This is a genomic window from Streptomyces sp. NBC_00289, from assembly GCF_041435115.1.
Lineage (GTDB): Bacteria > Actinomycetota > Actinomycetes > Streptomycetales > Streptomycetaceae > Streptomyces.
This window is the reverse complement of sequence record NZ_CP108046.1, coordinates 5,515,537-5,746,222: the sequence shown is the minus strand read 5'-3', so window position 1 is coordinate 5,746,222 and position 230,686 is coordinate 5,515,537. Positions and strand designations below refer to the sequence as shown.

Below are 230,686 nucleotides of genomic sequence, written 5' to 3'. Positions count from 1 at the left end.
GGCTCGGCCCGGGCCAGGCGGGAGACGTACGTGGGCGACTGGATCCCGGAACCGCTGCCCGAACACACGGAGTGGATCACCGGGCGCTCCGGTGTCGGCGGGACCGACCCGGCCGATCGGATCACCCTCGACGAGTCGGTGACGATGGCCTTCCTGGTCGTCCTCGACGCGATGACCCCGGCCGAGCGCGTCGCGTTCGTCCTGCACGACGTCTTCCGCTACCCCTTCGGCGAGGTTGCAGAGATCGTCGGCCGCTCTCCGGCGGCGTGCCGCCAACTGGCCTCGTCCGCCCGCCGTCGCATCCGTACGGCGCGGACTCCGGCCGGCCCGGGTGCAGGGCAGGCCGACATCGTCAGGCGGTTCAGAACGGCGTGGGAGGCCAAGGACATCGACGCCCTGATCGGCCTGCTCGACCCCGACGCCACCGCGACCGCCGACGGCGGCGGGCTGGCCGTCACCCATCTGCACCCGATCGTGGGCGCCGAGCGGATCGCGCGGGCCTACGCCAGGATCGCCCGTGTGTCGGGCGATCGCAGGACGTTCCTGGAGTGCACGGTCAACGGCCTGCCCGGCTTGGTGGCGCGACAGGACGGCACCATCGTGACCGTGTTCGCGTTCGAGATCGCGGGCGACCGGATCAGGCGTATCTGGGCGGTGCGAAACCCCGAGAAGCTGCGACCCTGGCGGAGCGGCTGAGGAGCGGTCCCCACACCGCGGCGACCGGACCGCGACCGGCACGGACCCGCACCGAGGCCACACCGAGGCCACACCGAGGCCACACCAAAACTAGGCCGTCTCCTCCGCCGCCAGGTCCGCGACCACCGCCGCGTGGTCCGACGGCCATACGCCGTCGACCGGGCCCGCGCCCGCGCGGCGGACCGAGCGGACGTGGCCGAGGCTTCCGGGGCCTGGCGGGCCCACGTGGATGTAGTCGATGCGGACGGCCGGGTCGTGGACGGCGACGTACGGGTTCGCCGGGTCCCACGTCGCGGAGGGGGCCGTCGGGTCGGCGTACTCCCACGCGTCGAGGAAGAGTTGGCCGGGGGCGGCCGGTGCCGTCTTGTAGCCACCGAAGCGGCGGACCTCGTCGGAATCCGGCCACGCGTTGAAGTCGCCGGTGACGACGGGCGGGAACGCGGTGCCGCCCCGGTGGGCCGCCACGAACTCGGCCAGGGCGGTGACCTGTTCGACGCGCACGGTCGACGCCGAGGGGGCCGAGGTGAGGTGGGTCGTGAAGAAGGGGACCTCGTGGTGGGGCGCGGCCAGGCGGGCGTAGAGGGCGAGGCGGCCGTCGTCCAGCTCCTCGGGCACGGGCAGCCGCAGGACGTCCTGCTCGATGACCGGCCAGCGGCTCAGCACCGCGTTGCCGACGTCGACGGACGGGTCCCCGATCCGGCGCTGCCACCGCTCGGACGCGTCGGAGGGGGCCCAGGCGCAGTGCAGGCCGAGTTCGTCCGCGAGCCACTCGGCGAGGTTCTCGCCGCCGGCCGCCCACACCTCCTGGAGGCCGACCACGTCCGGCTCCAGTTCCCGCAGTACGGCGAGTATGGCTTTCTGCCGCTCGGCCCAGGGCCCGAACCGCCACCACAGATTCCAGCTCACGATGCGCATCGCCGACCCCGCCCGTCCTTCACCCGTTCCGACACTGGGACCATTGAAGACCACCGTCACCTGCGCGAGGCAGAGGACGGGAGACAAGAGACGGGAGTCTCCGTGAAGGTGTTCCGTGACGCCGAGTCCAAGTACCGGGCCGTCTCGGCCCTCCAGCGCACCATCGCCAACCCGTTGCAGCGGCGGATGCCGACGCAGACGCTGCTGGAGACCACCGGCCGCGTGTCGGGGCAGCCCCGGCGTACTCCGCTGGGCGGCCGGCGGATCGGGGACTCCTTCTGGCTGGTCTCCGAGTTCGGCGAGCGCTCGCAGTACATCCGCAACATCAAGGCCGACCCCAGGGTCCGGGTCCGGCTGCGGGGCCGCTGGCTCACCGGCACGGCGCACCTCCTGCCGGACGACGACGCCGTCGCACGACTGCGCAGCCTGCCCCGGATGAACAGCGCGGCGGTACGGGCGGTGGGCGCGGGGCTGCTCACGGTGCGGGTGGATCTCGACTGAGCGGTCCGCCGGACGTGCTGCGGGTGGCGTCCCGTGCCGTCGATCGTGCGCGGCGCCGTCGTGACTGGTCGCGCAGTTCCCCGCGCCCCTTCAGGGTGCCGAACCGCTGCGGGCTCAGCCCGGCCAGCCCACGAACGCCCCGCCGCAAGGGCCGCCGTTCGACCGCGGCGCCGTCGTGGCCGGTCGCGCAGTTCCCCGCGCCCCTTCAGGGCGCTGCCGGACCGAAGCGGAGTCAGCGCGGGCAGATGCGCCGCGACCTGCCGCGATGCGCCGTCGAACGTCCGCGGCGCCGTCGTGGCCGGTCGCGCAGTTCCCCGCGCCCCTTCAGGGCGCGTCCCCTCAGGGCACGGGTCAGCCCGGCCAGACGATCGACTGCACCTCGCTGTACGCGTGCAGCGCGTACGAGCCGACGTCTCGGCCGACGCCGCTCCTCTTGAAGCCGCCGAAGGGGGCCTCCATGTTGCGGCCGACGGTGTTGATGCCGACGCCGCCGGCCCGCAACCGGCGTGCCACCCGGAAGGCGCGGGCCACGTCGCCGGACCAGACGTAGTCGATCAGGCCGTAGTCGCTGTCGTTGGCGAGGGTTATGCCCTCCTCCTCCTCGTCGAAGGGGATCACGACCACCACGGGGCCGAAGATCTCCTCCCGGGCCACGCGCATGTCGTTGGTGCAGTCCGCGAGGAGGGTTGGCGTGACGTAGAAACCCCGGTCCAGGGCAGGGCGTTCGCCGCCGCCGGCCACCGACGCTCCCTCCTTGCGGCCCAGTTCGACGTACGACTCGATCCGGTCCCGGTGCGCTTCCGAGATCACCGGTCCGACGACCGTGTCCCGCTCCCGAGGGTCGCCGATTTTCAACCTGCCGGCGTAGGCGGCCAGTTGGCCGACCAGTTCGTCGTACACGCCTCGTTGCGCCAGCACGCGCGTCGGCGCCGTACAGATCTGTCCGCTGTAGAAGGAGAACGTCGATCCGATACCGGCCACCGCCGAGCGGAGGTCCGCGTCGTCGAAGACCACGGCGGCCCCCTTGCCGCCCAGTTCCATCAGCTGCCGCTTCATGCCCCGGCCGCACACCTCGGCGATGCGCTGCCCGACCGCCGTCGAACCCGTGAAGCTCACCATGTCCACGTCGTCGCAGTCCACGGCCGCCTCGCCGACCTCGACCGACCGGCCGGAGACGACGTTCACGACTCCGGGCGGCGCCCCGGCCGCCTCCAGCGCCTCCGCCATGCGGTAGGCGGACAGCGGGTCCTGCGGGGCGGGTTTCACCACCACGGTGTTGCCCATGGCGAGCGCCGGGGCGACCTTTCCGGCCGCGTTCGCCCACGGGTTGTTGTAGGAGGTGACGCAGGTGACGACCCCGACGGGCTGCCGTACCGCCAGCGCGCCCGTCACTCCCGCCCGGCCGAGCGGGCCGGCTTCGGTGATCTGCGGCGTGATCGCCCACTCCGCGGGCTCCACGCGCGCGTACCGCTGGAAACGGGCCGCCGCCACCCCCACCTGCATCGCCCGGGCCGTCCCGGTCGTCGCGCCGGTCTCCGCCCGGGCCAGCTCGGCGTACGGCACCAGCCGCTCGCGGATGATGTCCGCCGCCCGGGCGAGGACCGCCGCCCGCTCCTCGGCGGAGGTACGCGACCAGGGGCCGAAGGCCTCGCGGGCCGCGGCGCAGGCCGCGTGCACCTGATCCCGCGAGGCCTCCGGCGCCCGGCCCACGATCTCCTCGGTCGCCGGGTCGACGACCTCGTAGTGGCCGCCGTCCGGCTCCACCCAGGAACCCCCGAGGAACAGCCCCTGGCCGTCGGCCGCCCGGTCGCCGTCGATCGGCCGCCGTTCCCGGGTCACCTGGTCGCCACCGTCCCGGTGTCCCGCCCCGAGCGCAGTACCCGGCCCGGGACGGAGCCCGTCACGACGTCGTCCCGGATCGTCTCGACGCCGTTGACCCACACGGCCCGTATGCCGATCGCCTTGGAGTCCAGTCGCGGGCTGTCACCCGGCAGGTCGTGCACCAGGGTGGCCGTGGCCGCGTCGATCCGCCGCGGGTCGAAGAGGACCAGGTCGGCATGGAAGCCCTCCCGCAGCCGGCCCCGCTCGCGCAGGCCGAACAGCCGTGCCGGGTCGTCCGTCAGCATCTTCACGGCCTGTTCCAGGCCGACCAGCTTCCGGCCGCGCAGGCAGTCGCCGAGGAAGCGGGTGGTGTACGGCGCCCCGCACATGCGGTCCAGGTGCGCGCCCGCGTCGGAGCCGCCGAGCAGGACGTCCTCGTGCTGCCAGGTCTCGGCCCGCAGCGCCCAGGACGCGGGGTCGTTGTCGGTGGGCATGGGCCACAGGACCGTACGCAGGTCGTCGGCGGCGCAGATCTCGACCAGGCAGTGGAAGGGGTCGAGGCCGCGTTCGGCGGCGATGTCCTTCACCACCCGCCCGCGCAGGCCACGGTTCGCCCCGCTGTAAGTGTCACCGATGACGTACCGGCCGAAGTTCGCCAGCCGCCGGAAGACGCCCGCCTCCTTGGAGTGGGCGCGCTCCAGCAGCTCCGCCCGTACGTCCGCGTCCCGCAGCCGCCCGATCCGCTCGGGAACGGGCAGGCCCAGGACGGGGCCCCAGCCGGGGATCAGGTTCAGGGCGCAGAAGGTGCCGAGCGACATGTTCATCGGCGTGAGGATCGGCATGGTGAGCGCCACCACCCGGCCGCCCGCCTTCCGGGCCTGTTCGCTCGCCAGCAGCTGCCTGGGCACGCGTTCGGGGACGGACGCGTCGATGGTCAGGACGTTCCAGTTCAGGGGGCGTCCCGCCGCCGCGCTCATCTCCACGAACAGGTCGATCTCCGCGTCGCTGAACTGGTCGAGGCAGCCCGCGACGATCGCCTCGATCTGGGTGCCCTCGTGTTCCCCGACGGCCTTGGCGAGGGCCAGCAGTTCCGCGGGGCGGGCGTGCCGGGAGGCGACCGGCCTCCCGTCACCGTCGGAGTGGGTGGAGGACTGGGTGGTGGACAGGCCCCACGCGCCGGCGTCCATCGCCTCGTGGAAGAGCCGCAGCATGGCGGCCAGTTGCTCCTCGCTCGGCTGTCCGCCCACCGCGTCCGGGCCCATCACGTACCGCCGCAGCGCGCAGTGCCCGACCATGAAGCCCGCGTTGACGGCGATCCGCCCCTCCAGCGCGTCCAGGTACTCCCCGAAGCCGTGCCAGTTCCAGGGGGCGCCCTCCTCCAGGGCGACCAGCGACATGCCCTCCACCTTGGAGAGCATGCGGCGGGTGTAGTCGGCGTCCTCGGGGCGCTCCGGGTGGAGCGGCGCGAGGGTGAAGCCGCAGTTGCCGGCCGCGACGGTGGTCACCCCGTGGTTGAGGGACGGGGTGGCGTAGGGGTCCCAGAAGAGCTGGGCGTCGTAGTGGGTGTGCGGATCGACGAAGCCGGGGGCGAGGACGAGTCCGGTCGCGTCCTCCGTCGTCCGGGACTCTTCGGTGACCGCGCCGATCACGGCGATACGGCCGTCCCGGATTCCCACATCCGCGGTGGATGCCGGGGCGCCGGTCCCGTCGACGACGGTCGCCCCTTTGATGACGTGATCGAGCATGAGGCCTGCCTCCTCAACTCCGGTGAGAGTCGCACCCCAGGGGGCGCGGGGAACTGCGCGACCGGCCACGGACGGCCCGCACTCCGCGACGGCGGTCAACCGGCCTGCCGGAACCGTGTCGTCCGGTGTACGGGATCCGTGTCGATCTTCGGAATCACGTGCTCCCCGATCAGCCGGATCGTCCGCAGCGTCTCCTCCTTGGGCACCCCGACCGGCAGCCCGAAGCTGAGCTGGTCGGCGCCCGCCTGCTCCCACCGCTTGCACTGAGTGAGGACCTCGTCGGGGTCGCCGCAGATCAGCAGCTCCTCCTCGACGAGGAGTTCGACGAACTCGGGGGTGTACTCGGGGAGCGTCTCCGGCCAGACCGGGAAGCCCTCGGGGCGCGGGAAGGTGTCGTGGTAGCGGAAGACGAGGGAGGGGAGGTAGTGCAGCCCGCCGCTCACCGCGATCCGGATCGCCTCGTCGTGTGTCGGGGCGCAGATGGCGGTCGTCGTCACCATCACGTTGTCGTTGACGAAGTCCCCGACGGGTTCGGCGTTCACGACGGCCGTCTTGTACTTCTCGAGCACCCACTCCATGTCGGAGACCTTCTGGATGCTGAAGCCGAGGACGCCGAGCCCCTTGCGGGCGGCCATTTCGTACGAGGGCGGCGACCCGGCGGCGTACCACATGGCGGGGTGCGACTTCCCGTACGGCTTCGGCAGGATCTTGCGCGGCGGGAGCTGCCAGTGCTTGCCCTGGAAGCCGACGTACTCGTCCTGGAGCCACATCTTGGGGAACTCGGCGATGGTCTCTTCCCAGATCTCCTTGGTGTGGTTCATGTCGGTGATGCCGGGGAGGAAGCCGAGGATCTCGTGGCTTCCCGCCCCGCGTCCGCTGCCGAACTCGAAGCGGTTCTCGGTGAGGTGGTCGAGCATGGCGACCTTCTCGGCGACCTTGACCGGGTGGTTGACCTGGGCGAGGGGGTTGAAGATTCCCGAGCCGAGGTGGATGCGGTCGGTCGCGTGGGCGAGGTAGCCGAGGAAGACGTCGTTGGCGGAGAGGTGCGAGTACTCCTCCAGGAAGTGGTGCTCGGACGCCCAGGCGTACTTGAAGCCGGATTTGTCCGCCTGGATGACGTACTCGGTCTCCTCCATCAGCGCCTTGTGCTCGGCGAGCGGATCGGTCTCGGCGCGCTTGCCCACGTATCCCTGTACAAAGAGCCCGAATTCCAAGGAGGTTCACCGTCCCCAGTCTGTTTCCCGCGTGAGCCATATCTGACGGGTCGTCAGATTTGTGTCCTGGCCGACTGTGGCACCGCACCCATGGACCGTCAATAGCTGACGGCCGGTCAGATGAGGCTGACGCCGGCCAGCCAGCCTCCGTCGATCACGAACGGCTGCCCGGTGATGTAGGAGGAGTCCTCGCAACTGAGGAAGAGCGCCAGCCGGGCCACCTCCCGCGGCTGACCGATCCGGCCGAGCGGCACGAGCTTGCGGTACAGCCCGTCCAGGGCCTCCGCCATCTCCTCGACGTCCGCCGACGGGTCGAGCCGGGACGGGTTGGACATCGGGGTGTCGATCGCGCCCGGACACATGGCGTTGACCCGGATGTGGCGCCCGGCCAGCTCCAGGGCGGCGACCCGGGTGAGGCCGAGGATCGCGTGCTTGGTCGCCGCGTAGGTGCCCACGGCCGCCATGCCGGTCACGGCGGTGTACGAGGCGGTGTTGACGATCGTGCCCCCGCCCGCGGCCGCGATGTGCGGGGCGACGGTCTTGATCCCGAGGAAGCAGCCGACCTGGTTCACCTGCACGACCTGCATGAACTCCTCGAGCGGGGTGTCGAGCAGGGCGTTGAACCGGAGGATGCCGGCGTTGTTGACCAGCCCGTCGACCTTCCCGTACGCCTCCTTGGTCGCGGCCACGGCGGCCGTCCAGTCCGCCTCCCTGCCGACGTCGAGATGGACGTAGCGGGCGTCCAGCTCCTTGGCCAGATCCTCCCCCTGGTCGTCCAGTACGTCCGCGACGACGACCCGGGCGCCTTCCTCCCGGAACAGGCGCGCCTCCTGTTCGCCCTGTCCGCGCGCCGCGCCGGTGACGATGACGACGCGTCCGTCCAGCTTGCCCATGCGGTCTCTCCCTAGAGGTGAGGAGCTGTGTCGGCGCCGAAGGACGCCATCTGGTCGGTGAGTTCGCCGCGGCTCCGGCTGCGGAAGCGGACCTGGATCTGGTCCACTCCCATCGCGCGGTAGGCGCGCAGGGACTCGGCGAGCGCCTCCGGCGGCCCGCTGAGGGTGCGGCGGCCGACATCCCACCCGGGAACCCCCACGTACAGGGGCTCGGTGATGGCGCCGACGGTGAACGGCTCCTCGGCGCCGGCCTCTTCGCGCAGCCGTCGGATCCGCTCGATCTGTGCCGGCAGCCGGTCGCGCGGGTCGCCCTGCGGCAGCCAGCCGTCACCCTTGAGCGCGGCCCGGCGGACGGCGGCGGGCGAGGACCCGCCGACCCAGAGGGGGACGCGGGTCTGAGCGGGCCGGGGCCGTTGACCGAGGTCCTCGAAGTCGTGGAGCTTGCCGTGGTGCTCGGGGAACTCCTCGGGGCCGAGGGCGGCCCGCAGGGCGTCCATGGTCTCGTCGAGGACGGGTCCGCGGCGCTCGAAGTCCACCCCCAGCACCTCGAACTCCTCCCGTACGTGCCCGGCCCCGACGCCGAGGATCAGGCGGCCGCCCGACAGGTGGTCGAGGGTGGCGTACTGCTTGGCGGTGAGCAGCGGGTGGCGCAGGCCCACGACGGCGACATGGCTGAGCAGCCGGACGCGTCGGGTGACCGCGGCCAGGTGGGCGAGGGTGGCGACGGGGTCGTACCAGACCGTGCTCATCGCGGGCGCCAGCCGCCGCGGTATCGCCACGTGGTCGCAGGCGGCGATGTAGTCGAAGCCGGCGCGGTCGGCGGTGCGGGCGATCTCCACGAGGTCGCCGGGACCGGCGTCGGCCTCCCAGGGTTCGGCGTAGATCGTGCTCTGCGACTGGACGGGGAGCTGGATGCCGTACACGAACGGGGTCTTCACCGGGCATCGCCCGGCCACAGCCCGTCCGCCGTGAGGCCCAGCAGCTCGATCGCGTTGCCCCGGACGATCCGCTCCACCACGTCCGGTGCCAGGTGGCCCATCTGCGCCTCGCCGACCTCGCGGGACTTGGGCCAGGTGGAGTCGGAGTGCGGGTAGTCGGTCTCGTACAGGACGTTCCCGACGCCGATGGCGTCGAGGTTGCGCAGCCCGAAGGCGTCGTCGAAGAAGCAGCCGTAGACGTGCTCGGCGAACAGCTCGGACGGCGGACGGTGGACCTTGTCGGCGACCCCGCCCCAGCCGCGGTTCTCCTCCCAGACGACGTCGGCGCGCTCCAGGATGTAGGGGATCCAGCCGATCTGCCCCTCGGCGTACATGACCTTCAGGCCGGGGAAGCGCTCGAACTTGCCGCTCATCAGCCAGTCGACCATCGAGAAGCAGCAGTTGGCGAAGGTGATGGTGGAGCCGACGGCGGGCGGGGCGTCGGCGGAGGTGGACGGCATCCGGCTGGAGGAGCCGATGTGCATGGCGATGACCGTGCCGGTCTCGGCGCAGGCGGCGAGGAAGGGGTCCCAGTCGTCGGTGTGCACGGACGGCAGCCCGAGGTGCGGGGGTATCTCGGAGAAGGCGACGGCACGGACACCGCGGGCCGCGTTGCGGCGGACCTCCCGGGCGGCCAGTTCCGCGTCCCACAGCGGGACGAGGGTGAGGGGGATGAGCCGGCCCTCCGCGGCCGGGCCGCACCATCCCTCGACCATCCAGTCGTTGTAGGCCTGGACGCACAGCAGCCCGAGCTCGCGGTCGCTCGCCTCGGTGAAGGTCTGGCCGCAGAAGCGGGGGAAGGTCGGGAAGCAGAGGGCGGACTGGACGTGGTTGACGTCCATGTCGGCGAGGCGCTGCGGGACGTCGTGGGAGCCGGGGCGCATCCGCTCGTACGTGATGATCTCGAGCTTGATCTCGTCCCTGCTGTAGCCGACGGCGGTGTCCAGGCGGGTGAGGGGGCGGTGCAGGTCCTCGTAGACCCACCAGTCGCCGATCGGCCCGTCGTCGCCCGGCCGGCCCATGACGGGCTTGAACCTGCCGCCGAGGAAGGTCATTTCCTTCAGCGGGGCGCGGACGATGCGTGGACCGGTGTCGAGGTACTTCTTCGGGAGCCGGTCCTGCCACACGTCCGGGGGTTCGACGGTGTGGTCGTCGACCGAGATGATCAGCGGAAACGTGCCGCCATGGGCGTCTTGGGTGTCCATGACACCTCACGGTAGCGCCGATCTGACGACCCGTCAGCAATGTGTGCGGCGCCCGCCCTGGCGGTTCCCGGGCGGAACTGTGCGGAGATCCTGTGTGGACTCTGTGGGCTCCCGTGCGCCTGCCTGTGATCGCCGTCTCGCACGGCTGACGCATCTGCCATGAACAAGGCAAACTGGCGTCGTTGCTCACTGTTTCTAGGGGGACGGCGATGGACGTACCGCAGGCACCCGGGGCGCCACAGGTGCCCGAGGTACCGCGCGTACCGGAGCAGAGGCGTCCCGACTCCGCCACGGAGTCGGCGGTGCTGCGCTTCGGCGTGCTCGGTCCGGTGCGGGCCTGGCGTGGCGAGGACCAGCTGAACACCGGCTCCCCCCAGCAACGCGCGCTGCTCGCCGCGCTCCTGCTCCGCGAGGGCCGCACCGCGACCGCCGCCGAGCTGATCGACGCCCTGTGGGGCGAGGAACCCCCGCCGCAGGCACTGGCCGCGCTGCGGACCTACGCCTCCCGGCTGCGCAAGGTCCTCGACCCCGGCGTGCTCGTGAGCGAGTCGGGCGGCTACGCGGTGCGCGGCCTGCGGGACGGGGCGCTGGACCTCGCGGCCGTACAGGACCTGGCGGCCGAGGCGGAGAAGGCCCGCACCGCCGGAGACCTGTGCCACGCCCGTGACGTCCTGGGCAGGGCGCTGGGGCTGTGGGACGGCGAGGCGCTCGCCGGAGTGCCGGGGCGGTACGCCGAGACACAGCGGGTCCGGCTGGAGGAGTGGCGGCTGCAACTCCTCGAAACCCGGCTGGACATGGACCTGGAGCAGGGCTGCCACGCGGAGGCGGTGTCCGAACTGACCGCGCTGACCGCCGCCCACCCGCTGCGGGAACGCCTGCGCGAGCTGCTGATGCTGGCGCTGTACCGCAGCGGCCGGCAGGCGGAGGCGCTGGCGGTGTACGCCGACACCCGGCGGCTGCTGGCCGACGAACTGGGCGTGGACCCCCGCCCCGGCCTGCGTGAACTGCAACAGCGCATCCTGCGGGCGGACCCCGCACTGGCCGAACCCTCGGCCCCGCAGGCCGAGCCGGCGGCGGCACCGGTCCGCCCGGCCCAACTCCCGGCAAGCGTCCCGGACTTCACGGGACGCGCCGCCTTCGTCGCCGAGCTGGGCGAGGTACTGGCCTCCGCCGAGGGCCGGGTGATGGCCGTCTCGGCGCTGGCGGGAATCGGCGGTGTCGGCAAGACGACCCTCGCCGTGCACGTGGCGCACCGGGCGCGCGGCGCCTTCCCCGACGGCCAGCTGTACGTCGACCTCCAGGGAGCCGGCTCGCGGGCCGCGGAACCGGAGACGGTGCTCGGCTCCTTCCTCCGGGCCCTCGGCACGGCGGAGTCGGCGATCCCCGACTCCCTGGAGGAGCGGGCGGCCCTGTACCGCTCGGTCCTCGACGGCCGCCGGGTCCTGGTCCTGCTCGACAATGCCCGGGACGCGGCCCAGGTACGGCCGCTGCTGCCGGGCACCGAGGGCTGCGCGGCGCTGGTGACGTCACGGGTGCGGATGGTGGACCTGGCCGGCGCCCACCTGGTCGACCTGGACGTGATGTCACCGGAGGAGGCCCTGTCCCTGTTCACGAAGATCGTGGGCCAGGAGCGGGTGGCCTCGGAGCGGGAGGCGGCCCTGGACGTGGTGGCCGCCTGCGGCTTCCTGCCCCTCGCCATCCGTATCGCCGCCTCCCGGCTGGCGGCCCGCCGCACCTGGACGGTGTCCGTGCTGGCGGCGAAGCTCGCGGACGGGCGGCGCCGGCTCGACGAACTCCAGGCCGGCGACCTGGCCGTCAAGGCGACCTTCGAGCTCGGCTACGGCCAGCTGGAGCCGGCCCAGGCGAGGGCGTTCCGGCTGCTGGGGCTCGCCGACGGGCCGGACATCTCGGTGCCGGCGGCGGCCGCCGTGCTGAACCTGCCGGCCGAGGAGACCGAGGACGTGCTGGAGGGCCTGGTCGACACCTCCCTGGTCGAGTCCGCGGCGCCCGGCCGGTACCGGTACCACGATCTCGTACGGCTCTACGCGCGTGCGTGCGCGGAACGCGACGAACCGCCGGGCGAACGCGAGGGCGCGCTGTCGCGGCTGCTGGACTTCTACCTGGCCACCGCGGCCGGCGTGTACGCCATCGAACGGCCCGGCGACCGGCTGGTGGACCACCTGGCCGTCACCGAACATCCGGGGCTGGCGTTCCCCGACCGGCGCGCCGCCCGGGACTGGCTCTACACCGAGGCGAACTGCCTGCTGGCCGTCACCCGACAGTCCGCGACCGGCACGCACACCCTGCCGCGGGCGATCGACCTGCTGTGGGCGGCCCTCGACCTCTCGGAGTCCGGGGCCAACCCCAGGGAGTACGAGGCCACCGCCAGGGCCCTGCTGGAGTCGGCCCGGCGCACCGGCGGGCCGCGGGTCGAGGCGCGGGCGCTGATGACCCTCGCCCACGCGCACGTCGACGGCGGCCGGTTCGAGATGGCCGACCAGGAGGCCGAACAGGTCATCCGCCTCGCCCGGGAGGCCGGCGACCTGCTGCCGGCCAGCTGGGCGCGCAACGCCCGCGGCATCATCGCGCTGTACCAGGGCCGCAACACCGACGGCGAGGAACACCTCTCCCAGGCCATCGAGCACTTCCGCACCCTCGGCGACCGCCCCGGCGAGGCAAGCGCCCTGTGCAACCTCTCCCGCATCCACCTGGCGACCGGGCTGACCGGCAGCGCGGTGGCACTGGCCCAGCAGGGCATGGAGATCTACGACGCGATGGGCAACTCCATGCGGGGCGCCAACGGCCGCTACGCCCTGGGGATGGCGCTCACCCAGAGCGGCCGGCTCGACTCGGCGGCCGACCGGCTGCTGGAGGCACTGGAGGTGTTCCGCGAGAGCCGTCAGCGCCTGTGGGAGGGCATGACGCTGTTCCGGCTGGCCGAAGTGGACATCGCGGCACGGCGCTTCGCCCAGGCGGCCCCCAACGCCGAGACGGCCCTGACGGTGCTGCGCGGCATCGGGGGCGAGTGGCGGCGCGGCAACGTCCTGACCGTCCTCGGCCACGCCCTCACCGGCATCGGCCAACGGGACCGGGCCCAGGTCTGCTGGCAGGAAGCCCTGCGCATCTACGACGAGTTGGGCTCCGCGGAGGCCGCGGCGGTGCGCGAACTGGTGGCTCCCGCGCGGACGGTCTGAGGCGCCGGGCGGGCGTTCATCATTCGTTTATCGCCGGGGGCGATGCTCTGACCAGTCGATCCGTCGCGTCGGGGGGCAGGCGGGTCACTGGTGAGGGCCGCGAGTTCGCGAACTAGGGTGAGCGGCCCGGGAAGGCCCGTCCGGCCACCCTCGGGGGAGTGACCGGACGGGCCTTGCCGACCTACTGACGAACACACCGAGCGGAGCGAGGACATGAGCGACAAGACGGTCATCAAGCCACAGGACATGCACGCCACGGGGACGACGGACAGCGCGGCCGCGGTCGCGGACACGTCCACCGAGACCCCGTCCACCGACGCCACCGCGACGACGGACGACATGCACGCCACCGACGAGCCCATCACGACGAAGGACATGCACGCCACATCGGAGCCGTTCAAGCCTACGAAGTAGGCGATCTGATCCGGGGGATCGGGGGATCGGGGGATCCGGGGTTCTGAGGACCGGGGGGCCCGAGGGGCCGGGAACGGGGATCGGGGGATCCAGGGTTCTGAGGACCGGGGGGCCCGAGGGACCGGGAACGGGGATCGGGGGATCCAGGGTTCTGAGGACCGGGGGGCCCGAAGGACCGGGAACGGGGATCGGGGGATCCAGGGTTCTGAGGACCGAGGGGTCCGAAGGGCCTGGGGGCCGGGATCGGGGGATCCGGCGTTCCGAGGACCGGGGGGGGTCCGAAGGACCTGGGAACGGGGATCGGGGGATCCGGGGTTCCGAGGACCGGGGGGCCCGAAGGACCTGGGGACCGGGATCGGGGGATCCGGGATTCCGAGGACCCGGGGTCCCGAGGACCCGGGGTCCCGGGGTCCCGAGGACCCGGGGTCCCGAGGGACCTGGGAACGGGGGCCGGAGAGACGGGCATCGGGGTTCCGAGTCTTGAGGACCGGGGGGTCCGAAGGATTTGGGAACAGGGGCCCGGAGAGCGGGGATCGGGGGATCCGAAGGACCCGGGAACGGGATCCGGAGGAAGAGGGATCGGGGGATTCACAGGCCGGGAAATCGGGGTCGGGGGACCCGGAGTCCTGGAGGCGGGGATCGGGGGATCGGCCGCGGCGGCGCGGAGGGGAAGCCGTCGCGGCCGAACCATGTCCGGGGGCGTCCGGGGCAGCCGTCGCGGCCGTCGCATGCCGGGCCCGGGCCGAATCAGGTCCGGGCCTGTCCGCGCAGCCGTCGCGGCCGTCGCATGCCGGGGTCCGCGCCCCTCACCTCGCCACGCCGGGGTCCGGAACCCCCACTCGTCACCCGGGGTCCGGGACCCGACCCCGGGGTGAGTCACCCGGGGTTCGGGAACTCCGCCGAGTCACCCCAAGCTCGGGGGACCCTCACCTCGTAATCCCGGGGTCCGAGACCCCCACCCCCTCACCCCGTGGCCGGTCGTCCCGTTCGGTCTCGCAGGTTGCCCTTGACCACCTTGCCGCTCGCGTTGCGCGGGAGCTCCGGTAGGAACTCCACCGTTCTCGGGACCTTGTAGTTGGCCATCTCCCGGCGGGCCCACGCGATCAGGTCGTCGGCGGTCAGGACGGCGCGCGGCCGGCGTACCACGTACGCCCTGCCGACCTCGCCGAGCCGGGCGTCCGGCACGCCGATGACGGCGACGTCGGCCACCTCGGGGTGGAGGCCGAGGAGTTGCTCTATCTCCGCCGGGTAGGCGTTGAAGCCGCCGACGATGAACATGTCCTTCACCCGGTCGGTGATGCGCAGGTTGCCGGCCCGGTCGAGGACGCCGACGTCACCGGTGCGCAGCCAGCCGTCGGCCGACAGCACCTCCCGGGTGGCGGTCTCGTCCTCGTAGTAGCCGCGCATCACGTTGAAGCCGCGGACCATGATCTCCCCCGGGACGCCCGGCGCCACGGCCGCGCCCCCGGTGTCCACCACCCGCACCTCCGTCCCGGGAACCGCCCGCCCGGAGGTGGAGGCGATGACCGACGGGTCGTCCCCGCGACGGCACATCGTGACGATGCCGCTGGCCTCCGAGAGGCCGTACGCCGTCAGTACGGTGCCCACGCCGAGTTCGCCCCGCAGGCGTTCCACCAGCCGCAGCGGGACCACCGCCGCGCCGGTGACCACCAGCCGCAGCGCGGAGAGGTCGTGGGCGTCGCGGGCGGGATGGTCGAGGATCGACTGGTGCAGGGTGGGCGGGCCGGGCAGGACCGACACCCGTTCCGCCGCGATGTTCGCGAGCACCGTGCCGACGTCGAAGACCGGCTGCGGGATCATCGTCGCGCCGCGCATCAGACAGGCCACCACGCCCGCCTTGTAGCCGAAGGTGTGGAAGAAGGGGTTCACGATCAGGTAGCGGTCGCCGGGCGCAAGGCCGGCCAGGTCGCTCCACACCTCGTACGCCCGCAGGGTCTGCGCGTGGGTGATCACCGCGCCCTTGGGGCGGCCGGTGGTGCCGGAGGTGAAGACGATGTCGGAGGGCATCCCGCCGTCGATCCGCGAGGCGCGCGCCCGTACTTCCGCCGCCCCCACCGACTCCCCGGCGGCCAGGAAGTCCTTCCAGGTCAGGAAGTCGGCCGGGGCGTCGTCCCCGAGCACCACGACCTGCTCCAGCGCGGGCAGCCCCGGCAGGGGTCCGGCGCCGGGCCCCTCCCCCGTGGCCCGCCGCAGCGACGCCACGTACGACGTCCCCAGGAACGTCCCCGTCACGAACAGCAGCCGCGCCCCGCCGCGCCGCAGCACGTACGCCGCCTCCGCCCCCTTGAACCGTGTGTTCAGCGGGACCAGCACCGCCCCCGCCGACACCGCGCCCAGGGCGGCGACGATCCAGTCCAGCGAGTTCGGGGCCCAGATGCCGACCCGGTCGCCCGCCGTCACGCCGTTCGCCATGCAGGCGGCCGCCGCGCGTTCCACACGCGCGCCGAGCTCCGCGTACGAGATCCGGGTACGGCCCTCCACGACCGCCTCGACGTCCGCGTGCCGCTCGGCCGCCGACCGGACCAGGCCCGGAATGGTGCCCCACTCCACATCTCCGCGCACAACCGGCCTCCCGTCACCACTAGCTGACTGCCCGTCAGATTAGCTGTAACCTGACGCCCTGTCAGCTGCCCGTCGGTGTGCGGAGGTATGCCCAGCATGGCCGGACTCAAGGACGCCACCGCCATCGTCGGCATCGGCCAGACGCCCTTCGCCAAACAGCTCCCCGAGGACGAGAAGACGCTCGCCTGCCGGGCCGTACTGGCCGCGCTCGACGACGCCGGGATCGCCCCCGGGGAGGTCGACGCTCTCGCCTCCTACACCATGGAGGAGACCGACGAGGTCGAGCTGGCCAAGGCCGTCGGCTTCGGCGACCTCACCTTCTTCAGCAAGGTCGGCTACGGCGGCGGCGGTTCCTGCGCCACCGTCGCCCATCTCGCCGCCGCCGTCGCCACCGGGCAGGCGACGGTCGGGGTCGCCTGGCGCTCCCGCAAACGCGGCTCCGGACCCCGCCCCTGGACCAGCACCGCTGTCCAGCTCCCCACCCCTGCCCAGTGGACGCGCCCCTTCGGGCTGCTGCGGCCCGCCGACGAGATAGCCATGCTCGCCCGCCGCTACATGCACGAGTACGGCGCGACCCGCGACCACCTCTTCAACGTCGCCCTCGCCTGCCGCAACCGGGCCAACCAGAACCCGGCCGCGATCATGTACGACCGCCCCCTCACCCGCGAGATGTACATGACCTCGCGCTGGATCAGCGAGCCCCTGTGTCTCTTCGACAACTGCCTGGAGACGGACGGGGCGTTGGCGTGCGTGGTCGTCGGCCGGGAGCGCGCCCGCGACTGCCGCCGCAGGCCCGTCTACATCCACTCCGCCGCCCAGGGCCTGCCCGCCCAGCACCACGGCATGGTCAACTACTGGAACGACGACCCGCTCACCGGACCCGCCTGGACGGCCGCCCGCCACCTCTGGAAGCACGCCGACCTCACCCCCCAGGACGTCGACGTCGCCCAGATCTACGACGCCTTCACCGCCCTGATCCCGCTGTCGCTGGAGGGCTACGGCTTCTGCGGCCGCGGCGAGGGCGGCGCGTTCACCGAAGGGGGCGCCCTGGAGACCGGCGGTCGGCTGCCGATCAACACGGGCGGGGGCGGACTCTCCGAGGCGTACGTCCACGGCTTCAACCTCGTCAACGAGGGCGTGAAACAGCTGCGGGGGACCAGCACCGCCCAGGTTCCGGGCGCCGCCACCTGCCTCGTCACCGCCGGCGAGGGAGTCCCCACCTCCGCCCTGCTCCTGAGGAGTTGAGATGCTCCAGCCGCTCACCGACACCGACGGTGCCCCCTTCTGGCGGTACGCCGCCCAGGGCGAACTCCGCGTCCATGCCTGCGCCGACTGCGGGGAACCCCGCTTCCCGCCCCGGCCCTGCTGCCCGCGCTGCGCGTCCTTCGACAGCGACTGGCAGCGTGTCGACGGGCGTGGCCGCATCTGGTCCTACGTCCTCCCCCACCCGCCGCTCCTGCCGGACTACGCGGAGCAGGCGCCGTACAACGTCGTCGTGGTCGAGCTGGCCGACCTGCCCCGCATACGGCTCGTCGGGAACCTGGTCGCCGAGGCGGGGGCGCGTCTGGACTCCGTGTCCCCCGCGCGCCTGCGCATCGGCGCCCGGGTGCACGTCGTCTTCACCCCGGACGGGCTTCCCCAGTGGGTCCTGGAGCGGTCATGAGCGTGCGGGTCGGCGCCGACAAGGACACCGGTGTCGCCGTCGTCACCCTCGACCGGCCTGAGCGGCTGAACGCCATCGACCTGGGCATGCGGGACGAACTCGTGGACGTCTGGCGGGCGTTGCGGTTCGACGACTCGGTGCGGGCGGTGGTGCTGACCGGGGCCGGGGAGCGGGCGTTCTGCACAGGGATCGACCGGGACGCGGTCGTACCGCAGCCGAACTCGCCGTACATGGCCGACGATCCGCTGCTGCGGGTCGGCCCGAAGGCGAACGACCTGTGGAAGCCGGTCGTCGCCGCCGTGCGCGGGATGGCCTGCGGCGGCGCCTTCTACCTTCTCGGGGAGTCGGAGTTCGTCGTCGCCGACCCGACGGCCACCTTCTTCGACCCGCACACCACGTACGGGATGGTCAGCGCGTACGAGTCCGTCCTGATGGCGCAGTCGATGCCCTTCGGGGAGGCCGCGCGGATGGCGCTGATGGGCACCGCCGAGCGGATGTCGGCGCGGCGCGCCCACGACATCGGGTTCGTGTCCGAACTCACCGAGGAAGGCGGCGCGTTGGCGGCGGCGCGGAGGTGCGCCGAGGTCATCGCCGGCTGTCCGACCGAGGCCGTCCAGGGAACCGTGCGCGCCCTGTGGGCGGCGAAGGAGGCCGCGCTGGCGCACGGGTTCGCGCAGGCCCCGCACCTGATCTCGCTCGGGAACCTGCCGGCCGGCCGACAGGCCGACCTGTTCCGGGAGCGGGGACGCGAGTTCAGGCTGCGGTGAAACCACGTCCGGCCACTGCGCCGGACGGGCGACGCCGACGATCCGACGCGGCCGGCAACCCGCGCCGCGGGACCCCCGACTGCCGGGGCGGCCGGGCCGCCGGAACGCAGAGTCGGCGCGCCCCTGGGCCGCCGGGCAACCGGGCCGCAGGCTCGGCACGCCGCCGGATCCGAAGTCGGCGCGCCACCGTCACCGCGTGACGGTGCACGCGCCGCGCGAACCCCGACAGCCGGGCCGCCGGGCCGCCGGGCCGCCGGAACGCAGAGTCGGCGCGCCGCCGGGCCGCCGTCACCGCGTGCCTGACGCCGGGTCCGTCACCGTGTGACGGGCCCGGCGTCAGGCAGCCGAATGACCGGGACCCGGCGTCAGGCCGTCCGTGCCGTGCCCGTGCCCTTCTCGGCGTCCAGGGCGTACACGCAGCGGTCCTTGCTGCACGCGTAGACCACGCCGTCCTTGACGACCGGGGAGCCGGTGATCTCCCCGCCGGTCGCCAGCTTCCATCTCAGGCGACCGTCGTCGGCCTTCAGCGTGTACAGCAGGTGGTCCGTCGAGCCGAAGTGGATGCGGCCCTCGGCCACCGCGGGGGCGCCGACGATGTCGCCGCCCGCCTGGAAGCGCCACTTGGGGGTGCCGGTGACGGCGTCCAGGGTGTAGAGGCCCTTTCCGCTGCCCACGTGCACGTGTCCCGCCGCCACCAGGACCGAGTCGACCGACGCCCGGGACTCGGTCGCGATGCGCCAGCGGTCGCGGCCGTCGGTGGCGTCCAGGGCGTACACCGTGCCGAGGTAGTCGGCGAGGTAGATGCCGCCGCCGGTGACCGCGGGGCCCGGCACGTACGTCGGCGCGCACAGGAAGGCGGCCGGGGCCTCGAAGTGCCAGCGGACGTGGCCGCTCGCCGCGTCGACGGCCAGCACGCGGGTGCCCGCGGAGACGTAGACGTAGCCGTCGGGCGCGGGCGCCACCCGCACCGGCACGCCACCGCAGGAGGCCGCGTCGCCGATCGGGTACGACCAGCGCTCCTCACCCGAACGGGCGTCCAGGGCGCGCAGCCGGGCGTCCTGCCAGACGTACACGGTGCCGTCGTGGAGGGTCGGTCCGGCCTCCGGGGACTCGAAGTCGGTCTGGACGCCGGTGAGCTCCCACCGCTTCTGGCCGCTGCCGGCCTCCCAGGCCTGTACGCCGCCGCCGCGGGTCCCGGTGACCACGGTCCCCCGGTCCGCCTTCAGCGAGTACACCCAGGCGTCCGTCGACAGCCGCCACAGGTCGGCGCCCTCGCGGGCCTCCAGGGCGAACAGGGTGGGCCCGTCGGAGGCGTGGATACGGCCGTCCGCGACCGCCATCGACCAGGCCACGTCCCGTGTCTTGAAGCGGCGGCGGCCGGTGCCGACGTCGAGGGCGTGCACCTCGAAGGAGGTGACGTAGACGAGGTCGCCGGCGACCGAGGGGGTGCCCCACACGTCGTTCGACATCCGGAACCGCCACGGGCGCCAGCCGGCCGCGGTCTCCGGGGCCACCGGCGGCGGCGCCGGTACGGCAGGGCCCACGGCACCGTCCGTGCCGTTGACGCCGGGGCGGGGCCTGGACCAGGAGGCGGCCAGGCCGGCCTCCGGCGGCGGCGCCTTCACGGCGGCGGCGCGGGCGTCGACGACGCGGGGTCCGGGCCCGATCGGCACCTGGGCGCCGGCCAGCCGCACGGGCCCGGCGTCGGGGGCTCCCACGGGCACGGGCGCCGGGATCACGGGGTCGCGCGACGGCGGGGGCGGTACGGGTGCGACCCGGACGCCGCCACGGCCACCCTGGGCGGGCTGCAGCGCGGGACGGCCGCCGCGGCGGGTCTCGATCAGGGTCACCGCGCGCTCGGGCAGCCACGCGGACGCCGTACCGCTGTCGTCGGAGCCGGAGCCGAAGAGGTGCGGGGCGAGCTGGGCCTGGAGGTCGGCCGGGTTGGGGCGGCCCGTCGCCTCCATCTGCATGCAGGACTCGATCAGCGGGCGGAGCTCGTCGGGCAGGCCCTCCAGGTCGGGGCCCTCGCGCAGCAGCATGAACACCGTCTCGACGGGGTTCGCGCCGTGGAAGGGGGCGTGTCCGGTGGCGGCGAACACGAGCATGGAGCCGAGCGAGAAGACGTCACTCGCGCCCGTGACGCTGCGCGAGTCCTTCGCCTGCTCCGGGGACATGTAGGCGGGCGTGCCGACGGCGACGTTCGTCATCGTCAGACGTGTGTTCGAGACGCCGGAGGCGATGCCGAAGTCGATGACCCGCGGCCCGTCCTCGACCACCAGGACGTTCGAGGGCTTCAGGTCACGGTGGACGAGCCCCGCGCCGTGGATCGACTGCAACGCCTCGGCGACGCCGGCGGCCAGCCAGCGCACCGCCTGGGCGGGCATCGGCCCGCACTCGTTCACTATTTCCTCGAGGGAGGGCGCGGGAACGTACGCGGTCGCCAGCCACGGCACCGCCGCCCGCGGATCGGCGTCGACCACGGCCGCCGTGTAGAAGCCGGAGACCGCGCGCGCGGCCTCGACCTCACGCGTGAAACGGACGCGGAAGAGCTGGTCCTCGGCGAGCTCCGTCCGGACCGTCTTGATCGCCACGCGCCGGCCGGACGCCGAGCGCGCGAGATAGACCAGCCCCATGCCGCCGGCACCCAGCCGTCCCAGCACCTCGAACGGCCCGATCCGCCGCGGATCGTGCTGCGTCAGCTGATCCACCACTTGCCTGCCACCTCCCCGTACGAGCCGCGCCACCCACATATGTACGCGACCCCGTGCAGCGTCTCACCACCGCACCGCCATGGCGGCACGCACCCCGATTCTTCCTGCCCGGGGCACAGGTTGCGAACTCGGGGGAAAACCGGGGTGTCTCGCCGTATATGCGAACATAACTCCGCCGTTCAGCGCTGGAGAACCGCGAACGACGCCCCCTGATTGTCCGAGATCACGGCCACCTTTCCGTACGAAGCTTCGAAAGGCGGTACCTGGACCCGCCCGCCGAGCCGCTGCGCCGTCCCGAGAGCGGCCTCGCAGTCCTCGACCCGGAAGTGGACGAGGAAATGCGGCGGCATCTCCGCCGGGAACACGTCGGAGACGGTCGCGCGGCCGAAGTCGGGCTCGGCGTCCGGCCCGAACAGCGCGTCGTGGAAGAGCTCGCCGTAGAAGGCGTTGGCGGTCTCGGTGTCCCGCGCGTACAGCTCGGCCCAGGCGAAGGTGCCCGGCTCGTGCCGCTTGCCGAAGCCGGGATGGCCGCCCGGCTGCCAGAGGCCGAAGACGGCACCCTCCGGGTCGGCGGCCAGCCCGGCCGTGCCCAGTTCGCCGACCGGCACGGGCGCCGTGACGACCTGCCCGCCGACCGCGGCGATCCGGCGGGCCAGCCCCACGGCGTCCGGGGTCGCGAAGTACACCGTCCAGACGGTGGGCATACGGCCGTCCGCCTTGCGGGCGAGCGCGCCGACGGGCTCGCCGTCCCGCAGCGCCCACACGGGCGATCCCGGCACCTCCGGCCGCTCCTCGAAGGTCCACCCGAAGAGCTCGCCGTAGAACCGCCTGCCCGCCGCCGGATCGGGAAGCTGGGCGTCGATCCAGCAGGGGACGCCCTCTCCGTACGCGGATGCCCTGTTTTCGGCCATGCTCACAACGTAACGGCGACTCCCGCACCTCGCAGACCAGGCGTACCGCCCCGCACACACCCCCACACCCCATTTGCAGTCGGCCGAATCGCGCTCCGATCACCCCTCGGTAAGCTGACGGCATGACAGGACAAGTGCGTACCGTCGACGGCCGCGTGGCCGGTCGGCGTGGGCAGGCGACCCGGCAGAAGCTGCTCGACTGCCTCAGCGAGATGCTCAGCTCTTCCCCCTACCGGGACGTCAAAGTCATCGATGTCGCCCGGAAGGCGGGCACTTCGCCCGCCACCTTCTACCAGTACTTCCCGGACGTCGAAGGCGCCGTCCTGGAGATCGCCGAGCAAATGGCCACCGAGGGCGCCGGGTTGACCGAGCTGCTCGCGGGCAGGTCGTGGGTCGGCAAGGCCGGCTGGCAGACCGCCCAGGAACTCGTGGACGGATTCCTGGAGTTCTGGCGCCGCAACGACGCGATTCTCAGGGTCGTCGACCTCGGCGCGGCCGAGGGCGACAAGCGGTTCTACAAGATCCGCATGAAGATCCTGAACTCGGTGAACAACTCCCTCGCGGACTCCGTCGCCGAACTCCAGGCCAAGGGCAAGGTCGACAAGGACGTGAACCCGGGAGCGGTCGCGGGCGCACTGGTCGCGATGCTCGCGGCGGTCGCCTCGCACCAGAAGGGCTTCTCCTCCTGGGGCGTCAAGCAGGCCGAACTCAAGCCGAACCTGGCCCTGTTGGTGTACCTGGGTGTGACCGGCAAGAAGCCGACGAAGTAGCCCTGCCTCCCTTTTTCCAGACCCCACGTCCTGTCTCGCAGGCGGTGGTTCACTCCGGTGAGCCACCGCCTGCCGCGCTGCCGGGGGAGGTTGGTCGCGAGGCGGGCCGACGGCACGGGCCGGACCGGTGGTCAGCTCCGTACCAGCCTGAAGAGCCGGATCTCCCGCTCCACCCGCGCCTGGTACGTCGCGTACGGCGGCCAGAAGCGCAGCACCGCCTGCCAGGCGGCCGCCCGCTCCTCCCCCTCCAGCAGCCGGGCGGTGACCGGGATGTCCTCGCCCTTCCAGCTGATCCGGGCCTCGGGCCGGGCGAGGAGGTTGTGGGTCCAGGCGGGGTGGCCCGGCCGGCCGAAGTTGGACCCGACGAGAATCCAGCTCCGCCCGCCCTCCTCGGGCATGCAGGCCAGCGGCGCCCGTCGGGCGAGCCCGCTGCGCGCACCGGTCGAGGTCAGCACGATCCCCGGTAGCATCTGCGCGCTGAGCAGCACCTTTCCGCGCGTGAGCCGGTGCACGGCGCGGTCGAGCGCGGGAATGACGTACGGCGCCACCTTGGCGAAGCCGCGGGTCGAGGACACCTTCTGCACCACACGCACGCCGACAGCCATCACACACTCACCTCCGGGGTCTCGAACAGACGGGCTCCGGCGGCGGCCCGCTCCCGCAGCCGGTGAACCGGCCCGAACAGCAGTTCGTCTCCGCTGGCGCGCTTGAAGTACAGATGGGCCTCGTGCTCCCAGGTGAACCCGATGCCGCCGTGCAGCTGGATGCCCTCGGCGGCGGCGGTGCGCAGCGCTTCCAGGGCCTGCGCGAGGGCCAGAGCGCCGACCCGCTCCCCGCCTCCGGCGGCCCAGGCCGCGTAGTAGGCCGCCGAGCGCGCGGCCTGTACCTGCACGTACACGTCGGCCAGCCGGTGCTTCACCGCCTGGAAGGACCCGATCGCCCGCCCGAACTGCTCGCGCTGCCGGACGTGGGCCACGGTCCGTTCCAGTGCCCGGTCGGCGGCCCCGACGGCCTCGCAGGCCAGCAGGGCGGCGGCGCCGTCACCGACCCGGGCGAGCCCGGCCAGGACCTCCGCGCCCCCTCCGCCACCCAGCAACTCCGCCGGAACGTCGCGTAGTTGCAGACGGGCCTGCGGGCGGGTCGCGTCCAGCGCGGTCCGTCGCACCCGTACGAGTCCCTCCGCGTCGCCCTGGACCAGGAAGAGCAGGGTGCGCGACCGGGCGAAGCCGCCGGCGTGGGCGGCGACCACCAGCAGACCCGCGCTGTGCCCGTCGAGCACCTGGTCGACCTCCCCGTACAGCCGCCAGCCCTCGCCCGCGCGCCGGGCCTGCACGCCTCCCGCCCGTCCGCCGCCGGCCCAGTCGCCGGTGTTGGGGCCGGTGAGCGTGAGGACGGTGGCGAGCTGCGCCCCGGGCACGGCCAGGGCGGCGGTGAGCGCGCCGGAGGCGATCCGCGGGAGCAGTTCGGCCCGCTGGGCCTCGGTCCCCAGCGCGAGCAGCAGGGGCGCGGCGAGTGCGGCGGTGGCGAGCAGGGGCGAGGGGAGGAGGAACCGGCCCGTCTCCTCGCCGGCCAGGGACAGCTCGGTGACGGAGCAGCCGACACCGCCGTACGCCTCGGGCAGGGCCAGTCCGGGCAGCCCGAGCCGGCCGGCGAGGGTGCCCCAGAGTGCGGGGTCGTGGCCCGCGGGGCTCTCCACGGCGGCCCGCACCTCGGCCGCCGTTCCGCAGCGCTTGTGCAGCAGTTCGCGGAGGGTGCGGCGGATCTCGTGCTGCTCGGCGGTGAAGCCGGCGTCCATGGGGGACCTCCTCCGGATCTGACGGCCCGTCATGTTAGGGCGGACCGCCCGGGATGCCCAGAGGTACGACACCTGCCGCCGCCACCGACATCTGATGTACCGTCAGATTCATGATGGCGGGACCGAACGGCCGTGACGTCGCGATCGTCGGCGTGGCCCTCTCCGACTGCGGCCGCGTGGACGACGCGACCCCCTACACCCTGCACGCCCAGGCGGCCCGCCGGGCGCTCACCGACTCCGGCCTGGACCGCGGGCTCGTCGACGGCTTCGCCTCGGCCGGCACGGGCACTCTCGCCCCCGTCGAGGTCGCCGAGTACCTGGGCCTGCGCCCCACCTGGGTCGACTCCACCTCGGTGGGCGGCTCCACCTGGGAGGTCATGGCGGCCCACGCGGCGGACGCGATCGCCGCCGGCCACGCCAACGCCGTCCTCCTCGTCTACGGCTCGACGGCCCGCGCCGACATCAGGGCGGGCCGCCGGACCGGAAACCTCTCCTTCGGCGCCCGCGGTCCCCTCCAGTTCGAAGTCCCCTACGGCCACACGCTGGTCTCCAAGTACGCCATGGCGGCCCGCCGGCACATGATCGAGTACGGCACGACGATCGAGCAGCTCGCGGAGGTGGCGGTCCAGGCACGGGCGAACGCGGCCCTCAACCCGGAGGCGATGTTCCGGGACCCGGTCACCGTGGACGAGGTCCTGTCCGGCCCGATGATCGCCGACCCCTTCACCAAGCTCCACTGCTGTCTGCGGTCCGACGGCGGGGCGGCGGTCCTGCTCGCGGCCGAGGAGTACGTACGGGACTGCCGTACGGCCCCGGTGTGGATCCTCGGCACCGGCGAGCACGTCTCGCACGCGAGCATGTCGGAGTGGGACGACTTCACGGTGTCCCCGGCGGCGGTGAGCGGACGGCTGGCCTTCCGGCGGGCCGGGGTACGACCACAGGAGATGGACTTCGCGGAGATCTACGACGCGTTCACCTACATGACCCTGGTGACGCTGGAGGACCTGGGCTTCTGCGCGAAGGGCGAGGGCGGGGCCTTCGTGGAGAAGGGCCGGCTGCGGGTCGAGGGCGGGGAACTGCCGGTGAACACGGACGGGGGCGGCCTGTCGGCCCAACACCCGGGCATGCGGGGCCTGTTCCTGCTGGTGGAGGCGGTACGGCAGCTGCGTGGGGAAGGCGGTGTACGCCAGGTCCGGCGCCCGGACGGAAGCCTGCCACGCCTCGGGCTGGCGTCGGGCACGGGCGGGTGGTTCTGCTCGGCGGGGACGGTGGTGCTGGGGCGGGACTGACCCGGCGCGTGGCGACGGGCTCGCGGCGACGGCGGCATGGCGGGTCGCGGGGCATGCGACCCGCCCCCCGCCACGCCACTGGCCCGCCGTCACCCGGTCGACGGGTGCCCTGCCGCCCGAAAACCCACGTGCACGCCCGCCCCGCCCCGCGCTACCGTCCTCGACGTGCAGGTGCGCAGGCAACGGCTACTTCTCCTGTCAAGAGCGTGACGCGGGTTCGAATCCCGCCGCCGGCTTCGTGCCGGTGTCGTCCAGCGGCCCAGGACGCGTTGTCGCCGTCGCCGACCTCGATCTCTGCACGCCTACGGCACCAGCCGCCCGCCTCGGGGAAGTGAGGCGGGCGGCTTCGTCATGTTCGGCGCGCCCAGGCCCCTGTCGGCGACGTCGATCCCTTCGAGGTACGCGCCGAACCGGATCCACGAGACATTGGGGGCATGGGAACGGAACTTCACGAGCTACTGAGGTCACTGCGGGTGTGGGACCCGGAGGTGACCGACCTGCCGGCCTTCGACCCGGCGGCGGCCCCCGCCGAACCACTGCCCCTCTTCACCGCCTGGTTCGCGGAGGCGGTGGCGGCGGGCGAGCGAGAGCCGCACACGATGACGCTGGCGACGGCCGACGAGGAGGGACGCCCGGACGCCCGGATCGTGATGCTGCACGGTGCCGACCCGGAGGGCTGGGCCTTCGCCACGCACGCCACCAGCCGCAAGGGCCACCACCTCACCACCCGGCCGTACGCCGCGCTCACCTTCTACTGGCCGCTGCTGGGCCGCCAGGTCCGGTTGCGCGGCCCGGTCACCGTCGCCCCCGACACGGAGGCACAGGCCGACCTGCACGCCCGGTCGACGGGGGCGCTGGCGTCCGCGCTGACCGGACGGCAGAGCGAGGTGCTGGGCTCGGTGGAGGAGTTGGCGAGGGCGTCGCGGGAGGCGTGGGAACGAGCGGAGCGTGAACCGGAGGCGGAGGCGCCGACCTGGACGCTGTACCGGCTACGCCCGGACGAGGTCGAGTTCTTCCAGGGCGACCCCCGACGCCGTCACGTACGGCTGACATACCGCCGCCAGACGGAGAGCTGGACCAGGGAACTCCTCTGGCCGTGAGCGACGGATTCGCGCGTTATCAGGAGGTTCGGCCCGAGCCGGGGCTACTTCTTCTTGCGGGCCTGGACGACTGATGGGCCCGTCATCGGTGAAGCACCGCCCAGAACTGGTGGTTGTCAGCGGGGCTGACGTTTCCTGATGTTCCCGACAAACATGTGAGCCGCACCGGCAATGCACACTGTCAGCGCAAGCAGAATCCAACCGCCGCTGTTTCCCATGACGATCAGAAGGATCGACAGGACAAGCCCCGCGACAGCAAATAGGTAGACGAACATCATCCATCGTTTTACCGCGGCGCGCTGACCAACGGACCAACCGACCTCGGGCACTTCTTCCCCAATCTGTGTGGGCGAATGCCGGGCGCGCGAAGCGCCCGGCATTCGCCTTTCAGTTACCTATCCACCGCTTACGGCGTTTGACGCGATCTGACCGACGCTCCATGAAATGGCGTAGCAACCGGTGGCCGCTCCGAGAGATCCGCCGAGGGTTGCAGGGGCCGATGCCGCCACGGCGGCGCCGCAGGCCGCCGCGGCCAACCCACCTGCGACCGCCCCAGCTACGTCGCCCCAGAGCCCCCTTGTGTCACCCTGGAAGAGATGCACGCCGCCTGTGATGCCGTCGCCGATCGGCCCGAGTGCGTCCGCGACCCCGGTGAGGCTGATCGTGCCGTTGGGGTCGATGCGGTTGACCGGGTCGCCCTCGGCGTACAGGTACGGGTTCTGTTCCTGGCCGGAGGGGTCGGGCTGGGTGAAGCGGCCGATATTGGCGTCGTAGTAGCGGGCGTGCAGGTGGTAAAGGCCGGTGGGGTCCTGGTAGTTGCCCGCGAAGCGGTAGGGCTGGACGACCGGTTCTGTCGACTGGGCGAGGATGCGCACGCCGCGGGGGCTGTAGGTGTAGGTGTCGACCTTGTTGCCGTCCTCGTCCGCGAGACCGATCACGCTGCCGATGGCGTCGGTCAGGTAGAAGTAGGTCTTGCCCCCGGTCGTCATGGAGTTCAACGTGCCCCCGGGTTCCCGGTTGAAGCCCATGTCCACGCCGGCAGTCGACGTGGCGGACAGGCCGAGCGGCCCGTTGTGGAAGAACGTGTCCCCGAGCTTGACGCGTTCGCTCTGGTCGGTGGAGCCGTACTGGCCCGCGTACGTCTTGGCGTTGACGGTGATTGACGTCATCTGCGAGTGGTCCGACCAGGTCTCGACGGTGCGCAGGTAGTCGTCGGTGGAGGCGCCGGCGGTCTCGTTGCCGATCTTGTCGTAGGACCAAGTGCCGGTGGAACTCGACTTGGACGTGAGCTGCTGGGCGTCGTTGTAGGTGTAGGTGGTGCCGCGCGGGCAGCCGGGGTCGGTGCCCTGGGAGGTGAGGTTGCCGGCCAGGTCGTAGCAGTACTGCCAGGAGTCGGCGATCGCGCCCGCCTTCTCCTCCTTGGCGTAGGAGAAGCGGCCCGCTCCGTCGTAGCTGTACGTCCGCTTCAGCCCGGTCACGTTGTCGGTCGAGGTGCGGATCTTGCTGCCGTCGGTGGCGCTGTTGGTGCCGTAGCCGTAGGTGTAGGCGAGGTTGACCAGGGTGCCCTGGTCGGAGGTGACCTTGATGGACTCCGGCCGGCTGGACTTGTCGACGTTGACCGTCTGGACCGTGCCGCCGGGGTAGGTGGTCGTCTTGCGGACGTCGTTGTTGTTGTAGGTGTACGTGGTCACGCGGCCCTGCGGGTCCTTCAGCTCCTTGAGCTTGTTGACCTCGTTCCAGGTGTAGTCGACCGTGCCGGCCGGGTCCTGGTAGTAGTCGACGTTGCCGGCCGCCGTATAGGCCAGCAGGGTCTGGGAACCGTCCTGGAGGTGGCGGACCGTTTCGCGCTGCAGCGGGTCGAAGTCGTACTTGATCGTGCCGGTGCCGTCCGAGCGCTGGGTCAGGTTGCCGTCACCGTCGTACCAGTACTCGACCTTCACCGTGTTCGGCGAGGTCACGGTGCGGATGCGGTCGAGGTTGTCGTAGGTGTAGGTGACCGTCACGTTGCGGGCGTCGGTGACGGTCTTGGTGCGGCCGAGGTCGTCGTAGGTGTACGTCGTCCTGGCCAGCGGCGCGGGCGGGGTGACCGTGTCCAGGTTGCCCTTGGTGTCGTAGTGGAAGTCGGTCTCCACCGTCTTCGACGACGTCATCTTCGTCTTCTGCGCGCAGCGCTGGCCCTCGAAGCCGCCGCAGGTGACGGTAGCGGGGTTGTAGTCGTGGGAGACGCTGCCGCCGCCGGTGCCGGTCTGCGCGACCGTCTTGGTGTTGCCGGCCGTGTCGTAGGTGAAGGCGGTCTTCTCGCCGTCCGGGTTGGTGGAGTCCTTGGGCGCGTCGCCGCCGGCGATGGTCTGCCAGTTGTTGACGGTCGCGCCGCCGGTCGGCGCGACCGCGGTCTTCAGGTTGTTGCGCGTGTCGAAGCCGTAGTCGGTGACGTTGCCCGGGGTGGTGCCCGAGCCCATCGCGTCGGTGGCGGTGTCGATGTTGTGGTTGGCGTCGAACTTGGTGGAACGCTTGTGCCCGAGCGCGTCGGTCACCTCGGTGACCTGGCCGTCGCCGTCGTGCACGTACTTGGTGGCGTGCGTCTCCGGGTCGGTGGCCGTGGTCGTGCCGGCCGCCGTCGGGGAGTCGGCGCTGTAGGCGTAGGTCCAGGTCGGGCCGGTGTGGCCGTCGCTGTCGAAGCCGGTGCCGCGCAGCATGGAGGTGACGCGGTTGGCGTCGTCGTAGGTGAAGACCGTCACCCGCCCCTCCGCGGTGGTGATCTTGTCGACGCGGCCGGAGGTGTCGTGACGGAAGGTGACCGTCTTGCCCTCGGCGTCCGTGGTGCCGGCCAGGTTGCCCGCGCTGTCGAGATTGAAGACGGCGGTACGGCCGGTGTTGTCCTTGGCCTGCCACTGCGAGGCGTCCGTCTTCAGCAGGTCGATCCAGCGGCCCGAGCGGGTCTCGGTCAGCTTGAATCCCTTGTGCTCGCCGCCCTCGTCGTGCTGGGTGACGGTGACCGTGCCCTTGTTGCGGTCGGTGACCTTCGTCAGGGTGCCGTTCGCGTCGTAGGTCTCCGTGCCGCCCGACTTCCACTTCGTCAGGGTGTAGGTGCCGTCCGCGTTCTTCTTCAGGTCCTCGGAGTAGCCCTTCGGGGTGGTGAAGGAGCCGTCGCTGTTCTTGGTGAAGCGGACCGTGGCGCCCGAGGCGTCGTAGAAGACCACCTCGGTGGAGGAGATCGACAGGTAGCGCTCGTACTGCTGCCACCAGCGCTGCGAGACCTTCCCCCACGGCGCGTCCATCGAGTTGTACGTCCGCGCCAGCGTCAGGCGCTGTCCCACCCCGGCGATGTCGAAGTCGGTGGCCGTCAGCATCAGGTTGCCGGTCGAGTAGTCGATCTTCGCGGTCAGCGCGTCGGTGATGGCGAAGCTGGTGTAGCGGTGCCAGGGCACGTTGCCCTGCCCCTCCGGCACCAGCGACGTCACCGAGGTATCCGCCGCTCCGCTACGGGACTTGGCCTTCTCGGACGGTGCACCCGTGGCGTGTTCGCGCTGCTCGCGCAGCCAGGGCGCGTACACCTCGTCGGTCGGATTCTGCGACGGTTCGGACTTCACCGGCCGGTTGGGGCCGACCTTCACCGCCGGCATCTCGAAGTCGGGACTGTCCGAACCCCACACCGACGTGGGCTTCGTGTCGTCGGCGACCGCGCTCGCGGCCGGGAGCGCCGAGAGGGCCAGCGCCCCCGAGGCCACCATCGCCGAGACGGTCAGAGCCGCTGATCTCTTACGGGCACGCCATAAGGACATGCCGAAGGCACGCTTGTGCATGACTTCCCCCCACAGGAAGACAGACCCCGGTGGCCCCAGTGGTCACCGAGCGCCCACAAGGTGCCACGGGATTCGCACAAAGATCCGTGCCGTTCCCACGAACTTCCTTCACAGGCGTGCAGGAATCAGCCCCTCCCCTTCAACACCCCATAGCGCGGTAATTCCGGCCAAAAGATTGCAATGAGCCTTCGAGGAACGAAGCAGCACAAGCTCAAAGAGTCGCAAAAGAGACCGAAAAGGCTTCCACGGGGCCCCGTCACTCATGAGGGCTCCGCTCGCCCGGATAGCCGCAGGCCCCCGCGCGCGGCAGCACCGCCCACATGCGGGTGCCTCCGCAGGGCTCCCGGTCGCCGCCGATGCCCCAGTCCCCGCGGCAGTCCCGCACCACCCCGTCCAGCACGCGCAACGACACCCGCCGCGACAGGACACAGATCGCGCCCAGACGCGCGTCCGCGTGCGGTGGATGGCCGTCGTAGAGAGTGACGCGCAGGGCGTCGTACCGATAGCGCAGCGACACGTACAGCTCCGCCCTGGGCGAGAACAGGCAGGCGCAGGCGGCGAGTTCACCCACCACCTGCACGGCCGCGTCGGTCACCTCGGCCAGGTCGTGCGCCCGCAGAACCGTCCGGGTCGCGGCGCGCGCGATGCCCGGACTTCGCGGGGTCGCGGGAAGCGTGAAGCTACAGGAGAGCGACTCCGGGCGGGTGGGGGCGGAGAGGGTATCGGCGGTGACGGAGGTCGGGGACTGGCAGGACCCGGTGTCGAGGTGCACGGCAACTCCCTTGTCGTGTGCGGAGGGAACTCCCGGTGGCCTGTCTCCCTGACACGGGCCCACCCCTCCCAGGGGAGGAGACGTCGGGCGGGCGCGTGTGATGCGCTTCCGGGAAGCTTCGTGACGGCTCTGTAGTCGAGCCATTACTGACTGTAGAGATACTGGGGTAACAGTGTCCAGCTCGATGGAGATAATTACCTCCATTGTTGATGGACTTGATCGTGCTCCCCCGGCAGACTTGGGGCGTCCACAGCGCACGAAGGGGCCGCATGTCCACGAGAAGTACGCCGACCGAGCGACAGAAGCGCCTGGGCGCGGAGTTGCGGAAGATGCGGTTCGCGGCGGGCGCCACCACGGAGTACGCCGCTGGACTACTCGGCATCGACCGGACCCGACTGTCCAACATGGAGTCGGGCATCCGTCCCTTCACCGCCGAGCGGATCCGCACTCTCGCCTCCAACTACGCCTGCACCGACGAGCGTTACGTCGACGCCTTGGTCGCCATCGCTGAGGACAAGGCCCGGGGCTGGTGGGAGCAGTACCGGGGCACCCTGCCCGCCGGGCTGCTGGACATCGCCGAGTTGGAGTGGCACGCGACACGGGTACGCACCGTGCAGTTCATGCACGTACCCGGACTCCTCCAGACCGAGGAGTACGCCCGCGCGATCTTCACCGCCGTACTTCCGCCGATCAGAAGACTGGACATCGAGTTGCGGGTGGCCCACCGCCTGGCACGTCAGCAGGTCTTCGAGCGGCCCGAGCCTCTGCCCTACCTCGCCTACGTCCACGAAGCGGCGCTGCGCATGAGGTTCGGCGGCGTCGAGGTGACCCGGGATCAGCTCAAGCACCTCGCGGAACGGTCCGAACAGGACGGGATCGAGGTACGGGTCATCCCGGTCAGCGTGAGTGGATTCCCCGGGGCGGGCCACGCGGTGCTGTACGCGAACGGACCCGTGGCCGAGCTCGACACCGTGCAACTGGACTCCGCGCACGGCCCGGTATTCACCAACGCGGACGCCCAGCTCACCAAGTACCGTGCGCATCTGGACTGGATGGACGACACGTCACTGCCTGCGGCAGCCTCACGCGACCTCATTCTCGACATCGCCTGCGACCTCTGAGGAACAGACATGAGCACCGAAATCGCATGGGAAGACCCCTTCTGCGGTGAAGGCAACAACTGCTTCCGCATAGGTACCGACCCGGCCGGCAACGCCTACATCGCCGTCACCGGGCAGGAGGACCGTCCCCTCACCGACACCCACCAGGCCCTCCGCTCCCTCATCCTGGAGATCAAGGCGGGCAAGGCGGACCACCTGCTGTAGCCGAAGTCACGGCAACCTTTTCGGGTTCGACGGCCACTGAGGGCCGGAAGCTTCCTTCCGCTACACCGGCGCCTACCTCGACCCGACCGGGCTGTACAAGATGGGCGCCCGCTACTACGACCCCACCCTCGGCCGCTTCACCGAACCTGACCCCAGCGCCACGGAGGCCAACCCCCTACCTCTGCGCGGCCAGGGACCGACAGCAGTCCGAGCACCAACTTCCGGACCCGGAACCGGGGTTCGACCCGTGTGAACCGTCCCGCTATCCGGCTCATCAGACCCTCGAACGCCTCCTGCCAGCGGGCAGGGTCTACGCTGTGACCTGCCGCCACCGCGTGATCGTTTGTCTTCACACACCGATGATCAACGGGTGGCCGCACCCGTCTCCACAGCGCGTCGGGGTCGCGCAGCGTCCGCCCGCCGTCCTGTGTCAGGAGGACATGTGCAACGTGGCGAAGTCTGGTGGGTGGAGTTCGACGAGCGGCGGCCGGTCGTGCTGCTGTCGGGAGACGACGCGTCCGGGATCCGGGTGATGCAGGTCGTCGCTCGGGCGGGTGTCGACATCACCGGTCTGGGCGTCGAAGTGGCAGTAGGCGCCGTGGAAGGACTGCCCTTTGAAGGCGTGCTTCGGTTCGCGTTCCCGCGTCCGGGCTTCACCCCTTGCACGTGGCTGACCACCGTGTCCCGGGACGACCTGATCGAGCGGGCGGGCGCCCTGTCCTCCGCGAAACTCAGCGAGATTGAGAACGCCCTCCGTCTCGGTGAGCAGGCGAAGGAGTGGACCCCGGAGACGACCGCGAAGCTCAGCGAGATAAGGAACGCCCTCCGTCTCGGTGGACTCGGGTAGGCGGAGAAGGAAACGGACGCCCGCGACGGCGTGGTCGGTCTCGTCCAAGAGCCCTTCTGCGCGGAACGAAACAACTGCTTCCGCATAGGTACCGACACGGCCGGCAACGGACCACCTGCTGTAGCTGAAGTCACGGCAACCTTTTCGGGTTCGGCGGCCACTGAGGGGAGGAAGCTCCCATACTCGGGGCCTCACCTGAACTAAGGGCTCAGTGTGATTTAACGTCTGCGGGTTCGGGAGTGTCGGCGGGTGGGCTGATGGTGTAGTTCCACTGGCCGTGGGTTTCGTGACGGGTCAGCGGGAGGGCCTTCATGGCCTTGTCGCTGATCTTGATGCCTGTGGGGTAGACACCGGTGTCCAGGGCCGCGGACACGGTCAGGCCGGTCTCGGTCGTCGTCGCACCGATCAGGGAAACGGCGGCCTCGTGGCTGGTCAGTGGTGTCCCGCGCCAGTTCATGGTGATTGCGGAGAACAGCCGGTGCTCTATGCGATTCCACTTCGAAGTACCCGGCGGCAGGTGCAGCACGGTGATCGACAGGCCGGTCTCGGCGGCGAGGGCAGCCAGCCCGGTCTTCCAGGCCCGTAGTCGGCTGCCGTTGGATCCGCCGCTGTCCGCGGTGATCGTCAGTGTCGTGGCCTGCGGATATGCGGCCCGGCCGACGTTGTTCCACCAGGTCCGCAGGGTGTTCACGGCGAACGCGGCGGTGTCGTGATCCATGCCGACGCTGACCCAGCCGGCGTTGGCGCCGATGTCGTAGACGCCGTAGGGGATGGCTTTGCCGGCCGGTCCGGGGAAGTCGTGGACGTTGACCTTCACCGGGTCCCCAGGCGGTCGCCATTCCTTGCCGACGTTCTTGAAGTTCCCGATCAGTTCCTTTTTCTTGCAGTCCACGGACACGACGGGCTGTCCGGCAGCGAGGGCCGCCCTGACCTGATCGTTGAGGTAGCGGAACTGGGCGTCGCGGTCGGGGTGCTGCTTGCCCTCGACGGTTTTGGCGTTGCCCTGCAAGGAGTAGCCGGCCTCGTGCAGCAGTCGGGCCACGACGTTCTCGGTGCACCGGTGTCCCCGATTGACCAGCTCGGCAACCAGGTGCGACAGCGATTTCGTGGTCCAGCGCAGCGGGTTCATCGGATCACCACGAGTCTCCGGCTCGACCAGGGCATCCAGGTCCACGGCCAGTTGCGGGTCCAGGACCTCGGCCCGTCTGCGGCCGCCTCCCGGCCCCCGGGACCGCCCGACCGCCAGCGGCTGCGGATCGTCCAGTTCCCCGCGGCCCCGTCGGATCGTGTCCTGGGACACCCCGGTCGCCTCACAGACGATCCGTGCACCGCCGCCACCCAGCTCACGAGCCTCGTTGCCGAGCCACAACCGTCGCTGCCGCTCGGTCAGGTGATCCCGGATCGCCTCGTAGCGCCGGGCCAGGGACTCCATATCGATCGGCATAGCAGGAAACGTACGCGCCGCGCGACTGATTCATAACTTGTTTCGCTACGAGCCCTAAGGACTCGTCCGTGGCAACCCCTTCACACCGCCGCCGTTCCCGCCCGCAGCGCCGCACGGCCTGGGTCTCCGCCCTCGCCGTGGCGGCCGTAGCGCTCGTCGTGTCGCTGGTCGTGGCCTTCCACCCCGGTGGGGAGGACAAGGCCGCACGCACCGCCGCCACGTCCGTCACCGGTGCACGGGCGAGCGAGTCGCCCACGGCGTCACCGTCGCCGTCCCCGTCGGCCTCCGCGTCCTCCGCGAAGCCGTCCTCGGCGTCGCCGAGCGCGAAGAAGAGCCGTAAGGCCTCCCCGTCGGCCGCCCGGACCACCGCCTCGGCCCGGCCGTCCGCCGAGACCGCCACCAGGACGGGGTCCGCCTCGGCACCGCTCGCGGGACGCATCCGGCCCAAGACGACCTACCAGGGCGTCGCCACCCACTACGACGCCGGGACCGGCGACGGTGCCTGCTCGTTCGGTCCGAGCGACACGATGATGGTCGCGGCGATGAACACCGCCGACTACGAGACGTCGAAGGCGTGCGGAGCGTACGTGCTGGTCCGCGCGGCGGGCGGCGCGAGCATCACCGTCCGGATCGTCAACGAGTGCCCGGCACCCTGTCGGCCCGGCCAACTGGACCTCAGCAAGCAGGCCTTCGCCAAGCTCGCCGCGCTCTCGGCCGGCCAGATCCCGGTCAGCTGGAGTCTGCTGAGCCCGGCCACGTCCGACACGGTGTCGATCCGGTACAAGACCGGCTCCAGCCGCTACTGGTGCGGCATCCAGGCCCTCGGCCACCGCAATCCGCTGGCCCGCCTGGAGGTCCGTACGGGCAGCACCTGGCGGCAACTACCCCGCACCGGCTACAACTACTTCCTCTCCGAGCAGGGCGCCGGCTGCGGCGGCGCGATCAGGATCACGGACATCTACGGAGAACAACTGACCTTCGACTCGATCGCGGTGAGCCCGAACGTCGTCCAGAAGACCGGCTCCCAGTTCGCCGCCCGCTGACCCCGCCGCATCAGGAAGGCGCCGGGCCGAGCCCGCCGTCACGGCGCCTGCGGCTCCGGGTCCGTGGCCAGTCGGCCGTGGCGGTGGGCGTCCCGGAAGGCGTCCCTGCGGTTCGCCTCCCACATCGCGCCGCGCAGGGTCCCCTCGTACCGGAAACCGCACCGCTCGGCGACCCGGCAGGACGCCTCATGGCCGATGCCGTGGCCCAACTCCAACCGGTGCAGGCCGACTTCGGTGAACGCCCAACGTGCCGCGAGCAACAGGGAGCGGGCGGCGACGTTCCGGCCACGGGCCTCCGGCAGGACCCAGTAGCCGACGACGCCGCAGCTGAAGATCCGGTCGATGGCGTTCACGGACACCTGCCCGAGAATCGTCCCGTCGCCGGCGTCCGTGACGCAGAAGGTCATCGCCCGTCCGGTCGCGACGTCCGCGGCCCTGGCGTCGAGTGACGCCCGCGCGCTCGCGGTGTCCTCGATCGTCCGCAACGGTGTGTTCCAGCGCAGGAAGTCCGGGTCGGTGTGCGCACGCAGCCACGCGGCCACGTCTGTGGCGGACTCCGGGTCCCAGGTACGCAGGGTCAGACCGTGGCCGTGGAGACTGGTGGTGAGAGGGATCGAGTGCGGCTCGCGGGTGTCGGTCATCCGGCCATTCAACACCTCGGTCCGACCCCGCGACCTTGGAGGCTGAGCGGCACCGCCGTCACGCGGACCGGAACACCGGCACGCCTTCCCGGAAGGCGACCCGCAGTTCCAGCCCCGCCCGCGGCTCCCCCGCCTCCACCAGCTCGGTGGACATCCGCGGCCCCTCCGCGAGGTCGACCACGGCGGCGACGTACGGCACGCGTTCGCCGAAGGGCGGCAGGTCGTTGCGGTGGACGACGGACCAGGTGTACAGCGTGGCCCGGCCGCTCGCCTCCTCCCAGGTCACGTCCTCACTCCAGCAGTACGGGCAGAACTCCCGGGGGTAGTGGTGCGCGCGCCCGCACGCCTCGCAGCGGCGCAGCAGCAGCCGTCCCGCGGCCGCCGCGTCCCAGTAGGTCCGCGTGAAGGCATCCGGCTCCGGCAGGTCGAACCGGGCGTCCGGCTTCGCGGGATCCGGCTTCGGGGGACCCGGCTTCGGGGGATCCGACTTCGGGGGATCCGACTTCGAGGGGTCCGACTTCGAGGGATCCGACTTCGAGGGATACGACTGCCCGGGCTTCGCGGGATCCGGGCGTGCGCCCCTCTCGGCTGGGGCCGGGCGTCGGCCCGGCCCAGGCGGGTCCGGCCGTACGCCCGGGTCCGCGCTCATCAGAACAGCCCGAGCGCGCTGTCGACCGACCACGTCTGCCAGGACATCGCGAACAGGGCGACGGCGGAGATCAGCGCCATCATCGCGTTCTGCCCCTGCTCGGCCCAGTCGTGGATCATGAGCGCGAAGTACAGCGCGTTCAGGGCCAGCCCGCCGAGCAGGGCGACCGGGGTCAGGAACCCCACGACCAGGCCGAGGCCCACCGCGAGCTCGGCGTACACCACGACGTACGCCATCGTGCGCGGCCTGGGCGCGACCACGGTCTGGAAGCCGGAGCGCACCGCGTTCCACCGGTGCTTCGCCGCCACGTCCGCCGCCCACGCGATGCCGGTGCCGCGCTCGAACCAGCCCTTCTTGTCCTTGTGGCGCCAGCTCTCCAGCCACCACAGGCCGACTCCGACGCGTAGCACGGCCAGCCACTGCGCCCCGGTGAGCCAGATCGTGTCCATGAGCCCTCCCGACACCACCGAATCTGACGGTACGTCAGTTCAGCGGATGGAGGCGGACTTCCGCAACCCCCTCGATCCATGGAGGAGGCCCCGGGGACGGCTTCCGCACCCCCGAAGTGGCCGGGAATTCCTGTGCGCCGGCCATGAAACTGTGCGTCCACAATGAATCAGACAGGATTGTTGGCAATCTTGGCGACACTTCATTACGTTCGCTTCCGCAAGGTCGAATCCAGCACCCGCCGTGGACACCAGAGGGGCACCACCGTGAAGCACCGGGCAGTGAAGCGCAGGACCGTCGTCATGGGGATCGGGGCCACCGCGGGCGTCGCGGCGGTCGGCGGCATCGCACTGAGCGCGCAGGCGGCCGGAAGCAAAAGCACCTCCAAGGCCTCCGGCGCCCTGGCCTTCGACCCCGACGGCTACACGAAGCTGACGACCACCATCACCGACGCCGCCGGCACCGAGCACGACGTGACCTACCACTTCTGGAAGGCCGTCACCTACGTCGCCAACCCGGTGGACGAGGCGTATCAGAGCCTGAACGTCAGCGTCCCCGTCGAGATCGACGGCACCGCCGTGGACGCGAGCGGCGCGCCCATCCTGTTCGCCAACGCGGTCGGCGGCTACATGCCCTCCTCCGTCGCGGACGCGACCGGCGTCGGTGGTGGCGGCATGACCGGCATACCGGGAGGCGGAGCCCCTGGCGCCTCCGCCTCCGCCGCACCCTCCGCCTCCGCCTCCGCCTCCGCCTCCAGCGGCACCGGCACCGGCACCGGTGAGGTGCAGTCCGGTGGCAACGCGATGGTGAACGGCGGCGAGATGGTCAGCCTGCCGAAGCTCGCCCTGGCGGCCGGTTACGTCGTCGTGGAGCCCGGCGCCCGCGGCCGTACCCTCAAGGACTCCGACGGCGAGTACTACGGCGTCGCCCCGGCCGCGATCGTCGACCTCAAGGCCGCCGTCCGGTACGTCCGTGCCAACAAGGGTGTCATCCCGGGCGACACCGACCGGATCGTCTCCTCCGGCGTCAGCGCGGGCGGCGCCCTGTCCTCGCTGCTCGGCGCGTCCGGCGACAGCCGGATCTACGACACGTACCTCAAGGAGCTCGGCGCGGCCGACGCCTCCGACGCGATCTTCGCCACCGGCGCCTGGTGCCCGATCACCGACCTGGAGCACGCCGACGGCGCCTACGAGTGGAACTGGGGCTCCAACGTCACCGCGAGCACCGGCAAGGTCGTCGACCAGACGGTCTCCAAGGCGCTCCAGTCGCAGTTCGCCGAGTACCAGGCCGCCCTGAAGCTGCGCGGCCTGGACGGCTTCGGGCCGCTCAACGCCCGCAACTACGACGAGTACCTGGTCAAGCAGTACCTGGAGCCCTCGGCCACCACCTATCTGGCGGCCCTGTCGGCCTCCGACCGCGCGACCTACCTCGCCGCCAACACCTTCATCACCTGGGCCGGCGGCAAGGCCACCTTCTCCTGGGCCGACTTCCTCACCCACGTCGGCGCCCGCAAGAAGACGACCCCGGCCTTCGACGCCTTCGACCTGTCCGCCGGCGAGAACAACGAGTTCGGCAAGGGCACCACCGTGTCCCGCCACTTCACGGCGTACAGCCTCAAGAGCGACACCACCGGCCTCACCGCCAGGCGCCTCGACAGCGACATCCCCGAGATGCTGCGGCTGATGAACCCGATGTACCACCTGGGCAAGGAGAACCCGGGCCGCTCCAGGCACTGGTGGATCCGCCTGGGCACCAAGGACTCCGACACCTCGCTGACGGTCTCCGCGAACATCGCGGCCGCCGCCGACAACCTCGGCGACGACGTGAACCACCTCTACTACTGGGACGAGGGGCACGGCTCCAACACCGACCCGGGCGACTTCATCAAGTGGATCGCCAAGGTGAGCGGCTACAAGGGCAAGAGGAAGTAGGCCCCTCCCGGGCCTCTCGCCGGGTCTCCCGTCGAAGCCCCCCGAGCGCGGTGGCGTCGGTTTCCCGTCATAGCTGCTGACGCCGTCCGCCCGCGACGTCCGGCCAGGGTCCACCCTGGCCGGGCGTCGTTTTCTCCTCCGTACGTCCACGACCGGGTGAGGTACGTCACCGGTCCCACCCCGGTCTCCCCCAAGCGTGATCGATCCGCAACCAGATCCCCTCTTGACCGAGACCCATCAACCACCTGCGTGATTACGCTCGCGCTCATGGCCGACTCCACAACGCCCCCTCCTGCGTCCCCGCACCACGCAGACCGCCCCGTGTACGTCATCGGCGGCGGGCCGGGCGGACTCGCCACCGCGTACGCGTTGCGCGCCCGGGGCGTACGAGCCGTCGTACTGGAGCGGTCCGACCGCGTCGGAGCGTCCTGGCGGCGCCACTACGACCGGCTGCACCTGCACACCACCCGGCGTCTGTCGGCCCTGCCCGGACTGCCGATGCCCCGCCGGTTCGGACGGTGGGCGTCCCGGGACGACGTGGTGCGGTACCTGGAGAAGTACGCCGAGGTCCACGAACTGGAAATCGTGACCGGCGTCGAGGTCTCCCGCGTCGAGCGCTCCCCCGACGGCACCGGCTGGCTGCTGCACGCGACCGGGGGCCGCGAACTGACCGGCGCCGCGGTCGTCGTCGCCACCGGCTACAACCACACCCCCCACTTCCCGGACTGGCCCGGCCGCGACACGTACACCGGCGAGCTCCTGCACGCCGGCGACTACCGCGACCCCCACCCCTACGCCGGCCGTGACGTCCTCGTCGTCGGCGTCGGCAACACCGGCGCGGAGATCGCCGTCGACCTGGTGGAGGGCGGGGCCTCCCGGGTACGGCTGTCCGTCCGCACCGTCCCGCACATCGTGCGCCGCTCGACCGCCGGCTGGGCCGCCCAGTACACGGGTGTCCTCGTACGGCGGCTGCCGGTCGGCCTCGTCGACCGGCTGGCCCGGCTGATGTGCCGGCTCGCCGTGCCCGACCTGTCCGCCCAGGGCCTGCCCCGCCCCGCCACCGGCCTCTACAGCCGGGTCAAGGAGGGGGCCATCCCGGTGCAGGACGTCGGGCTCATCGACGCCGTCCGCAAGGGCCGCGTCGAGGTCGTGGCCGCCGTGGACGCCTTCGAGGACGGCAAGGTGGTCCTCGCCGACGGCGCCCGCGTCGAACCGGACATGGTCATCGCGGCCACCGGTTACGTCCGCGCCCTGGAGGGCCTCGTCGGGCACCTCGACGTGCTGGACGAGCACGGCAGGCCGGTCGCCCACGGTGCCCGCGCCCCGAAGAACGCGCCCGGCCTGTACTTCACCGGCTTCACCACCCCCATCAGCGGCACACTCCGCGAGCTGGCGATCGACGCCGAGAGGATCGCGAAGGCGGTCACCAGGGCCGGAGTGAAGGCGGGCGCGGGGCAGCTGTCCCGTCTGCCGGGCTGAGCCGACCGGACCGGGCAGACCCGAACGGACCCGGGCTGAGCCGACCGGACCGGAGCCAAGCCGACCATACCCGGGCCGAGCCGACCGGACCGAGCGGACCGGGCGGACGCAGAAAGACCCGAACGGACGTAGAAAGCCTCAACTCCCTTCAGTATCGCTCTTGTTACTCCTGCGTCAGATGTGGCAGGAGCGTTGTACCGCGCCACCGCACGGGGCCAGAATGTGAATACTGCTCACCTTTCTAGCTCCACCCCACCTCTCGCTCTCGACGGAGGATGCACGTGGCACGCGAAAGACAGCTCTCCCCCCGCATATCCGGCCGGCCCGACGCCCTGTCCCGGCGCACCCTGCTCGGCGGCGCCGCGGCGGCCGCCGGGGCGGTCGCCCTCACCGGCGCCACCGCCACCACGGCAGCCGCGGCCACCCGCGACGCGGACGTCGTGATCGTCGGCGGTGGTCTCGCCGGACTCGTCGCGGCCCGCGACCTGGTGGCCGGCGGCAAGACCGTGGTCGTCCTGGAGGCCCGCGACCGCGTCGGCGGCCGGGTCGTGAACCTTCCGCTGGCCAACGGCGGTGTCACCGAGGGCGGCGGCGAGTTCATCGGCCCCACCCAGGACCGCATCAAGGCACTCGCCGACTCCCTGGGCGTGGCGACCTTCACGACCTACAACACCGGCAAGAACCTCCTCTACAAGGACGGCAAGAAGTCCCCCTACGCCACCGACGGACTGCTCGGCTCGGTCCCGCCGGTCGACGTGGCCGGGCTCGCCAACGCCGCCATCGTGCAGTCCTCGCTGGACGACATGGCCAAGCAGGTCCCCCTCGACGCCCCCTGGACGGCCGCCAAGGCCGCGGAGTGGGACCGGCAGACCTTCGAGTCCTGGCTGAACGCCAACGCGATCGTCCCCTCGGCCAAGTTCCTCCTCGACGTGGCCTGTACGTCGATCTTCTCCGCGCAGCCGCGTGAACTCTCCCTCCTCTACGTCCTCTTCTACATCGCCGCCGCCGGCAACGAGTCCAACCCCGGCACCCTGGAGCGGCTCACCGAGACCGCGGGCGGCGCCCAGGAGTCCCGCTTCGTCGGCGGCTCGCAGCGGGTGCCGGTCAAGCTGGCCGCCACCCTCGGCGACCGGGTGGTGCTGAACGCGCCGGTCCGCTCGATCGACAAATCCGGCAGCACGTACACCGTGACCGCCGACGGGATCACCGTGACCGCCCGCCGGGCGATCGTCGCCGTGCCGCCGCCGCTGGCCGCGCGCATCTCCTACAACCCGCTGCTGCCGGCCGCGCGCGACCAGTTGACCCAGCGGATGCCGATGGGGTCGATCGGCAAGGCCATCGCCGTCTACGACACCCCCTTCTGGCGGGCCGACGGACTCAACGGGCAGGTCGTCAGCGACACCGGCCTCGCCCGGTCCACGTTCGACAACTCGCCGCCCGACGCCTCCTACGGCGCGCTGATGGGCTTCATCGAGGCCGACGAGATGCGGGAGTACGACGCGGCGAGCACCGACGAGGTCAGGGCGGCGGTCCTGAAGGACTACGCCACGTACTTCGGCGACAAGGCCAAGTCGCCCACCTCCTTCGTGCTCCAGCGCTGGGACAACGAGGGGTTCTCCCGGGGCGGACCGGTCGCTTTCGCGCCACCCGGGGTGTTGACGGAGTACGGGGCCGCTTTGCGCAAGCCGGTCGGGGGTATCCACTGGGCCGGGACCGAGACCTCGACCTACTGGAACGGGTTCATGGACGGGGCGGTGCGCTCGGGCGAGCGGGTGGCCAAGGAGGTACTCGCGGCGCTGTGAACCGGTGCCGTGGGCCGTACGGGCCGCCCGGTCTTCAACTTTGCGTGCACAGCCGTTCCTGACGCGGCGTCAGTTCGTTAATCTGACAGAGCGTCAGTTATCGGCTGTCACACAAAAAGCGGGCGGACAGATGCTTGGATCAACCCACGGCACTCTCACCACCGACTCCCGCCGGGCCCGGGTCATCGCCTGTGGCGAGCAACCCGGGCCCGCCGTCCACGGCAGACCTGCCGACGTCGACGACCTCGACGTCAGCGGTCGGCCGCTGTACTGCGACGTCCCTGATCTGGACCGCCTCTTCCGGCCCGAATCCGTTGCCGTCGTCGGCGCCTCGGACGCCGAGGGGCGGCCCAACACCGGTGTCACCCGGCAGCTGATCGCCTGGGCCGAGCGGGTCGGAGCCCGGCTGCACCCCGTGCATCCGAGCCGCCCGTCCGTCTTCGGCATCCCCTGCCTCCCTTCCGTCGCCGACCTGCCCGAGCAGGTCGATCTCGCCGTACTGCTGGTTGCCGACCCGCTCCCGCTGATCGAGGAACTCGGCGAGGCCAAGGTGAAATTCGCGGTGGTCTTCGCCGCCGGCTTCGCCGAGACGGGCGAGGAGGGCGCGGCCGCCCAGACCCGGCTCGCCGCCGCCGTGAAACGGTCCGGGACCCGGCTGCTGGGGCCCAACACCAACCTCAACGCCTTCGAGCGGTTCCGGGACGACCTCGACGGGCCCGCGATCGCCCTGATCACCCAGTCCGGGCACCAGGGGCGGCCCGTCTTCGCCCTCCAGGAACTCGGCATCCGCCTCTCCCACTGGGCGCCCACCGGCAACGAGGCCGATCTGGAGACCGCCGACTTCATCTCCTACTTCGCCGAGCAGCCGGAGGTCGGCGCCATCGCCTGCTACGTCGAGGGACTGAAGGACGGCCGCTCCTTCCTGCTCGCCGCCGACCGCGCCGCCCGGCGCCGGGTGCCGGTCGTCGCCGTCAAGGTCGGCCGCACCGAGACCGGCGCCCGCACCGCCGCCTCACACACCGGCAAACTGACCGGCGCGGACGCGGTGGTGGACGCGGCGATGCGGCAGTACGGCGTGATCCGCGTCGACGGGCTCGACGAACTCCAGGACACCAGCGCCCTGCTGGCCCGGGCGAAGCCGCCCCGCGCCGACGGGGTCGTCGTCTATTCGATCTCGGGCGGCACGGGCGCGCACTTCGCGGACCTGGCGACCGGGGCGGGACTGAACCTGCCGGTGCTGTCGCAGGACCGGCAGGCGGCGCTGCACCAGTGGATACCCGAGTACCTGAGCGTGGCCAACCCCGTCGACAACGGCGGCCATCCGGTCGGCGACTGGCGCGGCCGGAAGATCATCGACGCCATCCTCGACGACCCCGAGGTGGGCGTGCTGATCTGCCCGATCACCGGACCCTTCCCGCCGCTGAGCGACAAGCTCGTCCAGGACCTGGTGGACGCGGCCGAGCGGACGGACAAGCTGGTCTGCGTGGTGTGGGGGTCGCCGGTCGGCACCGAGCCGGCGTACCGCGAGGTGCTGCTCGGCTCCTCGCGGGTGGCCACCTTCCGCACCGCGGCGAACTGCGTCACCGCCGTCCGCGCCTACCTCGGCCATCACCGCTTCGTGACCGGCTACCGCTCCCCCTTCGACGAGGCGGCCCGCGCCCTCTCGCCCTCCTTCCGCAAGGCGCAGGCGCTGATGCGGCCCGGGCAGCAGCTGAGCGAGCACGCGGCCAAGCAGTTGCTGCGGGCGTACGGCATACGGGTGCCGCGCGAGCAGTTGGTGACGAGCGCGGCGGCGGCCGTACGGGCGGCCGGTCTGGTGGGCTACCCCGTGGTGATGAAGGCGTCCGGCGCGCAGATCGCCCACAAGACCGAACTGGGCCTGGTGAAGATCGGGTTGACCTCGGCCAGCCAGGTCCGCGACGCCTACCGCGAGCTGACCGACATCGCGCGCTACGAGGGTGTCGCGCTGGACGGCGTCCTGGTGTGCCAGATGGTGGAGCGGGGGGTCGAGATGGTCGTCGGCGTCACCCATGACGAGCTGTTCGGGCCCACCGTGACCGTCGGCCTCGGCGGGGTGCTCGTGGAGGTGCTGCGGGACGCGGCCGTGCGGGTGCCGCCCTTCGGTGAGGAGCAGGCGCGGGACATGCTGGCCGAACTGCGCGGGCGGGCGCTCCTCGACGGGGTGCGAGGACGCCCCCCTGCGGATCTCGACGCGCTCGTCGAAGTGGTCCTGCGGGTGGAGCGGATGGCCCTTGAACTCGGCGAGGACCTCGCGGAGCTCGACATCAATCCGCTGATGGTCCTGCCCAGAGGGCAGGGAGCGGTGGCGCTGGACGCGCTGGCGGTGTGCCGACCGGGCCCCGAACAGCGCTAGTGCCCCGACAGGCAACAGTGCCAGCACAGCCGACGGCCAGGTCATGACCAGTGGCGCCAAGAAGCGGAGTACCCCCATGACTTCCTCCCCCGAAAAGTCCGTCGCGACGGAAAAATCCGTCGATTCATTGGTACAGCAGGCCACTGACAATCACGTCTCCCGTATCACTCTCAACCGGCCCGAGGCCCTCAACGCCCTCACCCCCGACCTGCGTGAACGTCTCGTCCTGCTGCTTTCGCAGGCCTCCGCCGACCCGGACGTACGGGCCGTCGTCCTCACCGGACGCGGTCGCGGCTTCTGCGCGGGCGCGGACCTGCGTGGTGCCTCCGGGGTCGGGGAAGGGGCGCCCGGTGACGTGGCCCGCACCATCCGCCTCGGCGCCCAGCGCCTGATCGCCGCCGTGCTCGACTGCGAGAAGCCGGTGGTGGCCGCCGTGAACGGCACGGCGGCGGGCCTCGGTGCCCATCTCGCGTTCGCCTGCGACCTCGTACTCGCGGCGGAGTCCGCGCGGTTCATCGAGGTGTTCGTGCGCCGTGGACTGGTCCCGGACGGCGGCGGCGCCTACCTCCTGCCCCGGCTGATCGGCCCGCGGCGGGCGAAGGAGCTGATGTTCTTCGGGGACGCGCTCACCGCCTCGGACGCCGAACGCCTCGGCCTCGTCAACCGCGTCCTCGCGGACGGGGAGCTGGACAAGACGGCACGTGCCTGGGCCGAGCGGCTGGCCGCCGGCCCGACCCGGGCCCTCGCCCTGACCAAGCAGCTCGTCAACGCCTCCCTCGACACCGACCGCACCGCCGCCTTCGCCGCCGAAGCGGCCGCGCAGGAGATCAACATGACGACGGCGGACGCGCGGGAGGGAGTGGCGAGCTTCGTGGAGCGCCGGAGCCCGGAGTACAGGGGCCGCTGACCCTTCCCATCTGACGCCCCGTCAGCTTCAATGGGGGACGTGATGGGACAAGCAGGGACAGCGGAAGCCGCCGTCCGCTACCTCAGGTCGGCCGGGGTCACACCCGCTCCGGTGGAGCCGCTGCCGCGCCCGGACCTGCGGTGCGTCCGCGCGGACGAGCGTGCGCCGCTCGCCCCGGCCGAGTTCCGACGGGTACTGGGAACCTTCGCGACCGGCGTCACCGTGGTCACGGCACCCGCCGCCGACGGCGAGGACGCCGCCGCGGGTCCCGCCGGCTTCGCCTGCCAGTCGTTCTCCTCCCTGTCCCTCGATCCGCCCCTGGTCGCCTTCATGGTCGGCCGTACGTCGGCGACCTGGCCCCGCATCGCGCGCGCGGGCGCCTTCTGCGTGAACGTCCTGGGCGCCCACCAGGGCGAGCTGTGCCGCGGTTTCGCGGTCAGCGGCACCGACAAGTTCGCCGGCGTCGCCTACGACGCGGCGCCCGTGTCGGGCTCCCCGCGCCTCTCGGGCGCGCTCGCGTGGATCGACTGCACGATCCACGCGGTGCACACGGGCGGCGACCACCTGATCGTGGTGGGACGGGTGGACGCGCTGGGCACGGGCACCGGGGACGCGAGGCCCCTGCTGTTCCACAGGGGCCGTTTCATCTGACCGGCCCGTCGACCGGCCCGTCTGCTCAGCCCGCCACCGCGAGTCGCCCCACGGGCGGGACCGTGCGCCGCCGGATCACCAGCGCCATCAGTGCCGCCGCCGCGCACAGCGCCCCGGAGGCGTACCAGATCATGTCGTACGTCCCGAAGACGTCCCGTACCACGCCGCCGAGGAAGGCCACGAGCGCGGCGCCGACCTGGTGCGAGGCGAGGACCCAGCCGAAGACGATCGCGCTGTCCTCGCCGTACTGCTCACGGCACAGCGCCACGGTCGGCGGGACGGTGGCGACCCAGTCGAGGCCGTAGAAGACGATGAAGAAGAGCATCGGCGGGCGCACGCTCGGCGCGAGCAGCATCGGCAGGAAGAGCAGGGAGATGCCGCGCAGCGCGTAGTAGACGGCGAGCAGCCGGCGCGGTTCGTAGCGGTCGGTGAACCAGCCCGAGGCCACCGTGCCGACCACGTCGAACACACCGATGACCGCGAGCAGCGAGGCCGCCGCGGTGACGGGCATCCCGTGGTCGTGGGCGGCGGGCACGAAGTGGGTCTGGACCAGGCCGTTGGTGGAGGCGCCGCAGATCGCGAAGGTGCCCGCCAGCAGCCAGAACGGGCCGGTGCGGGCGGCCTTGAACAGGACGGTGACCGCGCGGCGGGCGGCACCGGTGACCGGCTCGGGCTTGGGCACGAACTCCTCGGCACCGTACGGCGCGAGGCCCACGTCGGCCGGATGGTCGCGCAGCAGCAGCCACACGAAGGGGACGACCGCGAGGGCGGCGAGGGCCACCGTGACGGCCGCCGGGCGCCAGTCGTGCGCCTCCACCATCCAGGACAGCAGCGGCAGGAAGATCAGCTGGCCGGAGGCGGAGGCGGCGGTGAGGATGCCGGTGACCAGGCCGCGCCGCGTGGTGAACCAGCGGTTGGTGACCGTCGCGGCGAAGGCGAGCGCCATCGAGCCGGAACCGAGGCCGACCAGCAGGCCCCAGCACAGCAGCAGCTGCCAGGCCGCCGTCATCCAGACCGTCAGGCCGGAACCGATCGCGATCACGGTGAGGGCGCCGGCGACGATCCGCCGGATGCCGAAGCGGTCCATGAGCGCGGCCGCGAAGGGAGCGGTGAGTCCGTACAGCGCGAGGTTGATGGAGACCGCGGCCCCGATCGTGCCGTGCGACCAGCCGAACTCCTCGTGCAGCGGGTCGATGAGCAGCCCGGGCAGGGAACGGAAGGCGGCGGCGCCGATGATCGTCACGAAGGTGACGGCGGCGACGAACCAGGCGCGGTGGATACGACGGGATCGGGTCGGCTCGGGTGCCGTCGCGGCGGCCGCGGCGTCGGTTGTCTGGGTCACGCCATAGAGCTTCCTTTTCGGACGCCGTCCGAGCGAGTGGCCCGAAGGACAGCATTCGTTAGGATCGGGCCATGCAATCGGCATCCGAACCGGCCACCGGCTTCCGCCCGCACCGCGTCGTCGTCCTCGCCCTCGACGGACTCCTCCCCTTCGAACTGGGCATCCCGCACCGCATCTTCGGCCGTCCCAAGGACGCCCGGGGTCGGCACCTGTACGAGGTCGTCACCTGCTCGATCCGCCCGCCGGGCTCGGTCGAGACGGACGCCGACTTCGCGATCGACGTCCGGTACGGGCCGGAGGCCCTGGCCACCGCGGACACCGTCGTCGTCCCGGCCTCGTACGAACTCGGCCCGGTCTACGAGGAGGGAGTCCTCACCCCCGAACTGGCCGCCGCCCTCGCCCGGATCCGGCCCGGCACCCGGCTCACCGCCATCTGCACCGGCGGGTACGTGCTGGCCGCCGCCGGGCACCTCGACGGCCGCCCCGCGGCCACGCACTGGGCCGACGCCGACCGTTTCCAGCGGCTGTTCCCACGGATCAGGGTCGATCCGGACGTCCTGTTCATCGACGACGGCGACGTACTGACCTCGGCGGGCGTCGCGGCCGGGATCGACCTGTGTCTGCACATGGTGCGCCGCGACCACGGCACGGCCGTCGCCAACGAGGTGGCCCGCCGCACCGTCGTACCGCCGCACCGCGACGGCGGGCAGGCGCAGTACATCCACCGCCCGCTGCCCGAACCGCAACTGGCCACCACGACGACCGCCCGCGCCTGGGCGCTGGGCCGTCTGCACGAGCCGATCCAGCTGCGGGACATGGCCGAGCAGGAGGCCATGTCGGTCCGCACCTTCACCCGCCGCTTCCGCGAGGAGACCGGCGTCAGCCCCGGCCAGTGGCTCACCCAGCAGCGCGTGGAACGGGCCCGCCACCTGCTGGAATCCACCGACCTGTCGGTGGACCAGATCGCCCGCGACGCCGGCTTCGGCACGGCCCAGTCGATGCGCCAGCACCTGCAGACGGCACTCGGGGTCACCCCGACCGCCTACCGCCGCACCTTCCGGACCGGCGACAGCGGACCGGGGGTCGTCGGGACCCCACAGCGCCTCGGAGCCGCCCGGCACGGCTAGTGCCCCGGCAGGCAACGTGCGCCCCGCCGCGCAAACGTCGCCTGCCGCGGCACTAGAACGTCAGCACCCCCCGGGCCACCCGGCCCGCCTCCGCGTCCGCTGTCGCCTTCTCGAAGTCCTCCACCGGGTACGTCCTGGTGACCAGCTCGTCGAGGAGGAGGCGGCCCTGCCGGTACAGGTCTGCGTACAGGGCGATGTCGCGCTGGGGGCGGGAGGAGCCGTAGCGGCAGCCCAGGATCGACTTGTCCAGGTACATGGACGAGACGAGGAACGAGGCCTCGGCCGTCGCCGGGGGGACGCCGAGGAGGATCGCCTGGCCGTGCCGGTCAAGCAGGTCGATCGCCTGGCGGATCAGCTCGACGCGGCCGACGCACTCGAAGGCGTGATCCACGCCCGTGGGCAGGAGGTCCCGCACGCCCTCGGCGGAGGTCAGGAAGTCGGTCGCGCCGAACTGCCGGGCCGCCGCCTCCTTCGCCGGATTCGCGTCCACGGCGACGATCCGCAGCGCGCCCGCGATCCGCGCGCCCTGCAGGACGTTGAGCCCGATGCCGCCCGTGCCGATCACCAGCACGCTGTCCCCGCGGTCCACCTTCGCCCGGTTGAGCACGGCGCCCACCCCGGTCAGCACTCCGCAGCCGATGAGCGCGGCGGAGGGCATCGGGATGTCCTTCGCGATGCGCACCGCCTGGACCGCCTTGACCACCGTGCGTTCCGCGAAGGCCGAGTTGGAGGCGAACTGGTACACCGGGTGCCCGGCCCGGGTGAAGGGCTGTCCCGGCCGCCCGATCGCCCTCCGGCACATCGTGGGCCGGCCACGGTCGCACTCGGCGCAGGTGCCGCAGCTCGCGAGCGTGGACAGGGCGACGTGGTCGCCGGGTGACACATGGGTGACGCCCACACCCACTGCTTCGACGACACCCGCACCCTCATGGCCCAGCACCACGGGAACCGGGAAAGGTATGGTGCCGTCCACCACGGACAGGTCGCTGTGGCACAGTCCGGCCGCCGCGATGGCGACCTGCACCTCACCGGGTCCCGGGTCCCGCACCTCCAGATCGTCCACGACGTCGATCCGCTTCCCGTCGTACAGCACGCCTCGCATCACACGGCCCCCTCAGACCCTGGGTTCTCTCGGCAGGCCGAGCACGCGCTCGGCGATGATCGTGCGCTGGATCTGGTCCGAGCCGCCGTAGATCGTGTCGGCCCGGGAGAAGAGGAACAGGTGCTGCGACGTGTCGAGTTCGTACGGCGCCGAGGGCGTCCAGTCCACCGGCCCGACGCCCGCCGTCGCCCCCCGCACCTGCATCGCCAGTTCACCGAGCCGCTGGTGCCAGCCGGCCCACAACAGCTTGGCCACGCTGGGCGCGCCCGCGTCGCCGGAACCGCCCAGGGTGCGCAGGGAGTTCCACCGCATCGTGCGCAGTTCGGCCCACTGGCGGACGATGCGGTCCCGTACGACGGGATCGTGCACCGCGCCCGTCGCGACGGCCGTGCGCACCACCCGTCCGAGTTCCTGCGCGAAGCCGATCTGCTGGGCGAGTGTGGAGACCCCGCGTTCGAAGCCGAGCAGGCTCATCGCGACCTGCCAGCCGGCACCCTCGCCGCCCACGACATGCTCCGCGCGGGCGCCGTCGAAGAAGACCTCGTTGAAGTCGCTGGTGCCCGTCAGCTGCCGGATGGGCCGCACGTCAATGAGCCCGGGCTGGTCCATGGGGACGAGCAGGAAGCTGAGCCCGTGGTGGCGGCTCGACCCGGGTTCCGTCCTGGCGAGCACGAAGCACCAGTCCGCCTCGTGGGCGAGCGACGTCCAGATCTTCTGCCCGGTGACGCGCCAGGTCCCCTGCGGTTCGCGTACGGCGGTGGTGCGCACGCCGGCCAGGTCGGAGCCGGCGCCCGGTTCGCTGTAGCCCTGGCACCAGAGTTCCTCGCCGGCGGCGACCGGCGGCAGGAAGCGGGCCCGTTGGTCGTCCGTGCCGTGCGCGAGGAGGGTCGGGGCGAGGAGGTTCTCGCCGATGTGGCCGGAGCGTGGGGGTGCGGGCGAGCGGGCGTACTCCTCGGCCCAGGCGACCTGCTGGGTGAGGGTGGCGGTGCGGTTGCCGTAGCCGTCCCGCGGCCAGCCGAGGCCGATCCAGCCGGCCTTGCCGAGGGTGCGTTCCCAGGTGCGGCGGTCCTGGTCGGGGTCGGCGTGTGCGGCCAGCCACGTCCTCGCCTCCGCACGGAAGGTCTCGTCCTCATGAGTGAATCCGAAGTCCACGGTTGCCGCCTCACGTTGACTGAAAGGTGCCCGGGCCCCACCGCCGGGGGTCGAACCCGTCGGACGACAGGCCTAGGTGTTCGGCCGCGTCCCCTCGCGTGCCGCCCGCTCCATCGCCTCCACCCGTTCCAGCAGCGGCATCGGATCCGCGCCCACGGTCCCCGGCAGGAAGTCGGCGATCCGCTCCGGGGTCCAGGGGCCCTCCGCGTACGCGGCGCGCAGTTCCCTCGGCTGGGCCCACACCGCGAGCTTCGGACCCGCGATCGTGTACACCTGGCCGGTGATCCGCTCCTCCCGCGCCCGGTCCGACAGCAGGTAGACGACCAGCGCGGCCACGTCCTCCGGCTCCCCGATCTCGGTGAGTTCCATGGGAACGTTCGCCGACATCCGGGTCCGCGCGACCGGCGCGACCGCGTTGGCGGTGACCCCGTACTTGTGCAGGCCGAGCGCCGCACTGCGCACCAGCGAGATGATCCCGCCCTTCGCGGCGCTGTAGTTGGCCTGCGACACCGACCCCTGGTGGTTGCCGCTGGTGAAGCCGATCAACGTGCCCGCGCGCTGCGTGCGCATCACCGCCGACGCGGCCCGGAACACGGTGAACGTGCCCTTGAGGTGCGTCGCCACGACCGGGTCCCACTCCTCCTCGGCCATGTTGAACAGCATCCGCTCGCGCAGGATCCCGGCCACGCACACGACTCCGTCGAGCCGTCCGTACGACGACAGCGCCACGTCCACGACGCGCTGCCCGCCCGCCATCGTGGAGACGTCGTCGGCGACCGCGACGGCGTCCCCGCCCGCCGCCACGATCTCCTTGACGACGGCCTCGGCGACCTCGCTGGTCGGTGACGCGCCGTCCACCGCCACCCCGTAGTCGTTGACGACGACCCGCGCGCCCTCGGCCGCCGCGGCCAGCGCGACCGCGCGGCCGATGCCCCGCCCGGCGCCGGTCACGGCGACGACCCTGCCTGCCAAGAAGTTCCCCACGCCGGCCCCTTCCCGCGGTTTCTGACGGACCGTTAGATTTTATGTCCCGGCAGACGGCCGGAGACAAGCCCCGGGGAGGACAGATGTCGCCGCCAGCGCTCCATCCCGCGTTCCAGGACATCGCCAAGCGCGTCAACAACTGGGGGCGTTGGGGGGCGGACGACGAGATCGGCACCCTCAACCTGATCACCGACGAGGTCGTCCGCGAGGCCGCCGCGTGCGTCCGGACGGGCCGCCGCGTCCCCCTCGCCCTCCCGCTCCGCCAGGACGGCGTGCAGACCGGGATGATCCCGGGGCGGATCAACCCCCTGCACGCGATGGTGCAGATCAACCAGGAGATCTTCGGCCCCGGCACCGTGGCGTGCAGCGACGACGCCGTGACCATGGGACTGCAGGCCGCCACCCACTGGGACGCGCTCACCCACGTCTCGCACTCGGGCCGGCTCTACAACGGCCGCCCGGCCGACACCATCACCCCGCACGGCGGCGCCGAGTTCAGCGGCATCGACAAGGCGCGGCACATCGTCTCGCGCGGGGTGCTGCTCGACGTGGCACGCGCGCGAGGCGTGGACCGGCTCACCGGCGGCCACGCCGTCACCACGGAGGACCTGGAGGCGGCCGAGGAACTCGCCGGAACACGGGTGCGTGCCGGCGACATCGTGCTCGTACGGACCGGGCAGATCCAGGTCTACCTCGCGGGCGACAGGGACGCGTACGGCTATCCGTCACCGGGGCTGTCGATCGGCACCCCGGAGTGGTTCCACGCGCGTGACGTCGCGGCGGTCGCGAACGACACGCTCACCTTTGAGATATTTCCGCCCGAGATAGACGACTTGTGGCTGCCCGTGCACGCGCTCGACCTCGTGGAGATGGGGATGCTACAGGGCCAGAACTGGAATCTCGAAAAGTTGTCCACAGCCTGTGGACAAGAGGGCCGGTACGCGTTCCTGCTGTCGGCGATGCCCGAACCCTTCGTCGGCGCGACCGGAACCCCGGTGGCACCCGTCGCCGTTCTGTGAAGTGGCACCCGGCCCTGTCCGCGCCGGGAACCCTCCCCGCCCGCACCATGCGTCGGGCGGCGGTGCGCCACCCCCACTCCCGTCCGCGCCCGGCCGGCAAGTGCCCCCCACCCGCCCCGAGCACGGCATCGCGCACCGCCATCCGACTCCGGCGCACCCTCCCCGTCACCTCCGCCTGGCCCCGAGGGAGTCGACGCCGAATCACGACCCACGCTCGCCGAGGGTTCCCGTCACCGGAACCCTCGCCGTCCCCTCGCGGCGAATCGCTGACCACAAGCGTGATCAAACGGACAGGTCACGTCAACACCTGCTCGGAGATTTATCACTTATGCCCTATTTGCCATGGGCGCGCACAGAAGCACGTCCCGGCGCATCGCTGCTCGCCCGGCACAGGATTCTCCGGCCCACCGCATCCGTGCCCCAACCACGCCGCGCCACCGCGCACGAAGCTTGTCCGTGCCGTACCGCACGCCGTACACGCCGCACCTACCCTGCGCGGGCGACGGACCGCGGGCAACGGACGAACGGACGGCGGAGGCGGACGACGGACCGCGAGGGCAGGCAGCAGGCGGCAGCCGGCTGCGGCCCCTAGACGGCCTCGAACGCCAGCCCCTCGTACGCCGAAGCCGCCGAGGCGGTCGAAGTCGCCGAGGCCGTCGCTCCGCTTCCGTAGGCGGCGGCCGGGTCCTGCGGCCGCGTACAGCGGTCGAGTTCGCACCAGATGCGCTTGCCCGCCCCTTCGGGGCTCCAGCCCCAGCGGTCGGCGAGGCCGTCGACGAGGGCGAGGCCACGGCCGCCGGTCTCCTCGCCGTCCGCGCACCGGGGCACCGGGGCCCGGCCGCTGGTGTCGGCCACTTCGAGGCGTACGGTGGCCGGTCCCTCCGTCCCGCCGGGCAGGGACAGACGCAGTACGGCCGGACAGCCGGTGTGCACCACGGCGTTGGTGACCAGTTCGGAGACGAGCAGGATCAGGGTCTCGGCGAGTGGTTCGTCGGCCTCTATTCCGGACCCGGCGAGCCGGGAGCGGGCCCACCGCCGCGCTCGCCCCACCTCAGCGGGGTCGGGCCGGACTTCCAGCTGCACTTGGAGCACCTGCACCGCTCACACCATCCGAACCGGCGGACACATAGCCTCGCGCCTCACGAGGGCCACGATCGTAGCCATTTTTTGCATGACCAGAACAACGGCCAGAGCCAGGGTCACTGAACGTGAGTCCCTTACGAGACAGCATGGTTGACGTACAGTCACCCCAACAAGCGCTTCGGGCATATTCCAGCGCGAAGGAGTACCCGTGCGGGATACTGTGCGACGCTCGTTGCGGGGAGTCGAACAGGCGGGGGCCACAGGCCCTCCCACCGGGCGAGGAGCGGCGCGCACCGCCGGATCCGGAGGCGCCTCGGAGGCGACACCGGCATGGCTCGTGCTCGGAACCACTCGCATCCCACACAAGGTACCGGAGCACGCCGCCGACTCCAGGACGTGACGAGTCACGCCTAGGACACAACCCGATATCGACGCTCCGTCATTCCGGTACGCCACAATCCGCAACATTCGTTCCCGCCGGATCCCCGACACCGCAGACCAGGCGGGCCCCGCGCTCCTCACGCCAGCAGATCGGCCGCGAGCAGCTCTTCACTCTCCGTGACCGCACCGCAACGCCGTGCCCGGACCCAGGCCCGCTTCAGATGCAGATGCACTTCGGACTCCCAGGTGAACCCCATTCCGCCGTGCACCTGGAGGCAGTCACGGGCGCCGCGCACGGCGGCCTCGTCGGCCAGCAGCCGGGCCGCCGCGATGTCCGCCGGCTCCACGGTGACGGCTGCCGCGTAGACGGCGGCACGGGCCACCTCCGTCCGTACGAGCATCCCGGCGCACAGGTGCTTGACGGCCTGGAACGCCCCGATCGGCCGCCCGAACTGTTCCCGGGTCCGGGCGTGTTGCACCGCCAGCTCACAGGTGCGGCCGGCCGTGCCCAACTGCTCGGCGGCGGTGAGGAGCACGGCGACGGGGTCGACACCGGTCACCACGTCGACTTCGGACACCCCGCCGGCTCCGGACACCCCGCCGGCACCGGACACCCCGCCGGCACCGGTCACCGCCGCCCCGGCTCCGGACACCCCGTCGGCACCGGTCACCGCCCAGGCTCCGGACACCCCGCCGGCATCAGTCGCCGCCGCCCCGGCTCCGGACACCCCGCCGGCATCAGTCGCCGCCGCCCCGGCTCGGGACACCGCGTCCGCCCCATCGGCCACCGCGGGCGGCACCGGCACCCCCGCCGCCTCGGCAACCCTTCGCGAAAACTTGGGAACCCGAGGAACCCGATGCACCGGAGTCAGCGGATCCACCGACCGCAGTGGTACGGCTCCCTCCGCGTCCCCCTGGACGACGTCCGCCCCCGCCAGCCACTCCACCAGCCCGCCGAGGACGGCCGTCACGACCGTCTCCCCGCCGGCCGCGCCCGCCACCTTCCCCGCCGCGAGGTGTGTGGCCACCAGCGGTCCGGGCAGCAGGACCCGTCCCGCCTCCTCGAAGGCCAACACCGTCTCCGGCAGTCCGAGTCCGACCCCGCCGTCCCGCTCCGGCAGCCGCAGCGCGAAGAACCCGGCCGCGCCGAGCTCCCGCCACAGTGACCGGTCCAGGCCGGGAGCGTCGGCCGCGGTCCGCAGCGCCGCGCCGTCGAAACGGCGGGCCAGCAGTCCCCGTACGCCGTCCCGCAGTGCCCGCTGGTCGTCGGTGAGCCGGAATCTCATCCTCGCCGTCACCGTCCCTTCGGCAGGCCGAGGATGCGCTCGGCCACGATGTTCCGCTGGATCTGCGAGGTGCCGGCCGCGATGGTGTACGACAGTGCGGACAGCCGGTCGAGCACCCACGGCCGGTCGAGGTCGAGGGAGTCGGGTCCGAGCACGTCGGCGGCGGCGTCGTACAGCTCCTGCCGGGCGTGCGAGTACCTCAGCTTGAAGACCGAGCCGCCCACCCCGGGCACGCCTCCGCCGCCCGTCCCTCCGCCGCTCGCCTCCGCCTCGCTCACGTTCCACTGCGTCAGCCGCCACAGCGCCCGGAACTCGGCGTTCAGCCTGCCCAGTCGCCGCCGGAGCACCGGATCGTCCCAGTGGCCGTTCTGCCGTGCGGCGACCGCGAGTTCGGCCAGCACCCGGCGGCACGCCACGACCTCGCCCACGAAGGCCGTGCCGCGCTCGAAGGAGAGCGTCACCATCGTGACGCGCCAGCCGTCGTTCTCGTCCCCGACCCGGTTCGCCACCGGCACCCGGACGTCGTCGAGGAACACCTCGGCGAACTCCGCCGAGCCGGCCAGGGTCCTGAGCGGCCGTACGGTGATGCCGGGCGCGTCCATCGGCATGGCCAGCCAGGTGATCCCGCGGTGTCTGGGGGCGTCGGGATCGGTGCGCACCAGCAGTTCGCACCAGTCGGCGACTTCGGCGTGCGAGGTCCAGATCTTGGACCCGTTGACCACGTAGTGGTCGCCGTCCCTGCGCGCGCGGGTGCGCAGCGCCGCGAGGTCGCTCCCGGCGTCCGGTTCACTGAAGCCCTGGCACCAGACCTCCTCGCCGCGCAGGACGGGCGGCAGCCAGCGGGCCCGTTGCGCGGCGGTGCCCTCGGCCGCGATGGTCGGGCCGGCGTGCAGCAGTCCGACGAAGTTGGCCCCGACGTAGGGCGCGCCCGCCTTCTCGGTCTCCTCGAGAAAGATCAGGTGCTGGGTGGGGGTCGCTCCCCGGCCGCCCGCGTCGACGGGCCAGTGCAGACCGGCGTACCCCGCGTCGTGGAGCATCCTCTGCCAGCCGAGGTCGTAGGCCCGGCGCGCGGGCCAGTCGTCGGGGGACGGTTTCGGCGGGAGCGCGGGCAGCACCTTGGCCAGCCACTCCCGCAACCGGACGCGGAACTCCTCCTCCTCGGGCGTGTGGGCGAGGTCCACTAGTCGTCCAGGTCGAGTTCCAGCATGCGGATGGCGTTGCCGCGCATCAGCTTGTGGACCGTCTCGTCGTCGAGGCCCTTCACATGGTCGAGGGCGACCTCCTTGGTGTGCGGGAAGGTCGAGTCGACGTGCGGGTAGTCGGTCTCGAAGGTGGCGTTGTCGCGCCCGACGACGTCCAGCGAGGCCACGCCGTGCTTGTCGCGGAAGAAGCAGCAGAACATCTGCCGGTAGTAGTACGTGGAGGGCGGCTCAGGGATCGTGTCTCGGACCCCGCCCCACGCCCGGTGCTCCTCCCACACGTCGTCGGCGCGCTCCAGGGCGTACGGGATCCAGCCCATCTGCCCCTCGGAGTAGGCCAGTTTGAGGCGCGGGAACTTCACGAGGACGCCGCTGAAGAGGAAGTCCATCATCGAGGCCATCGCGTTGTTGAAGGAGAGCGAGGCCTGGACGGCGGGCGGCGCGTCCGGGGAGGCGGCCGGCATCTGCGAGGACGACCCGATGTGCATGTTCACCACGGTCCCGGTCTCCTGGCAGACCGCGAAGAAGGGGTCCCAGTAGCCCGAGTGGATGGAGGGCAGGCCGAGGTAGGTGGGGATCTCGGAGAAGGTCACCGCCTTCACCCCGCGCGCGGCGTTGCGCCGGATCTCCGCGACCGCGAGCTCCACGTCCCACAGCGGGATCAGGCACAGCGGGATCAGCCGCCCGCCACTGTCACCGCACCACTCGTCGACCATCCAGTCGTTGTAGGCGCGCACGCAGGCCAGCGCGACCTCCTTGTCGTGCGCCTCGGCGAAGGTCTGTCCGCAGAAGCGGGGGAAGGTCGGGAAGCACAGGGAGGCCTCGACGTGGTTGAGGTCCATGTCGGCCAGGCGTTCCTTCGGGTCCCAGCAGCCGCGCCGCATCTCGGCGCGCGTGATCCCCTCCAGGGTCATCTCGTCGCGGTCGAAGCCGACGGCGGCGATGTTGCGCTTGTACGGGAACTTCAGGTCCTCGTAGATCCACCAGTCCGTGGGCGGACCGTCCGGGTCCATCGTGATCTGGTACTTGCCCGCGACGTAGGCGAGTTCGCCGATGCCCGCGGTGAGGGGTTGCGGTCCGCGCTCCCGGTACTTCCTCGGCAGCCACGTCTCGAAGAGGTGCGCGGGCTCGATCACGTGGTCGTCGACGCTGATGATGCGGGGCAGTTCGGTCATGGGTCCCCTCCGCCGGAGATACATATCTGATGGCCCGTCAGATACCGCGCCACAGGGACGCTACTCCCGGACCCCTGGACCGACAAGGCGGCGAGCCCTACGCTCTCGGCACGATCTGACGTGTCGTCAGGTCAGCGAGCGAGTCGAGCCGCAGAAGAAGGTGCCCGTCATGAACGACACCGCTCACGCCCTGGATTCCTCCCGCACCCTCTGGGAACTGGTCACCCGCCGCGCCGGCCTCACCCCCGACCACCCCGTCTTCCACCAGGACGAGCGCACGCTGAGCTTCGGCGAGCTGCGCGACCGCTCCGAGCGGGTCGCGGCCGGGCTGTACGACATGGGCGTACGCCCCGGCACGGTCGTCGCCTGGCAGCTGCCCACCCGCGTCGAAACGGTGCTGCTGTCCTTCGCGCTGGCCCGCCTCGGCGCCGTCCAGACCCCGGTCATCCCCTTCCACCGGGACCGCGAGGTCGGGTTCGTACTGCGCGAGTCGAAGGCGGAGTTCTTCGCGGTGCCGGGCCTGTGGCGGGGCTTCGACCACACGGAGATGGCGCGGCGACTGGGCGCGAAGGGCGTCTTCGAGGCGTACGACGTGCTGCCCGAGGGAGATCCGCGGGTGCTGCCCGCCCCGCCCGACGAGGGCACGTCCGTCCGCTGGATCTACTGGACCTCGGGCACGACCTCCGACCCCAAGGGAGTCCTGCACACGGACCGTTCACTGATCGCGGGCGGCTCCTGCCTCGCGCACGCACTGCGCCCCACGGCCGCCGACGTCGGCTCGATCGCCTTCCCCTACGCCCACATCGGCGGCCCCGACTACACGGTGATGCTGCTGCTGTACGGCTTTCCCGCGGTGCTGTTCGAGCAGTTCTCGCTGCCTGCCTCGCTGGACGGCTACCGCAGGCACGGAGTCACCGTGGCGGGCGGGTCGACGGCGTTCTACTCGATGTTCCTGGCCGAGCAGCGCAGACGGCCGGAGTCGAAGGTGATCCCGACCCTCCGGCTGCTCGCGGGCGGCGGGGCACCCAAGCCGCCGGAGCTCCACCACTGCGTCGAACGGGAGATGGGCGTACGGCTCACCCACGGATACGGCATGACCGAGGTGCCGATGATCACGATGGGCGCGCCGGACGACAGCGCCGAGAACCTGGCGACGACCGAGGGACGGCCGCCGGAGGGAATGGAGATACGGATCGTGGACGGCGAGGTGCGGCTGCGCGGAGAGGCCGTCTGCCAGGGCTACCTGGACCCGGCGCAGACCGCGGAGGCCTTCGACGGGGACGGGTTCCTGCGCACCGGCGACCTCGGACACCTCACCGACAGCGGGCACCTGGTGCTGACCGGCCGGCTCAAGGACGTGATCATCCGCAAGGGAGAGAACATCTCGGCGAAGGAGATCGAGGACCTGCTGCACGGCCATCCCGCCGTCGCCGACGTGGCCGTCGTCGGGCTGCCGGACACCGAGCGCGGGGAACTGGTCTGCGCGGTGGTGGAACGGGAGCCGGGGGCGGCGGAGCTGACGCGGGACGGGATGACCTCGTATCTGCGCGCCGCGGGGCTGGCCGTGCACAAGCTGCCGGAGCGGCTGGAGGTGGTGGACGCCCTTCCGCGGGGCGACACCCTGCGGAAGGTACTCAAGTACAAGCTGCGCGAACGCTATTCGGGGACCGGCCCGGGGACCGGCTCAGCAACCGACTCGCGAACCGCTACTCGGGAACCGTGAAGTAGCGGGCGAACGCCGTCACGACCTCCGTCTCGCCGACCTTGCCGTCCGCGTCCGTGTCGAGGACGGCGGCCGCCTCCCGCGCGGTCTCCTCACTCGCGCCGAGGGCCGTGAGCACCCGTACGGTGTCCGCGACGGTGGCCCGGCCGTCCCCGTCCGCGTCCGCGACGGCGAGCGCCGCGTGCAGGAAGGGGCGGGCGATCTCGGCGAACCGGTCCGTGTTGTCGCGCAGGCGCTTGACCGCGCCGTTCACGAACTCCTCCCGGGTGATCCGCTGGTCGCCGTCCCGGTCCGCTATTCCCGCCATGCCCTGCCAGAACGCCTCCGCGCCGACATACAGGGCCTGTCCCTTGTCGGACCGGGCCGCCGTACCGAACTCCGCGAGCAGCGCCTTGGCCGCCACGCTGAAGTCGGCGCGGTCGATGTAGCCGTTGCCGTCCTGGTCGAAGGTGGCGAACCGGGCGGCGATCTTGCGCTCGTACTCGCTGCTGACCATGTCTTTCGTGCCGCCTTACGTCACGTGGGGTGCGTCTGGCACGGAGCGTACGACGCCGACGGCTGTCCGGGAGCGGAAAACGACGCTTGTGCCAAGACCGGGGGAATTTCGGGACAACGGCGTGGCGGAGCGACCGTGCTCACACCACTCCCGCCACGCATGCCCCGCGCACCGGCCTCACGCCGACAGGGGGTCCGCCTCCTCCTGCAGGGCGTCGTCGACATCGGCGTACACGTCGAACAGCCGGCGGACACCCAGCGCGCCCAGCACCCGGTTGACGTGCGAGCCGTCGACCGCCCCCTGAGCGGGCAGGATCAGCCGCAGCCGGCCCTGGCAGGAGCGCATCAGGCGGCGGACGGCGATGAGGACGCCGACGCCGCTGGAGTCGCAGAAGAACACCTCGGAAAGATCGAGGACGAGGCTGTGGCGGCCCTCGGCCACCGCGTCGTGCACCCGCTGACGCAGCACCGGCGACGTCACCAGATCCAGCTCGCCCGACACCCGCAGCACGACCCAGTCGCCCTGCTCACCGTCCGTCACATTGAACGCCACCACCATGCCCTTCGTCGCCGGAAAAAACGGAAGCAGTCCCTACGCTTCCTTGCAGCGCGGCTGCCCAGCGGCCGTTCCCGGAAACACGGCAGAAAAAACGGCGACCGAACAAAAGGGGCTTGTTCTAGTCACCTTCGATCCTGTTCGATCGGGTCTGAGCCCCAGGGAGAGGGGTAGGCGCCGAGGCGAGGGCCCACTATCACCCTCGGCCGCGCAGGGGGCGCGCATTGCCACAAAGGGGCGTGCGACCTCGGACGTGCCGACTACATTCGAGGAGACCGTGGACGCAGTCTTGGCTGGGACGCAGGCAGGGTGAGGGGGCCGCATGGCGAAGAGGGACGCACCGCCCCGCTGGGACCGCAAGATGCAGCAGCGGCTCGCACGCGGTGAGGCGGCCGCCCTGGGCGAGCTCTACGACCGTTTCGCCTCCCTGGTGCACGGCCTCGCCCACCGCGTGCTCGGCGACGAGCGGGCCGCCGACGGCATCACCCGTGACGTCTTCATCCACGTCTGGGAACACCCCGACGCCTACGACCCCAGGCAGGGCCCCCTGCGCTCCTGGGTCGCCACGCTGACCCACCGGCTGGCGGTGCAGCGGCTGCGCGCCACCGAGACCGCCGCGCTGGCCCAGGCGGGACACGACTCCACCGAGGAACTGGAGCGCAAGGTGCGTCACGCCTCGGTCGCCGCCCGCGCCGACTACATCGTCCAGTCCATGCCCGCGCCGTTGCGCGCCGCCCTCGAGCTGGCCTACTTCCAGCGGCGCGACTACCGCCAGACCGCCGCCGACCTCGGCGTCACCGAGGACGAGGCCCGCCGCCGCCTGCGCCTGGGTCTCCAGCTGCTGTCCACCGCCCACGACGCCGGAGCGCCAGGAACACCGCCCGGATACGGAGGTGCGGCGTGAGCGACACCAGCCCGTTCGCGTCGGACGACGATCACGAGGGATTCGACCGCGACGACAAGGACGACAAGGACGACGAACGTCACAGCGCCTCGTACGAGGTGCCGGACGAGCCGCACGACGGTCCCGCCGGGCCCGACGCCCCCGGTGGCCCGGGAGATCACGACGGTCCGGTCGGTGGTGGCCGGGATCCCGGCCGGTCTCCGCGCATCCCCATGCCCCGCGCCTCGGTCGAGGACGGCGGACGGGCGCTGCCCGCGCTGTCCGCGCCGGAGGACTCGGGGTCGCTGGGCGACCTGGGTGGGCTGGGGAACCTGCGTGGACCGGCGGACCTGACGCCGCGGTCCGCCCCGCTCGTCCTGGAGCATCATGTCCTGAAGTCGCTCCTCGGGGCATGGGCGCTGGCCGCCTGCGCGCCGGAGGAGACGGCGGCCGTCGAGGAGCACCTCGGCGGCTGCGGCCCCTGCGCCGACGAGGCGCTGCGGCTGCGCGAGGCGGTCGGGCTGCTGCACCCGCCCGAGAGCCTCGACCTGGACCCCGCCCTGCGCACCCGCGTCCTCCAGGGCTGCCTCGACCGGCGCCCGCCCCGCATCCCGGTGCCCGACTGGGCCGGCCCCTACGACGCCGAGACCGCGCGCCTCGACGCGCTGCTCCAGGACATAGGGGACGCCGAGTGGCACGCCCCGGTACGGCTGCGCTGGTTCGAGGCGGACACCGCGACGAGCCGCCGTACGACCGTCGCCGGGGTCATCGCGCACCTGCTCACGGTCGACGGCCTGGTCGCCGTCACGCTGGGCCTCGACGACCCGCTGGGCGAGGTACCGGCGGACGCGCCGACCCCGGCCGCCCGCACCGAGGCGTACTGGCGCGCCTCCCACTTCCCGCCCACCCGTTCCGTGCGGGCGCCCTGGCGGGAACAGAGCCACGACATCGTGCGCACGGTCTCCTTCACCGGCGGGGGCGCCGGGAAACTGCCGGTCGCCTACGGCGACTTCGAGCTGCCGCTGCACGACGCGATGCTGGACCGCGCGTTCGAGTGCTGGGTGCACGCGGAGGACATCGCCGAGGCGGTGGACTACCCGTACGAGCCGCCCTCGGCGCGCCACCTGCACCGCATGATCGATCTCGCGGCCCGCATGCTGCCCCTGGTACTGGCCGCACGCCGGCGGGGCGGACTCTCCGCGCCCGGCCAGGGCAGGCATCTCGTCCCGGCGGGCGAGCCGGGCCGCAGCCTGCGGCTGGAGATCGAGGGCTCCGGCGGCGGCGAGTGGCTGATCCCGCTGGACTCCCCGGCGGCGCTGGGCTCCGCGGACCGCGAGGTGGCCCATGTGGCGCTCGACGGCGTGGAGTTCTGCCGCCTGGCGGCGGGCCACGTGTCTCCCGCGGAGGCGGCGGCGGGGCAGTTGGGCGACCGGGAGGCGATCAGGGACGTGCTGTTCGCGGCGGCGTCCCTGAGCCGGATGTAGGGGCGGGGCTTTCCGTACGTGCGGTGGTCGCGCCCAGGGGCGCGGGGAACCGCGCGAACGCCCCCCACCACCCGCGGCCGCCCGACAACCGAACGGCCATCGCCACTAGGCGAAGACGACCGTCCGTCGCCCGTTCAGCAGAATCCGTCGCTCCGCATGCCACTTCACGGCCCGCGCCAGCGCCTGGCACTCCACGTCCCGGCCGATCGCGACGAGCTGGTCCGGCGTCACGCCGTGGCCGACGCGCTCGACCTCCTGCTCGATGATCGGGCCCTCGTCGAGGTCGGCGGTCACGTAGTGCGCGGTCGCGCCGATCAGCTTCACGCCCCGCGCGTGCGCCTGGTGGTACGGCTTCGCGCCCTTGAAGCTCGGCAGGAACGAGTGGTGGATGTTGATGATCCGCCCGCTGAGCTGCTTGCACAGGTCGTCGGAGAGCACCTGCATGTAGCGGGCCAGCACGACCAGCTCCACGTTCTCCTCGCGCACGAGATCGACGAGCCGCGCCTCGGCCTCCGCCTTCGTGTCCTTCGTCACCGGGATGTGGTGGAAGGGGATGTCGTACGACCCCACGAGCTCGGCGAAGTCGGTGTGGTTGGACACCACGGCCGCGATCTCCACCGGAAGCGCGCCGATGCTGGCGCGGAACAACAGGTCGTTCAGGCAGTGCCCGAACTTGCTGACCATCAGCACGACCCGCATCCGGTCCTCGACCCGGTTGAGCTGCCAGTCCATGTGGAAGGCGTCACCGATCGCCGTGAAGCTGGCCCGCAGCTTGTCCAGGGTCACCGGCGCGTCCGCGGAGAAGTGGACGCGCATGAAGAACAGTCCCGTGTCGTGGTCGCCGAACTGCTGGCTGTCCTCGATGTTGCAGCCGGTCATGAAGAGGTAGCTCGACACGGCGTGCACGATGCCCTTCTTGTCCGGGCACGACAGGGTGAGGACGTACTGGTCGGCGGGGGCAACGGCTCGGCTGGACTGCTCGTTCATGCACCACAGGCTTTCATATCCAGCCGCACGGGCGGGCTGCCGTCCGCTACGCGGACCGCGTCATGATGCGCAGCACCTCGAGGGTGCGTGGCGGGGTGTCCGGGTCGTCCCCGTCGGCCGCCGCCATCCGCACGTGCGCGTCCCGTGCCGCCCGCACCGCCTCCGGCCACGCGTGGTGGTCGACGTACGCGGAGACCGGCGCGTCGGGCCCGACCTGGTGCATGATCCGCAGCACGCGCAGGACGGCGGTGTCCACGAGCGCCGCCTCCTGCGAGTCCCGGAAGATCGTGCCGACGTACTTCTCGGCGGACCAGTTGTCCAGCCAGGTGTCCTCGACGAGGCGGTACACGGCGTCGGTGACGTCACCGTATCCGTCCACGCCGGCCAGCCAGACGTCCCGCTGGAACGCCTGGTCGGAGAGCATGTGCAGCGCGGAACGCACATTGCTGCGCCAGCGCCACCAGGGCATGTCGTTCTGTGGCATGTCGCCCATGGTGGAGGAGCGACGGCCGCGACGGGAAGAGTTCTCCGAACCTTGCACGGTCATCGATCGTACGTTCCCCCTCACGGGCGTCTCGCCGACCCCCGCAATTCACCTCGGTGTCACCTCTCACTAACCGACGGTCACCCCCAGGTTAGTGATGTGGCGGAAGCGTGTGTGCCCATGACCGGCAGGCGACGCTTCCGCAGCACCTTCCTCCCCACGATCACCCGGCCCGTCAGAGCCACCGCCCTCGCGGCGGGGGCGCTGGTGGCGTGTGTGTCGCTGACGGCCGGCTGCGGGGCCGTCCCCGGTGTCACGGGGGGCTCCGGGGACGGCCCGATCACCGTCATGACCTGGGCGCCCGGCGACACCGAGGCGACCAACAAGCCCGGAATGCCCGCCTTCGCGCAGGCCTACGCCCGTTGGATCAACGGCAAGGGCGGCCTCAACGGGCGCAAGCTCAGGGTTCTGACCTGCAACGACCACAACGACAGCGTGACCGCGGCGAAGTGCGCCCGGCGGGCGGTGGAGGAGAACGTCGTCGCCGTCATCGGCTCCTACAGCCAGTACAGCGACTCCTTCCTCCCTCCGCTGGAGGGCGCGGGCATCCCGTACATCGGCGGCTACGGCGTCACCAGCGCGGAGTTCACCAGCCCGCTGTCCTACCCCGTCAACGGCGGCCAGCCCACCCTGCTGGCCGGTCTCGGCAAGGAACTCGCCACGAGCTGCGGCCCGGTGGCGCTCGTCCGCCCCGACTCCATCGCGGGCGACGAGCTGCCCGGGCTGCTGGACTCCGGACTGGCGACGGGCGGCCACCCGGCCTCCGCCGACCAGCTGGCGCAGGAGGACGCGACCGAGTACTCGGGGCAGTCGGACCGCGTCCTGCGGTCCATCACCACGAACCCGGCGAAGAAGGGCTGTGTGGTGCCCGCCCTCGGTGACCGCACCGGCACCTTCATGGACTCCTTCCGGCGGGCCCGAGAGGACTTCCCCGCGGTGCGCACCGCCATGACGCTCGGCAGCGTCGACCAGACGGTGATCAACGCGTCCGGCGGGCGGTCGGGTCCGTACGAGGGGGCGTACATCACCGGCTGGTACCCGGTGGCCAGTGACAAGCGCTGGGACGGCATGAAGGACGTCATCCGCGAGCAGGCCTTCGACGACAACCGGATCGACCCGGCGGACGCCGGCGTGCAGACCACGTGGATCGCCTACACCGTGTTCCGGCAGGTCGTGGAGTCACTGGGCGACGGCGAGGTGACGGGCGACACCGTGACGCACGCCCTCGACGAAGGGCTCGAGGTCGGCACCGGCGGCCTCACGCCCACCCTCCGCTGGACCTTCCAGAGCAGGCTCGCCACGGTCGGCTTCCCCCGCCTGGTCAACGCGGACGTGACCCTCCAGGTCGTCCGACAGGGCCGGCTGGCCGCGGCGGGCAAGGGCTTCACCGACGTCACGAAGACACTGGCGAACGCCCAGCTGGACTGACGGGACCACGACGCGTCGGACCAGGACCGTCCGGGCCGGTGGCGACACCGGCCCGGACGTCCGCGTCACAGCTGGGTCGGCGTGCGCTGGGTCAGGCCGTACGGCTTCGCGATGGCGTTCCACAGCTGGGACGCCCTGGCCTTCTCGGTGCTCGCCGTGCCGCTCGCCCGGTTGCCGGCCACGGTCTGGCCGGTGGTGCGGGCCTGGCCCTTCTTGCAGCCCTTCTTGCCGGCGACCTGGTCGGCCCAGGCCGCGTAGTGCTGGTCGGCCGACGCGGACGCCTGCCACGCCTTGGTGAGGGCGGTGGTCAGCTCGGCGTGGCTCGGGAGCTTGTCGACCGTGAGGCCGGACAGACGCGTGACGAGCTGACCGCGCTGGGCGGCCGCGGCACGCAGGTCCTTGGCCGCCTGGCCGAGGTTGTCGCAGGCTCTCACGTCGGCCACCGCGCTGATCACGGAGGCCCGGCTGTCACCGCTGTCGGCGAGCAGCTTGTCCAGCGCGGTGGCCTGCTGCTCGGCCGGGTCGGCGGACGGCGAGGAGGAGCCCTCGGTCGTGGGCGCCGTGGCGGACACGGGCTGGTTCTTGTCGTCGCTCCGGTCGTCGCCCCCGCCGCCGGCGAGCAGCGCACCCGCGCCGATGCCGAGCACGACGATGCCGATACCCACGGCGGCGATCACCGGCACGCGTGAGCCCCTACGACCGCCCCGGCCTCCCCGGCCGCCGTCGTCACCGTCGTCGTACCCGCCGTGCCGGCCGCCGCCCGGGCCTGGCGGGGTGTACGCGGGCTGCGCGGAGTAGGCGGCCGGGGCGGGCCGCTGGGCATCCGGCTGGGCGAAGCGTGGCATTTGCTGGGTGGCCCCGGCCGGGCCGTCGCCACCCGGCCCGCCGCGGAAGAGGTTGTCGAACTCGGCGGGCGGCTGCCGGTCCTGCTCCCCGCCCGGCCCCGCGCCGTACGACGCCCCGGCCGGCTGCCCGGGCACGGGCGCGATGAACTGCGTGGCCTCCGCGTCGGGATGGCCGGCAGGCGGCAGCGGGCCGGCGGCGGGCAGCGGACCCGCGCCGCCCCGACCGCCCTGCGGGGCACGGCCCAGGAAGTGCGTCGACTCGGCGGCCGACTCCGCGGGCATCTCGGGCGGCAGCGCCCCGGGCCCCACCGGCGGAAGGTACTGCGTGGCCCCCTCGTTCGCGGGCGCGACGACGGGTGGCAGGTACTGGGTGGCGCCCTCCGCCAGGGAGGCGGGGGCGGGGCCCGCCTGGACGGGGGGAAGGTACTGGGTGGCGCCCTCGTTCGCGTATCCGCCCGTGGCGGGCGGACCGAAGCCTCCGGCCGGCCCGTACGACTGCGGGGTCTGCGTCCCCTCCGGAGGCAGCGGCTGGGACGGCTGGGAGGGTATGGAGCCGGACGCCTCCGGCGCGCCCCAGGGCGCGGGCTGCGCCGCGTGCGTGGGCTGCTGCGCCGCCTGCGCGGGCGGGGCGCTCCAGCCCTGCCCCGGCGGCTGGGCAGGGGCCTGCTGCTGTTCCGGGCCCCAGGGCGTGCCCCAGGCCTGGCCGCCGGTCGGCGCCACGGCGGGGGGCTGCTGCCCGCCCTGCGGCGCGGCCGCGCCCTCGCCGTACTGACCGCTCTGCTGCCCGCCCTGCGGGACGGCCCCGTGACCGCCGTACGGACCGGCCTGCTGACCGCCGTACTGACCACTGTCCTGACGGCCGTCCTGCTGGCCGCCGTACTGACCACTGCTCTGCCGACTGTCCTGCTGACCGCCCTGTGGGCTGTCCTGTCGGCCGCCGTACGCGCCCGTGTATCCGCCTGTCATGCCCGGCAGCAGGGGTTCCCCGCCGTCGGAGGGCAGCACGATGCCTTCGCGCGCGGGGCGCGCCGAGGGCTCCTCGCCCTGTCCACTCTGCGTCACCGGGACTCCTACTAATGGGGGACCTTCGGAATCGTCGGCTCACGCTACCGGGTCCCCGGAGTCCGATGCCACGCAGCTCAGGACGGGACCTCCTTCCCTGTGACCGCGGTAACAAAACCGGCCCGCGGACCGCTGTACATGTCACCCCGTGCGCGTCAACCCGCCGTTACCCGCACGTTCATCTGTCCGCGGACCCCGTGTTCACGCCGCGGCCTGGAGCTCCATCCGCGCCCCGAACTCCCTGACCACCGGCTCCTCCCGGTACGGCTCCAGTCGCTGCTGGAAGTCCTCCAGGTACTCGGCACCCCGGTTGGAGCGGAGGGATTCCAGCAACTCGACCGCTTTCAGGCCGGTGTTGCAGGCCTGTTCCACCTCGCGCTGCTGCACCTGCGCCGTGGCGAGAAGCACATAGCCGATGGCCCGCCGTCGCGCCCGCGTCTCCGGATGGCCGTCCAGGGACTCCTGCGCGCACCGCGCCGCCGCGTCCGCCTGCCCGAGGTCACGGTGGCAGTGCGCCAACTCGTCGGCGAGGTAGGCCTCGTCGAAGTGCGCGATCCACGCGGCGTCGTCCCCGGACGCGGCGTCCGCCGACTCCAGTGCGTGGATCGCCCGCCCGGACGCCGCCTGGGCCGCCCGCGCGTCGCCCAGCAGGGCGTGCCCGCGCGCCTCCGCCGCGTGGAACATCGCCTCGGCCCGCGGTGTCACGCGACCGCGCGCCCCCTCCTGCGCTGCCCGCGCCAACTGGGCGATCTCGCGCGGGTTTCCGAGCTGTGCGGCGAGGTGGCTCATGGAGGCGGCGAGCACATAGCCGCCGTAGCCACGGTCCCCCGCCGCCTGGGCGAGGCGCAGCGCCTGGATGTAGTACCGCTGTGCGAGGCCCGGTTGGCCTGTGTCGACGGCCATGTAGCCCGCGAGTTCGGTGAGTCGGGCCACGGCCGCGAAGAGGTCGCGGCCGACGGCCTCGCGGTAGGAGCCGGCGAGCAGCCCGGAGACCACGCTGTTGAGGTAGTGCACGACGACCGGGCGCACGTGCCCGCTGCCGTACTGGTGGTCCAAATCCGTGAGCGCCTGTGTCATCGCGCGCACGGCCGCCACGTCGGACTGCCCCACCCGCGGTCCCGCCGCACGCGCCACCTGCGAGTCCGGCGAGGAGATCAGCCAGTCGCGGCTCGGCTCGACGAGCGCGGACGCGGCGACCGAGGAGCCGGACAGGAAGTCACGGCGCCCGACATCGCTCCGCCACAGCTCACAGACCTGCTCGATGGCCCCCAGCACCGTCGGCGAGAACTGGAGACCCACCCCCGAGGCGAGGTTCTTGCCGTTGGCCATGCCGATCTCGTCGATCGTGACCGTCCGGCCCAGCTTGCGGCCCAGCGCCTCGGCGATGACGGCCGGGGCGCGCCCGCGCGGCTGCTGTCCACGCAGCCAGCGGGCCACGGACGTCTTGTCGTAGCGCAGGTCGAGGCCGTGCTCGGCACCGCACATGTTGACCCGGCGGGCCAGCCCGGCGTTCGAGCAGCCGGCTTCCTGGATGAGCGCCTGCAGTCGTTCGTTCGGCTGCCGCGCGACGAGCGGCCTTGCGGCCATTGGCGTACCCCCTGTGGCTACGGTGCCTGCCCACGCACCGAGTTGACGTGTCTTCCAGAGCCACGAGCCTCACGGTGCACCGGCTCGTGCACCGAAAAGATCCGGCCTTGAAGATCAATGCCCCACGGACATACCGAAAATGCGAGGCTTGTGAGGATTGCCGGAGTGAAGACGGAAGTCCGACTCCCGACCTCGACCCCCCACCTGGTTACCCAGCTCCCGTCGCGGATCCTCCTGCGCGCCCCCGCCCATGCATCCATGCGCCCCGGATGCGGAACCGATGCTCCTCCCCGGCGCGCGACGGCAGGGCCCACCCCCGTAACTCCAGGTGGGTGCGGGAGTTGAGCTCAGCGTGGAAAAGACGATCGTGGGTATCGAAGCCGCTCAGATTCCGAAGCAACGCGGGGAATCGCTGCTGGAGACAGCCGTACGCTACGCCGAGGAGCGACACTGGGACGTCTTCCCCGGCACCTGGCTGGAAGCCGTCGACGGGGTGCAGCGCTGCTCGTGCGGCGACCCCGCGTGCGCCGCCCCCGGCGCACATCCGGCGCGCGAGGACTGGGCGACGCAGGCGACGGGAAGCGCGACCGTCGCCCGCCGGATGTGGTCGAAGCAGCCCAAGGCGTCGATCCTGCTGCCTACGGGGCGTACGTTCGACGCCCTGTCCGTGCCGGAGACCGCGGGATTCCTGGCGCTGGCCCGGATGGAGCGGATGGAGTTGACGCTCGGTCCTGTGACGCTGGCCCCGGATCGCCGGATGCACTTCTTCGTGCTGCCGGGGGCGTCGGCGAAGGTGCCGGAGCTGGTGCGGAAGCTCGGCTGGACGCCCTCTTCCCTCGACCTGGTCGCGCTCGGGGAGGGTTCCTACGTCGCCGGGCCCCCCACGCGGTTCGGCTCGCGGGGGGCCGTGCAGTGGGCGTGCCGGCCCACGCCGGCGAACCGGTGGCTGCCGGACGCGGAGGAGTTGATCTCGCCGCTCGCCTATGCGTGCGGCAGGGACCGGTAGCCCCTTCGCCGCCCGCGCGTGTGGCGGGGACGCGTCCGCCCGGTCGCGGTCCCGCGGGGGCCGCGGGTTCGTCGTCGCCTGTCGTGCCGTTCCCCGCGCCGCTCGGTGGTGTGGGTCCCCCGTAGGGTTCCTTCATGACGTCGGAAGCAGTGGCGGGGGCAGCGGCCGTACGCGTGCGTGGGCTGTGGAAACGGTTCGGGCAGCAGGTCGCCGTGGCCGGGATCGATCTGGAGCTGCCCGCGGGGAAGTTCATCGGCCTGGTGGGTCCCAACGGCGCCGGGAAGACCACCACCCTGTCGATGGTGACCGGACTGCTGCGGCCCGATCAGGGGAGCGTCGAGGTCGTCGGGCACGACGTCTGGCGCGATCCCGTCGAGGTCAAGGCGCGGATCGGGGTGCTGCCGGAGGGGCTCCGGCTCTTCGAGCGCCTGTCGGGGCGTGAACTGCTCGTCTACTCGGGCCGGTTGCGCGGCCTGCCCGGTGCCGAGGTCGACAAGCGGGCCACCCAGCTCCTCGACGTCCTCGACCTGGCCGGAGCCCAGCACAAGCTGGTCGTCGACTACTCGACCGGCATGCGCAAGAAGATCGGGCTGGCGGCCGCTCTCCTCCACAATCCCGAGGTCCTCTTCCTCGACGAGCCCTTCGAGGGTGTCGACCCGGTGTCCGCGCAGACCATCCGGGGCGTGCTGGAGCGGTACACGGCATCCGGGGCCACCGTCGTCTTCTCCTCCCACGTGATGGAGCTCGTCGAGTCGCTGTGCGACTGGGTGGCCGTCATGGCGGCGGGCCGGATCCGCGCCCAGGGCACCCTCGCCGAGGTGCGCGGGGACGCGTCCTCGCTCCAGGAGGCGTTCCTCGAACTCGTCGGGGCGAGCGGCCGCGCCGCCGGTTCCGATCTGGACTGGCTGGGCGGCGGGGCGCGATGAGCGCCGACGTCACCCCGGTCGTCGTACGGCTGAAGCTGTCGCTCCTGCGCAACGGGCTCAGGCAGTCCGGCGGACGGCGGGCCGCGTACATCGCGTCGGCCGTCGTGACCCTGCTCGTCGCCGCGCTGCAACTGCTCGGTCTGATCGCGCTGCGCGGGCACGCGCACGCCGAGTCGGTGGTGGTGCCGCTGGTCGCGGTGCTGGCGCTCGGCTGGGCGGTGATGCCGCTGTTCTTCCCCAGCGGCGACGAGACCCTGGACCCCACCCGCCTGGTGATGCTGCCGCTGCGGCCCCGGCCGCTGGTGCGGGCGCTGCTGGTGGCCTCCCTGGTCGGCATCGGGCCGCTGTTCACGCTGTGCCTGCTGGCCGGTTCCGTGGTCTCACTCGCACACGGCGGTGCCGCCTACGTCGTCGGCGTCGTCGGTGTGGTGCTGGCGCTGCTGGTCTGCGTGGCCCTCGCGCGGGCCGTCGCCGCCGCCAACGTACGGCTGCTGACCAGTCGCAGGGGCCGGGACCTCGCGGTGCTGAGCGGGCTGGTCGTCGCCGTCGGGGCGCAGTTGGTCAACTTTGGGGCGCAGCGGCTGGGCTCCTCCGGCCTCGCGCAGCTCGATCCGGCCGCCGAGGTGCTGCGCTGGGTGCCGCCCGCGTCGGCGATCGGCGCCGTGGACTCGGCGAGCGAGGGGTCGTACGGCGTCGCGGTGGCGCAGCTCGCGCTCGGCGCCGGGGCGCTGGTGGCGCTCCTCGCGGTGTGGTCGCGGCATCTGACCCGGCTGATGACCGCGCCCGACGGGTCCACCCTCCAGTCCGCCGACTCCCCCGCGCGCGAGCGGACGTCGAGCGGTCTCGCCCGGCTGTTGCCCGCCGGGCGCACCGGCACCGTGATGGAACGCAGCCTGCGCTACATCTGGCGCGACCCCAAGACCAAGGCGGCCTGGGTGACGTCCCTGGCCATCGGGCTGATCGTGCCGGTGTTCAACGCGCTGCAGGGCACCGGCTCGATCTACTTCGCCTGCTTCGCCGCCGGAATGCTCGGCATCCAGATGTACAACCAGTTCGGGCAGGACACCTCCGCGTTCTGGATGGTCGCGCTGACCATCTCCTCCGCCCGGGACGCCTACGTGGAGCTGCGCGGCCGGGCGCTGGCCCTGCTGGCGGTCACCCTGCCGTACGCGACGCTGGTCACCGTGCTGACGACGGCACTGCTCGGCGACTGGCGGAAGCTGCCGGAGGCGCTCGGCCTGTCCTTCGCGCTGCTCGGCGCGATGCTGGCGACCGGCGCCTGGACGTCGGCCCGCTTCCCGTACTCCATCCCGCAGGAGGGCTACAAGAACGTCGCTCCCGGGCAGGCGGGGCTGGCCTGGATCGCGATCTTCGGCGGCATGGTCGCGGCCGCACTGCTGTGCGCCCCCCTCATCGCGGCGGCGATCTGGCTGAACGTGAGCGCCGTCGGCGACACCTGGGCCTGGCTGCTGCTGCCGGCGGGAGCGGGATACGGTGCGGCGCTCACGCTGCTCGGCCTGCGGCTGGCCGCCCCGCGCACGGCCCGGCGGCTGCCGGAGATCCTGGCGGCTGTCAGCAAGGGCTGACCGCCGCCCTTTCCCGCCTGCCGGTGTGTCCGGTCCGTCCGGCCCGCGCGGTCTGCCCGCCCGGCCTACGGCGAGGTGAGCACGCCGTCGAGGAAGGGCTCGATGGCCGCGCGCCAGGCCTCCGGCTGGTCGTAGTGGATGAGGTGGCCGGCATCGGCGACCTCCGCGTACTCCCCGCGGGGGAGGACGCGGACCATTTCCTGCGCCTCGGCCCGGCCGAGTTCGCCGTCGAGGCCGCGGACGACCAGGGTGGGGCACCGGACCTGGGCGAGCTCTTCCCAGTGCGCGTCGAACACCCAGGTCTCGCGGGACTCGAGCATCTGCTGCGGCTCGAAGACCGGACGCCAGCCGTCCGGGGACTCCTGCATCACCTCGGCGTAGAACGCGCCACGGGACGGGTTGGGGCGTTCCACCCAGGGGTCGTCCTCGCCGAACCACTTGCGCACGTCGGCGAGGGTCGCGAAGGGCATGGGCCAGGCCCTGAACCAGTCCTCCCACTCGCGCTGCGAGGCGGCGCCGAGGGCGGAGGCCCGCATGTCGCAGATGACCACCCCGCGGACCAGGTCGGGGCGTTTGGCGGCGAGCTGCCAGGCGGTCAGGGCACCCATGGCGTGGCCGATGAGGACGGTGGGGCCGAGGCCGAGCTGCTCGACCGCGGCCTCGGCGTCCTCGACGTACGCCTCACGCGTGTAGGACGTCCGCGGCGGCTTGTCGCTCTGGCCGTGTCCGCGCTGGTCGAGGGCGACGGCGCGGTGCCGCTCGGAGAGCCAGCGGGCGGTGGAGGCCCAGTGGGAGGCACGGCCCATCAGGCCGTGCAGTAACAGCACGCCGGGGGTGTGCCGGGGCTCCCCCGGCAGGGCCCGGCCGGCGGGCGCGGACCCGTCGGGCGGCGCGGACCCGTCGGGTGGTCCCGGCTGGTTCGGTACGAGGTTCGCCGGGTCGGCCTTGGGAGGGTCCCCGAACTCCCAGGCCGCCAGGCGTACGCCGCCCGCCCCGGTCACGTCGATGCGTCGCGCCATGGTCCTGGCACCCCCCTAGCTTCGCGTACCGCTGTCCTGCCGGTGTTCTGTGCACATCCTTGTAGCGCACGCCCCGCCTGACCCGTCACCCCGCAGGCTATCGAATAGGTATTCGAGAATGCTCTTTCTGCGAGCAACACCCCTCGTTCGAGTGACCCCCCTCAAGGAATGATCGCCGCCGCCGCGGGGAGATCTCCAACGGGAGGCGGACCGCTCGGGGAAACCGGTCCGCGGGGAATGACCCTGGGAGCTCGGGGCTCCGGGTCAGCACAGGGGAGGACAGGCCCCGGCGCCACACGGCGCCGGGGCCCTCTGTTCGTCTGCGACGCATCCTCCCGCCCCCTCCTCGGCCCGAGAACCACGCTCCCAGAGCCATGGCCCAGAGCCCCTCGGGTCATATGCCTCACGCGACAGCCTCGCACGCGAAGCGTTCGAGCGCTGCGCTTCGGAACACTCAATCTCGGTTTCGACGGCATCGGGGTCGAACCCGACGGCGGATCACAACTGCCCCGCCCGCCCCGCCAGTTGACGACCCACGGCCGGGACGACGGCCGCTCTCGCGCCGGTCGGCGCCCGGGTCAGCGCTTGGCCACGAAGACGTGCGAGGCGACGTCCGACTCCAGCTCGGCCGCCTCACCGCCACTGCCCACCAGGACACCGCCCGCCGACTCCGTCACGCTCACCACCGAGCCCGGCTGCACACCCGCGCGGCGCAGCGTGTACATCAGTTGCGCGTCCGTCTGGATGGGCTCGCCGATACGGCGCACGACGACCGTCTTGCCGTCGACGCCCGGGTCGAGATCGGCCAGCGACACCATGCCCTCGTCCAGGAACGGGTCCGCGCCGTCCTTCTCGCCCAGCTCCTCCAGGCCCGGGATCGGGTTCCCGTATGGCGACTCGGTCGGGTGCCTCAGCAGCTCCAGCACGCGCCGCTCCACCGCCTCGCTCATCACGTGTTCCCAGCGACACGCCTCGGCGTGCACCTGCTCCCACTCCAGGCCGATCACGTCGACGAGCAGACACTCCGCGAGGCGGTGCTTGCGCATCACCCGCGTGGCCAGGCGGCGGCCCTCGTCCGTGAGCTCCAGGTGGCGGTCGCTGGCGACGGACACCAGGCCGTCCCGCTCCATCCGCGCCACCGTCTGGCTGACCGTCGGCCCGCTCTGGTCGAGCCGCTCGGCGATCCGGGCGCGCATGGGGACCACACCTTCCTCCTCCAGCTCGAGGATGGTGCGGAGATACATCTCCGTGGTGTCGATCAGTCCGGACATACGTGCCCCTCGATTAGCTCTGCCGGAAGCGCGACGGCTCCGCGGCGCGTGCGCTGGCCCTGGACCCAATTCTGACGCATAGCACTGACAACCGTGCCGCGCCGTCGAAACCGGGGAGTTACGGGCGCGTACACACACGTGTCCGGCCGCCCCGGCCGCCGGACGACCGGCGGCCCCGCGCGGCCGTATTGACACCACACTGGTCCAGACCGCACCGTGATCCACCGTGATCCGCGACACAGACCTCCGACGCTCGGAAGGGCCCCGTATGAGCGACCACACGCTGGCCGGCCAGTTCTTCGACGCCGCGATCGGCCTGCTGCGGCGGGTCCGCGACGAGGAGGCCGACAGCATCGACGCCGCCGGCGTCCTCCTCGCCGACACCGTCGCCGCCGGCGGCCGCCTCTTCGCCTTCGGCGCCGGCCACTCCTCGCTCGCCGCGCAGGACGTCGTCTACCGGGCCGGCGGGCTCGCCCTGATGAACCTGCTCGTCGTCCCCGGCGTCGTCGGCGTCGACGTCATGCCGGCCACGCTCGGCTCGGCCCTGGAGCGGGTGGACGGCCTCGCGAGCGCCGTCCTGGACTGCTCACCGCTCCGGGCGGGCGACGCCCTCGTGGTCATCTCCCTCTCGGGCCGCAACGCGCTCCCCGTGGAAATGGCCGTGAAGGCCCGCGCGCTGGGCGTGAAGGTGATCGGCGTGACGTCGGTGGCGTACGCGACCGAGACGAGGTCCCGGCACGTCTCCGGGACGTACCTGAAGGACCACTGCGACATCGTTCTGGACTCGAAGATCGCGATCGGCGACGCGGAACTCACCGTGGACACCGTCCCGGCCCCCTTCGCCCCCGCCTCCACCGTCGTCACCTCGGCCCTCCTCCAGGCGGTCATGGCCACGGCGGCCGGCTCCCTGGCCGACCGCGGCGTCGAACCCCCGCTCCTGCGCTCCGGCAACGTGGACGGCGGCCACGCGTGGAACAACCGGGTGATGGAGGAGTACGGCGACCGGATCTTCTACCACCACTGACCGACGGGGCTTGCCACCGGCCGAACAGGGGCCACGCACTCAGGCACCCGTCCCGCGCGCCCCGCGGAACGGCCCTTGCGCTACTCCTCCTCCGCCGCGCCCGCCAGGTCCAGTGCCGCCGCGATGCGGGCCGCCACGTCCTCCGCGTAGGTCGCGTCGGTCCGCTCGAACCGGCTGCGGCCGGCGCCGCGCAGGAACGTGACGACGCCCAGCGTCCGGCCCCGACTGCGCAGCACCGCGCACAGGGCGTGCACCGCGTCGCCCGGCCACTGCCGGGCGAGGGCCCACTCGCGGGCCTGGTCGGCGGGTACGGAGCCGACGCTCGCCCGCACCGAACCGGCCCGCTCCACGCACTGCAACGCCGGATGTCCCTGCCCGTACCGCACGGGCAGCCCGGCCTGCCCGGTGAGCAGGCTCGGGCCCGGTGCCCCGGAGGGCGTGGCGGCGATCCGTACCAGCCGGACCGGCGCCGCGGCCTCCGCGTCGGACAGCGCGCCGCCCGCGACCCGGTCGATCACGGCGTGGTCGGCGAACCCGGCGAGCGCGAAGTCCAGGTGGACGGTGGCCGCCTCGCGCGGGTCCTCGCACTCGGCGGCAGCCCGCGCGGCCCGGTGCAGCTGGTTGGTTCTGAACCTCAGCAGCGCGGCCTCCTGCTCGCTCTGCTTGTTCTCCGTCACGTCCTGGAAGAGCCAGCCGACGCCGAGCGGCACGGGTTCCTCGGCGAGCGGCGAGGCCAGCCGCAGGAAGCCGCTGCGCCAGCAGCGCCGCTGCTCGCCCTCCGGCGTGCGCACGCTCACCCAGATCTCGGCGGGCGCCGGTGGCGCTCCCTCGGCCAGCACGTGGGTGAGGGCGCTCTCCAGATCCTCCACACCCTGCGCGAGCAGGTCCCCGAGCGGCCGGCCGAGCACGGAGGTCCGCCCGATGCCCAGGGCCTGGGCCGCGTGCGCGTTGACCACGGCGGGCCGCAGGTCGACGTCGACCAGCACGACACCCCAGCTCGCGTCCTCCAGGAGCGCCTCGCTCAACGCGATGGAGCGCTCCAGGTCGATCTGCGCGTGCACCTCGCTGAAGGCGCAGTAGACGCCGGCCGGTTTCCCGTCGGGCCCGCGGACGGCCGCGGACTGCGTCCGCACGAGCACCCGCCCGCCGTCCTTGGTCAGCAGGGCGAACTCGTGCACCTGGCGGCCGGGCGCGTGCATGGAGGACATCAGCCGCCCCTGGACCTCCTCGGCGTCCGCACGGCGTACGGCCCACCCGGCGAACCCGTGCCGCCCCACGGCCTCGGCCGCGGTCCAGCCCAGAATTCGCTCCGCCTCCCGGTTCCAGTGGGTCACCACACCGTCCGCGTCGAAGGCGCACAGGGCCGCGTCCATGCCGTCCAGCAGGGCGGCAAGAAGATCCGAACCACCGGGTCCCTCGGGACCTTCGCGCCCGGGTTCGTCCGGACCGAGCTCGTCGGTGGTCCCACTACGCCGGGAAGCACTCACCTGGACCCCCTGCCAAGCTGCGTCCGCACGTACGGCGCGTCGGTTCGCTCACTTGCAATCATCTAACTGGAACGTGACGCAGCACACACCGAGTTCCCGCAAGATTGAGGGAATCGTTGTGCGCCGGAAACGCTACGGCCTGTCACCAGCGGGTCCTGCCCCAGGTCATGGACGCCGCCTACCGCGGCTCCAGCCGCATGTCCAGCCACTCCGCGGTCTCCCCGTCCAGCACATACCGGTCGGTCTCCACAAAGCCGCGCGCCCTCCCGAACCGCACCCCGTCCTCGTTGACGGCCAGGACGCAGGTCTCGATCACCCGGGCGCCGAGCACGCGCGCGTGCGCGAGGCCCTTGTCGTAGAGCGCCGTCCCGAAGCCCTGGCGCCGGAATCCGGGCAGTACGCGCGCGATGACGGTGGCCACCGCGTCCTCGCCCACGGGCGGCCGTACGGTCGAGCAGCCCACCAGGACGTCACCGAGGTAGGCGTTCTCCAGGTGGTTGCGTCCGGCGCGCTCCCGCGCCTCGTCGAGGTTCATGGCGGCGGGCGGCACGACGACGTTGTGGACGTGCCGCCACTCCTCGATCATGGCGTCGCCCGCGACCGGCTCCATGCGGAGAACTGGCTCTGTTCGAAGATCAGACACCGCAGCAGAAAACCGCACGGCCGGTCCGGCGGTCAACATCTCGGAAAAACCTGTTGATCGGTGCCCGATCGCTTCTTAGGGTGGCTGCAACGCTGAAAGGAGGTGATCGGGTACATGAGTGAAACCCGGACGCGTGAGGTGGCTGCGGGCTAGCGGCCCGTCATCCATCCATTGCGGTGTCAGGCCAGCGTGTGCGCGTCACACGCAGCCGGCCTAAATCCAACGCAGTCACCCGACCCGCGAGCTCGCCGGTGAGTCCGGCCGGCTCCCCCGCCTCACGGCGGAGGACCGAGCTCGCGGGTCGCCTGCTTTCCGCGTCCCGCGCGTCCCGTCGTGCTTCGGCGTCAGCGGGAGATGTCCCCGTACCCCTCGACCTCCTGCGGCCCGCGCGTCCCGGGACCCACGTAGCGGGCGGACGGGCGGACGAGCCGGCCCGTGCGCTTCTGCTCCAGGATGTGGGCCGACCAGCCCGCGGTACGGGCGCAGCTGAACATCGACGTGAACATGTGGGCCGGCACCTCGGCGAAGTCCAGCATGATGGCGGCCCAGAACTCCACGTTGGTCGCCAGGACCCGGTCCGGGCGGCGGTTGTGGAGCTCTTCCAGGGCGGCCTTCTCCAGGGCCTCGGCGATCTCGAAGCGGGGCGCGCCCAGTTCGCGGGCCGTACGGCGCAGCACGCGGGCACGCGGGTCCTCGGCGCGGTAGACGCGGTGGCCGAAGCCCATCAGGCGCTCGCCCCGGTCCAGGGCCTGCCTGACGTACGCCTCCGCGTCCCCCGTCCGCTCGATCTCCTCGATCATGCCGAGGACGCGGGAGGGAGCCCCGCCGTGCAGCGGCCCGGACATGGCCCCTACGGCGCCGGACAGGGCGGCCGCCACGTCCGCGCCCGTGGAGGCGATCACCCGGGCGGTGAAGGTGGAGGCGTTCATGCCGTGCTCGGCGGCGGACGTCCAGTACGCGTCGACGGCGGCCACGTGCTTGGGGTCGGGCTCGCCCCGCCAGCGGATCATGAAGCGTTCGACGACGGACTGCGCCTTGTCGATCTCGCGCTGCGGCACCATCGGCAGGCCCTGGCCGCGGGCGGACTGGGCGACGTACGACAGGGCCATGACGGCGGCGCGGGCCAGGTCGTCGCGGGCCTGCCCGGCGTCGATGTCGAGAAGGGGTTTCAGGCCCCACACCGGTGCGAGCATGGCGAGCGCCGACTGGACGTCCACGCGGATGTCGCCGGAGTGCACGGGGATCGGGAACGGTTCGGCGGGCGGCAGGCCGGGGTTGAAGGCTCCGTCGACGAGCAGTCCCCAGACGTTGCCGAAGGAGACGTGACCGACGAGGTCCTCGATGTCGACGCCCCGGTACCGGAGGGCGCCGCCCTCCTTGTCCGGTTCGGCGATCTCCGTTTCGAACGCGACGACTCCTTCGAGCCCGGGTACGAAGTCGGACATCAGGCGGCTCCTCACGGTGTGTGCGACAGATGTGTGCGACAGAAGGTGCTGGGGCTGCTTCGGGTGGGACCGACGGGGTGGTGGATGCGGCGGACGGTGTGCCCGCTCGGCGGATCCGCGGTCGCGTCCGAACCCCTGATGTTCGAGGACTCGCGGTCCTGAGCGGTCACCCCGGTGATGCCCGGTGTGCCCGGCGGTCACCCCACCGGGGTGGCACCAGCACCATATCCCCGGGTGTCACCTTTGGGGAGTGGTCGCGGCACTGAGTGCCACCTCCGTGCTGTGGGGCACCGCCGCGGGGGCACCCGTCGATGCGGCAGGATGACCGGGTGACCGAACCGGACGCCCCCCTCGATCCCGCCACGATGCGCAAGCAGTACCGGGCCGAGGGCCTCGCCGAGGCCGACCTGGCCGCCACCCCCGTGGAACAGTTCGCGCGCTGGTTCCAGCAGGCCGCGACGGAGGGCCACCTCTTCGAACCGAACGCCATGATCGTCTCCACGGCGGACGCGGAGGGCCGGCCCGGCTCCCGCACGGTGCTGCTGAAGCAGTTCGACGAGCAGGGCTTCGTCTTCTACACCAACTACGACTCCCGCAAGGCCCGCGACCTCGCCGAGAACCCGTACGTCTCGCTGCTGTTCCCCTGGCACCCGATGGCCCGCCAGGTGATCGTGACGGGCGTCGCCCGCCGTACCGGCCGCGAGGAGACGGCGGCGTACTTCCGCACCCGCCCGCACGGCTCCCAGCTGGGCGCCTGGGCCAGCGCCCAGTCCTCGGTCGTCGCCGACCGCGCCGATCTCGACGTCTCCTACGCGGAGCTGGCCGCCCGCTATCCCGAGGGCGAGCAGGTGCCGGTACCCCCGCACTGGGGCGGCTTCCGGGTGGCACCCCGGGCGGTCGAGTTCTGGCAGGGCCGCGAGAACCGCCTGCACGACCGGCTGCGTTACGTGGCGGAGGCGGACGGTAGCTGGCGGGTGGAGCGGCTCAGCCCCTGAGGGCGCGGTCCGCGCGCCCCTTCAGTCCAGTACCTCGTCCAGCAGGACGGCCCACTGCGCCACCACCCGCTCCCGCCGGCCCGCGTCGTCGGTGAGGAGGTTGGCGAGGCCGAGCCCGCGGGCCATGTCCAGGAAGCCCTGGACGGTTTCGCGCGCGCCGGGGCGGGACTCGTCGGCGCCGAGCAGGTCGACGGCGATGCGGTGGGTCTCGCGGCCCACGCGCGCCTCCAGTTCGGTCACCCGGGGGCGCAGCTGCTCCTCGTTGGAGGCGGCGACCCACAGGTGCAGGGCAGCGCGGAAGAGCGGGCCGGTGTAGAGGTCGACGAGGGCGGTGACGACGGCGCGCCGGTCTTCCGCCGCACCCTCGGGGAAGAGGGCGCGCAGGGCCGTGGAGCGTTCCTCGGCGACGTACTCGACCGCGGCGGTGAAGAGGTCCTCGCGGGTCGGGAAGTGGTGCTGGGCGGCGCCGCGGGAGACACCGGCGCGTTCGGCGACGACGGAGACGGTGGAGCCCGCCCAGCCGTGTTCGGCGAGGCAGGCCAGGGCGGCTTCCAGGAGCCGCTGCCGGGTGGCCCGGCTGCGGTCCTGCTTGGGGACGCGTTCGCGTTCGGCCGTGCTCAGCTCACACCACCCATGGAGGGTCCCGTCGTTCGAGGAAGGCCGTCATGCCCGCACGGGCGTCGGCGGAGGCGAAGAGGCGGGCCGAGAGCCCGGCCAGTTCACCCGCGTCCTGCTCGAAGCCCTCCAGCACCTTAGCCGTGAGCAGCGCCTTCGTCTCCGCCAGGGCCTGCGGCGAGGACCGGCGCAGGCCGTCCAGGACGGGGGCCAGTACGGCGTCCACATCCTCGCCGGCCGCCGTCAGCAGGCCGATGCGGACCGCCTCGGCCGCGTCGAAGCGCTCGCCGGTGAGGTAGTAGCGGGCGAGCGCGCGCGGGTCGGTGCGCGGCAGGAGGGGCAGCGAGATCACCGCGGGGGCCACCCCGATCCGAACCTCGGTGAAGGCGAAACCGGCCTCCGCCGACCCGGCCGCGATGTCGCAGGCGCCCAGCAGGCCGAGCCCGCCCGCGCGGACGTGTCCGGTGACCCGGGCGACGACCGGTTTGGGCAGCTCGACGATCTGCCGCAGCAGACCGACCAGCGCGTCCGCGGGCGGGGGGTCGCGCAGGTCGGCGCCCGCGCAGAAGGTGTTGCCGGTGTGGGTGAGGACGATCGCGCGTACGGCGTCGTCCTTCGCGGCGTCGGCCAGCGCGTCCGCCAGTTCGCCGACGAGGGCGGCCGACAGGGCGTTGCGGTTGCTCGGCGAGTCGAGGCTGAGCGTCTCGACGGCACGCGCGCGGGTACGTCCGATCAACGTCACGAGCCCTCCTGGGGTTCCCTGAGCTGCCGGCGAAGGATCTTGCCGGAGGCGGCGCGCGGCACGCCGGCGATGAAGGTGACCTGCCGGACGCGTTTGTAGGGGGCGACACGTTCGGCGACGTACATCATGACCTCGCCCTCGGAGAGGCCGGTGGCGGTGGGCTGGCGGACCACGTACGCGTGCGGGACCTCGTTGCCCTGGTCGTTGTACGTGCCGATGACGGCGGCGTCGGCGATGCCGGGGTGGGTGAGCAGGAGGGCCTCCAGTTCGGCGGGGGCCACCTGGAAGCCCTTGTACTTGATGAGCTCCTTGACGCGGTCCACGACGAACAGCCAGCCCGCGGCATCCACATGGCCCACGTCCCCGGTGTGCAGCCAGCCGTCCGGGTCGATCATCGCGGCGGTGGCGTCGGCCTGTCCGAGGTAGCCCTTCATGACCTGGGGGCCGCGGAAGAGGATCTCCCCGGGTTCTCCGGCGCCGAGGTCCTTGTCGGGGTCGTCGAGGGACACGATCCGCATCTCGGTGCCCGGTATGAGCTTGCCGACCGTGCCCGGGGGCGCCTCGTGCATGGCGTCGAGGGGGACCACGTGGGTGCCCGGCGACAGTTCCGTCATGCCGTACGCCTGCCCGACCGGCGGCAGGCCGAGCCGCCGCGAACAGGCCGCCGCCAGTTCGGCGTCCAGGGGGGCGGCGGCGCTGATGACGTACTTCAGGGACGACAGGTCGTACTGGGCGACCGCCGGATGTTTGGCCAGGGCCAGGACGATCGGCGGGGCCACGTACAGGCCGGTGATGCGGTGGTTCTGGATCGCCGCGAGGAACGTCTCCAGCTCGAAGCGCGGCAGCACGACGACCGTGGCGCCCAGGCGCAGGGGCGCGTTCATCAGCGCGGTGAGGCCGTAGATGTGGAAGAAGGGCAGCACCGCGAGGATGCGGTCGCCGGGGCCGGCCTTCATGACGTGTTCGAGCTGCGCGAGGTTGGTGGCGATCTGCCGGTGCGTGAGCATCACGCCCTTGGCGGTGCCGGTGGTGCCCGAGGAGTACGGCAGGGCGGCCACGTCCTCGGCGGGGTCGATGGCGACCTGCGGTTCGGGGGCCGTCGAGGCCAGCATGTCGATGAGCGAGCGGTGTCCGGGGGCGCTGTCGCAGACGAAGATCTCCTGGACTCCGCCGGCGATCTCGGCGGCCCGGCGCGCGGTCTCCAGCAGCGGTGACACGGTGACGATCCAGCGGGCCGCCGAGTCGCCGAGCTGCTTGGCGAACTCCTCCGCCGTGGCGAGCGGGTGCACGGTGGTGACCGAGGCACCCGCGCGCGTGGCCGCGTAGAAGGCGGTGGGGAAGGCGACCGTGTTGGGGCTGTGCAGGGCGAGGACGTCCCCCTTGCGGACGCCCGCCTCGGCGAGCGCGGCCGCGATGCGCCGGTGGAAGCGGTCCAGTTGCTCGTACGTGAGGGTGGTGCCGTCGGTGCCGTCGACCAGGGCCGGCGCGTCACCGAACTCGGCGGCCCGGCCGAGCACCGCCTCGTGGATGGGCAGTTCGACGGGCGTGACGTCTGCGTACTCGCTGCGGAACACGGTTCCTCCTGGCGCGACTGGCACGGCGGTGTGCTGTTCAGTACGACTTGGGCAGGCCGAGGGTCTGATGGGAGACGTAGTTGAGAATCATCTCCCGGCTCACCGGAGCAATACGAGCCACGCGGGCGGCGGTTATCAACGAGGCGAGCCCGAATTCCCGGGTGAGCCCGTTTCCGCCGAGGGTGTGCACGGCCTGGTCGACGGCCTTCACGCAGGCCTCCCCGGCCGCGTACTTGGCCATGTTGGCGGCCTCGCCGGCCCCCACGTCGTCGCCGGCGTCGTACAGGTGGGCCGCCTTCTGCATCATCAGGCGGGCGAGTTCGAGGTCGATGTGCGCCTGGGCGAGCGGGTGGGCGACGGCCTGGTGGGCGCCGATGGGGGCGTTCCAGACGGTGCGGTCACGGGCGTACTCGACGGCCCTGGACAGCGCGAACCGTCCCATGCCGATCGCGAAGGCGGCCGTCATGACGCGCTCGGGGTTGAGGCCGGCGAAGAGTTGCAGCAGGCCCGCGTCCTCGTCGCCGACGAGGGCGTCGGCGGGCAGCCGTACGTCGTCGAGGGTCAGCTCGAACTGTTTCTCCGCGCCGTGCAGCTCCATGTCGATGGGACGCCTGACGAAGCCCTCGGCGTCGCGCGGGACGATGAACAGGCAGGGCTTGAGACGGCCGGTGCGGGCGTCCTCCGTGCGGCCGACGATCAGGGTCGCGTCGGCGATGTCGACGCCGGAGATGAACACCTTGCGGCCGGTGAGCAGCCAGTCCCCGCTGTCCGGGTCGCGGCGGGCCGTGGTGGTGATGCGGTGGCTGTTGGAACCGGCGTCGGGTTCGGTGATGCCGAAGGCCATGGTGCGGGTGCCGTCCGCGAGGGCGGGGAGCCACTCCCGCTTCTGGGCGTCGGTGCCGAAGCGGGCGATGACCGTGCCGCAGATGGCGGGTGAGACGACCATCATCAGCAGCGGGCAGCCGGCCGCGCCGAGCTCCTCCAGGACGATGGAGAGTTCGGCGATGCCGCCGCCGCCACCGCCGTAGTCCTCGGGGAGGTTGACGCCCAGGTAGCCGAGCTTGGCCGCCTCCGACCAGAGTTCGTCGGGGTGGCGGCCGTCGGCGATGACCTTGGTGATGTAGTCGCGGCCGTAGCGGTTGCCGAGGGCGGACACGGCGGCACGGAGGGCCTTGTGTTCCTCGGACTCGATGAGGGTGGTCATGTGGCTCCTCGGGAAGGGTCTTCTGCCGTCTGGAGTGTGCGAGTTCGTCGTGGCCGGTACGCGCTCACGCGGTGGGCCGCGCTTCGGAAACGGCCCTAGGTGGCCTGTACCACCGCCAGCAGGGTGGCGACCTCGATCTGCTGGCCGGGCGTGGCGTGCAGGGCGGTCAGCGTTCCCGTGTGGGGGGCTGTGATCCTGTGTTCCATCTTCATCGCCTCCAGCCACAGGAGGGGCTCTCCGGCGGTCACGGCGGCTCCCACGGCCAGGCCGTCGGCGATCCGGACCACCGTGCCCGGCATGGGGGCCAGCAGGGAGCCCGGGGCGTGCCGGTCCGTCGGGTCGGGGAAGCGGGGCAGGGCGGTCAGGGTGGTGGCGTTGACGTACACCCGGTCGTCGCCGTACCGCGCCACCTCGAACTTCCGCCGGACGCCCTCCACTTCGAGGACGACGAGATCGGCGTCCGCGTGCACGACCCGCACGCCGTCCGCCTCCAGTCCCGCGCGCGTGTGCCGGTAGTGGACCTCGTGTTCCTCGCCCGCCGTCTCGTACCGCTTGGTCTGCGGCCGGGAGGGCAGGTTGCGGAAGCCGCCGAAGCGGGAGGCGCGGGTGTGGGCGTCGGCGAGGGCTGCCGCCAGGGGGGCGTGCCGGTCGGGTGCGGGAGCGGTCAGTTCGCTCAGGTGACGGTCGTAGAAGCCGGTGTCCATACGGGCGGCGCTGAACTCCTCGTGCCGCAGGGAGCGGACGAGGAGGTCCCGGTTGGTGGGCGGGCCGTGCACGGCGGCCCGGTCCAGGGCGGTCGCGAGCCTGCGGACGGCCTCCGCGCGCGTGGGGGCGTGGGCGACGGCCTTGGCGAGCATGGGGTCGTAGTGGACGCCGATGGTGTCGCCGTCGGCGTAGCCGGTGTCCAGGCGGACGTCCGGGACGGCGAGACGGTGCAGGGTGCCGGTCTGCGGGGTCCACCCGCTCGCCGGGTCCTCGGCGTAGAGGCGGGCCTCGACGGCGTGGCCACGCGCGCGTGGGGGGTCGCTCTCCAGGGCGTGGCCTTCGGCGACACGGATCTGCAGGGCGACCAGGTCGAGGCCGTACACGGCCTCCGTGACGGGGTGTTCGACCTGGAGGCGGGTGTTCATCTCCAGGAAGTGGGCCCTGCCGTCGGCGGAGACGAGGAACTCGACGGTGCCCGCGCCCTCGTAGTCCACGGCGCCGGCGGCTCGTACGGCCATCCTGAGCAGGTCTTCGGTGAGTTCCGGCGTCAGACCGGGGGCGGGGGCCTCCTCGATCACCTTCTGGTGGCGTCGCTGGAGGGAGCAGTCGCGGGTGCCGAGGGCCCAGACCGTGCCGTGCGTGTCGGCGAGGATCTGCACCTCGACGTGCCGGCCGCCCTCCAGGTAGGGCTCGACGAAGACCTCGCCGTCCCCGAAGGCGCTCGTCGCCTCGGCGCGCGCGGCGGCCAGTTCCCCGTCCAGGGCGGCGAGTTCGCGTACGACGCGCATGCCCCGCCCACCGCCGCCCGCCGCCGCCTTCACCAGCACCGGCAGGTCGGCCTCGGTCACCTCGGTGAGGGGGGCCAGGCCCATCAGTTCCTTGGCGCGGGTCTTGGACGCCATCGCCTCGATGGCCTCCGGGGGCGGCCCGACCCACACCAGCCCGGCGTCGCGGACGGCACGCGCGAAGTCGGCGTTCTCGGAGAGGAAGCCGTAGCCGGGGTGGACCGCGTCCGCGCCGGAGGCGACGGCCGCCTTCACGATCAGGTCGGCGCGCAGGTACGTCTCGGCGGGCGTCGCTCCCGGCAGCCGTACCGTCGCGTCGGCCACGCGCGCGTGGAGGGCGTTCTCGTCGGCGTCGGAGTGCACGGCGACCGTCCGGATGCCCAGCTCGCGGCAGGTGCGGAAGATCCGGCAGGCGATCTCGCCACGGTTGGCGACGAGGACAGTGCTGATCAACGTGAGCCCCTCACATCCGGAAGACGCCGAAGCCACCGCGCGCACCCTCGTAGGGCGCCGTGTGGATGGCGGACAGGCACAGGCCGAGGACGGTACGGGTGTCGCGCGGGTCGATGACGCCGTCGTCGTACAGCCGCCCGGACAGGAACATCGGCAGCGACTCGGACTCGATCTGCTGCTCCACCACGGCCCGCAGCGCGGCGTCCGCGTCCTCGTCGTACGGCCGGCCCTTCGCGGACGCCGACTGCCGGGCCACGATGGACAGGACGCCGGCGAGCTGCTGCGGGCCCATGACGGCGGACTTGGCGCTCGGCCAGGCGAAGAGGAAGCGCGGGTCGTAGGCGCGGCCGCACATGCCGTAGTGCCCGGCCCCGTAGGAGGCGCCCATGAGGACGGACAGGTGGGGCACCTTCGAGTTCGACACGGCGTTGATCATCATCGCGCCGTGTTTGATGATGCCGCCCTGCTCGTACTCCTTGCCGACCATGTAGCCGGTGGTGTTGTGCAGGAACAGCAGCGGGATGTCGCGCTGGTTGGCGAGCTGGATGAACTGGGCGGCCTTCTGGGACTCCTGGCTGAACAGCACGCCCTGGGCGTTCGCCAGGATGCCGACCGGGTAGCCGTGGAGGGTCGCCCAGCCGGTGGCGAGGCTGCTGCCGTAGAGCGGCTTGAACTCGTCGAAGTCGGAGGCGTCGACGATCCGGGCGACGACCTCGCGCGGGTCGAAGGGCGTCCTCAAGTCGCCGGGGACGATGCCGAGCAGCTCCTCCGCGTCGTACTTGGGAGGTGCCGCCGGGCCGGGATCGCGGTACGCCTTGCGGTGGTTGAGGCGGGCGACCACCCGCCGGGCCTGCCGCAGCGCGTCCGGCTCGTCGACGGCGAAGTGGTCCGCGAGGCCCGACACGCGCGCGTGCATCTCGGCACCGCCGAGCGACTCGTCGTCGCTCTCCTCCCCGGTGGCCATCTTCACCAGCGGCGGCCCGCCGAGGAACACCTTCGCCCGCTCCTTGACCATGATCACGTGGTCGGACATGCCGGGCACGTAGGCGCCGCCCGCGGTCGAGTTCCCGAAGACGACGGCCACGGTCGGGATCCCCGCGGCGGACAGCCGGGTCAGGTCGCGGAAGATGGCGCCGCCGGGGATGAAGATCTCCTTCTGGGACGGCAGGTCCGCCCCGCCCGACTCGACCAGGCTGATGCAGGGCAGCCGGTTGGCGAGCGCGATGTCGTTGGCGCGCAGGGCCTTCTTCAGGCTCCACGGATTGCTGGCGCCGCCACGCACGGTCGGGTCGTTGGCGGTGATCAGGCACTCGACGCCCTCGACGACCCCGATACCGGTGACGAGCGAGGCGCCCACCGCGTAGTCGCTGCCGTAGGCCGCCAGCGGGGACAGCTCCAGGAACGGTGTGTCGGGGTCGAGGAGCAGCTCGATGCGCTCGCGGGCGAGCAGCTTGCCCCGCTCGCGGTGCCGGGCGACGTACTTCTCGCCACCGCCCGCGAGGGCCTTCGCGTGTTCGGTGTCGAGGTCGGCGAGCCGGGCGAGCATCGTCTCGCGGTTCGCGCGGTGGGCGGGGCTGTCCGCGTCGAGGGCGGACGCGATGACCGTCACAGGAGAGCCTCCGGAATGTCCAGGTGGCGGGAGCGCAGCCATTCGCCGAGGGCCTTGGCCTGCGGATCGAAGCGGTGCTGGGCGGCGACGCCCTCGCCGAGGATGCCCTCGACGACGAAGTTGAGGGCGCGGAGATTCGGCAGGACGTGCCGGGTGACGGGCAACTCGGCTGTTTCCGGCAGGAGTTCGCGGAACAGGCCGACCGTCAGGGTGGGGGCGAGCCACTGCCAGACGTCGTCCGTCCGGGCCCAGACGCCCACATTGGCGTTCCCGCCCTTGTCACCGCTGCGGGCCCCGGCCACCCGCCCGAGCGGGGCCCTGCGGGTCGGACCCGTCGGCGCGAGCGGCTCGGGCAGGGGCGGTTGCGGTGCTTCGTCCAGTACGAGGGTGTCGTGGGCCGGGGGCACGGGAACCCGGCGCCCGTCGTGGAGGACGGCCACATGGTCGACGGCACCATGGGGGACGTACACATCCTCGAAGACCCCGTAGGGTGCGCCCTTTCCAGGTGGCGCCAGCACATGGAAGCCGGGGTAGCTGGCCAGCGCGAGTTCGACGGCGGCCCCGCTGAGCGTCCGCCCCACCGCCTCCGGGTCCTGGTCCCGCACGACGAGCCGCAGCAGGGCGCTCGCGGTCTCCTCGGTCGGGGCGTCGGGCCGGTCGGTGCGGACGAGGTCCCAACGGGTGTCCGCCGGCGGCGACTTGGCCAGCGCGTCCGTCATCTGGGCGCGCACGAGTGCGGCCTTGTCCTCGATGTCGAGCCCGGTCAGGACGAAGGTGACCTCGTTGCGGAAGCCGCCGAGCCGGTTGCGGCCGACCTTCAGCTCCGGCGGCGGGGCTTCCCCCCGTACGCCCTCGATCCGTACCCGGTCGGGCCCGTCCTGGGTGAGGCGCACGGTGTCGAGGCGGGCGGTGACGTCGGGGCCCGCGTAACGGGCGCCGCCGGTCTCGTAGAGGAGCTGGGCCGTCACCGTGCCGACGTCGACGACTCCGCCCGTGCCGGGGTGCTTGGTGATGACGGCGGTGCCGTCCTCGTGGAGCTCGGCGAGCGGGAAGCCGGGGCGGCGGAGCCGGCGCGGTTCGAGGTCGCCGAAGAACGCGTAGTTGCCGCCGGTGGCCTGGGCCCCGCACTCCAGGACATGCCCGGCGACGACGGCGCCCGCGAGCCGGTCGTACGCGTCGGGCTGCCACCCGAAGTGGGCCGCCGCCGGGCCGCTGACCAGGGCGGCATCGGTGACGCGCCCGGTGATCACCACCTCGGCGCCCGCCCGCAGACAGGCCGCGATGCCGAACCCGCCGAGATAGGCGTGCGCGGCGAGGCTGCCGGGGTGGGCCCGGGTCAGGTCGTCGCCCTCGACGTGGGCGACGCGGACGGGAACGCCGAGCCTGGCCGCCAGGTCCCGGACGGCGTCGGCGAGTCCGGCGGGGTTGAGGCCGCCGGCGTTGGTGACGATCCGTACGCCCCTGTCGTGCGCCAGGCCCAGGCACTCCTCCAGCTGCCGCAGGAAGGTGCGGGCGTAACCGGCGCCGGGGTCCTTCAGCCGGTCGCGGCCCAGGATGAGCATGGTCAGCTCGGCGAGGTAGTCGCCGGTCAGGACGTCCAGCTCGCCGCCGGTGAGCATCTCGCGCATCGCGTCGAAGCGGTCGCCGTAGAACCCGGAGGCGTTGCCGATGCGGAGGGTCACCGGTCGGCTCCCTTCGGCGGGCGGCCGGCGCCGGGCGGGCCCGCGAAGGCCTGGGCGATGTCCAGCCAGCGGTCGGCGTCGTCGCCCGTGGCGCGCAGGGCGAGGTCGGCGCGGTGGGCCCGCTGGGTGACCAGGAGACAGAAGTCGAGGGCGGGGCCGGTGACGCGCTGGGCGGCGTCCTCGGGGCCGTACGCCCACACGTCCCCCGAGGGGCCGGCCAGCTCGACACGGAACGCCTCGGCGGGTGCGGTGAGCCCGTGCACGAGGAACGCGAAGTCCCGGGCCCGCACCCCGATGCGGACCACATGGCGCAGGCGGTCACCATGGGTGCGGACCACGTTCAGCGTGTCCGCGATGTCCTGGCCGTGGGCCCAGGTCTCCATAAGACGGCCGGTGGCCATGGAGGCGGCCGACATGGGTGGGCCGTACCAGGGAAAACGGGCACCGGGCGGGGCCGCGCGCAGGGCCTCGTCCAGCGCGGTACGGCCGGCCCGCCAGCGCACCAGCAGTTCGGCGGGCGAGAGCCGGGCACCCTCCTCGGCCCCCTCGTCGACGAACGACTCCGGCGCGGCGAGCGCCTTCTCGACCAGCGCGCGGAACCCGTCCTCGTCGGTGACGGCGAGCAGCGCGGAGCGGTCGGTCCAGGCGAGATGGGCGATCTGGTGGGCGATGCTCCAGCGGGGCGCGGGGGTCGCGAGCGACCACTGCCCGGAGCTCAGTCCGGCAACGAGCGAGTCGAGTTCCTCGCTCTCCTCGCGCAGGTCGTCGAACACGGGCGTCGGATCGGACACGGTGCGCTCCCTAAGGGCACGGCGGTGTGCGGGGCGATGGGGGGAGCATGGCAGCGAAGCCAGAAACAATCAAGCGTGCTTGCATGAATTTGGCCGCCGGTCGGCCGGGGTTGGCCTCGTGAGCCAGGAGGCGCCGGCCCTCGCCGGGCGGAGGGCGGAGGCGGCTCGGCGGTCGGCCGCGGGTCGGCCTTGCGACGGGACCGGCCGGGACCGTCAGTGGTCCTCCGTCGCCTTCGCCCTGCCCCGGCCCACCTGGGTTCGTACCGCGCCCATGCTGGCCGCGATGACCAGGGCGATCGCGAGAGCCTGGAGGGTGGTGAGGGCCTGGTCCAGGATGAGGAAGCCGGCGGTCGCGGCGATCGCCGGTTCCAGGCTCATGAGGATGGCGAAGGTGGAGGCGGGGAGGCGGCGCAGGGCGAGGAGCTCCAGGGTGTAGGGCAGGACGGAGGACAGCAGTGCCACCGCCGAGCCCAGTGCCAGTGTCGTCGGGTTGAGGAGCTTGGTGCCCGACTCCACGAAGCCCAGCGGCAGGAAGAGCAGCGCCGCCACCGCCATGGCCAGCGCGAGGCCGTCGGCCTGCGGGAAGCGGCGGCCCGTGCGCGCACTGAAGACGATGTACGTCGCCCACATGGCGCCGGCGCCCAGGGCGAAGGCGACACCGATGGGGTCGAGGCCGCTGAAGCCTCCGCCGCCGAGGAGGAAGACACCGGCGAGCGCCAGCCCGGCCCACACCGCGTTGACCGCCCGGCGGGAGGCCAGGACCGAGAGCGCCAGGGGGCCGAGCACCTCCAGGGTGACGGCTGCGCCGAGCGGAATGCGGGCGATCGACTGGTAGAAGAGGCCGTTCATCGCGGCCATCGTGACGCCGAAGACGACGACGGTCCCCCAGTCGGCGCGGGTGTGGCCACGCAGGCGGGGGCGGCAGACCAGCATCAGCACGATCGCCGCCGCCAGCAGTCGCAGGGTCACCACGCCCAGCGCGCCGGCCCGCGGCATCAGCGTCACCGCGAGCGCGCCGCCGAACTGCACCGAGACGCCTCCGGCGAGGACCAGTCCCACCGGGCCGAGGGGTCCCCGGCGCGGCGGCGCCCCGGACGGGGTCGGTGCGAGGTCCGTCGCGGGGGCGGCCATGGGGGTGGTGCTGGGGGTACTCACGGGGCCTTCCGGGTGACTCGGTACGGGTTCGTCCATCTCACTGTACGACTCAGTCCACGGTAATGGACTTCGTCAGGTGTGTGAACCCTTTATGCGACTGTCCTCCGTCCGATGCGACTGTCCTCCGTCCGATGCGACTGTCCTCCGTCCGATGTGACTCCGCCCGACCGATGTGACTCCGCCCGACCGATCTGCCTCCGCCCGCCCGATCCGACTCCCCCCGCCCGGTCAGACTCCGCCCCAAGGGCCCGAAGGCGCCTCGTCACGGAAGAGGGGGCGGCCGTCGGGGAGCCGCGGTCAGTCCTCCCCCAGTCCTTCCGCGAGCACCTCCGCCAGATGCCGCGCCCGCACTCGCGCCAGTTGTTCCAGCTGGGTCCGACAGGAGAAGCCGTCCGCCAGGACCACCGTGCCGTCCGCCGCGCTGCGTACCGAGGGCAGGAGCTGCTCCTCCGCGCAGGTTCTCGACACCTCGAAGTGGCCCTTCCCGAAGCCGAAGTCGCCGGCGAGACCGCAGCAGCCGCCGCTGAGTTCGCCGGTCAGCCCCGCGGCGGCGCGCAGGCGGCGGTCGGGGGCGTCGCCGAGGACCGCGTGCTGGTGGCAGTGGGTCTGGCCGGCCACCGGACGTTCCAGGCGGGGCGGCGTCCAGTCGGGGGCGTGGCGTTGCAGAGCCTCGGCGAAGGTGAGGACCCTGGCGGCCAGGCGGGCCGCGCGCGGGTCGTCGTGCAGCAGTTCCGGCAGGTCCGTGCGGAGGGCGGCCGCGCAACTGGGCTCAAGGACGACGACGGGAGCGGCGGTGTCGAGGACCGGCTCCAGCAGGTCGAGGGTGCGGCGCATGACCGCACGGGCCCGGTCGAGCTGGCCCGTGGAGACGTACGTCAGCCCGCAGCAGACCCGGCCCCGCCCCCGCAGCAGGGACACCGGATCGAGGGCGACCGTCCTGCCGTCGCCCACCGGGGCCCGCTCCAGTCGCACGGTCGGCGGCAGCGCCACGCGCAGCCCGGCCGCCTCCAGGACGCGTACGGCCGCCCGGCCCACGGCGGGCGAGAGGTGCTCGGTGAAGGTGTCCGGCCACAGGACGACCAGGTCACCGGTGTCGGCGGGCGCGGGCTTCCGCCGCTTCCACCACCGGCTGAACGTCTCCGTCGCCAGCCGCGGAATCTGCCGCTCCGGCGCGATCCCGCCCAGCCGTTTCGCCACCCGTGCGAGGGGCCGTACGGAGGCGAGCGCGTTGGCCACCGCCGCCGTGCGGGTGCGTGCCACCGCCCGCAGCCACACCGGCAGCCACCCCATCGCATAGTGGCCGGCCGGCCGGCGCCGGCCGGCGTAGTGGTGGTGCAGGAACTCCGCCTTGTACGTGGCCATGTCGACGCCGACCGGGCAGTCGGAACGGCAGCCCTTGCAGGACAGGCACAGGTCCAGCGCGTCGCGGACCTCCGTGGAGCGCCAGCCGTCGGTCACCAGCTCGCCCGCGAGCATCTCGTGCAGCAGTCGGGCGCGCCCGCGCGTGGAGTGCTCCTCCTCGCCGGTCGCCCGGAAGGACGGGCACATGACGGAGGGGCCGGATGCCGACGCCGTACGGCACTTGGCGACCCCCACGCAGCGGCGGACCGCCGCCGGGAAATCTCCGCCGTCGGCCGGGTAGCCGAAGACGACGTCCACGGGTTCGGACGGCAGGACCGCGAAGCGGAGGTTCGTGTCCAGCGGGGCCGGGCGCACGAGCACGCCCGGGTTGAGCAGGTCGTCCGGGTCCCAGATACCCTTCGCCCGCTCGAACAGCCCCACCAGCTCCCGCCCGTACATCCTCGGCAGCAGCTCCGCCCGCGCCTGCCCGTCCCCGTGCTCCCCCGACAGCGAGCCACCGTGCGCCACCACCAGGTCGGCGAGCTCCTCGGAGAAACGGCGGAAGCGTCCGACGCCGGCGGGTGTCAGCAGGTCGAAGTCGATCCGGACGTGGATGCAGCCGTCCCCGAAGTGCCCGTACGGCGTCCCGCGCAGGCCGTGGGCGCCCATCAGGCCCCTGAAGTCCCGCAGATAGGCGCCCAGTCGGGCCGGCGGAACCGCGCAGTCCTCCCAGCCGGGCCACGCCTCCGAACCGTCGGGCATCCGGGTCGCCGTACCGCTCGCGTCCTCCCGGATGCGCCACAGCACCCGCTGCCCGGCCGGGTCGGTCACCACCCGCGCGTCGAGGACGTCGGCCGCGCGGACGACCGCCTCCGCACGCGCGCGTGCCTCCGCCTCCGTATCGCCGCCCGTCTCCACGAACAGCCAGGCCCCGCCCCTCGGCAGGTCGGCGGTGTCCGGCACCAGATCCGCCGCCATGCCCTCCACCGTGAGCGGCCCCAGCGGCAGCAGCCCGGCCGCGGCCTCGGCGGCCGCGCTCTCGTCGGCGTACGCCAGCACGGCGAGCGCACGCGCGCGGGGAGCCTCGACAAGTCGTACGACCGCTTCCGTCAGCACACCCAGCGTGCCCTCCGAGCCGCAGAAGGAGCGGGCGACGTCGGCGCCCTGCTCGGGCAGCAGGGCGTCCAGCGCATAGCCCGAGATACGGCGGGGCAGTTCGGGAAAGCCGGTCCGCAGCCGCGCCCGCTCGCCCTCCACCAGCTCCCGCAGGCCGCCGGGAGCCCCGGCCCACCCCGGTCCGAGCCGCAGCCGCTGCCCGCGAGCGGTGATCACCGACAGCTCCCGCACGCTGTCCGCCGTGGTCCCCCACGCCACCGAGTGCGAGCCGCACGAGTTGTTGCCGATCATCCCGCCGAGCGTGCAGCGGCTGTGGGTGGAGGGGTCCGGGCCGAACCGCAGCCCGTGCGGGGCGGCAGCCTCCTGGAGCCGGTCGAGGACCAGCCCCGGCTGCACGACCGCCGTCCGCGCCTCGGGGTCGAGCGACACCAGGCGGTTCAGGTGCCGGGTGAAGTCCAGCACCACGCCCGTGCCGGTGGCCTGCCCCGCGATCGACGTCCCCCCGCCACGCGGCACCACCGGCACCCCGTGCGACCGGCACACGTCCAGTACGGCGGCGACGTCGTCGGCGTCCCGGGGGGCGACGACACCGAGCGGGACCCGCCGGTAGTTGGACGCGTCCATGGTGAGCAGGGCGCGGGAGGTGACATCGAACCCGACGTCACCCCGAACGGCCCCGCGCAGCTCGGCCTCGAGATCCGTCATACGTCCAGCAAACCAGGAACGAGGGCCCCGGGGCAGGTACGGGGCCTCGGCCCCCACGGACGCGGCCCCCACGGACGCCGTCCCCGGAGACGCGGCCCCCGAGGACGCCGCCCCAGGAGTCGCGCACGACGGACCGGCGTCTCACCCGACGGACTACGTTTCGACCACGTTTCCCCCAACGGCTACGCTCCCCCCGTGGCTGAGATCCGGATTCCTGCTGACATCAAGCCCGCCGACGGTCGATTCGGCGCTGGCCCCTCCAAGGTGCGGACGGAGGCGCTGGACGCCCTGGCCGCCACCGGAAGCTCCCTCCTCGGCACCTCCCACCGCCAGGCCCCGGTCAAGAACCTGGTCGGCAAGGTGCGCGAGGGCATCAGCGAGCTGTTCCAGCTCCCCGACGGTTACGAGGTCGTCCTCGGCAACGGCGGCTCCACCGCGTTCTGGGACGTCGCGACCCACGGCCTGATCGAGAACAAGTCGCAGCACCTCAGCTTCGGCGAGTTCAGCTCCAAGTTCGCGAAGGCCGCCAAGCTCGCCCCGTGGCTGGCCGAGCCCACCGTGATCGCGTCCGACCCGGGCACGCACCCCGAGCCGTCGGCCGAGGCGGGCGTCGACGTCTACGCCTTCACCCACAATGAGACCTCCACCGGTGTCGCCGCCCCCGTCAAGCGGGTGCCGGGCGCCGACGAGGGCTCCCTCGTCCTCGTGGACGCCACGTCCGGCGCCGGCGGCCTCCCGGTCGACATCGCCGAGACCGACGTCTACTACTTCGCCCCGCAGAAGTCCTTCGCCTCCGACGGCGGCCTGTGGATCGGCGTCTTCTCCCCGGCCGCGATCGAGCGCGCCGAGCGCGTCCACGCGTCCGGCCGCCACGTCCCGGAGTTCTTCAGCCTGCCGACGGCGATCGACAACTCCCGCAAGAACCAGACGTACAACACCCCGGCGCTGGCCACCCTCTTCCTCCTCAACGAGCAGCTGGAGTGGTTCAACGGCCAGGGCGGCCTGGCCTGGTCGACGGCCCGCACGAAGGACTCCTCGACCCGCCTCTACGGCTGGGCGGACGAGTCCAAGTACGCGACCCCGTTCGTCACCGACCCGGCCAAGCGCTCGCAGGTCATCGGCACGATCGACTTCGCCGACGAGATCGACGCCGCCGCCGTCGCGAAGGTGCTGCGCGCCAACGGCGTCGTCGACACCGAGCCCTACCGCAAGCTCGGCCGCAACCAGCTCCGGGTCGCGATGTTCCCGGCGATCGACCCGGCGGACGTCGAGGCCCTGACGAAGTGCGTCGACTACGTCATCGACAAGCTCTGACACCGAGTACCACCGCGCACCCGCGCCGGCGAGGGGGCCCGTGACGGTCACGGGCCCCCTCGCCGTGTCTCACGCGGCCGTGCAGCTCACGCTCGGCACCGCCGCTCCCCCGGGCGCGCCCCCGAAGCCGAGGCTCGTCGAACCGCCCGCCGCGATCGCGCCGTTGTGCGCGGCGTTCGTGGCGGTGACGCTCGCGCCGGTCTGGGTGTACGACGCGTTCCACATGCTGGTGACCTTCTGCGAGCCGCTCCAGGTCCAGGTCACCTTCCAGGAACCGATCGGCGTCGTACCGGTGTTGGTCACCTTCACCTCGGCGTTGAAGCCGCCGCCCCAGTCGCTGCCGACGGTGTAGGCGGCGCTGCACGCGGCCGTACCGCCGCCTCCACCGTCTCCGCCTCCGCCGCCTGTGCCCGTTCCCGGAAAGCCCGGCGCCTTGATGCTCGCCAGGTACCCGTCCTTCACCGTGTCCACGGTCGACCAGTCGTCCTTCAGGATTCCGCCGGTGTCGCCGGAGTTGGGGTTCCAGGACCAGAACGTCCAGTGGAAGCTGTCGCCGCCGTTCGCGGCCGTCGGCCGCAGGTACGTCACCAGCGCGGCCAGCCACTTCTGGTCCACCGCCGACTGGAGTGTCGTACCGAACTCGCCGACCCACACGGGCGCGATGTTCTGCTTGAAGATGTAGCCCCAGTACCTGTCCCACACACCGGGCAGGTTGGCCGGGTACGAGGGATCGCTGAACCAGCTCTGCTGGGCGACGCTGGTCGCGTAGTCGTGGGCGGAGTACACGACCCGGTTCGGCACGTCGAGCTGCACCGGGTACTGGGCGACGCCCATCAGGTTGCCGCCCCACCAGCCGGAGACGCCGTTGACGGTCTGCACGCCCTCGACGAAGACCAGGAGTGCGGAGTTGACCGCCAGGACCGCGTTGCCGGCCCGCTGGGCGGCCAGCCGCCAGTCCGTCGCCTGGTCTCCGCAGCCCCAGCAGGCGGGGTCGTGCGGCTCGTTGTGCAGGTCGATGCCGACGACGGTGTCCTGACCCCGGTAACGGGTCGCGAGGGACTTCAGGTTGGCGATCCACGTCGACTCGGGGACGGCAGAGGTGTACCAGAGCGCGGACTGGCCGCCCGAGTCGGGCCGGTGCCGGTCGAGGATGACCTTCAGGCCGTCCTGGCCGGCGTACGCGACGAGCTTGTCCAGGACCTGGAGCGAGTTCAGGCCCTGCAGGTCGGCGTTCTTGCCGCCGGAGAAGTCGATGCTGTCGGGGACGGTCCCGCTCTTGAAGATGTCGTCGCTGTAGGGCAGGCGGAGGGTGTTGTAGCCCAGCGACCTCATCTGGTCGATCATGCTCTTGTAGTCGCGCGACCAGAGGCCGTGGACGACGTGGTTGCCGGTCTCGAAGCCGAACCAGTTGATCCCGGCGACCCGGACCGGCTGACCGGCCGCGTCCAGGATCTGGCGGCCGCTGGTGTGCCAGTACCCGGCCCCGGCCACCGCTGCCGTGTCCGTGTCCGCGGTGGTGTCGGCGTGTGCCGTCAGGGCGCCGGCCGTCGGTAACAGGAGCGCCGCGGCGGCGGCGCACAGCGCTCTTCGCAGGCTGCGGAACATGTCGCTGCTTCCTCTCGGGAGGGGAGGCGCGGAACCGGAACGCGATGGGAGCGCTCCCATCACACCACGCATCCCCCAGGAAACTGACAGGGCATGACCTCGTCAAGACATCCGGCAGGCACGGTTCCGACCGCCGTCGGCAGGGACGGGCGCGAGGAGGAGCGGCGAGGACGAGCGGCGACGGCGGGCGGCGGAAACGGCCGGCAGGGGCGACCCCCGGCCGAAGACCACCGCCGCGACTCCCGCCCGCGCCGCCCGGATCACCGCGACGCGAAACTCCCGCCCGACCCAACCGGATCACCTCGACGCGAATCTCCCGCCCGACCCGCCCGGATCACCGCCGCCGCGTCAGCCGGCGGAAGCCGAAGATCACGACCGCCGCCACGGCCACGGCGAACGCGCCGACCTTGACGTTGCCGCTCGTACCGCCCCCGTCCCGCCCGCCGGCGGCGGACGAACTCCCCCCGCCCGACGGCGACTTGGAGCTTCCGCCGCCCGGCGCGTCCTCGGCCCCCACCGAGCTGTCGGTGCCCTCGGTGCCGTACATCAGCTTCGTGCCGTCGGCGGAGTACGTGACGGACTCCCCCTGCCCCTGGAGGGGCACGTCGAGCCGCCCCTCGCGCTTGATCTTCCCGCTGTTCCAGTCGTACCAGATCCCGCCGAAGTAGCCGCGTACGGCGAGTTGCTTCCCGTCGGGCGAGACGGCGGCGTCGGTGGCCCACAGGTCGACGGCGGCGACGGGCCTGAAGATGTTCGCGCCGGAGGCGGAGAGGGTCGCCGGGCCCCGGTAGAGGTGCCCGCCGTCCTCGTTCTTGTCGATGATGTAGACGCGTCCGGACCTGGGGTCGACCACGAGGGACTCCGCGTTGCGGGCGCCGTCGGAGTACTTCACGATGTACTGCGTGGCCTTGACCGTCTGGTCACGGAGTTTTCTGGGCTCCGGCAGCCGGTACACCCACACGTAGGGCCAGCTGCCGCCGAGGTTGTCGCCGATGTCACCGACGTAGATCTGGTTGTCCGGCCCGATCGAGATGGCCTCGACGTCACGCGGCGCGCCGATGCCGCTCAGCGTGATCGTGGCGACGGTCTTCCCGGTGGCGCTGTCGACCGCGTAGATGTACGGGCCGTCGTCGCTGTCGTTGTGCGTCCAGTAGATCCCGGGGTGCAGGTGCGAGGCGGCGAGGCCGCTGGACTCGGTGATGTCCGGGTCCTTGATGGTGAACCCCTCGTCACCGTCGGCGGCGGCTGCGGGCACGGCGAGCACGCCGGTGAGGAGACCCGCGGCAAGGAACGCAAGGGAGCGACGCATGGCCCAAGCCTGCCATCCCCGCCTGTGGTTCAGCGGGCGTGTCCGGCCTCACACCCCGCCCCTCCCGCTGATCGTTCATCATGAGCGGATGCTCAGGTTCATGCCCGTCGGCGACTCCATGACGATCGGTAGCGCAGGCGAACACACATGGCGTTACCGGCTGTGGCAGCACCTGCGCGAGACCTACGGCGGCCCGTTCGCCCTCGTCGGCCCCCGCGAGACCCTGCACGACAAGGCGACGGACGCCCCCACCTCGTACGAGTACGCCGACCCCGACTTCCCGCGTGCCCACCTCGCGGGCTGGGGCGAGGGCTGGGGGCACATGGCGCCGCTGATCGGCGAGGCGGTGCGGACCCATCAGGCGGACGTCCTCCTGGTGTCCCTGGGCCTCATCGACCTGGGCTTCTACACGGACGCCGACCAGACCGCGGAGAACGTCCGCGCCTTCGTCGCCGAGGCACGGACCGCCAATCCGCGCGTCCGGATGGTCCTGCTGCCGGTGATCCCGAACGTACGCGCCGAGTCGGAGCCCGCCTTCGCCGCACAGGTGGCCCGCTTCAACGAACTGCTGGCGAAGGCGGTCGCCGACCTGGACGAGCGCCGGTCGCCGCTGCTGCTGGCCTCGCCACCACGGCCGTACGACCTCCACACGCACACCTACGACGGCACCCACCCCAACGCGAGCGGTGAGCACCGGATCGCGGCGACCTTCGCGGACACCCTGCACCAGGCGTGGGATCTGGGCGAGCCCTACGCCCACTAGCGCACGGCCGGCCGTGGCCGACGTGCTTGCATAGAGCGCACTCCAGGCCGTTGGCTTGGGGACCATGAAGTACACGCAGCTCGGACGTACCGGACTCAAGGTCAGCCGACTCGTCCTCGGCACCATGAACTTCGGCCCGCAGACCGACGAAGCCGACAGCCACGCGATCATGGACGCGGCGTTGGGCGCGGGCATCAACTTCTTCGACACAGCCAACGTCTACGGGTGGGGCGAGAACAAGGGCCGCACCGAGGAGATCATCGGCAACTGGTTCGCGAAGGGCGGCGAGCGGCGCGACAAGGTCGTGCTCGCCACCAAGGTCTACGGCAACATGGCCGCGGACGGCGAGGCCTGGCCCAACCACGACAAGCTCTCCGCGCTCAACATCCGGCGGGCGGTCGAGGCGAGCCTGAAGCGGCTGCGGACCGACTACATCGACGTCTACCAGTTCCACCACGTCGACCGCGCCACGCCGTTCGAGGAGATCTGGCAGGCGATCGACACCCTCGTCCAGCAGGGGAAGATCCTCTACGTCGGGTCCTCGAACTTCCCCGGCTACAAGATCGCCCAGGCCAACGAGATCGCGGCCAGGCGCGGCACCGTCGGCCTCGTCAGCGAGCAGTGCCTGTACAACCTCGCCGAGCGCCGCGCCGAGATGGAGGTCATCCCGGCCGCGCAGGAGTACGGCCTCGGGGTCATCCCCTGGTCACCGCTCCAGGGCGGGCTGCTCGGCGGCGTGATCAAGAAGGAGGTCGAGGGCGGTCGCCGCGCTTCCGGCCGGGCCGCCGACACGCTGGCCAACCCCTCCTCGCGCGCCCAGATCCAGGCGTACGAGGACCTGCTGGAGAAGCACGGTCTGGAGCCCGGCGAGGCGGCGCTGGCCTGGCTGCTCACCCGGCCCGGCGTGACCGGCCCGATCGTCGGCCCGCGCACCGCCGGACAGCTGGACTCCGCGCTGCGCGCGGTCGAACTGGAACTGGGCGAGGACCTGCTGAGCGGGCTGGACGAGATCTTCCCGGGCCCGGGGCCCTCGCCGGAGGCCTTCGCCTGGTAGCGCGCAGGGCGCCCCAGGGTGCCCGGGGGCGGGGCGGTGGCGGTTACCTTCCGACCGCCGCCGCCACGGCCACCACGACGAACAACAGCACAAGCGCACCGGCCATGATCCGGTTCCGGGTTTTCGGGTCCACGTACCCGAGACTAACCGGCGGCGCCGAGCGGCCGGCGGGCGACCACCTCGTAGCGGGGCTGCTCCCCCGGCACCCCCGACTTCGGCAGGTTGCTGCGCACCAGCGCCAGGTCCGCCACCGTCCAGGTCCGGCCCGTGAACGCGTCGAGGGCCTCGACGTAAGGACGTACGTCGACCGCCTCCCTGCTGCGGGCCACCGTCAGGTGGGCCTTGTACCGCCGGTGCTCCCCCATCGGCACACCCGCCCTGCGCGCCGCCGCCTCGGCACGGTCGGCCAGCAGCCGCAGGGCCGCTACGTCCCCCTCGGCACCCGCCCACAACGCCTTCCCGTGGCCGAACTGGCCGCCGCCGCGCACGGCGAGCGGAAAGGGCGCGGTCCGGTGCGCGGCCCGCTCCAGGCGTGCCGACAGATCGGGTACGAGGGCGTCGTCGACCTCGCCGTAGAAGGCGAGGGTGTAGTGCCAGCCGGGGCGGCCGGTCCAGCGCAGCTCCCCGGCACCGGGCAGCTTCCGCAACTCGGCCACCAGAGCGGCGAGTTCGCTGGTCACGTCCTCGGGTGGCAGCACGGCGGCGAAGAGTCTCATGGGGTCAGTCTGCCCGCCCGGTCCGCACGCCCGGACGTGACCTGGTCACCGTGCGTACCGTTGCACCGCGCACCCCACTCGCCCCAGTGCAGCAGACGAAGGTCTCGTTCGGAGACGACGTGGACCTCACCGACACCGTGGTCGGCCTCACCCTCAGAACCGGCGGGTTTCCAAGCGACTGAGACCCCGGAGGCCTACGCCACCGCCGCCATCTCCTCCCGCTCGCGCGGCACGAACGTGACGCGTGGGTGACCGTGGTTCCAGCCCACCGACAGCCGCAGGTTGCCCACCCGGGCCAGGACCAGGCCGATCGTGACGGCCGCGACGGCGGCGATGGCGCCGCCCACCGCCAGGCCCGCCCGGACGCCGTACGCGTCCGTGATCCAGCCGGCGATCGGCGCGCCCACCGGTGAACCGCCGAGGAAGACCATCATGTACAGGGCCATGACGCGGCCCCGCATGGCCGGGTCGGTGGTCATCTGGATGCTGGTGTTCGCGGTGACGTTGACGGTCATGCCGAACATCCCGATCGGGGCCATGAGCAGGGCGAACAGCCACAGCGAGGGGGCGGTCGCGGCCACCAGCTCCATCGCGCCGAAGGCCACCGCCGCCGCGATCAGCACCCGCATCCGGGTGGTGCCGCGTCGGGCCGCCAGCAGGGCGCCCACGAGGGAGCCGATCGCCATCAGCGTGTTGAACAGGCTGTAGGAGCCCGCGCCGGCCCGGAAGACGTCGTTCGCGAAGGCGGACAGGTAGACGGGGAAGTTGAAGCCGAAGGTGCCGATGAACCCGACCAGGACGATGGTCCAGATCAGGTCGGGGCGGCCGGCGACGTAGTGCAGGCCCTCCCGCAGCTGGCCCTTGGCGCGCGGCGCGCGCTCGACGAGGTGCAGTTCACGTGCGCGCATCAGCAGCAGTCCCGCGATGGGCGCGACGAAGGACAGTCCGTTGGCGAGGAACGCGTAGCCGGTGCCCACGCCGGTGATCATCAGGCCGGCGACGGCCGGGCCGACCAGGCGGGCCGACTGGAAGTTCGCGGAGTTCAGGCTGACCGCGTTCTGGAGCTGGCCCGGGCCGACGAGTTCGGAGACGAAGGACTGGCGGGCCGGGTTGTCGACGACCGTGGCGAGGCCGACGGCGAAGGCGGCGAGGTAGACGTGCCAGACCTGGACGTGCCCGGAGAGGGTGAGGACGGCGAGCGCGATCGCGGTGAAGGCCATCGCCACCTGGGTGACGAGCAGCGTGGGGCGCTTGCGCAGCCGGTCGACCAGGACACCGCCGTAGAGGCCGAACAGGAGCATCGGCAGGAACTGCAGAGCCGTGGTGACGCCGACGGCCGTGGAGGAGCCGGTGAGGCTGAGGACCAGCCAGTCCTGGGCGATGCGCTGCATCCAGGTGCCGATGTTGGAGACGACCTGGCCCATGAAGAACAGGCGGTAGTTCCTGATCCTGAGGGAACTGAACATCGACAGCTTGCGGCCGGTGCCGGCGGGATCGGGAGCGGGCGGGGAGTTGTGGGTGGTCGGTGCGGGGGCGGAGTCTGCTCCGGGTCCCGAACTCAAAAGGGTCGCCTCCTCGTGGGTGCCGCTGTGGCGTGCGAGCGCTGCTTACAGGTGTGCGAGTTTCTCCAGGACGGGGGCGGCGGCGCGGATCTTCGCCCACTCGTCCTCGTCGAGGCCGTCGACCAGGGTGGCCAGGAAGGCGTTCCGCTTGGCGCGGCTCTCCGCGAGCATGGCCTCGGCCTGCTCGGTCTTCGTGACGACCTTCTGGCGCCGGTCCTCGGGATGCGGCTCCAGACGGACCAGCCCCTTGGCTTCGAGCAGTGCCACGATGCGGGTCATCGACGGCGGCTGTACGTGCTCCTTGCGGGCGAGTTCACCTGGTGTGGCCTGGCCGCAGAGGGAGAGGGTGCCCAGTACCGACATCTCGGTGGGGCTCAGCGACTCGTCGACCCGTTGGTGCTTGAGCCGACGGGACAGCCGCATCACGGCGGAGCGGAGGGAGTTCACGGCGGCAGCGTCGTCGCCATGGGTGAGGTCCGGCATCTCCTTAGCGTAACTCATTACTCTCGCTAAACAAGCCGGGGCGCGCCACACTTCCCGTGACCCCCGCCACTGAACCCGATCATCACTCGAACGAGTGAGTTCGTGGCGGAAAGTGAACGCCACCGGGAGCGCGCCAGCGACCCTCGTGTTCATGGGGACCAGTGTGCTCAGCCTGCGGATGGACGAGGAGCTGCTCGAGCGGCTCCGGGACCATGCGGCGAAAAGGGGAATGAGCGTCCAGGACTACGTGGTCGGGACGCTCATTCGTGACGACTTCGACGCGCGGTTCCAGGCCGCCGTCGAGGAGACGGAGAAGTTCTACGGGGTGACGTGAGCGCGCGCGACACGTCACCCCCGCCGATCAGGTCAGGCCCAGCGCCGGCATCAGGTAGTAGAAGGTGAACACCGCCGAGACGACGTACATCGCGGCCGGGATCTCCCTGGCCCGGCCGGCCGCGAGGCGCAGCACGACGAAGGTGATGAAGCCCATGCCGATGCCGTTGGTGATCGAGTAGGTGAACGGCATCATCACCATCGTGATGAAGGCCGGGATCGCGATCGTGTGGTCGGCCCAGTCGATCTCCTTCACCGAGCCGGCCAGGATCAGGTAGCCGACCGCGAGCAGGGCCGGGGTGGCCGCCTGGGACGGGACCATGGTGGCGACCGGGGTCAGGAACAGCGCGACGGCGAACAGACCGCCGGTGACGACGTTCGCGAGGCCGGTGCGGGCTCCCTCACCGACGCCGGCCGTGGACTCCACGAAGGCGGTGGTGGCCGAGGAGGAACTGGCCCCGCCGGCGGCGACCGCGAGGCCGTCGACGAAGAGCACCTTGTTGATGCCGGGCATCTGGCCCTGCGCGTCGGTCAGCTTCGCCTCGTCGCTGACGCCCATGATCGTGCCCATCGCGTCGAAGAAGCACGACAGCAGGACCGTGAAGACGAAGAGGACGCCGGTCAGCACGCCGACCTTGCCGAAGCCGCCGAACAGGCTGACCTTGCCGACGAGGCCGAAGTCGGGGGTGGCGACGGGGTTGCCGGGCCACTCGGGGGTGGTGAGGCCCCAGGAGGGGATCGTGGCGACGGCGTCGATGACCAGCGCGAGGACGGTCATGGTGACGATCGAGATGAGGATCGCGCCGGACACCTTGCGGGTGATCAGGGCCAGCGTGAGCAGGACGCCCAGGACGAAGACGAGGACCGGCCAGCCGTTGAGGTGACCGTCGGCACCGAGCTGGAGCGGGACGGTGGTGTGGGCGGCGTCCGGGATGCGCGAGACGAAGCCGGAGTCGACCAGGCCGATCAGCATGATGAACAGGCCGATCCCGATGGAGATGGCCTTGCGCAGTCCGAAGGGCACGGCGTTCATGACGCGCTCACGCAGCCCGGTGGCGACGAGCAGCATGACGACGAGACCGGCCAGGACGACCATGCCCATGGCGTCCGGCCAGGACATCCGGGGCGCCAGCTGGAGGGCGACGACGGAGTTCACGCCGAGTCCGGCGGCGAGCGCGATCGGCACGTTGCCGACGACGCCCATGAGGAGCGTGGTGAAGGCCGCGGTCAAGGCGGTGGCGGTGACCAGCTGGCCGTTGTCGAGCTGGTGCCCGTACATGTCCTTCGCGCTGCCGAGGATGATCGGGTTCAGCACGATGATGTAGGCCATCGCGAAGAAGGTGGCGAGGCCGCCACGGATCTCCCGGGGCAGCGTGCTGCCGCGCTCGGAGATCTTGAAGTAACGGTCGAGGGCGCCGTGGGTGGGCGCCTGTCCCGGCTGCTGGGGCGCGGGAACCTTGGCGGGGGCCGAGGTGGGCATGCGGATCCTCATCACCAGCGGTTTCCCCCAGGCACCGTTGGAGTTTCATACGAACAGAAGTGGTCAGAAGCAAACCGTTTCAGTATGAACATATGAGGCAGCAATCGCCATCTCCGCGCGTAGATGTGATCGCCTCGTAAGCTGTGCCCATGGCCGCGTTCTTCTCGGGTTTCTCGGAACCCCCCCAGCACGAGGCACCGGAGCCCCTTGAGGGCCCGGTGGTCGCCACCGTCACCGGCGGCACGATCATCTGGTTCGCCCTCTTCCTGATCCAGCTCCCCTTCTACGGCTGGTTCGACGACCACGGCCACACCTGGTGGATCTGGACCTGCCTGGCCGGCGGTGGACTCGGACTCATCGGCATCTGGTACGTCCGCAGGCGGGACGCGGCGATCAGGCGCGACGCGGCGGCCAGGAACGCGGCGGAGCCGGACGGCCCCGGGGCTTCCGCCGCGCGGTGACCGGCCCCCTACGACCACAGCACCAGCCCGCCCCCTCTCTCTCATCCCCAGGTCGGATCTTCCGCCTACTCGGCGGGTGAAGCCGTAAATCCGCACGTACCGTCGAATCCATGACGCACATCCACGCGCGTGCCGGACTCGACCCGGTGCACCCTGCCTTCGTCCGGGCGGCGGCGACCGGGCTGACCGCCGCCGAGGTCGCCGAGCGGGTCGCGCGGGGGCAGGTCAACGACGTGCCGGTGCGCAGCAGCCGCTCCCTGGGCGAGATCGTCCGGGCGAACGTCTTCACCCGGTTCAACGCGATCATCGGCGTGCTCTGGCTGGTCATGCTGTTCGTCGCGCCGGTCCAGGACAGCCTCTTCGGCTACGTGATCCTCGCCAACACCGGCATCGGCATCGTCCAGGAGTGGCGGGCGAAGAAGACCCTCGACTCGCTCGCCGTGATCGGCGAGGCCCGGCCGACCGTACGGCGGGACGGCGTCGCCGCCCGGGTCGGGACGTCGGAGATCGTGCTCGGCGACCTGATCGAGATCGGGCCCGGGGACAAGGCCGTCGTGGACGGGGTGTGCGCCGAGGCCGACGGACTGGAGATCGACGAGTCGCTGCTCACCGGCGAGGCCGATCCCGTCGTCAAACGCCCCGGTGACCAGGTCATGTCCGGGAGCTTCGTGGTCGCGGGCGGCGGCGCGTTCGAGGCGACGAAGGTCGGGCGCGAGGCCTACGCCGCCCAGCTCGCCGAGGAGGCCTCCCGCTTCACCCTCGTCCACTCCGAGCTGCGCACCGGCATCTCCACGATCCTCAAGTACGTGACGTGGATGATGATCCCGACCGCGATCGGCCTCGTCATCAGCCAGCTCGTGGTCAAGCAGCACGGCTTCAAGGACTCGGTCGCCCGTACCGTCGGCGGCATCGTGCCCATGGTCCCCGAGGGGCTGGTCCTGCTCACCTCGGTCGCCTTCGCCATCGGAGTCATCCGGCTCGGCCGCAAACAGTGCCTCGTACAGGAACTGCCCGCCATCGAGGGGCTCGCCCGCGTCGACACCGTCTGCCTCGACAAGACGGGCACCCTCACCGAGGGCGGCATGGACGTGACCGAGCTGCGGCCCCTCCAGGGCGCCGACGAGACGTACGTACGCAAGGTCCTCGGCGCCCTCGGGGAGTCCGACCCCCGGCCCAACGCCTCCCTCCAGGCCGTCATCGACGCCTACCCGGACGCCGAGGACTGGCGCAGCACCGAGTCCCTGCCCTTCTCCTCCGCCCGCAAGTACAGCGGCGCCACCGTCAGCGAGGGCGACGGCGAGTCCGGCACCTGGCTGCTCGGGGCCCCCGACGTCCTCCTGGACCCCGACGACGACGCCGACGCGAGCGCCCTCGCCGAGACCGAGCGGCTCAACGAACAGGGGCTGCGGGTCCTGCTGCTCGCCCGGGCGGCCCACGACCTCGGCCACTCCGAGGTGGCCCGGGGCGCCGAGCCGGTCGCCCTCGTCGTCCTGGAACAGCGCCTGCGGCCGGACGCGGCCGACACCCTGCGCTACTTCGCCGACCAGGACGTCCACGCCAAGGTCATCTCCGGGGACAACGCGGTCTCCGTGGGCGCGGTGGCCGGAAAGCTCGGGCTCACCGGCGGTGTCGTCGACGCGCGCCGGCTGCCCGACGACCAGGAGGCGATGGCGCGGGCCCTCGACGAGGGCACGGTGTTCGGGCGGGTCGCCCCGCAGCAGAAGCGGGACATGGTGGGCGCCCTCCAGTCGCGCGGCCACACGGTCGCGATGACGGGCGACGGCGTGAACGACGTACTCGCCCTCAAGGACGCCGACATAGGGGTCGCCATGGGCTCGGGGTCCGAGGCGACCCGGGCCGTCGCACAGATCGTGCTGCTGAACAACAGCTTCGCGACGCTTCCCTCGGTGGTCGCGGAGGGCCGGCGGGTCATCGGCAACATCACCCGGGTGGCGACCCTGTTCCTGGTGAAGACCGTCTACTCGGTGCTGCTGGCCGTCCTGGTGGCGTGCTGGCGGGTCGAGTACCCGTTCCTGCCCCGCCACCTGACCCTGCTGTCGACCCTCACCATCGGCATCCCGGCGTTCTTCCTCGCCCTCGCCCCCAACAAGGAACGGGCGAAGCCCCACTTCGTACGGCGGGTCATGCGGTACTCGCTGCCCGGCGGCGTGGTGGCCGGAACGGCGACCTTCGTGACGTACCTGATCGCCCGCCACCACTACAGCGGAACCGGCGCGCTGGACGCCGAGACCAGCGCGGCCACCCTGACGCTCTTTCTGATCTCGATGTGGGTCCTGGCGATCATCGCCCGCCCCTACACCTGGTGGCGGATCGTCCTGGTGGCCTCGATGGGCGCGTCGTTCGTGGTGGTCCTGATGGTGCCGTGGCTCCAGCACTTCTTCGCACTGAAGCTGGTCGGCGTCACGATGCCGTGGATCGCGGTCGGCGTCTCGGCGGTGGCGGCGGTCGCCCTGGAACTCCTGTGGAGGTGGGTCGACCGCCGCGTCCCCGCCTAGGCGATACGGCGGTTCGCCGTCGTGACTACTGCACGTCGACGTAGTCGCCGGTGGCGTTGACCGGCGCGGTGGTCGCGCTGCCGGCGAAGACGAACCGGTAGTAGCCGTCGACCGTCGCGGTGGTCGTGGTCTTCAGCGTGCCGGTCGAGGACGACTTGATGCCCTTGACGTCGGTGTACGTGGTGGTGCCCGCCTTGCGGAACTGCAGCACGACCGGCTGGGTCGAGTAGCCCGCGTACCTGTTGGTGTCCCAGTTGGCGCGCGTCAGCTTGCCGGTGACCGTGAGGGTCCTGCCCTTCTTCACGGGCTCCGGGGCGGCGTCGACGGTGAGCTTGGCGGTGCGCAGGACCTTGACGCTGCCGAGGTCGCCCTGGACCTTCGTGTCGCCGGCCTTGGTGACGGCCAGGCCGCCGGCGTGCCAGGTGCCTGCCTCGGTGCTGGAGAGGTCTCCGTCACCCGCGTAGATCTTGATGGCGGCCGAGCAGGCGAGGACGGTCGTCGAGGCGGCGGTGCAGGTGCCCGGGTCCTCGCTGATGATGACGTTGTCCGGGGACTGCACGGAGGAACCCTTGTAGATGAGCGGGCCGTTGGCGAAGTTGTCGGGGCTGGTGTCCAGTCCCGCGGCGTGCGTCACGGTGTACGTCACCGGGACGCTGACCGTGCTGGTGGCACCGACGACGATGGGCTTGCCCTTGTTGACCTTCATGTCGGAGAAGGTCACGTCGAGCGTCGCGGCGGCGGACACGCCGTCGGCGGCGGTGGCGCTGAACGCGGCCTTGCCGGAGGGGGCGTCGGCGGCCTGAGCGGCCGGCACGGCGAAGCCGGAGAGGACCAGGGCGCCGGAGACGGCGGCCACGGTGGTGCGTATACGCATGGTGCGTTCCCCAGGGGGAGAAGTGAGGTGGAGCCTGTTGGCTCCGGGGGTGAGATCCGTGAAGTGCGGGGTGGGTTGTGCGGACGGGGACGGATTTTGTCCCGGCATACGCAACGTTTGGCCGGCCCATGACGATCAGGCCACCGCCGGCCCGGGCAGCTCCCGGACCGGCGGTGAACGGTGTGGTGAGAGGTCCTGAACGACAGGTGAGGCGGCGGCTACTGAACATCGACGAAGTCACCCGTGGCGCTGACGGCCGGGGTCGTCGAGGTGCCCGCGAAGCTGTAGCGGAAGTAGCCGTCGGTGGACGCCGTGACGGTGGTGGCCAGGTTGCCCGTGGAGTTCGACGTGACGGTCTTCAGCGTGGTGTAGGTGCTCGTCCCCGCCTTGCGGAACTGCAGCTTCACCGGCTGGTTGGTGTAGCCGTGGTACTTGTTGTCGTCCCAGTTGGCACGGGACAGCTTGCCCACGACGGTGATGGTCCTGCCCTTCATCACCGGCTCCGGTGACGCGTTGACCGTCAGCTTGGAGTAGCGCTGGAGCAGGGTGGTGCCGAGACCGTTCTGCTGGGTGACGCCCTCGGTGCTGTAGCGGACGGCCACCGCGCCGGCCGACCAGGTGCCGGCCTGGGTGCTGGTCAGCTCGCCCTCGTCCGGGTAGATGTCGATGTCGCCCTTGCAGTTGGCGGTGGTCGACGAGGTCGCGGTGCAGGTCGCCGGGTCGTCGCCGAGCAGGGCGTCGGCCAGGTCGGTGTCCGAGCCCTTGTACAGGTAGGGGCCGTTGGCGAAGTCGCTGGAGGTGATGTCGACGTCGGCGCCGTGGGTCAGCGTGTAGGTGACCGTGGTCGCGACCCGGTTGGTGGTCCCGACCTTGATCGCCGTGGCGACCTTGAGGTTGGAGAAGGTGACGTCCGGGTCCGACGCGGTGGTGGCGGCGCTGAACGCGCTGTCGCCGGAGTCGGAGTGCGCCTGGGACAGCTTCACGACGTCCGCCCGGAAGGACGAGGCGGAGTCGGCGGCCTGCGAGGCCGGCGCGGCGAAGGCGGAGAGAGCCAGGGCGCCGGTGACGGCGGCAACGGTCGTACGTATGCGCATTTTGCGTTCCCCAGGGGGAGAAGTGATGGAGCCTGTTGGCTCACGGGTGGAGACCTGGGGCGGATGGGACAGGTTGTGCGGCTGATACGGATTTTGTCCGGGCATGCACAACCTTGGCGTCTTCATGACGAAAGCGCCGCCGGCCCGGGACACTTCCCGGGCCGGCGGCGCACAGTGGTGCTGGGGAACCGCTACCTCACGTCGACGAAGTCACCCGCGGCGCTGACCGCCGGGGTCGTCGAGGTGCCCGCGAAGCTGTAGCGGAAGTAGCCGTCGGCGGTGGCCTTGACCGTCGTGCTCAGGTTGCCCGTCGAGTTCGACGTGATGGTCTTCAGCGTGGTGTAGGTGCTGGTCCCCTTCTTGCGGAACTGCAGCTTGACCGGCTGGTTGGTGTACCCCGCGTACTTGTGGGTCTCCCAGTTGGCACGGGACAGCTTGCCCGTGACCGTGATCGTCTTGCCCTTCGTCACCGGCTCCGGCGAGGCGTTGACCGTCAGCTTCGAGTTGCGCTGGACCAGGGTCTTGCCGAGGTCGCCCTGCACGGCGGTGTCGTCGGTGCTGTAGATGACGGCCAGGCCGCCACCCTTCCAGCTGCCGGCGTCGGAGTTGAACAGCATCCCGTCCTCACCGGGGTAGACGTCGATCAGGCCCTTGCAGCTGGCGGTGGTCGCCGACGTGGCGGTGCAGGAGGCGGGAGCGTCACCGAACAGCGCGTTGTCCGGGCCTTCGGCGTCGTCGAGCGAGCCCTTGTAGATGAACGGCCCGTTGTCGAAGTCGTCGGAGTGGATGTCCAGGTCGGCGCCGTGGGTCAGCGTGTAGGTGACCGTGGTGGAGACGTGGTTGGTGGTACCGACCTTGACCGCCTTGGCGATCTTGAAGTTCGAGAAACTGACGTCCAGGTCCGCGGCCGTGGTGGCGCCGAACGCGGCCCGGCCGGAGGCGGCGTGCCCGAGTGCGGCTGCGGCCTCCGCGCGGTAGGAGGAGCCGTCGACGGCCTGGGCGGCCGGCACCGCGAAGGCGGAGAGGGCCAGGGCGCCGGTGACGGCGGCCACGGTGACACGTATGCGCATGCATTTCCCCCGGTGGAGAAAAAGGGCCCCGGCAGCAGTCGTTCCGTACGGCTCGTCGTCACTCGGGGCCACATCTTGGTGGAACCTGTTGGCTCGTGTGATCAGATCCGTGACGGAAGCGAATGGTTGTACGGATCGTGCAGGTGTTGTGTGCGAACTCGCCTCCGCCGGGCCGACCGCGAGAACAGAGCCCTGGGTGGGCGGGCCGCTGCGCGGACTCCTACGTCTCGGCTTCAGTCGAACCAGCGGTCCCGCGCCAGTTCTCCCGTCCTCGACGGGTCCTCCAGGAGGGCTGCGACCTCGAAGCGGCGGGGCCATTGGCCCGCTGCCCAGGCGAGGCCGGCGGACACGCCCTCCAGGGTGGCGGCGTGCAGGACGCCGTCCGGGGTGAGGCGCCAGTCCAGTTCGACGCCGTCGACGACGAGTTCCTCGTGTTCGACGTAGGTCGCGGGGGTGCGCGGACCCAGCAGGAGGGCCACCGGCTGCGGGACCTCGTGTTCTGTGCCCTCGGAGTCCACCTGGCCCGTCACGGACTCGCTCAGGCGCCGTACCTGGAACAGTTCGGCCAGTTCGGCGGCGCGGGCCGGGCGCACCGGCAGCAGGGGGACGCCGTCCGTGAAGGGCAGCAGGTCGGGTGAGTCGACGACCACCGCGTCGGCCGCGTCGACGACCTCGACCCGGCCGTCCACGACCGCCCGCAGCTCGTCCGGCAGGGTGACCTGCTCGGGGTCCAGCTCGGCCAGCGCGCCGTAGAGGGCGTGCAGTTGGGCGGGGGTGACCTCGCGGTCGGGGTCGGCCAGGCGGTCAAGGAGTTCGGCGGCGCCGCCGGGTTCGTCGAGCAGCGCGGCCACCGACGTGCGTACGCCCAGCGCCCGCAGGACCTGCTCGTCGTCGAAGCCGGTCGCCTCGGCCTCCTCGTACAGGCCGCGCAGGAGCGGGTCGCCGCCGGCGGCGAGCAGACCGGCCGGGCGGCGGCCGTCGAGCACCGGGTGCCCGCGCAGCCACCACGCGGTGTAGGGCCGTACGACCTCGTGGGTGCCGTCGGACAGCAGGATCCGCACGGGCTGGACGATGGCGTCACGCAACGGGGGGCGGGACAGCAGGGCGAGGGCCTCGGGCCACTTGTCCTCGTCGACGAGGTCCAGGTCGCGCACGGCGACCAGCTCGGTGGCCACCGGCGGGACCGGGGTGTCCGGGAAGCGGTCGAGGACGTCCTCGCTCCACACGTCGACGGCGTCCAGGAGGCCGGCGTCGTCGGGCTCGGCGAAGTTCCCCTCGCGGGGCTCCAGTTCGTCCGGGTCGAGGACGACGTCCGTGGCGCGGACGAGGGCGAAGTTCGCGAGCACCCCGCAGGCGGCCAGCGGCTGTTCGCCCCACCGCTCCGCCAGCTCGCCGTCGACGAGGGCGAGTTCGTCCTCCCGCATGACCTGGGCGAACGGGCTGCCGGGCAGGACCAACTCGCCGGCCGGGGACAGCTCCCCGTCCTCGTCGGGGAGGGCGAGAGCGGCCAGCCACGGCTCGTCGCCGGGCTCCAGGCCCGCGTCCCGGACGAGGGCGAGGACGGTGTCGGCCAACTCCTCGGCGCCGGGCACGTCCTCGTCCCACGCCATCCCGCCCTCGTCGTCCAGGGAGGCGGCCACGGCGGCCCGCACCTGGGGCGTGGTGAGCACGGCGCGGGGCGTCGCGGGCAGCGCGCCCAGCTTCTCCAGGAGCGGGTGGGCGGCGTCCGCGTGGGCGACCTTGAGACCGAGCCGGGCCAGCACCTCCGGATCGGCGCGGTCGTCGGGGGTGGGCAGCAGGACCTGGCGGGGGCCGATCGTCGTACGCCCGTCGGCGAGCGGCACCGGAAGGCCGGACAGCCGGTCCGGGTCGACTCCGGCGAGGCTGTCGTACAGCCGCCGCCACCAGCCGGGTTCCTTCTCCAGGCCGGCCAGCCGGTCCACCGCGTCGGTCAGCGGGACCCGGGCGACGCCCAGGGTCCGCAGCTCGACGCGTCGTTCGAGGCCGCCGGGCAGCAGAGTGGGCAGCACCTCGGCGAGCACGCGCACGGTGTCCGCGCTCGCGCCCTCCACCACCTCGGCGTCACGCGGCCGGAGGGACTCGGGCAGTTCGTCGGCGTCGTCGCCGGCGGGGACGACGGCGGGCGGCAGGAAGGAGGTGCGGGGCAGCCGTTCGAGGATGGCCTGCCGCAGCGCGCCGTCCAGCTCACCCTTGCCCAGCGGGCCCGGCACGAGGCTGATGACGCCCTCGCTCACCGGCCGCCAGTCGGCGAGGAGCCCGGCGTACGCGTCCGCCGCCCGCTGGACCAGGAAGTCGGTCAGCGGGCCGGGCGCCGCGTGCCGGCGCGTGGTGTCCAGCGGGAAGGAGGCGATGAGCAGGGCGGGCACGCCGAGCGCCTCGTCGCTGGGGGTGGGGGCGTGGACGTGCGGGCTGGTGCGGGGGCGGACCGGGGCGCCGTCGGCGTCGACGGGTACGGCCCAGGTGACCGACCAGTGGGGGCGCAGCCGCTCCTCCACCGGGCGGTCGGCCAGCAGCTCCGGCGTGAGCGGCCCGTGCGCGGCGGCGGTGCGCCAGCGTGTCGTGCCGTCCCGGGAGTCCTCCACGACGGTCTCCGCGCCCCGCGTACGGCGACGCAGGGTACGGACCTCGTCGGTCTCGATCACGACCTCCTCCAGGCCGGGAAGGGCGAGGAGGAGGGCGTCGTCCACGGCGTTCAGGAGGCGTTCGGCGAGGTCGGCGGCCGCGGAGTCGCGCAGGGGCAGGATGACGGCCGTGTCGTACGGCTCCGGAGCCGTGCCCTCGGCGGCGAAGGGCAGCCGCAGCAGCGGGACGTGACCCTCGCGCCGGCGGATCTCGCCACCGAGCCCGGGGCTGTGCCGGGCCGTCTCCTCGGCCAGCACCCGCGCCTCGCCGAGGGACCAGCGGACTCCGCCGTGCCGGCCGACGAGTGCGGGCTCGTCGGTGACGGCGAGGACGGCGGCGAACCCGACACCGTACCGGCCCACCGCGCCGACCGCGCCGCCTCCGACGGCCGTGGGGTCGGTGTCGTCGGTGTCGTCGGTCCGGCCGGTGTCCCGCTTGGCGGAGGCGCGGAGCGTGGACAGCGACTCGACGCCGGCCGCGTCGACGGGGGCACCGGTGTTGGCGGCGACGAGGACGCCGTCGCGCAGGGTGAGCCGGAGCCGGCCGGGCACACCCGCCCTGGCGGCCGCGTCGGCGGCGTTCTGGGCGAGCTCGACGACGAGCCGGTCCCGGTAGCCACCGAGGACGAGGTCCTCCTCGGCGTTGGCGTCCTCGCGGAACCGGGCCGGGCTGGTGGCCCAGGCGTCCAGCACGCCGCGGCGCAGACGGGCCGTCCCGAACGGATCGGCACCCTCGGCGGCGGGCCGCACGAACTTGCTCACGTTCACTCTCCTCGTCGGCGTGACGACGAAGGTACCGCGCGCCGGGACCCCCCGGACCCGCCGGAGGGCCGCCCGCGCGTAGCAGACGAGCCCCAGCCGGAATCAACCGCTCCGGCACCTACTCGTCCGGCCCGACACCTACTCGTCCGACCCGGCACCCACTCAGCCACTTCCGGCGCCCACTCAACCGCTCTGGCATCCACTCGACCGGCCCGACACCCACTCAACCGCGCCGGCGTCCACTCGGCCGCTCCGGCACCCACTCAGCCGCGCCGGCGCCCACTCGACCGGCCCGACACCCACTCAACCGCTCCGGCACCCACTCAGCCACTCCGGCACCCGTCAGCCCGTACGGCACCCATCAGCCCGTACGGCACCCACCAGCCGGCCCGGCACCCATCAGCCCGTCCGGCGTTTGAGGACGAGGCCGTTCAGGCCGACGGGGGGCCAGGGGCGCAGCCCCGGAAAGGCGCGCCACGCACGACCCGCACCGGCCGCCCGCCGAAACCGAGGCACCCGCCGAAACAAAGGCACCCGCCAAAACCAACGCACCCGCCAAGACAGGGCGACCTAGGAGTGCCCCAACTCCGCCGCATCCCCGTCGGAGACATCCGGTACGGACCCCGAGTCCGCCGCCGGCCGCAGCGGGAAGGGATCGATCCGCGTCTCGTCGAGCCGAGGCGGCGGCGGCTGCGGCGGCTTCGGCATGACGGCCGCTTCGGAGTGACCGCCGCAGCCGTACGCCAGGGAGACGACACGGCCGTCGGCCGGGGCGAACTCGTTGGCGCAGACACCGAAGGCCTGCCCCAGGGATCCGCCGATCGGCGTGAGGAAGGCACAGCTGACGCAGGACGCGGGGGCGGCTTGGGCCATCGGGGTCTTGGCGCCGTACGCCTCCTCCCAGCGGTCCGCGGCGGCGTGCAGCCCGTAGCGGGACAGGACCCTCGCGCGCCGCATGCCGAGTTCCTCGGCGACCGCGGCGATCGAGCCGCGCGCGGGGGCGCCGCGGAAGTCCGCCGGGGGGCCCTGCGTGAGTTCCGCGTCCTCGGCCTCGGCCAGCTCGGCCAGTTCCTCCGAGACGACGGAGTTCGGCGGCGGCTCGTCCTCGCCGGTGTAGCCGGGCTCCAGACGGAGATCGTCGGCGTCCGTCGGAAGGAGGTCGCCGGGGCCCATGTCGCCGGGGCGCAGTCGTTCGCTCCACGGCACCCACTCGGGTGCCAGCAGGGCGTCCGGTCCGGGCAGCAGCACCACCTCGTCGAGCGTGACGAGCTTGGCGCGTGAGGCGCGGGCCACCGTCACGGCCCAGCGCCAGCCTCGGTACCCGAAGTCCTTGCACTCGAAGAAGTGCGTGACAACCCGGTCGCCGTCGGCCTGGAGTCCGGTGTGCTCGCCGACGACTCCGGGTGCGGCTGCCTCCTCGGCTGCTTCACGGGCGAGGTCGACGGCCTCGGCGCACAGGCGGTCGGTGGTGCGGCTTCGCGTTGTCGCTGCGCTCACAGGTATCGCTTCTCTCCTACGCCGTCTCTCGGGTGCGTCTGCCTTTGGCGGCGGGGCGGACGGAGCGGACCGGAGGACCGCGTCGACGTCCGCGCCCGCTCGCACTCGGGCGCACCTGTACCACCCATTCTGCGGGATGGCTGAGATACGCACGCTACCTGTTCACCGGCGCTCGGCCTACACCGGAGGTTGTTCTTCGGCGCTTCGCGCCCATGTTTTCCGGCCCACCCGCCGGACCCGGCCGGTCGAGAAGTGCACGGCCATACGCGCGGTAACCGCACTACCAATGCCTTTCTCGGGGCACTATGACGTCGTGGCAGCCGCGAGGACACCCCCAGGAGCCACCGGAGTCGGTGGGGTCAAGGGCAGCAGTCGAGGTGGCGGTTCGGGCCGGTTGAGAGGGTCCGTCCGCTCCGTCGGCCGTGCCCTGCACTTCCCGGTGACGGGCCCGGCCCGCGGTATCCGCAAGGCGACGCACGCCCACGGCGCGGGCGAGTCCGGCCTCGGCAAGCTGATCGAACTCCACGGCGTGAACGGCGCCGGCGACGTCATGATCACCGTGGCGCTCGCCTCCACGGTCTTCTTCTCGGTCCCGACCGACGAGGCCCGCGGGCGCGTCGCGCTCTACCTGGCGATCACCATGGCGCCCTTCACGGTCCTCGCCCCGGTCATCGGCCCTCTTCTCGACCGGCTCCCGCACGGCCGCCGGGCGGCGATGGCGGGCGCGATGCTCGCCCGGGCGCTGCTCGCGCTGATCATCTCCGGAGCGGTCGCCAGCGGCAGCCTGGAGCTGTATCCGGCGGCGCTGGGAGTGCTGGTGGCCTCGAAGGCGTACGGGGTGGTCAGAAGCGCCGTGGTGCCCCGGCTCCTGCCGCCGGGCTTCTCGCTGGTGAAGGCGAACTCGCGGGTCACACTCGGCGGCCTCCTCGCGACCGGTATCGCGGCGCCCGTCGCGGCCGGGCTGCAGTCCCTCGGTTCCCGCTGGCCGCTCTACGGCGCCTTCGTGATCTTCATCGCGGGGATGTTCCTGTCCTTCTCGCTGCCGCCGAAGGTCGACTCGTCCAAGGGCGAGGACATCGCGCTGCTCGCCGCCGACGAGGAACATCTGCACGGGCCGCACCTGCATCCGGTCAAGCGCCCCGGGCTGCGTACGGTCGGTACGGCCGTCACCCACGCCCTCGGCGCCAACGCCACCCTGCGCTGCCTCTCCGGATTCCTGATCTTCTATCTGGCCTTCCTGCTGCGGGAGCATCCGCTGACCGGCGAGAGCGCGGCGGTGTCGCTGGGCATAGTGGGCGTCGCGGCGGGCGTGGGCAACGCGCTCGGTACGGCGGTCGGGGCGTGGCTGCGGCGCGCGCCGGAGATCATCATCGTGGCGGTCGTGGCGTTCGTGCTGGGCGCGGCGATCACGGCGGCGATCTTCTTCGGCGCGTTCCTGGTGGCGTGTCTGGCGGCGATCGCCGGGTTCGCGCAGGCGCTCGCCAAGCTGTCGCTGGACGCGCTGATCCAGCGGGACGTGCCCGAGCTGGTGCGCACGTCGGCGTTCGCCCGCTCGGAGACCCTGCTGCAGGTGGCCTGGGTGTTCGGCGGCGCGATCGGCATCGTGCTGCCGCTGAACGGCACGCTCGGGATGTCCGTGGCCGCCGCGATCGTCGCCGCAGGCTGGGTCAGCACGGCCCGCGGTCTGCTGGCCTCGGCCCGGCGCGGGGGCGCCGGACAGCCGCGGGTGGCGTAACGAACGGGGCTCGCCGCACCCCGCGTAGGGGGACGGCCGGACGTGCCCGATAGCCTTCGCCCATGACCACGCTGCCCCGCGGCGAAGCCGCTGATGTACACCGGGCTGTGCGACGCCGCCGCGTCGTCGCCGCCGCCGGCGCCGTTGCCGCCGGACTGCTCGTCCTGTCGGCCTGCGACAAGCCGACGCCGCGCGCCACCGTGACGGTCGGCAAGAACTCCGTGAGCGCCGAGGCCGCCTGCTACGACGACGGTGCGAACCTCGGCAAGGCGGAGGCCACGAAGTGCGCCCTGAAGAAGTCGTCGCACTCGATCGAGGTGCCGCAGAGCGAGACCCTGCGCATCGGCGTCGACCAGACGGTCAAGGACACCGGCTGGGCCCTGTGGATCAACGGCCAGCAGGTCACCAACCCGTACAAGAAGTCGTACTACTCCTTCGACGGTGTCGACCTCTTCGCCGACCAGCAGGGCCAGGCCGCGCCGAAGCAGCTGTACATCAGCGTCGTCGAGCAGAACAAGGCCGGCACGGTGTTCAAGGGCGTGTGGAACTTCAAGCTCGTGAACGCGGAAGCCTGATCCACGGACGGGCCCCGATCACTCCATGCGCATCCTCGTAGCCACCGCGGTCCCCGTCGAGCGGGACGCGGTGGCTCGCGCGTTTCACGGCCCGGGGCGTGAGGTCCGGCTGCCGGGGGTGACCCTGCACCGGCTGCCGGACGGCGGCCCCGACCTGGTGGCCGCCGGTGTCGGCCCCGCCCTCGCCGCCGCCTCCGTCTCCGCCGCCCTCACCGCCGCGGCACTGGACGGCGCCCCCTACGACCTGGCCGTCTCCGCCGGCATCGGCGGCGGCTTCGCGCCCGGCGCGCCTCTCGGGTCGCTCGTGGTCGCCGACGAGATCACCGCGGCCGACCTGGGCGCCGAGACGGCCGACGGCTTCCTGCCGGTGACCGAACTCGGCTTCGGGACCGTCACCCACCGTCCACCCGAAACACTCGTACGAGGTGTCGCGGCGGCTACCGGAGCGCGCGCCGGCACCGTCCTCACGGTGTCCACCGTCACCGGTACGGCCGCCCGCGCCGACGCGCTCCTGGCCCGGCACCCGCGCGCCCTCGCCGAGGCCATGGAGGGCTTCGGTGTCGCCGAGGCCGCCGCCGCACACGGTGTGCCGGTGCTGGAGATCCGCGCCGTCTCCAACCCGGTCGGCCCGCGTGACCGCGCCGCCTGGCGCATCGGCGACGCCCTCACGGCCCTGACGGACGCCTTCGGGAAGCTCGCGCCCGCACTCGAGAGTTGGAACCCACATGACCCCTCACACGACCGCCGCCACTGAGCGTCCGCGGAACCTGCGGATGGCGTACTCCCCCTGCCCGAACGACACCTTCGTCTTCGAGGCCCTGGCCCACGGCCGCGTCGCGGGCGCGCCCGCGTTCGACGTGACCTTCGCGGACATCGACATCACCAACGGCATGGCCGAGCGCGGCGAGTTCGACGTGCTGAAGGTGTCGTACGCCGTGCTGCCGTACGTCCTCGACGAGTACGCGCTGCTGCCCTGCGGCGGCGCGCTGGGCCGGGGCTGCGGGCCGCTCGTGCTGACCCGGGAGGCGGGCACCGACCTCACCGGCCGGACCGTCGCCGTGCCGAGCGAGAGGTCGACGGCCTATCTGCTGTTCCGGCTGTGGGCGGCGGACACGGTGCCGGAAGGGGTCGGCGAGATCGTGGTCATGCCGTTCCACGAGATCATGCCCGCCGTACGGGACGGCAAGGTCGACGCGGGACTCGTCATCCACGAGGCACGCTTCACGTACCAGAACTACGGGCTGCACAAGCTCGCCGACATGGGCGAGCACTGGGAGAACACGACCGGGCTCCCCATCCCGCTGGGCGCGATCATCGCCCGCCGGTCCCTGGGCGCCGAGACCCTGACGCTGCTCGCCGAGTCGATCCGTACGTCCGTGGAGGCGGCCTGGGACGACCCCGCGGTCTCCCGCCCCTACGTCATGGAGCACGCCCAGGAGATGGACCCGGCCGTCGCCGACCAGCACATCGGGCTGTACGTCAACGAATTCACCGCCGCCCTCGGCGAGGACGGCTACGCGGCGGTACGGGGGCTGCTCACCCGCGCGGCGGCCGAGGGACTGGTACCGCCCCTCGGCCCGGACGCGCTTGCCTTCCCCTGAGCCCGTACGGCGGGGCCGGCCCTACACGTCCAGTTGGTCGGCGACCGCGCGGAGCAGACCCGCGATCTTCGCTCCGGAGGCCTTGTCGGGGTAACGGCCCTTCTCGAGCATCGGCGTGATGTTCTCCAGGAGGGTCGTCAAATCCTGGACAATGGACGCGAGTTCGTCGGGCTTTCTGCGGGTCGCGGCCGCGACGGACGGGGTCGGGTCGAGAATGATGACCGAAAGCGCCTGGTCACCGCGCTGACCGGCGACCACTCCGAACTCCACCCGCTGGCCCGGCTTGAGCATCTCGACTCCGGCGGGGAGGACCGAGGAATGGACGAAGACGTCACCGCCGTCGTCGCGGGAGAGAAAGCCGAAGCCCTTCTCGCTGTTGAACCACTTGACCTTGCCGGTAGGCACGTCTGTCCTCGTCCTCGTACTCGTCGGAAAACTGCTTCTTGAACGGCTCTTGATAGCGCTGCGGCGGGCCTCCCGGACCCGCCGGTACCAAGGCTAATGGTCTTCAGGCCGGTGACAAGACGTCGCCCGGCTGTTCCTTCGGGCAGGGAACTACCCTGGTCGGGTGCGTGACAAAACCCAAACGAATTCCTCCGGACCCGGTGACCGACTGATCCGCGCCGGAGTTGTCGTGTTCTTCGTCGGCGCGGTGGCCACACTGGTCACCGTGGCCCCGCTGTTGCTCGATACGACGCCTTTCCCCACATACATGTTCGGACTGAGCATGCTGATGGGCGTGGGCTTCCTGCTGGCCGGTGCGGGAGTACTGAAGTCGGTCGCGGCGGGACGCCGTCAGGCGCGGGCCGGAGGGTAGGGCAGGCCCGCGAAGACCGACAGCCAGTCCGGGAACTCCGCGAGGTCGCCGAGGACGACGTCCGCGCCCGCCGTGCGCAGTTCCTCGGGGCTGCACGGGCCGGTGGCCACGGTGACCGCGAGGGCGCCGGCCGTGCGGGCGCCGCGTACGTCCCCGACGTGGTCGCCGACGTACACACCCGCCCCGTGCTCGCGCAGCGCCACCGCCTTCTGCTCCGCCCACAGGTCGCCGACGACCGCGTCGGGCTCGATGCCCAGGTACTCCAGGTGGAGCTCGGCGTTCGGCTGGTGCTTGGCGGTGACGACCACCGCCCGCCCGCCGGCCGCCCGTACGGCCTCGATCGCCTCGCGGGCGCCCCGCATCGCCGTCGTGGGCGTGATGGCGATCGCCGGGTACATCGAACGGTAGAGGTCGGCCATGGCCGCGACCTCCTCCCCCGGAAACCAGTTGACCAGCTCCTCCGCGAGCGGCGGCCCGAGCCGCGTGACCGCCAGATCGGCGTCGATGTACGTCCCGGTCCGCTCGGCGAGCGCCAGATAACAGGCACGGATGCCGGGCCGGGAATCAATGAGAGTCATATCGAGATCGAAGCCGACGGTCAGCACGGAAGAGGTCATGCGAGCCATTGTGCCGACTCGATGCGACGTACACGTGTCCCCGGGCCCCCAGCCCCGGGTCACGGTCGGCGAGCCGCGATGGGCGGGGCGCCGGGGGCGGGCGCCGGTGCCTTGAGCCCCTGTGCCCCGGGGCACGGGGCACAGCGCACGGGGCCACACGGCACGGTCGGCGGGGCCGCCATGGGCGGGAGCCTGGGGCGGCGTGACGGACCTGCGGGGCCGCTGTTCGAGGGGGCGCCGGCGGAGAGGTGCCCGGGTCTCGGGCGCCTGGGCGCCCAGGGGTCGTGTCCTCGGGTATCCGAGGGCTCAGCCGCGGCGCTGTGAGCGCCAGGTCAGGAACAGGGCTGATGTCACTGCCGCGCCGCGGATCACCCAGGGCCAGGTCTGGGAGACCGCGTCGTTCATGTGGCCCTGGGCGACCGGGTCGCCCCAGCGGCCCTCGGTTCTGCCCCAGAGCCAGACCAGGCCGGCCGCCGCCGCCAGGCCGGGCAGGAAGACGACGGCCCACTTGGTCTCGGTCTGGGTCAGCCGTCGTGAGGCGTAGGCGATCAGCCAGCCGACCAGCAGGACCAGGAGGTTGCCGAGCACGGCGCCCGCGACGAGGAGGCCGGCGGCGAGCAGGAGCAGGGGGTTGTTCCAGCCGGCGCGGGTGGCGGGGGCGGCGGACGTCCGGGCGCGGCGGGCGCGTAGGGGCAGCAGGCGGCGGCGCCGGGTGGCCGGGGCCTCCACGACGGGCTCCGCCGCCTGCTCGACGACCGGCACCGCCTCCTTCGCGGCCGTCTCCTCCGTGTCCCTGGCCGGCGGCGGCTTGAGGAGTTCCGGGATCTCCACCCCGCCGACGAACCCCGGCACGCTGTCCCCGAGCCCGAACGGGCTGCTGTCCACCCGCCACCAGTCCGGCTGCCGCGTGCCGTCGCCGAGTTCGTGCGCGCTCGCGAGATGCGGCGGGGAGGGCGCGTCGGAGGCCGCCGGGGCCGGCGGCGTGGAGGGGCGGGGCCGCGGGACCATCCGGCGCAGGCCCTTGGGCCGCTCGGTCTCCTCCGGTTCGCGGTCGCGCTGTACGGGCACGGCGGCGGCCGGGGTCTGCGGCGCGCCGCCGGTGCCGCCCGCGGCCGCGACGACCTCGTCGGGGCTGCCGATCCGGTCGAGGATGCGGCGGACGGCCGCGGGACTGTCGACGGGTGTCTTGGCGCGACGCCGGTCGATCTCGTTGCGCAGTTCCGAGACGAGCCGCATGCGGGTGCCGGACGGCAGCTGCCGCTGCTGCGCCACGTCTCCGACGCGGCTCAGATACTCGTAGACGACCTGGTCGCTCTCGATACCCACGAAGTCCCCTCCGGGGCCGGTGCGTTGGATACCCCGTTGGACGAAGGTAGCGCAGGTCAGCATCTCCGAGCCCGTCCGCCGCCGGGTGGCGGGGCGGTTCGGGCCCGTGCGGGTCCGGGACGCGGCGCCCGCACGGGCCCGCACGCTCGGGCCGGCCGCGGGGGGTGACCCGCTACCGTGGGGCGGATGAGCAACCCGGCATCCCCGCCCCGCTCCCTCGCGGAAGCGCTCCGCGCACGGGACGACGCGGCCCTGGCCGTCCTCTTGCGCGCCCGCCCCGACCTCATCACGCCCGTCCCCACGGATCTCACGCAGCTCGCGACCCGCGCCGGCACCCGTGCCTCCGTCGTCCGGGCTTTGGAGCGGCTGGACCGTTTCGCGCTGCAGACGGCGGAGGCCCTGGCCGTCGCCGCGGACCCGGCGCCGTACGCGGAGCTGCTCGGGCTGATGGCCGGGGACGAGGGCGACCCGGCCGTCGGCGTCGCGCTGCCGCGGGCGCTGGCGACGCTGCGCGAGCAGGCTCTGGTGTGGGGTGACGACGAGCGGCTGCGGCTCGTGCGCACCGCGCGGGAACTGCTCGCCCCCTCGCCGCAGCACCCGTCTCCGACGGGGCTGGGTCCCACGGTCGCGGAGGCCACCGCGGGCATGTCTCCCGGCCGTATCCAGGAGATCGTCGCCGCGGCGGGGCTGGCGTCGACCCACGACTCGGTCTCGGCCGTGGGGGCGCTCGCCGGTCTGTTCCGGGACCGGGCCCGGATGGCGGCGCTGCTGGCGGAGATGCCGGAGGAGTCCCGGGAGGTGCTGTCCCGGCTGGTGTGGGGCCCGCCGTACGGGCAGGTCACCGCGGAACCCGCGGCCCATCTGCGGCGGCTCCTGGACCGCGGGCTGCTGCTGCCGACGGCGCCCGGCACGGTCGTACTGCCGCGGGAGGTGGCGCTGCATCTGCGCGGCGGTCGCGCGCACCGCGCCGCCGAGCCGGTCCCGCCCGTGGTCGAGGCCGCCGCCACGCACCGTCCACAGGTTGTGGACGCGGCGGCGGCCGGGCAGGCCTACACGGCGCTGGCGACCGTCGAGGAGCTGCTCAAGGACTGGGACGAGGGCGGTCCGGCGGTGCTGCGGGCCGGTGGGCTGAGCGTCCGCGACCTCAAGCGCACGGCCGTCGCCCTCGACGTTTCCGAGCCCGTCGCCGCCTTCTGGGTCGAACTCGCCTACGCGGCGGGACTGTTGGCCTCGGACGGGGAGGCGGACGAGCGGTACGCGGCGACCCCCGCGTACGACGAGTGGCTGGAGCAGCCGCCGGCGCGGCGCTGGGCGCGGCTGGCCGAGGTGTGGCTGACGGCGACCCGGACGTCCGGGGTGGTCGGCGGCCGCGACATGAAGGAGCGCACGCTGTCGGCGCTCGGCCCGGGTCTGGACCGTTCGGCGGCCCCGGAGGTACGACACCGGGTGCTGACCCTGCTTGCCGGGCTGGCGGAAGGGGTCTCCCCGTCCGCCGAGTCGGTCCTCGCCCGGCTGCGCTGGGAGCGCCCGCTGCGCGGCCCGCAGCAGGGCGAGGACCTGCGTGTCCGGCTCGCGCGGTGGACGCTGTCCGAGGCGGAGCTGCTGGGTGTCACCGGCCGGGGCGCGCTGTCGGCGCACGGCCGGGCCCTGCTCGGGGCGCCCTCGCCGAAGTCCCCGGCGGAGGTGCCGGAGGGGCGGTCCGGGGAGCCGAGGGGAAGGGGCGCCGAGCCGACGGGACCGGGCGACAAGCTGCCCGTGCACCACGTCTCCGGAGACAGGTCGCCGACGTCCGCCGCGTCCGGCGACCAGCCGCCCGCGCACCCCGTCGGGACCGGGCTGCACGCCGCGCCGGCCGCCCTGGAGCCGCTGTCCGCCGTCGAGCAGGTGACCGCCTCCGCGGCCGCCGCCCGGCTGCTCGCCCCGCTGCTGCCGGAGCCCCTGGACCACGTCCTGCTCCAGGCGGACCTGACGGCGGTGGCGCCGGGCCCGCTGCGGCGTCCGCTGGCCGACGTGCTGGACGTCCTCGCCGACGTCGAGTCGAAGGGCGGGGCCACGGTCTACCGGTTCACGCCCGGCTCGGTACGCCGGGCCCTGGACGCCGGCCGGTCCGCCTCCGACCTGCACGCCTTCCTCAACGCCCACTCCCGTACGCCGGTCCCGCAGCCGCTCGCCTATCTGATCGACGACGTCGCCCGCAGGCACGGGCACCTGCGCGTCGGCGCGGCCTCGGCGTACGTGCGCTGCGACGACGACGCGCAGCTCAGCGAGATCCTCGCCGACAAGCGTGCCGCCGGCCTGGGCCTGCGCCGGCTCGCCCCCACGGTCCTCGCCGCCCAGGCCGACCCGGCCACGCTGCTCGAGGGACTGCGCGCGATGGGCTTCGCGCCGGCCGCGGAGTCCGCCGAGGGCGATGTGCTGATCGCCCGCGCGCACGCCCACCGGACCCCGCCGCGCACGGCCCCGGAGCCGGTACCGGAGGGCCCGCGGGTGCCCGACGCGACGCTGCTGTCCGCCGCGATCCGCGCCGTCCGGGCGGGCGACCTCGCCGCGACCACCCCCCGCAGACCCACCGCCGCCCCGGTGACGGGCGGGGAGCTCCCCCGCACCAGCTCCGCCGAGACCCTCGCCACCATGCAGGCCGCCGTCCTCACCGGCGAGTCCCTGTGGATCGGCTACGTCAACGCCGAGGGCGCCGCCAGCCAGCGCGTCATCGCCCCGGTCCGGGTCGAGGGCGGCTTCGTCACGGCGTACGACCACACCGCGGACGAGGTGCGGACGTACCCGCTGCACCGCGTCACGGGGGTCGCGGAGCTGGCCGACGACCAGCTGTGATCGTCGGCCGGTAGGGCACACTGGACGTTTGGCCGTGCGTAGGCACGCCGGTTCATGCAGCTCCGTGCAGAAAGGCAGCCGCGCGTGAATGGTCCACTCATCGTCCATACGATCAGGCGTGATGCACATACTAAGGGATAGGTCCGAGCTGTGGAGTGGTCTACCTGGTCAGTGTGGTTGCGCAGGCCCGCTTAGGGAGACCATCGACGTCGTCACAGAGCGGACGGGAGGTCTGCCTTGGATGGGTAACGGTGATCACTGACAAGCCGTCACCACGCTGCGCGGCCTGCCTGCGAGCCGGGAGTCCGGCCATCGGTCTAAGGCAAAGGACAGCGGTGGGACCGGACCGCGTACGCCTTCCAGGGCACCGCCGGCTTCAGAAGCGCCGCGCGGTTGGCAGCGTCCGAGCCTGCAACCTCCTGACCCGTAGGATCGGGCACCGTGTTGGACAGGTGGTTGGCCTTCTCCCATGCTGAGCGCTAACCGTGGTGAGGGACAGCCATGATTTGGCTGCTGTCGCCGTCAACTCCAACCCTGGTCGAGCGTGCCCTCGCAGCCGGGGTGCCCTTCACCTACTTCCTGGCCGACGAGCTCTACGGCGGCTCGCGGTCCCTGCGTGCCTGGCTGGAAGACCACCAGGTCCGCTACGTGATGGCGGTCCCGAAGAACGAGGTGCTGCCGCTGTCCGACGGCCGTACCCAAGAGGCGCGGCAACTGTGGGCGAGGGTTCCCCAGCCAGACGCTGATGGAGCGCCGCTCGTGCGGTGCGCGGACGGGGCCAAGGGGCCGCACCCCTACGACTTCGCCGTCGTCGATCTGGCCGACGCCCCCGCCGGATTGAAGCGGACCCTGCTGATCCGGCGCTCCACCGTGCCGAACAAGGAGAACAAGACGTGGCTGAGGGTGTACCAGTTACCCAGCTACGCTCCCGAGCTCAACCCCACCGAAGGCGTCTGGTCCCTGCTCAAGCGGTCGATCGCCAACTTCGTCGCAGCCGACCTCAACAGCCTCACCCGCATCGTCAAGCGCAAGCTCAAGAAGATCCAATACCGCCCCGAACTGATCGACGGCTGCCTCGCCGAGACCGGACTGACCATGGAGCTCACCAAGATCAGCCCGCCAGACACTGTCAGTTCAACCTGAGTACCGCCAACGAGAACACTCACGGTGACAACACCGGCTGTAGTACCAGGCCGGATCAGTCGGCCAACTTTCACCACTCCCTTGTATGGACTCTTTGCGGGAGCGTCATGCTGCCGAAGTCCGTCTCCAACGGCTTCCGCCGCAGCTTGGAGACGCTATGGACTTGGGGATACCTCCCTGAAAGCTGCATCCGGGAGCCTTTTTCACTTGTACGGCCTGCGGGTGAGCGTCGGTGAAGTGTTGACGGTGGCGTGCCGAACGGGGCATCCCGTTGGTTTGGAGAGTCGCCAGACATAACCTTCACCTGCGGAGATGCCCCGTGTTCTCCTATCCTGCCGGATGCGATGTCGATCCGGAGCTCCTGGAGCTGGTCACGATGGTGATCGCGTCCTGTGAAGCCGGCCGGCGCTGCAGACTGCGTCCGTACGACCGGGCCCGGTGCACCCTGGTCTACCTGCGCAAGCACGACACCCTCGAACAGATCGCCGCAGGCTTCGGCATCAGCACGGCCACCGCCTGGCGCTACGTGAACCACACGATCGGGCAACTTGCGGAGCACGCTCCGTCGTTGACCGAGGCGCTCACCAGTCATCACACGGACGGCTACGTGCTGCTGGATGGCACCGTCGCGGAGACCGACCGGGTCCAGGCGCCGGGGCACTTCTCCGGCAAGGTCCGCCGCGAGGGCGTGAATCTGCAGGTCATTGCGGCAGAAGAGGGCAAACTGCTGTGGATGTCACCCGCCCTTCCGGGCGGCACCCACGATGTGACGGCCGCCCGCGAGCACGCCATCGTCGACACCTGCGCGCGACTGGACCTCGAGATCCTCGCGGACAAAGGGTACGTCGGGGCCGGCGGCACTGTGATCACCCCGATCAAACGACGGCCCGGAACTGAACTGCCCGACAAGCACAAGACGTCGAACAAGGTCCACGCCGCACTGCGTGCTCCCGTCGAGCGAACCATCTCCCGGATCAAGCAGTGGCGGATCTTCCGGCATGCCCGCGTCAGTCCGAACAGACTCACGTCAGTAGCTGCCGCGATCCTCACCCTCATGATCTACACGTGAAAAAGGCTCCGGGAGGCTCCAGCAGCGCAATTTGAGAGCCGACCAGCAGATATCACTCTGTGCAATAGGGTCTATCAGGATTCAGGTGTGGTTCGTCTGTTTGGCCTACAGGTTTTTCGGTGGGCTGGTCGGCCTACACTCGTCCGGCGGTAAGGCGGCCGTCGAAGAGAACGTCGAACTCGTTCAAAGCGCTTTTCCAGCGGTTGTTCCAGCGCTGGCGGCCGCGGCCGGTGGGGTCGAGTGCGAGGGTGGCGAGGTAGAGGCGTTTCAAGGCGGCGGTCTCGTTGGGGAAGTGTCCGCAGGCCTGGGCCGCGCGCCGGTAGCGGGCGTTGAGGGACTCGATCGCGTTCGTGGTGTAGACGACCTGCCGGATCGCGTCGGGCAGACCGAGGAAGGGCACGAATTCGCTCCAGGCCCGCTCCCAGGTCCCGGCGATCGACGGATAGCGCTTGCCCCACTTGTCGTCGAAGTCGGTCAGCCGTGCCCGGGCCTCGTCCTCGTTGACAGCGGTGTAGACGGGCTTGAGGTCGCGTGCGACGTCGGCCCAGTCGCGGCGTGAGGCATACCGCAGACTCGCGCGCAGGAGATGAACCACGCAAGTCTGCACCACAGTCCGGGGCCAGACGGCGTTCACCGCGTCGGGCAGGGCGCTGAGCCCGTCGCAGACCAGCATCAGCACATCACGGACGCCTCTGTTCTTGATCTCGGTGAGCACCGTCTGCCAGTACTTGGCGCCCTCGCCGCCGTCGCCGGCCCACAGGCCGAGGATCTCGCGGTAGCCGTCGGCGGTGACCGCGATGGCCACGTAGATGGGCCGGTTGGCGACATGACCGTCTCGGATCTTGACGTGCACGGCATCGATGAAGACGACCGGGTAGACCGCGTCGAGCGGGCGGGTGCGCCATTCCGCCATCGATTCCAGGGCCTTGTCGGTGATCGTGGAGATGGTCTCCTTCGTTGTCGTCATCCCGTACGTCTGGGCGAGATGGGAGACGATCTCGCCGGAGGTCAGGCCCTTTGCGGTCAGCGAGATCACCAGGTCGTCCAACGCACCAGTGCGGCGGGCGTACTTGGGCAGCAGCCGGGGCTGGAAGGTGCCCAGACGGTCTCGCGGGATCTGCACCGTGACGGCGCCGACCTCCGTCATCACCTTCTTGCTCCGGTAGCCGTTGCGGGTGTTGCCGCCCGAGCGCGACCCGCGCCCGCCGACGCGGCCGACCCCGTCGGCCAGGTGCTGGTCCATCTCTGCTTCCAGCGCGGACTGCATCAGGTGCTGAGCGAGCTCGGGCAGCAGGCCGCCCTCGCCCATCAGCCGCAGTCCCTCTCCGCGGACCTTCTCGGCCGCGAGCGCGGCCAGCTCCTCCAGCAGCTCACTGGACAGACCATTCTGCGACACCGGCATCGACTTCACGTCGGCACCCTCGACGCCACCGCCGACCTCGGCAAGCGACACGCCCTCCACGGTCTCGATCAGGTGACCAGTCGTCGTACTCATCAGGCTCACTCCTTCGGGGAGATCCACACCTGATTCATGACACTCCCGTGCAATATGACGCTACTCGGCGTTACCGTCGAATGTGAGACAGAGCCGTTCTTCTTACGGTCCACCTAAAGTCATGACACTCCCGCCTACTGGTGTGGTGTGAGTGGGGTTTGCTCTGGCGGGGTGGTGGGGGTGGGGGTTGTTTGGGGGGAGGTGGCTGATGCCCTGGGTTTCGGCCTTGTCTTCTCTGGTTGTGAGGCGATGGTGGCTGGTCGTGGTGTGTTGCGGTCGGGGGGTCTGCTGAGACCTGGTTGGTTGGCTGCGTTGTCGCCGGTTGTGGTGGCGGCGTTGGTGGCTGGGGTGGTGGGGCAGGCGCCGGTGGCGTCGGCGGCTGATCCGGTGTCGGGTGTGCCGGTGATTCCGAAGGCGTTGTCTGTGTCCGCGGCGGTAGGTAAGGGAGCAGACGCGGGGTATTTGCCGTCGTCGGGGGAGGTGTTGCCGTCGGGTGTGTTTACGACGTCGGTGCCGTTGGATGTGCCGGCGGGGCGGGCGGCCATGAGTCCGCGGCTGTCGCTGCAGTATGCGTCGGGGGCCGGTCGGTCTTCGGTGGGGGTGGGGTGGTCGTTGTCGGGTGCGGGGTCGGCGATTGCCCGGTGCGCACAGTCGGTGGCGGTGGACGGCACGCACGGGGGTGTGCACTTCGATCCCAACGACCGGTTTTGTCTGAATGGTGAGCGTCTGATTCTTGTCGGGGCGGTGCAGGGCGGCACGGACAAGTATGGGGGGGACGGCTCGGAGTACCGGACGCGGAGCAACAGCTTCCGCAGGATTGTGGCGTTCGGGGGGACGACGCCGGGGATTACGGGTCCGGACCGGTTCGAGGTGACGGACAAGAAGGGGGTGACGCAGACGTTTTTGCCGCACACGGCGACCCGGTCGAGGACAGGGGTCGGTTTCGACACGGCCAACAATCCTTTGATGGATACGGATCTCGCGGTGCCGGTGCGGGTGACGTGGCTGCTGGACCATGAGACGGATGCGTCGGGGAACACGGTCTCCTACGAGTACGACAAGGACGGCAGGGCCCGCAACGAAATCCTCATCTCCAAGATCGAGTATACGAGCAACGGGGGGGTGGCGGCGAAGCGGCGGGTGGAGTTCGATTACGAGGACGATGCTGCGGGGGCCAGGTTCTCGTATACGGCGGGGGTGCGGTTTGCGCATACGAAGCGGTTGAAGACGATTCGTATGCTGGCGCCGATGCCGGATGACACGAAGCTGGCGTGGCAGTACCACCTCGCCTACACGGTGTCGTCGAGCAGGCAGAGTCTGCTGGCCTCGCTGCAGAAGTGCGGCAGCGCGGGCGGGTGTGTGAAGAAGAAGGAGTTCGGCTGGTCCAGTCAGCCGGCGGCGCCGTCGTTCACGGTGGTCGACGGGGGTTCGGTGACACTGGACACGGCGGCTGGTAATCCGCGGATGCGGGTGCTGGACCTGGACGGGGACGGCAGAAGTGATCTTCTGTATTCGCGGGGGCCGGGGAAGCCGGACCGGGTGAAGTTCGGTGTCTCGCCGGATGCGCAGAGGGATCTGACCCCGGCGCTGGGCTGGCCGGGGGAGCTGACCGATCTGGGGCGGGCGCGCGCGGTGGACGCGAACGTCGACGGGGCGGCGGAGATTTTGCTGCCGGTCTTTTCGGGGGTGACGAAGAAGTGGACGTCGCATCTGCTGAAGTGGGACAAGAAGGCCGCCCGGTTCGTTGAGGACATGATGACGCCGTTCGACCTGCCGGAGAACGCGGTGGGTAACCTGGCGGATGTGAACGGTGACGGCCGTTTGGACATGCTCAGCCCCGATGGGGCGGCATCGGACAAGGTGCCGACGGTGTCGGTGCGGATCGCGGACGGGCCGGGCACGTTCAAGCCGGCTACGGCCAGCAGTATGAAGGCCCGTTGTGATCTGGGAGTGTCGGATCTGGACGGTGACGGCCGGGCCGAGCAGCTGTCGGCGAACGTGTCGGCGGACGGCACGTGTCTGGCGTCGGTGTCGTCGCTGAGTGTCAGTGATGCGGGCGTGGCCACGGTGAGTGCGCAGTCGGTGGTCAAGTCCGGCCGCCTCTACAGCCGGGCGGCACCCCAGCAGTCTGGTTTCGAGACGTTTCCGGGGGACTTCAACGCGGACGGTCTGGAGGATGTGCTGCTGCTGCCGCCCAAGACGGACCCGGCCAAGCACATTTACGATCTGCACGGCATCCTGCTGTTCAACACTGGCCGGGGCCTTGCCGATCCGCACAGTGTGTCGATCGGGCATGACGATTCGATGGATTTGCGGGTCGCTGACGTCAACGGCGACGGCCGGGATGACATCGTCTCCTTCGACGCCGTAGCGACGCATCTTGCGGTTTCGGACGGTGACGGCACGTTCACCTCCTCCGACATTGATCTGGGCGGCGGCACTAAGGACGAGAGTGCCGGGCGGGCCACTTCGCAGCTGGCGGATGTCAACGGTGACGGCCGCACCGACGTGGTGAAGATCGATTCGGGGCGGATGCGGATCCTGCAGCAAAACGAACGCCAGGTCGACAAGTTGGTGTCGGTGCACGACGAGGGAGTGGCCTGGCAGCGGGAGAGCATCACCTACTCCAACACCTGGTCCAGCACGCCCGAGACGGCCACGTGCACGTATCCGCTGACGTGTCCGAAGAAGGGCTTCCCGGTGGTGCGCCAGCGGGTGTCGCGGGCTGGACAGGTCAACACCGCTTCTGCCGGCGCGGCCCGCGTGTGGCAGTACACCTACGCCGATCCGGTCACTGACCTGCGGGGCAACGGCTCCCTGGGGTTCGGCACGTTCCGGGTCTTCGACAAGCGGCGTGCCTCCCAGACGGAGATGGTGTTCGCGCACCGCAAGAGCGTCAGCAACGGCGCTTTCTACCCGGAGGTCGGGCGGCCTTCGCTGGTCACCACGGTGGTGGCGATCCTTACCGCCGAGCAGGCTGCCGCGAAGCCGGCCACGGCCCGCGCGCGGGTGACACGCACGTCTTCCGCCTATGAGGCCCGGCCGCAGCACGGCGGCAAGGTGATGGCTGTCTTCGACACGGGCTCGACCACCAAGGAATGGGAACAGTCCGGCGCGCAGCAAGTCGCTATCGACTGGGACGGCCAGGCGGCGGGCGCAGCGATCACCGGTGTCAGTGAGCCGGCCACGGCGCTTCGGCGCACCGACAGTGCTGCGGTGTTCGACGAGTTCGGCAACCCGACCTCGCTGTCGCGGGCCACCGATGGCGGCACCGCGCTCATCACGACGACGAAGTTCGACACCGCGGCCGAGCTGATCGAGGAGTGGCGGGTCGGTGAGGCTCTCTCGTCCAAGACGGTGAGCTTCGCGGCCGACGGCGCCACGCGGGAACGCAACGTCTCCTACCTCCACGACGAGCGTGGACTGCTGACCAGAACGGACGTGGAGAAAAACAACACGGACGATGATGCCGACAGGGTGCGCGAGTCGACGATCACTGCCTACAACGCGCGGGGCGTGGTGACGTCGGTGACGTCCAAGACGCCGGGGCGCCCGGACCGCACCGTATACACCGCCTACGAGCCGGTGTTTCCCGGTCAGCCGGACGAGGAGATCTACCCCTCTCTGGTGTGGGTCGACTACAAGGTGGCCGCCTACCGGCCGGCGACGTGGATGGTCACCCATCCCGCGTTCGGCATCACGCTGGGCAGCGAGGACGTCAACGGCCGTACCACCACAGCGAAAATCGATGATCTGGGCCGACAGGTCCACGCCGAGACCGACGGCACTGCGCCCACCGACATCACCTACGCCGGCCGCGGCGACTTGGCCGGCGGCATCAACGGCGTGAGCGTCACCACCACCACCGGACCCAAGACCAGCACCGCCTCCACCGATGTCCTGGGACGGCCGGTCGCCTCCTTCGGCAAGGACTTCGACAACGTCGGCGGGAAACTGGCCACCGCCGTCACCTACGACACGCTGGGCCGCACCGTGGCCACGTCCGCTCCCTCGCCGACCGGAGGGAAGGCAACCAGCTACTTCGAATACGACAGCCTGGACCGGATGGTGAAGTCGACCGGGCCCGACGGCAAATCCACCGTGTTCGAACCCGCCTTCGCCTCCACGACGGTCACCGACCCCACCGGCGCCACCCGGCTCGACATCTACGACGCCGACGGCCGGCTGAAAGTCCACACCGACTATCGCACCAAGCCCGACGGCAGCGCCGAGGGCCTCAACACCGCCTACACCTACGCCCCGTTCGACCTGCTGAAGTCGATCACCGACGCCAAGGGCAACGTCACCACCATGCAGTACGACGTCCGCGGGCGCCGCACCAGGCTCAGCGAACCGGACCGCGGAGTCACCGACACCGCCTACTTCGGTAACGGCCTCATCGAGCGGGAGACCCGTGGCGACGCCCAGCACCAGAGCGTCTTCGGCTACGACGACCTGGGCCGGATGACCTCCCGCACCACCGAAGACGGCATCTCCGCGTTCGTCTACGACAGCGCCCCCCACGGCATCGGCCAGCTGGACTACGCCACCAGCCCCGAACAGATCGATAAAATCCGCACCGACTTCACCTACGACTCCTACGGCCGGCCCGCCGGCACCACATACACCGACCAGACCACCAGCCGCTCCTACACCACCTCACAGACCTACAACGCAGACGGCACCGCCGACACGCTGACCTACCCCAAGGTCACCGGACGCGAGCCGCTCACCCTGCGCTACGGCTACAACGCAGCCGGCTACCCCAACACCGTCACCGACATCACCCCCGGCCAGGACCCGAAAACCCTGTGGACGGTCAGCAAGCGCACCCCCGACCTGCAGACCGACACCGCCCAGCTCGGCAACGGCGTCACCCTCAAGAACACCTACCAAAGCGCCGGCGGACGCCTGGACACCGTCACCGCCACCACCGGCGCGGGCACCAAGGTGATGGGCCTGGACTACGACTACGACGCGGCCGGCCGGGTCATCAAGCAGACCCGCGACGACGCCACCACCCCACTGCGCTCGGAAACCTACGACTACAACACCGTGGGCCAGCTCACCGGCTGGAACCTCGGCCATGACGCAGGCTCACAGAGCATCGACTACAGCTACGACGCCCTGGGCGGCCTGACCAAGATCAGCCAGCCCGACGGCAGCGCGGACACCCTCACCTACCCCACCGGCACCACGCAGCCGCAGCCGCATACCGTCACCGGTCACGATGCCACCAGCATGGGCGGAGCCAAGGAAACCTACGGCTACGACAACCGCGGCCGGCAGACCACCGTGAAAAACGCCGCCGGCACCGTCACCCGCCAGGTCACCTACACCGCCTTCGACCTGCCCCGCACCGTCACCACCCGGGGCGCGACCACCACCTACCGCTACGACGCCTTCAACAACAAGATCATGGAAGCCACCCCCGCCGGCAACACCCTCTACATCGGAGACCTGTTCGAGCACCGCTTCCACAAAGGCAGCAGCGACAAGGACGTCTTCCACCTCGCCGGCCCCGACGGCAGCATCGGCCAGGCCGTCTTCGACGGCGTCAAGACCGACGTCCAGTACAACCTCACCGACCGCCTCGGCTCCACCGCCACCACCCTGGACACCGCAGGCAACCCCCTCCAGACCCTCTACTACGAACCCTTCGGCCGCCTCGTCACAAAGAACGGCACCCCCTTCACCGGCACCACCGGCGACCTCACCCGCACCTTCACCGGCCACGAAAACACCCCCAACACCGGCCTCATCAACATGAAGGGCCGCAACTACGACCCCAACACCCACACCTTCCTCACCCCCGACCCCGTCCTGGACACCACCACCAGCCAAACCCTCAACCCCTACACCTACGTCCACAACGACCCCCTCAACAACACCGACCCCACCGGCAAAGTCACCTGCGCCTTCACCCACCCCGGTGAATGCGAACAACCCGGCAGCGGATCCAGCAGCATCGCCGACGCACAATCCGGCGGCGCACCCGGCGTCTACGGCGGCAAGGGCTACATCGGCAACGACTGCGGCTGCACCCCCGTCACCGGAGAAAACAGCGGCTCCAACGCCGAAGCACTCTGGAACCAGGCCAACGCAGCCGACAAAGCCGCCATCGAAGCCGCCGACAGAGCAGCAGCCAAAACCGCCAAAGCCGACGCCAAGGGAAGCACCCAAGCCGGATCAGGCGACATCCTCAACAACACCACAGCCGCCGCCGGACTCTGCAGCGAAGACTGCGCCACCGACCTCCGCACCGCCGACGGAACCCCAGCCGCCTACCAGAAATACGAAGGACCCAACGGACTTAATGAAGTCTGGATCACTACCAGAGACTCCTACATTATTCAATGGATTGGAGTGCTAGTTGTGGTCGGGGGAGCGACAGCTGTTGCTGCAGTAGCCGACGCCCTCATCCCCGCCGCAGCACCCACCATCGTCACCGGAGCCGGCGGAACCGGAAAACTCTGCGCCGACAACCAACAATGCACAACAACCGTCACCAAGGTAGTAGAAGTCGTAACAAACGGTGGGCAAGGACTTCAAAAGATAGTCACAGATAACGGTGGACCTGCCGCTGCGGAAATCCGTGCCGCAATTGACCGCGGCCAGGCCATACGTCAAACGATCTCCGCCATGGAATCCGAACTAGAGCGGGTCCAAGCTCCAGCAGGTCGGGACCTGCGCGAGTTCGCCGCAGAGATGGGATTCTCGGTCTATTCAAAATATTGGGAGTACCATGACGAGCTCGTACACTCAATAGAGGCAACTAAAAAGCTTTTGCCCTAAGTCGATCTTGCGTGAGGTCCGTCGACGTTGTTGGCGGACCTTTTCGCTTTTCCGGGACTGGTGGTGGGTACTGTAACCCGGCACCACCGGCGACCTCACCCGCACCTTCACCGGCCACGAAAACACCCCCAACACCGGCCTCATCAACATGAAGGGCCGCAACTACGACCCCAACACCCACACCTTCCTCACCCCCGACCCCGTCCTCGACACCACCACCAGCCAAACCCTCAACCCCTACACCTACGTCCACAACGACCCCCTCAACAACACCGACCCCACTGGACTCACCGCCCGCGACATCAACTGCCCCGGCGGTGACCGATGGGGCTGTCACGACTGGAACCAAGGCCAGCAGGCGAACTTCAACGAATTTGGCCAGGCCGGCGAGGCCTACCAGACAGGCGGCAGCGCAGGCCTCGGAGAACACGAACGCGGCGCACTCAACCGCGAAGCAGCCGAACACGCCGATAAAAACGCAACCGACCTCGCCGACGCCGCCGAAAAAGCCGCCATCGAAGCAGCCGACAGAGCAGCAGCCCAAGCCGCCAAATCCGACAAGAACGGAAGCACCCAAGCCGGATCAGGCGACATCCTCGACAACACCACAGCCGCCGCCGGCCTCTGCAGCGGAGAATGCGCCACCGAGCCCTGGCTCCGACGGTGCCACATTTCGCAGGCCGATTATGGAGAAGAAAGAGCCCGACTACTTCCCCTCACGGAGTACGCGGGATGACCGGCCGCCGAGAGATCGTCAGCAGCGCATCCCCTGGCGGCTTCCTCCACCTGCTCGTGGACGCAGCGATGCCCTGACGTCTTCGTCACAGGTGGGCGGTTCCCGACCGATAGCACTCCACACCCGGCACGCACTCTAGGTACCTTCGTGAGGAGAAGCCTCTACGGACGGAGCACCGATGTCCCGCCGCCCGCTGGAACACCAGCGCCTCACCGACAGGGGGGCGCGCTGATGCTGGAAGAAGCCGAAGAGATCGGCCGTCGCGCACGTCGCGCACGGCTCCGCCTCGGTATGACGCAAGCCGACCTCGCTGCCGCCCTGGGTAAGACACAGGGCTGGGTGTCCAAGATGGAACGCGGGCACATCGAACTCGACCGCGTCGGCCTGCTCAACGTGCTTGCTTCGGAGCTGCACATACACCCGAACGACCTGATCGGGCGTCCGTACAACAGCACCCCCGCCGAGAATCAGTGGCAGGTCTCTGCCGCCGCGATTATGCGTGAGCTGCGCCGTTACGACCTCACTCCCGTCTTCGACGGAACCCCCCGCCCAGCCGGTCAGCTGTGGCAGGAAACCACCCGCCTGCACCGCCTCCGCGACGCTGCGGCGAACGTGGCGATCGTGCAGGTGCTCCCCGACCTGTTCCGTGAGGCGCGCGCTCTGGCCGAAGTCGCCACGGGCCACGAGCAGGAAGAGGCGTACGCCATCTACGCGGTGTGCTGCAAGTTCGCTCACACTGCCGCGCACGCACTTGGACAACCGGAGCTGGTGGCCATGGCGTGCGAACGAGCCGCATGGTCCGCGCGGCTGTCGGGCGACCCGGTGATGCCTGCCGTCGCCGACTGGATGCGCGTGTGGGACATGTGGGCCACCGCGGATTGGGACGACTCTGTTGCCCTGTCTGACAAGGCGATTCGCAGCGTGCAGCGGGAGTACGACCGTGGTGAGCCGTTGGCCGTGCGGGCATGGGGGTCACTGCAACTGCGCGCGGCAGTCTCGGCGGCGCGGGGTGGTCGCAAGGCCGAAGCGAAGGATCGGATCAAGCATGCGCGGAACGCGGCCAAGCGGATGGCTGAGGTCGCCGGCCCTCCGATCTACGACCGCCACAGTCTGACGTTCTCGGCTGGCAACGTGCAGATCCACGCGATCAGCGTCGCACTGGAGATGCATGAACAGCGTGAGGCGCTGTCGATAAACCGGCGCACGAGCAAGGAGCTGATCGCCTCTCTTCCCAACTCCCGGCAGGGGCACCACCACATGGACCTTGCCCGCGCGTGGCTATGGGATGGGAACCGCGACAAGGCGCTGAAGGAACTGGAGAAGGCGGAGGTCATCGCCCCTCAGCTCGTCCGGAACCATCCCATCGCCCGGTCAACCCTGCGCAGCATCGTGTACGCCGAGCGGGCGAGCACTCGTGAGAAGCTGCGTCGCATGTCAGACCGCTTCCACCTCGACGGGTAGGGTCATATTCCTGCGGTTCATATTGGGCCCCGAGCATCCACCTAGCTTCGGGGCATGGCCGATCGAACCTCGCAGCAACTCCCCACGCCCCAGAGCGCTTTAAGCGCAGGCAGCCCCTTCCATCCCCGCCTTGGCGACCTCGCCATCGATCTGGCCAAGGCGGGAACGATCGGGGTCGTCGTCGCCCTGCCAAGCGACAGCTCGGCGTCTTACCAACTCCGTCCACCCGGCGGAGGCGTGGACTGGCGCGCAAGGTCCGACGGAAGCACCCTCCGCCCCGTGCCGGTTCCGGTCACGCACGTCACGCCCGTGAAGCGCGACGCCGTGTACGACCCGCGTGCGCAGCAAGCCGCCATGGCGGTGACCGTCCACTACGAGGACGGCGGCGTCTGCGAGTCGATGCTCGTCCTCACCCCTGCGCAAGTCGAGCTGTACTACAACCAGCTCGGCCGCATGATCAAGGCGAGGGAATCGGCTCAGGATCGTCGGCGGTGAGGTCGGACGTGCTGATGCTCGCCCCACCGATCTCTGCACGTGCCTTCGTGCGACCTCCCGTCGGATTCCGGTGTGAGGCCACTGCCTACGACCTCAGCGGCTCCCGCGAGGTCCTGCTCGCCACCTATCGCGGCCGTTCCCCCCGCCTCGCCGCACGGTGGCTGAGAGCGTCCACGCACCGTTTCGCGCGGCTGCTGTCCCCAGACGTCGGGGCTCTGAGCCTGCGTGACGCGCCGCTCCTCCTTGCGGGCCCGGAAGTCCCGCGCCCCGATGTCGAGTTACGAGGGTCTTCGAAGTTAAGCGGTGCACGCATACATGACAGCTGTCCGCCGGGCGGCTGAAGCGGTGCGCCATCCGCGCAACGACTGGCCTGAGCGGCGTCCGGTCGACGACTCATCGTTTTGGCATGACCATGTCGCACCGCTTAACTTCGAGGACCCAGTTACGAGCATGGGCGGACAGCGATGCGGCGTACGAGCAAGCCCTTCGAGCTCTCGCCGCAGGCCGCGTGTTCGTGTTCACCGTGACGGACTACGACGCTCGGTACTGCCTCCGCGTGTACCCGCTGCCGACTCGCCGGCCTCGCCTTCCGCAGCATCCTGCCCTGGCCGGGGGGGGTACCTCACCCCTCGGTGAGGGCGGGCCGTCACCGACGTCCCCGCGGGCGTCGTCCGACCCGATGACTCCCGCCCCCGCGTCTTTTCCGGTTCCCCCCGGCGCGGGGGCGGGTCCACCACGCAATCGCAGCTGAACCGCTGAACGCACACCCGCCGCTCTGCGGCGCTGTCCTGCCCATCTACCGAGGGGAAGACGCGGTGACCATCTATCCCGTATCGCCGAACACCGTGCTCGCCAACGCGCTGACGAATGCTGAGGACCTGCTGAGGCCGCACATCGCCCAGGTGGCTCCGAAGCGCATCGTGTTCGTGGTGGGAACGCAGATCAACGGAGCACCGCACGTCGGCACGTCGCTGGTTCAGTCGCTCACGTTCGCCACGGCGGCCCGGATCCGGGACAGGTTCGGCGTGCCGGCTGAAGTTCAGTTCGGCGCACTCGACAACGCCCCGTACGCCATCGTCACCGACAAGGAGACCGGTCACCGCTATCAACGGGCCTACGCGCACGCCCTGGGCGAGGCGGGCATCGCTGACCAGGTCGACAAGCTGTACCGCCCACTGTTCACAGCGCTGTCCGAGCGCCTGAACGTGCCGTACTCCGTCGAGACCTACAGCCAGCAGCAGGCGGCCGAACACTTCCGCCGTACCTGGCTGCTCCTGCTGCCCCGCCTGGACGCCGCACGCTGGCACCTGTCTCCGTCGTCCGGCGTGCCACACGTTCGTGTTCCCTGCCCGCGCCCTGGCTGCGGGTGGGCCGAGAAGCACGCCGAACGCACCCACGTCCGTGACGACGGTTTCGAGCGGGCAACCATCTCGGCTATGTGCCTGCACCACGGCGAATACGAGGTCGTCATCGAACCCGCGACGGGTGGATACCTCGACCTCGCCACGCTGTACCGCAACCTCGTCAAGGAACTGGCGATCGTTGGAGCACGAGGCACACTGTACGTCATGGTCAAGGGCAGCGACTGGATGCCCGGCTGTCTTCTCGTCGACGGCGCCCTACAGGCCGTGGGCCTCACTCGGGGACAGATGACCGCCCGGCTCTTCTGCCCCCAGGTCGTCACGGACACGGGCGCGAAGCTGTCCAAGTCCCTCATCCGCGAGGGGCGCGCGCCCTTGCCCGACGGTGCGGCCCCATGGATGCTCGACACCCGCGAGTGGCCCGGCTCGTTGGCAGAGTACGTCGATCGCCTGCTCGGTCTGACCGACGTGTTACTCGCCGACCCACGCCATTTCTTTCGCTCGTACTCGGCCGGTGAACTCGGCCGGCTCATGTCCGCTGCAACAGCAAGGAGCGTTCCCGCCCCATGACGGAGACTGCCGCCGCGCGCGTCCGTGAACTGAACCTCTACCGCCGCTACTTCGACCTCGTCGCCAGTGGTCAGAAGACAATCGAGGTGCGGGTGAAATACCCCCACCTCGAAGACCTGGCCGCCGGAGACGTCATCCGCTTCCGCATCAAGGGCACCGAAGAGACGTGTGACGTCCTGGTGAAGCGGGTCACGGAGTACAAGACGTTCGAGGAACTGCTCGACGGGGAGGGTCCGGCGAACGTCAACCCGGCCTCCTCCCGTGAGCAGCAGCTCGCCAACATCCGGGATATCTACCCGGCGGAGAAGGAAGCGCTCGGCGCGCTCGCTATCGAAATCGAGCTGCCACCCCAGTAAGCCCGCCGCGCTGTCCCCGCTCCCCCGAGGGGACTGCTCGCGGCTTCCTGGCGTCCGCCGCTCGCGCCCGTACTGCGGGCGGCGGACGCCCACAACAAGAGACCGGACCACCCCTCAGCCTGGACAGCGATCCGGGGTGGTCCGGTCTTGGAATCCCTGGTCAGGACCCCGGTGCCGATGGTACCGGGGCGCTCGGCGTGCTCGAACGCGGGGGCGGCTCCAACCCACGTACCCCGATGTCAAGTTAGAGAGGGCCACTGTTGAAGTCCGGTCGACTGCATCCCAGTTCTGACCTGCACCACCGAAAGTCAGCCACGGCGGTGGGTGCGTCGAACGAGCACCCGTCACGTGTGTCTCCAGAAACCCCCCGCCGGCCTCAGCCACGCTTCCTCCATTCGTCACGGCCCTCGCCCCCTCCCCGGCCTGGGCGTTGCCGACAAAGAGCCTGTCGCATGGGCCTGCCTGCTGCTTTGAAGTCCATCGACTGCGAAAGGCGGACTGGTCGGATGGCGCGGTCTCACTTGGTCGGTGTCGGCCTGGTCCTGGTGCTCGGAGTGGTCGCGTTGCTTCCTGGTCTGACTATCCGCCTCGCATGGCTGCGCGCTGAGTGGCCGGGGGCCGGCGCAGCGGTGGCGGAGACAGGGAGCGGCGGCGGCCCGTGGCCGCCAACGCGCGCGGACCGCCGTAGGCGGGCCGCCTTGATCCAGTAAAGAAACTCTGAACAGCACCACAGCGCAGTAGTCGATCAACCTGGGAGAGGCACGGATGCCGTGGGCAAGGCCCGGCGGTTCGAGCAAGTGCGGCACGGAACGGCGGCACGGCAGCAAGCGGGGAGCGATGACCGAGCACATACCGGACAACGAAATGGGGTCGACCAGCATTCACGTCGGGGACACGGATCAGGTAGTCGCGCTGATCGAGGAGATGCGGGCCATGGTCGTCCGCCTCAGCAGGGAGACCAGGGAGTTGCGAGAGGAAGTGGCCGAGCTCAGGACTACGGCTTCGGCTGCTGAGCTGCCTTCAACTCCTCGACCTCACGTCGCAGTTCCTGATGATCAGCGCTGAGAAGACGGATCTCGTCACGTAGTGCGGTGAGTACTTCAGCAAGGGTGGTCCCGGCGTCTTCGGCCGCTTCGGTGGCGTCGGGCCCGCCCTCCCCCTGCCCTGCGTGGCCGGGGCTCTCGTCCTTGTTCGCCAAGTACCAGGCTGGAGCGGTGTAGTTCGCCGAGAGCTCCCCGCCGGCATTGTGGTCCGCGACGAAGCTGCCCCGGCCATGGATCGTGTAGATCAAGCCCTCGTCCCGCAGCACGTTGAGTGCGGATCTTGCGGTCATGTTGGCCACGCCGAAGCGTTCCTGCAGCTCGCGAATGGACGGCATCTGCTCGCCCGGCTTGATCCGCCCCTGCAAGATGTCGCGCCGAAGCTCGTCGGCAGCGTGCTGATACGGCGGCCGACGGTCCTGCTTGCTCTCTGGCGCGGGGCTCATGGCCCAAGAGTAGCGATTCCTAGCACCCCTAGCACACCCGACTGACATAGGTGGCCTATGTCAGTTGATACCTAGCTCACCCGATTCACTTGACACTGCTAGGTCAGCTATGTTCAATGGTGATCACGCCCCACCGCCCTGGTGGAGCACATCGAAAGGAATTAACTCCCATGGCACGCATCCGTGTTGGCCTGCTCCCCACCTCGTCGTTCATGGTCGGCACTCTGCCGGTGCCGAAGTACGCGGACCAGGAGAAGACGCAGTTCGCCACTGACCGTGAGACCGGCGCGAAGCTCTACACGATCACCCTCTTCTTCATGGAGGAGGACCGTGCCGAAGCCCTGAAGATCACGGTTCCGGAGACCGGTCTGCCCAACGGCCTCCGGCCGGGTGTCCCGGTCATGCCGGTGGAACTGTTCGCCACTCCGTGGGCGCGGATCTTCAACGGTTCGCTCTCGGACGGCATCGCCTACCGCGCGGGTCGGCTGGATCTGGTGGCCCCGGCCGCTGAGGCGGCGTGAGCGTCACCACCCCCCGGTCCGGCGCTGAGCGCAGCTACCCGCTGCCTCACGCCGGGCCGGATGCCCGGTTCACCGAATCACTCGTGAACTCGGTGGCGGCCGTGCTCGTCGGCTACGGCTATCCCCGCCTCGACGCGTCGGCGGATCGGACGGCCCTCGAATCGGCCCTGGCGGCCTTCCTCTACAACCCCTTGGAGAGCTACACATGAAGGACTCGAACGCCCCGGCGGAAGGGATCTTCGGTCACGTCCCGCTCGTCGTCGCCCTGGTGCTCGCCGTGCTCGCCGTGCTCGTTGGATGGGCGGTCTGGTGGGTGGTCCGCTACGTTCGCGCCGATGCCATGACCCGGCAGTCCATACGGCAGGCCCTACGCGTGCGCTGGGGCTGGAAGCGGCTCGCACCAATGCTCAAGCTGTCGGCCACGGACAAAACCCCGACCGCCCTGGCGTCGCTGGCGAACACGAACGGCAAGCCCATCAAGCCGCGCGTCCTCATCCCCTCCCTGAAGGTGAAGCACGACGCCTACGGAGTGATCGCGCGGGCACAGTGCCTGCCTGGTGTTGGACTCCAGCAGTTCCAGAAAGCGGGCCCGCACCTCGCGGACGCCTGGCGGTGCACACGAGTGGCGGTCACCCAGGACAAGCCTGGGCAGGTCCTCATCCGGGGTGTGCGACTGGATCCGCTCAAGTTCCCCACCGAGCACCACCCCACCGGTGAGCCACCGGAGGAGACAGCCCGGTGGGATCTGGGCCTGGACGAGTACGCGCAGCCCGTCTCGGTGAACCTCACGCAGGTGCCCGGCGTCACCGTGGCCGGCCTCCCCGGCTTCGGCAAGACCAGCCTGATCAACCGGCTTCTCTCCGACTGGGCACCGTCGCCCGCAGTGCAGTTCGCCTGCGCGGACGGCAAGGTGTCGGCTGCGTACGAAGGCGACTACGCCGACTGGGTCCAACGCATGTTCGCCTTCGTGGGCGATGACCTGGAAGAGGCCAACAAGCTGTTCCGGCACCTGGTGGAGCTCCGCCGCGCCCGGTCGGCTTCGGTGCGCCAGATGCTCGGGGTGAAGTCGATGTGGGACGTCGGCCCGTCCGAGCATTGGCCCCTGGTCGTGCTGATCGTCGACGAAGCCCACACCTACTTCCGCGACCACAAGGGCAGCGACCAGCAGACGAAGAAACTGGCCGCGCTCGCCGCCGAGAACGCCCGGCTCGTGGAAGACCTGGTGAAGAAGGGCCGGTCCGTGGGACTGCTCGTCATCCTCACCACTCAGAAGTCCACCGGTGACGCGATCCCCACCTTCATCCGCGACGTGTGCCCCGTCGGCCTGAGCTTCGCCCAGAAGACTGCCGAAGCCGCCGTGGCCGCACTCGGTGACGAGATCCGGGAATGGCCGGACGCCAACCCGATCAACCTCCAGGACCCCACTTATGTCGGCGTCGCTTCGATGAACCACCAGTCGCAACCCGGCTTCACCCGCATCCGTACGCCCTACGTGCCCGACGCGGAAGCGGCTCGCGTCGCCGAAGAGACGGCAGGTCTCACTGCTGACCCGAACGTCCTCCTTGAAGCCTTCCTCGGCCTTCGCCTGACGGAGGTGGACCTCACCAAGCTCGACGCCTGAGCAGCCTGACCTACCGCGCTCGCACGTTCCCGACACCCCAGGAGAGGAGGTGAACACCCATGACAGAGGACCGGATCACTCAGCGCACCATCACCGCCGTCATGATCGTCATTGCCGCGCTGGCGTTTGTCTTCTCCTTCGGCAACGTCTGGTCGCTCGCCCTGCGCCTGGGCGTCCCCGGCTCGATCGCACCGCTCATCGCCCCGATGGTGGACCTGTCCGTGGTCGGCCTTCTGGTCGCCCTGCGCTATCTCTCCCTACGCGGTCTGCCCGCCGACCAGATGACGGCGGCCACGCGTCTCATGCACTTCTCCGGGCTGCTGACCCTCGCCCTCAACGTCGCCGAACCGATCGTCGCCGAACACTACGGCCGCGCCGCCGTTGACGCGGTGGCCCCGCTCCTCCTCCTCGGCTGGGGCTCCGTAGGCCCGCAGCTCCTGCGCGCCTTCCACACCGTCGCTCGCCCCGCCGTACCGACCTCCGTACCGAATGAGATCGAGTTGGTGCCTGAGACAGCTTCCGACGCCACCCGCCCTGCGGCGCCGCTCACCCTTCCGGCCCCTGCCCCCGTCGCTCCTCACATCGCCCCAGCTGCCCCGGCTCCCTCTTCGCCTGCGGTCAAGGTGCCTGAGCCCCTGCTGACCGAAGCACGCTCCATCGCGACGTCCCACTACACCGAGCACGGCGAACCGATCACAGCGGCCCAGCTCAAGACGCGACTCGGGATCGGCCTGCGCATGGCCACCGCGCTGCACGCCGCCCTGTAGGGCCACACCTTCCGCCGGCCTCTCCGGCACTTCCCACCACTGCCCACCCCTGGGCCCGACCTGCCATGCCTGCGGGCAGCAGCCCGAGCGCACTGAATCGCTGCTGCCCGCAGGCCCCACCCTCGTGCCAGAAGGGACACCCCGCCACTCATGCGCCGCCCCCTCGACCTGCGCCACATCATCAGCCCCGGCCTGCGTGACCTCGTGGAACTGGCCAACACCGACAACTTCGACCGCGTGACGGAACAGGTCCGCGACCTTCGAGGCTGCACCAGCCCCGTCAACCTGCACGGCTGGACGATCACCACCAACCAGACCACCAAGCAAGTGATCCGCTCCTACCGCTCCGAAGACGAACCCTCCGGACGGCTCCTCACCACCTGTGGCAACCGCCGCGCCTCCCGCTGCCCCGCGTGCTCCCGCCTCTACGCCGCCGACACCTATCACCTGATCAAGGCCGGACTGTCCGGCGGCAAGAACGTCGCCGAAGCTGTCCGCGACCACCCCCGCGCCTTCGTCACTCTCACCGCCCCGTCTTTCGGCCCCGTCCACAACCGCCCCACGACCGACGCGGGCAAGCCCCGCCCTTGCGTGTGCGGCGAGAGCCACCCCCAGGACGCTCCCGAACTCGGCACCCCGCTCCGCCCGGCAAGCTACGACTACACCGGCGCCGTTCTGTGGAACGCCCACGCCGGGGCCCTCTGGGCACGCTTCACCACCTACCTGCGCCGCGCCCTCGCCGAGCACCTCGGCATGACTCAGAAGGCGCTCAACGCTGCCCTCCGCGTCTCCTTCGCCAAGGTCGCCGAGTACCAGCAACGCGGCCTGGTCCACTTCCATGCGGTCGTCCGCTTCGACGGTCCCGACGGCCACACCACCTCGCCCCCGGCCTGGGCCACCTTCGACGCCCTCCGCGTCGCCGTCAGCCTGGCGGTCGAGCGTGCCCGGCTCACTGTCGAGTCGGACGCGGTCGGCGATCGCGTCATCCGGTGGGGCGACCGCTTCAAGGTGGACCAGATCTCCGCCCTGGGGGACGGCGAACTCACGGACGCCAAGGTCGCGGGATACGTCGCCAAGTACGCCACCAAGAACGCCGAGGGCGCGGGCACCGTGGACCGCACCCTCGTATGCCGCCCCTGTGCCGGACGCGGCCACGTACGCGGCCCTGACGGCTTCCGCGACCTCTGCGCCGACTGCGACGGCACCGGCCAGGTCGAACCCCTCACAGACCTCCCCGTGCAGCAGCATGCCCGGCAGATGATCCGCACTGCCTGGGCGCTCGGCCACCTCCCCGAGTTCGCCGAACTCAAGCTCTGGAAGTGGGCCCACATGCTCGGATTCCGCGGCCACTTCTCCAGCAAATCACGCGCCTACTCGACCACCCTCGGCGCACTCCGCGACGTACGCCGCGCCTGGCGCACCGCCCAAGCCGAAGCCGCCCGCATCCGCGCCGGTCTCCCCGTGGACGACGAGAACACCACCCTCGTCACCGCCTCCTCATGGACCTACCTCAGCAGCGGCTACCGCCCCGGCGAAGAGCTCCTCGCCGCCCAGGTCCGCCACGACATCGCCCACACCCAACGCCTCAAGCAGGAGGGGGATTTCTAAATGACCAACCGCAAGACAACATTCGTCGGCCGCTTCCAGTGCGGCCAGGGCTCCTGGCGTGTCTCCACTGGGACTGAGGAAGTCGCCGCGGTCATCGGGCAGCTCTTCGGCAGGCAATCGACGCCCCAGGCAAGCAACGAGGCCGACCACTTCGAAGTGCTGCCCCGATCAACCACCATGCGAGTCGTCATCTCCGGCCCCGAATCCATCAGGGCCGGCCTGCTGACAGCCGCACCTCGCTTCGAACCCAAGCCCAGTACTCGCCTCTCGTTCCGCCTCGCCGACGCATACGCCCTCGGCGGCTTCCGCCTCAGTTCCGTCTCATGGGACCTGGCAGAATCCGTCCCAAAGCTGAGGGCGGCACTGTCCGAGACAGACGGGGACGCCCTCTGCGAACTCGTTGCAGAGACAGTTGAGTTCACGACTCGCGATGGTGCCGCGCTGTCGTATTGCCGCCCCTCTATCAAGGTCATCGGTCCCTGGCACAACCCCGACCAGCACGCCGCCTGATAGGACCTGAACACACGCAGGGGCGCCCCCACCTCGTCCGGTGGGGGCGCCCCTGCGTGTGTTCAGGTCACGTCGGCATCAGTCCTGGCCGTCGGCCGCCTCGGTCTCCTGTCCGCTCTCCTTCGTCGCTGCCGCGCGCCGCATGTGCCCCTCCTCGCCGAAGTGCACCGACAGACGCGACGTGTCCAGCTTCTTGCCGCCACGCCGCGCGGGTGCCACCTCCACGTAGCCGCCCGCGTTAAGCAGCAAATCTCGCTTACCGGCCATGTCCGAGCGCTTCCACTGTTCGGCATGCGTCTCGCCGGTCGGCTCCGCCTTCACGCCGCCCGGCGTCGCCATTCGCTGCCTCTCCTTCAGGGTCGCCAGTCGCTCTTCAAGCTTGGCGTACTGCTCCGCGTACCGGATCGCACCGTCGTCGCCCCTGAACAGGCCGCGGTCGTAGCGATCCTTTTGCAAGTCGGCCAACGCTTCCTCAGCCTGCCTGATCTGCGGCCGGAAGTCCTCGCCCACCTCCTGGACCATCCGCATCACGGAAAGGTGCCCGTACTTCGCGAGGAACTGCTCGGTGACGTACTCCTCGGTGGTCACTCCCGCCACGGTCGGCCCATAGCACTTCATGCCCGGCTTCTCCTCCCCCTTCGCCGCCCGCTGGCGGTACTTCAGAGGTCCGATGCACCGATACCGAAGCTGGCCATTGCGCCCGCTGAAGGTGTACATGCGCTCACCGCAGACTCCGCAGTGCATGATTCCGCGCAGCAGCGACGTCCCCTCCCGGCGCTTCTCACCGGGGTTGGCCCGGTGCTCCAACTCATCCTGGAGCGCCTGCCAGGTGTTCGTGTCGAGAATCGGCGGGCGATTGACCAGAGGCAGCCCGTCCGTCCGGAGAATCGGCTTTCCGTCCTCGATGACCTGGCCGAGCAACTGGGGATTGCCCAGCAGGCTGCGCAACGTCGTCGTGTACCACTGCTTGGAGTCGCTGCGCTTGCCCGTGGTCTGGCGTGAGGCGTGGCCGGGCGATGGGACGCCCTCCTTGTTGAGGTCGTTGATGATCTGCATGAGTGAGTCCTTGGTAAGAACCCGCTCCACGATCCGCTTGATCGTCTTGGCTTCGTCCTCGTTGACCGCGAGTACCTTGCCCGCCCCGTCGGGGTTAGGGACGACCATGTACCCGTACGGGACCCGGCCACCGGTATAGCGACCCTCTCGGCGCAGGTGCTCGTGCGCGCTGGACACCCGCATCCCGATGGTGTCGGACTCCAGCTCAGCGAAGACCGCGATCACCTTCGCCATGGCCCGGCCCATGGACGACGTGAGGTCGAGCGGCTCCGTCGCCGACGCGAGCGCTACACTCTGACGCTCGGCGAGTCGCATAATCTCCGCGAAGTCGACCGTCGAGCGTGCAAGCCGGTCGATCTTGAAGAACACGATCACGTCCAGCTCCGCAAGCCTGGTCAGAATGCGTTGCAGACCTGGCCGGTCAAGGCCCCGCGAGAAGCCGGAAACATCGATGTCTTCCTCGACGACTATGACGTTCCAGCCACGTGCCTCACACAACGCCTCGCAAGCCGCTCTCTGGCGCTCTGGAGAAGTCGTCTCGTCCGTTTCGCGCGATAGGCGAACATAGATAGCGGCGCGCATCCCCGGCGCGCTGGCCGGAACGCCCTTTCGACGCCGGGCACGGGGCATGGCCCGAGCAGTGGCAGGTGCAGTGTCTGTCACGCTGGAGATCCTATCCGTGGAGGTATGTGTGTCCTGCCTAATCGTCCAGTCCGACAAGACCCTGCTCCTGGAGGTCGACCACGAGCGGGCCGACGACTGCCGGCGGGCGATCGCGCCGTTCGCGGAACTGGAGCGGGCTCCCGAGCACATCCACACCTACCGGGTGACGCCGCTGGGACTGTGGAACGCCCGGGCGGCCGGGCACGACGCCGAGCAGGTCGTGGACGCGCTGGTGGAGTACAGCCGGTATCCGGTGCCGCACGCGCTGCTCGTCGACATCGCCGAGACGATGGACCGCTACGGGCGGCTGACCCTCAGCAAGCATCCGGCGCACGGTCTCGTCCTGACCACCACCGACCGGCCCGTCCTCGAGGAGATCCTCCGCTCCAAGCGGATCATCCCGCTGATCGGGGCCCGCCTGGACCCGGACACCGTGGCCGTGCACCCCTCGGAGCGAGGGCAGATCAAGCAGACCCTGCTGCGCCTGGGCTGGCCCGCCGAGGACCTCGCCGGGTACGTCGACGGCGAGGCGCACCCGATCGAGCTGGACGAGGACGGGTGGGCGCTGCGGCCCTACCAGAAGCAGGCCGTGGAGAACTTCTGGCACGGCGGCTCGGGTGTCGTCGTCCTGCCCTGCGGCGCGGGCAAGACCCTGGTGGGCGCGGGGGCGATGGCGCAGGCCAAGTCGACCACGCTGATCCTGGTCACCAACACCGTCTCGGCCCGGCAGTGGAAGCACGAGCTGGTCAAGCGCACGAGCCTGACCGAGGAGGAGATCGGCGAGTACAGCGGGACCCGGAAGGAGATCCGGCCCGTCACCATCGCCACGTACCAGGTGCTGACGACGAGACGGAAGGGCGTCTACCCGCACCTGGAGCTGTTCGACTCGCGGGACTGGGGGCTGATCCTCTACGACGAGGTGCACCTGCTGCCCGCGCCGGTGTTCAAGTTCACGGCGGACCTCCAGGCGCGGCGGCGGCTGGGGCTCACGGCGACCCTCGTGCGGGAGGACGGGCGCGAGTCGGACGTCTTCTCGCTCATCGGGCCGAAGCGGTTCGACGCGCCGTGGAAGGAGATCGAGGCGCAGGGGTACATCGCGCCCGCGGACTGTGTCGAGGTGCGGGTCAACCTGACGGACTCCGAGCGGCTGGCCTACGCGACCGCCGAGGCGGAGGAGAAGTACCGCTTCTGCGCGACCACCGCGACCAAGCGGAAGGTGACCGAGGCGATCGTGCGCCGGTTCGCCGGGCAGCAGATCCTCGTCATCGGGCAGTACATCGACCAGCTGGACGAGCTGGGTGAGCACCTGAACGCGCCGGTCATCAAGGGCGAGACGAGCAACGCGCAGCGCGAGAAGCTCTTCGGCGCCTTCCGGGAGGGCGAGATCAGCGTGCTGGTGGTGTCGAAGGTCGCCAACTTCTCGATCGACCTGCCGGAGGCGACGGTCGCCATCCAGGTGTCGGGCACCTTCGGCTCACGCCAGGAGGAGGCCCAGCGTCTCGGCCGGGTGCTGCGGCCGAAGGCCGACGGGCACAAGGCGCACTTCTACTCCGTGGTGGCCCGCGACACGATCGACCAGGACTTCGCCGCCCACCGGCAGCGCTTCCTGGCCGAACAGGGCTACGCGTACCGGATCATGGACGCGGACGAACTGCTCGCGGAGAGCTGAGCGGTCACCTGCGGCGGACGCCCGCCTCCTCGCCGTACTCGCCGAGGACGATCACGTCGAAGGCGGCGCGCGCGAAGACCCTGACGGCTCGCAGGCTCTCGCCGAGGACGTGCCGGTGACTGCCGTGGACGGGGGTGGCGCCGGCCGGGCGGGACGGGCGCGGTGCTGGGGTGATGGTTGCTGCGCTCATGCCTCCATAGTGGCTTTCCGGGCATAAGGGCGGCATCGGTCTGCGGGGCGAGCCTCGGTCGTCACCGTGTAGTACTCCGGGTTGAGCCGTTCCCCCCGGGGCGGAGGACGTATCCCCTAGGGGACGCGGCCTCCGTCCCGGGATTAATCCGTTGGCCCCCGTCTGCCCCCTCACCTAGAATCTCCGCTCTTGCCCGCCTCCCCAGGGAGTGCCGCCGTCCGGACGGAAACCGGCCGGCATTCACGCATACCCCGCGCGGTCCACCCGCTGGTCCTTCGGAGGCACCCCCTTGTCCACGCCCGTCGACGGCGATCCGCTCGCCCGCGAACGTTCCCACCTCGCCTCGTCCCGCGCGGCCCTGCGCGCCATGCGGGAGGACGTCGAGTCCCTCGACATCAGTGACGTCACCGCGAACTGGGTCAACGCGCAGATCCTGGAGCGTCAGATCGGGGAGCGGATCAAGGCACTCGCCGACCTCAGCCACACCCCGCTGTTCTTCGGGCGGCTCGACTACCTGCACCCCCCGGGCGCGGACCGGGCCGAGGGCGCGGCCGGTGAGCGCTTCTACATCGGACGCCGGCACGTGCACGACGGCGGGGGCGACCCGATGGTGATCGACTGGCGGGCGCCGGTCTCGCAGCCGTTCTACCGGGCCTCCAGGAAGGACCCGTTGGACGTCGGGCTGCGCCGCCGCTTCGGCTACACCGGCGGCGACCTCACCGCGTACGAGGACGAGCACCTGTCCGACCCGGCGGAGGCGGCCGCCACGAGCAAGCTGCTCCAGCAGGAGATCGAGCGACCGCGCGTCGGGCCGATGCGTGACATCGTGGCGACGATCCAGCCCGAGCAGGACGAGATCGTCCGCAGCGGGCTGGGCGGGACCGTGTGCGTGCAGGGAGGTCCCGGCACCGGGAAGACCGCGGTCGGCCTGCACCGGGTCGCCTACCTGCTGTACGCCCACCGCGAGCGGCTCGCCCGCACCGGCACCCTCGTCATCGGGCCGAACAGGTCCTTCCTGCACTACATCGAGCAGGTGCTGCCCGCGCTGGGGGAGCTGTCGGTCAGGCAGGCAACCGTGGACGACCTGGTCGCCCATGTCGAGGTGCGGGGCACGGACGAGGCGGCCGCCGCGGTCGTCAAGGGCGACGCCCGGATGGCGGAGGTGCTGAAGCGCGCCGTCCGGTCCCATGTGAGCATGCCCACCGAGCCGGTGGTGGTCGTGCGCGGTTCCCGCCGCTGGCGCGTCCCGGCCTACGAACTGGAGGAGATCGTCCGCGAGTTGCTGGACCGCGACATCCGCTACGGTGCCGCCCGCGAGGCCCTGCCGCAGCGCATCGCGCATGCCGTGCTGGTGCAGATGGAGCGGTCGGGCGAGGCCCCGGACGACCGCGTGCAGGACGCCGTCGCGCGGAACACCGCGGTGAAGGCGGCCGTCAAGGCGGTGTGGCCGCCGGTCGACCCGGCCAGGCTGGTGCTGCGCCTGCTGACGGACGCGGACTTCCTCGCCCTGCACTCCGAGGGCGTACTCACCGAGGACGAACGCAAGACGATCCTGTGGGCGAAGGTGGTGCGCGGCGTGAAGTCCGCCCGGTGGTCCGCGGCGGACGCAGTGCTGATCGACGAGGCGACGGATCTCGTGCAGCGCACGCACTCCCTGGGGCATGTGGTCCTCGACGAGGCGCAGGACCTCTCCCCGATGCAGTACCGGGCCGTGGGCCGACGCTGCACGACGGGTTCCGCCACCGTGCTCGGCGATCTGGCGCAGGGCACCACCCCCTGGTCCACCCGGAGTTGGACGGAGGCGTTGTCCCACCTCGGCAAGGCGGACGGGGTCATCGAGGAACTGACGGCGGGTTTCCGCGTACCGACGGACGTGATCACGTACGCCTCACGGCTGCTGCCGCACATCGCCCCGGGGCTGACCCCGGTGGCGTCGGTGCGTGAGAACCCGGGGTTCTTCGACGTCCGCGAGGTCAGCGGCACCGCCGACGTGGTCGCGGCCTGCGCGGAGTCCCTGCGCAACGAGGGCTCCACCGGCCTGATCGCCGCGGACGCCCGCGTCCCGGCCCTGGCCGAGGCGCTGGCGGCGGCGGGCATCGGCCATCTCGCGCCGGGTGAGGAGACCACGTACGAGACCCGTCTGACGCTGGTCCCGGCCTCGCTCGCCAAGGGCCTGGAGTACGACTACGTGGTCCTCGACGAGCCGCAGGCCGTGGTCGAGGCCGAACCCGACGAACGCACCGGCCTGCGCCGCCTGTACGTGTCCCTGACCCGCGCGGTCTCAGGCCTGACGGTGACCCACACAGCCCCCCTGCCCCACCAGCTCACCCAGGACCCGCGGAGCCCTCGGAACCCCTGACCGCGCGGGGGCAGCGCTCCTCACCCGTCCCTCGGCGCTCGTCACCGGGCGTCGAGGACGTCCCGCCATCTCGCCACCGCGTCCGCCGAGACCGGTCCCTGCCAGCCCTGTGGTCGTGCCGCTCCGCCGATGTGGAAGGCGTCGATCCCGGCATTCAGCAGGGTCGGTACGTGGTCGAGGCGCAGGCCTCCGCCCACGAGGATCCGCTGCTCGTAGCCGGGTTCGCCGGTCCTCGCCGCCTCGGCGGTCAGCGTGGGGAGTCCCTCGTCGACGCCGGCGGCCGAGCCCGCCGTCAGGTACGTGTCCAGTCCCGGCAGCCCGTCCAGCTGCTTGCGCAGCGCGTCGCGGTCGGCAGCCCGGTCGATGGCCCGGTGGAACGTCCACCGGCATCCGTCGAGCTCGGCGACGACCCGCTCGACGGCGGCCAGGTCGACGCCTCCGTCCGCGTCGAGGAAGCCGAGCACGAACTCGTCGGCCCCGGCGCCGCGCATCTCCCGGGCCATGTCCACGAGCCGGCCGGTGTCCCCCGCGGCGAAGCCGTCCGCCGGTCGCAGCATGACACGCAACGGGATGTCGACGGCAGCGCGGATCGAGGCGAGGGTGCGGGCCGACGGAGTGAGTCCGTCGGCGGCCATGTCGGTGACCAGCTCGAGGCGGTCCGCGCCTCCGGCCTGGGCGGCGACCGCGTCCTCGGCGCCGAGGGCGATCACCTCCAGGACTGCACGCTTGCTCATGGGACCCCATTCTTCGGCGGCTGTCGGCGGGCTGCAGGTCTGGCCCGGCGTCGGCCCCGGGGCACGACGACAGGTCTAGTCCAATCCAAGAGTACGCCCCCGGTTCGGTCACGGGGACAATGGCCGTATGGCCGATCTCGATGCCCTGCGCGCCCGCTTCGTCCGTGCTCTGGAAGGGGCCCGTGCCCCCGGCGGCGGCCCGGACCCGGCGCCGTACGCCGACAACCTGCTCGCCCGCTGGCAGGAGCCACAGCGCCGCTACCACACGCTCGCGCACCTCACGGCGGTCCTCGACCACATCGACGTGCTGGCGGAGTACGCGGCCGACCCCGACGTCGTCCGGCTGGCCGCCTGGTTCCACGACGCGGTCTACCTGCCCGACCGCTCCGAGAACGAGGAGCGCTCGGCCCGTCTGGCCGAACGTGCCCTGCCGGAGACCGGGGTGTCCGCGGCGAAGACGGCGGAGACCGCCCGCCTGGTCCGGCTGACGGCCACCCACGCCCCGGCCGACGACGACCGCGACGGGAAGGTCCTGTGCGACGCCGACCTCGCGGTCCTCGCCTCACCACCGTCCGCGTACGCCGCCTACACGGCCGCCGTCCGCGAGGAGTACGGCTTCGTCCCCAACGATGCCTTCCGCGCGGGCCGCTCCGCGGTCCTGCGTCAACTTCTCGACCTGCCACGCCTGTTCAGGACGCCGTACGGGGAGGCGGAGTGGGAGGCGACGGCGCGCTACAACCTCCGCTCCGAGCTGGAAATCCTGTCGCTGTGAGCGGCTCCGGCCGCCTACCCTGCCCGCATGCGATTCATGGGCGGGGATTACGTGGAAGAAGCCGTCGCGGGCTGTACGGCCGTGCTGCGGTCGGCGCTGGACCGGGACTGGGAGCAGGTGCGGGCCGGCGGACTGGAGTGGAGCTGCCGCAGGACGGGGGCGCACATCGCGAGCGATCTCCTGGCGTACGCCGGACAGCTGGCCGGACGGGCGCAGGACGCCTACGTCCCGTTCGAGATCACCCTCGACGGCACCGAGGACGGCCTGGACCGCGCCGACAACGCGGGTGTCGTCCAGGTGATCGAGACCACCGGCGCCCTGTTCGCCGCCACCCTCCGCACCACCCCGCGCGAGGTGCGCGCCTTCCACCCGTACCCCTTCCGCAGCGCGGGCCGCGAGGGCTTCGCCGCGATGGGCGTGGCCGAGGTGCTGCTGCACACGCACGACGTCGCCACGGGCCTGGGCCTGCCCTACGAAGCGCCCGCCCATCTCGCCGAGTTCGTCCTGACCGGGATCTTCCCGCACGTCCAGCCCGGCCCGGACCACTGGCGCACCCTGCTGTGGGCCACCGGCCGCGGGGAACTGCCGGGCCGCGCGCGGCTCACCGAGTGGCGCTGGAACAACAATCTGGTGATCGAGGCCGACCGGCTCACCCTCCAGGGCGTCACGCCCGCTGCCGCCGCCGACCTGCGCACGGGCGGCGACGGAGGGTTCGAGTGGGCCGCGGAGGGACCCTTCGAGGGCACCCGCGAGGCCGCCGGGATGACCGTCAAGGCGTACGAGGCGGGGGTGCACCGGCCGGAGTTCGGCCTGTTCACGCTCGTCCGGCGGGAGGACGGCCGCGCGGTCGGCGGCATGGGCTTCCACGGCGCCCCCGACGGGGACGGCCGCGCCGAGATCGGCTACGACCTGGTCGAGGCCGCCCGCGGCAACGGCTACGCGACCGAGGCGCTGCGCGCACTGGCCGGCTGGGCGCTGGCCCGCGACGACGTACGGAGCCTGTTCGCGACCGTCGAGCGGGACAACCCGCCCTCCCAGGCCGTGCTCGCGCGCGCCGGGTTCGTCCAGGTGAGCGAGGACGGCGTCGAGGAAGGTCTGCTGGCCTACGAACTGCGCGGCTGAGTCCGCGCCTTCCGCCTGCGCAGTCCCGCCCCGTACAGCAGCCGCACCACCTCGCGGCTGCTGACCTCGAGCGCGCCCGCCCGTACCGCGTCCGCGTACCGGTGCGAGGGCACGTCGTAGTGGTCCCGCTCGAAGGCGCGCCGGGGGACGTCCAACGCGGCGGCGAAGGTGTGGAGTTCCTCGTAGGAGACGTCGCTGACCAGGTGGGACCACATGCGTCCGTGTCCCGGCCAGGTGGGCGGATCGATGTACACCGTCACGAGGAGGCCGCTCCGCCCGGCACCGAGCCCAGCGCCCCCACGGCCGCGACCTGCACGCCCGCCTTGTGGCACACCCAGTGCGGGTCGGGGCCGAGCTCCGGCTCGACCTCCAGCGCGTGCGGGTCGCCGCCCCCGCAGACGGGGCAGAGCGGCCAGCGGCCGTACGCCTCGAGAAGCGCGTCCTGCACGTCCTGGGCGATCAGCCCGGCGACGTACTCCGCGCCCTCCGGCCACTGCTCGACCCACCAACGCCGTTGTACGACGGACTCCTCGACCATGGACACCACGTCCGCCGCGGCGACCTCACCGGCGGCCAGGTCGGCGAGTACGAGGGCGCGAGCGGCGTGCAGCGCCTGCTCCAGGGGGCTGATCGGGTCCATGCCCCCATTGTGCGCACTCTTGACCGGGAGACCGAGCCGAAAATATCTTTCACATGTGACCCAGAAAGTGAAGGAAAGTTTCGGGAGTGCGGGAAGCCCGGGCGCCACGCCACCCGCGCCCGCCGCCCTCGCCGCCAAGGTGCGCACGCTCGCGCCCTCCATGACCCGCTCCATGCAGCGGGTCGCCGAGGCCGTCGCGAACGACCCGGCCGGCTGCGCGGCCCTCACGGTCACCGGCCTCGCCGGGCTCACCGGCACCAGCGAGGCCACCGTCGTGCGCACCGCCCGCCTGCTCGGCTACCCCGGCTACCGCGACCTGCGTCTGGCCCTGGCCGGGCTCGCCGCCCAGCAGCAGTCCGGGCGCGCGCCCGCGCTCACCACGGACATCGCGGTGGACGATCCCCTCGCCGACGTGGTGGCGAAACTCGCCTACGACGAGCAGCAGACCCTCGCCGACACCGCCGCCGGACTCGACACCGTCCAGCTCGGCGCGGCGGTCGGCGCGGCGGCGACCGCCCGGCGCATCGACGTGTACGGGGTCGGGGCCTCGGGCCTGGTCGCCCAGGACCTCACGCAGAAATTGCTGCGCATAGGGCTCATAGCCCACGCGCACAGCGATCCGCACCTGGCCGTCACCAACGCGGTGCAGCTGCGCGGCGGTGACGTGGCCATCGCGATCACCCACTCCGGGGCGACGGGCGACGTGATCGAGCCACTGCGGGTCGCGTTCGAGCACGGGGCCACCACCGTCGCGATCACCGGGCGGCCCGACGGACCCGTCACGCAGTACGCCGACCACGTGCTGACCACGTCCACCGCGCGGGAGAGCGAGCTGCGGCCGGCCGCGATGTCCTCGCGGACGAGTCAGCTGCTGGTCGTGGACTGCCTGTTCATCGGGGTGGCGCAGCGGACCTACGACAGTGCCGCCCCGGCGCTGTCCGCGTCGTACGAGGCACTCGCGCACCGGCACCGGCGGTAGACCGTGCCCCCGGCCGCCCCCGCGCCCCCAGAGGTATGACAGATCACCGTTCGTCGGAAAGAGCCGCTTCCTCATGACGTCCACCTCTCACCACCGCGAGCTGCGGAACCAGTTGGAGACCCTGACCACCGAGGCCTTCCGGCCCGAGCTCGCCGACATCGATCAGTTGTCCACCCTCGACATCGCCCGGTTGATGAACGGCGAGGACAGCGCCGTCCCGGCCGCCGTCGCCGCGCGGCTGCCGGAGATCGCCGCCGCCATCGACGCCGTGGCCGAGCGGATGGGGCGGGGCGGCCGACTGGTCTACGCCGGTGCCGGGACCGCCGGCCGGCTCGGTGTGCTGGACGCCTCCGAGTGTCCCCCCACCTTCAACACGGACCCCTCCGAGGTCGTCGGCCTGATCGCGGGCGGCCCCGACGCCGTGGTCGCCTCGGTCGAGGGCGCGGAGGACTCGGCGGACCTCGCCCGCGCCGACCTCGACGCGCTCGCCCTCACCGACGCCGACACGGTGGTCGGGATCTCGGCCTCCGGCCGTACCCCCTACGCCATCGGCGCGGTGGAACACGCCCGCGGCATCGGCGCGTTGACCATCGGGCTGGCCTGCAACCCGGGCAGCGCGCTCGCGGCGGCCGCCGAACACGGCATCGAGGTCGTCGTCGGGCCCGAACTGCTCACCGGGTCCACCCGGCTGAAGGCGGGCACGGCACAGAAGCTGGTCCTCAACATGCTCTCCACGATCACGATGATCCGGCTGGGCAAGACGTACGGGAACCTGATGGTCGACGTACGTGCCTCGAACGAGAAGCTGCGGGCCCGCTCCCGGCGGATCGTCGCGCTGGCCACCGGCGCGGACGAGGAGGAGACCGAACGCGCCCTCGCGGCGACGGACGGCGAGGTGAAGAACGCGATCCTGACGATCCTCGCCGGCGTCGACGGCCCGACGGCCGCCCGCCTTCTGGAGGACTCCGGCGGCCATCTGCGCGCGGCGCTGACGGCGACGGGCCGCTGACCAGCACGCTCAGGGGGTGCACACCTCGAACGACACCGCCGCCGCGATCCTCCCCCTGGTGGGCGGACCCGCGAACGTCACCTCCGTCGCCCACTGCATGACCCGGCTCCGCCTGGGCCTGGCCGACCGCTCCCTGGTCGACGAGGAGGCGCTGCGGGCGCTGCCCGGCGTTCTCGGTGTCGTGTCCGACGACACGTACCAGATCGTGCTGGGGCCCGGCGTGGTCGCGAGGGTGACGCCGGAGTTCGAGGCGCTGGTGACGGCGGCCCGGACCCGGGCGGACGACCTCGCCGACCGAGGCGCCGCGATGCGCGAGGCACGGCGGGCGCGCAACGCGACCCCGCTCAAGCTCGCGCTCCGCCGCCTGGCGAACATCTTCGTCCCGCTGATCCCCGCGCTGATCGGCTGTGGCGTCCTGGCCGGCTGCAACGGCCTCCTGGTCAACCTGGGCCTGCTGCCCGGCGTGACCCCGGCCCTGTCCGCCGTCGCCTCCGCCTTCATGGCCCTGATCGCGGTGTTCGTCGGCCACAACACGGCGAAGGAGTTCGGCGGCACGCCCGTGCTGGGCGGCGCGGTGGCGGCCGTCGTCGTGTATCCGGGCGTGGCGAAGGTGACGGCGTTCGGGGTGGCGCTCGCTCCCGGCCAGGGCGGGGTGCTCGGCGCGCTGGCCGCCGCGTTGCTCGGCACCTGCGTGGAGAAGTGGTGCCGTGCCCGGGTCCCGGCGACCCTGGACGTCCTCCTCACCCCGACACTGACGGTCCTCGTGGCGGGTCTGGTGACGCTGTACGGCCTCATGTACCTGGCCGGCGAGATCTCGACGGCGATCGGCACCGCGGCGAACTGGCTGCTCGCCACCACGGGCGCGTTCGCCGGCCTGGTCCTCGGCGGCCTCTTCCTCCCCCTGGTGATGCTGGGCCTGCACCAGGCCCTCATCCCCATCCACACCACCCTCATCTCACAGCAGGGTTACACGGTCCTGCTGCCCGTCCTCGCGATGGCGGGCGCCGGCCAGGTCGGCGCCGCCCTCGCCGTGTACGTCCGGCTGCGCCACGACACCTCCCTGCGGACGACGATCAGATCGGCGCTGCCGGCGGGACTGCTCGGCGTCGGCGAACCGCTGATCTACGGCGTTTCGCTCCCCCTCGGCCGCCCCTTCCTCACCGCCTGCGCGGGCGGCGCGGCCGGCGGTGCCTTCGTCGGCTTCTTCGCGATGCTCGGCGACCGGGTGGGCACGACGGCGATCGGACCGTCCGGCTGGGCCCTGTTCCCGCTGCTCGCGGGAAACCGGCCCCTGGCGGTGACGGCGGCGATCTACGCGGGCGGCCTGCTGACGGGCTATGCCGTCGGCTTCGCGGCGACGTACTTCCTCGGCTTCACCGGCAGCTCGTCCGCCCGCCTCAACAAGGCAGCCGCCCCTCCCCGTTGACCTTCCGCACCCGCGCCCGCAGCACCTCTTCCGAGGGCGCGGGCCCGGTCGACTCCGGCGGGCAGTCCCACTCCCGGCCCCCGGCAACGGGCCGCAACTGCACCCGGCCGCCGACATGCCCCATCACCTCCCCGATCCGCCCGTCCCGTACGTCCACGACATGCGTCCCGATCGCCGGCGCCTCCCCCCGCAGCACCGAGGCCAGCCGCTCGGCCGTACGCATGTTGCAGCGCCCGAGGTCCACCAGCGCGAACGGCCCCTCGCTCGCACCGGTCACGGGATCGACGCCCAGCGACGGGAGTACGACTCCCACGCCCACGAGCGCGCCCCGCAACGACTCCACCACTTCTTCGGTCGACCGCACGTGCCCTACCTCCACAGCGAGTTGGCCATCCACTACCCAGCGTGGTCGCGACCCCTCTAACCTGGCCAGCAGGGACACCCCAACAACCGCCGTTGTCAGACCGGGAGTCGCCGTGGCCGGACCGAAGGACCTCGACCCGTCGTCGTCACCGCGCGCCCTCCTCGGCGCGGAGTTGCGTCACGCCCGCGAGAAGACGGGGCTGAGTCAGGAGGACCTGGGGCAGCGGCTGTTCGTGAGCGGTTCGTTCATCGGCCAACTGGAGGCGGGCACACGGCGGATGCAGCCGGAGTACGCGCGACTGCTGGACGAGGTCCTCGACACGGAGGACTTCTTCCGGCGCAACTGCGCGGCGGCGGCCAGATCGAAGTACCCGGACCACTTCGCGGAGGCGGCGGAGGCGGAGGCGGTCGCCACGGCGATCAAGGAGTACGCCCCCTTGCTGATCCCGGGCCTGCTGCAGACACCGGATTACGCACGGGCGGTCTTTCGCGCCTATCAGCCGACCGCGTCAGCCCACGTCATCGACGAACTCCTGACAGCCCGGCTGGAGCGGGCCCGCATTCTCGGCGACCCAACAAGGCCGTTGTTGTCGGCGGTGCTCGACGAGGCAGCCCTACGACGCCGAACAGGCGGGCCCGGAGTGATGGCGCAGGCCCTACGACACGTCACGACACTGATCCGACAGCACCGGATCATCGTGCAGCTCCTGCCGTTCAGTGCGGGAGCGCACGCTTCCATGACCGGCGCCCTGACACTCATGGCGTTCGAGGACGCACCCCCGCTCGCCTTCATCGAAGGCCCCAGCGTGGGGCGGTTGGAGGACGACCCGGCCACCGTCGCACGCCATCAACTGACCTACGACCTGATCCGGGCCAGTGCTCTCTCCCCGCAGGAATCCCTGGCCTGGATCGAATCGGTGGCAGAGGATTACGCCCATGAAGAGCAGCCCTGATCACGGAGTGCGTGCGACCGCCTGGTCCAAGTCCAGCTACAGCGGCGGCGAAGGCGGCAACTGCGTGGAAGTGGCCCTCGGCCACCTCCCCCTCATCCCCGTGCGGGACTCCAAAAGGCCTCACGGCCCGACGCTCGCGTTCCGGCCGGAGGCCTGGTCCGCGTTCGTCAGGGCCACCCGCCACACGGGCGAGTAGCGGCCCCGAAGCTCAAGTCCCCAGCTCCGAGCCCTCTTTTCAAGGAACGGGTGGAGGGCCTCAACCCACCCTCCCACCCGGCGTGTTGACTTGACGCGTTCGGCTTGCCACACACAGTCACGATCGTCTAGCGTCCCGAACAACGAAACAGCCCCCGACAGGCGCTACCAACACCTGCGGGGGCTTAACCAACGAGATCGAAGGCTGACGAGGTCCGATCCCATGGCTGACGCCAACCTTAGTGCTGCCCGCCCGCCCGCGCACGCGTCCCCGCACCCGATGGCCGGTCCGGGTTACGGGAAACGCGCCGCCCCCGGGCAACTTCCCCGCACGAACCACGACTTCGCCCACCTTCCCGCCCGCGAAGCAGCCATCGCGGGGTACGTCGACCGCCTCGCCGACGGCGCCGACATCTCCGTGAAGACGCTGGCCAAGATGCTGCCGTACGGTCAGTGCGCACTGCGGACCGCCCTCAACAACCTTCACCGGGCCGGACACCTGCGCCGGGGGCGCGAACGTCTGACCGCCGGCTCCGGCGGCTCCCACTGGATCACCCGCACGTGGTTCACCCGTACCCCGCGCGACGACGGCTGGTGGGTGACGTTCACGCGGGGCGGCGTACCGGAAGAGCCACCGGAGCCGGCCCGCCCCGCCCGTTCCCGCGCCCACATCCTCCTGGCCGCCCTCGGCCGCGAGGCCCCCGTCCTCTCCCTGTCCGCCGCGGACTGCGCGGCGCTCGCCCCACTCGTCACCGAGTGGCACACCCGGGGTGCCCCCGACGAGGACGTACTCCGGGCCCTGACAGCCGGCCTGCCGACCCCGGTCCACCAAGCGGCGGCCCTCGTCCGCCGCCGCCTGACCGACAAGCTCCCGCCGGAACCGCCCGCCCCGCCGGATCCTGGAGTGCGCGGAGTGCGGGGTGCCGGGGCGCCCGGAGGCCCTGCCGGGGGGCGTGTGCGGTGGCTGCCGGGTCGGACGCGCCCCCGCACGCCCCACCTCACCCCTGTCCGCCCCAGCCGTTCACGCCCGCGCGGGCGAGATCCGGGCTGCTCTGTCGGTGAAACGAGAAGAGAGGACACACGCATGACGGCTCCTACGGTCCGCCGCCACCACCCCGGGGCACGATGGAGGAAGCGGACATCCCCGTCTACCTCCTGATCGACCGCGACACACCACCGTCACGGTCTTCAGCGAGCCCAAGGAAGGCCGCTACCAGCAGTCCCCCTCGTATCCTTGGGGAGCGACCGTCGAACTCCCCTCCCCCGTGAACATCACCCTGGACACGGAAAAGCTCAAGGACCACGCGGACTGACATGAACCACGCCCAGCTGACCGCCCTCGGCCGCGCCCTCCGTCTCCTCGGCGAGCACGGGGAGTCCCTCACGGGCGACACCCCGGACACCCGGCTGCACGAGGTCAAGGCGGATCTGCGGCGTGCCCTGGACCTGTTAGAGGACAGCGTCAGCGGGGCCGCGCCCACCACCCGCTGCCCCGAACACCCCACAGGGCCCGTCGACGAGAACGCTCCCGACCTGTGTCTGCTGTGCGAGACCAGGCGCCGGGCCGCTCGCCGCGCGGAGATCAACGGTCCCGCCCTGCGCACTCGGCCGGCCGAGCAGGCGTCGTCCCGCTACGGCGTCCGGGAGGACCGGCCGCAGCCGCAGCAGCGCTGGCTTCCGGAGCTGTGGAACGGCCAGGCGTGGCAGCTGTGCGGCACCCCGCGCCGCGACCGGCGCGAGGCGGAGCTGTACCTCGCCGCCGCGCGCCGGGGCCCCCGGGCCGCCATGGCCTACCGGCTGGTGCACGAGTTCACCGACTACGAGGTGCTGCGGGTCTGGGGCACCCCGGTCCACGTCGACATCGAGCCCCTCGGCAACCTCTAGGCCTGCGGAGCCGGGGCTCAGCTCAGGGTCTTCAGGGCTGCCGCGTCGTACGGCTTCAGCTCGTCGAGCCGGTCGCCGAGGACCTTCGCCGCCCACTCCGGGTCCTGGAGCAGGGCGCGGCCGATGGCCACCATGTCGAACTCGTCGCGCTCGAGGCGGTCGAGGAGGTCGTCGATGCCCTTGACCGGGGAGCCCTCGCCCTGGAAGCCCTTGAGGAAGTCGCCGTCGAGGCCGACCGAACCGACGGTGATGACGGGCTTCCCGGTCAGCTTCTTGGTCCAGCCCGCGAGGTTGAGGTCGGAGCCGTCGAACTCGGGCAGCCAGTAGCGGCGGGTGGAGGCGTGGAAGGCGTCGACACCGGCCGCGGCCAGCGGGGCGAGCAGGGCCTCCAGCTCCTCCGGGGTCTCGGCGAGACGGGCGTCGTAGGCCTGCTGCTTCCACTGGGAGTAGCGGAAGAGGACCGGGAACTCGGGCGAGACGGTCTCGCGGACCGCCGCCACGATCTCCGCCGCGAACTTCGTCCGGGCCACCAGGTCACCGCCGTAGGCGTCCGTGCGCCGGTTGGTGCCCGCCCACAGAAACTGGTCGACGAGGTAGCCGTGGGCGCCGTGCAGTTCCACGCCGTCGAAGCCGATGCGCTCGGCGGCCGCGGCGGCCTCGGCGAACGCGCCGATGACGTCGTCCAGGTCGCGCTGGGTCATCGCCCTGCCGGTGTCCTCGGTGCCGTCGCCGCGCAGGCCGGAGGGGCCGACGGCGGGGGCGTCCGCGAAGGGCGGCTCGCCCTGCTTGCGGACCATGCCGATGTGCCACAGCTGCGGCACGATCTTCCCGCCCGCCGCGTGCACGGCCTCGGCGACCTTCGCCCAGCCCGCGAGCTGCTCCTCGCCGTGGAAGCGCGGGACGCGGTCGCTCTGCCCGGCCGAATCGTGCCCCACGTACGTGCCCTCGGTGACGATCAGACCGACACCGGCGGCGGCACGGCGGGCGTAGTACGACACCACGTCCTCGCCGGGGACGCCGCCCGGGGAGAACATCCGCGTCATGGGCGCCATCGCGATGCGGTTCGGGACGGTCAGGCCGTTGATGGAGACGGGCCGGGAGAGGATCTGCGCGGCGCGGGAGGCGACGGGCCGGGTGCTGGCGGTCACGTGGAGGGCTCCTGGTGGTGGGTGCTGCTGACGTGTGGTGAACCGAACGGTTTGCCGTGTGGTGAACCGAACGGTATGTGCACATGCATTGAGTGCGCGTCAACGTCAACTTCCGGGTCCCCGCCCCCATTCCGCCGCCCGCGGGATCAGCCCTGTGATCCCGGACACGACCGAGGGCGGCACCCCCTGTCTCCAGGGAGTGCCGCCCTCGGTACGAGCGGACCGGGTCCGAGCCGTCAGGCTCAGAAGTCCATGTCACCGCCCGGCATGCCGCCGGGGGCGCCGCCGGCGGCGGCCTTCTCCGGCTTGTCGGCGATGACGGCCTCGGTGGTCAGGAACAGCGCGGCGATGGAGGCGGCGTTCTGCAGGGCAGAGCGCGTGACCTTCGCCGGGTCGATGATGCCTTCGGCGATCATGTCGACGTACTCACCGGTCGCGGCGTTCAGGCCGTGACCGACGGGCAGGTTGCGCACCTTCTCGACGATGACGCCACCCTCGAGACCACCGTTGACGGCGATCTGCTTGAGCGGGGCCTCCAGGGCGAGCCGCACGGCGTTCGCGCCGGTCGCCTCGTCACCCGTGAGCTCGAGCTTCTCGAAGACCGAGGAAGCCTGGATGAGCGCCACGCCACCACCGGCGACGATGCCCTCCTCGACGGCCGCCTTCGCGTTGCGAACGGCGTCCTCGATGCGGTGCTTGCGCTCCTTGAGCTCGACCTCGGTGGCGGCACCGGCCTTGATGACGGCCACGCCGCCGGCCAGCTTCGCCAGACGCTCCTGGAGCTTCTCGCGGTCGTAGTCCGAGTCGGAGTTCTCGATCTCGGCACGGATCTGGTTGACCCGGCCCTGGACCTGCTCGGCCGAACCGGCGCCGTCCACGATCGTGGTCTCGTCCTTGGTGATGACGACCTTGCGAGCGCGACCGAGCAGGTCGATGCTCGCGTTCTCCAGCTTGAGGCCGACCTCCTCGGAGATGACCTCGCCGCCCGTGAGGATGGCGATGTCGCCGAGCATGGCCTTGCGGCGGTCACCGAAGCCCGGAGCCTTGACGGCGACGGACTTGAAGGTGCCACGGATCTTGTTGACGACCAGGGTCGACAGGGCCTCGCCCTCGACGTCCTCGGCGATGATCAGCAGCGGCTTGCCCGACTGCATGACCTTCTCGAGGAGCGGGAGCAGGTCCTTGACGGAGCTGATCTTGGAGTTGGCGATCAGGATGTACGGGTCGTCGAGCGACGCCTCCATCCGCTCCATGTCGGTGGCGAAGTACGCCGAGATGTAGCCCTTGTCGAAGCGCATACCCTCGGTGAGCTCCAGCTCCAGACCGAAGGTCTGGGACTCCTCGACGGTGATGACGCCTTCCTTGCCGACCTTGTCCATCGCCTCGGCGATGAGCTCGCCGATCTGGGTGTCGGCGGCGGAGATGGAGGCCGTGGAGGCGATCTGCTCCTTGGTCTCCACGTCCTTGGCCTGCTCGAGCAGGGCACCGGAGACGGCCTCGACGGCCTTCTCGATACCGCGCTTGAGGGCCATCGGGTTGGCGCCGGCGGCTACGTTGCGCAGACCCTCGCGCACCAGCGCCTGGGCGAGCACGGTCGCCGTGGTCGTTCCGTCGCCGGCGACGTCGTCCGTCTTCTTGGCGACTTCCTTGACCAGCTCGGCGCCGATCTTCTCGTACGGGTCCTCGAGCTCGATCTCCTTGGCGATGGAAACTCCATCGTTGGTGATCGTGGGCGCGCCCCACTTCTTCTCGAGGACGACGTTGCGGCCCTTGGGGCCAAGGGTGACCTTGACGGCGTCGGCGAGCTGGTTCATCCCGCGCTCGAGACCGCGCCGTGCCTCCTCGTCGAACGCGATGATCTTGGCCATGTGAAGTGGTCCTCCCGGACAGGGGGTGGATTTCTCCGGACCGCGCTGGCGCCCGCGACGGACGGCTCGCCTGCCTCGTGGTTCCTTGCCCCACCCGGCCTGCGGGCCTCACCGACCCGGTCCTAGTTGTCACTCTCACCTGGAGAGTGCTAACGCCAATGATTAGCACTCGCCCATGCCGAGTGCAAGCGCCTGCCCGGGATCGAGGGGGCGCTCAGCGGTGCGCGAACACGCCCCCGGCAGGTCACGGGCGTGTCCGCGACGGATCCCGGACACGCCGAAGGGCTCGTAACCCATGACTCCCCATGGGATACGAGCCCTCCGAAGAAGAACAGAAGAACGACGCTGTCAGTCGGCGCGTGCTTCAGCCGGTCGCCAGTCGGACCATGTCCGCCTGCGGCCCCTTCTGGCCTTGCGAGATCTCGAAATCGACCCGCTGACCCTCTTCCAGGGTGCGGTAACCGTCCATCTGAATCGCGCTGTAGTGGACGAAAACATCCGCACCACCGTCGACCGCGATGAAGCCGTACCCCTTCTCCGCGTTGAACCACTTGACGGTGCCCTGAGCCATGCCTAACTCCCCTATTACTGGCCCTTGCACAGACCCGCACTTCGCGGATCCGGGTCAGACCTCACCCCCCCACATGGACGGGGGCGTGCGCCGGAACGCGTCGACCGCGGCCGAATGTATCTGCCCAACTGCCCTCTGCAACAGGTCAATCGGACGAGAATTCAGGGCACGACCGGTCGGGAATGTACGGAGAATTCACCCGAATTCGGGTCAAGTCGGGCTCCATAAAAGGAGCGAATGACTCAAAAGGCCCGCACACTTTGGCCATTTCTCATCGCATGCGGAGCCTGAACTCATATGCGTCCGTCATGCGGATGACCGCGGGTTCCCCAACTGTACCGCGCTCAACCATACAGAATTGCCCCCTCCGCTTCTCTCGCGGAGGGGGCAATCAGGTGAACTCTTGGTAATCGGCATTACCGAGGGTAATTATCCCTCCGGTCAGCCACCGGCCACGGCCGGGATGATCGACACGCCCGCCCCGTCCGGAGTCGCCGTCTCCAGGCCCTGCTCGAAGCGCACGTCGTCGTCGTTGACGTACACGTTGACGAAGCGGCGCAGCTTGCCCTGGTCGTCGAGGACCCGGGCGGCGATACCGGCGTGGTTCTTCTCCAGGTCGGTGATGACCTCGCCGAGGGTGGCGCCCTCGGCCGCCACCTCGGCCTTGCCGCCCGTGTAGGTGCGGAGGATGGTGGGGATGCGGACGTTGACGCTCATGCGGTGTGGCCTCCGGTCATGTCAGGTGGGCGCCCCGAAGGGACGCGGGGAGGAACGACGGTTCAGGCGAGACCGGCGTCCCGGAACGACTCCAGGCTCGGACGGATGGTCGCCGTCAGCCCCGTACCGGCCACGGCGTCCAGCGTCTTCAGACCGTCACCGGTGTTCAGGACGACCGTCGTCAGCGTCGGGTCGAGAAGACCGTTCTCGATCAGCTTCTTCGTGACACCCACCGTCACGCCACCCGCCGTCTCGGCGAAGATGCCCTCGGTCCGCGCGAGCAGCCGGATCGCGTCCACGATCTGCTCGTCGTCGACGTCCTCCACCGCACCGCCCGTGCGGCGCGCGATGTCCAGGACGTACGGCCCGTCGGCCGGGTTGCCGATGGCCAGCGACTTGGCGATGGTGTCCGGCTTCTGCGGTCGGACGACGTCGTGGCCGGCCTTGTAGGCGACCGACACCGGGGAACAGCCCTCCGCCTGCGCGCCGAAGATCCTGTACGGCCTGTCCTCGACGAGCCCGAGCTTGATCAGTTCCTGCAGACCCTTGTCGATCTTCGTGAGCTGGGAGCCGGAGGCGATCGGCACGACCAGCTGGTCCGGCAGCCGCCAGCCGAGCTGCTCGCAGATCTCGTACGCCAGCGTCTTGGAGCCCTCGGCGTAGTACGGCCGCAGGTTGACGTTGACGAAGCCCCAGCCCTCACCGGCCGGGTCGCCGATCAGCTCGGAGCAGAAGCGGTTCACATCGTCGTAGTTGCCCTCGATGCCGACGAGCTCCCCGCCGTAGATCGCGGCCATGACGACCTTGCCCTGCTCCAGGTCGTGCGGGATGAACACGCAGGAGCGGAAGCCGGCCCGGGCGGCGGCGGCGCCGACCGCGCCGGCCAGGTTGCCCGTGGAGGAGCAGGAGAGGGTGGTGAAGCCGAAGGCGCGGGCGGCCTCGATGGCCTGCGCGACGACACGGTCCTTGAAGGAGTGCGTCGGGTTGCCGGAGTCGTCCTTGACGAAGAGCTTGCCGGCGTCGACGCCCAGCTCGCGGGCCAGGTTGTCGGCCTGGACGAGCTTGGTCCAGCCGGGGTTGATGTTGGGCTTGTCCGCCACGTCGGCCGGGACGGGCAGCAGCGGCGCGTAGCGCCAGATGTTCGCGGGGCCCGCCTCGATACGCTTGCGGAGTTCCTCGGTGTCGTAGGCCGAGAAGTCGTAGGCGATCTCGAGCGGGCCGAAACACTCCTCGCAGGCGAAGACCGGGCCGAGGGGCACGCGGTGGCCGCATTCGCGGCAGGAGAGCGCCGCGGCGGGGCCGAGGTCTACGGAGTCGGTGGTGCTTGCAACAGTCTGCACAGCCATGGAGGCGAGGCCCTTTCCTCATCTTCCTCACGACGCATCTCGCCGTAAGACGGATTTGGCACCTTCCCTAGCCGGGAGCCTCGCGTAATGATCAACAGTGATCGACGAGACCGGCTGGAGGGTTGCCGGGGCTTCAACGGGCCGTATCCCTCTGCCCCTCTGGATGAGCGGTATTTAGTTGTCCACGCAACGACCCCCGACATGCGATGGTCATCAGCGTTGTTCAAGACTGTAACCGAAGGCCAGGACAGTTGAGATAGCCGTCCGAACCGCGAGATGGATCACAGCTGATCACAGACTCGCCGAGAGAACGCAGAGGAGCCGCGCACTGTGCTGGAAGAAGTCGAGCGCTGGCTGAGCACCCGCTCCTGGTCCGTGACCAGTCGCCCGCTGCACAAGATCCTGGCCGCGAAGCGCATGACGGGCCAGACGGTCTCCGTCGTACTGCCCGCGCTCAACGAGGAGGAGACGGTCGGTGACATCGTCGCCGTGATCCGTCACGACCTCATGCACCAGGTCCCGCTCGTCGACGAGATAGTCGTCGTCGACTCGGGGTCCACCGACCGCACCTCCGAGGTGGCCGCCGCGGCCGGCGCCCGGGTCGTCCACCGCGACGACATCCTGCCGCACATCCCGCCCGTGCCGGGCAAGGGCGAGGTCCTGTGGCGCTCGCTCCTGGTGACCAGCGGGGACATCGTCTGCTTCATCGACGCGGACCTGAAGGAGTTCTCCTCCGACTTCGTCTCCGGCATCGTGGGGCCGCTGCTCACCGATCCCGGCGTCGACCTGGTCAAGGCCATGTACGACCGTCCGCTCGGCGGCCGGGCCGGCCAGGGCGGCCGGGTCACCGAACTGATGGCCCGCCCGCTGCTGAACATGCACTGGCCCCAGCTGGCCGGTTTCGTACAGCCGCTCGGCGGCGAGTACGCGGCCCGCCGCTCCCTCCTGGAACAGCTGCCCTTCCCGGTCGGCTACGGCGTGGAGCTGGGCATGCTGGTCGACGCCCTGCACCTGGTCGGGCTCGACGCGCTGGCCCAGGTCGACGTGGGCGTGCGCAAGCATCGCCACCAGGACGGCCAGGCCCTGGGCCGGATGGCCGCCGCGATCTACCGCACGGCCCAGCTGCGGCTGGCCCGCGGCCACCTGATCCGCCCCTCCCTCACCCAGTTCGAGCGGGGCGAGGACGGATTCGAGCCGCGTACCTACTCCGTGGACACGGAGGAGCGGCCGCCGATGGTGGAGATCGCCGAGTACGCCACCCGAAAGGTGGCCTGACCAGGCCGGGGACGGGGGCCGTGGCGCGGACCGGGACACTCCGTATACGGCCCCGCGGACCGGCCGCAGACCCGACCGCACGTTTGAGCGTTTCCGGGCCGGGCTAGGTTGAGGCGTATGGCTTCCACCCGCGCTGCTCAGGGCGCCCAGGTACTCGTCGCGTCCAACCGCGGCCCGGTCTCCTACGAGGTGCGGGAGGACGGCTCGCTGCACGCCAGGCGCGGCGGCGGCGGGCTGGTCTCCGGCCTGTCGGCGATCGGGCCCGACGCGGGCGCCCTGTGGGTGTGCTCCGCCCTCGGTGACGGCGACCGCGAGGCGGTCCGGCGCGGGGTCGGGGAGCACGGCGTACGGATGCTGGACATCCCGGCCGACGTACACGCCGACGCCTACAACGGCATCGCCAACTCGGTGCTGTGGTTCGTCCACCACATGCTGTACCAGACCCCGCTGGAGCCGGTCTTCGGCGCGGAGTTCCGCCGCCAGTGGGCGTCGTACGAGGCGTACAACCGCGCCTTCGCCGAGGCGCTGGCGCAGGAGGCGGCCGAGGGCGCGGCGGTCCTGGTGCAGGACTACCACCTGTGCCTGGTGCCCGGAATGCTCCGCGAACTGCGCCCCGACCTGCGGATCGCGCACTTCTCGCACACCCCGTGGGCGCCGGACGCGTACTTCCGCATCCTGCCCGACGACATCCGGGCCCAGCTGGTGTGGGGCCTGCTCGGAGCCGACCAGCTGGGCTTCCTCACCTGGCGGTGGGCGACCGCCTTCGCGGAGTGCGCCCAGGCGGTCGACGAGAGCATCGGGCGGGAGTGGCCGCAGCAGGGGCCGCGGGCCCTGACGCACGGCGGCGGCGGGACGCCCGGCCGCCGGACCCGGATCGGTGTCCACGGCCTCGGCGCCGACGCCGAGTTCCTGCGCGCCCGCTCCCACGAGGCGGACGTCGAGGAGCGGATCACGGCGCTGCGGGGCGAGATCGGCACGGCCCCGGACGGCAGCCCGCGCAGGACGATCGTCCGCGTCGACCGCACCGAACTGTCGAAGAACATCGTGCGCGGCCTGCTGGCCTACCGGCAGCTGCTCGACGACCACCCCGAGTGGCGCGAGCGCGTGACGCACGTGGCGTTCGCCTACCCGTCGCGGCAGGACCTCGCCGTGTACCGGGACTACACGGCCGAGGTGCAGCGAGTGGCCGAGGAGATCAACTCCGCGTACGGGACGCCCGGCTGGACCCCGGTCGTCCTCCACGTCAAGGACGACTTCGCGCGGTCGCTGGCCGCCTACCGACTGGCGGACGTGGCCCTGGTGAACCCCATCCGGGACGGCATGAACCTGGTGGCGAAGGAGGTGCCGCTCGTCTCCGACGACGGATGCGCGCTGGTGCTGTCGCGGGAGGCGGGGGCGTACGAGGAGCTCGGGGAGGACGCGATCGTCGTCAACCCGTACGACGTGATCGAGACGGCCCGGGCACTGCACACCGCGCTGACCATGCCGCAGGGCGAGCGCGCCGAGCGCGCGAAGCGGCTCGCCGCGGCCGCCACCGCGCTCCCGCCGGCCCGGTGGTTCCTGGACCAGCTGACCGCGCTGAACGAGCCTCAGCCCAGCTGAGCCGCGAGCCGGGTCAGCAGTTCCACGACCCCCGCAGGGCCGTCCACCACCAGGTCGGCCCGCTCCCGCAGCTCGCTCACCTCGTCGCTGCCGCTGCACACCAGCAGACCCGGCGTGCCGTCGGAGCGGAGTTTGTCGACGGCGGTGAAGGCGGGCAGGTCGCCGAGGTCGTCGCCGGCGTAGAGGACCGAGGCCGCGCCGGTCTCGCGGACGTGGTCGAGCAGCGCCACGCCCTTGTCCATGCCCGGCGGGCGCAGTTCGAGGACCAGGCGGCCGGGTTCCACGATGAGGCCGTGCCGGGCGGCCAGGCCGCCGAGGGGTGTGCGCAGGGCCTCGAAGGTGGCCTGGGGATCGGCGGCGCGCCGGGTGTGGACGGCCACCGCCCGGCCCTTCTCCTCGATCCAGGTGCCCTGTCCGGCCCCGGCCGCGTCCAGCAGCCCCGGCAGTTCGGCACGGACGGCGGCGACTCCCGGGTGCGGGGGCGGGGCGGTGACGGTGCCCGAGACGGCGTCCCAGCGCTCGGCGCCGTAGTGGCCGAGGACGACGAGGTGCTCCAGGCCGGGGACACCGGCGAAGCCGCCGTGCCGGACGGCGACCTCGGCCGGGCGGCCGGTGACCACCGCCACCGAGGCGACCTTCGGGGCGAGGAGGGCGAGCGCGGGCACCGCGTCCGGGTGGGCGCGGGCCTGCTCGGGGTCCGCGACGATCGGCGCGAGCGTGCCGTCGAAGTCGAGCGCGATCACCGCCCGCCCGGGCCGCGCCACCAGAGCGGCGAGCCCGTCCCGCCCCTGCCGGGTCGAGGGCGTGGGGAGGAGGAAGGGGTCGGTGGAGTCCGTGGAGTCCTTGTGGCTGCCCATGACAGGACCCTATCCACGAGGTGGCCGACGCACTCTTCGCCGACCCCGGCTCAGCGTTCGGCGCGCCGTGCGTCCCGGACGCGTCGCAGCCGGTTCACCGTCACCGGGTCGTGCGCCAGTGCCCGCGGATCGTCCAGCAGCGCGTTGAGCAGCTGGTAGTAGCGCACCGGCGCGAGTCCCAGCTCCTCGCGTATCGCCCGCTCCTTCGCGCCGGGGCCGGGAAAGCCCCGGCGTTCCAGCGCGAGGACGTCCTGTTCGCGGCGGCCGAGCCGCTCCTGCTCCATGTCCCGCACCGTAGTCCCCGCCACCGACAGCGCGGTAGCGGCTACTCGGTGGTCTGCGACGACGACGCCGCCTGGAGCCGGCTGAGGATCGCGGCGGGGCTGCCGCCCGGGGCGACCGCCTGGCCGATCTCCTTCTTCACGTCCGCGCTGACGCCGGCCCAGGACGTCTTGCCGACCGGGGGGAGTTCCGAGAGCGGGAGTTCGGTGAGGAAGGGCTTAAGGTCCGCGTCCCGCTTCGCCGCGCTCATGACCTCGGACGCGGAGTTGGTGACCGGCAGCAGGTCGTACTCGCGGGAGAAGGCGAGCACGTTCTTCCGGCTGTAGACGAAGTCGAGGAAGTCCCCGACCTGTTCGGCGTGCCCGTTCTTCTTGAAGGCCATCATCCAGTCGGCGACGCCCATCGCGACCTTGCTCTGCCCGTCGGCGCCGGGCATCGGCACCATGCCGAACTTCACGCCCTTCGCGGCGGCGCTCTTCATCAGCGAGGGGTGTCCGTTGAGCATCCCCACCTCGCCGTTCGCGAACGCGGCGAAGGCGGTGGCGCGGTCGAGCTTGCCGGGCGCGACCGGTCCGGTCAGGCCCTTGCCGACCAGGTCGTTCTTGAGCCAGGTGAAGGTGTCGACGTTCTGGCTGGAGTCGATCTGGTACGTGCCGAGCTGGTCGGTGTAGCCGCCTCCGCCGCTGAGCAGCCACTGCATGGTCTCGGCCTGGGCCTCCTCCGGGCCCAGCGGCAGCGCGTACGGGTACTTCACGCCCTGCGCCTTGAGCGCCGCCGCGTCGGTGGCGAGCTCGTCCCACGTCTTCGGCGGGGTGAGGCCGGCCTTCGCGAAGAGGCTCTTGTTGTAGAACAGCAGGCGTGTGGAGGACGCGAACGGCATGCCGTACTGCACGTTGTTCACCTGGCCCGCGGCGGCCAGCTGGGAGACGAGGTCGGCCTGCGTGGTGATGGAGAGCAGGTCGTCGGCCGTGTAGAGCAGGCCCTTGGCCGCGTAGTCGGCGTAGGCGCCGATCTGCGCCATGTCGGGGGCCCGGCCGGCGTCGGCCATCTCCTGGACCTTGCGGTCCACGTCGTTCCAGGAGTAGACGCTGACGTCGACCTTCACGTCCGGATGGCCGGCCTCGTACTCCCCGACGAGCCTGGCCCAGTACTTCTCGGAACTGTTCGCCGCGCTGTCGCCGTAGTCCGCGGCGACCAGCTTCAGAGTGACCTGGTCGGAGCCGCCGGAGAGTCCGCAGCCACCGAGCACCGCGGTCATGCCCAGAGCGGACACCACCGCGATCGTTCCTGTCCTTCGCCGATGCACTTCGCTCGCCCCAACCCTGCCGAAACTTTCAGGACCTCGACCATAAGGTCTACACCACGTAGTGGACTAGACCTCTTGCGGGTCAACACGCCACACTGTCACCCGTGAGACATGTCATCGCCCTCGACGTGGGCGGCACCGGGATGAAGGCCGCCCTGGCGGAGGCGAGCGCCATACCGCCCGGCGGCGGCCCCGCCGAGCGCCCCACGCTGCTGTACCAGGCCCGCCGCGCCACCGGGCGCGAGCGCGGCCCGGACGCGGTGGTCGAGGCGATCCTCGACTTCGCCGCCGAGCTGCGCGCGTACGGCATCGAGCACTTCGGCGAGCCCGCGGCCGCCGCCGGCGTCGCCGTACCCGGCATCGTCGACGCCGAGCGGGGCGTCGCCGCCTACGCGGCCAACCTGGGCTGGCGTGACGTACCGCTGCGCGACCTGCTCGCCGAGCGCCTCGGTGGTGTCCCGGTCGCCCTCGGCCACGACGTACGCACCGGCGGGCTCGCCGAGGGCCGCATCGGGGCCGGGCAGGGCGCCGACCGCTACCTGTTCGTGGCGCTCGGCACCGGCATAGCGGGCGCCATCGGCATCGGCGGCCGGGTCGAGGCGGGCGCCCACGGCTTCGCGGGCGAGATCGGCCACATCGTCGTCCGGCCCGGCGGCGCCGCGTGTCCCTGCGGGCAGCACGGCTGTCTGGAGCGGTACGCGTCCGCGGCGGCGGTGAGCGAGGCGTGGGCTGCGGCTTCCGGAGATCCGGCGGCGGACGCCGCGAGCTGCGCCGAGGCCACCCGGTCCGGGGACCCGCGAGCGCGGGCGGTCTGGCAGGACGCCGTCGACGCGCTCGCCGACGGACTGGTCACCGCGCTCACCCTGCTGGACCCCCGCACGCTCATCATCGGTGGCGGGCTCGCCGAGGCGGGGGAAACCTTGTTCGTACCGCTGCGGGACGCCGTCCGGCGGCGCGTCACCTTCCAGAAGCTGCCGGCCCTCGTCCCCGCGGCTCTCGGCGACACGGCCGGCTGCCTCGGCGCCGGACTGCTCGCCCGGGACCTGCTGACCGCCACGTCCACGACTCCTACGACGCCGGAGGTAACAACCTGATGGCCAACCCCACAGGGGCGCGGGGAACTGCGCGACCAGCCACGACGCACCCCCGGCCCGCGACCGGCGCGACCAGGCGGGTGCTCGCCGGCGCCCGGGTGGTGCTGCCCACCGGCATCGTGGCCGACGGCCGGGTCACCGTCGACGGCGGCCGCATCGCCCCCGACATCCCGCGGGACGACGCCGAGGTCATCGACGTGAGCGGCCACTGGCTGGTCCCCGGCTTCGTCGACATCCACAACCACGGCGGCGGAGGCGCGTCCTTCTCCGGCCCGGTGGAGGACGTCCTCACCGCGGTCCGCACCCACCGCCTGCACGGTACGACCACCCTGGTCGCCTCGACCGTCACCGACGACATGGACTTCCTGACCCGGCAGGCCGGGCTGCTGTCCGAACTCGCCGAGCAGGGCGACATCGCGGGCATCCACTTCGAGGGACCGTTCATCTCACCGTGCCGCAAGGGCGCGCACGCCGAGCGGCTGCTGCGCGACCCGGACCCGGCGGAGGTCCGCAAGCTGATCGAGGCGGCGCGCGGCCGGGCGAAGATGGTCACGCTCGCCACCGAACTCCCCGGCGGCCTCGACTCCGTACGGCTGCTCGCGGAGCACGGCGTGATCGCGGCGATCGGCCACACGGACGCGACGTACGAGCAGACCGTGGAGGCGATCGACGCGGGCGCCACGGTGGCCACCCACCTGTTCAACGCGATGCCGCAGATCGGCCATCGCGCCCCCGGCCCGATCGCCGCCCTCCTGGAGGACGAGCGCGTCACGGTCGAGCTCATCAACGACGGCACGCACCTGCACCCGGCCTCCCTCCAGCTGGCGTTCCACCACGCGGGCGCCGGACGGGTGGCGTTCATCACCGACGCCATGGACGCGGCCGGTGTCGGCGACGGCCGCTACCAGCTCGGCCCGCTGGAGGTCGAGGTCAGCGAGGGCGTGGCGCGCCTGGTGGAGGGCGGCTCCATCGCGGGCTCCACCCTCACCCTGGACCGCGCCTTCCAGCGGGCGGTGACGATCGACGGGCTGGCCGTCGAGGACGTGGTGACCGCCCTGTCCGCCAACCCGGCCAGGCTGCTGGGCATGTACGACACGGTGGGCTCCCTGGAGCCCGGCAAGGACGCCGACCTGGTGCTGCTGGACGCCGACTTCGGCCTCAGGGGCGTGATGCGCCGCGGCGAGTGGGTGGTCGAACCCCAACTGGCCTGATCCGTACGGCGTCGCGGAGACGGTGGCCGGTCCGGGGGCTGGGAGGAGCGCCGTCTCTTTGGCATGATCGGGCTTCCGGACACGGCACGCGCATGCGCTTCGGGGGAGGTCCTCCCAGGTGATCCTCACGGTCACACTGAACACCGCTCTCGACATCACCTATCGCGTGGCGGCACTGCGGCCCCACGCCTCCCACCGGATCTCCGAGGTCACCGAACGCCCGGGCGGCAAGGGCCTGAACGTGGCCCGCGTCCTCGCGGCCCTCGGCCACCGGGTGACGGTCACCGGCTTCGCGGGCGGCGCCACCGGGCACGCCGTACGCGAACGGCTCACCGCCGTACCGGGGTTGGTGGACGCGCTCCTTCCGGTCGCCGGTGCGACCCGGCGCACGATCGCCGTCGTGGACGAACACAGCGGCGACACCACCCAGCTCAACGAACCCGGCCCGACGGTCGCTCCGGCCGAGTGGGCCGCCTTCAGGAGGCTGTACGGCGAACTGGTCGCGTCCGCCTCGGCGGTGGCCCTGTGCGGCAGCCTGCCGCCGGGGGTGCCGGTGGGGGCGTACGCCGAGCTGATACGGACGGCGCGGACCGCGGGGGTCCCGGTCCTGCTGGACACCGCGGGCGAACCGCTGCGCCGCGGGGTGGCCGCCCGCCCCGACATCGTGAAGCCGAACGCCGACGAACTCGCCGAACTCACCGGCTCCCACGAGCCGTCGCAGGCCACCCGGGACGCCCGTCGGCGCGGCGCCCACGCCGTCGTCGCCTCCCTGGGTCCCGCCGGGCTGCTCGCGGTGACCCCGGAGGGCCGCTGGCGCGCCACCCCGCCCGCCCGTGTCCGGGGCAATCCGACGGGCGCCGGTGACTCGGCGGTCGCGGGTCTGCTGTCGGGCCTGGCCGACAACCTGCCCTGGCCGGACCGGCTGGCCCGCGCGGTCGCCCTGTCCGCGGCGACGGTCCTGGCCCCGGTGGCGGGCGAGTTCAGCCGCACCGCCTACGAGGACCTGCTGCCACGGGTCGCGGTGACGGGGGACGCCGACGCGGCCTGACCCGGGCGGCCGGAACGGTCCCGGAAGTGTCCTAGGAGTCGACCCAGCCGTTGACCAGCCACATCTGGTCGAGCAGGGCGTCGCACTGGTTCCCGTTCTCGCAGGAGACCTTGATCGTGTTGGTGCCCTTGTTGAGCTGGATGTAGTTGTAGGTCTGCGTCCAGCCCTTCTCGTAGTCGCCCTCGCCGACTTTCGCGTAGTTCTTCAGGTCGACCGGCGAGTTGGAGGCCGTGCCGTTGACCGTGAGGGTCGCGGTGGCGTCCCTGCCCGGCACGCTGTAGCCGACGTACACGCTGTACTTGCCGGCCTTGGGGATGCCGCTGACGTTCCAGGTGACGGAGGCGCCGGTGGCGTTGAATCCGGTCACGTAGACGCCGCCGTCGGCCTTGGCGCCCTTGACGTCGGACGCGGTGGCGGCGCCGCCACCGAGCAGCAGGGCCTTCGCGTCGATGGTCGGCAGGTTCTCCTCGCTCGCCGCGCTGTTGCTGTTCGACGGGCTCGGCTGGGTGCTCTTCGAGGCGGTGGGCGCGGCGGACGCCTGGTTGTCGCCCGCCTTGTCGTCCGAGTCGCCGTTCATCATGGCCACGCTGATGCCGATGACGACCGCGGCGACCACCGCGATCGCGCCGATCAGCAGACCCTTGGTGTTGGGACCGCGGCCCCGGCCGCCGCCGCCGTGCGTCTGCTGCGGGGACGTGGGAGCGCCGCCGCCGGGGAACGTCTCGGGCGCGGCGTAGTGCGAGTTCGGCTGGCCGTGCGGGCCTGGCTGCTGCGGCACGGTCGGCTGGCCGTACTGCGCGGTCTGCGCCTGCTGCTGGCCGTACTGGCGCTGGCCGACGGCACGCACCCGGTTGACGGAGTTCGGGTAGCCGTAGCCTCCGCCGGACGGCGGCTGCGCCCCGTTGGCCTGCCCGTCGGCGTAGAGGTAGCCGAACGGGTCGTCGTCCTCGGGCGGGGTCGCGCCGTTGTTGCCGGACGTCATCCCTTGGTACTCCTCAAACAGGTGCGGGTCGGACGCGATACGTGTGGTCAGAATGGCGAGCCTACCCGCTCCTGATGGCCCAAACGGGTGACTCGGATCGCATCAGCTCGCTGACCTGGGGATCATCCCGCGCGTCTGTGTTGTTTGGGACGAGATCGTTTCTCTACGTACATCCGCTCGTCAGCGGATTTCAACACCTCGTCCGCGGTCATCCCGCAGTGCGCCCAGCCGATGCCGAAGCTGGCCCCGACCCGAACGGCGCGGCCGTCGACCCGGATCGGCTGGATGATCTCGTTGCGCAGGCGTACGGCGAGGTCCTGGGCGTCGGCCCGGCCGAGCCCGTCGGCGAGCACCACGAACTCGTCGCCGCCGAGCCGGGCCACCGTGTCGCCGTCCCGCACTCCGTTCGATAGCCGCCGGGCGACCTCGATGAGGACCTCGTTCCCGGCGTTGTGGCCGAACCGGTCGTTGATCGACTTGAAGCCGTCGAGGTCGCAGAAGAGGACGGCGAGCCCCTTGGTGCCGTCGTCGCGGTCGTCCTCGGGGGCGACGGTGTGCACGTGGTGGTCGTAGGCGTCCAGCGCCTCGACGGACGGCGGGTAGTCGAAGCCGTTGCCGCCCGCGTCGTAGACGGGATGTCCGAAGGCCGCGTCGATGGACTCCAGGGCGGCGGAGTGACCGGCCCGGTGGCACAGGCGGGAGGAGAGGCGGGAGCGCAGCTCGGCGGAGTTCGGCAGTCCGGTGAGCGAGTCGTGGGAGGCGCGGTGGGCGAGCTGGAGCTCGCGGCGCTTGCGCTCCTCTATGTCCTCGACGTGGGTGAGCAGGAAACGGGGGCCGTCGGCGGCGTCCGCGACGACCGAGTTGCGCAGGCTGACCCAGACGTAGGTGCCGTCCCGGCGGCCGAGCCTGAGTTCCGCGCGTCCGCCCTCGGCGGAGGTCCGCAGGAGCGTGCCTATGTCCTCGGGGTGCACGAGGTCGGAGAAGGCGTAGCGGCGCATCGAGGAGGCGGGGCGGCCGAGCAGGCGGCACAGGGCGTCGTTGGTGCGCAGGATGCGGCCGTGCTGGTCGCCGCCCATCTCGGCGATGGCCATGCCGGAGGGGGCGTACTCGAAGGCCTGCCGGAAACTCTCCTCGCTGGCGCGCAACGCCTGCTGTTCCCTTTCGAGCCTGACCAGTGCGCGCTGCATGTTGGCGCGTAGACGCGCGTTGCTTATCGCTATGGCGGCCTGGAACGCGTACATCTGGAGCGCTTCGCGTCCCCAGGCGCCCGGCCGACGGCCGTTGCGCGGACGGTCCACGGACAGGACGCCGATGAGTTCACCGCAGGAGCCGCCGGGCACGCCGGGCGTGAACATCGGTGCGAACAGCCGGTCGGAGGGGTGCCACTCGTCCTCGAAGCGGGGCGCGGGTCCGTCGGTGTACCACTGGGGCACGTCGTCGTCGTCGAGGACCCAGCCCTCGGTGTGCGGTATGAACACCAGGTCGCCCCAGTGCTCCCCCATGCCGAGCCGGCGCTCCCAGGACTCGCGTGAGCCGACCCGGCCGGTGATCAGGGCCTCGGCGGCCTGGTTGCCGGAGAAGGCGGCGACCACCAGGTCACCGTCGGGGCGGACCAGGTTGACGCATGCCAGCTCGTACCCGAGGGCGCTGACCACGCCGTCCGAGACGGTCTGCAGTGTGTCCGCGAGGCTGCGTGCCGTGTTCATCTCGGCCATGGCCTGATGCAGCTGCCGCAGGGACGCAAGGCGGACGTAGGGTTCCGACTCGGTCTCCATGTGCGCCCTCCCCCCGAGACCTCGCAGCGAATCAAGGGTTCTCTTCGGCGTATCGTCCTAGCAGTTTCTCCGCCACTGAATCACAGCGCGCTGCCCACTCGGTACACAGGGTCAACAATTAGTGTCCCTTGTGACTCAAGTCACAGCTAAAGATGAACAATTGAGTGGGCTTTCTGCGGTTTTCCTGTGCGTTTCCTGAACGCTGTTTTTCTCCCCCGGTGAGGAGATGGCGCACGAACGGTAACGCCCGAGTACCCCACGCGTCCGCCGGAAGTCCCGGACGGGCGCCCGGAGTTCGTGGGGCACAGGGAAACGGTGAGGCCCACGGAGCCGGTGCGGCCCATGGAATCGAGGTGTCCACGGAGCCGGCGAGGTCCACGGACGTCCGTGAAGTCCTAGGCCGGTCCTACGTCTGTCCCGGGTCCGGTCTCGGCCGGAGGCCCGATGCGCGGCGCGGGGACCGGGCACTAGCGTTTCCGGCGTGCTGAAGACTTCCCCCGCCGCGCCCTCCGCCACCGCCGTGCCCGCCGCCGGGCATGCTGAGGGGGTGAGCAACGACGAGTTCCGTGCCGCCATGTCCCGGCTGGCCGCGGGCGTGGTCCTGGTGACCTCGACCGAGGCATCGCTCGACCCGGACGACCCCGGGGCTCCGGACGGCGAGGACGTCGGCATGACCGCCACCGCGTTCCTGTCCGTCTCCCTCGACCCACCCCTGGTCCTGGTCAGCCTGCGGGACGGCTCCCGGATGGACGACCTGCTCGACGAGCAGCCCCTGTGGGGCGTCTCCGTCCTCTCCGAGAGCCAGCGGCACATCGCGGGCCGCTTCGCCATGAAGGGCCGCATCAGCGACCGGCTGCTGTTCGAGGACATCCCCTACGTACGGGGCGAGATCTCCGGCGCTCCCCTGGTGGGCGGCGCGCTGGCCACCCTGGAATGCCGCACGGAACAGCGGATACCGGCCGGCGACCACACTCTCGTGATCGGCCGGGTGCTGACCGCCCGGGTACCGAGCGCGGAGGGCGGACCGCTGACGTACTTCCGGGGGCGGTACCGGCAGTTGAAGTGAGGACGGCCGGGAAATTCCTTCGCCCACCGGTGATCCACCGGCCTAGGGTGCGGGCATGACGACGCCCGGACCGCGCCTCGAAGAGATCACCTCCCGCAACCTCGCCGCCGCCCTCGGCATCCGGGTCCGTCCCGACCAGGAGCACGCGGTCGAGCCCGTCGCGGAGTCGCTCGCCGAGGCGTACGTCCACGGAGCCGTCGCCTGGCCCCGGCTGATCGTCGACGGCGACCGCCCGGTCGGCTTCCTCATGGCCTTCCTCGACATCGACTGGAACCAGGACGGCACCCTCGTCCGGTCCGGCCTGTGGCGGCTGAACATCGCGGCAGCCGAGCAGGGGCGCGGTTACGGCCGCTTCGCCGTTCGGTCGGTGGCCGCGGAGATCCGGCGCCGCGGCGGCAAGGAGCTCCACGTCACCTGGCACCCCGGCCCGACCGGCCCGGAGGGCTTCTACCTCGGGCTGGGCTTCCGCCCCATCGGGGAGACCAGCGGTGACCAGACGGTCGGGGTGCTGGAGCTGTCGTAGCCCCCTCGACGGGGGCGTCAGATCAGCGTCACGTCCAGGCGTGCCACCCGTTCGGGGTCCGTCACGACCTCGATGACCGCGATCCGGTCCCCCACGAACGTGAAGGTCACGGTCCGCTCCACCCGGCCGTCGACCAGCACCGCGAGGCCGGTTTCCCCGTCGACCAGGGCGGGGTGGGCCAGCCGGGCGAGGTGGGCGAAGCCACTGGCGCCGCCCGCCACCGCGACCGCGCCCGCGGTCACGCCGGCCTCACCGCGCGCCACCACGTCCGGGTCCAGGACCTTCAGCAGCCCATCGAAGTCGCCGTCCCGCGCGGCGGCCAGGAACGCGTCGACGACCTCGCGCCGCCGGTCGTAGCCGCCCTCCGGCGCCTGGGCGCCCCGCACCCGGCGCCGGGCCCGGCTGGCCAGCTGCCGGGACGCCTCCGGCGACCGTCCCAGCACGGTCGCGATGTCGTCGTACGGCACCGCGAACAGGTCGTGCAGCACGAACGCCAGCCGCTCGGCGGGCGTCAGGGACTCCAGGACGACCAGCAGGGCGACGCCCACCGAATCCGCGAGCAGCGCGTCCTGTTCGGGTCCCGCGGCCGGGGACGGCACCGGTGCCGTGACGTCGAGGGGGTCCTCGGCACGGCTCCGGCGGGAGCGCAGCATGTCCAGGCAGACCCGGCCGACGACCGTCGTCAGCCAGCCGCCGAGGTTGTCGACCTCACGGGTGTCGGAACGGCTCAGCCGCAACCAGGCCTCCTGGACCGCGTCGTCGGCCTCGGTGCGCGAGCCGAGCATGCGGTGCGCGACGGCGCGCAGGTGGCCCCGGTGGGCTTCGAAGCGCTCGGCCAGGAACTCGTCGTCACTCATCGGTCGTCACCTCTCGTCGCGTTCCGTCCTCGACCGCCTGACGGTTCGCACGGGGAAAACGTGACAGGGGTGCGCCGGGGTGGGGCGGCGCGGCCGACGGCGACACGGGGCGGGGCGCTATCCCCAGTCCCGTCCGTTGCGTCCGCGCTTGGTGTCCGAGCGCTGCTTCTTCTCCCGCAGCCGCCGTTCGTTGATCCCGCGCGGGATGCGGGTGGGCCGGCGCGGTTTGGGCGGCGGAGCGGTCGCCTCGGCGAGGAGGGCCGTCAGCCGTACGGCGGCGGTCTCGCGGTTGCGCCACTGGGATCGGTGCTCGGAGGACCGGACGGTGACGACCCCGTCGACGAGTCGCCCGGCCAGCCGCTCCAGCGCCCGCTGTTTCCACACGTCGGGCAGCGCCTCGGTCTTCGCGAGGTCGAAGCGCAGCTCCACCTGCGAGTCGCTGGTGTTGACGTGCTGTCCACCGGGCCCGGACGACCGCGAGAAACGCCACATGAGCTCGGCCTCGGGAAGCGAGACGGAGCCGCGGATGAGATAGGGACCGGCCATGACGTCCATGTTCCCGGCTCTGTCCGGTCCACGTCACCCGAATATCCCGGTCGAAAAAAGTCCGGGGGCCAGGAAAGTAAAGAAAGTAAAGAGACCTGGAACCCTGCGTACCCCTCTCTGCGTTCCTAGGGGTAGCTGTAGCTTCGTGCCGTACTGGCGTACTTCCGTACGCAAAACGAGGGAAAGGACTCCCAACCATGGCTGTAAGCCTGTCCAAGGGTGGCAACGTCTCGCTCACCAAGGAGGCTCCGGGCCTGACCGCCGTCACCGTGGGGCTGGGCTGGGACGTCCGCACCACCACGGGCACCGACTTCGACCTGGACGCGTCGGCCATCGCGGTCAACCCCCAGGGCAAGGTCTACTCGGACGGTCACTTCGTCTTCTTCAACAACAAGCAGACCCCGGACCAGACCATCGTCCACACCGGTGACAACCGTACGGGTGAGGGCGCCGGCGACGACGAGGCCATCAACGTCAACCTGGCGGGCCTCCCCGCCGACGTCGAGAAGATCGTCTTCCCGGTCTCGATCTACGACGCGGAGAACCGCTCGCAGAACTTCGGCCAGGTCCGCAACGCCTACATCCGCATCGTCAACCAGGCCGGCGGCGCGGAGATCGCCCGCTACGACCTGTCGGAGGACGCGGCCACGGAGACGGCGATGGTCTTCGGCGAGCTGTACCGCAACGGCGCGGAGTGGAAGTTCCGCGCGGTCGGCCAGGGCTACGCCTCGGGCCTGGTCGGCATCGCCCAGGACTTCGGCGTCAGCGTCTGACGGACGTCCCGTTTCGCCGAAGCCCCCGGCCGCCCGAAAGGCCGGGGGCTTCGGCGTGCCCCGCGATAGGTTGCCGGGCGTGATCCTCCAGCCGCTCGCCCTCACCTCCGACCACGACCTGCCGGCCCCCCTCCTCACCGAACTCACCGCGCTGTACACCTCCAACCGGGACTTCAACGCCCTCAGCGGCGACTTCCCGGACCCGGACGACATCCGGCCGGAGCAGGTCGCGGCGGCGCTGGCCGACGAACTGGCGAACCCGGACGTGGAGGTGCTGCTCGCCCGCGGCTCCGGACAGCTGGTCGGGATGGCCATCACCCTCGCCCACCACCCCGACCCGGCGGACCCCGACCCGTGGATCGGGCTGCTGTTGGTGGACGCGGGCGCACACCGGCGGGGGTACGGACGGCGGCTGGCCTCCCTCGTCGAGGACCGCTTCCGGGCGGCGGGTCACACCGCCGTACGCCTCGCCGTCCTCGACAACAATCCCCGGGCCCTCGCCTTCTGGACCGCCCTCGGCTACGAGGTCGTCGCCCACCGCCCGGACCGCCGTCTCGGCCGCCCCTGCGCGGTGCTGCGCAAGACGCTGCGTGTCCCGCGCGCGGCGGCCCGCATCGCCGTGGTCGACCCCGACGGCTCGGTTTTCCTCTTCCGGTACGTGAACCCCGAGGTCGGCGTGCACTGGGCGCTGCCCGGCGGGGGCCTGGACGAGGGCGAGACCCCGCGCGAGGGCGCCCTGCGGGAACTGCGCGAGGAGACCGGCTGGACCGACCTGGAGCCGGGCCCCCTGCTGTGCACCTGGGAACACGACTTCAGCCGGTTCGACGTCCACGTCCGCCAGCACGAGCACATCTACGTCACCCGCGGCCCCCACCGCGAGCCCACCGGCCCCGGCCTCGCCGCCGCCCATGCCGCGGACGGCATCCTCACCGGCCGCTGGTGGACCCGGCGGGAACTCGCCGAGGAGCCGGAGCCGGTATGGCCGCCCGGCCTGGCACGGCTGCTCACCGAGTGGGAACGGAACGGACCGGAGCGAAACGGCTGACGGACCGGTGGGAAGCCTCTGCCCAACCGGCGCGAACCCTCTGACGGACCGGAGCGAACCGACTGGCGGACCGGAGCGAAACGACTGACTGACCGGTGTGAGCCGGTCCGCCCCCCGGCGTCCCCTATACCGTGTCCGGCCTGCCGTCCCCGTACAGCCAGTCCTTCCAGATCCTGCCGAAGTCCTTGCCGGGCGCCTTCTTCTCCACGTACGCGGTGAAGTCGGCGGTGTCCGCGTTGCCGTGGCGGTGGGCGGCGGCCCAGCCCCGGAGGATGGCACGGAAGGTGTCGTCGCCGACCGTCTGCCGGATCCTGTGCAGGACCATCGCGCCGCGTTCGTAGACGGGGCTGTCGGAGAGCCGCGCGGCGCTGGGCGGCTCGGCGGGCGGAAACGCCCAGACGGCCGCGTTGTACTCGGGGCTGTCGTAGTAGTCGCCCCGGTGGAGGGCGGTGAAGATCTCCTCGGCCGTGTCCCCGCCGTGGTCCTCCTGCCACAGCCACTCCGCGTACGTGGCGAAGCCCTCGTTGAGCCACATGTCCCGCCAGGTCCTCGGCGTGACCGAGTCGCCGTACCACTGGTGCGCGATCTCGTGGACGAGGGTCTCCGTGTCGGGGGCGTCGGGGAAGACCGGCCGGTTCTGGGTCTCCAGGGCGTAGCCGATGTCGTCCGCGCGGTCGACGATCGCCCCGGTGGAGGAGAAGGGGTAGGGACCGAAGGTGTCCCGCGCCCACTCCGTGATACCGGGGAGTCCGGCGAGCACGGCCCGGCTCGCCTCCGCCCGCCGCGGGTCGACGGCGACGTACACGGGCAGGCCGTCACGGGTGGTGGACCGGCTGATGTCGTACCGCCCGACGGCGACCGTGGCGACGTAACTCGCCATGGGTTCCGCGGTGTGCCAGCGGAAGGTCGTGCGGCCGCGGGAGGTCCTCCGGCTCGTCAGCTCCCCGTTGGACACGGCCTGGAGCCCCTCGGGCACGGTGACGGCGATGTCGTACGACGCCTTGTCGGAGGGGTGGTGGCTGCCGGGGAACCAGGTCATGGAGCCGGTGGGCTCACCGAGTGCCAGGGCCCCGTCGTCCGTGCGCACCCAGCCTTCCTCGGAGCCGTCGGCGTCGGTGATCGTCTCCGGTGCCCCCGAGTAGCGGACCGTGACCCGGAACGTCCGGCCCCGGTCTAGTCCGTCGTGCGGGCGGACGGTCAGTTCCTGGCCGGTGCGGGTCCAGCGGGCCCGCCTGCCCTCGACGGTGACCTGCTCGACGTTCAGGCCCTGGAGGTCGAGGTCGAAGGCGGAGAGGTCCTGGGTGGCGCGGGCGGTGAGCGCGGCGGTGCCGGTGAGGTGCTGCCGCCCGGTGTCGTAGGCGAGCGCCAGGTCGTAGTGCGTGACGTCATATCCCCCGTTGCCCGCCTTGGGGAAGTACGGGTCGCGGACGCCGGAGCCGCCGGGCGTGCCCTGCACCACGGCGCCGCCGGCACCGCCACCATCACCGGCGCCGCTGCACGCGGTGGGGGCGAGGGCGAGGAAGAGGGCGGCGGTGACGGCGGGGGCGGCGCTCGGGACAAGACGGACGGATCGGGACACGTCAGAGATCCTAGGCGGGCGTGACACCATCACCGGGTGCTCGACATCGGCTACGCCCTCTCCAACCGCTTCCCGGACCCACCGCAGATGGACTACCGCCGCGCGGACATCCGCACCCTGCGCCACGACCTGTTCTGCGGCGACGTCTACCTCGCCGACACCGAGGCGGACCGGGAGCTGTCCACAGCCTGGGGATGGGTGCCGGTGCTCGACTTCGCGTGGGCACTGTGCGACATCGTGGAGCGGATCGACCAGGACCCGGCGGGCTCGCGCGCCTCCCGCCCCCAGCGGGCCGAACTCGACTTCACCGAGTCCACCGACCGCATGCTCTTCGAACGCCGCTTCGGGTGGGTGGACATCGAGTCCGACTGGATGCCGGCCGACGAGAAGCCGCTGACCTTCTCGCACTCCGCACTACGCCGCGAGGCCCGCGACTTCCTGCACGACCTGATCGCCGACCTGGTCGACCTGCACGAGGACCTCGGCGAGAACCCGGCCGTCTGGTCCCTTCAGGCACGGTTTCCCCGGCTGAAGTGAGCTCGGGCGACCGTCTTCCGGGGCAGCTCGCCCGCCCCGCCCCCGCGCCCCCTCAGCCCTCCACCCGGATCCCCAGCTCCGCCGCCAACACGGCCGCCAGGTCGACCAGTTGCGCCGGACTGATCACCGCCCCCGCGAGCCGGTCCACTCCCCGCGTGATCTCCAGTGCGGCGGCCCCGCGCAGGTCGACGTCCGTCAGCGTCGCCTCGCTGAGGTCGGCCCCCTTCAGGGCACAGTCGACGAACTCGACCCGCTCCAGGGTCGCGCCCCCGAAGTCCGGCTCGACCAGGACACAGCCCTCGAAGACGACGTCCTTGAGGCGGGCCCCGCGCAGGTTCAGGTAGTCGATCTTCCCGCCGCGGATCCACACCCGCTCCAGGACCGCGCCGTGCAACTGCACCCCGCCGAGACGCGCGTCGACCAGCTCGACGTCCCGCAGCGACGACTCCGCGAGGTCGGTGCCCACCCCTCTTGTTCCGGTGAGGACCGAGTCGAGGAAGCGGGCGTGGCGCAGCCGGGTCTCGTCCAGCGCGCACCCCGTCAGCGCGCAGTCCATGAAGCGGGCACCCCCGCCGTCCTGTCCGGCGAAGTCCACCTCACGGAACTCCAGCCCGTCGTAGTCTCCGTCCGGCTCCAACTCGCCGCCGCCGTAGGGCTCCAGCGGAGGCAGCCGAAGCTCCGGACGCCTCGCGCCCTTCACACCGGCCGCGCCCCGCCCACCCGTCGCGCCGGCCGCACCGCGCCCGCCCACCGCTCTCCTCGCCATGCCCCCATCCTGCACTCCGCCACTGACAGTCCGCCTGACCTGCGCGAACAGTGGCGATGTCACATTCCGGGCCCGTCGACTCGTCCTATGGGCGTCAGCGAAAGGCGACCCCCAACCGAGGGAGACCCCAAGCCATGCTCCGCATCACCGTCATCGGCGGCGGCTTCGCCGGCCTCACCGCGGCCGTCACCGCCGCCGAGGCGGGCGCCAAGGTCACCGTGTTCGAAGCCCACCACACCCTCGGCGGGCGAGCACGGACCGCCGAGGGCCCGTACCGGACGAACGAGGGACCGCACGCCCTCTACAGTGCGGGCCCGCACTGGGCCTGGCTCAAGCAGCGCGACCTCATCGGGCCGCTCGCACCGATCCCACCCATGGAGGCGGCCCGGCTCCGGCTCCGGCACCACGGGGTGCTGCGCCGCACCCCGCCGTTCGCCCTGCTGAAGCTGCTCCGCCGAGGCGCCCGACAGGCGCCCGTGGACGTCGACTTCCTGTCCTGGGCCACCCGGCAGGCCGGGGAGGAGGCCGCCCGTGCCGCCGCCCACTACTCCGCCGTGGCCGTCTTCCACCACGACCCGGGCGCCCTGTCCGCCGCCTTCGTGCAGGAGCGGCTGCGTCGCGCGACGAAACTTCCGCCCGAGGCGCACTATCCGCGCGGCGGCTGGGCGAGTGTCATCGACCGGATGGCCGCCCGCGCCTGGAACCTCGGGGTCCGCATGGAGACCCTCTCCCGCGTCGACACCCTCCCGACCGACACCCCCGTCGTCGTCGCCACCTCCCTCGACGCCGCGCGCCGCCTCCTCGGGGACGACTCGCTGACCTGGACCAGCGGTCGTACGGTCCTCGTCGACCTCGCCCTACGGACCCGCCGGGGGGACGCGTTCGCCGTCTCGGACCTGGACTCGCCCGGCTGGATCGAGCGGTTCACCGCCCAGGACCGCACCCTGGCCCCGGCCGGCGAGCAGCTCGTGCAGGGGCAGATCCCGATCGCCCCGCACGAGGCGAAGGCCGACGGCACCGCCCGCGCCGAGCAGCTCCTCGACCTCGCCTTCGAGGGCTGGCGTTCCCGGCTCACCTGGCGGCGCGAGGCCGTCGCGAGCGGCCGTACGGGCGCCGTCGACCTGCCCGGCACCAGTTGGCGCGACCGGCCGTCCGTGGACCGCGGCGACGGCGTGTACCTCGCGGGCGACCAGGTCGCCGCCCCCGGTGTGCTGTCCGAGGTCTCCTTCAACAGCGCCCTCACCGCCGTCTCGCTGGCACTCGGCCGGCGCTCCCTTGACCTGAAGGAAGCTTGAGGTCGGACAGTGGGGCACCCGGCAACCGTGCCGCCTTCCGATGGGGGAACCCACATGCGCGCCATCCGCCTGCACGCCTTCGGGCCCGCCGAGAACCTCGCCTACGAGGAGGTCGAGGCCCCCCTCCCCGGGCCGGGCCAGGTCCGTATCGCCGTCGAAGCCGCGGGAGTACACCTCCTGGACACCGCCCTGCGCGAGGGCGAGCGGGGCCCGCTGCCCGAGCCGCCGGTCCTGCCCACCGTCCCCGGCCGGGAGGTCGCGGGCACGGTCGAGTCGCTCGGCGCGGACGTGGCCGGGCGGTGGCTCGGCAGGCGCGTGGTCGCCCACCTGGGCACCGTCCCCGGCGGCTACGCCGAACTGGCCGTCACCGATCTCGGGCGCGTCCACGAGATTCCCCCGAACCTGGACGCCGCCCAGGCCGTCGCCATGATCGGCACGGGCCGTACGGCACTGGGCATCCTCCAGTTCGCGGAGCTCGGCCCCGACTCGGTCGCCGTGATCCCGGCGGCGGCCGGCGGCATCGGCACCCTGCTGGTGCAGTACGCCCGGAACGCCGGCGCCACCGTCGTCGGCCTGGCGGGCGGCCCGGCCAAGACGGCCCTGGTCGAGGCGGCGGGCGCCGATCTCGCCGTCGACTACAAGGACCCCGCCTGGCCGGACAAGGTCCGCGCCCACCTGGGCGGGCGCTGTGCCACCGTCGTCTTCGACGGCGTCGGCGGCGCCGTCGCCCGGGAGGCCGTCGCCCTGCTCGGACCCGGCGGCCGGCACCTCGTGTTCGGCTGGTCGGCCGAGGGCGTCAGAGGCGGTCGTGGCCACTTCGTCGAGGGCGTGTCGGAATCCGTCCTGGGCCCCGTGATGCTGCGGAAGGCCGGCGGCCCCGACCCGCTGCGCACCCTGGAGTCGCGCGCCCTCACCGAGGCCGCCGAGGGCCGGCTGACACCGGCCGTGCAGCGCTTTCCGCTCGCGGAGGCGGCGGCCGCGCACCGGGCGCTGGAGAACCGCGGAACGACCGGAAAGGTGGTACTGGAGCCATGACCAGGAACAGGCCGACAGGGGATGCGACACCTCCCGATCCGTGGTCTTCTGACCTGATGAGCGTCGCCCCGACAGGCGAACCGGCCGCCACCGCGGACGCCGACCCGCGCCGCTGGTGGGGCCTGGTGGTCATCGCCCTCGCACAGCTGATGGTCGTGCTGGACGCGACGATCGTGAACATCGCGCTCCCCTCCGCGCAGAGCGACCTCGGCATGTCCGACGCCAACCGGCAATGGGTGATCACCGCGTACACCCTCGCCTTCGGCGGCCTGCTCCTGCTCGGCGGTCGCATCGCCGACCTGGTCGGCCGCAAACGCACCTTCGTCATCGGCCTGATCGGTTTCGCCGCCGCCTCCGCGCTCGGCGGCGCGGCCACCGGCTCGGGCATGCTCTTCGGCGCCCGTGCTCTTCAGGGCGCCTTCGCCGCCCTTCTGGCGCCCTCCGCCCTGTCCCTGCTGACGACGACCTTCACCGACCCCCAGGAACGCGGCAAGGCCTTCGGTATCTACGGCGCCCTCGCGGGCAGCGGCTCCGCGATCGGCTTCATCGTCGGCGGTCTGCTCACCGAGTACCTGAACTGGCGCTGGTGCCTGTACGCCAACGTGCCCATCGCGATCGGCGCGGTCATCGGCGCCCTCGTCCTGCTCCACGACCGTCCCGGACGCGCGGGCGCCCGACTCGACGTACCCGGCGCCGTGATGGGCTGCGGCGGCCTCGTCGCGATCGTCTACGGCTTCAGCGAGGCCCAGCCGCGCGGCTGGACGGACCCGGCGGTGCTGGGCCTGTTCGCGGCCGGGGTCGCCCTGCTCGTGGCGTTCGTGTGGTGGCAGAACCGGGCGCCGCAGCCGCTGCTGCCCCTGCACATCGTCAAGGACCGCAACCGCGCCGGCTGCTTCCTGACCATGGGGCTCGCCGTGATCGGCATGTTCGGCCTGTTCCTGTTCATGACCTACTACCTCCAGGTCGTCCTCGGCTACTCGCCGGTGCGGACGGGCCTGGCCTTCCTGCCCCTCACGGTCGCGATCATCGTCGGCTCCACGCAGATCTCCGCCCGGCTGATGAACCGGGTACCGCCCCGCATGCTCATGGTCCCGGGCATGATCCTGGCCTCCGGCGGCATGGTGATCCTCACGCAGATGACGGTGGACTCCTCGTACGCGACGGAGATCCTGCCCGCGCTGCTCCTGATGGGCCTGGGCATGGGCCTGACGTTCATGCCGGTCTTCGCCACCGCGACCGCGGGCGTCGCACCGCAGGACTCCGGCGTGACCTCCGCCACCGTCAACACCTCGCAGCAGGTGGGCGGTTCGATCGGCACGGCCCTGCTCAACACGATCGCCACGACCAGCAGCGCCGCCTACGTCACCGCCCACCTGCACAACCCGGCGCAGAAGGCCCGGATCGTGCAGGAGGGCGTCGTGCACGGCTACACGGTGGCCATCTGGTGGGCCGCCGGCATCATGCTGCTGGCGGGCCTGGTCGCGGGACTGATGGTCACGGTGAAGGCCCCGAGGCACGGCGCCCCCACGGACGCACCACTGCCGGAACCGGTGGTCTGACCGGGGGAGAAGGGCGGTGTCCGGCGACTCAGTGCCGCCCCGCCACCCGGTCGGCGACCCGCGCCAGTCGCGAGGACCGCGCGGCCCGTGTCGCGGCCTCCCGCCGGTCCGCCGCCCGGTACGTCGCGTACATGCCCTGCACGCCCAGCCAGCGCAGCGGCTCCGGCTCCCACCTGCGCACCCTGTGCCCCACCCACGGCAGATCCGTCAGCTCGGTCCGGCCGCCCTCCCCCGAGTCGAGCCGCACCAGGTCCCGCAGGGTGCGCGCCGCCAGGTTCGCGGTGGCCACGCCCGAGCCGACGTAGCCGCCCGCCCAGCCGAGCCCCGTCGAACGGTCGAGGGTGACCGTGGCGCACCAGTCGCGCGGCACCCCGAGCACCCCCGACCAGGCGTGCTCGACCCGCACCCCGGCCAGCGGCGGGAAGAAGCGGACGAGGATCTCGCGCAGGGCGTCGATCGTGGCGTCCTGGGTCCGGCCGTCGTTGTCGGTCCCGGACCCGAAGCGGTACGGCACACCGCGTCCGCCGAGCGCGATCCGCCCGTCGGCGGTGCGCTGCGCGTACATGTACGCGTGCGCCATGTCGCCGAGCGTCTCCCGCCCGTCCCAGCCGACCGACTCCCACTGCCCCTCGGTCAGCGGCTCGGTCGCGATCATCGAGGAGTTCATCGGCAGCCAGGTCCGCTTCTGGCCCTTCAGCCCGGCCGTGAAGCCCTCCGTGCAGCGCAGGACGTAGGGCGCGCGGACGGTCCCGTACGGCGTCACCGCGTGCTTCGGCCGGATCTCCGTCACCGGGGTCAGCTCGTGGACGGTGACGCCCAGCGCCGCCACCGCCGCCGCCAGCCCCTTCACCAGTTTCACCGGGTGCACCCGCGCCCCGTGCGGGGTCCAGGTCGAGCCGACCGCGTCCGCGACCCGGATCCGCTCCGCGGTGGCCCGGGCGCCGTACAGTTCGCGGTCCTTCTCGCCGTACGCCAGCTCGGCCGCGTGGAAGGCCTTCAGCCGCGCCGACTGCGCGGGCGTACGGGCGACTTCGAGGACTCCGCCCTTGTGGACGTCGGCCTCGATCCCCTCGTCCGCGACCACCCGGACGACCTCGTCGACCGTGTCGTTCATCGCCCGCTGCAACCGTACGGCGGCTTCCCGGCCGTGCAGTTTCGCGTACCGGTCGCGGCCCGCGATGCCGTTGTACAGCCAGCCGCCGTTGCGGCCGGAGGCGCCGTAGCCGCAGAACCGCTGTTCCAGGACGGTGATCCGCAGGAAGGGGGCCGCCTTCTTCAGGTAGTACGCGGTCCACAGTCCGGTGTACCCGCCGCCCACGATCACGACGTCCGCCGACGCGTCACCGTCGAGCGGCTCCCGCACCGCCGGGAGACCGTCGTCCGCGTACCAGAAGGAGATGCCACCGTTGACGGCACTGCTCGCCGAGTTGCCCATGGCCGGTATTCAACCCCTGCGGGCGGCCCGTGTCTCCTTCGGATTCCATGCTTTTCCCCGCCCTCCGACCAGCGGATAGCAGCCGAGACCGACCAGCACCGAGACGAAGTGCCCGAAGTCCGTGAAGGTCGGCGCGGTCACGAGCGGATACGTGTACACGAGCAGGACGACGGCAACATAGACGTACCGCCAGGGTGCCGCGATCCGGTACGTGAGGACCGCCACCACGCCCGCGAGCGCGTAACTCACCCCGAAGTCGAGGGTGTTGGCCGCCGAGTCGGGCGCCCGCCCGTCCCGGATCGCCAGCCACAGCGCCCCCTCGCTGATGAGCGTCGCCAGTACGTGCGCGGCGAAGGCGACCACCAGCCAGCGCAGCGTCCCGAGCCAGCGCTCCGCCTGCGCGTGGAAGACGCTGTAGAAGACGACGTACGGCAGCCAGATCCCGCCGTCGATCCACATCGCGCTCGTCACCAGGACGCGCAGCGGATGCTGCGAGAGCTCGTGCAGGTTGGTCGACCGCTGCCGCAGGAACTCCTGCTCGAACTCCGGCGACATGTGATGCATGGCCACGGTGGTCACGAACAGGATGCCCAGCCAGACATAGGTGCCGGGGGCGCTGCGGACGTAGCTCCACACCCGGTGGAAGCCCCGGTGCGGGCCCCGGTGTGGCCCCCGGTCAATTCGCATGAGCCGATTCACGCACGCCAGTAGGGTCCGTCACGTGATCGACATCCCGCAAGAGCTGGCGGCGGCGCAGGCGAAGTACAACGGGGACGCCGGCCGGGAGTTCATCGCCGCACTGCCGGGCCTGGCGGCCGGCTTCCTGGAGCGCTGGGAGCTGCGGCGCGACGGTTCACCGATGCACGGTGTCAGCGCCCTGGTCCTGCCGGTGGTCCGCGCGGACGGCACCCCCGCCGTGCTGAAACTGCAGCTCCTGGACGCCGAGAGCGAGGGCGAGCCGGTCGCCCTGCGGGTGTGGGACGGAGACGGGGCGGTCCGTCTCCTCGACCACGACACGGCCACCGGCACCATGCTCCTGGAGCGCCTCGACCCGGCCCGCATGCTGTCGTACGTCCCCGACTCCCGCGCCGCCGTCCTGGTCGTCGCCCGGCTCCTCGCGCACCTCACCGCCGTACCGGCACCGCACGGCATGCGCCGCCTCGGCGACATCGCGCACGCCATGCTCGACCGGGTGCCCCGGGCCCTGGAGCGCGTCCCTGACACCGCGGCACGCCGCCTCCTCGCCGACTGCGCTGCCGCCGTGCGCGAGGTCGTCGACGAGCCCGGCGACCGCCTGCTGCACTGGGACCTCCACTACGAGAACGTCCTCGCCGCCGACCGCGCCCCCTGGCTGGCCATCGACCCGAAACCACTGGCCGGCGACCCCGCGTTCGAGCTGCTGCCCGCCCTCGACAACCGCTTCGAGCCGGACGAGATCCACTGGCGCTTCGACGCCATGACCGACGTGCTGCGCCTGGACCGCGCCCGGGCCCGCGCCTGGACCCTGGGCCGGGTCCTGCAGAACTGCCTGTGGGAGACCGAGGACGGCCGTCCCCTGGAGCCGGAGCAACTGGAGATCGCCCGTCGGCTGCGCGACGGCGACCGGAGTTAACCTCGCCCCATGATTCGAGCCGCCACCCCCGCCGACGTCCCCGTGATCCACACCCTGATCCGCGAACTCGCCGAGTACGAGAAGGCCCTGCACGAGGTCAGGGCCACCCCGGAACAACTCCACGAGACCCTCTTCGGCGACCGCCCCGCCGCCTACGCCCACATCGCGACCGACGACACGACCGGCGAGCCGGTGGGCTTCGCCCTCTGGTTCCTCAACTTCTCCACCTGGCGCGGCGTCCACGGCATCTACCTGGAGGACCTCTACGTCCGCCCCACCGCCCGAGGCGCCGGCCACGGCAAGGCCCTCCTCACCGAACTCGCCCGCCTCTGCGTCACCCGCGGCTACCAGCGCCTGGAATGGGCGGTCCTCAACTGGAACGCCCCGTCCATCGCCTTCTACGAGTCCCTGGGCGCCCGCCCCCAGACCGAATGGACGGTCTACCGACTGACGGACGAGGCACTGGAACGCCTGGGGGCCGACCAGCCCACGGACCCCGCGAGCGGCGACCACGGCTGAGCACACCGGAACCCGAAGGGCCCGCCCCGGCCGCCCGCCTGCCTGCCCGGTCTCGGACTACGGAGCAGACCGGCGACGCACCCGATCAACCACGAACCGCCGGCCCACGCCCCAGCTCCAGGGGGTCCGCCGATCCGTTCGCAGCGGCGTACCGGGCCATCGCCAGGTGCGGGTGGGCGAGCAGCTCCGCTCCGGCCGGGTCTCCTTCCGCCCGGGCCGCGAGGCCGAGTCCGACCCAGCTCTCGGGATCGCCGTCGCCTCGGACGATGCGGGTGCGGAAGGCGGCGAGCGCCTCCGCGGTACGGCCCATGACCAGGTCGACGTCCTCGGGGCGCGCCCCCTCGACCGTGGCGCCCGGGTCCGCCCGCAGCCGGTCGAAGCCCTCCGGGTCGGCCAGCAGCCACCGGAGCAGGACAGCACGGGTGTCGAAGCCGCGGGCTGGTGTGCGCGGGGTGAGCAGGGACTCGCCGGTCGGACCCGTGGGCCCCAGGTGGTACGCCCGCCACAGCGCCCGGTGATCGGCCACCGCCAGCTCGGCCGCCGCCAGGGCCCGCGCGTCCACCGGCTCCGCCTGCCACGGCTCCAGCCGTCCGGACAGTTCGGCCACCAGCCTCCGCCCGAGGTCGGTGAGCCCCTCGGACCGGCTGATCGTGTGCAGCGCGTGCGCCGTCTGGGACCGCCACAGCGCGAACTCGAACTGTCCGAGCGGATGGCGGCGGCGCCGCCAGAACGCGGTGACACCGAAGAACGCGTACACCCCCTGGAGCAGACCGCCGAGCGGCCGGGGGTCGTCACGCCACGGCGCGTAGTGCGGGCCGGTGCCCTGGTCGTCGTCGTACAGCGTGAACAGGTGCATGAACGCGCTGAGCTTGTTGTGCTGGAACTCGTGCACGAGCGTCGACGCGAACTGCTCCCCGTCGTCCGGCACCGACGCCACCGCCGCCCCGAAGGCGTCGCCCGACGACGCGCTGCGCGGCCGGAACCGCTCGCTCCGCGGTCGGGGTACCACCGACACCAGGCCACCCGCCAGCGCCCGGGCCGCCTCGGCGTCGGTGTCGCGCAGGATCTCCCAGGCCTCGAGGAACAGCCGCTGCCAGTCGGCGGCTTGGTCGAGGGGGTCGGCCGCGGCGGGCTTCCGCAGGGCTCGGTAGGGATCGGTGTCGTCCAGGAGCAGGGCGCAGCCGTCGGCACGCAGCTCGGTCAGGGGATGCCAGTGGGGTCCTTCCGGCGCGCGCCCGCCGATCCGGACGCAACCGCCGGCGGCGGACACTTCGGCCACGCCCCGGTCCTCCGGGCCGGGCACCCGCATCGCCCCGAGCGCGGGCAGCGCCGCCCACCCGTGCCGGACCGGGATGTCGGTACGGAAGTCCAGTCCCGCCCGGAGGGCCGCGGTGGCCGCGATCGCGTGGAGGTAGCCGGTGTCCGTCCACAGGGGCGCGTCGTCCTCGACGCTCCCGCGCAGTCGCCGCAGCGTGTGCGCCGCCCACACACCGACGGCCGGATACGCGAGCACCGCCTCGGCCGCCTCGGCGGACACGGCGTGCGCCCGCGCCAGCAGCCGCCAGCCGTCGGCCAGTGGGGGCAGTGGTCCGGTCGGCACCGTGGCGGCCGAGTCGAGCAGGGCCCGTACGACGAGCAGCCGCCAGCTGCGCTCACTCGCGCGCAGTGCGCCGACGGTCGCGGCACCGCCCCCACCGGCGAGCAGTTCCTCGAAGGACCGCGGGGCCAGAACGTGGGGGCGGGTGTGGGGGCGGGCCGTCTGCTGCACGAAGGGGTCCTACTCGCCGTGTTCGTCGCGCTGGGGGTTGTAGCCGCCGAGGCTGCCGGCCGGGTCGTCGATACGTCCGAGCAGACGCCGCATGGAGTCCCCGGCGGACGGCAGGCTCAGGCCGGGCCAGGTGTCCAACGGGATGTCGCTGAGGTCGATCAGCTCCGACTCGACTCCGGACTTCTCCATGGCGCCGTCCCCGTGACAGTGAAGGTGGTGAGATGAATGACTGGAATGTTCCTGAAAGGGCGTCTTCTTGGTAAAAGACAGGTCTTCGCAGGTTTTCAGGCTACTTCAGCGACCCTAGTGCACCACAGGAGCCACACAGGACCACCGCACGGAATCCGCCCGGATCGAGTGACGGATGAACGAACCGGGTAGAAATGGGATGGGTTTCAATTCGCCTGCTTGACCGAGGAGTTGCGAAGAGAGGTGGGGTCGGGCACCGTGCCGGCGACAGAGGGGCCACGCGGGCTGGACCCGGTGCGAGTGGCGGAGGTGATGGTCCGTCCGCCCGCCGGCCACGGTGCCGGGCGCCGCGGTTCCGGGTACCGGGTCGGTCCGGCCTGGGTGCTGACCGCCGCCCACGTCGTCCAGGACGCCGGGGCGGCCACCACGGCCGTACGGTTCGAGGCCGACCGGAGCGACGAGTGGACCGCGCCCGTCCGTGTCGCGTTCGCCTCCGAGAAGGCCGACGTGGCGCTCCTGGAGATCACCGGCGCCGTCCCGCCGGGCGTCCACACGACCGCCGCCGGGGCCTGCTCCTACGGCACCGTGCCCGATGCGGACGTCATGCTGACGTGCAGCGCGATGGGCTTTCCCCGGTTCAAGCTGCGCGAGGACCGGATGCGCCTGCTCGACGACGGCTCGCCCTCCCAGTACCGCGACTCCTGTCACGCCACGGGCCTGACCTCGGCGCTCTCCAACCGCCGCGAGGGCACCCTCGAACTCGCGGTCACTCCACCGGAGTCCGACCCGGAACCGGACCGCTCGCCCTGGGAGGGCATGTCCGGCGCGGCCGTCTGGCACGACGGCACGCTCGTCGGACTCGTCAGCGCCCACCACCGCGCGGACGGCCTGGGGCGGCTCGCCGCCGTCCGCGTGGACCGCTGGCACGAACAACTGACAGCGGCCGAACTCACCCTGCTGCACGAACACGCCGGACTGCCCCTCTCGGCAGCCGAGTTGCTGCGGCCCACCGACGGGCGGCCGGGCGGCGCCCGGCTGGCCGACCTGCCGGCCGGCCTCCCTTTGCGCGAACTGGACGGCCTGATCAGCGCGTTGACGGCACTGCCGACGGTGAAGGATCACACGAACCTCGCCCTCGTCCTGGACAGCGTCGACCCGGCGATCGCGGCCATGAGTCCGCGCTCCGCCGTCCTGCGGACGGACGTGTTCGGGATCGTGCGGACGTGCCTGCGCTACCAGGGCACCTTGGACCAGTTCCTGGAAGCGATACGGTTGTTGGAGGGCGACTCCACCGGAGTGGCCCGCATGGAGCACGAGGCGATGGAGTTGTCCCGGCGCCACCGCCGAGCCGATGAGAGCCACTGACCTGATATCGCATCGCCGCGCGGCTGCGGGGTTTCATCCTCCGCCCGGCGGGCCATTATCAGGAGGATGTGAGCAGCCAACATCCACAAGACAAGCCGGGGGGGAAGGGGTTTGGCCGTCATGGAGCCGTCTGTGGCCGCCGTCGAGTCCAGTCTTGTCGATCTCGCGGGGGTGTCTCTTGAAACGCTGCGCTCCATGGATGGCCGAGTTATCGCCGCGTCACTGGAGGAACTGCGGCGCGGTATCGATCATCCACTGGCCAGCGTCAGCGACTTCGGAAGCGCCGAGCGGTTCGACTGACGCCGCCAGGGCCCTCGATGTCGGCTGAGCCCATGCTGCCGTATCACCGTCTGACTCCCGGCAGCCTGACCGGACTGGCCTGCGGCGAGGGAGATCCGGACACCCTTACCCTCCTGCTCGCGGCTGAACGCAGCCGGCGCCTGCTGCTGCTGCGGATGCTCGACGACGCCACCGAACTCGGTCCCGGGTGGGACCTCCTCAGCGAGGCGCAGCGCCGCGCCCCCGCCGTCGTCGACGAACTGCTCACGCATCCGCAGACAGGTATGTGGCTGGCCACAGCACTGCGCCGGCTGCGCGGGACGGCCGCGCGGGACGAGCCGCCGCTGTGGGTCGTACTCGGCCACTTCTCGGCGCTCGCCGCCGTGGCGGGGCTACGCGCGGAGATCGACTTCACCATCCAGGTGCCGGTGCGGCACGGACGGGTCGTACTGCCTGCCCTCGGCTGTGCGGTGGTGCCGGCGGCCGAGCCCTGGACGACGGCCACGGTGCGGGTCGAGGCCGGGAACGCCGTGGTGGAGACGGCCGGGGCCACGGTCGCCGTACCGCCCACGCCCGGTTCGGCCGGACCGGGATGGCACCCGCTGCGCCGGCTCACGGTCGGTCCGGCGCGGCAGCGGCTGGAGGTGGCACTCGACGACGTGGACCCCTATCGAACGTATCCGCAGCCGACCGAGCCGCGCCCCCTGTCCGAGGAGGCCGCCGGGCGGTGGCGGCAGGTGCTGGAGCGGGCCTGGGACGTGCTGCGGCAGGAGCAGCCCGGTACGGCGGAGGCCATGCGGCGCGGCGTGTTGTCGCTGACGCCGACCCCGGCAAGGGAAAGGTTTCGGCCGCGCAGCGTGACATCGGGCGACGCCTTCGGCGGCATCGAGGCCTCGGATCCGGACGACGCCGTTCAGTTGGCCGTGACGCTCGTGCACGAGTTCCAGCACACCAAACTGGGCGGACTCCTGCATCTGACGCCCCTGCTGGCCGACGACTCCGACGGACGTACGGAACTGTGGTACGCGCCCTGGCGGGACGATCCGAGGCCCCTGGAAGGGCTGCTCCAGGGCATCTACGCCTTCGTGGGGATCACCCGCTTCTGGCGGACGCACCGCCGGAGCACCGGCGCGCACACCACCATGGCGGACTTCGAGTTCGCGCTGTGGCGGACCCACCTGTCGCGGGCGATCGAGCAGGTCCACCGCCATCCACGGCTCACCCCGCTCGGCGGTGTTCTGCTGGACACCCTGCGGGACCACTGCGCCCGGTGGCTGGAGGAGCCGGTGCCCGGGGAACAACTGGCCCTGGCCCGCCTCTGCGCCGACGACCACGTGGCCCGCTGGCGAGCCCACCATCTGCGGCCGCCCGCGCAGGCCGTGGACGAGGCCGTACACGCCTGGCTGGCCGGGGCGAGCGCACCGCCGGCCTCCCTGGCGGCCGAACCGGGCGTCGTCCCCGATCCCGCCGCACGCTGGCTGGACAGTCTGGCGATGCTCGTCCGGCACGGCATCGCCGCGACGGACGACGACCGTCCCGCGCCCGAGGAGGCCGAGAAGGCCGCGGCCCGGGTCACCGGAGCCCTCGCCGGCGACGCACTCCTCGCCCTGGGCGACCCCGCCGCGGCCCACCACGCCTACGTGACCGACCTGACCACGGACCGCGCCCGCCCCGGCGCCTGGTCGGGCCTGGGCCAGGCGCTCACGGCGACGGCCGAGGCACCGGAGGCGGCGCGCCTGCTCCGTCACCGGCCCGAACAAGCCCGGGCGGTCCACGAGTCCCTGTGGCACACCACCGGCGCGCCCCCGGACCCCGTGCGGCTGGCGACCTGGCTCGCCGGGCGTCAGGGCCCGCCCGGCGCCATCCGCTGACACATCACAGCGGCATGGGGTCGATGTCGCAGTTGGCCCGCTCCCTCGCCCGGGCCTGAAGGGTGGCGGGGTGCGGGGCGGGGTCGGCGGACCGCAGCCGCGGTCCGTCCAGCACCCGCTCCATCCGCTCCAGCGTGGCGGCGCGCAGTGCCTCGCCCTTCGACTCCTCACCCACCGCGATGCGGTCCAGGGACAGGTTCGCCGCGCACACCAGCGTCGTCGGGTGGTCCTCACCCAGCCGCGTCCGGCACAACTCCCAGGTCTCCTCGCCCAGTTCGCGTGCCTCGGCCTGCCGTCCCAGCGCGGTCAGATCGCTCGCGAGGTTGATCGCACAGGCCAGCGCGATCGGATGGTTCTCCCCGAGACGCCCGGTCAGCGACTCCAGGGCCGTCTCGTCCAGGCGCTTCGCCTCCTCCACCCGCCCCAGCAGGCGTAGCGTCACCGCGAGGTCGATGTCGGCGGCCAGGACGTGCGGGTGGTCGGGGGTGAAGAGTCTGCGGAAACGCTCCGACGCCTTCTCTCCACGGTCGCGGGCCGACTCCAGCTCACCGTTGTGCCGCAGCGCCACGGACAGCGCGAGCGCGGCCGTCAGGGACTCCGGGTGGGTGTCGCCGTAGCGGCGGGTGAACTGGTCGAACGCCTCGCGCGCCAGTTCCAGCGCGGTGGCGTGGTCGCCCTCCTTGCGGCAGGCCTCGCTCAACTGCCGGACGGTCTGCAGGGTCGTGGGGTTGCCGGGCCCGAAACCGGACCGGTAGCCGTCGACGACCGCCTGCTGGAGTGCGCGCGCGCCGACGTAGTCGCCGGTCTCCCGCACGTCGATGGCGATGCTCGCCTCGGTGTGCAGTGACTGCTGGTGGTCGCGGCCGAACAGCCGCGTCCTCATCACGTGCGTGTGCTGGTCCAGTTCCAGCGCCCGCTGGAACTCGCCCACCAGCCTGAGGCTCACGCCGAGGTTGTGAGCGGTGACCAGCGTGGTCGGGTCGTCCTCGCCGAAGGCGCGCCGGGCCCGCTCGTGGGCCATCTCGTCCAGTGCGGCACCGGCGTCGAAGTCACCCTGCACCCGTCGTACGGCGGCTTCGAGGTTCACCGTCTCCAGCGCGTCCTCGCGGGTGTCCTCCCGGTCGGTGGGCGCGGTGCGGGTGTACACGTCCTTGAGCACCGACACCAGGTCGGAGGCGTCGTTGTAGCGCCCCACCTTCAGGTACAGGAAGCCGAGCCACCAGCCCATCAGCCGGGTCTGCTGGTCCTCCACGCCGAACAGCCGCTGCCAGGACTCCCACGCCTGCTCGGAGAACTCACGGGCGACCGTGTGATCACCCCAGTACCAGAGGTACTTGGCCACGTTCATCACGAGTTCGCGCACCCAGGGCTGATCGGACTCGATGGCGGCCGACGCGATGACGTGGCCGTACAGCTCGGCGTAGCGCGGCCAGTTGACGGACTGGTTGGGCCCCTTCGGGTCGGCGGCCGCCAGGAGAGTGTGAGCCCCGCTGCGCATGCGTTTCTGTTCTTCGGGTGTCATGCGGTGGATCAGCACGGCCTGGACCAGGCGGTGCATCTCGATCGAGTTGGTGCGGTGGTCGATGCGGGCGAGGGAGTAGCGGTTGATCTCCCGGACGGCGCGGGCGAGCCGCATCGGGTCGTTCAGCGCCCGGTCGAGTTCCGGGTCGATGCTGGAGCCGCCGAGACCGGAGAAGATCGACCGGGAGATGGGATCGGGTGCGAAGTACGAGCACAGCTGGAGCAGGCGCAGGGCGGTGAGGCTGCGGGTCTCCAGGTGGTCGAGGGAGACGTTCCACGCGGCCGCGACCGGAAGCTGGTAGTCCGGAGGCGGCGACACCTCGAGGAGTTCGCTGCGCTTGTGCTCGAACAGCCGCAGGTACTCCGACACCGGCATCCCGGTCTCCGCCCGCCAGGCCGCGGCCTGTTCCAGGGCGAGCGGAAGGTCGCCGAGGGCGACGGCGAGCAGGTCCGCCTCGGAGTCGGAGAGTTCGTCGCCGTAGGCGCTGGAGCGGCGCAGCAGTTCCTTGCTCTCCTCCCGGGTGAAGACATCGACCTCCAGCGAGGGTCCGACCACGCTCCAGCGGCGGTTGCGGGAGGTGACGAGAATGGTGCCGCTGCCGCCGGTGGGGAAGTAGTCGCGCACCCGTTCCGGACTGTCCGCGTTGTCGAAGATCAGCAGCCAGCGGGAGTACGGCCGCCCTTCGCGCAGCGCCTCACGGACCGCGGGTCCGGCGATGTTGGCCTCGGCGCTGGTACCGAGACCGAGCCGCTGGGCGAGTTCCACCAGGGCCTGGCCGATCTGGCCGGGACGCTCGGCGGGGATCCACCAGACGATGTCGTAGTCGGCCTGGTGCCGGTAGGCGTACTCGATCGCCAGTTGGGTCTTCCCGACACCACCCATGCCGTGGATGGCCTCGGGCAGCACGGTGGTCGTGCCTTCCCGAAGGCGTTCGCTCAGTCGTTCGAGGAGGTCCACGCGGCCGGTGAAGTTCGGATTGCGCGGCGGGATGTTGCCCCAGATCCGCGGCTGCGTCGCACGGCCGCTCTCCACCGTTGGCTGCTGCTGCGTGGTGGCCATGGCCGTGGCTCCTTCTGCTTCTGAAGTTGTCTGGGGCCCCGTCGGGGCTGCTGAGCCGGAGGCCGGGGTTCCGGAGCCCCCGCCCTTGTGCAGACTGATCGTGTGGCGCCGGTTGTACTCGCGCAGTGCGCGTCCGAGCCGGTCGGCACGTGGCAGGAAACGACCGGACAGGGCGCGCAGCGCGATCAGCTCAACGCGCAGAAACGCCACGTTGAGCCGGGTCACGAGCGGCACGGCGGACGTCTCGAACGGTTCGTCGGCGGAGGGCGGAACCGGCTCGGTGCCCTCCGGCGGGACCGCGATCAGTTCCCGTACGTCGTGCAGCACGCGCGCGGTGTCCCGGCGGCGGGACAGCGCCAGTAACTCCTGGCGGATGTTCGGGCCGAAGGTGAAGGCCAGGTCGGCCGCGCGCTCGGCGTCCGCGCCGGCGGGCCGTACCAGGCCGCTCATCAGCAGCTCGGTGAGGTGCGCGGGACCGGCGCCCGGCACCGAGGCGGTCAGCGCGCGCATCACCGGGAGCGTCAGCGGGGCCGCCGCGAGACGGGTGGCCAGCGCGAACGCCGTGGGCGAAGCGGCGGCCCGGAACTCCGAGACCCGCTCCCACGGCGGTACGGCACTGGCGGGGTCGGGCACGTCCTCGACCCACGGCACGGCCCGGGCGGCGTCCGCCCGCCGCTTCCAGTCCCGGGCCCGGACCCCGGACGTCTCCGCCCAGTCCTCGAACCTCCCGGCCACCAGGTCGACCCAGGCGGACAGCGAACGCTCCGTCAGTTCCAGTACGGGCACGGGCACCACGTCGCTCCGCCCGGCCACGTCGTCGTCGACGGGCTCCAGGGGGGACGTGCGCAGTTGCCATTCCAGCGAGTGGTTGGGCGCCCAGGGCCGGTCGGCCCGCAGCCGCATACGGTGCGGGTCGAGACCGGTGCGGAACCAGAGGCGCTGGGGCAGCATGTGCACCACCGCGAGCGGTTCGGAGCGGCCGAGTTCACGCAACAGCGGCAGCACCGCGTCCGACCGCCAGCCCGCGGCCAGCCCGTCGGTCAGCACCAGCACCACCCGGTGCGCGGACTCGGCGGGGGGCAGGTGCTCGAGGCGGATGCGGGCCGGCTCGGTGTCGTCCGAACTCAGCAGCCGTACGCGGGTGACCGGGCCGAGCCCGTCCCGGGCGGCGAGTTCGTCGGCCAGCCGCCCGATCGTGTCGTCCCAGACCCGCATGCTGACGTGGTCGTCCACGACCAGCAGAACGGCGGGCCGGAGGCCGGATTCCGAGTGCCCCAGACCGCTCAGGGCGTCCGCCAGGACGTCGACTGACGCTTCGTCGGATCCCGGTGCCGATGCTGTTCGTGGGCCGTCGTCACACTGCATAAGCACTCTCAGAGCGTCCGGTAGTGCCCGAGCCGGGGAGTACCGAGAAGTCCCGCAGTTTGCGGGCATGCGTGACAGCCACGTGCCCAGCCTGGCAGCGGCGGGCGTGCGTTGCAACACGGCCTGCCGTAGCAGTGGGAAGGAGGAATGGAACAGTCGAACGGCGGGTGGTTTCTGCCCCCCTGAGCTGTCACGCATGTACGACGGCCCGCGAGCCGCCCTCGGAATCAGCGTGACAGCCCCCGCTGCCGCGTGCAAGACCGCGTCCAGGCCACTCCGGGACGCCGGCGACGGGCCGGCGAACGCCTGCGCCGAATGGGCGAACGACGACCGCGGCCCGCCGGACGGCGCCACCGAACCGACAGACGACGACTGCGCCGAGCGGGCGGACGACGACCGCCGGTCGGGAGGCGGCTGCGCCGAACCGACAGACGACGACCGCGGACCGGCAGGCGGCTGCGCCGAGCGGGCGGACGACGACCGGCCGCCAGGCGGCTGCGCCGAACCGGCAGACGACGACCGCAAGCCGCTCGACGAGCCCGCCCCGAGCCCTCCGCCGGTATCCGACCCCATGACCTACACCGGGCCGGGCGGACCGGGCCGATGCTCCGGATCGTCCAGCAGGATCGCCAGGTGGCGGCCGACGTGCCGCTCCCAGCCGCCGGGGCCGAGTGCCAGCGCTTCCTTGCGCCACTGTCCGACGCGTTCCGCGAGCCGGCCCAGCCCCCGGTCCTCGAGGATCTCGCTGATGGCGTCCTGGAACATGGGGTCCGCGCAGTCGCTGCGGTGCCAGATCATCGCGGGCACCCCGGCCCGCAGCCCGGCGAGGATCTCCTGGCGGCCGATACCCGACGCGTCACCGGGGGGCTGGCTGAGCACCAGGCACACCGCGTGCTGGTCCTCCTTCAGCTCGCGCTCCAGGTGGAAGAAGTACGCCCCGTCCTGCTCCGGACGGCTCCGGTGCGAGTGGCTGTCCGCGGGACGCTCCCGCAGCTGCCGCCACTTGCTGTGCCAGGGCCGGTGCCACGCGGCCCGCTGTAACCGCTCCAGGCTGCGGACCACCACCGGGTAGTCGAGGGCCAGCGGCGTCGGGGAGGTGGTGTCCGACTCCTTCGACCACCACTCGACGGGCTCGTTGAGCAGCTCCCAGGGCAGCACGAACTCCAGGATCACGGGCTGCCGCAGGTCGGCCCACCGCTCCTCGGTCTCCTCGACCAGTTTCTCCACCGCGCCCGGGAGCTCGTCGAGGCGCAGGTGGACGGTCTCGCCCGGCACGGGGTGCCAGCCCTCGGAGTCCGACTGGCGCCAGTGCGACAGGTAGTAGCGGTCGGCCTCGATCCGGTCCGGCTCGAACTGGATCATCAGATAGGCGGGGACCAGGGAGGGCGCGGGCTGCGGGAAGTCCGAGCGCTGCCAGTCCGCGAGCACCCGCTCCAGGCCCAGGGCACCGGCCTGGCCGCGGTTGAACCGGCGGACCAGTTCGGCGGCGTCGGGGGTGCCGTCCTCCATCAGCCGGTCGGCGGCCAGCGCGAGGAAGGCCATGCTGGGCGGGAGATCACCGGCCGGGGTGTTCTCGCCCGCCAGCCGCAGGAACACCTGCCAGGCGGTCTGGCACCAGGAGGGCAGCTCCTGCACCCGCGACCGGCTCGCCCGGCGCGCCATGGCGGCGAGGTCCGGGGGGCGCAGGGACAGCAGGACGGGCCGCAGCTCGCCCAGGTCGGCGTTGTTGAAGAAGTCGACGGCCTCCCACTCGTCCACGAGCGGCCACAGCCCGGCCACCGTCGCCGACTGCTGTTCGACGTACTCCAGCGACCGCACCAGGCAGGCCGGGCCGTCCCCGACGGCGGTGCATCCCTTGACGACCTGCAGGAGCCACGGCCTCAGCCGGTCCCCGCCGAACGGTTCCACGGGCGAGCCGAGTTCGTCGGCGAGCAACTCCCGCCAGAGCTCACGGCTGCTCGCCTGGTTCACCGTGGCCGAGCCCTGCAGCACGTCCACGATGGAGACGACCAACCCGTTGCGGACCTGTTCCGGAGTACGCCCTCTCAACCCCGTTTCCTCCAGACAGCCGGCGCGGATCCCTGATGGTGCCGACCAGCGTAAGGCCGAGGAGCGGGGTGTGGGAGCGGAACGTCACCCTCTGTTGTCGGAGCCCCCTGTCGGATTCGAACCGACGACCTTCGCTTTACAAGAGCGGCGCTCTGACCAGCTGAGCTAAGGAGGCGTGCACGCGCGTGACGACGTACGTGCCCGAGCAGTGTACCCAGTCGCCCGCGGCCCCCGATCGAAAATTTCCGCGAAGTTCACAGGGGTCCGGGTACTGACAGACCAGGTGAACGCCAGGTACCGTCCAGAGCCAGTTCACTCATGTGGACTACACCACGTCGGGCTCGCCCGCGCGGGGTGGCTCACCACCTTCCACAACGGATCGTCCGGCACGTTCCTGCCGGTAGAAGGGGGCCCTTCACCATGGCCACTGTCTCGTTCGACAAGGCGACCCGGATCTACCCGGGTTCCACCAAGCCCGCCGTCGACGGTCTCGACATCCACATCGAGGACGGCGAGTTCCTCGTCCTGGTCGGTCCGTCCGGCTGCGGCAAGTCCACCTCGCTCCGCATGCTCGCGGGGCTCGAGGACGTGAACGGCGGCGCCATCCGCATCGGCGACCGCGACGTCACGCACCTGCCGCCGAAGGACCGGGACATCGCCATGGTGTTCCAGAACTACGCGCTCTACCCGCACATGTCGGTCGCCGACAACATGGGCTTCGCGCTCAAGATCGCCGGCATCAACAAGGCGGAGATCCGGCAGAAGGTCGAGGAGGCCGCGAAGATCCTCGACCTCACGGAGTACCTGGACCGCAAGCCGAAGGCCCTCTCCGGTGGTCAGCGCCAGCGTGTGGCCATGGGCCGCGCCATCGTGCGTGAGCCGCAGGTGTTCCTCATGGACGAGCCGCTGTCCAACCTGGACGCCAAGCTCCGCGTGTCCACGCGTACGCAGATCGCCTCGCTGCAGCGCCGCCTCGGCATCACCACCGTCTACGTCACCCACGACCAGGTCGAGGCCATGACGATGGGCGACCGTGTGGCCGTACTGAAGGACGGCCTGCTCCAGCAGGTCGACTCCCCGCGCAACATGTATGACCGCCCGGCGAACCTCTTCGTCGCCGGCTTCATCGGCTCCCCGGCGATGAACCTCGTCGAGGTCCCGATCACCGACGGCGGCGTGAAGTTCGGCAACAGCGTGGTGCCGGTCAACCGTGACGCCCTCAAGGCCGCCTCCGACAAGGGTGACCGCACCGTCACCGTCGGCGTCCGCCCCGAGCACTTCGACGTGGTCGAGCACAACGGCGCCGCCGCCTCCGCGCTGTCGAAGGACACCGAGGACGCCCCGGCCGGTCTCGCGGTCTCCGTGAACGTCGTCGAGGAGCTCGGCGCCGACGGTTACGTCTACGGCACCGCCGACGTCGACGGCGACGTCAAGGACCTCGTGGTCCGCGTCAACGGCCGCCAGGTGCCGGAGAAGGGCTCCCAGCTGCACGTCGTGCCGCGGCCGGGCGAGATCCACGTCTTCTCGACCTCCACGGGCGAGCGCCTCACCGACTGACGCGACCGGCGCCACCGGCGCGACGGACGCGACGGACGTTCCGAGGCACAGACCCGGGCAATTCAGCCGCGTTGACGAAGAGGGCCCCGCAGGCTGCTGCGGGGCCCTCTTCGCTGTCGCCAAATACCCCGGCAGACCGGGCATTTCGAGCTGTGTGCGTCAACGCACTACCCAATCGGGGGCACCAATTCATCCCCCGAACCGGTGACTAAATGTCGCCAATTCATTACCCCGCGCTACCCTCACACGCGTGAAGCACTCCACTAACCAACAGACGCGACGCGGCCAGGGCCCCGCCCGCCGGATCGGCCGCACGCTCGCCCTCGTCCTGCCCGTCGTCATGGTGCTTTCCGGCACTCTGGCGGTCACCCGGGTGAACTGGTCGGGCAGCCCGGCCGGCTCGGTCCTCGCGGCCTCGGACGCCTCGGCGGTGGGCGCCTCCTCGCGCAGGGCCGCCCTCGCCCCGCAGGACGTACTGCGCGACCAGCTTCTGACCGAACTCCAGGAGAAGGACCCGGGCATCGCGCTCACACACCTCCAGCAGGCCGTCAACGGCCGTCCGTCCCTGGCCGAGCACTGCGGCTCCATCGCCCGCGCCCTCGGCCGCGCCGCGGTCCGTGTCTACGGACCCTCCCGCGCGCAGTCCTACGCCCGCCCCGTCTGCGACACCTCCTTCGCCACCGGTGTCGCGGCCTCACACAGCTGACCGCGGTTCCTCCGCGTTCGCAGGAAGGCAACGGCTGGTTAAGGAACGGTTGCCGGCAGAAGCCGCAGGCAGGACGCGACGTACAGTTCGGTCATGACCGATCCGAACGCCGCGTCCCGCCCCGTTCAAGCCGTGATCCTGGCCGGTGGCCAGGGCTCCCGGCTGCGTCCCTACACCGACGACCGGCCCAAGCCGATGGTCGAGATCCCCGGCACGGGGACGCCGATCATCGGCCACCAGCTCGTCTGGCTCGCCGAGGAGGGCGTGACGGACGTCGTGGTCAGCTGCGGCCACCTCGCCGACGTCCTGCAGAACTGGCTGAAGACGGCCGACCTGCCGGTGAACGTCCAGACCGTCGTCGAGACCGAGCCCCTCGGCCGCGGCGGAGGCCTCAGGTACGCCGCCGCGCGCCTCCCGCACCCGGACCGGCCCTGGTACGCCACCAACGGCGACATATGGACCCGCTTCTCGCTGCGCGACATGGCGGACTTCCACGCCGAGCGCGACGCCGTCGCCACCCTCGCGCTGGCCCGCCCGCGCATCCCGTGGGGCGCCGTGCAGACGGACGGCTTCGGTCACATCACCGACTTCATCGAGGCCCCGCCGACGACGTACGAGATCAACGCCGGCGTGTACGTCTTCTCCCCCGGGTTCGCCGACCTGCTCCCCGAGCGCGGCGACCACGAGCGCACCACGTTCCCGCACCTGGCCCGCCAGCGCCGCCTGGCCGGCTTCCCGATTCCCCAGGGTGCCTACTGGCGCGCCATCGACACCGCCAAGGACCTCACGGAGGCAGCGAAGGAACTGGCGGCACTGGGGCGCTGACCGGCCCTTCCGGTACGCCGCTGACCCGTGGATCACCCACATGCCGTACGACGACGGGGTCCCGCACGGAAAACGTGCGGGACCCCGTCGTCGTACGGGCCGGAGGATGGTTCAGCCGGCGGGCGTGCCCAGGATGCCGCCCACCGGCTCGGTTACCCCAACAGGCCGCCCACCAGGCCCGGCTGGCCGGAGGACGAGCCTCCGCCGCCGGAGCCACCACTCGAGCCCCCACTCGTGGAGCTGCCCCCGCCGGTGGCACTGCCGCCGGAGGTCGGGCCGGAGCTGGTGCTCGGCACCTGCTGGGCCGGAGCGGACTGCTGCGGCGGGGCCGCCTGGCCCGCGGCGCCCTGGGTCTGGCTGGGCGCGCCACCGGTGACCGTGCCGGTCTCGCGGGCGGCACCCGGGGTGGTCGCCCGGGCGGACGGGCTGGCCTCGTTCTCCGACGCGGCGCTCCGGCTGGGCGAGCCCGGGGCGGAGGGCGTCGCCTTGTGCCGCTTGCCGGGCTCCTCGGGAAGCGGGGAGCCGGGCAGCTCGTTGCGCGGGGCCTCGCCGGGGCCGGGGACGACCACACGGTCGGAGTCCCGGACGGCACCGCCGAGCAGTGAGCCGATGAGCAGCGTGAGGCCGACCGTGACGGTGGTGACGAGGGCACCGCGCCGCAGGACGTACTGGCGCAGCTCCCAGATGTCGGAGCGTGGGCCGAGCCGGCGCCAGGCACTGCCCGCGAGCCGCCCGTCGACGGAGTAGACGGGGGCACCGGCGATGATCAGCGGGGACCAGGCGGCGAGGTAGATGATGTCGGGGGCGTCGTAGACCGGGAGGGTCTTCCAGCTGACGGTGACGATGAGCGCGGCGGAGAGCATCGCGCCGAACACGGCGGCGACCCGCTGCCAGCAGCCCAGCACCGTGAGCACGCCCACGACGACCTGGAGGAAGGCGATGACGAGGCCGGAGCCGACGGGGTGCTGGAGGGCGAACTGGCGCAGCGGCTCGGCTACTTCCCAGGGGTGCAGGGTGTTGAGCCACTTGACCATGGAGCCGCGTTTGCCGCCGTCGAAGTAGACGGGGTCGCAGAGCTTGCCCATGCCGGCGTAGATGGAGATGAAGCCGAGGAAGATGCGCAGCGGGAGCAGGACGACGCCGAGGTTCATCCGGCGGCCCGGGTAGTAGGCGTGCCGGGCGGGGTCGTCGGCGTGGCGCTTTCCGCGCCGGCCCGTGCCCGCCGTCTCCTCGGACTCCGCGAACTCCTCGAACCGCTCGCGTCCGTAGGTGTTCTCGTCGTAGGCGGATCGGTCGTAGGCGGCCTCGCCGTAGGCCGGTTCGTCGTAGGCGGAGCCGACGGTGCGCATGTGCGGCAGGAGCCGGGTACCGCTCGCTTCCGGGGTGCGCTGGGCGCCGACCACGGGGGTCTCGACGGTCTGGCTCAGGTCGTCGTAGCCGTCGCCGGGGAAGCCGCCGCCGGCGCCGACGCGCGGGATGACCTGGGTCGCCCCGGCGTCGGCGGAGGGCTCGTCGCCGTAGCGTACGCTGCCGCCCCGCACCGCCTGGAGCAGCCGGTGTGCGCCGGTGTCGTCGGGCGCCGACCTGCCGCTCCAGACGACGGGCCGGCGACGGGCACCGGCGGGCATACGGGCGGGATCCTCGGTGGCGCTCAAGTGCCGCGCGATCCGCGAGGATTGGGTGCGCCGCGTCGATGCGCCCAACTGCACGCGGAAGCTCGCATGATTGACGATGATCTGCGCCGGATCGCTCGGCACCTTCACCATGCTCAGCGCGGGAGCGTCGTCGAATCCCGACGGGCCGTCCCCCGTGGGTGTGCGGGGTGTTCTGGTGTCCACACTCATCTAACCGAGTGACGTGTGCTTAGGACACTGCTTTGACTCGCCGGATGTGTCCGGACCGCGTCAAGCTTGCCCTGGACGCCGGGATTGACCCGTACGGGTGCGGCCGTGAACGTGTGTTCAGGCCCGCCGGCGCGCCGCCTCGTACAGCACGACCCCCGCCGCCACACCGGCGTTGAGCGACTCGGCGCCACCGGGCATCGGGATCCGCACCCGGTGGTCACAGGTTTCGCCGACGAGCCGGGACAGGCCCTTGCCCTCGCTGCCGACGACGATGACGACCGGTCCGTCCAGCGCGGGCAGCTCACCGATCTCGGTCTCGCCGTCCGCGGCGAGACCGATGACCACGATGCCCGCCTTCTTGTACGCCTCCAGGGCGCGCGTCAGGTTGGTGGCGCGGGCGACGGGCGTACGGGCGGCGGCACCGGCGGACGTCTTCCAGGCACCGGCGGTCATCCCCGCCGCGCGCCGCTCGGGCACGACGACACCGTGTCCGCCGAAGGCGGCGACGGACCGCACGACGGCACCGAGGTTGCGCGGGTCGGTGACCCCGTCGAGGGCGACGATGAGCGGGTCCTGGCCGTTGTCGTAGGCGGCGTTGGCGAGGTCCTCGGGGTGCGCGTACTCGTACGGCGGGACCTGGAGCACGAGACCCTGGTGGTTGAGCCCGTTGGTCATCCGGTCGAGCTCGGGGCGCGGCGCCTCCATGAGGTGGATGCCGCCGCGCTCGGCGGCGAGCTGCAGCGCCTCGCGCACCCGCTCGTCGTTGTCGATGAACTGCTGGACGTACAGCATGGAGGCGGGCACGCCCTCGCGCAGCGCCTCGACGACGGAGTTGCGCCCGACGACCATCTCGGACGTGCCCTTGCCGCCCCGGCCGCGCGGCGCGGGACGGCGCACGGCCTGCTTCACCTTGGCGTTGGCGATCCGGTTCTTCTTGTGTCCCTTGCGCGCCTCGGCCGGCGGGGTGGGGCCCTTGCCCTCGAGGCCCCGGCGTCGCTGGCCGCCACTGCCGACCTGCGCGCCCTTCTTGCCGGACATGCGGCGGTTGTTAGCGGCCATGACCTACCTGTCTGTGTAAGGCGTGCGGAAGCCTCTGCTGAGGCCGCACTGATTGCGTACGTCTATGAAGTGTGCCGCCCGGAGGCCCGGACGGCACAATCGATCACCTGAGCCACGGCGGACTCAGCGCGGGCCGAGGTTCCAGCGCGGCCCCTGCGGGCCGTCCTCGATGACGAGCCCCGACTGGTTGAGCTGGTCGCGGATGGCGTCCGCGGTCCCCCAGTCCTTGCGGGTGCGGGCCGCCTCGCGCTGGTCGAGCACGAGACGTACGAGGCTGTCGACGACGCCGTGCAGATCGTCGCCGCGGTCGTTCCCGCCGGCCCAGTGCGGGTCGAGCGGGTCCAGCCCGAGGACGCCGAGCATGGCCCGGACCTCGGCGAGGCGGGCGACGGCGGCTTCCTTGTCGTCGGCGGCCAGCGCGCTGTTGCCCTGCCGGACGGCGGTGTGGACGATGGCGAGCGCCTGCGGCACGCCCAGGTCGTCGTCCATCGCCTCGGCGAAGGCGGGCGGCACCTCGGCGGCGGGTTCGACGGCGCCCCCGGCCTTCTCCACCACCCGCTGCACGAAGCCCTCGATACGGGCGAACGCCGACTCGGCCTCGCGCAGCGACTCCTCGCTGTACTCGATCATCGAGCGGTAGTGGGGGGTGCCGAGGTAGTAGCGCAGCACGATGGGCCGCCACCGCGTGACCATCTCACTCACCAGGACCGAGTTGCCGAGCGACTTGGACATCTTGTCGCCGGCCATGGTGACCCAGGCGTTGTGCACCCAGTACTGGGCGAAGTCGTCGCCGAAGGCCTTGGCCTGGGCGATCTCGTTCTCGTGGTGCGGGAAGATCAGGTCGAGCCCGCCGCCGTGGATGTCGAAGGCGGTGCCCAGGTACTTGTGCGCCATCGCGGAGCACTCCAGGTGCCAGCCGGGCCGCCCGCGGCCCCACGGGGTGGCCCAGGTCGGCTCGCCCGGCTTGGCGGACTTCCACATGGCGAAGTCACGCGGGTCGCGCTTGCCCGTCTCCCCGTCACCCGACGGCTGGAGCAGGTTGTCCAGTTCCTGCCGGGACAGTTGGAGGTAGCCGGGGAAGGAGCGCACGTCGAAGTAGACGTTGCCGTCCGACTCGTAGGCGTGACCGCGCTCGATGAGGCCCTGCATCATCTCGATCATCTCGGGCACGTGGCCGGTGGCGCGTGGCTCGTACGCCGGCGGCAGGCAGCCGAGGGCCGCGTAGCCGTCGTTGAACGCGCGCTCGTTCTCGTACCCGATCGACCACCAGGGCCGCTTCTGCTCGGCGGCCTTCGTGATGATCTTGTCGTCGATGTCCGTCACGTTGCGGATGAAGGTGACGTCATAGCCGCGGTACTCGAACCAGCGGCGCATGATGTCGAAGTTGAGCCCCGACCGGATGTGCCCGATGTGGGGGGCCGCCTGCACGGTGGCGCCACAGAGGTAGATCGAGACACAACCCGGCTTGAGCGGGGCGAAGTCACGAATCTGCCGGGCACTGGTGTCGTACAGGCGAATAGTCACCCCTCCAGGGTAGTGGGCGCGGGGCAATGCCTCAGACGGTTGGGGTGAAGTCGGGCACGGGCACCGCGGGGCTCGCCCCGACCACGGGCAACACCCTCTTCAGCCGGCCCGCACGACCGACGCCGCCCCGCCACCGTCAGCCCTTCAGCCGGTCCGTACGACCAACGCCGTGGCCACCGCCATCAGTCCTTCGCCGCGGCCGGGGAATCCGAGCCCGTCCGTCGTCGCCCCCGACACCGACACCGGGGCTCCCGCCGCCTCCGAGAGGATCTTCTGGGCCTCCTCGCGGCGCTTGCCGATCTTCGGCCTGGGGCCGACGACCTGCACCGCGATGTTGCCGATCCGGAACCCGGCCGCCCGCACGATCCGGGCGGCCTCCGTCAACAGCGTCACCCCCGACGTGCCCGACCACTCGGGCCGCCCGGTGCCGAAGTGCTGCCCGAGGTCACCCAGTCCGGCCGCCGAGAAGAGCGCGTTGCACGCGGCGTGCGCGACGACGTCCGCGTCGGAGTGACCGGCGAGCCCGGTCCCCTCGCCCTCCCACTTCAGGCCGGCGCACCACAGCTCGCGGCCCTCCTCGAAGGCGTGGATGTCGGTGCCGATGCCCACCTGGGGCAACACCGGGAGGTCCTCAGAAGCCATCGTTGAGCCTCCGGCGCGTCAGAACCGCCTCCGCGAGCAGCAGGTCCAGCGGCCGGGTGACCTTGAAGGCCTCCTCGTGTCCGGGCACGACCACGACCGTCAGTCCCAGCTGTTCCACCATGCTCGCGTCGTCGGTGACGTCGTCGGTCACCGTCTCGTGCGCCCGGACCAGCGTCGCGCGGTCGAAACCCTGCGGGGTCTGCACCGCCCGCAGCAGCGCCCGCTGCGGCGTCGCGACCACCGGTTCCGGCTCCCCCGGCGTCGCCGCCGGCTCGACCTGCTTGACGGTGTCCGCCAGCGGCAGCGCCGGCACCACGGCGGGAGCGCCGTCGCGTACGGCCTCGATCACGGCGTCCACCGTGTCCACCGGCACCAGCGGCCGGGCCGCGTCGTGCACGAGCACGATGTCGTGGCCGGGCGGCAGGGCGTCCAGGCCGAGCTTCACCGACTCCTGGCGGGTGTCACCGCCGGGCACGACCAGGAAGTCGGTCCGTTCGGGCAGCGCGTGTGCGTCCAGCAGGGACTTGACCTCGGCGGCTTCGTCGGGCGGGGCCACGACGACGACCAGGGAGACGGCGCGGGACGCGGCCATGGCGCGCACCGCGTGGATGAGCATCGGCGTGCCGTTCAGCGCGCGGAGCGCTTTGGGGGCACCCGGACCAAGGCGTACGCCCCGGCCGGCGGCCGGGATCACGGCGGCGGTACGGGCCCCGACGGGCGAGGGGCGCGAAAGGTCAGACATCGGTTCCTGTCAGGTTTGTGTGCCGAACCTACGTGGGTATGGCCAGGAGGAGTGCCGGGCGCGACGCCTTGACCGGACCCTTCCGTGACCCCGGTCCAGGCGACAGCCCGGGCCCGGCACGCCAAGTATCGGGGCCGCACCTCGTAGGTACGGCGTCCGGGCTCGCAGTGCCTCGCCGTACGGCATTCGCGAGGTTTCGTGCGCACAGGCTTGTCCGCGGAGTCTTGTGGTCTCGTCATTCAGCGTCAGCGTCCGGGCATGAACATGCCGCAGCGCCCGGCGACAGGAATACGTCATCGGGCACCGCGGCATTTCACTGTGCGCTGGGCTGAGCGGGCTGGCTGCCGGCGTCAGTTCAGGACGCGAGAACCTCGTCGAGCAGGGCCTCGGCCTTGTCCTCGTTCGTGTTCTCCGCGAGAGCGAGCTCGCTCACCAGGATCTGGCGGGCCTTGGCGAGCATGCGCTTCTCACCTGCGGAGAGTCCGCGCTCGCGCTCACGACGCCACAGGTCACGCACGACTTCCGCGACCTTGATGACATCGCCGGAGGCGAGCTTCTCCAGGTTTGCCTTGTAACGACGCGACCAGTTCGTGGGCTCCTCGGCGTACGGCGCGCGCAGCACCTCGAAGACCCGGTCCAGTCCGTCCTGACCGACCACATCACGCACGCCGACGAACTCCGCATTGTCCGCTGGCACACGTACCGTCAGATCACCCTGGGCGACCTTCAGCACCAAGTAGGTCTTGTCCACGCCTTTGATCTGGCGAGTTTCGATAGCCTCGATCAGCGCGGCCCCGTGATGGGGATAGACCACGGTGTCGCCAACCTTGAACGTCATGTGACAGGTACCCCTTCCGTGGCTATCCAGAGTAACACGGAAACTGCGTGTTCTGAATGGCGTTTTCGCAGGTCAGGGCACATCTCGGGGCTTGACAACTGCGACACGAACGTGCTGCGCGGGCCGAGCGCAGGAAGGTATTCGCAGGTCGGAGCCACTGTCCGGCGGAGGTGAAACCCGTACGTTACACACATCGGGAGGCCCTCCAGAGAGGACGAACGTCCCCATATGTCCGGTTCCAAGCGTGCGACTTCCGCTACTCCGTTCGGTGCGAGCGACGGGTACGGGACGAATCCGGAATTGATCACGACAGTCGGCGGAAGGCGCGGCGGAAGCGTCACGGATGGTTCGCGGAACGTCCGGCAGAACGTGTGGCGGAAGCCCTCCGGAACGTTCCGACGGAAGGTCCCCGGAACGTGTGCCGGAAGGTCCGACTCGGCAGTCGGTGATCAATTCCCGGGGTGGCCGCGCATTCCTTCACGGAAATTTTGCGAGCCGGTGCGCGCGGTATGCCTGAGCTCTTATGTGAATGGCGGACGAGTGCGCGTCAATGCGGCTCCGGAGCACTTGTGAACGCCTGCGGCACGGCCCGCGACCCCGGACCGACCCGAAAGACAGGCCCCGCGGGGAGGGTCGGGTGCGGCGCGGCGGGAACGGCTCGGTAACCTAAGGCCGCTGACAGACACTTAGCGCGGCTTTACGGCCGCCTCGCTCACAAGTCAAGGAGTTGCCGCCGCCGTGAGCAGCAGCCTTCGACGCGGCGCCCTCGCCGCCGCCGCCACCGCGTTCTCGATCGCCGCGCTCTCCGCGTGCGCGGCCGGCACCGACGCGCAGACCCTCGAGGTCAAGCCGGACAACGCGGAGACGGCGGTCGGTGACATCAAGATCCAGAACGCCATTGTCATCACCCAGCCCGTCACCGACTCCCCGGGCCCGGCCGTGGTCTCCGCCACCCTTTTCAACACCGGCTCCACCCCCCAGACCCTGGACGCGGTCAGCGTCGCGGGCGACGGCAGCGCGAAGATCACGCCCGCCAAGGGCAAGGGCAAGCTGACCATTCCGCCCGGCGGTCACGTCATCCTCGGCGGCGACGGCAACGCCTCGGCCGCGCTCACCGACCCCGGTGAGGCCGTCAGGGACGGCAACGCGCAGAAGGTCACCTTCACCTTCAGCAAGACCGGCGACGTGAGCCTGCGGGCCTTCGTGGTCCCCGCCGACAGGTACTTCACCACGTGGGGTCCGTCCAAGGTCCCGGCGGCGCCGGACGCCGGCTCCTCGCCGAGCGCGGGCTCCTCCGAGAAGCCGTCCGGCGACGCGTCGGCGTCCGGGACCGCCTCCGAGTCGCCCTCCTCGACGGACTCGGCGTCCGCGAGCGAGTCGGCCGCCGGCAACTGAGCGGTCGTACCACCGGCACCACGGTCACCACCGGCACGGAGCAGTGACGGATACGGCGGAAGGGCGGGTCCTCCTCGCGAGGAGGACCCGCCCTTCCGCCGTATCCGAACCCGCCCCTGGCCGTCAGGCCATGGGGACGGCGGCCTACGGCTCGAACTTGTAGCCGAGGCCGCGGACGGTCACCAGGTAGCGCGGCGCGCCCGGGTCCGGCTCGATCTTGGCGCGCAGCCGCTTGACGTGCACGTCGAGGGTCTTGGTGTCACCGACGTAGTCGGCACCCCAGACGCGGTCGATGAGCTGCATGCGGGTCAGGACCCGGCCGGCGTTGCGGAGCAGCATCTCCAGGAGGTCGAACTCCTTGAGCGGCAGATCCACCTTCGAGCCGGAGACCGTGACCACGTGGCGGTCGACGTCCATCCGGACCGGGCCCGCCTCCAGCGCGGCGGGCGTGACCTCCTCCGGCTCGCCGCGACGGCGCAGGACGGCCCGGATGCGGGCGACCAGCTCGCGGGAGGAGAACGGCTTGGTCACGTAGTCGTCGGCTCCTATTTCCAGGCCGACGACCTTGTCGATCTCGCTGTCCTTCGCGGTGACCATGATCACCGGGACGTTGGAGCGGCCGCGCAGCTGGCGGCACACCTCAGTGCCCGGCAGGCCGGGCAGCATCAGGTCGAGCAGGACGAGGTCGGCGCCGTTGCGTTCGAACTCGTCGAGTCCGTCGGGCCCGGTGGTCGCCACGGCGACCTCGAAGCCCTCCTTGCGGAGCATGTACGACAGGGCGTCGGAGAAGGACTCCTCGTCCTCGACGACAAGCACTCGGGTCACGGAAGGACCTCCGGGGCGGGAAGCGGTTCGTACGGGGGCGTGTGGGGGTGTGGGGAAGAGGACCGCCCGGGCTCGTCGTCGAACCCGTCGTCGGCGGGGTGCTGCTGGGCGCGGTCTCGGGCCGCACCCGCCTCCGGCAGCCGCAGGGTGAACGTGGAGCCCTGACCCTCAGCGCTCCACACCGTGACCTCCCCGCCGTGCGAGGCGGCCACGTGCTTGACGATCGCCAGCCCGAGGCCCGTACCACCCGTGGCACGGGATCGGGCCGGGTCGACGCGGTAGAAGCGCTCGAAGATGCGCTCCTTGTCCTTTTCGGTGATGCCGATGCCCTGGTCGGTGACGGCGACCTCGATCATGTCACCACCCGTCGCGGTCAACCGGCGGGCGGCTATGCCGACCCGCGTCCGCGCGGGTGAATAGTTGACGGCGTTCTCGACGAGGTTGCCCAGGGCGGCGGCGAGCTGCCCCCGGTTCCCCCAGACGTGCAGGTCGGCGGTGCCGCCGGCGGCCATGGTGATCTGCTTGGTGCCGGCCTGGTGCCGGCAGCGGTCGATGGCCTCGGCGACGAGTTCGTCCACGCGGACGGGTTCGGCGTCCTCCAGCGGGTCGTCGTTCTGGACCCGCGAGAGGTCGATGAGCTCCTGCACCAGGTTGGTGAGCCGGGTCGCCTCGATCTGCATGCGCCCGGCGAAGCGCTGCACGGCGTCCGGTTCGTCGGCGGCGTCCATGACGGCCTCGGACAGGAGGGAGAGCGCCCCGACCGGGGTCTTGAGCTCGTGGCTGACATTGGCGACGAAGTCGCGCCGTACCGCCTCGATGCGCCGGGCCTCGGTGAGGTCCTCGACGAGCAGGAGGACGAGCCGGGAGCCGAGCGGGGCGACTCTGGCGGACACGGCGAGTGCCTCGCCCCGCCCGGTGCCCCGCCTCGGGAGGTCCAGCTCGACCTGGCGTATCTCCCCGTCGCGCCGGGTGTCCCGGGCCATCAGGAGCATCGGCTCCACGGAGAGCTTGCCGCCGCGGACCAGCCCGAGGGCGTACGCCGCCGAGCTGGCCTTGACCACGGCGTCCGCCTCGTCGAGGACGACGGCCGAGGAGCGGAGCACGGAGAGCACCGTGTCCACACCCGGCGGAAGGACCGGGTCCGTATGCAGCGAGGTTCTGGTCGGTCGCTTCTGGTCGCGTTCGCTCCAGCGGAACGCCAGCATGGCGATGACACCGGTGAGTACCCCGGCGATCGCTGCCGCTGCGGCGACCGCCGCGTTCACGTCCATGCGTTCAGGTTAGGCATGGGATCCATCCTGGCCACAGCCATCCGAGTGCGAGCTCGAACACTCGTCGCCCAGAGTTCACCTAGGAGCCAGTGTTGGTTCATTTGGGGTGACGGAAACCGACGCGTACAGGCCCGAACGTGGGAGCGTGGGGTTCGCACCGCCGGTTTTCAGCCGAAGCTACGGCCCCCGGAGCCCCCGGAGCCCCAGAGATCACGTAGGAGAGGGAACCCTGATGCGGGACGCGTACCACGAGGAACTGGATTCGATCGGCGACGGACTGGTGGAGATGGCCCGGCTGGTCGGCTCGGCGATCGGGCGCGCCACGACGGCCATCCTCGACTCCGACCTGAAGCTGGCCGAAAGCGTCATCGAGGCCGACAAGAAGGTCGACGAGCTGCAGCACGACCTGGAGGCCCGGGCCATAGCCTTGCTGGCCCGTCAGCAGCCGGTGGCGACGGACCTCAGGATCGTCGTCACCTCACTGCGCATGTCGGCCGACCTGGAGCGCTCGGGTGACCTGGCCCAGCACGTGGCCAAACTGGCCCGGCTGCGCTTCCCCGAGCGGGCCATCCCGCACGACCTGCACGCCACCATCCTGGAGATGGGCCAGCTCGCGCAGCGCCTGATGGCGAAGGCCGCCGAGGTGATCATCACCAAGGACGTCGACCTGGCCCTCCAGCTGGAGCAGGACGACGACGAGATGGACCTCCTGCACCGCACGCTCTTCCAGCACCTGCTGGACGACAAGTGGAAGCACGGCATCGAGACGGCCGTGGACGTGACCCTGCTCGGCCGCTACTACGAGCGCTTCGCGGACCACGCGGTCTCGGTGGCGAAGCGGGTGGTGTACCTGGTGACGGGTGAGCACGCGGACGCCGTCCAGCAGGACATCCAGCCGGTCACCGGGGTCGAGGGGGCCTGACCAGAGGCGCGACGGGGGTCCGGCCGAAGGCGCGACCGGGGTCGGGCCTGTCGGGACGTGGTGTGGCCGCGGGGTGTGGCGAGACCGGAGTGGCGGAACGGGAGTTGACGACGCCGTGCTCCGCCCGCGCGCGAGCCACTGTGCGCCGTTGATGCGCCCAGGGGAACGGGCATGCAATGGGCACAGGCACCAGCCTCCAGGAGGGACCCATGGCCGAATCCCCCAGCACTCCCGCGCCCGACCCCACGCAGGAACGCCGGACCGATCAGCCCACCGAGATCAAAAGCCTCCCGCTCTTCGGCGCGTGCGGCTGCGGCTCGGGCTGCGGCTGCGGCTGCCAGTCGGGCAATCCGTGCCAGTGCGGCTGACGTCGTAGCGGATCTTCCGTACGACGCGGACGACGCCGTACGGAAGATCCGCCACGACGACGAAGGACCCCGGGCAGCGCGAGGCAGCGGGGTCCTTTGTCATGGGGCCGCCTGCCACCGGACACCACACATCCGCGCACCCGCGCGGGCTAGGATCCGGACCATGGCCCTGACCATGAACGACGTGGACCGGTTCGAGGCGTCCAGGCCCCGCCTGGAGGCCATCGCCTACCGCCTCCTGGGCTCCGCGAGCGAGGCCGAGGACGCCGTGCAGGAGGCGTTCCTGCGCTGGCAGGCCGCCGACGTCGACCGCGTCGAGGTCCCCGAGGCGTGGCTGACCAAGGTGCTCACCAACCTGTGCCTCAACCAGCTCACCTCGGCCCGCGCGCGCCGCGAGACCTACGTGGGCCAGTGGCTCCCCGAACCGCTGCTCGCCGGGGACCGGATGCTCGGCCCGGCCGACTCCGCCGAACAGCGCGAATCGGTCTCGTACGCCGTCCTCGCCCTGCTGGAGCGCCTCTCCCCCAACGAGCGGGCGGTGTACGTGCTGCGGGAGGCCTTCGACTACCCGCACCGGGAGATCGCCGACGTCCTCGACATCACCGAGGCCGCCAGCCAGCAGATCTTCCACCGCGCCAAGAAGCACGTCGCGGCCGGTGAGGCCCGCGCCGACGTCGACGAGGCCGCCGCCCGGCGGATCGTCGACGAGTTCCTCGCGGCAGCCACCAGCGGCCGGACCGAGCCGCTCGTGCGGCTGCTCACCCAGGACGCCGTCGCGATCGGCGACGGCGGCGGGAAGGTCCCGGCCCGCGCCAAGGCGTTCGAGGGCGCCCTCGCGGTCGCGAAGTTCACGCGGGGTCTGTTCACACCCGGCAAGGCCAAGCGCGCCCTGGTCGGCGGCTCACCCGAGGTCTACGCCACGACCGCCAACGGCGGCCCCGCCGTCGTGGCGGTCGTCGACGGCCGGGTCGTCGGCGTCATGTGCCTGGAGATCACCGCCGAGGGCATCGCCGCGATCCGCAGCCAGGTCAACCCCGACAAACTCGAACGTGCGACCCGGAGCTGGGCGGCCGCCGAGCACGGAGAACCCCTGGTCATCACCTTCTGACCCCGATGTGAGCTGCTTCACATCGCGTTCCTGTCAGGAAACGGCGGGCCGCCCGGTTCAAGGGGCGAAACCGCGCGAGACAGGAGCAGAGAATGCAGCACCGCATCATCGTCCTCGGAGCCGGATACAGCGGAGCCATCGCCGCCGGACGCCTCGCCAAGCGGCTGCGCCGCGAGGACGTCACCATCACCCTCGTCAACGCCGAGCCCGACTTCGTCGAGCGCGTCCGGATGCACCAGCTCGCGGTCGGCCAGAACCTCGAACCCCGGCCCTTCAGCGAGATGTTCGCGGGCACCGGCGTCGAAGTGAGGATCGCGAAGGTCACCGGCGTCGACGTCGACCGCAGGACCGTCACGTCGACCGACGCGAACGGTGCCGAGGAACGGGAGTACGACACCCTCGTGTACGCCCTCGGCAGCGGCTGGAACGACCAGGGCGTCCCCGGCTCGACGGAGCACGCCCACGAGATCGCCAGCCGTCCCGGGGCGCTCCGGCTGCGCGAGCGCTTGGCCGGCCTGGACGCCGGACAACGCGTGGTCGTGGTCGGTGGGGGCCTCACCGGCCTGGAGGCCGCGACCGAGATCGCCGAGGCCCGCCCGGACCTCGCCGTCGGCCTCGCCGCCGGCGGACGCCTCGGCGACTGGCTCTCTCCCAAGGGCCGTCGGCACGTGCGGAAGGTCGTCGACGGGCTCGGCATCACCGTGCACGAGCAGGCCACCGTCACCGGCGTGGAGGCCGACCGCGTCGTCACCGCCGACGGCAGGTCCGTCCCGGCCGCGGTCACCGTGTGGACCACGGGCTTCGCCGTCCACCCGATCGCGAAGGCCACCACTCTGGAGGTCACCGACCGGGGCCAGATCGTGGTCGACGGGACCATGTGCTCGGTCTCGCACCCGGACGTGTACGCCATCGGCGACGCGGCCATGGCGATGGGCGCCGGCGACAAACCCCTGCGGATGTCGTGCGCCTCGGGCACCCCCATGGCTTGGCAGGCAGCCGACGCCATCGCGGCCCGCCTGACGGGCAGGAAGCTCCCGAACACCTCGCTCCGCTACTTCAACCAGTGCATCTCGCTGGGTCGCAAGGAAGGCCTGATCCAGTACGTCACCGCCGACGACCGTGCCGTCCGAGCGGCCCTGACCGGACGACTCGCCGCCCGCTACAAGGAGTTGGTCTGCAAAGGCGCGGCCTGGGGCGTCGCCAACCCGACCCTCGGACTCCCGACCCGCCGCCGCCACGTCGTGGCCGCCCCGGCCCGGACAGCGGACACGACGATCAGGACACCGGCCTGACCCGACCATCGGAACGGGCGCCCTCACGACGGGGACGCCCGTCTCCGCCCGGGGGACGCTCAGCCTTCCTGCTCGTCGCCCAGGAGTGGGGTGGTGTCCGCGGCCGGCGGGGCTTTGATGGTCAGGGACTGGTTGATGTCGAGGAAGGTGACGGTCAGGTCGAGCGGCCCGTTCCCGGTGCCGGTAGCCACGTCGTTGCCCTCGGCCCGCATACGAAACTGTTTGGTGCGGCCGTCGCCGTCGGTCCACAGGTCCATGGTGAGCGGGTCGGAGACCTCCAGCTGTATGAACCGATCGAGGCGCCCGAGCTTCAGGCCCTCACTGTTGACCGTCCCCTTGTAGTGCCTGGTCTCGACGCCGTCGACCGTCTCGGTCCCGATCAGCCGCAGGTCCTTGGAACCGGTCAGAAGCGTGGACTGCACCGTCGGGGTCCCCTCCAGCTGACCGGGCAGCACGCCGTACGACTGGTTGTCCACCCCGGTGCGTCCCCATACGGCGGGCGCAGTGCTGAGCCAACTCCTGCCACGCAGCTTCTCGGCCCGGATCGCGTCGCTGCGGACGTACATGACCTTGTCGACGAAGCGGATCTCCAGTCCGACACCCCCGCCCAGATGGGCCGGAGCGGTGATTTTCATGCTCATGGCCAGCGGTTTCGTCGTCATGGAGGCCTCCGCCTCCAGGTGGCCCTTCACCGGCAGGGTCCCGCTGACCCGATAGTGCAGCGACGTGATGTCCCTGGAAGTCCTCGCCGCCTTCGCCACGGCAACAGCGGGCGTGTCCGCGACCGCGGAATCACGCTCGACACCCGCTCCGCAGGCGACCGGTCCCCCGGCGAGCAGCACGGTCGCGAAGGCCACGCTCGTCACTCTGCGCGGTACGGAATCACGTACGGAAATCCCCACGCCCCCCAGGTGAATGGCAGATCCATGCCAAGGCCGCCGAGCCTATCTCGCGGTGTCCGGGCTCGATGAGCTGCCCCGCAGCGGTCGCTCAAGACGCCTGAGTACGCGTACTCATGCGTCGTCCGGGCTGAGGCCCGCATGCTGCGCCCCATGCAGTTCTCAGACGATCGGCGACAGGGGGCACGACGGTGGGAACGAAGCGTGCGAACAGGCCGTCAGCCGGACAGCAGGTCGGAGTCGGAGCGGCACTGCTCCTGATCGACCTGCTGGTGATCGCCTGGTTGCTCTACGGCTACGGGATGACGGGTTGGGCCGACACCTACGACGAGCCCAATCCTCCGGACGCACCACGGGTCGCACGCCAGGCGATGTGGTTCCTGGCCGCCGGTGCGGTGGTCACGGGCGGTGGTCTGCTTGCCCTGGGCTGGCGCATCTCAGGGACAGTTCAGCTACTGCTGCTGGGGGGCGGAGCGGGGGTGTTCGCCCTCTTGGCCGCACGATGATCCGCCACTTCCCCCAGCCACCCCGGAGGCGAACTCCGCCCGTGGAACCCCATGATGTGAAAACGCCCCCGCCCCGCGCCGTGAGCGCGGTTCGGGGGCGTGATCGCGGAAACTACTTCTTCTTGCCCTGGTTCTTGACCGCCTCGATCGCCGCCGCTGCCGCGTCCGGGTCGAGGTAGGTGCCGCCGGGGTTGAGGGGCTTGAAGTCGGCGTCGAGTTCGTAGGCGAGGGGGATGCCGGTCGGGATGTTCAGGCCCGCGATGTCGGCGTCGGAGATGCCGTCGAGGTGCTTGACGAGGGCGCGGAGGCTGTTGCCGTGGGCCGCGACCAGGACCGTGCGGCCGGTGAGGAGGTCGGGGACGATGCCGTCGTACCAGTACGGGAGCATCCGGATGACGACGTCCTTCAGGCACTCCGTGCGGGGGCGGAGCTCCGGGGGGATGGTCGCGTAGCGCGGGTCGTCCGACTGGGAGAACTCCGAGCCGTCCTCGATGGGCGGCGGCGGGGTGTCGTAGGAGCGGCGCCAGAGCATGAACTGCTCCTCGCCGAACTCCGCGAGCGTCTGCGCCTTGTCCTTGCCCTGGAGGGCGCCGTAGTGGCGTTCGTTCAGGCGCCAGCTGCGGTGGACCGGGATCCAGTGGCGGTCGGCGGACTCCAGGGCGAGCTGCGCGGTGCGGATGGCGCGCTTCTGGAGGGAGGTGTGGACCACGTCGGGGAGCAGGCCGGCGTCTTTGAGCAGCTCACCGCCGCGGACTGCCTCCTTCTCGCCCTTCTCGTTGAGGTTGACGTCCACCCAGCCGGTGAACAGGTTCTTCGCGTTCCATTCGCTCTCGCCGTGGCGGAGGAGGATCAGCTTGTACGGTGCGTCGGCCATGCGTATGAGCGTAATGGAAGGCTTCGATCGCTTGCGCGTCCGCTCGAGAGGCGGACAGTTGACGGGATCTGTTAATTGAGTGGCCTGCGGTTACGGCCCCCTCGTAACGTGTGCTCACCGCCTGAGCCGCTTACATCCGTGGGGGATCCGCCATGTCCGTCGCCGCCCTGAGACGTGCCGCCCGCGAGAGCGTCTCCGGTCTTCCCCGCGCGTTCTGGTGGCTGTGGATCAGCACCCTCGTCAACCGGCTCGGCGCGTTCGTCGCCACCTTCATGGCGCTGTATCTGACCCTGGACCGCGGCTACTCCGCCTCGTACGCCGGTCTGGTGGCCTCGCTGCACGGTCTCGGCGGGGTCGTCTCCTCCCTCGTCGCCGGTGTGATGGCGGACCGGCTCGGGCGGCGGCCCACCCTGCTCGTCGCCCAGGCGTCGACGGCACTGTCCGTCGCGCTGCTCGGCTTCGTGCACGACCCGCTCGCCATCGCCGCCGTCGCCTTCCTCGTCGGCATGACGTCCAACGCCTCCCGGCCGGCCGTGCAGGCGATGATGGCCGACATCGTCCGGCCCGAGGACCGCGTCCGCGCCTTCTCGCTGAACTACTGGGCGATCAACCTCGGTTTCGCCGTCTCCTCCATGGGCGCGGGCTTCATCGCCGAGTACAGCTATCTCGCCGGGTTCCTGATCGAGGCGGGGATGACGGCTCTCTGCGCGGTCGTCGTCTTCCTGAAGCTGCCCGAGTCGCGGCCCGCCGTTCCGGCCGGCAAGCAGGTCGCGGCGGATGTGGGTCTCGGCACCGTGCTGCGCGACGGGCGTTTCATGAGCGTCGTCGGGCTGTCCTTCCTCGTGGCCCTGATCTTCCAGCAGGGGGCGGTCGGACTGCCGGTCGCCATGGGCGAGGCCGGCTTCACGCCCGCCGACTACGGCACGGCGATCGCCGTCAACGGTGTCCTGATCGTCGCGCTCCAGATCCCGGTCACCCGGTTCATCGAACACCGCGATCCCAAGCGGCTGCTGGTGGTCTCGTCCCTGTTCGCCGGGTACGGCTTCGGGCTCACCGCCTTCGCCGGGTCCGTCGGTGTCTTCATCCTCACGGTGTGCGTGTGGACCCTGGCCGAGATCGTCAACGCGCCCACACAGACCGGCCTGGTCGTCCGCCTCTCCCCCGTCCACGGCCGCGGCCGCTACCAGGGCATGTACACGCTGTCCTGGTCCGTCGCCGCTCTGGTCGCACCCCTCATGTCCGGCATCGTCATCGACCGGTTCGGCGCGGAGTGGCTGTGGGGGGTGTGCGCGGTGATCGGTACGGGGGCCGCGATCGGGTACGGCGCACTCATGCGACGCCTGCCGGCCGAGGACCCGACGACCGTCGTGGACGCGGCGGCGGCGACGGACGGGGAGGCGGCCCTCAACGTCGGGAAACCGGCCCTCAGCGTCGGGGAATCAGCCCTCACCGAGAGGAAGCCGCCCCTCACCGAGGGAGCGCCCACGCCCTAGGCACGGTCCGGTCCCCGGCCCCGGTCCCGGCCCCACCGTGCCCCACCCGCACTCCCTCACGGATGCATCCGTGCCCCCTTGAGCACCTTGTCCACCGCGTTCTTCGGGCCGTGTACCGCGAGCCCCACCACGTCCAGTTCCGCCGTTCCCACGGCTCGCACCGCCGCTCGGTTGTCGCGGTCGTTGCCCGTGGAGAAGAGGTCGGACGTGAAGAGCGCTCGGGGCAGCGCGCGCGACAGTGCGCGCGTGTGCGCGGCCTTCAGCGTCTCCTTCGTGCCCTCGAAGACCAGCACCGGCTGGCGGAACATCGGCAGGTAGGCCACCCCGTCGGCATCCTCGTACGGCTCCCCGATCACCTCGGGCACCTGCGATCCGAGGCCGCTGACCAGGAACGCGGTGACGTTGAGGCGCTGCCAGGGCTCCAGGTCCTCGCGCAGCAGTACGGCGATCTTGGTGTCGAAGCGGATGACCGGTTCCGGGTTCGTTCGTGCGTTCATGTCTGCGTTCAAGCCTGCGTTCATGCCTTGAGACTGCCGACCCGTGTACGGCACCGTCTTGTACGTTCTTTGCATGGCCGCTCAGCGCGAGGTGACCGCCTGGCGTCCCCGGATCCCGGGTGTCGTCGAGGTGTTCCACGCCCACTTCACGG

Annotated in this window: 195 protein-coding genes, 2 tRNA genes, 5 pseudogenes and 1 riboswitch (2 of these 203 running past the window's edge); of the genes and pseudogenes, 99 read left to right on the top strand and 103 right to left on the bottom strand. The window is 71.4% G+C overall.

What is annotated here, in order from left to right:
• A protein-coding gene (gene sigJ, locus OG985_RS26070; RefSeq protein WP_371670753.1) for an RNA polymerase sigma factor SigJ crosses the window boundary here: on the top strand, positions 1–696 show its 3' portion. 243 nt of this gene lie to the left of the window's left edge; 696 of the gene's 939 nt are visible here — the last part of the coding sequence; its start codon lies beyond the left edge, outside the window; its stop codon occupies positions 694–696.
• Between the two features lie 90 nt (positions 697–786).
• Here sigJ and OG985_RS26065 read toward each other — a convergent pair whose 3' ends face one another.
• Positions 787–1,611, bottom strand: coding sequence for an endonuclease/exonuclease/phosphatase family protein (locus tag OG985_RS26065; protein WP_371670752.1), 825 nt, complete (start codon positions 1,609–1,611; stop codon positions 787–789).
• Positions 1,612–1,719: 108 nt separating this feature from the next.
• On the opposite strand from OG985_RS26065, the gene OG985_RS26060 reads away from it, so the two are divergent.
• Positions 1,720–2,112, top strand: a complete 393-nt coding sequence (locus tag OG985_RS26060; protein WP_371674500.1) for a nitroreductase/quinone reductase family protein — start codon at positions 1,720–1,722, stop codon at positions 2,110–2,112.
• Positions 2,113–2,463: 351 nt separating this feature from the next.
• On the opposite strand, the gene OG985_RS26055 is transcribed toward OG985_RS26060, so the two are convergent.
• The 6 genes from OG985_RS26055 to OG985_RS26030 form a co-directional block, all read right to left on the bottom strand.
• Positions 2,464–3,951, bottom strand: coding sequence for an aldehyde dehydrogenase family protein (locus OG985_RS26055; protein ID WP_371670751.1), 1,488 nt, complete (start codon positions 3,949–3,951; stop codon positions 2,464–2,466).
• Positions 3,948–5,678 carry an amidohydrolase family protein gene (locus tag OG985_RS26050; protein ID WP_371670750.1) on the bottom strand — a complete coding sequence of 577 codons (1,731 nt, stop codon included), beginning with the start codon at positions 5,676–5,678 and terminating at the stop codon, positions 3,948–3,950. Before OG985_RS26050 ends, OG985_RS26055 begins: the two co-directional genes overlap by 4 nt.
• A gap of 95 nt (positions 5,679–5,773) precedes the next feature.
• Complete coding sequence (locus tag OG985_RS26045) at positions 5,774–6,892, bottom strand: LLM class flavin-dependent oxidoreductase (protein ID WP_371670749.1); 1,119 nt, start codon at positions 6,890–6,892, stop codon at positions 5,774–5,776.
• Between the two features lie 116 nt (positions 6,893–7,008).
• Positions 7,009–7,785 carry an SDR family NAD(P)-dependent oxidoreductase gene (locus OG985_RS26040; protein ID WP_371670748.1) on the bottom strand — a complete coding sequence of 259 codons (777 nt, stop codon included), beginning with the start codon at positions 7,783–7,785 and terminating at the stop codon, positions 7,009–7,011.
• 11 nt (positions 7,786–7,796) lie between these two features.
• Positions 7,797–8,723 carry an LLM class F420-dependent oxidoreductase gene (locus tag OG985_RS26035; protein WP_371670747.1) on the bottom strand — a complete coding sequence of 309 codons (927 nt, stop codon included), beginning with the start codon at positions 8,721–8,723 and terminating at the stop codon, positions 7,797–7,799.
• Positions 8,720–9,967, bottom strand: a complete 1,248-nt coding sequence (locus OG985_RS26030; protein WP_371670746.1) for an amidohydrolase family protein — start codon at positions 9,965–9,967, stop codon at positions 8,720–8,722. The genes OG985_RS26035 and OG985_RS26030 overlap by 4 nt, the downstream gene beginning before the upstream one ends.
• A gap of 209 nt (positions 9,968–10,176) precedes the next feature.
• Here OG985_RS26030 and OG985_RS26025 point away from each other — a divergent pair, with 209 nt between their 5' ends.
• Together OG985_RS26025 and OG985_RS26020 are read left to right on the top strand one after the other, a co-directional pair.
• A complete protein-coding gene (locus OG985_RS26025) occupies positions 10,177–13,161 on the top strand; it encodes a BTAD domain-containing putative transcriptional regulator (RefSeq protein WP_371670745.1) in 2,985 nt (994 codons plus the stop codon).
• A gap of 213 nt (positions 13,162–13,374) precedes the next feature.
• A complete protein-coding gene (locus OG985_RS26020) occupies positions 13,375–13,575 on the top strand; it encodes a hypothetical protein (RefSeq protein WP_371670744.1) in 201 nt (66 codons plus the stop codon).
• A 963-nt stretch (positions 13,576–14,538) separates the two neighbouring features.
• Here the strand turns inward: OG985_RS26020 and OG985_RS26015 are convergent.
• Positions 14,539–16,158, bottom strand: coding sequence for a FadD3 family acyl-CoA ligase (locus OG985_RS26015; protein WP_371670743.1), 1,620 nt, complete (start codon positions 16,156–16,158; stop codon positions 14,539–14,541).
• Between the two features lie 96 nt (positions 16,159–16,254).
• On the opposite strand from OG985_RS26015, the gene OG985_RS26010 reads away from it, so the two are divergent.
• From OG985_RS26010 to OG985_RS26000, 3 genes are read left to right on the top strand one after another with little or no spacing between them, the layout of a single operon-like run.
• Positions 16,255–17,403, top strand: a complete 1,149-nt coding sequence (locus OG985_RS26010) for a lipid-transfer protein (RefSeq protein WP_371670742.1) — start codon at positions 16,255–16,257, stop codon at positions 17,401–17,403.
• Between the two features lies 1 nt (position 17,404).
• Entirely contained in the window at positions 17,405–17,821 is a 417-nt protein-coding gene (locus OG985_RS26005; protein WP_371670741.1) for a Zn-ribbon domain-containing OB-fold protein, read from the top strand.
• On the top strand, positions 17,818–18,588 hold the full coding sequence (locus tag OG985_RS26000) for an enoyl-CoA hydratase/isomerase family protein (RefSeq protein ID WP_371670740.1): 771 nt from the start codon (positions 17,818–17,820) through the stop codon (positions 18,586–18,588). The genes OG985_RS26005 and OG985_RS26000 overlap by 4 nt, the downstream gene beginning before the upstream one ends.
• A 365-nt stretch (positions 18,589–18,953) precedes the next feature.
• Here OG985_RS26000 and OG985_RS25995 read toward each other — a convergent pair whose 3' ends face one another.
• Both OG985_RS25995 and OG985_RS25990 read right to left on the bottom strand, forming a co-directional pair.
• Complete coding sequence (locus tag OG985_RS25995; RefSeq protein ID WP_371670739.1) at positions 18,954–21,302, bottom strand: PQQ-binding-like beta-propeller repeat protein; 2,349 nt, start codon at positions 21,300–21,302, stop codon at positions 18,954–18,956.
• A gap of 179 nt (positions 21,303–21,481) precedes the next feature.
• The gene (locus OG985_RS25990; protein ID WP_371670738.1) at positions 21,482–22,213 is read right to left on the bottom strand and encodes a VOC family protein; all 732 of its coding nucleotides are present in this window, start codon (positions 22,211–22,213) and stop codon (positions 21,482–21,484) included.
• A 134-nt stretch (positions 22,214–22,347) separates the two neighbouring features.
• On the opposite strand from OG985_RS25990, the gene OG985_RS25985 reads away from it, so the two are divergent.
• A complete protein-coding gene (locus OG985_RS25985) occupies positions 22,348–22,983 on the top strand; it encodes a TetR family transcriptional regulator (RefSeq protein WP_371674498.1) in 636 nt (211 codons plus the stop codon).
• Between the two features lie 131 nt (positions 22,984–23,114).
• On the opposite strand, the gene OG985_RS25980 is transcribed toward OG985_RS25985, so the two are convergent.
• Together OG985_RS25980 and OG985_RS25975 are read right to left on the bottom strand one after the other, a co-directional pair.
• Complete coding sequence (locus tag OG985_RS25980) at positions 23,115–23,588, bottom strand: nitroreductase family deazaflavin-dependent oxidoreductase (protein ID WP_371670737.1); 474 nt, start codon at positions 23,586–23,588, stop codon at positions 23,115–23,117.
• Positions 23,588–24,778, bottom strand: a complete 1,191-nt coding sequence (locus tag OG985_RS25975; RefSeq protein ID WP_371670736.1) for an acyl-CoA dehydrogenase family protein — start codon at positions 24,776–24,778, stop codon at positions 23,588–23,590. The genes OG985_RS25980 and OG985_RS25975 overlap by 1 nt, the downstream gene beginning before the upstream one ends.
• 110 nt (positions 24,779–24,888) lie before the next feature.
• Between OG985_RS25975 and OG985_RS25970 the strand changes: the two genes are divergently transcribed.
• The 3 genes from OG985_RS25970 (at position 24,889) to OG985_RS25960 (ending at position 27,167) form a co-directional block, all read left to right on the top strand.
• The gene (locus tag OG985_RS25970) at positions 24,889–26,067 is read left to right on the top strand and encodes an acetyl-CoA acetyltransferase (protein WP_371670735.1); all 1,179 of its coding nucleotides are present in this window, start codon (positions 24,889–24,891) and stop codon (positions 26,065–26,067) included.
• A gap of 167 nt (positions 26,068–26,234) precedes the next feature.
• Positions 26,235–26,303: transfer RNA gene (locus tag OG985_RS25965), tRNA-Ser, on the top strand.
• 198 nt (positions 26,304–26,501) lie between these two features.
• Positions 26,502–27,167, top strand: a complete 666-nt coding sequence (locus OG985_RS25960) for a pyridoxal 5'-phosphate synthase (protein ID WP_371670734.1) — start codon at positions 26,502–26,504, stop codon at positions 27,165–27,167.
• A gap of 116 nt (positions 27,168–27,283) precedes the next feature.
• Here OG985_RS25960 and OG985_RS25955 read toward each other — a convergent pair whose 3' ends face one another.
• From OG985_RS25955 to OG985_RS25945, 3 genes are all read right to left on the bottom strand, one after another.
• Positions 27,284–27,496: a hypothetical protein gene (locus tag OG985_RS25955; RefSeq protein ID WP_371670733.1), complete on the bottom strand. Its 213-nt coding sequence runs from the start codon at positions 27,494–27,496 to the stop codon at positions 27,284–27,286.
• 66 nt (positions 27,497–27,562) lie between these two features.
• On the bottom strand, positions 27,563–30,898 hold the full coding sequence (locus OG985_RS25950; RefSeq protein WP_371674497.1) for an RHS repeat-associated core domain-containing protein: 3,336 nt from the start codon (positions 30,896–30,898) through the stop codon (positions 27,563–27,565).
• 328 nt (positions 30,899–31,226) lie between these two features.
• A complete protein-coding gene (locus tag OG985_RS25945) occupies positions 31,227–31,742 on the bottom strand; it encodes an ATP-binding protein (RefSeq protein ID WP_371670732.1) in 516 nt (171 codons plus the stop codon).
• Positions 31,743–32,011: 269 nt separating this feature from the next.
• Between OG985_RS25945 and OG985_RS25940 the strand changes: the two genes are divergently transcribed.
• The 3 genes from OG985_RS25940 (at position 32,012) to OG985_RS25930 (ending at position 33,320) form a co-directional block, all read left to right on the top strand.
• Positions 32,012–32,863, top strand: a complete 852-nt coding sequence (locus OG985_RS25940; RefSeq protein WP_371670731.1) for a helix-turn-helix domain-containing protein — start codon at positions 32,012–32,014, stop codon at positions 32,861–32,863.
• A gap of 9 nt (positions 32,864–32,872) precedes the next feature.
• Positions 32,873–33,067 carry a hypothetical protein gene (locus tag OG985_RS25935; RefSeq protein WP_371670730.1) on the top strand — a complete coding sequence of 65 codons (195 nt, stop codon included), beginning with the start codon at positions 32,873–32,875 and terminating at the stop codon, positions 33,065–33,067.
• A gap of 100 nt (positions 33,068–33,167) precedes the next feature.
• Entirely contained in the window at positions 33,168–33,320 is a 153-nt protein-coding gene (locus OG985_RS25930) for a hypothetical protein (RefSeq protein WP_371670729.1), read from the top strand.
• On the opposite strand, the pseudogene OG985_RS25925 reads toward OG985_RS25930, so the two are convergent.
• A pseudogene (locus OG985_RS25925) lies at positions 33,265–33,399 on the bottom strand (IS701 family transposase); the annotation flags it as partial. The gene OG985_RS25930 and the pseudogene OG985_RS25925 overlap by 56 nt on opposite strands.
• A 110-nt stretch (positions 33,400–33,509) precedes the next feature.
• Between OG985_RS25925 and OG985_RS25920 the strand changes: the two are divergent.
• Positions 33,510–33,914, top strand: a complete 405-nt coding sequence (locus OG985_RS25920) for a type II toxin-antitoxin system PemK/MazF family toxin (protein WP_371670728.1) — start codon at positions 33,510–33,512, stop codon at positions 33,912–33,914.
• A gap of 250 nt (positions 33,915–34,164) precedes the next feature.
• On the opposite strand, the pseudogene OG985_RS25915 reads toward OG985_RS25920, so the two are convergent.
• A pseudogene (locus OG985_RS25915) lies at positions 34,165–35,358 on the bottom strand (ISAzo13 family transposase); the annotation flags it as partial.
• Positions 35,359–35,426: 68 nt separating this feature from the next.
• Here OG985_RS25915 and OG985_RS25910 point away from each other — a divergent pair.
• Positions 35,427–36,401: an expansin EXLX1 family cellulose-binding protein gene (locus tag OG985_RS25910; RefSeq protein ID WP_371670727.1), complete on the top strand. Its 975-nt coding sequence runs from the start codon at positions 35,427–35,429 to the stop codon at positions 36,399–36,401.
• Positions 36,402–36,439: 38 nt separating this feature from the next.
• On the opposite strand, the gene OG985_RS25905 is transcribed toward OG985_RS25910, so the two are convergent.
• Positions 36,440–37,042 carry a GNAT family N-acetyltransferase gene (locus tag OG985_RS25905; protein ID WP_371670726.1) on the bottom strand — a complete coding sequence of 201 codons (603 nt, stop codon included), beginning with the start codon at positions 37,040–37,042 and terminating at the stop codon, positions 36,440–36,442.
• A gap of 58 nt (positions 37,043–37,100) precedes the next feature.
• Positions 37,101–37,466 carry a Zn-ribbon domain-containing OB-fold protein gene (locus tag OG985_RS25900; protein WP_371674496.1) on the bottom strand — a complete coding sequence of 122 codons (366 nt, stop codon included), beginning with the start codon at positions 37,464–37,466 and terminating at the stop codon, positions 37,101–37,103.
• Here OG985_RS25900 and OG985_RS25895 point away from each other — a divergent pair.
• Positions 37,452–37,541: pseudogene (locus OG985_RS25895) on the top strand (hypothetical protein); the annotation flags it as partial. The gene OG985_RS25900 and the pseudogene OG985_RS25895 overlap by 15 nt on opposite strands.
• Before the next feature lie 149 nt (positions 37,542–37,690).
• On the opposite strand, the gene OG985_RS25890 reads toward OG985_RS25895, so the two are convergent.
• On the bottom strand, positions 37,691–38,140 hold the full coding sequence (locus tag OG985_RS25890; protein WP_371670725.1) for a DoxX family protein: 450 nt from the start codon (positions 38,138–38,140) through the stop codon (positions 37,691–37,693).
• A 300-nt stretch (positions 38,141–38,440) separates the two neighbouring features.
• On the opposite strand from OG985_RS25890, the gene OG985_RS25885 reads away from it, so the two are divergent.
• The 6 genes from OG985_RS25885 (at position 38,441) to OG985_RS25860 (ending at position 47,282) form a co-directional block, all read left to right on the top strand.
• Complete coding sequence (locus OG985_RS25885; RefSeq protein ID WP_371674495.1) at positions 38,441–40,069, top strand: subtype B tannase; 1,629 nt, start codon at positions 38,441–38,443, stop codon at positions 40,067–40,069.
• Between the two features lie 267 nt (positions 40,070–40,336).
• Positions 40,337–41,548 carry a flavin-containing monooxygenase gene (locus OG985_RS25880; RefSeq protein WP_371670724.1) on the top strand — a complete coding sequence of 404 codons (1,212 nt, stop codon included), beginning with the start codon at positions 40,337–40,339 and terminating at the stop codon, positions 41,546–41,548.
• Between the two features lie 281 nt (positions 41,549–41,829).
• Positions 41,830–43,350, top strand: coding sequence for a flavin monoamine oxidase family protein (locus OG985_RS25875; protein ID WP_371670723.1), 1,521 nt, complete (start codon positions 41,830–41,832; stop codon positions 43,348–43,350).
• A 130-nt stretch (positions 43,351–43,480) separates the two neighbouring features.
• Positions 43,481–45,724: an acetate--CoA ligase family protein gene (locus OG985_RS25870; protein WP_371670722.1), complete on the top strand. Its 2,244-nt coding sequence runs from the start codon at positions 43,481–43,483 to the stop codon at positions 45,722–45,724.
• A 76-nt stretch (positions 45,725–45,800) separates the two neighbouring features.
• Positions 45,801–46,631 (top strand): enoyl-CoA hydratase/isomerase family protein, encoded by an 831-nt coding sequence (locus OG985_RS25865; protein ID WP_371670721.1) that lies wholly within the window; start codon positions 45,801–45,803, stop codon positions 46,629–46,631.
• Positions 46,632–46,673: 42 nt separating this feature from the next.
• Positions 46,674–47,282 (top strand): flavin reductase family protein, encoded by a 609-nt coding sequence (locus OG985_RS25860; RefSeq protein WP_371674494.1) that lies wholly within the window; start codon positions 46,674–46,676, stop codon positions 47,280–47,282.
• A 25-nt stretch (positions 47,283–47,307) separates the two neighbouring features.
• On the opposite strand, the gene OG985_RS25855 is transcribed toward OG985_RS25860, so the two are convergent.
• Positions 47,308–48,624 carry an MFS transporter gene (locus tag OG985_RS25855; RefSeq protein ID WP_371670720.1) on the bottom strand — a complete coding sequence of 439 codons (1,317 nt, stop codon included), beginning with the start codon at positions 48,622–48,624 and terminating at the stop codon, positions 47,308–47,310.
• Between the two features lie 71 nt (positions 48,625–48,695).
• Here OG985_RS25855 and OG985_RS25850 point away from each other — a divergent pair, with 71 nt between their 5' ends.
• A complete protein-coding gene (locus OG985_RS25850; protein ID WP_371670719.1) occupies positions 48,696–49,751 on the top strand; it encodes a GlxA family transcriptional regulator in 1,056 nt (351 codons plus the stop codon).
• Positions 49,752–49,803: 52 nt separating this feature from the next.
• On the opposite strand, the gene OG985_RS25845 is transcribed toward OG985_RS25850, so the two are convergent.
• The 3 genes from OG985_RS25845 to OG985_RS25835 form a co-directional block, all read right to left on the bottom strand.
• Positions 49,804–50,853: a Zn-dependent alcohol dehydrogenase gene (locus OG985_RS25845; protein WP_371670718.1), complete on the bottom strand. Its 1,050-nt coding sequence runs from the start codon at positions 50,851–50,853 to the stop codon at positions 49,804–49,806.
• 12 nt (positions 50,854–50,865) lie between these two features.
• A complete protein-coding gene (locus OG985_RS25840; RefSeq protein WP_371670717.1) occupies positions 50,866–52,005 on the bottom strand; it encodes an acyl-CoA dehydrogenase family protein in 1,140 nt (379 codons plus the stop codon).
• A gap of 72 nt (positions 52,006–52,077) precedes the next feature.
• On the bottom strand, positions 52,078–52,989 hold the full coding sequence (locus OG985_RS25835; protein WP_371670716.1) for an SDR family oxidoreductase: 912 nt from the start codon (positions 52,987–52,989) through the stop codon (positions 52,078–52,080).
• Positions 52,990–53,072: 83 nt separating this feature from the next.
• Here OG985_RS25835 and OG985_RS25830 point away from each other — a divergent pair, with 83 nt between their 5' ends.
• Complete coding sequence (locus OG985_RS25830) at positions 53,073–54,008, top strand: cyclase family protein (protein WP_371670715.1); 936 nt, start codon at positions 53,073–53,075, stop codon at positions 54,006–54,008.
• Between the two features lie 588 nt (positions 54,009–54,596).
• Here OG985_RS25830 and OG985_RS25825 read toward each other — a convergent pair.
• The 4 genes from OG985_RS25825 to OG985_RS25810 form a co-directional block, all read right to left on the bottom strand.
• Positions 54,597–55,091 (bottom strand): ATP-binding protein, encoded by a 495-nt coding sequence (locus OG985_RS25825; RefSeq protein WP_371674493.1) that lies wholly within the window; start codon positions 55,089–55,091, stop codon positions 54,597–54,599.
• A gap of 518 nt (positions 55,092–55,609) precedes the next feature.
• Positions 55,610–56,758, bottom strand: coding sequence for an acyl-CoA dehydrogenase family protein (locus OG985_RS25820; protein WP_371670714.1), 1,149 nt, complete (start codon positions 56,756–56,758; stop codon positions 55,610–55,612).
• Positions 56,759–56,766: 8 nt separating this feature from the next.
• A complete protein-coding gene (locus tag OG985_RS25815; RefSeq protein WP_371670713.1) occupies positions 56,767–57,939 on the bottom strand; it encodes an acyl-CoA dehydrogenase in 1,173 nt (390 codons plus the stop codon).
• Positions 57,939–59,132 (bottom strand): amidohydrolase family protein, encoded by a 1,194-nt coding sequence (locus OG985_RS25810; RefSeq protein WP_371670712.1) that lies wholly within the window; start codon positions 59,130–59,132, stop codon positions 57,939–57,941. Before OG985_RS25810 ends, OG985_RS25815 begins: the two co-directional genes overlap by 1 nt.
• Positions 59,133–59,301: 169 nt before the next feature.
• On the opposite strand from OG985_RS25810, the gene OG985_RS25805 reads away from it, so the two are divergent.
• Positions 59,302–60,855, top strand: a complete 1,554-nt coding sequence (locus OG985_RS25805) for a class I adenylate-forming enzyme family protein (protein WP_371670711.1) — start codon at positions 59,302–59,304, stop codon at positions 60,853–60,855.
• Here the strand turns inward: OG985_RS25805 and OG985_RS25800 are convergent.
• Both OG985_RS25800 and OG985_RS25795 read right to left on the bottom strand, forming a co-directional pair.
• Complete coding sequence (locus OG985_RS25800; protein ID WP_371670710.1) at positions 60,839–61,351, bottom strand: EF-hand domain-containing protein; 513 nt, start codon at positions 61,349–61,351, stop codon at positions 60,839–60,841. The genes OG985_RS25805 and OG985_RS25800 overlap by 17 nt on opposite strands.
• A gap of 177 nt (positions 61,352–61,528) precedes the next feature.
• Positions 61,529–61,909, bottom strand: a complete 381-nt coding sequence (locus tag OG985_RS25795) for an STAS domain-containing protein (RefSeq protein ID WP_371670709.1) — start codon at positions 61,907–61,909, stop codon at positions 61,529–61,531.
• 319 nt (positions 61,910–62,228) lie between these two features.
• Between OG985_RS25795 and OG985_RS25790 the strand changes: the two genes are divergently transcribed.
• Complete coding sequence (locus OG985_RS25790) at positions 62,229–62,810, top strand: sigma-70 family RNA polymerase sigma factor (RefSeq protein WP_371670708.1); 582 nt, start codon at positions 62,229–62,231, stop codon at positions 62,808–62,810.
• Positions 62,807–64,273 (top strand): zf-HC2 domain-containing protein, encoded by a 1,467-nt coding sequence (locus OG985_RS25785; RefSeq protein ID WP_371670707.1) that lies wholly within the window; start codon positions 62,807–62,809, stop codon positions 64,271–64,273. The genes OG985_RS25790 and OG985_RS25785 overlap by 4 nt, the downstream gene beginning before the upstream one ends.
• Before the next feature lie 105 nt (positions 64,274–64,378).
• Here the strand turns inward: OG985_RS25785 and purU are convergent, their stop codons facing one another.
• Positions 64,379–65,260 (bottom strand): formyltetrahydrofolate deformylase, encoded by an 882-nt coding sequence (purU, locus tag OG985_RS25780; protein ID WP_371670706.1) that lies wholly within the window; start codon positions 65,258–65,260, stop codon positions 64,379–64,381.
• Positions 65,261–65,306: 46 nt separating this feature from the next.
• Positions 65,307–65,807: a hypothetical protein gene (locus OG985_RS25775; protein ID WP_371670705.1), complete on the bottom strand. Its 501-nt coding sequence runs from the start codon at positions 65,805–65,807 to the stop codon at positions 65,307–65,309.
• Between the two features lie 117 nt (positions 65,808–65,924).
• On the opposite strand from OG985_RS25775, the gene OG985_RS25770 reads away from it, so the two are divergent.
• A complete protein-coding gene (locus OG985_RS25770) occupies positions 65,925–67,232 on the top strand; it encodes an ABC transporter substrate-binding protein (protein WP_371670704.1) in 1,308 nt (435 codons plus the stop codon).
• Between the two features lie 65 nt (positions 67,233–67,297).
• Here OG985_RS25770 and OG985_RS25765 read toward each other — a convergent pair whose 3' ends face one another.
• Positions 67,298–69,139 (bottom strand): hypothetical protein, encoded by a 1,842-nt coding sequence (locus tag OG985_RS25765; protein ID WP_371670703.1) that lies wholly within the window; start codon positions 69,137–69,139, stop codon positions 67,298–67,300.
• 201 nt (positions 69,140–69,340) lie between these two features.
• Entirely contained in the window at positions 69,341–70,726 is a 1,386-nt protein-coding gene (locus tag OG985_RS25760) for a transcriptional regulator (protein WP_371670702.1), read from the bottom strand.
• Between the two features lie 352 nt (positions 70,727–71,078).
• Here OG985_RS25760 and OG985_RS25755 point away from each other — a divergent pair, with 352 nt between their 5' ends.
• The 3 genes from OG985_RS25755 (at position 71,079) to OG985_RS25745 (ending at position 74,244) form a co-directional block, all read left to right on the top strand.
• Complete coding sequence (locus tag OG985_RS25755; RefSeq protein ID WP_371670701.1) at positions 71,079–71,732, top strand: bifunctional DNA primase/polymerase; 654 nt, start codon at positions 71,079–71,081, stop codon at positions 71,730–71,732.
• 134 nt (positions 71,733–71,866) lie between these two features.
• Positions 71,867–72,658: an ABC transporter ATP-binding protein gene (locus tag OG985_RS25750; protein WP_371670700.1), complete on the top strand. Its 792-nt coding sequence runs from the start codon at positions 71,867–71,869 to the stop codon at positions 72,656–72,658.
• Positions 72,655–74,244, top strand: a complete 1,590-nt coding sequence (locus OG985_RS25745) for a transporter (protein ID WP_371670699.1) — start codon at positions 72,655–72,657, stop codon at positions 74,242–74,244. Before OG985_RS25750 ends, OG985_RS25745 begins: the two co-directional genes overlap by 4 nt.
• Positions 74,245–74,309: 65 nt before the next feature.
• On the opposite strand, the gene OG985_RS25740 is transcribed toward OG985_RS25745, so the two are convergent.
• Together OG985_RS25740 and OG985_RS25735 are read right to left on the bottom strand one after the other, a co-directional pair.
• Positions 74,310–75,263 carry an alpha/beta fold hydrolase gene (locus OG985_RS25740; protein ID WP_371670698.1) on the bottom strand — a complete coding sequence of 318 codons (954 nt, stop codon included), beginning with the start codon at positions 75,261–75,263 and terminating at the stop codon, positions 74,310–74,312.
• A gap of 578 nt (positions 75,264–75,841) precedes the next feature.
• Complete coding sequence (locus OG985_RS25735; RefSeq protein ID WP_371670697.1) at positions 75,842–76,534, bottom strand: metal-dependent transcriptional regulator; 693 nt, start codon at positions 76,532–76,534, stop codon at positions 75,842–75,844.
• 268 nt (positions 76,535–76,802) lie between these two features.
• On the opposite strand from OG985_RS25735, the gene OG985_RS25730 reads away from it, so the two are divergent.
• Positions 76,803–77,558: an SIS domain-containing protein gene (locus OG985_RS25730; protein ID WP_371670696.1), complete on the top strand. Its 756-nt coding sequence runs from the start codon at positions 76,803–76,805 to the stop codon at positions 77,556–77,558.
• 80 nt (positions 77,559–77,638) lie between these two features.
• Here OG985_RS25730 and OG985_RS25725 read toward each other — a convergent pair whose 3' ends face one another.
• The 3 genes from OG985_RS25725 to OG985_RS25715 form a co-directional block, all read right to left on the bottom strand.
• Positions 77,639–79,045: a PAS domain-containing protein gene (locus OG985_RS25725; protein WP_371670695.1), complete on the bottom strand. Its 1,407-nt coding sequence runs from the start codon at positions 79,043–79,045 to the stop codon at positions 77,639–77,641.
• A 178-nt stretch (positions 79,046–79,223) separates the two neighbouring features.
• Positions 79,224–79,655, bottom strand: coding sequence for a GNAT family N-acetyltransferase (locus OG985_RS25720; RefSeq protein WP_371670694.1), 432 nt, complete (start codon positions 79,653–79,655; stop codon positions 79,224–79,226).
• A gap of 377 nt (positions 79,656–80,032) precedes the next feature.
• Positions 80,033–81,133, bottom strand: a complete 1,101-nt coding sequence (locus OG985_RS25715) for a citrate synthase 2 (RefSeq protein ID WP_371670693.1) — start codon at positions 81,131–81,133, stop codon at positions 80,033–80,035.
• Between the two features lie 311 nt (positions 81,134–81,444).
• Here OG985_RS25715 and pdxH point away from each other — a divergent pair, with 311 nt between their 5' ends.
• Entirely contained in the window at positions 81,445–82,128 is a 684-nt protein-coding gene (gene pdxH, locus OG985_RS25710; RefSeq protein WP_371670692.1) for a pyridoxamine 5'-phosphate oxidase, read from the top strand.
• 21 nt (positions 82,129–82,149) lie between these two features.
• Here pdxH and OG985_RS25705 read toward each other — a convergent pair whose 3' ends face one another.
• The 10 genes from OG985_RS25705 to OG985_RS25660 form a co-directional block, all read right to left on the bottom strand.
• A complete protein-coding gene (locus OG985_RS25705; protein WP_371674492.1) occupies positions 82,150–82,749 on the bottom strand; it encodes a TetR/AcrR family transcriptional regulator in 600 nt (199 codons plus the stop codon).
• A 1-nt stretch (position 82,750) separates the two neighbouring features.
• On the bottom strand, positions 82,751–83,485 hold the full coding sequence (locus tag OG985_RS25700) for an enoyl-CoA hydratase family protein (RefSeq protein ID WP_371670691.1): 735 nt from the start codon (positions 83,483–83,485) through the stop codon (positions 82,751–82,753).
• A complete protein-coding gene (locus tag OG985_RS25695) occupies positions 83,482–85,059 on the bottom strand; it encodes a 4-coumarate--CoA ligase family protein (protein WP_371670690.1) in 1,578 nt (525 codons plus the stop codon). The genes OG985_RS25700 and OG985_RS25695 overlap by 4 nt, the downstream gene beginning before the upstream one ends.
• A 37-nt stretch (positions 85,060–85,096) precedes the next feature.
• Entirely contained in the window at positions 85,097–86,263 is a 1,167-nt protein-coding gene (locus OG985_RS25690; protein ID WP_371670689.1) for an acyl-CoA dehydrogenase family protein, read from the bottom strand.
• Between the two features lie 95 nt (positions 86,264–86,358).
• A complete protein-coding gene (locus OG985_RS25685) occupies positions 86,359–88,206 on the bottom strand; it encodes a biotin carboxylase N-terminal domain-containing protein (RefSeq protein WP_371670688.1) in 1,848 nt (615 codons plus the stop codon).
• A gap of 10 nt (positions 88,207–88,216) precedes the next feature.
• Positions 88,217–89,815, bottom strand: coding sequence for an acyl-CoA carboxylase subunit beta (locus OG985_RS25680; protein ID WP_371670687.1), 1,599 nt, complete (start codon positions 89,813–89,815; stop codon positions 88,217–88,219).
• Positions 89,812–91,497, bottom strand: coding sequence for an acyclic terpene utilization AtuA family protein (locus OG985_RS25675; protein ID WP_371670686.1), 1,686 nt, complete (start codon positions 91,495–91,497; stop codon positions 89,812–89,814). Before OG985_RS25675 ends, OG985_RS25680 begins: the two co-directional genes overlap by 4 nt.
• Positions 91,494–92,288 (bottom strand): TIGR03084 family metal-binding protein, encoded by a 795-nt coding sequence (locus tag OG985_RS25670; protein WP_371670685.1) that lies wholly within the window; start codon positions 92,286–92,288, stop codon positions 91,494–91,496. Before OG985_RS25670 ends, OG985_RS25675 begins: the two co-directional genes overlap by 4 nt.
• 213 nt (positions 92,289–92,501) lie before the next feature.
• Entirely contained in the window at positions 92,502–93,419 is a 918-nt protein-coding gene (locus OG985_RS25665) for a DMT family transporter (RefSeq protein WP_371674491.1), read from the bottom strand.
• 321 nt (positions 93,420–93,740) lie between these two features.
• Positions 93,741–96,605, bottom strand: a complete 2,865-nt coding sequence (locus OG985_RS25660) for an FAD-linked oxidase C-terminal domain-containing protein (RefSeq protein WP_371670684.1) — start codon at positions 96,603–96,605, stop codon at positions 93,741–93,743.
• A 195-nt stretch (positions 96,606–96,800) separates the two neighbouring features.
• On the opposite strand from OG985_RS25660, the gene serC reads away from it, so the two are divergent.
• Entirely contained in the window at positions 96,801–97,919 is a 1,119-nt protein-coding gene (gene serC, locus OG985_RS25655) for a phosphoserine transaminase (RefSeq protein WP_371670683.1), read from the top strand.
• Positions 97,920–97,988: 69 nt separating this feature from the next.
• Here serC and OG985_RS25650 read toward each other — a convergent pair whose 3' ends face one another.
• Entirely contained in the window at positions 97,989–99,524 is a 1,536-nt protein-coding gene (locus tag OG985_RS25650) for a cellulase family glycosylhydrolase (RefSeq protein ID WP_371670682.1), read from the bottom strand.
• Between the two features lie 334 nt (positions 99,525–99,858).
• A complete protein-coding gene (locus tag OG985_RS25645) occupies positions 99,859–100,833 on the bottom strand; it encodes a WD40 repeat domain-containing protein (protein ID WP_371670681.1) in 975 nt (324 codons plus the stop codon).
• A gap of 88 nt (positions 100,834–100,921) precedes the next feature.
• Here OG985_RS25645 and OG985_RS25640 point away from each other — a divergent pair, with 88 nt between their 5' ends.
• Both OG985_RS25640 and OG985_RS25635 read left to right on the top strand, forming a co-directional pair.
• Positions 100,922–101,596, top strand: coding sequence for an SGNH/GDSL hydrolase family protein (locus OG985_RS25640; RefSeq protein WP_371670680.1), 675 nt, complete (start codon positions 100,922–100,924; stop codon positions 101,594–101,596).
• Between the two features lie 64 nt (positions 101,597–101,660).
• Positions 101,661–102,650, top strand: a complete 990-nt coding sequence (locus OG985_RS25635) for an aldo/keto reductase (RefSeq protein ID WP_371670679.1) — start codon at positions 101,661–101,663, stop codon at positions 102,648–102,650.
• A 143-nt stretch (positions 102,651–102,793) separates the two neighbouring features.
• On the opposite strand, the gene thpR is transcribed toward OG985_RS25635, so the two are convergent.
• From thpR to OG985_RS25620, 3 genes are all read right to left on the bottom strand, one after another.
• On the bottom strand, positions 102,794–103,366 hold the full coding sequence (thpR, locus tag OG985_RS25630) for an RNA 2',3'-cyclic phosphodiesterase (protein WP_371670678.1): 573 nt from the start codon (positions 103,364–103,366) through the stop codon (positions 102,794–102,796).
• Between the two features lie 194 nt (positions 103,367–103,560).
• Entirely contained in the window at positions 103,561–104,928 is a 1,368-nt protein-coding gene (locus tag OG985_RS25625; protein WP_371670677.1) for an MFS transporter, read from the bottom strand.
• A gap of 45 nt (positions 104,929–104,973) precedes the next feature.
• Positions 104,974–105,411, bottom strand: a complete 438-nt coding sequence (locus tag OG985_RS25620) for a MarR family winged helix-turn-helix transcriptional regulator (RefSeq protein ID WP_371670676.1) — start codon at positions 105,409–105,411, stop codon at positions 104,974–104,976.
• 151 nt (positions 105,412–105,562) lie between these two features.
• Here OG985_RS25620 and OG985_RS25615 point away from each other — a divergent pair, with 151 nt between their 5' ends.
• A complete protein-coding gene (locus OG985_RS25615) occupies positions 105,563–105,745 on the top strand; it encodes a ribbon-helix-helix protein, CopG family (RefSeq protein WP_371670675.1) in 183 nt (60 codons plus the stop codon).
• A 27-nt stretch (positions 105,746–105,772) separates the two neighbouring features.
• Here the strand turns inward: OG985_RS25615 and OG985_RS25610 are convergent, their stop codons facing one another.
• Positions 105,773–107,224 carry an NCS2 family permease gene (locus OG985_RS25610; protein WP_371670674.1) on the bottom strand — a complete coding sequence of 484 codons (1,452 nt, stop codon included), beginning with the start codon at positions 107,222–107,224 and terminating at the stop codon, positions 105,773–105,775.
• 149 nt (positions 107,225–107,373) lie between these two features.
• Here OG985_RS25610 and OG985_RS25605 point away from each other — a divergent pair, with 149 nt between their 5' ends.
• Positions 107,374–107,685 (top strand): DUF2530 domain-containing protein, encoded by a 312-nt coding sequence (locus OG985_RS25605; RefSeq protein ID WP_371670673.1) that lies wholly within the window; start codon positions 107,374–107,376, stop codon positions 107,683–107,685.
• A 110-nt stretch (positions 107,686–107,795) separates the two neighbouring features.
• Positions 107,796–110,201, top strand: a complete 2,406-nt coding sequence (locus OG985_RS25600) for an HAD-IC family P-type ATPase (RefSeq protein WP_371670672.1) — start codon at positions 107,796–107,798, stop codon at positions 110,199–110,201.
• A gap of 25 nt (positions 110,202–110,226) precedes the next feature.
• On the opposite strand, the gene OG985_RS25595 is transcribed toward OG985_RS25600, so the two are convergent.
• The 5 genes from OG985_RS25595 to OG985_RS25575 form a co-directional block, all read right to left on the bottom strand.
• Positions 110,227–111,075 carry a hypothetical protein gene (locus OG985_RS25595; RefSeq protein ID WP_371670671.1) on the bottom strand — a complete coding sequence of 283 codons (849 nt, stop codon included), beginning with the start codon at positions 111,073–111,075 and terminating at the stop codon, positions 110,227–110,229.
• 218 nt (positions 111,076–111,293) lie between these two features.
• The gene (locus OG985_RS25590; protein ID WP_371670670.1) at positions 111,294–112,169 is read right to left on the bottom strand and encodes a hypothetical protein; all 876 of its coding nucleotides are present in this window, start codon (positions 112,167–112,169) and stop codon (positions 111,294–111,296) included.
• A gap of 191 nt (positions 112,170–112,360) precedes the next feature.
• Complete coding sequence (locus OG985_RS25585) at positions 112,361–113,239, bottom strand: hypothetical protein (RefSeq protein ID WP_371670669.1); 879 nt, start codon at positions 113,237–113,239, stop codon at positions 112,361–112,363.
• A 233-nt stretch (positions 113,240–113,472) separates the two neighbouring features.
• A complete protein-coding gene (locus OG985_RS25580) occupies positions 113,473–116,643 on the bottom strand; it encodes a sacsin N-terminal ATP-binding-like domain-containing protein (protein ID WP_371670668.1) in 3,171 nt (1,056 codons plus the stop codon).
• Positions 116,644–117,213: 570 nt separating this feature from the next.
• Positions 117,214–118,140 (bottom strand): DUF3027 domain-containing protein, encoded by a 927-nt coding sequence (locus OG985_RS25575; RefSeq protein WP_371670667.1) that lies wholly within the window; start codon positions 118,138–118,140, stop codon positions 117,214–117,216.
• Positions 118,141–118,453: 313 nt separating this feature from the next.
• Between OG985_RS25575 and OG985_RS25570 the strand changes: the two genes are divergently transcribed.
• The 4 genes from OG985_RS25570 (at position 118,454) to OG985_RS25555 (ending at position 122,051) form a co-directional block, all read left to right on the top strand.
• Positions 118,454–119,875: an MFS transporter gene (locus OG985_RS25570; RefSeq protein WP_371670666.1), complete on the top strand. Its 1,422-nt coding sequence runs from the start codon at positions 118,454–118,456 to the stop codon at positions 119,873–119,875.
• Between the two features lie 62 nt (positions 119,876–119,937).
• A complete protein-coding gene (locus OG985_RS25565) occupies positions 119,938–120,450 on the top strand; it encodes a hypothetical protein (RefSeq protein WP_371670665.1) in 513 nt (170 codons plus the stop codon).
• Positions 120,451–120,475: 25 nt separating this feature from the next.
• Positions 120,476–121,204 carry a futalosine hydrolase gene (locus OG985_RS25560; RefSeq protein ID WP_371670664.1) on the top strand — a complete coding sequence of 243 codons (729 nt, stop codon included), beginning with the start codon at positions 120,476–120,478 and terminating at the stop codon, positions 121,202–121,204.
• Positions 121,176–122,051 (top strand): 1,4-dihydroxy-6-naphthoate synthase, encoded by an 876-nt coding sequence (locus tag OG985_RS25555; RefSeq protein ID WP_371670663.1) that lies wholly within the window; start codon positions 121,176–121,178, stop codon positions 122,049–122,051. The genes OG985_RS25560 and OG985_RS25555 overlap by 29 nt, the downstream gene beginning before the upstream one ends.
• Before the next feature lie 21 nt (positions 122,052–122,072).
• On the opposite strand, the gene OG985_RS25550 is transcribed toward OG985_RS25555, so the two are convergent.
• Complete coding sequence (locus OG985_RS25550) at positions 122,073–122,456, bottom strand: cold-shock protein (RefSeq protein ID WP_371670662.1); 384 nt, start codon at positions 122,454–122,456, stop codon at positions 122,073–122,075.
• Between the two features lie 163 nt (positions 122,457–122,619).
• Here OG985_RS25550 and OG985_RS25545 point away from each other — a divergent pair, with 163 nt between their 5' ends.
• Positions 122,620–122,868 (top strand): hypothetical protein, encoded by a 249-nt coding sequence (locus OG985_RS25545; protein ID WP_371670661.1) that lies wholly within the window; start codon positions 122,620–122,622, stop codon positions 122,866–122,868.
• Here OG985_RS25545 and OG985_RS25540 read toward each other — a convergent pair.
• On the bottom strand, positions 122,847–123,494 hold the full coding sequence (locus tag OG985_RS25540; protein ID WP_371670660.1) for an HAD family hydrolase: 648 nt from the start codon (positions 123,492–123,494) through the stop codon (positions 122,847–122,849). The genes OG985_RS25545 and OG985_RS25540 overlap by 22 nt on opposite strands.
• A gap of 297 nt (positions 123,495–123,791) precedes the next feature.
• Positions 123,792–124,811, bottom strand: coding sequence for a hypothetical protein (locus OG985_RS25535; protein WP_371670659.1), 1,020 nt, complete (start codon positions 124,809–124,811; stop codon positions 123,792–123,794).
• Positions 124,812–124,997: 186 nt separating this feature from the next.
• On the opposite strand from OG985_RS25535, the gene OG985_RS25530 reads away from it, so the two are divergent.
• The 3 genes from OG985_RS25530 (at position 124,998) to OG985_RS25520 (ending at position 129,855) form a co-directional block, all read left to right on the top strand.
• Entirely contained in the window at positions 124,998–127,643 is a 2,646-nt protein-coding gene (locus OG985_RS25530; protein WP_371670658.1) for a helicase-associated domain-containing protein, read from the top strand.
• Between the two features lie 501 nt (positions 127,644–128,144).
• Positions 128,145–128,786: a transposase gene (locus OG985_RS25525; protein ID WP_371670657.1), complete on the top strand. Its 642-nt coding sequence runs from the start codon at positions 128,145–128,147 to the stop codon at positions 128,784–128,786.
• 319 nt (positions 128,787–129,105) lie between these two features.
• Complete coding sequence (locus OG985_RS25520; protein ID WP_331718606.1) at positions 129,106–129,855, top strand: transposase family protein; 750 nt, start codon at positions 129,106–129,108, stop codon at positions 129,853–129,855.
• A 133-nt stretch (positions 129,856–129,988) separates the two neighbouring features.
• On the opposite strand, the gene OG985_RS25515 is transcribed toward OG985_RS25520, so the two are convergent.
• Positions 129,989–131,257, bottom strand: a complete 1,269-nt coding sequence (locus OG985_RS25515) for an IS256 family transposase (RefSeq protein ID WP_331718661.1) — start codon at positions 131,255–131,257, stop codon at positions 129,989–129,991.
• Positions 131,258–131,599: 342 nt separating this feature from the next.
• Between OG985_RS25515 and OG985_RS25510 the strand changes: the two genes are divergently transcribed.
• The 6 genes and pseudogenes from OG985_RS25510 to OG985_RS25485 all read left to right on the top strand — a co-directional run bounded on the left by OG985_RS25510 (position 131,600) and on the right by OG985_RS25485 (position 143,124).
• Positions 131,600–138,145 carry an FG-GAP-like repeat-containing protein gene (locus OG985_RS25510; RefSeq protein WP_371670656.1) on the top strand — a complete coding sequence of 2,182 codons (6,546 nt, stop codon included), beginning with the start codon at positions 131,600–131,602 and terminating at the stop codon, positions 138,143–138,145.
• Positions 138,146–138,257: 112 nt separating this feature from the next.
• Positions 138,258–138,881: pseudogene (locus tag OG985_RS25505) on the top strand (RHS repeat-associated core domain-containing protein); the annotation flags it as partial.
• 231 nt (positions 138,882–139,112) lie between these two features.
• Positions 139,113–140,342 (top strand): helix-turn-helix domain-containing protein, encoded by a 1,230-nt coding sequence (locus OG985_RS25500; protein WP_371670655.1) that lies wholly within the window; start codon positions 139,113–139,115, stop codon positions 140,340–140,342.
• 54 nt (positions 140,343–140,396) lie between these two features.
• Positions 140,397–140,837 (top strand): hypothetical protein, encoded by a 441-nt coding sequence (locus OG985_RS25495; protein ID WP_371670654.1) that lies wholly within the window; start codon positions 140,397–140,399, stop codon positions 140,835–140,837.
• Positions 140,838–141,652: 815 nt separating this feature from the next.
• Positions 141,653–142,768, top strand: coding sequence for a hypothetical protein (locus OG985_RS25490; RefSeq protein WP_371670653.1), 1,116 nt, complete (start codon positions 141,653–141,655; stop codon positions 142,766–142,768).
• Entirely contained in the window at positions 142,765–143,124 is a 360-nt protein-coding gene (locus OG985_RS25485) for an ASCH domain-containing protein (protein WP_371670652.1), read from the top strand. Before OG985_RS25490 ends, OG985_RS25485 begins: the two co-directional genes overlap by 4 nt.
• Before the next feature lie 994 nt (positions 143,125–144,118).
• Here OG985_RS25485 and OG985_RS25480 read toward each other — a convergent pair.
• The gene (locus tag OG985_RS25480; protein ID WP_371670651.1) at positions 144,119–144,610 is read right to left on the bottom strand and encodes a GntR family transcriptional regulator; all 492 of its coding nucleotides are present in this window, start codon (positions 144,608–144,610) and stop codon (positions 144,119–144,121) included.
• A gap of 170 nt (positions 144,611–144,780) precedes the next feature.
• Between OG985_RS25480 and OG985_RS25475 the strand changes: the two genes are divergently transcribed.
• The 6 genes from OG985_RS25475 (at position 144,781) to OG985_RS25450 (ending at position 149,637) form a co-directional block, all read left to right on the top strand.
• The gene (locus tag OG985_RS25475) at positions 144,781–145,131 is read left to right on the top strand and encodes a hypothetical protein (RefSeq protein WP_006381100.1); all 351 of its coding nucleotides are present in this window, start codon (positions 144,781–144,783) and stop codon (positions 145,129–145,131) included.
• Positions 145,128–145,340 carry a hypothetical protein gene (locus OG985_RS25470; protein WP_371670650.1) on the top strand — a complete coding sequence of 71 codons (213 nt, stop codon included), beginning with the start codon at positions 145,128–145,130 and terminating at the stop codon, positions 145,338–145,340. The genes OG985_RS25475 and OG985_RS25470 overlap by 4 nt, the downstream gene beginning before the upstream one ends.
• Positions 145,337–146,752, top strand: coding sequence for a cell division protein FtsK (locus OG985_RS25465; protein WP_371670649.1), 1,416 nt, complete (start codon positions 145,337–145,339; stop codon positions 146,750–146,752). The genes OG985_RS25470 and OG985_RS25465 overlap by 4 nt, the downstream gene beginning before the upstream one ends.
• Positions 146,753–146,811: 59 nt before the next feature.
• Entirely contained in the window at positions 146,812–147,519 is a 708-nt protein-coding gene (locus OG985_RS25460) for a DUF2637 domain-containing protein (RefSeq protein ID WP_371670648.1), read from the top strand.
• 150 nt (positions 147,520–147,669) lie between these two features.
• Positions 147,670–149,127: a replication initiator gene (locus tag OG985_RS25455; protein WP_371670647.1), complete on the top strand. Its 1,458-nt coding sequence runs from the start codon at positions 147,670–147,672 to the stop codon at positions 149,125–149,127.
• Positions 149,128–149,637: a hypothetical protein gene (locus OG985_RS25450; RefSeq protein ID WP_371670646.1), complete on the top strand. Its 510-nt coding sequence runs from the start codon at positions 149,128–149,130 to the stop codon at positions 149,635–149,637.
• 78 nt (positions 149,638–149,715) lie between these two features.
• On the opposite strand, the gene OG985_RS25445 is transcribed toward OG985_RS25450, so the two are convergent.
• On the bottom strand, positions 149,716–151,275 hold the full coding sequence (locus OG985_RS25445) for a recombinase family protein (RefSeq protein WP_371670645.1): 1,560 nt from the start codon (positions 151,273–151,275) through the stop codon (positions 149,716–149,718).
• A gap of 109 nt (positions 151,276–151,384) precedes the next feature.
• Here OG985_RS25445 and OG985_RS25440 point away from each other — a divergent pair, with 109 nt between their 5' ends.
• On the top strand, positions 151,385–153,025 hold the full coding sequence (locus OG985_RS25440; protein ID WP_371670644.1) for a DNA repair helicase XPB: 1,641 nt from the start codon (positions 151,385–151,387) through the stop codon (positions 153,023–153,025).
• Between the two features lie 4 nt (positions 153,026–153,029).
• Here the strand turns inward: OG985_RS25440 and OG985_RS25435 are convergent, their stop codons facing one another.
• A complete protein-coding gene (locus OG985_RS25435; RefSeq protein WP_371670643.1) occupies positions 153,030–153,215 on the bottom strand; it encodes a hypothetical protein in 186 nt (61 codons plus the stop codon).
• A gap of 289 nt (positions 153,216–153,504) precedes the next feature.
• On the opposite strand from OG985_RS25435, the gene OG985_RS25430 reads away from it, so the two are divergent.
• Positions 153,505–155,574, top strand: a complete 2,070-nt coding sequence (locus OG985_RS25430; RefSeq protein WP_371670642.1) for a UvrD-helicase domain-containing protein — start codon at positions 153,505–153,507, stop codon at positions 155,572–155,574.
• A 41-nt stretch (positions 155,575–155,615) separates the two neighbouring features.
• Here the strand turns inward: OG985_RS25430 and OG985_RS25425 are convergent, their stop codons facing one another.
• Positions 155,616–156,308, bottom strand: a complete 693-nt coding sequence (locus OG985_RS25425; protein WP_371670641.1) for a copper homeostasis protein CutC — start codon at positions 156,306–156,308, stop codon at positions 155,616–155,618.
• A gap of 127 nt (positions 156,309–156,435) precedes the next feature.
• Here OG985_RS25425 and OG985_RS25420 point away from each other — a divergent pair, with 127 nt between their 5' ends.
• Entirely contained in the window at positions 156,436–157,080 is a 645-nt protein-coding gene (locus tag OG985_RS25420) for a hypothetical protein (protein ID WP_371670640.1), read from the top strand.
• A 27-nt stretch (positions 157,081–157,107) separates the two neighbouring features.
• Positions 157,108–158,202 carry a GNAT family N-acetyltransferase gene (locus OG985_RS25415; protein ID WP_371670639.1) on the top strand — a complete coding sequence of 365 codons (1,095 nt, stop codon included), beginning with the start codon at positions 157,108–157,110 and terminating at the stop codon, positions 158,200–158,202.
• Here OG985_RS25415 and OG985_RS25410 read toward each other — a convergent pair.
• Together OG985_RS25410 and OG985_RS25405 are read right to left on the bottom strand one after the other, a co-directional pair.
• Positions 158,184–158,462 (bottom strand): DUF4031 domain-containing protein, encoded by a 279-nt coding sequence (locus OG985_RS25410; RefSeq protein WP_371670638.1) that lies wholly within the window; start codon positions 158,460–158,462, stop codon positions 158,184–158,186. The two genes, OG985_RS25415 and OG985_RS25410, sit on opposite strands and share 19 nt — an antisense overlap.
• The gene (locus tag OG985_RS25405) at positions 158,459–158,842 is read right to left on the bottom strand and encodes a hypothetical protein (RefSeq protein WP_371670637.1); all 384 of its coding nucleotides are present in this window, start codon (positions 158,840–158,842) and stop codon (positions 158,459–158,461) included. Before OG985_RS25405 ends, OG985_RS25410 begins: the two co-directional genes overlap by 4 nt.
• A gap of 55 nt (positions 158,843–158,897) precedes the next feature.
• On the opposite strand from OG985_RS25405, the gene OG985_RS25400 reads away from it, so the two are divergent.
• The 3 genes from OG985_RS25400 (at position 158,898) to OG985_RS25390 (ending at position 162,256) form a co-directional block, all read left to right on the top strand.
• A complete protein-coding gene (locus tag OG985_RS25400) occupies positions 158,898–159,821 on the top strand; it encodes a MurR/RpiR family transcriptional regulator (protein ID WP_371670636.1) in 924 nt (307 codons plus the stop codon).
• Between the two features lie 73 nt (positions 159,822–159,894).
• On the top strand, positions 159,895–160,830 hold the full coding sequence (gene murQ, locus OG985_RS25395; RefSeq protein WP_371670635.1) for an N-acetylmuramic acid 6-phosphate etherase: 936 nt from the start codon (positions 159,895–159,897) through the stop codon (positions 160,828–160,830).
• 16 nt (positions 160,831–160,846) lie between these two features.
• Positions 160,847–162,256, top strand: coding sequence for a PTS transporter subunit EIIC (locus tag OG985_RS25390; RefSeq protein WP_371670634.1), 1,410 nt, complete (start codon positions 160,847–160,849; stop codon positions 162,254–162,256).
• On the opposite strand, the gene OG985_RS25385 is transcribed toward OG985_RS25390, so the two are convergent.
• Complete coding sequence (locus tag OG985_RS25385) at positions 162,228–162,620, bottom strand: hypothetical protein (RefSeq protein WP_371670633.1); 393 nt, start codon at positions 162,618–162,620, stop codon at positions 162,228–162,230. The two genes, OG985_RS25390 and OG985_RS25385, sit on opposite strands and share 29 nt — an antisense overlap.
• 112 nt (positions 162,621–162,732) lie before the next feature.
• Between OG985_RS25385 and OG985_RS25380 the strand changes: the two genes are divergently transcribed.
• The 4 genes and pseudogenes from OG985_RS25380 to OG985_RS25365 all read left to right on the top strand — a co-directional run bounded on the left by OG985_RS25380 (position 162,733) and on the right by OG985_RS25365 (position 165,651).
• Entirely contained in the window at positions 162,733–163,572 is an 840-nt protein-coding gene (locus OG985_RS25380) for a Scr1 family TA system antitoxin-like transcriptional regulator (RefSeq protein WP_371670632.1), read from the top strand.
• Positions 163,556–163,768 (top strand): DUF397 domain-containing protein, encoded by a 213-nt coding sequence (locus tag OG985_RS25375; protein WP_371670631.1) that lies wholly within the window; start codon positions 163,556–163,558, stop codon positions 163,766–163,768. Before OG985_RS25380 ends, OG985_RS25375 begins: the two co-directional genes overlap by 17 nt.
• A 279-nt stretch (positions 163,769–164,047) precedes the next feature.
• A pseudogene (locus OG985_RS25370) lies at positions 164,048–164,855 on the top strand (hypothetical protein).
• 226 nt (positions 164,856–165,081) lie between these two features.
• Complete coding sequence (locus OG985_RS25365; protein WP_371670630.1) at positions 165,082–165,651, top strand: hypothetical protein; 570 nt, start codon at positions 165,082–165,084, stop codon at positions 165,649–165,651.
• Between the two features lie 17 nt (positions 165,652–165,668).
• On the opposite strand, the gene OG985_RS25360 is transcribed toward OG985_RS25365, so the two are convergent.
• The 5 genes from OG985_RS25360 to thrC all read right to left on the bottom strand — a co-directional run bounded on the left by OG985_RS25360 (position 165,669) and on the right by thrC (position 171,301).
• On the bottom strand, positions 165,669–166,799 hold the full coding sequence (locus OG985_RS25360; RefSeq protein ID WP_371670629.1) for an NADH:flavin oxidoreductase: 1,131 nt from the start codon (positions 166,797–166,799) through the stop codon (positions 165,669–165,671).
• A 242-nt stretch (positions 166,800–167,041) separates the two neighbouring features.
• Positions 167,042–168,667 (bottom strand): chaperonin GroEL, encoded by a 1,626-nt coding sequence (gene groL, locus OG985_RS25355; protein ID WP_371670628.1) that lies wholly within the window; start codon positions 168,665–168,667, stop codon positions 167,042–167,044.
• A 364-nt stretch (positions 168,668–169,031) separates the two neighbouring features.
• Entirely contained in the window at positions 169,032–169,238 is a 207-nt protein-coding gene (locus OG985_RS25350; protein ID WP_007493268.1) for a cold-shock protein, read from the bottom strand.
• Positions 169,239–169,679: 441 nt separating this feature from the next.
• On the bottom strand, positions 169,680–169,955 hold the full coding sequence (locus OG985_RS25345) for a MoaD/ThiS family protein (RefSeq protein ID WP_371670627.1): 276 nt from the start codon (positions 169,953–169,955) through the stop codon (positions 169,680–169,682).
• A 62-nt stretch (positions 169,956–170,017) separates the two neighbouring features.
• On the bottom strand, positions 170,018–171,301 hold the full coding sequence (gene thrC, locus OG985_RS25340) for a threonine synthase (protein ID WP_371670626.1): 1,284 nt from the start codon (positions 171,299–171,301) through the stop codon (positions 170,018–170,020).
• Positions 171,302–171,316: 15 nt separating this feature from the next.
• Positions 171,317–171,471, bottom strand: a riboswitch (SAM riboswitch).
• A gap of 160 nt (positions 171,472–171,631) precedes the next feature.
• Between thrC and OG985_RS25335 the strand changes: the two genes are divergently transcribed.
• Entirely contained in the window at positions 171,632–172,576 is a 945-nt protein-coding gene (locus tag OG985_RS25335) for a glucosyl-3-phosphoglycerate synthase (RefSeq protein ID WP_371670625.1), read from the top strand.
• Positions 172,577–172,693: 117 nt separating this feature from the next.
• On the top strand, positions 172,694–174,178 hold the full coding sequence (locus tag OG985_RS25330) for a trehalose-6-phosphate synthase (protein ID WP_371670624.1): 1,485 nt from the start codon (positions 172,694–172,696) through the stop codon (positions 174,176–174,178).
• Here the strand turns inward: OG985_RS25330 and otsB are convergent.
• Genes otsB through OG985_RS25315 form a run of 3 tightly spaced genes read right to left on the bottom strand, consistent with a single transcriptional unit; the run spans position 174,166 to position 176,575 of the window.
• The gene (otsB, locus tag OG985_RS25325; RefSeq protein WP_371670623.1) at positions 174,166–175,035 is read right to left on the bottom strand and encodes a trehalose-phosphatase; all 870 of its coding nucleotides are present in this window, start codon (positions 175,033–175,035) and stop codon (positions 174,166–174,168) included. The two genes, OG985_RS25330 and otsB, sit on opposite strands and share 13 nt — an antisense overlap.
• Positions 175,036–175,085: 50 nt before the next feature.
• The gene (locus OG985_RS25320) at positions 175,086–175,319 is read right to left on the bottom strand and encodes a DUF3263 domain-containing protein (RefSeq protein ID WP_371670622.1); all 234 of its coding nucleotides are present in this window, start codon (positions 175,317–175,319) and stop codon (positions 175,086–175,088) included.
• A gap of 41 nt (positions 175,320–175,360) precedes the next feature.
• Positions 175,361–176,575 carry an ABC transporter substrate-binding protein gene (locus tag OG985_RS25315; protein ID WP_371674490.1) on the bottom strand — a complete coding sequence of 405 codons (1,215 nt, stop codon included), beginning with the start codon at positions 176,573–176,575 and terminating at the stop codon, positions 175,361–175,363.
• Positions 176,576–176,727: 152 nt separating this feature from the next.
• Between OG985_RS25315 and OG985_RS25310 the strand changes: the two genes are divergently transcribed.
• The 3 genes from OG985_RS25310 to OG985_RS25300 all read left to right on the top strand — a co-directional run bounded on the left by OG985_RS25310 (position 176,728) and on the right by OG985_RS25300 (position 179,976).
• Positions 176,728–177,717, top strand: a complete 990-nt coding sequence (locus OG985_RS25310) for an ROK family protein (RefSeq protein WP_371670621.1) — start codon at positions 176,728–176,730, stop codon at positions 177,715–177,717.
• Positions 177,717–178,928, top strand: coding sequence for an N-acetylglucosamine-6-phosphate deacetylase (gene nagA, locus OG985_RS25305; RefSeq protein ID WP_371670620.1), 1,212 nt, complete (start codon positions 177,717–177,719; stop codon positions 178,926–178,928). The genes OG985_RS25310 and nagA overlap by 1 nt, the downstream gene beginning before the upstream one ends.
• Before the next feature lie 118 nt (positions 178,929–179,046).
• A complete protein-coding gene (locus tag OG985_RS25300; RefSeq protein WP_371670619.1) occupies positions 179,047–179,976 on the top strand; it encodes a 1-phosphofructokinase family hexose kinase in 930 nt (309 codons plus the stop codon).
• 31 nt (positions 179,977–180,007) lie between these two features.
• On the opposite strand, the gene OG985_RS25295 is transcribed toward OG985_RS25300, so the two are convergent.
• Together OG985_RS25295 and cdgB are read right to left on the bottom strand one after the other, a co-directional pair.
• Positions 180,008–180,958, bottom strand: coding sequence for a CBM35 domain-containing protein (locus OG985_RS25295; protein WP_371670618.1), 951 nt, complete (start codon positions 180,956–180,958; stop codon positions 180,008–180,010).
• Positions 180,959–181,080: 122 nt separating this feature from the next.
• Positions 181,081–182,733, bottom strand: a complete 1,653-nt coding sequence (gene cdgB, locus OG985_RS25290; protein ID WP_371670617.1) for a diguanylate cyclase CdgB — start codon at positions 182,731–182,733, stop codon at positions 181,081–181,083.
• 484 nt (positions 182,734–183,217) lie between these two features.
• On the opposite strand from cdgB, the gene OG985_RS25285 reads away from it, so the two are divergent.
• Both OG985_RS25285 and OG985_RS25280 read left to right on the top strand, forming a co-directional pair.
• On the top strand, positions 183,218–183,799 hold the full coding sequence (locus OG985_RS25285) for a flavin reductase family protein (protein WP_371674489.1): 582 nt from the start codon (positions 183,218–183,220) through the stop codon (positions 183,797–183,799).
• Positions 183,800–183,854: 55 nt separating this feature from the next.
• Entirely contained in the window at positions 183,855–184,322 is a 468-nt protein-coding gene (locus tag OG985_RS25280; RefSeq protein WP_371670616.1) for a GNAT family N-acetyltransferase, read from the top strand.
• Between the two features lie 17 nt (positions 184,323–184,339).
• Here the strand turns inward: OG985_RS25280 and OG985_RS25275 are convergent, their stop codons facing one another.
• Together OG985_RS25275 and arfB are read right to left on the bottom strand one after the other, a co-directional pair.
• The gene (locus tag OG985_RS25275; protein WP_371670615.1) at positions 184,340–185,179 is read right to left on the bottom strand and encodes a sigma-70 family RNA polymerase sigma factor; all 840 of its coding nucleotides are present in this window, start codon (positions 185,177–185,179) and stop codon (positions 184,340–184,342) included.
• 117 nt (positions 185,180–185,296) lie between these two features.
• Complete coding sequence (gene arfB, locus OG985_RS25270) at positions 185,297–185,734, bottom strand: alternative ribosome rescue aminoacyl-tRNA hydrolase ArfB (protein ID WP_371670614.1); 438 nt, start codon at positions 185,732–185,734, stop codon at positions 185,297–185,299.
• A 188-nt stretch (positions 185,735–185,922) separates the two neighbouring features.
• Here arfB and OG985_RS25265 point away from each other — a divergent pair, with 188 nt between their 5' ends.
• Together OG985_RS25265 and OG985_RS25260 are read left to right on the top strand one after the other, a co-directional pair.
• Positions 185,923–186,498 carry a TerD family protein gene (locus OG985_RS25265; RefSeq protein ID WP_121402233.1) on the top strand — a complete coding sequence of 192 codons (576 nt, stop codon included), beginning with the start codon at positions 185,923–185,925 and terminating at the stop codon, positions 186,496–186,498.
• Between the two features lie 79 nt (positions 186,499–186,577).
• Complete coding sequence (locus OG985_RS25260; RefSeq protein ID WP_371670613.1) at positions 186,578–187,543, top strand: GNAT family N-acetyltransferase; 966 nt, start codon at positions 186,578–186,580, stop codon at positions 187,541–187,543.
• 124 nt (positions 187,544–187,667) lie between these two features.
• Here the strand turns inward: OG985_RS25260 and OG985_RS25255 are convergent, their stop codons facing one another.
• Positions 187,668–189,122 (bottom strand): M1 family metallopeptidase, encoded by a 1,455-nt coding sequence (locus OG985_RS25255; protein WP_371670612.1) that lies wholly within the window; start codon positions 189,120–189,122, stop codon positions 187,668–187,670.
• Between the two features lie 36 nt (positions 189,123–189,158).
• On the opposite strand from OG985_RS25255, the gene OG985_RS25250 reads away from it, so the two are divergent.
• On the top strand, positions 189,159–189,659 hold the full coding sequence (locus OG985_RS25250) for a hypothetical protein (RefSeq protein WP_371670611.1): 501 nt from the start codon (positions 189,159–189,161) through the stop codon (positions 189,657–189,659).
• Positions 189,660–189,711: 52 nt separating this feature from the next.
• Here OG985_RS25250 and OG985_RS25245 read toward each other — a convergent pair whose 3' ends face one another.
• The gene (locus OG985_RS25245) at positions 189,712–190,425 is read right to left on the bottom strand and encodes a pentapeptide repeat-containing protein (RefSeq protein ID WP_371670610.1); all 714 of its coding nucleotides are present in this window, start codon (positions 190,423–190,425) and stop codon (positions 189,712–189,714) included.
• A 134-nt stretch (positions 190,426–190,559) separates the two neighbouring features.
• Here OG985_RS25245 and OG985_RS25240 point away from each other — a divergent pair, with 134 nt between their 5' ends.
• Genes OG985_RS25240 through OG985_RS25230 form a run of 3 tightly spaced genes read left to right on the top strand, consistent with a single transcriptional unit; the run spans position 190,560 to position 194,314 of the window.
• Complete coding sequence (locus OG985_RS25240) at positions 190,560–191,720, top strand: FAD-dependent oxidoreductase (protein WP_371670609.1); 1,161 nt, start codon at positions 190,560–190,562, stop codon at positions 191,718–191,720.
• A gap of 54 nt (positions 191,721–191,774) precedes the next feature.
• Complete coding sequence (locus OG985_RS25235; protein WP_371670608.1) at positions 191,775–192,755, top strand: zinc-binding dehydrogenase; 981 nt, start codon at positions 191,775–191,777, stop codon at positions 192,753–192,755.
• A gap of 56 nt (positions 192,756–192,811) precedes the next feature.
• Positions 192,812–194,314 carry an MFS transporter gene (locus OG985_RS25230; protein WP_371670607.1) on the top strand — a complete coding sequence of 501 codons (1,503 nt, stop codon included), beginning with the start codon at positions 192,812–192,814 and terminating at the stop codon, positions 194,312–194,314.
• 28 nt (positions 194,315–194,342) lie between these two features.
• Here the strand turns inward: OG985_RS25230 and OG985_RS25225 are convergent, their stop codons facing one another.
• A complete protein-coding gene (locus tag OG985_RS25225) occupies positions 194,343–195,749 on the bottom strand; it encodes an NAD(P)/FAD-dependent oxidoreductase (protein WP_371670606.1) in 1,407 nt (468 codons plus the stop codon).
• 9 nt (positions 195,750–195,758) lie between these two features.
• Positions 195,759–196,436 carry a rhomboid-like protein gene (locus OG985_RS25220; protein ID WP_371670605.1) on the bottom strand — a complete coding sequence of 226 codons (678 nt, stop codon included), beginning with the start codon at positions 196,434–196,436 and terminating at the stop codon, positions 195,759–195,761.
• On the opposite strand from OG985_RS25220, the gene OG985_RS25215 reads away from it, so the two are divergent.
• Together OG985_RS25215 and OG985_RS25210 are read left to right on the top strand one after the other, a co-directional pair.
• On the top strand, positions 196,435–197,361 hold the full coding sequence (locus OG985_RS25215; RefSeq protein ID WP_371670604.1) for an aminoglycoside phosphotransferase family protein: 927 nt from the start codon (positions 196,435–196,437) through the stop codon (positions 197,359–197,361). The two genes, OG985_RS25220 and OG985_RS25215, sit on opposite strands and share 2 nt — an antisense overlap.
• Before the next feature lie 9 nt (positions 197,362–197,370).
• Positions 197,371–197,880: an N-acetyltransferase family protein gene (locus tag OG985_RS25210; protein WP_371670603.1), complete on the top strand. Its 510-nt coding sequence runs from the start codon at positions 197,371–197,373 to the stop codon at positions 197,878–197,880.
• Between the two features lie 85 nt (positions 197,881–197,965).
• Here the strand turns inward: OG985_RS25210 and OG985_RS25205 are convergent, their stop codons facing one another.
• Both OG985_RS25205 and OG985_RS25200 read right to left on the bottom strand, forming a co-directional pair.
• Positions 197,966–199,648, bottom strand: coding sequence for an HEXXH motif domain-containing protein (locus tag OG985_RS25205; protein WP_371670602.1), 1,683 nt, complete (start codon positions 199,646–199,648; stop codon positions 197,966–197,968).
• 9 nt (positions 199,649–199,657) lie between these two features.
• Positions 199,658–199,837, bottom strand: coding sequence for a hypothetical protein (locus OG985_RS25200; protein ID WP_371670601.1), 180 nt, complete (start codon positions 199,835–199,837; stop codon positions 199,658–199,660).
• A gap of 258 nt (positions 199,838–200,095) precedes the next feature.
• Between OG985_RS25200 and OG985_RS25195 the strand changes: the two genes are divergently transcribed.
• The 3 genes from OG985_RS25195 to OG985_RS25185 all read left to right on the top strand — a co-directional run bounded on the left by OG985_RS25195 (position 200,096) and on the right by OG985_RS25185 (position 203,352).
• A complete protein-coding gene (locus OG985_RS25195; protein WP_371670600.1) occupies positions 200,096–201,202 on the top strand; it encodes a trypsin-like peptidase domain-containing protein in 1,107 nt (368 codons plus the stop codon).
• A gap of 132 nt (positions 201,203–201,334) precedes the next feature.
• A complete protein-coding gene (locus tag OG985_RS25190; RefSeq protein WP_371670599.1) occupies positions 201,335–201,502 on the top strand; it encodes a hypothetical protein in 168 nt (55 codons plus the stop codon).
• 32 nt (positions 201,503–201,534) lie between these two features.
• A complete protein-coding gene (locus tag OG985_RS25185) occupies positions 201,535–203,352 on the top strand; it encodes an HEXXH motif domain-containing protein (protein WP_371670598.1) in 1,818 nt (605 codons plus the stop codon).
• A gap of 4 nt (positions 203,353–203,356) precedes the next feature.
• Here the strand turns inward: OG985_RS25185 and fxsT are convergent, their stop codons facing one another.
• From fxsT to OG985_RS25170, 3 genes are all read right to left on the bottom strand, one after another.
• Entirely contained in the window at positions 203,357–207,298 is a 3,942-nt protein-coding gene (gene fxsT / locus OG985_RS25180; protein WP_371674488.1) for an FxSxx-COOH system tetratricopeptide repeat protein, read from the bottom strand.
• A gap of 576 nt (positions 207,299–207,874) precedes the next feature.
• Entirely contained in the window at positions 207,875–209,347 is a 1,473-nt protein-coding gene (locus OG985_RS25175) for a hypothetical protein (protein ID WP_371670597.1), read from the bottom strand.
• A 101-nt stretch (positions 209,348–209,448) separates the two neighbouring features.
• Positions 209,449–209,522: transfer RNA gene (locus OG985_RS25170), tRNA-Thr, on the bottom strand.
• Between the two features lie 245 nt (positions 209,523–209,767).
• Between OG985_RS25170 and OG985_RS25165 the strand changes: the two genes are divergently transcribed.
• From OG985_RS25165 to OG985_RS25155, 3 genes are all read left to right on the top strand, one after another.
• Positions 209,768–210,904, top strand: coding sequence for an ABC transporter ATP-binding protein (locus tag OG985_RS25165; protein ID WP_371670596.1), 1,137 nt, complete (start codon positions 209,768–209,770; stop codon positions 210,902–210,904).
• Positions 210,905–211,154: 250 nt separating this feature from the next.
• Positions 211,155–211,610 (top strand): hypothetical protein, encoded by a 456-nt coding sequence (locus OG985_RS25160; RefSeq protein ID WP_371670595.1) that lies wholly within the window; start codon positions 211,155–211,157, stop codon positions 211,608–211,610.
• Between the two features lie 93 nt (positions 211,611–211,703).
• Positions 211,704–212,435, top strand: a complete 732-nt coding sequence (locus OG985_RS25155; RefSeq protein ID WP_371670594.1) for an NDP-sugar synthase — start codon at positions 211,704–211,706, stop codon at positions 212,433–212,435.
• Between the two features lie 152 nt (positions 212,436–212,587).
• Here OG985_RS25155 and OG985_RS25150 read toward each other — a convergent pair whose 3' ends face one another.
• The 6 genes from OG985_RS25150 to OG985_RS25125 all read right to left on the bottom strand — a co-directional run bounded on the left by OG985_RS25150 (position 212,588) and on the right by OG985_RS25125 (position 219,084).
• Complete coding sequence (locus OG985_RS25150; protein ID WP_371670593.1) at positions 212,588–214,279, bottom strand: DoxX family membrane protein; 1,692 nt, start codon at positions 214,277–214,279, stop codon at positions 212,588–212,590.
• Between the two features lie 117 nt (positions 214,280–214,396).
• Positions 214,397–215,338 (bottom strand): 23S rRNA (guanosine(2251)-2'-O)-methyltransferase RlmB, encoded by a 942-nt coding sequence (gene rlmB, locus OG985_RS25145; RefSeq protein ID WP_371670592.1) that lies wholly within the window; start codon positions 215,336–215,338, stop codon positions 214,397–214,399.
• 123 nt (positions 215,339–215,461) lie between these two features.
• A complete protein-coding gene (cysS, locus tag OG985_RS25140; protein WP_371670591.1) occupies positions 215,462–216,862 on the bottom strand; it encodes a cysteine--tRNA ligase in 1,401 nt (466 codons plus the stop codon).
• Positions 216,863–217,006: 144 nt separating this feature from the next.
• The gene (gene ispF / locus OG985_RS25135; protein ID WP_371670590.1) at positions 217,007–217,504 is read right to left on the bottom strand and encodes a 2-C-methyl-D-erythritol 2,4-cyclodiphosphate synthase; all 498 of its coding nucleotides are present in this window, start codon (positions 217,502–217,504) and stop codon (positions 217,007–217,009) included.
• The gene (ispD, locus tag OG985_RS25130) at positions 217,494–218,246 is read right to left on the bottom strand and encodes a 2-C-methyl-D-erythritol 4-phosphate cytidylyltransferase (protein WP_371670589.1); all 753 of its coding nucleotides are present in this window, start codon (positions 218,244–218,246) and stop codon (positions 217,494–217,496) included. The genes ispF and ispD overlap by 11 nt, the downstream gene beginning before the upstream one ends.
• A 355-nt stretch (positions 218,247–218,601) precedes the next feature.
• Positions 218,602–219,084: a CarD family transcriptional regulator gene (locus tag OG985_RS25125; protein ID WP_003953493.1), complete on the bottom strand. Its 483-nt coding sequence runs from the start codon at positions 219,082–219,084 to the stop codon at positions 218,602–218,604.
• A 738-nt stretch (positions 219,085–219,822) separates the two neighbouring features.
• Between OG985_RS25125 and OG985_RS25120 the strand changes: the two genes are divergently transcribed.
• Positions 219,823–220,479 (top strand): copper chaperone PCu(A)C, encoded by a 657-nt coding sequence (locus tag OG985_RS25120; protein WP_371670588.1) that lies wholly within the window; start codon positions 219,823–219,825, stop codon positions 220,477–220,479.
• Between the two features lie 144 nt (positions 220,480–220,623).
• Here OG985_RS25120 and OG985_RS25115 read toward each other — a convergent pair whose 3' ends face one another.
• Both OG985_RS25115 and OG985_RS25110 read right to left on the bottom strand, forming a co-directional pair.
• On the bottom strand, positions 220,624–221,304 hold the full coding sequence (locus tag OG985_RS25115) for a response regulator transcription factor (protein WP_015659563.1): 681 nt from the start codon (positions 221,302–221,304) through the stop codon (positions 220,624–220,626).
• Positions 221,301–222,575, bottom strand: coding sequence for a sensor histidine kinase (locus tag OG985_RS25110; RefSeq protein ID WP_371670587.1), 1,275 nt, complete (start codon positions 222,573–222,575; stop codon positions 221,301–221,303). The genes OG985_RS25115 and OG985_RS25110 overlap by 4 nt, the downstream gene beginning before the upstream one ends.
• Positions 222,576–222,807: 232 nt before the next feature.
• On the opposite strand from OG985_RS25110, the gene phoU reads away from it, so the two are divergent.
• The 3 genes from phoU to OG985_RS25095 all read left to right on the top strand — a co-directional run bounded on the left by phoU (position 222,808) and on the right by OG985_RS25095 (position 226,265).
• A complete protein-coding gene (gene phoU / locus OG985_RS25105) occupies positions 222,808–223,497 on the top strand; it encodes a phosphate signaling complex protein PhoU (RefSeq protein ID WP_371670586.1) in 690 nt (229 codons plus the stop codon).
• A 531-nt stretch (positions 223,498–224,028) separates the two neighbouring features.
• Positions 224,029–224,973, top strand: a complete 945-nt coding sequence (locus OG985_RS25100; protein WP_371670585.1) for an RNA polymerase sigma-70 factor — start codon at positions 224,029–224,031, stop codon at positions 224,971–224,973.
• Between the two features lie 92 nt (positions 224,974–225,065).
• Positions 225,066–226,265: an NAD(P)/FAD-dependent oxidoreductase gene (locus OG985_RS25095; protein WP_371670584.1), complete on the top strand. Its 1,200-nt coding sequence runs from the start codon at positions 225,066–225,068 to the stop codon at positions 226,263–226,265.
• Between the two features lie 59 nt (positions 226,266–226,324).
• Here OG985_RS25095 and OG985_RS25090 read toward each other — a convergent pair whose 3' ends face one another.
• A complete protein-coding gene (locus tag OG985_RS25090; RefSeq protein ID WP_371670583.1) occupies positions 226,325–227,122 on the bottom strand; it encodes a hypothetical protein in 798 nt (265 codons plus the stop codon).
• A gap of 233 nt (positions 227,123–227,355) precedes the next feature.
• Here OG985_RS25090 and OG985_RS25085 point away from each other — a divergent pair, with 233 nt between their 5' ends.
• Positions 227,356–227,670 carry a hypothetical protein gene (locus OG985_RS25085; protein WP_371670582.1) on the top strand — a complete coding sequence of 105 codons (315 nt, stop codon included), beginning with the start codon at positions 227,356–227,358 and terminating at the stop codon, positions 227,668–227,670.
• A gap of 112 nt (positions 227,671–227,782) precedes the next feature.
• Here the strand turns inward: OG985_RS25085 and OG985_RS25080 are convergent, their stop codons facing one another.
• Positions 227,783–228,544 carry a phosphoglyceromutase gene (locus OG985_RS25080; RefSeq protein WP_371670581.1) on the bottom strand — a complete coding sequence of 254 codons (762 nt, stop codon included), beginning with the start codon at positions 228,542–228,544 and terminating at the stop codon, positions 227,783–227,785.
• 152 nt (positions 228,545–228,696) lie between these two features.
• Here OG985_RS25080 and OG985_RS25075 point away from each other — a divergent pair, with 152 nt between their 5' ends.
• Positions 228,697–230,037: an MDR family MFS transporter gene (locus OG985_RS25075; RefSeq protein WP_371670580.1), complete on the top strand. Its 1,341-nt coding sequence runs from the start codon at positions 228,697–228,699 to the stop codon at positions 230,035–230,037.
• Positions 230,038–230,093: 56 nt separating this feature from the next.
• Here OG985_RS25075 and OG985_RS25070 read toward each other — a convergent pair whose 3' ends face one another.
• Positions 230,094–230,609, bottom strand: a complete 516-nt coding sequence (locus OG985_RS25070; RefSeq protein WP_371670579.1) for a DUF2000 family protein — start codon at positions 230,607–230,609, stop codon at positions 230,094–230,096.
• Here OG985_RS25070 and OG985_RS25065 point away from each other — a divergent pair.
• Positions 230,608–230,686: the beginning of an AraC family transcriptional regulator gene (locus OG985_RS25065; RefSeq protein WP_371670578.1), read on the top strand. Its footprint extends 752 nt past the window's final position; 79 of the gene's 831 nt are visible here — the first part of the coding sequence; it begins with the start codon at positions 230,608–230,610; its stop codon lies beyond the right edge, outside the window. The genes OG985_RS25070 and OG985_RS25065 overlap by 2 nt on opposite strands.

Bases quoted from the DNA above. Each gene is read 5' to 3' on its own strand.
- OG985_RS26065 (WP_371670752.1), bottom strand. From the start codon at position 1,611: ATGCGCATCGTGAGCTGGAATCTGTGGTGGCGGTTCGGGCCCTGGGCC.
- OG985_RS26050 (WP_371670750.1), bottom strand. From the start codon at position 5,678: ATGCTCGATCACGTCATCAAAGGGGCGACCGTCGTCGACGGGACCGGC.
- OG985_RS26040 (WP_371670748.1), bottom strand. From the start codon at position 7,785: ATGGGCAAGCTGGACGGACGCGTCGTCATCGTCACCGGCGCGGCGCGC.
- OG985_RS26030 (WP_371670746.1), bottom strand. From the start codon at position 9,967: ATGGACACCCAAGACGCCCATGGCGGCACGTTTCCGCTGATCATCTCG.
- OG985_RS26025 (WP_371670745.1), top strand. From the start codon at position 10,177: ATGGACGTACCGCAGGCACCCGGGGCGCCACAGGTGCCCGAGGTACCG.
- OG985_RS26020 (WP_371670744.1), top strand. From the start codon at position 13,375: ATGAGCGACAAGACGGTCATCAAGCCACAGGACATGCACGCCACGGGG.
- OG985_RS26010 (WP_371670742.1), top strand. From the start codon at position 16,255: ATGGCCGGACTCAAGGACGCCACCGCCATCGTCGGCATCGGCCAGACG.
- OG985_RS26005 (WP_371670741.1), top strand. From the start codon at position 17,405: ATGCTCCAGCCGCTCACCGACACCGACGGTGCCCCCTTCTGGCGGTAC.
- OG985_RS26000 (WP_371670740.1), top strand. From the start codon at position 17,818: ATGAGCGTGCGGGTCGGCGCCGACAAGGACACCGGTGTCGCCGTCGTC.
- OG985_RS25990 (WP_371670738.1), bottom strand. From the start codon at position 22,213: ATGGCCGAAAACAGGGCATCCGCGTACGGAGAGGGCGTCCCCTGCTGG.
- OG985_RS25980 (WP_371670737.1), bottom strand. From the start codon at position 23,588: ATGGCTGTCGGCGTGCGTGTGGTGCAGAAGGTGTCCTCGACCCGCGGC.
- OG985_RS25975 (WP_371670736.1), bottom strand. From the start codon at position 24,778: ATGGACGCCGGCTTCACCGCCGAGCAGCACGAGATCCGCCGCACCCTC.
- OG985_RS25970 (WP_371670735.1), top strand. From the start codon at position 24,889: ATGATGGCGGGACCGAACGGCCGTGACGTCGCGATCGTCGGCGTGGCC.
- OG985_RS25960 (WP_371670734.1), top strand. From the start codon at position 26,502: ATGGGAACGGAACTTCACGAGCTACTGAGGTCACTGCGGGTGTGGGAC.
- OG985_RS25950 (WP_371674497.1), bottom strand. From the start codon at position 30,898: ATGGTGGCCTCGGGGGCGCTGGCCCTCTCGGCGCTCCCGGCCGCGAGC.
- OG985_RS25940 (WP_371670731.1), top strand. From the start codon at position 32,012: ATGTCCACGAGAAGTACGCCGACCGAGCGACAGAAGCGCCTGGGCGCG.
- OG985_RS25935 (WP_371670730.1), top strand. From the start codon at position 32,873: ATGAGCACCGAAATCGCATGGGAAGACCCCTTCTGCGGTGAAGGCAAC.
- OG985_RS25930 (WP_371670729.1), top strand. From the start codon at position 33,168: ATGGGCGCCCGCTACTACGACCCCACCCTCGGCCGCTTCACCGAACCT.
- OG985_RS25905 (WP_371670726.1), bottom strand. From the start codon at position 37,042: ATGACCGACACCCGCGAGCCGCACTCGATCCCTCTCACCACCAGTCTC.
- OG985_RS25890 (WP_371670725.1), bottom strand. From the start codon at position 38,140: ATGGACACGATCTGGCTCACCGGGGCGCAGTGGCTGGCCGTGCTACGC.
- OG985_RS25885 (WP_371674495.1), top strand. From the start codon at position 38,441: ATGGGGATCGGGGCCACCGCGGGCGTCGCGGCGGTCGGCGGCATCGCA.
- OG985_RS25880 (WP_371670724.1), top strand. From the start codon at position 40,337: ATGGCCGACTCCACAACGCCCCCTCCTGCGTCCCCGCACCACGCAGAC.
- OG985_RS25870 (WP_371670722.1), top strand. From the start codon at position 43,481: ATGCTTGGATCAACCCACGGCACTCTCACCACCGACTCCCGCCGGGCC.
- OG985_RS25865 (WP_371670721.1), top strand. From the start codon at position 45,801: ATGACTTCCTCCCCCGAAAAGTCCGTCGCGACGGAAAAATCCGTCGAT.
- OG985_RS25860 (WP_371674494.1), top strand. From the start codon at position 46,674: ATGGGACAAGCAGGGACAGCGGAAGCCGCCGTCCGCTACCTCAGGTCG.
- OG985_RS25850 (WP_371670719.1), top strand. From the start codon at position 48,696: ATGCAATCGGCATCCGAACCGGCCACCGGCTTCCGCCCGCACCGCGTC.
- OG985_RS25845 (WP_371670718.1), bottom strand. From the start codon at position 50,853: ATGCGAGGCGTGCTGTACGACGGGAAGCGGATCGACGTCGTGGACGAT.
- OG985_RS25830 (WP_371670715.1), top strand. From the start codon at position 53,073: ATGTCGCCGCCAGCGCTCCATCCCGCGTTCCAGGACATCGCCAAGCGC.
- OG985_RS25820 (WP_371670714.1), bottom strand. From the start codon at position 56,758: ATGAGATTCCGGCTCACCGACGACCAGCGGGCACTGCGGGACGGCGTA.
- OG985_RS25810 (WP_371670712.1), bottom strand. From the start codon at position 59,132: ATGACCGAACTGCCCCGCATCATCAGCGTCGACGACCACGTGATCGAG.
- OG985_RS25805 (WP_371670711.1), top strand. From the start codon at position 59,302: ATGAACGACACCGCTCACGCCCTGGATTCCTCCCGCACCCTCTGGGAA.
- OG985_RS25800 (WP_371670710.1), bottom strand. From the start codon at position 61,351: ATGGTCAGCAGCGAGTACGAGCGCAAGATCGCCGCCCGGTTCGCCACC.
- OG985_RS25795 (WP_371670709.1), bottom strand. From the start codon at position 61,909: ATGGTGGTGGCGTTCAATGTGACGGACGGTGAGCAGGGCGACTGGGTC.
- OG985_RS25790 (WP_371670708.1), top strand. From the start codon at position 62,229: ATGGCGAAGAGGGACGCACCGCCCCGCTGGGACCGCAAGATGCAGCAG.
- purU (WP_371670706.1), bottom strand. From the start codon at position 65,260: ATGAACGAGCAGTCCAGCCGAGCCGTTGCCCCCGCCGACCAGTACGTC.
- OG985_RS25775 (WP_371670705.1), bottom strand. From the start codon at position 65,807: ATGACCGTGCAAGGTTCGGAGAACTCTTCCCGTCGCGGCCGTCGCTCC.
- OG985_RS25770 (WP_371670704.1), top strand. From the start codon at position 65,925: ATGACCGGCAGGCGACGCTTCCGCAGCACCTTCCTCCCCACGATCACC.
- OG985_RS25760 (WP_371670702.1), bottom strand. From the start codon at position 70,726: ATGGCCGCAAGGCCGCTCGTCGCGCGGCAGCCGAACGAACGACTGCAG.
- OG985_RS25750 (WP_371670700.1), top strand. From the start codon at position 71,867: ATGACGTCGGAAGCAGTGGCGGGGGCAGCGGCCGTACGCGTGCGTGGG.
- OG985_RS25745 (WP_371670699.1), top strand. From the start codon at position 72,655: ATGAGCGCCGACGTCACCCCGGTCGTCGTACGGCTGAAGCTGTCGCTC.
- OG985_RS25740 (WP_371670698.1), bottom strand. From the start codon at position 75,263: ATGGCGCGACGCATCGACGTGACCGGGGCGGGCGGCGTACGCCTGGCG.
- OG985_RS25735 (WP_371670697.1), bottom strand. From the start codon at position 76,534: ATGTCCGGACTGATCGACACCACGGAGATGTATCTCCGCACCATCCTC.
- OG985_RS25730 (WP_371670696.1), top strand. From the start codon at position 76,803: ATGAGCGACCACACGCTGGCCGGCCAGTTCTTCGACGCCGCGATCGGC.
- OG985_RS25720 (WP_371670694.1), bottom strand. From the start codon at position 79,655: ATGGAGCCGGTCGCGGGCGACGCCATGATCGAGGAGTGGCGGCACGTC.
- OG985_RS25715 (WP_371670693.1), bottom strand. From the start codon at position 81,133: ATGTCCGACTTCGTACCCGGGCTCGAAGGAGTCGTCGCGTTCGAAACG.
- pdxH (WP_371670692.1), top strand. From the start codon at position 81,445: ATGCGGCAGGATGACCGGGTGACCGAACCGGACGCCCCCCTCGATCCC.
- OG985_RS25690 (WP_371670689.1), bottom strand. From the start codon at position 86,263: ATGACCACCCTCATCGAGTCCGAGGAACACAAGGCCCTCCGTGCCGCC.
- OG985_RS25665 (WP_371674491.1), bottom strand. From the start codon at position 93,419: ATGGCCGCCCCCGCGACGGACCTCGCACCGACCCCGTCCGGGGCGCCG.
- OG985_RS25660 (WP_371670684.1), bottom strand. From the start codon at position 96,605: ATGACGGATCTCGAGGCCGAGCTGCGCGGGGCCGTTCGGGGTGACGTC.
- OG985_RS25650 (WP_371670682.1), bottom strand. From the start codon at position 99,524: ATGTTCCGCAGCCTGCGAAGAGCGCTGTGCGCCGCCGCCGCGGCGCTC.
- OG985_RS25645 (WP_371670681.1), bottom strand. From the start codon at position 100,833: ATGCGTCGCTCCCTTGCGTTCCTTGCCGCGGGTCTCCTCACCGGCGTG.
- OG985_RS25640 (WP_371670680.1), top strand. From the start codon at position 100,922: ATGCTCAGGTTCATGCCCGTCGGCGACTCCATGACGATCGGTAGCGCA.
- OG985_RS25635 (WP_371670679.1), top strand. From the start codon at position 101,661: ATGAAGTACACGCAGCTCGGACGTACCGGACTCAAGGTCAGCCGACTC.
- thpR (WP_371670678.1), bottom strand. From the start codon at position 103,366: ATGAGACTCTTCGCCGCCGTGCTGCCACCCGAGGACGTGACCAGCGAA.
- OG985_RS25620 (WP_371670676.1), bottom strand. From the start codon at position 105,411: ATGCCGGACCTCACCCATGGCGACGACGCTGCCGCCGTGAACTCCCTC.
- OG985_RS25615 (WP_371670675.1), top strand. From the start codon at position 105,563: ATGGGGACCAGTGTGCTCAGCCTGCGGATGGACGAGGAGCTGCTCGAG.
- OG985_RS25610 (WP_371670674.1), bottom strand. From the start codon at position 107,224: ATGCCCACCTCGGCCCCCGCCAAGGTTCCCGCGCCCCAGCAGCCGGGA.
- OG985_RS25605 (WP_371670673.1), top strand. From the start codon at position 107,374: ATGGCCGCGTTCTTCTCGGGTTTCTCGGAACCCCCCCAGCACGAGGCA.
- OG985_RS25600 (WP_371670672.1), top strand. From the start codon at position 107,796: ATGACGCACATCCACGCGCGTGCCGGACTCGACCCGGTGCACCCTGCC.
- OG985_RS25595 (WP_371670671.1), bottom strand. From the start codon at position 111,075: ATGCGTATACGCACCACCGTGGCCGCCGTCTCCGGCGCCCTGGTCCTC.
- OG985_RS25590 (WP_371670670.1), bottom strand. From the start codon at position 112,169: ATGCGCATACGTACGACCGTTGCCGCCGTCACCGGCGCCCTGGCTCTC.
- OG985_RS25585 (WP_371670669.1), bottom strand. From the start codon at position 113,239: ATGCGCATACGTGTCACCGTGGCCGCCGTCACCGGCGCCCTGGCCCTC.
- OG985_RS25565 (WP_371670665.1), top strand. From the start codon at position 119,938: ATGACCACGCTGCCCCGCGGCGAAGCCGCTGATGTACACCGGGCTGTG.
- OG985_RS25560 (WP_371670664.1), top strand. From the start codon at position 120,476: ATGCGCATCCTCGTAGCCACCGCGGTCCCCGTCGAGCGGGACGCGGTG.
- OG985_RS25555 (WP_371670663.1), top strand. From the start codon at position 121,176: ATGACCCCTCACACGACCGCCGCCACTGAGCGTCCGCGGAACCTGCGG.
- OG985_RS25540 (WP_371670660.1), bottom strand. From the start codon at position 123,494: ATGGCTCGCATGACCTCTTCCGTGCTGACCGTCGGCTTCGATCTCGAT.
- OG985_RS25530 (WP_371670658.1), top strand. From the start codon at position 124,998: ATGAGCAACCCGGCATCCCCGCCCCGCTCCCTCGCGGAAGCGCTCCGC.
- OG985_RS25525 (WP_371670657.1), top strand. From the start codon at position 128,145: ATGATTTGGCTGCTGTCGCCGTCAACTCCAACCCTGGTCGAGCGTGCC.
- OG985_RS25515 (WP_331718661.1), bottom strand. From the start codon at position 131,257: ATGCCGGTGTCGCAGAATGGTCTGTCCAGTGAGCTGCTGGAGGAGCTG.
- OG985_RS25510 (WP_371670656.1), top strand. From the start codon at position 131,600: ATGGTGGCTGGTCGTGGTGTGTTGCGGTCGGGGGGTCTGCTGAGACCT.
- OG985_RS25500 (WP_371670655.1), top strand. From the start codon at position 139,113: ATGCTGGAAGAAGCCGAAGAGATCGGCCGTCGCGCACGTCGCGCACGG.
- OG985_RS25495 (WP_371670654.1), top strand. From the start codon at position 140,397: ATGGCCGATCGAACCTCGCAGCAACTCCCCACGCCCCAGAGCGCTTTA.
- OG985_RS25485 (WP_371670652.1), top strand. From the start codon at position 142,765: ATGACGGAGACTGCCGCCGCGCGCGTCCGTGAACTGAACCTCTACCGC.
- OG985_RS25480 (WP_371670651.1), bottom strand. From the start codon at position 144,610: ATGAGCCCCGCGCCAGAGAGCAAGCAGGACCGTCGGCCGCCGTATCAG.
- OG985_RS25475 (WP_006381100.1), top strand. From the start codon at position 144,781: ATGGCACGCATCCGTGTTGGCCTGCTCCCCACCTCGTCGTTCATGGTC.
- OG985_RS25465 (WP_371670649.1), top strand. From the start codon at position 145,337: ATGAAGGACTCGAACGCCCCGGCGGAAGGGATCTTCGGTCACGTCCCG.
- OG985_RS25460 (WP_371670648.1), top strand. From the start codon at position 146,812: ATGACAGAGGACCGGATCACTCAGCGCACCATCACCGCCGTCATGATC.
- OG985_RS25455 (WP_371670647.1), top strand. From the start codon at position 147,670: ATGCGCCGCCCCCTCGACCTGCGCCACATCATCAGCCCCGGCCTGCGT.
- OG985_RS25450 (WP_371670646.1), top strand. From the start codon at position 149,128: ATGACCAACCGCAAGACAACATTCGTCGGCCGCTTCCAGTGCGGCCAG.
- OG985_RS25445 (WP_371670645.1), bottom strand. From the start codon at position 151,275: ATGCGCGCCGCTATCTATGTTCGCCTATCGCGCGAAACGGACGAGACG.
- OG985_RS25435 (WP_371670643.1), bottom strand. From the start codon at position 153,215: ATGAGCGCAGCAACCATCACCCCAGCACCGCGCCCGTCCCGCCCGGCC.
- OG985_RS25425 (WP_371670641.1), bottom strand. From the start codon at position 156,308: ATGAGCAAGCGTGCAGTCCTGGAGGTGATCGCCCTCGGCGCCGAGGAC.
- OG985_RS25420 (WP_371670640.1), top strand. From the start codon at position 156,436: ATGGCCGATCTCGATGCCCTGCGCGCCCGCTTCGTCCGTGCTCTGGAA.
- OG985_RS25415 (WP_371670639.1), top strand. From the start codon at position 157,108: ATGCGATTCATGGGCGGGGATTACGTGGAAGAAGCCGTCGCGGGCTGT.
- OG985_RS25405 (WP_371670637.1), bottom strand. From the start codon at position 158,842: ATGGACCCGATCAGCCCCCTGGAGCAGGCGCTGCACGCCGCTCGCGCC.
- murQ (WP_371670635.1), top strand. From the start codon at position 159,895: ATGACGTCCACCTCTCACCACCGCGAGCTGCGGAACCAGTTGGAGACC.
- OG985_RS25375 (WP_371670631.1), top strand. From the start codon at position 163,556: ATGAAGAGCAGCCCTGATCACGGAGTGCGTGCGACCGCCTGGTCCAAG.
- OG985_RS25365 (WP_371670630.1), top strand. From the start codon at position 165,082: ATGAACCACGCCCAGCTGACCGCCCTCGGCCGCGCCCTCCGTCTCCTC.
- groL (WP_371670628.1), bottom strand. From the start codon at position 168,667: ATGGCCAAGATCATCGCGTTCGACGAGGAGGCACGGCGCGGTCTCGAG.
- OG985_RS25350 (WP_007493268.1), bottom strand. From the start codon at position 169,238: ATGGCTCAGGGCACCGTCAAGTGGTTCAACGCGGAGAAGGGGTACGGC.
- OG985_RS25345 (WP_371670627.1), bottom strand. From the start codon at position 169,955: ATGAGCGTCAACGTCCGCATCCCCACCATCCTCCGCACCTACACGGGC.
- thrC (WP_371670626.1), bottom strand. From the start codon at position 171,301: ATGGCTGTGCAGACTGTTGCAAGCACCACCGACTCCGTAGACCTCGGC.
- OG985_RS25330 (WP_371670624.1), top strand. From the start codon at position 172,694: ATGGCTTCCACCCGCGCTGCTCAGGGCGCCCAGGTACTCGTCGCGTCC.
- otsB (WP_371670623.1), bottom strand. From the start codon at position 175,035: ATGGGCAGCCACAAGGACTCCACGGACTCCACCGACCCCTTCCTCCTC.
- OG985_RS25320 (WP_371670622.1), bottom strand. From the start codon at position 175,319: ATGGAGCAGGAGCGGCTCGGCCGCCGCGAACAGGACGTCCTCGCGCTG.
- OG985_RS25315 (WP_371674490.1), bottom strand. From the start codon at position 176,575: ATGACCGCGGTGCTCGGTGGCTGCGGACTCTCCGGCGGCTCCGACCAG.
- nagA (WP_371670620.1), top strand. From the start codon at position 177,717: ATGGCCAACCCCACAGGGGCGCGGGGAACTGCGCGACCAGCCACGACG.
- OG985_RS25295 (WP_371670618.1), bottom strand. From the start codon at position 180,958: ATGACGTCCGGCAACAACGGCGCGACCCCGCCCGAGGACGACGACCCG.
- cdgB (WP_371670617.1), bottom strand. From the start codon at position 182,733: ATGGAGACCGAGTCGGAACCCTACGTCCGCCTTGCGTCCCTGCGGCAG.
- OG985_RS25280 (WP_371670616.1), top strand. From the start codon at position 183,855: ATGACGACGCCCGGACCGCGCCTCGAAGAGATCACCTCCCGCAACCTC.
- OG985_RS25275 (WP_371670615.1), bottom strand. From the start codon at position 185,179: ATGAGTGACGACGAGTTCCTGGCCGAGCGCTTCGAAGCCCACCGGGGC.
- arfB (WP_371670614.1), bottom strand. From the start codon at position 185,734: ATGGACGTCATGGCCGGTCCCTATCTCATCCGCGGCTCCGTCTCGCTT.
- OG985_RS25265 (WP_121402233.1), top strand. From the start codon at position 185,923: ATGGCTGTAAGCCTGTCCAAGGGTGGCAACGTCTCGCTCACCAAGGAG.
- OG985_RS25245 (WP_371670610.1), bottom strand. From the start codon at position 190,425: ATGGCGAGGAGAGCGGTGGGCGGGCGCGGTGCGGCCGGCGCGACGGGT.
- OG985_RS25240 (WP_371670609.1), top strand. From the start codon at position 190,560: ATGCTCCGCATCACCGTCATCGGCGGCGGCTTCGCCGGCCTCACCGCG.
- OG985_RS25235 (WP_371670608.1), top strand. From the start codon at position 191,775: ATGCGCGCCATCCGCCTGCACGCCTTCGGGCCCGCCGAGAACCTCGCC.
- OG985_RS25230 (WP_371670607.1), top strand. From the start codon at position 192,812: ATGAGCGTCGCCCCGACAGGCGAACCGGCCGCCACCGCGGACGCCGAC.
- OG985_RS25225 (WP_371670606.1), bottom strand. From the start codon at position 195,749: ATGGGCAACTCGGCGAGCAGTGCCGTCAACGGTGGCATCTCCTTCTGG.
- OG985_RS25215 (WP_371670604.1), top strand. From the start codon at position 196,435: ATGAGCCGATTCACGCACGCCAGTAGGGTCCGTCACGTGATCGACATC.
- OG985_RS25220 (WP_371670605.1), bottom strand. From the start codon at position 196,436: ATGCGAATTGACCGGGGGCCACACCGGGGCCCGCACCGGGGCTTCCAC.
- OG985_RS25210 (WP_371670603.1), top strand. From the start codon at position 197,371: ATGATTCGAGCCGCCACCCCCGCCGACGTCCCCGTGATCCACACCCTG.
- OG985_RS25200 (WP_371670601.1), bottom strand. From the start codon at position 199,837: ATGGAGAAGTCCGGAGTCGAGTCGGAGCTGATCGACCTCAGCGACATC.
- OG985_RS25185 (WP_371670598.1), top strand. From the start codon at position 201,535: ATGCTGCCGTATCACCGTCTGACTCCCGGCAGCCTGACCGGACTGGCC.
- fxsT (WP_371674488.1), bottom strand. From the start codon at position 207,298: ATGCAGTGTGACGACGGCCCACGAACAGCATCGGCACCGGGATCCGAC.
- OG985_RS25165 (WP_371670596.1), top strand. From the start codon at position 209,768: ATGGCCACTGTCTCGTTCGACAAGGCGACCCGGATCTACCCGGGTTCC.
- OG985_RS25155 (WP_371670594.1), top strand. From the start codon at position 211,704: ATGACCGATCCGAACGCCGCGTCCCGCCCCGTTCAAGCCGTGATCCTG.
- OG985_RS25150 (WP_371670593.1), bottom strand. From the start codon at position 214,279: ATGAGTGTGGACACCAGAACACCCCGCACACCCACGGGGGACGGCCCG.
- rlmB (WP_371670592.1), bottom strand. From the start codon at position 215,338: ATGGCCGCTAACAACCGCCGCATGTCCGGCAAGAAGGGCGCGCAGGTC.
- ispF (WP_371670590.1), bottom strand. From the start codon at position 217,504: ATGGCTTCTGAGGACCTCCCGGTGTTGCCCCAGGTGGGCATCGGCACC.
- ispD (WP_371670589.1), bottom strand. From the start codon at position 218,246: ATGTCTGACCTTTCGCGCCCCTCGCCCGTCGGGGCCCGTACCGCCGCC.
- OG985_RS25125 (WP_003953493.1), bottom strand. From the start codon at position 219,084: ATGACGTTCAAGGTTGGCGACACCGTGGTCTATCCCCATCACGGGGCC.
- OG985_RS25110 (WP_371670587.1), bottom strand. From the start codon at position 222,575: ATGGACGTGAACGCGGCGGTCGCCGCAGCGGCAGCGATCGCCGGGGTA.
- phoU (WP_371670586.1), top strand. From the start codon at position 222,808: ATGCGGGACGCGTACCACGAGGAACTGGATTCGATCGGCGACGGACTG.
- OG985_RS25100 (WP_371670585.1), top strand. From the start codon at position 224,029: ATGGCCCTGACCATGAACGACGTGGACCGGTTCGAGGCGTCCAGGCCC.
- OG985_RS25095 (WP_371670584.1), top strand. From the start codon at position 225,066: ATGCAGCACCGCATCATCGTCCTCGGAGCCGGATACAGCGGAGCCATC.
- OG985_RS25080 (WP_371670581.1), bottom strand. From the start codon at position 228,544: ATGGCCGACGCACCGTACAAGCTGATCCTCCTCCGCCACGGCGAGAGC.
- OG985_RS25075 (WP_371670580.1), top strand. From the start codon at position 228,697: ATGTCCGTCGCCGCCCTGAGACGTGCCGCCCGCGAGAGCGTCTCCGGT.
- OG985_RS25070 (WP_371670579.1), bottom strand. From the start codon at position 230,609: ATGCAAAGAACGTACAAGACGGTGCCGTACACGGGTCGGCAGTCTCAA.